Source organism: Duganella sp. LjRoot269 (assembly GCF_964254095.1).
GTDB lineage: Bacteria > Pseudomonadota > Gammaproteobacteria > Burkholderiales > Burkholderiaceae_D > Rugamonas > Rugamonas hordei.
This window is the reverse complement of the sequence record NZ_CAXUSL020000001.1, coordinates 4548662-4777518: the sequence shown is the minus strand read 5'-3', so window position 1 is coordinate 4777518 and position 228857 is coordinate 4548662. Positions and strand designations below refer to the sequence as shown.

General features: G+C 64.4%; 191 protein-coding genes, 1 tRNA gene and 2 riboswitches (2 of these 194 running past the window's edge). Of the genes, 93 read left to right on the top strand and 99 right to left on the bottom strand.

Annotated elements, in window-relative coordinates; genetic code table 11:
- On the top strand, window positions 1–742 hold the 3' portion of the coding sequence (locus tag ACSQ3S_RS21345) for an aldo/keto reductase (RefSeq protein ID WP_413448621.1). The gene continues 281 nt to the left of window position 1, outside the view; 742 of the gene's 1023 nt are visible here — the last part of the coding sequence; the start codon falls outside the window, past its left edge; it ends in the stop codon at window positions 740–742.
- Here ACSQ3S_RS21345 and ACSQ3S_RS21340 read toward each other — a convergent pair.
- The 4 genes from ACSQ3S_RS21340 to ACSQ3S_RS21325 form a co-directional block, all read right to left on the bottom strand.
- Window positions 739–2817, bottom strand: coding sequence for a TonB-dependent receptor (locus tag ACSQ3S_RS21340; protein ID WP_436143678.1), 2079 nt, complete (start codon window positions 2815–2817; stop codon window positions 739–741). The genes ACSQ3S_RS21345 and ACSQ3S_RS21340 overlap by 4 nt on opposite strands.
- Window positions 2759–3238 (bottom strand): DUF6702 family protein, encoded by a 480-nt coding sequence (locus ACSQ3S_RS21335; protein WP_436143677.1) that lies wholly within the window; start codon window positions 3236–3238, stop codon window positions 2759–2761. The genes ACSQ3S_RS21340 and ACSQ3S_RS21335 overlap by 59 nt, the downstream gene beginning before the upstream one ends.
- Before the next feature lie 11 nt (window positions 3239–3249).
- Window positions 3250–5631, bottom strand: a complete 2382-nt coding sequence (locus ACSQ3S_RS21330) for a M1 family metallopeptidase (RefSeq protein ID WP_436143676.1) — start codon at window positions 5629–5631, stop codon at window positions 3250–3252.
- A 113-nt stretch (window positions 5632–5744) separates the two neighbouring features.
- On the bottom strand, window positions 5745–7268 hold the full coding sequence (locus ACSQ3S_RS21325; protein WP_436143675.1) for a carboxylesterase/lipase family protein: 1524 nt from the start codon (window positions 7266–7268) through the stop codon (window positions 5745–5747).
- Window positions 7269–7396: 128 nt separating this feature from the next.
- On the opposite strand from ACSQ3S_RS21325, the gene ACSQ3S_RS21320 reads away from it, so the two are divergent.
- The gene (locus ACSQ3S_RS21320; RefSeq protein ID WP_436143674.1) at window positions 7397–7864 is read left to right on the top strand and encodes a cache domain-containing protein; all 468 of its coding nucleotides are present in this window, start codon (window positions 7397–7399) and stop codon (window positions 7862–7864) included.
- Window positions 7865–7883: 19 nt separating this feature from the next.
- Here the strand turns inward: ACSQ3S_RS21320 and ACSQ3S_RS21315 are convergent, their stop codons facing one another.
- The 5 genes from ACSQ3S_RS21315 to ACSQ3S_RS21295 all read right to left on the bottom strand — a co-directional run bounded on the left by ACSQ3S_RS21315 (window position 7884) and on the right by ACSQ3S_RS21295 (window position 14646).
- Window positions 7884–9575: an alkaline phosphatase family protein gene (locus ACSQ3S_RS21315; protein ID WP_436143673.1), complete on the bottom strand. Its 1692-nt coding sequence runs from the start codon at window positions 9573–9575 to the stop codon at window positions 7884–7886.
- Window positions 9576–9674: 99 nt separating this feature from the next.
- Window positions 9675–12047, bottom strand: a complete 2373-nt coding sequence (locus ACSQ3S_RS21310; RefSeq protein WP_436143672.1) for a hypothetical protein — start codon at window positions 12045–12047, stop codon at window positions 9675–9677.
- An 18-nt stretch (window positions 12048–12065) separates the two neighbouring features.
- Window positions 12066–12815, bottom strand: a complete 750-nt coding sequence (locus ACSQ3S_RS21305; RefSeq protein WP_353404632.1) for an ABC transporter permease — start codon at window positions 12813–12815, stop codon at window positions 12066–12068.
- A complete protein-coding gene (locus tag ACSQ3S_RS21300; protein ID WP_413448626.1) occupies window positions 12816–13826 on the bottom strand; it encodes an ABC transporter substrate-binding protein in 1011 nt (336 codons plus the stop codon). It lies immediately after the preceding gene.
- Window positions 13819–14646 (bottom strand): ABC transporter ATP-binding protein, encoded by an 828-nt coding sequence (locus ACSQ3S_RS21295; protein WP_436143671.1) that lies wholly within the window; start codon window positions 14644–14646, stop codon window positions 13819–13821. The genes ACSQ3S_RS21300 and ACSQ3S_RS21295 overlap by 8 nt, the downstream gene beginning before the upstream one ends.
- Window positions 14647–14765: 119 nt before the next feature.
- Between ACSQ3S_RS21295 and ACSQ3S_RS21290 the strand changes: the two genes are divergently transcribed.
- Window positions 14766–15503, top strand: a complete 738-nt coding sequence (locus ACSQ3S_RS21290; RefSeq protein WP_436143670.1) for a GntR family transcriptional regulator — start codon at window positions 14766–14768, stop codon at window positions 15501–15503.
- Here the strand turns inward: ACSQ3S_RS21290 and mctP are convergent.
- The 4 genes from mctP to ACSQ3S_RS21270 all read right to left on the bottom strand — a co-directional run bounded on the left by mctP (window position 15472) and on the right by ACSQ3S_RS21270 (window position 21457).
- Complete coding sequence (mctP, locus tag ACSQ3S_RS21285; protein ID WP_436145059.1) at window positions 15472–16974, bottom strand: monocarboxylate uptake permease MctP; 1503 nt, start codon at window positions 16972–16974, stop codon at window positions 15472–15474. The two genes, ACSQ3S_RS21290 and mctP, sit on opposite strands and share 32 nt — an antisense overlap.
- Window positions 16974–17153: a DUF3311 domain-containing protein gene (locus ACSQ3S_RS21280; protein WP_176651497.1), complete on the bottom strand. Its 180-nt coding sequence runs from the start codon at window positions 17151–17153 to the stop codon at window positions 16974–16976. Before ACSQ3S_RS21280 ends, mctP begins: the two co-directional genes overlap by 1 nt.
- 128 nt (window positions 17154–17281) lie before the next feature.
- Window positions 17282–20848: a pectinesterase family protein gene (locus ACSQ3S_RS21275; RefSeq protein ID WP_436143669.1), complete on the bottom strand. Its 3567-nt coding sequence runs from the start codon at window positions 20846–20848 to the stop codon at window positions 17282–17284.
- Window positions 20849–20875: 27 nt separating this feature from the next.
- Window positions 20876–21457 (bottom strand): PEP-CTERM sorting domain-containing protein, encoded by a 582-nt coding sequence (locus ACSQ3S_RS21270; RefSeq protein ID WP_436143668.1) that lies wholly within the window; start codon window positions 21455–21457, stop codon window positions 20876–20878.
- A gap of 360 nt (window positions 21458–21817) precedes the next feature.
- On the opposite strand from ACSQ3S_RS21270, the gene ACSQ3S_RS21265 reads away from it, so the two are divergent.
- The 6 genes from ACSQ3S_RS21265 (at window position 21818) to ACSQ3S_RS21240 (ending at window position 31235) form a co-directional block, all read left to right on the top strand.
- Window positions 21818–23383 carry a S53 family peptidase gene (locus ACSQ3S_RS21265; protein WP_436143667.1) on the top strand — a complete coding sequence of 522 codons (1566 nt, stop codon included), beginning with the start codon at window positions 21818–21820 and terminating at the stop codon, window positions 23381–23383.
- Window positions 23384–23540: 157 nt separating this feature from the next.
- Window positions 23541–24149, top strand: coding sequence for an EF-hand domain-containing protein (locus ACSQ3S_RS21260; protein ID WP_436143666.1), 609 nt, complete (start codon window positions 23541–23543; stop codon window positions 24147–24149).
- Between the two features lie 196 nt (window positions 24150–24345).
- Window positions 24346–25887 carry an efflux transporter outer membrane subunit gene (locus tag ACSQ3S_RS21255; protein WP_436143665.1) on the top strand — a complete coding sequence of 514 codons (1542 nt, stop codon included), beginning with the start codon at window positions 24346–24348 and terminating at the stop codon, window positions 25885–25887.
- A 52-nt stretch (window positions 25888–25939) separates the two neighbouring features.
- Window positions 25940–27079: an efflux RND transporter periplasmic adaptor subunit gene (locus tag ACSQ3S_RS21250; RefSeq protein ID WP_176652102.1), complete on the top strand. Its 1140-nt coding sequence runs from the start codon at window positions 25940–25942 to the stop codon at window positions 27077–27079.
- A gap of 12 nt (window positions 27080–27091) precedes the next feature.
- Window positions 27092–30175, top strand: coding sequence for an efflux RND transporter permease subunit (locus ACSQ3S_RS21245; RefSeq protein WP_353404621.1), 3084 nt, complete (start codon window positions 27092–27094; stop codon window positions 30173–30175).
- 13 nt (window positions 30176–30188) lie between these two features.
- On the top strand, window positions 30189–31235 hold the full coding sequence (locus ACSQ3S_RS21240) for a GGDEF domain-containing protein (RefSeq protein ID WP_436143664.1): 1047 nt from the start codon (window positions 30189–30191) through the stop codon (window positions 31233–31235).
- On the opposite strand, the gene ACSQ3S_RS21235 is transcribed toward ACSQ3S_RS21240, so the two are convergent.
- Window positions 31212–32741, bottom strand: coding sequence for a class I SAM-dependent methyltransferase (locus tag ACSQ3S_RS21235; protein ID WP_436143663.1), 1530 nt, complete (start codon window positions 32739–32741; stop codon window positions 31212–31214). The genes ACSQ3S_RS21240 and ACSQ3S_RS21235 overlap by 24 nt on opposite strands.
- A gap of 84 nt (window positions 32742–32825) precedes the next feature.
- Between ACSQ3S_RS21235 and ACSQ3S_RS21230 the strand changes: the two genes are divergently transcribed.
- Window positions 32826–33191: a hypothetical protein gene (locus ACSQ3S_RS21230; RefSeq protein ID WP_176651489.1), complete on the top strand. Its 366-nt coding sequence runs from the start codon at window positions 32826–32828 to the stop codon at window positions 33189–33191.
- A gap of 4 nt (window positions 33192–33195) precedes the next feature.
- Here the strand turns inward: ACSQ3S_RS21230 and ACSQ3S_RS21225 are convergent, their stop codons facing one another.
- The 10 genes from ACSQ3S_RS21225 to ACSQ3S_RS21180 form a co-directional block, all read right to left on the bottom strand.
- Window positions 33196–33771, bottom strand: a complete 576-nt coding sequence (locus ACSQ3S_RS21225; RefSeq protein ID WP_436143662.1) for an NnrU family protein — start codon at window positions 33769–33771, stop codon at window positions 33196–33198.
- Window positions 33772–33841: 70 nt separating this feature from the next.
- Window positions 33842–34753 (bottom strand): MaoC/PaaZ C-terminal domain-containing protein, encoded by a 912-nt coding sequence (locus tag ACSQ3S_RS21220; protein WP_436143661.1) that lies wholly within the window; start codon window positions 34751–34753, stop codon window positions 33842–33844.
- Complete coding sequence (locus ACSQ3S_RS21215; protein WP_436143660.1) at window positions 34750–36084, bottom strand: serine hydrolase domain-containing protein; 1335 nt, start codon at window positions 36082–36084, stop codon at window positions 34750–34752. The genes ACSQ3S_RS21220 and ACSQ3S_RS21215 overlap by 4 nt, the downstream gene beginning before the upstream one ends.
- A gap of 71 nt (window positions 36085–36155) precedes the next feature.
- Window positions 36156–38561, bottom strand: a complete 2406-nt coding sequence (locus ACSQ3S_RS21210) for a TonB-dependent receptor (protein WP_436143659.1) — start codon at window positions 38559–38561, stop codon at window positions 36156–36158.
- A complete protein-coding gene (locus ACSQ3S_RS21205) occupies window positions 38558–39778 on the bottom strand; it encodes a sterol desaturase family protein (protein WP_436143658.1) in 1221 nt (406 codons plus the stop codon). Before ACSQ3S_RS21205 ends, ACSQ3S_RS21210 begins: the two co-directional genes overlap by 4 nt.
- A gap of 118 nt (window positions 39779–39896) precedes the next feature.
- Window positions 39897–40421, bottom strand: coding sequence for a rhombosortase (rrtA, locus tag ACSQ3S_RS21200; protein ID WP_436143657.1), 525 nt, complete (start codon window positions 40419–40421; stop codon window positions 39897–39899).
- Entirely contained in the window at window positions 40399–41229 is an 831-nt protein-coding gene (gene rhlP / locus ACSQ3S_RS21195) for a rhombotarget lipoprotein (RefSeq protein WP_436143656.1), read from the bottom strand. The genes rrtA and rhlP overlap by 23 nt, the downstream gene beginning before the upstream one ends.
- A gap of 113 nt (window positions 41230–41342) precedes the next feature.
- A complete protein-coding gene (locus ACSQ3S_RS21190; protein ID WP_353404610.1) occupies window positions 41343–43508 on the bottom strand; it encodes a TonB-dependent receptor in 2166 nt (721 codons plus the stop codon).
- A 130-nt stretch (window positions 43509–43638) separates the two neighbouring features.
- Window positions 43639–43959 (bottom strand): hypothetical protein, encoded by a 321-nt coding sequence (locus ACSQ3S_RS21185; protein ID WP_436143655.1) that lies wholly within the window; start codon window positions 43957–43959, stop codon window positions 43639–43641.
- 53 nt (window positions 43960–44012) lie between these two features.
- Window positions 44013–44627: a response regulator transcription factor gene (locus tag ACSQ3S_RS21180; RefSeq protein ID WP_176651479.1), complete on the bottom strand. Its 615-nt coding sequence runs from the start codon at window positions 44625–44627 to the stop codon at window positions 44013–44015.
- A gap of 164 nt (window positions 44628–44791) precedes the next feature.
- Between ACSQ3S_RS21180 and ACSQ3S_RS21175 the strand changes: the two genes are divergently transcribed.
- Window positions 44792–45448: a response regulator gene (locus tag ACSQ3S_RS21175; protein WP_176651478.1), complete on the top strand. Its 657-nt coding sequence runs from the start codon at window positions 44792–44794 to the stop codon at window positions 45446–45448.
- Here ACSQ3S_RS21175 and ACSQ3S_RS21170 read toward each other — a convergent pair.
- Complete coding sequence (locus ACSQ3S_RS21170; RefSeq protein WP_436143654.1) at window positions 45445–48471, bottom strand: sensor histidine kinase; 3027 nt, start codon at window positions 48469–48471, stop codon at window positions 45445–45447. The two genes, ACSQ3S_RS21175 and ACSQ3S_RS21170, sit on opposite strands and share 4 nt — an antisense overlap.
- A gap of 175 nt (window positions 48472–48646) precedes the next feature.
- Here ACSQ3S_RS21170 and ACSQ3S_RS21165 point away from each other — a divergent pair, with 175 nt between their 5' ends.
- Genes ACSQ3S_RS21165 through ACSQ3S_RS21150 form a run of 4 tightly spaced genes read left to right on the top strand, consistent with a single transcriptional unit; the run spans window position 48647 to window position 51940 of the window.
- On the top strand, window positions 48647–48913 hold the full coding sequence (locus ACSQ3S_RS21165; protein WP_176651476.1) for a XapX domain-containing protein: 267 nt from the start codon (window positions 48647–48649) through the stop codon (window positions 48911–48913).
- Window positions 48913–50826, top strand: a complete 1914-nt coding sequence (locus ACSQ3S_RS21160) for an amidohydrolase (RefSeq protein WP_176651475.1) — start codon at window positions 48913–48915, stop codon at window positions 50824–50826. Before ACSQ3S_RS21165 ends, ACSQ3S_RS21160 begins: the two co-directional genes overlap by 1 nt.
- A 60-nt stretch (window positions 50827–50886) precedes the next feature.
- Window positions 50887–51297 carry a DoxX family protein gene (locus tag ACSQ3S_RS21155; protein WP_176651474.1) on the top strand — a complete coding sequence of 137 codons (411 nt, stop codon included), beginning with the start codon at window positions 50887–50889 and terminating at the stop codon, window positions 51295–51297.
- Window positions 51284–51940, top strand: coding sequence for a YoaK family protein (locus tag ACSQ3S_RS21150; protein ID WP_353404604.1), 657 nt, complete (start codon window positions 51284–51286; stop codon window positions 51938–51940). Before ACSQ3S_RS21155 ends, ACSQ3S_RS21150 begins: the two co-directional genes overlap by 14 nt.
- Here the strand turns inward: ACSQ3S_RS21150 and ACSQ3S_RS21145 are convergent.
- Together ACSQ3S_RS21145 and ACSQ3S_RS21140 are read right to left on the bottom strand one after the other, a co-directional pair.
- Window positions 51937–52569, bottom strand: coding sequence for a response regulator (locus ACSQ3S_RS21145; RefSeq protein ID WP_176651472.1), 633 nt, complete (start codon window positions 52567–52569; stop codon window positions 51937–51939). The two genes, ACSQ3S_RS21150 and ACSQ3S_RS21145, sit on opposite strands and share 4 nt — an antisense overlap.
- 47 nt (window positions 52570–52616) lie before the next feature.
- Window positions 52617–53561: an MBL fold metallo-hydrolase gene (locus ACSQ3S_RS21140; protein ID WP_353404603.1), complete on the bottom strand. Its 945-nt coding sequence runs from the start codon at window positions 53559–53561 to the stop codon at window positions 52617–52619.
- A 109-nt stretch (window positions 53562–53670) separates the two neighbouring features.
- Here ACSQ3S_RS21140 and ACSQ3S_RS21135 point away from each other — a divergent pair, with 109 nt between their 5' ends.
- Window positions 53671–54642 (top strand): LysR family transcriptional regulator, encoded by a 972-nt coding sequence (locus ACSQ3S_RS21135; RefSeq protein ID WP_436143653.1) that lies wholly within the window; start codon window positions 53671–53673, stop codon window positions 54640–54642.
- Between the two features lie 21 nt (window positions 54643–54663).
- Here ACSQ3S_RS21135 and ACSQ3S_RS21130 read toward each other — a convergent pair whose 3' ends face one another.
- From ACSQ3S_RS21130 to ACSQ3S_RS21120, 3 genes are all read right to left on the bottom strand, one after another.
- Entirely contained in the window at window positions 54664–55599 is a 936-nt protein-coding gene (locus ACSQ3S_RS21130) for a tetratricopeptide repeat protein (protein WP_436143652.1), read from the bottom strand.
- 41 nt (window positions 55600–55640) lie between these two features.
- Window positions 55641–56912, bottom strand: coding sequence for a D-amino acid dehydrogenase (locus ACSQ3S_RS21125; RefSeq protein ID WP_436143651.1), 1272 nt, complete (start codon window positions 56910–56912; stop codon window positions 55641–55643).
- A 54-nt stretch (window positions 56913–56966) separates the two neighbouring features.
- Window positions 56967–57069: riboswitch (glycine riboswitch) on the bottom strand.
- Between the two features lie 7 nt (window positions 57070–57076).
- Window positions 57077–57174: riboswitch (glycine riboswitch) on the bottom strand.
- 477 nt (window positions 57175–57651) lie between these two features.
- Window positions 57652–57867: a DUF6434 domain-containing protein gene (locus tag ACSQ3S_RS21120; RefSeq protein ID WP_176651467.1), complete on the bottom strand. Its 216-nt coding sequence runs from the start codon at window positions 57865–57867 to the stop codon at window positions 57652–57654.
- Window positions 57868–57934: 67 nt separating this feature from the next.
- Here ACSQ3S_RS21120 and ACSQ3S_RS21115 point away from each other — a divergent pair, with 67 nt between their 5' ends.
- The 4 genes from ACSQ3S_RS21115 (at window position 57935) to ACSQ3S_RS21100 (ending at window position 61795) form a co-directional block, all read left to right on the top strand.
- A complete protein-coding gene (locus tag ACSQ3S_RS21115; RefSeq protein ID WP_436143650.1) occupies window positions 57935–58615 on the top strand; it encodes a GNAT family N-acetyltransferase in 681 nt (226 codons plus the stop codon).
- A 67-nt stretch (window positions 58616–58682) separates the two neighbouring features.
- On the top strand, window positions 58683–60152 hold the full coding sequence (locus ACSQ3S_RS21110) for a UbiA family prenyltransferase (protein WP_436143649.1): 1470 nt from the start codon (window positions 58683–58685) through the stop codon (window positions 60150–60152).
- Window positions 60149–60514, top strand: a complete 366-nt coding sequence (locus ACSQ3S_RS21105; RefSeq protein WP_176651464.1) for a hypothetical protein — start codon at window positions 60149–60151, stop codon at window positions 60512–60514. The genes ACSQ3S_RS21110 and ACSQ3S_RS21105 overlap by 4 nt, the downstream gene beginning before the upstream one ends.
- 21 nt (window positions 60515–60535) lie before the next feature.
- Window positions 60536–61795, top strand: coding sequence for a hypothetical protein (locus ACSQ3S_RS21100; protein WP_436143648.1), 1260 nt, complete (start codon window positions 60536–60538; stop codon window positions 61793–61795).
- Here the strand turns inward: ACSQ3S_RS21100 and ACSQ3S_RS21095 are convergent.
- Genes ACSQ3S_RS21095 through ACSQ3S_RS21085 form a run of 3 tightly spaced genes read right to left on the bottom strand, consistent with a single transcriptional unit; the run spans window position 61773 to window position 65891 of the window.
- Window positions 61773–63641 carry a DUF885 domain-containing protein gene (locus tag ACSQ3S_RS21095; RefSeq protein WP_436143647.1) on the bottom strand — a complete coding sequence of 623 codons (1869 nt, stop codon included), beginning with the start codon at window positions 63639–63641 and terminating at the stop codon, window positions 61773–61775. The two genes, ACSQ3S_RS21100 and ACSQ3S_RS21095, sit on opposite strands and share 23 nt — an antisense overlap.
- The gene (locus tag ACSQ3S_RS21090) at window positions 63634–64329 is read right to left on the bottom strand and encodes a glutamine amidotransferase (protein ID WP_176651462.1); all 696 of its coding nucleotides are present in this window, start codon (window positions 64327–64329) and stop codon (window positions 63634–63636) included. Before ACSQ3S_RS21090 ends, ACSQ3S_RS21095 begins: the two co-directional genes overlap by 8 nt.
- Before the next feature lie 35 nt (window positions 64330–64364).
- Entirely contained in the window at window positions 64365–65891 is a 1527-nt protein-coding gene (locus ACSQ3S_RS21085; protein WP_436143646.1) for an FAD-dependent monooxygenase, read from the bottom strand.
- A 117-nt stretch (window positions 65892–66008) separates the two neighbouring features.
- Between ACSQ3S_RS21085 and bla the strand changes: the two genes are divergently transcribed.
- Both bla and ACSQ3S_RS21075 read left to right on the top strand, forming a co-directional pair.
- Entirely contained in the window at window positions 66009–66896 is an 888-nt protein-coding gene (gene bla / locus ACSQ3S_RS21080) for a class A beta-lactamase (RefSeq protein ID WP_413449414.1), read from the top strand.
- A gap of 31 nt (window positions 66897–66927) precedes the next feature.
- On the top strand, window positions 66928–67437 hold the full coding sequence (locus tag ACSQ3S_RS21075) for a hypothetical protein (protein ID WP_436143645.1): 510 nt from the start codon (window positions 66928–66930) through the stop codon (window positions 67435–67437).
- Window positions 67438–67453: 16 nt separating this feature from the next.
- On the opposite strand, the gene ACSQ3S_RS21070 is transcribed toward ACSQ3S_RS21075, so the two are convergent.
- The 3 genes from ACSQ3S_RS21070 to ACSQ3S_RS21060 form a co-directional block, all read right to left on the bottom strand.
- Window positions 67454–68176 carry a polysaccharide deacetylase family protein gene (locus tag ACSQ3S_RS21070; RefSeq protein WP_176651458.1) on the bottom strand — a complete coding sequence of 241 codons (723 nt, stop codon included), beginning with the start codon at window positions 68174–68176 and terminating at the stop codon, window positions 67454–67456.
- Window positions 68173–68673 (bottom strand): 4'-phosphopantetheinyl transferase family protein, encoded by a 501-nt coding sequence (locus tag ACSQ3S_RS21065; protein ID WP_436143644.1) that lies wholly within the window; start codon window positions 68671–68673, stop codon window positions 68173–68175. The genes ACSQ3S_RS21070 and ACSQ3S_RS21065 overlap by 4 nt, the downstream gene beginning before the upstream one ends.
- A 143-nt stretch (window positions 68674–68816) precedes the next feature.
- Complete coding sequence (locus ACSQ3S_RS21060; protein ID WP_436143643.1) at window positions 68817–72860, bottom strand: Pls/PosA family non-ribosomal peptide synthetase; 4044 nt, start codon at window positions 72858–72860, stop codon at window positions 68817–68819.
- Between the two features lie 135 nt (window positions 72861–72995).
- Here ACSQ3S_RS21060 and ACSQ3S_RS21055 point away from each other — a divergent pair, with 135 nt between their 5' ends.
- From ACSQ3S_RS21055 to ACSQ3S_RS20960, 20 genes are all read left to right on the top strand, one after another.
- Window positions 72996–74498: an AMP nucleosidase gene (locus ACSQ3S_RS21055; protein ID WP_436143642.1), complete on the top strand. Its 1503-nt coding sequence runs from the start codon at window positions 72996–72998 to the stop codon at window positions 74496–74498.
- A 186-nt stretch (window positions 74499–74684) separates the two neighbouring features.
- Window positions 74685–77582: a TonB-dependent receptor gene (locus tag ACSQ3S_RS21050; protein ID WP_436143641.1), complete on the top strand. Its 2898-nt coding sequence runs from the start codon at window positions 74685–74687 to the stop codon at window positions 77580–77582.
- Between the two features lie 221 nt (window positions 77583–77803).
- The gene (locus tag ACSQ3S_RS21045; RefSeq protein ID WP_436143640.1) at window positions 77804–79159 is read left to right on the top strand and encodes an MFS transporter; all 1356 of its coding nucleotides are present in this window, start codon (window positions 77804–77806) and stop codon (window positions 79157–79159) included.
- Window positions 79160–79175: 16 nt separating this feature from the next.
- Window positions 79176–80129: a glycoside hydrolase family 43 protein gene (locus ACSQ3S_RS21040; protein ID WP_436143639.1), complete on the top strand. Its 954-nt coding sequence runs from the start codon at window positions 79176–79178 to the stop codon at window positions 80127–80129.
- A gap of 94 nt (window positions 80130–80223) precedes the next feature.
- Window positions 80224–81288, top strand: a complete 1065-nt coding sequence (locus tag ACSQ3S_RS21035; RefSeq protein ID WP_436143638.1) for an aldose epimerase family protein — start codon at window positions 80224–80226, stop codon at window positions 81286–81288.
- 128 nt (window positions 81289–81416) lie between these two features.
- On the top strand, window positions 81417–83159 hold the full coding sequence (locus tag ACSQ3S_RS21030) for an IlvD/Edd family dehydratase (RefSeq protein WP_176651450.1): 1743 nt from the start codon (window positions 81417–81419) through the stop codon (window positions 83157–83159).
- 18 nt (window positions 83160–83177) lie between these two features.
- Complete coding sequence (gene araD1, locus ACSQ3S_RS21025) at window positions 83178–84170, top strand: AraD1 family protein (RefSeq protein ID WP_436143637.1); 993 nt, start codon at window positions 83178–83180, stop codon at window positions 84168–84170.
- The gene (locus tag ACSQ3S_RS21020; RefSeq protein ID WP_436143636.1) at window positions 84167–85735 is read left to right on the top strand and encodes an aldehyde dehydrogenase (NADP(+)); all 1569 of its coding nucleotides are present in this window, start codon (window positions 84167–84169) and stop codon (window positions 85733–85735) included. Before araD1 ends, ACSQ3S_RS21020 begins: the two co-directional genes overlap by 4 nt.
- 60 nt (window positions 85736–85795) lie before the next feature.
- On the top strand, window positions 85796–86563 hold the full coding sequence (locus tag ACSQ3S_RS21015; protein ID WP_176651447.1) for an SDR family NAD(P)-dependent oxidoreductase: 768 nt from the start codon (window positions 85796–85798) through the stop codon (window positions 86561–86563).
- Window positions 86560–88482 carry a glycoside hydrolase family 97 catalytic domain-containing protein gene (locus ACSQ3S_RS21010; protein WP_436143635.1) on the top strand — a complete coding sequence of 641 codons (1923 nt, stop codon included), beginning with the start codon at window positions 86560–86562 and terminating at the stop codon, window positions 88480–88482. The genes ACSQ3S_RS21015 and ACSQ3S_RS21010 overlap by 4 nt, the downstream gene beginning before the upstream one ends.
- 14 nt (window positions 88483–88496) lie before the next feature.
- Window positions 88497–90044 carry an alpha-N-arabinofuranosidase gene (locus tag ACSQ3S_RS21005; RefSeq protein ID WP_176651445.1) on the top strand — a complete coding sequence of 516 codons (1548 nt, stop codon included), beginning with the start codon at window positions 88497–88499 and terminating at the stop codon, window positions 90042–90044.
- A 4-nt stretch (window positions 90045–90048) separates the two neighbouring features.
- The gene (locus tag ACSQ3S_RS21000; RefSeq protein WP_436143634.1) at window positions 90049–91617 is read left to right on the top strand and encodes a glycoside hydrolase family 43 protein; all 1569 of its coding nucleotides are present in this window, start codon (window positions 90049–90051) and stop codon (window positions 91615–91617) included.
- Between the two features lies 1 nt (window position 91618).
- Window positions 91619–92638 (top strand): arabinan endo-1,5-alpha-L-arabinosidase, encoded by a 1020-nt coding sequence (locus ACSQ3S_RS20995; protein ID WP_436143633.1) that lies wholly within the window; start codon window positions 91619–91621, stop codon window positions 92636–92638.
- Window positions 92635–94992, top strand: a complete 2358-nt coding sequence (locus ACSQ3S_RS20990) for a beta-L-arabinofuranosidase domain-containing protein (protein WP_436143632.1) — start codon at window positions 92635–92637, stop codon at window positions 94990–94992. Before ACSQ3S_RS20995 ends, ACSQ3S_RS20990 begins: the two co-directional genes overlap by 4 nt.
- A gap of 105 nt (window positions 94993–95097) precedes the next feature.
- Window positions 95098–96060: an ABC transporter substrate-binding protein gene (locus ACSQ3S_RS20985; RefSeq protein WP_176651441.1), complete on the top strand. Its 963-nt coding sequence runs from the start codon at window positions 95098–95100 to the stop codon at window positions 96058–96060.
- Between the two features lie 4 nt (window positions 96061–96064).
- A complete protein-coding gene (locus ACSQ3S_RS20980) occupies window positions 96065–97609 on the top strand; it encodes a sugar ABC transporter ATP-binding protein (protein WP_436143631.1) in 1545 nt (514 codons plus the stop codon).
- Window positions 97602–98633: an ABC transporter permease gene (locus ACSQ3S_RS20975; RefSeq protein WP_436143630.1), complete on the top strand. Its 1032-nt coding sequence runs from the start codon at window positions 97602–97604 to the stop codon at window positions 98631–98633. Before ACSQ3S_RS20980 ends, ACSQ3S_RS20975 begins: the two co-directional genes overlap by 8 nt.
- Window positions 98630–99619, top strand: a complete 990-nt coding sequence (gene yjfF / locus ACSQ3S_RS20970; protein ID WP_176651438.1) for a galactofuranose ABC transporter, permease protein YjfF — start codon at window positions 98630–98632, stop codon at window positions 99617–99619. Before ACSQ3S_RS20975 ends, yjfF begins: the two co-directional genes overlap by 4 nt.
- A 23-nt stretch (window positions 99620–99642) precedes the next feature.
- Window positions 99643–100602 carry a glycoside hydrolase family 43 protein gene (locus ACSQ3S_RS20965; RefSeq protein ID WP_436145058.1) on the top strand — a complete coding sequence of 320 codons (960 nt, stop codon included), beginning with the start codon at window positions 99643–99645 and terminating at the stop codon, window positions 100600–100602.
- A gap of 56 nt (window positions 100603–100658) precedes the next feature.
- Complete coding sequence (locus ACSQ3S_RS20960; protein ID WP_176651437.1) at window positions 100659–101597, top strand: LysR family transcriptional regulator; 939 nt, start codon at window positions 100659–100661, stop codon at window positions 101595–101597.
- Here ACSQ3S_RS20960 and ACSQ3S_RS20955 read toward each other — a convergent pair.
- Window positions 101594–101923: a four-helix bundle copper-binding protein gene (locus tag ACSQ3S_RS20955; protein ID WP_176651436.1), complete on the bottom strand. Its 330-nt coding sequence runs from the start codon at window positions 101921–101923 to the stop codon at window positions 101594–101596. The two genes, ACSQ3S_RS20960 and ACSQ3S_RS20955, sit on opposite strands and share 4 nt — an antisense overlap.
- Before the next feature lie 142 nt (window positions 101924–102065).
- Here ACSQ3S_RS20955 and ACSQ3S_RS20950 point away from each other — a divergent pair, with 142 nt between their 5' ends.
- Together ACSQ3S_RS20950 and ACSQ3S_RS20945 are read left to right on the top strand one after the other, a co-directional pair.
- A complete protein-coding gene (locus ACSQ3S_RS20950) occupies window positions 102066–103004 on the top strand; it encodes a bifunctional helix-turn-helix transcriptional regulator/GNAT family N-acetyltransferase (RefSeq protein WP_436143629.1) in 939 nt (312 codons plus the stop codon).
- 64 nt (window positions 103005–103068) lie between these two features.
- Window positions 103069–105483: a penicillin acylase family protein gene (locus tag ACSQ3S_RS20945; RefSeq protein ID WP_436143628.1), complete on the top strand. Its 2415-nt coding sequence runs from the start codon at window positions 103069–103071 to the stop codon at window positions 105481–105483.
- A gap of 7 nt (window positions 105484–105490) precedes the next feature.
- On the opposite strand, the gene ACSQ3S_RS20940 is transcribed toward ACSQ3S_RS20945, so the two are convergent.
- The 6 genes from ACSQ3S_RS20940 to ACSQ3S_RS20915 form a co-directional block, all read right to left on the bottom strand.
- Complete coding sequence (locus ACSQ3S_RS20940; RefSeq protein WP_436143627.1) at window positions 105491–107695, bottom strand: OsmC domain/YcaO domain-containing protein; 2205 nt, start codon at window positions 107693–107695, stop codon at window positions 105491–105493.
- 40 nt (window positions 107696–107735) lie between these two features.
- Window positions 107736–108962 (bottom strand): acyltransferase family protein, encoded by a 1227-nt coding sequence (locus ACSQ3S_RS20935; protein ID WP_436143626.1) that lies wholly within the window; start codon window positions 108960–108962, stop codon window positions 107736–107738.
- A 130-nt stretch (window positions 108963–109092) separates the two neighbouring features.
- Complete coding sequence (locus ACSQ3S_RS20930) at window positions 109093–109593, bottom strand: VOC family protein (RefSeq protein ID WP_436143625.1); 501 nt, start codon at window positions 109591–109593, stop codon at window positions 109093–109095.
- A gap of 71 nt (window positions 109594–109664) precedes the next feature.
- Entirely contained in the window at window positions 109665–110423 is a 759-nt protein-coding gene (locus ACSQ3S_RS20925) for a LytR/AlgR family response regulator transcription factor (protein WP_436143624.1), read from the bottom strand.
- Window positions 110411–111475 carry a sensor histidine kinase gene (locus ACSQ3S_RS20920; RefSeq protein WP_436143623.1) on the bottom strand — a complete coding sequence of 355 codons (1065 nt, stop codon included), beginning with the start codon at window positions 111473–111475 and terminating at the stop codon, window positions 110411–110413. Before ACSQ3S_RS20920 ends, ACSQ3S_RS20925 begins: the two co-directional genes overlap by 13 nt.
- Before the next feature lie 19 nt (window positions 111476–111494).
- On the bottom strand, window positions 111495–113129 hold the full coding sequence (locus ACSQ3S_RS20915; protein ID WP_176651428.1) for a Na+/H+ antiporter: 1635 nt from the start codon (window positions 113127–113129) through the stop codon (window positions 111495–111497).
- A 112-nt stretch (window positions 113130–113241) separates the two neighbouring features.
- Between ACSQ3S_RS20915 and ACSQ3S_RS20910 the strand changes: the two genes are divergently transcribed.
- From ACSQ3S_RS20910 to ACSQ3S_RS20900, 3 genes are all read left to right on the top strand, one after another.
- Window positions 113242–113317 (top strand) — tRNA-Gly (locus ACSQ3S_RS20910).
- Between the two features lie 157 nt (window positions 113318–113474).
- The gene (locus tag ACSQ3S_RS20905; protein WP_176651427.1) at window positions 113475–114437 is read left to right on the top strand and encodes a chemotaxis protein; all 963 of its coding nucleotides are present in this window, start codon (window positions 113475–113477) and stop codon (window positions 114435–114437) included.
- Between the two features lie 123 nt (window positions 114438–114560).
- Window positions 114561–115142, top strand: a complete 582-nt coding sequence (locus tag ACSQ3S_RS20900) for a DJ-1/PfpI family protein (protein WP_176651426.1) — start codon at window positions 114561–114563, stop codon at window positions 115140–115142.
- On the opposite strand, the gene fghA is transcribed toward ACSQ3S_RS20900, so the two are convergent.
- On the bottom strand, window positions 115143–115988 hold the full coding sequence (fghA, locus tag ACSQ3S_RS20895) for an S-formylglutathione hydrolase (RefSeq protein WP_436143622.1): 846 nt from the start codon (window positions 115986–115988) through the stop codon (window positions 115143–115145). It lies immediately after the preceding gene.
- 85 nt (window positions 115989–116073) lie between these two features.
- Between fghA and ACSQ3S_RS20890 the strand changes: the two genes are divergently transcribed.
- Both ACSQ3S_RS20890 and ACSQ3S_RS20885 read left to right on the top strand, forming a co-directional pair.
- Window positions 116074–117261, top strand: a complete 1188-nt coding sequence (locus ACSQ3S_RS20890; RefSeq protein WP_436143621.1) for a cation:proton antiporter — start codon at window positions 116074–116076, stop codon at window positions 117259–117261.
- Window position 117262: 1 nt separating this feature from the next.
- On the top strand, window positions 117263–118381 hold the full coding sequence (locus ACSQ3S_RS20885) for a YbdK family carboxylate-amine ligase (protein ID WP_176651423.1): 1119 nt from the start codon (window positions 117263–117265) through the stop codon (window positions 118379–118381).
- 5 nt (window positions 118382–118386) lie between these two features.
- Here ACSQ3S_RS20885 and ACSQ3S_RS20880 read toward each other — a convergent pair whose 3' ends face one another.
- The 3 genes from ACSQ3S_RS20880 to ACSQ3S_RS20870 form a co-directional block, all read right to left on the bottom strand.
- Window positions 118387–119379, bottom strand: coding sequence for a gamma-glutamyl-gamma-aminobutyrate hydrolase family protein (locus ACSQ3S_RS20880; protein ID WP_176651422.1), 993 nt, complete (start codon window positions 119377–119379; stop codon window positions 118387–118389).
- A gap of 114 nt (window positions 119380–119493) precedes the next feature.
- Window positions 119494–119685: a hypothetical protein gene (locus ACSQ3S_RS20875; RefSeq protein ID WP_436143620.1), complete on the bottom strand. Its 192-nt coding sequence runs from the start codon at window positions 119683–119685 to the stop codon at window positions 119494–119496.
- A gap of 249 nt (window positions 119686–119934) precedes the next feature.
- Entirely contained in the window at window positions 119935–120312 is a 378-nt protein-coding gene (locus ACSQ3S_RS20870; protein WP_436143619.1) for a 4-fold beta flower protein, read from the bottom strand.
- A gap of 212 nt (window positions 120313–120524) precedes the next feature.
- On the opposite strand from ACSQ3S_RS20870, the gene ACSQ3S_RS20865 reads away from it, so the two are divergent.
- A complete protein-coding gene (locus ACSQ3S_RS20865) occupies window positions 120525–120989 on the top strand; it encodes a YetF domain-containing protein (RefSeq protein ID WP_176651419.1) in 465 nt (154 codons plus the stop codon).
- Here the strand turns inward: ACSQ3S_RS20865 and ACSQ3S_RS20860 are convergent.
- Window positions 120986–121885: a LysR family transcriptional regulator gene (locus tag ACSQ3S_RS20860; protein WP_436143618.1), complete on the bottom strand. Its 900-nt coding sequence runs from the start codon at window positions 121883–121885 to the stop codon at window positions 120986–120988. The two genes, ACSQ3S_RS20865 and ACSQ3S_RS20860, sit on opposite strands and share 4 nt — an antisense overlap.
- Before the next feature lie 223 nt (window positions 121886–122108).
- Here ACSQ3S_RS20860 and ACSQ3S_RS20855 point away from each other — a divergent pair, with 223 nt between their 5' ends.
- The 4 genes from ACSQ3S_RS20855 to ACSQ3S_RS20840 all read left to right on the top strand — a co-directional run bounded on the left by ACSQ3S_RS20855 (window position 122109) and on the right by ACSQ3S_RS20840 (window position 125214).
- Window positions 122109–123101 carry a lipoprotein N-acyltransferase Lnb domain-containing protein gene (locus tag ACSQ3S_RS20855; RefSeq protein WP_436143617.1) on the top strand — a complete coding sequence of 331 codons (993 nt, stop codon included), beginning with the start codon at window positions 122109–122111 and terminating at the stop codon, window positions 123099–123101.
- 123 nt (window positions 123102–123224) lie between these two features.
- Window positions 123225–123578, top strand: coding sequence for a hypothetical protein (locus ACSQ3S_RS20850; protein WP_436143616.1), 354 nt, complete (start codon window positions 123225–123227; stop codon window positions 123576–123578).
- A gap of 97 nt (window positions 123579–123675) precedes the next feature.
- A complete protein-coding gene (locus ACSQ3S_RS20845) occupies window positions 123676–124050 on the top strand; it encodes a YajD family HNH nuclease (RefSeq protein WP_176651415.1) in 375 nt (124 codons plus the stop codon).
- Window positions 124051–124182: 132 nt separating this feature from the next.
- Window positions 124183–125214: an IS110 family transposase gene (locus ACSQ3S_RS20840; RefSeq protein ID WP_436143615.1), complete on the top strand. Its 1032-nt coding sequence runs from the start codon at window positions 124183–124185 to the stop codon at window positions 125212–125214.
- Window positions 125215–125720: 506 nt separating this feature from the next.
- Here the strand turns inward: ACSQ3S_RS20840 and ACSQ3S_RS20835 are convergent.
- The 12 genes from ACSQ3S_RS20835 to ACSQ3S_RS20780 form a co-directional block, all read right to left on the bottom strand.
- The gene (locus ACSQ3S_RS20835) at window positions 125721–126503 is read right to left on the bottom strand and encodes an SDR family oxidoreductase (RefSeq protein WP_436143614.1); all 783 of its coding nucleotides are present in this window, start codon (window positions 126501–126503) and stop codon (window positions 125721–125723) included.
- Complete coding sequence (locus ACSQ3S_RS20830) at window positions 126500–126826, bottom strand: nuclear transport factor 2 family protein (RefSeq protein ID WP_436143613.1); 327 nt, start codon at window positions 126824–126826, stop codon at window positions 126500–126502. The genes ACSQ3S_RS20835 and ACSQ3S_RS20830 overlap by 4 nt, the downstream gene beginning before the upstream one ends.
- Before the next feature lie 137 nt (window positions 126827–126963).
- Entirely contained in the window at window positions 126964–127875 is a 912-nt protein-coding gene (locus ACSQ3S_RS20825) for a LysR family transcriptional regulator (protein ID WP_436143612.1), read from the bottom strand.
- Between the two features lie 175 nt (window positions 127876–128050).
- Window positions 128051–128752, bottom strand: a complete 702-nt coding sequence (locus ACSQ3S_RS20820) for an ABC transporter ATP-binding protein (RefSeq protein ID WP_436143611.1) — start codon at window positions 128750–128752, stop codon at window positions 128051–128053.
- On the bottom strand, window positions 128745–129458 hold the full coding sequence (locus ACSQ3S_RS20815) for an ABC transporter ATP-binding protein (RefSeq protein ID WP_436143610.1): 714 nt from the start codon (window positions 129456–129458) through the stop codon (window positions 128745–128747). Before ACSQ3S_RS20815 ends, ACSQ3S_RS20820 begins: the two co-directional genes overlap by 8 nt.
- The gene (locus tag ACSQ3S_RS20810) at window positions 129442–130428 is read right to left on the bottom strand and encodes a branched-chain amino acid ABC transporter permease (protein ID WP_436143609.1); all 987 of its coding nucleotides are present in this window, start codon (window positions 130426–130428) and stop codon (window positions 129442–129444) included. The genes ACSQ3S_RS20815 and ACSQ3S_RS20810 overlap by 17 nt, the downstream gene beginning before the upstream one ends.
- On the bottom strand, window positions 130425–131297 hold the full coding sequence (locus tag ACSQ3S_RS20805) for a branched-chain amino acid ABC transporter permease (protein WP_353403724.1): 873 nt from the start codon (window positions 131295–131297) through the stop codon (window positions 130425–130427). Before ACSQ3S_RS20805 ends, ACSQ3S_RS20810 begins: the two co-directional genes overlap by 4 nt.
- Before the next feature lie 6 nt (window positions 131298–131303).
- On the bottom strand, window positions 131304–132440 hold the full coding sequence (locus tag ACSQ3S_RS20800; protein WP_436145057.1) for an ABC transporter substrate-binding protein: 1137 nt from the start codon (window positions 132438–132440) through the stop codon (window positions 131304–131306).
- A 31-nt stretch (window positions 132441–132471) separates the two neighbouring features.
- Window positions 132472–134004, bottom strand: coding sequence for a class I adenylate-forming enzyme family protein (locus tag ACSQ3S_RS20795; protein WP_436143608.1), 1533 nt, complete (start codon window positions 134002–134004; stop codon window positions 132472–132474).
- Window positions 134001–135158: an acyl-CoA dehydrogenase family protein gene (locus ACSQ3S_RS20790; protein ID WP_436143607.1), complete on the bottom strand. Its 1158-nt coding sequence runs from the start codon at window positions 135156–135158 to the stop codon at window positions 134001–134003. The genes ACSQ3S_RS20795 and ACSQ3S_RS20790 overlap by 4 nt, the downstream gene beginning before the upstream one ends.
- A 48-nt stretch (window positions 135159–135206) precedes the next feature.
- Window positions 135207–135533: a flagellar basal body rod C-terminal domain-containing protein gene (locus tag ACSQ3S_RS20785; protein WP_436143606.1), complete on the bottom strand. Its 327-nt coding sequence runs from the start codon at window positions 135531–135533 to the stop codon at window positions 135207–135209.
- A gap of 111 nt (window positions 135534–135644) precedes the next feature.
- A complete protein-coding gene (locus ACSQ3S_RS20780; RefSeq protein ID WP_436143605.1) occupies window positions 135645–136124 on the bottom strand; it encodes a hypothetical protein in 480 nt (159 codons plus the stop codon).
- A gap of 65 nt (window positions 136125–136189) precedes the next feature.
- Between ACSQ3S_RS20780 and ACSQ3S_RS20775 the strand changes: the two genes are divergently transcribed.
- The 6 genes from ACSQ3S_RS20775 (at window position 136190) to trxC (ending at window position 142217) form a co-directional block, all read left to right on the top strand.
- On the top strand, window positions 136190–136537 hold the full coding sequence (locus ACSQ3S_RS20775; protein ID WP_436143604.1) for a hypothetical protein: 348 nt from the start codon (window positions 136190–136192) through the stop codon (window positions 136535–136537).
- Window positions 136538–136626: 89 nt separating this feature from the next.
- A complete protein-coding gene (locus tag ACSQ3S_RS20770) occupies window positions 136627–138261 on the top strand; it encodes an OFA family MFS transporter (RefSeq protein ID WP_436143603.1) in 1635 nt (544 codons plus the stop codon).
- Window positions 138262–138349: 88 nt separating this feature from the next.
- Window positions 138350–139228: an ABC transporter ATP-binding protein gene (locus tag ACSQ3S_RS20765; protein ID WP_353403731.1), complete on the top strand. Its 879-nt coding sequence runs from the start codon at window positions 138350–138352 to the stop codon at window positions 139226–139228.
- Window positions 139225–140805 carry an ABC transporter permease gene (locus tag ACSQ3S_RS20760; RefSeq protein WP_436143602.1) on the top strand — a complete coding sequence of 527 codons (1581 nt, stop codon included), beginning with the start codon at window positions 139225–139227 and terminating at the stop codon, window positions 140803–140805. The genes ACSQ3S_RS20765 and ACSQ3S_RS20760 overlap by 4 nt, the downstream gene beginning before the upstream one ends.
- Before the next feature lie 186 nt (window positions 140806–140991).
- Window positions 140992–141642: a phasin family protein gene (locus ACSQ3S_RS20755; RefSeq protein ID WP_436143601.1), complete on the top strand. Its 651-nt coding sequence runs from the start codon at window positions 140992–140994 to the stop codon at window positions 141640–141642.
- Between the two features lie 116 nt (window positions 141643–141758).
- A complete protein-coding gene (gene trxC / locus ACSQ3S_RS20750; protein WP_436143600.1) occupies window positions 141759–142217 on the top strand; it encodes a thioredoxin TrxC in 459 nt (152 codons plus the stop codon).
- Here trxC and ACSQ3S_RS20745 read toward each other — a convergent pair whose 3' ends face one another.
- The 10 genes from ACSQ3S_RS20745 to ACSQ3S_RS20700 are packed head-to-tail and all read right to left on the bottom strand — an operon-like array spanning window position 142218 to window position 151277.
- A complete protein-coding gene (locus tag ACSQ3S_RS20745; protein ID WP_436143599.1) occupies window positions 142218–143144 on the bottom strand; it encodes an ACP S-malonyltransferase in 927 nt (308 codons plus the stop codon).
- Entirely contained in the window at window positions 143141–144067 is a 927-nt protein-coding gene (mdcB, locus tag ACSQ3S_RS20740) for a triphosphoribosyl-dephospho-CoA synthase MdcB (protein ID WP_436143598.1), read from the bottom strand. Before mdcB ends, ACSQ3S_RS20745 begins: the two co-directional genes overlap by 4 nt.
- The gene (gene mdcG, locus ACSQ3S_RS20735; RefSeq protein WP_436143597.1) at window positions 144067–144774 is read right to left on the bottom strand and encodes a malonate decarboxylase holo-[acyl-carrier-protein] synthase; all 708 of its coding nucleotides are present in this window, start codon (window positions 144772–144774) and stop codon (window positions 144067–144069) included. The genes mdcB and mdcG overlap by 1 nt, the downstream gene beginning before the upstream one ends.
- Window positions 144758–145474, bottom strand: a complete 717-nt coding sequence (gene mdcE / locus ACSQ3S_RS20730) for a biotin-independent malonate decarboxylase subunit gamma (RefSeq protein WP_176651401.1) — start codon at window positions 145472–145474, stop codon at window positions 144758–144760. Before mdcE ends, mdcG begins: the two co-directional genes overlap by 17 nt.
- Before the next feature lie 4 nt (window positions 145475–145478).
- Window positions 145479–146381 carry a biotin-independent malonate decarboxylase subunit beta gene (locus ACSQ3S_RS20725; RefSeq protein WP_413446664.1) on the bottom strand — a complete coding sequence of 301 codons (903 nt, stop codon included), beginning with the start codon at window positions 146379–146381 and terminating at the stop codon, window positions 145479–145481.
- Window positions 146381–146692, bottom strand: coding sequence for a malonate decarboxylase acyl carrier protein (mdcC, locus tag ACSQ3S_RS20720; protein WP_176651399.1), 312 nt, complete (start codon window positions 146690–146692; stop codon window positions 146381–146383). Before mdcC ends, ACSQ3S_RS20725 begins: the two co-directional genes overlap by 1 nt.
- 10 nt (window positions 146693–146702) lie before the next feature.
- Complete coding sequence (gene mdcA, locus ACSQ3S_RS20715; RefSeq protein ID WP_436143596.1) at window positions 146703–148355, bottom strand: malonate decarboxylase subunit alpha; 1653 nt, start codon at window positions 148353–148355, stop codon at window positions 146703–146705.
- Window positions 148355–149704 carry a TRAP transporter large permease gene (locus ACSQ3S_RS20710; RefSeq protein WP_176651397.1) on the bottom strand — a complete coding sequence of 450 codons (1350 nt, stop codon included), beginning with the start codon at window positions 149702–149704 and terminating at the stop codon, window positions 148355–148357. Before ACSQ3S_RS20710 ends, mdcA begins: the two co-directional genes overlap by 1 nt.
- Window positions 149701–150264, bottom strand: coding sequence for a TRAP transporter small permease (locus ACSQ3S_RS20705; RefSeq protein ID WP_353403741.1), 564 nt, complete (start codon window positions 150262–150264; stop codon window positions 149701–149703). The genes ACSQ3S_RS20710 and ACSQ3S_RS20705 overlap by 4 nt, the downstream gene beginning before the upstream one ends.
- The gene (locus ACSQ3S_RS20700) at window positions 150261–151277 is read right to left on the bottom strand and encodes a TRAP transporter substrate-binding protein (RefSeq protein ID WP_176651395.1); all 1017 of its coding nucleotides are present in this window, start codon (window positions 151275–151277) and stop codon (window positions 150261–150263) included. The genes ACSQ3S_RS20705 and ACSQ3S_RS20700 overlap by 4 nt, the downstream gene beginning before the upstream one ends.
- 130 nt (window positions 151278–151407) lie before the next feature.
- Here ACSQ3S_RS20700 and ACSQ3S_RS20695 point away from each other — a divergent pair, with 130 nt between their 5' ends.
- The gene (locus ACSQ3S_RS20695) at window positions 151408–152070 is read left to right on the top strand and encodes a GntR family transcriptional regulator (protein ID WP_176651394.1); all 663 of its coding nucleotides are present in this window, start codon (window positions 151408–151410) and stop codon (window positions 152068–152070) included.
- Between the two features lie 8 nt (window positions 152071–152078).
- Here ACSQ3S_RS20695 and ACSQ3S_RS20690 read toward each other — a convergent pair whose 3' ends face one another.
- Both ACSQ3S_RS20690 and ACSQ3S_RS20685 read right to left on the bottom strand, forming a co-directional pair.
- On the bottom strand, window positions 152079–152528 hold the full coding sequence (locus ACSQ3S_RS20690; RefSeq protein WP_353403743.1) for an RrF2 family transcriptional regulator: 450 nt from the start codon (window positions 152526–152528) through the stop codon (window positions 152079–152081).
- Window positions 152529–152587: 59 nt separating this feature from the next.
- Window positions 152588–154021: a PLP-dependent aminotransferase family protein gene (locus ACSQ3S_RS20685; RefSeq protein WP_436143595.1), complete on the bottom strand. Its 1434-nt coding sequence runs from the start codon at window positions 154019–154021 to the stop codon at window positions 152588–152590.
- Window positions 154022–154094: 73 nt separating this feature from the next.
- Here ACSQ3S_RS20685 and ACSQ3S_RS20680 point away from each other — a divergent pair, with 73 nt between their 5' ends.
- The gene (locus ACSQ3S_RS20680) at window positions 154095–154346 is read left to right on the top strand and encodes a hypothetical protein (RefSeq protein ID WP_353403745.1); all 252 of its coding nucleotides are present in this window, start codon (window positions 154095–154097) and stop codon (window positions 154344–154346) included.
- A 3-nt stretch (window positions 154347–154349) separates the two neighbouring features.
- On the opposite strand, the gene ACSQ3S_RS20675 is transcribed toward ACSQ3S_RS20680, so the two are convergent.
- On the bottom strand, window positions 154350–155531 hold the full coding sequence (locus ACSQ3S_RS20675; protein WP_436143594.1) for a multidrug effflux MFS transporter: 1182 nt from the start codon (window positions 155529–155531) through the stop codon (window positions 154350–154352).
- A 136-nt stretch (window positions 155532–155667) separates the two neighbouring features.
- Here ACSQ3S_RS20675 and epsC point away from each other — a divergent pair, with 136 nt between their 5' ends.
- Window positions 155668–156591 carry a serine O-acetyltransferase EpsC gene (gene epsC, locus ACSQ3S_RS20670; RefSeq protein WP_413446659.1) on the top strand — a complete coding sequence of 308 codons (924 nt, stop codon included), beginning with the start codon at window positions 155668–155670 and terminating at the stop codon, window positions 156589–156591.
- On the opposite strand, the gene ACSQ3S_RS20665 is transcribed toward epsC, so the two are convergent.
- Genes ACSQ3S_RS20665 through ACSQ3S_RS20645 form a run of 5 tightly spaced genes read right to left on the bottom strand, consistent with a single transcriptional unit; the run spans window position 156588 to window position 161494 of the window.
- Window positions 156588–157952, bottom strand: coding sequence for an LLM class flavin-dependent oxidoreductase (locus ACSQ3S_RS20665; RefSeq protein ID WP_436143593.1), 1365 nt, complete (start codon window positions 157950–157952; stop codon window positions 156588–156590). The genes epsC and ACSQ3S_RS20665 overlap by 4 nt on opposite strands.
- The gene (locus tag ACSQ3S_RS20660) at window positions 157952–158794 is read right to left on the bottom strand and encodes a MetQ/NlpA family ABC transporter substrate-binding protein (protein WP_436143592.1); all 843 of its coding nucleotides are present in this window, start codon (window positions 158792–158794) and stop codon (window positions 157952–157954) included. The genes ACSQ3S_RS20665 and ACSQ3S_RS20660 overlap by 1 nt, the downstream gene beginning before the upstream one ends.
- A 12-nt stretch (window positions 158795–158806) precedes the next feature.
- Window positions 158807–159487: a methionine ABC transporter permease gene (locus ACSQ3S_RS20655; protein WP_436143591.1), complete on the bottom strand. Its 681-nt coding sequence runs from the start codon at window positions 159485–159487 to the stop codon at window positions 158807–158809.
- Window positions 159480–160292, bottom strand: a complete 813-nt coding sequence (locus tag ACSQ3S_RS20650) for a methionine ABC transporter ATP-binding protein (RefSeq protein WP_436143590.1) — start codon at window positions 160290–160292, stop codon at window positions 159480–159482. Before ACSQ3S_RS20650 ends, ACSQ3S_RS20655 begins: the two co-directional genes overlap by 8 nt.
- Entirely contained in the window at window positions 160292–161494 is a 1203-nt protein-coding gene (locus ACSQ3S_RS20645) for an acyl-CoA dehydrogenase family protein (protein WP_436143589.1), read from the bottom strand. Before ACSQ3S_RS20645 ends, ACSQ3S_RS20650 begins: the two co-directional genes overlap by 1 nt.
- A 195-nt stretch (window positions 161495–161689) precedes the next feature.
- Here ACSQ3S_RS20645 and ssuE point away from each other — a divergent pair, with 195 nt between their 5' ends.
- The 7 genes from ssuE to ACSQ3S_RS20610 all read left to right on the top strand — a co-directional run bounded on the left by ssuE (window position 161690) and on the right by ACSQ3S_RS20610 (window position 168626).
- Window positions 161690–162277 carry an NADPH-dependent FMN reductase gene (ssuE, locus tag ACSQ3S_RS20640; RefSeq protein ID WP_436143588.1) on the top strand — a complete coding sequence of 196 codons (588 nt, stop codon included), beginning with the start codon at window positions 161690–161692 and terminating at the stop codon, window positions 162275–162277.
- A 21-nt stretch (window positions 162278–162298) separates the two neighbouring features.
- Window positions 162299–163258, top strand: a complete 960-nt coding sequence (locus tag ACSQ3S_RS20635) for a sulfonate ABC transporter substrate-binding protein (RefSeq protein ID WP_436143587.1) — start codon at window positions 162299–162301, stop codon at window positions 163256–163258.
- A 16-nt stretch (window positions 163259–163274) separates the two neighbouring features.
- Window positions 163275–164417, top strand: a complete 1143-nt coding sequence (gene ssuD / locus ACSQ3S_RS20630) for an FMNH2-dependent alkanesulfonate monooxygenase (RefSeq protein ID WP_413446706.1) — start codon at window positions 163275–163277, stop codon at window positions 164415–164417.
- Window positions 164417–165199, top strand: a complete 783-nt coding sequence (ssuC, locus tag ACSQ3S_RS20625) for an aliphatic sulfonate ABC transporter permease SsuC (RefSeq protein WP_436143586.1) — start codon at window positions 164417–164419, stop codon at window positions 165197–165199. Before ssuD ends, ssuC begins: the two co-directional genes overlap by 1 nt.
- A 24-nt stretch (window positions 165200–165223) precedes the next feature.
- Window positions 165224–166027 (top strand): ATP-binding cassette domain-containing protein, encoded by an 804-nt coding sequence (locus tag ACSQ3S_RS20620; protein WP_436143585.1) that lies wholly within the window; start codon window positions 165224–165226, stop codon window positions 166025–166027.
- A 167-nt stretch (window positions 166028–166194) separates the two neighbouring features.
- Entirely contained in the window at window positions 166195–166761 is a 567-nt protein-coding gene (locus ACSQ3S_RS20615; protein ID WP_176651377.1) for a YceI family protein, read from the top strand.
- An 89-nt stretch (window positions 166762–166850) separates the two neighbouring features.
- Complete coding sequence (locus tag ACSQ3S_RS20610; protein WP_436143584.1) at window positions 166851–168626, top strand: amidohydrolase; 1776 nt, start codon at window positions 166851–166853, stop codon at window positions 168624–168626.
- Here the strand turns inward: ACSQ3S_RS20610 and ACSQ3S_RS20605 are convergent, their stop codons facing one another.
- Together ACSQ3S_RS20605 and ACSQ3S_RS20600 are read right to left on the bottom strand one after the other, a co-directional pair.
- Window positions 168627–169214 carry a chromate transporter gene (locus ACSQ3S_RS20605; RefSeq protein ID WP_353403758.1) on the bottom strand — a complete coding sequence of 196 codons (588 nt, stop codon included), beginning with the start codon at window positions 169212–169214 and terminating at the stop codon, window positions 168627–168629.
- Window positions 169211–169801, bottom strand: coding sequence for a chromate transporter (locus ACSQ3S_RS20600; protein WP_436143583.1), 591 nt, complete (start codon window positions 169799–169801; stop codon window positions 169211–169213). The genes ACSQ3S_RS20605 and ACSQ3S_RS20600 overlap by 4 nt, the downstream gene beginning before the upstream one ends.
- A gap of 177 nt (window positions 169802–169978) precedes the next feature.
- Here ACSQ3S_RS20600 and ACSQ3S_RS20595 point away from each other — a divergent pair, with 177 nt between their 5' ends.
- Window positions 169979–170197 carry a hypothetical protein gene (locus tag ACSQ3S_RS20595; RefSeq protein ID WP_413446647.1) on the top strand — a complete coding sequence of 73 codons (219 nt, stop codon included), beginning with the start codon at window positions 169979–169981 and terminating at the stop codon, window positions 170195–170197.
- A gap of 253 nt (window positions 170198–170450) precedes the next feature.
- Here ACSQ3S_RS20595 and ACSQ3S_RS20590 read toward each other — a convergent pair whose 3' ends face one another.
- From ACSQ3S_RS20590 to ACSQ3S_RS20580, 3 genes are all read right to left on the bottom strand, one after another.
- Window positions 170451–171356 (bottom strand): PAS domain S-box protein, encoded by a 906-nt coding sequence (locus ACSQ3S_RS20590; protein WP_353403761.1) that lies wholly within the window; start codon window positions 171354–171356, stop codon window positions 170451–170453.
- 383 nt (window positions 171357–171739) lie between these two features.
- Window positions 171740–172138: a hypothetical protein gene (locus ACSQ3S_RS20585; protein WP_176651372.1), complete on the bottom strand. Its 399-nt coding sequence runs from the start codon at window positions 172136–172138 to the stop codon at window positions 171740–171742.
- 101 nt (window positions 172139–172239) lie between these two features.
- On the bottom strand, window positions 172240–172881 hold the full coding sequence (locus tag ACSQ3S_RS20580) for a phosphohydrolase (RefSeq protein ID WP_353403762.1): 642 nt from the start codon (window positions 172879–172881) through the stop codon (window positions 172240–172242).
- Between the two features lie 127 nt (window positions 172882–173008).
- Between ACSQ3S_RS20580 and ACSQ3S_RS20575 the strand changes: the two genes are divergently transcribed.
- A complete protein-coding gene (locus ACSQ3S_RS20575) occupies window positions 173009–176134 on the top strand; it encodes an NAD(P)-binding protein (protein ID WP_436143582.1) in 3126 nt (1041 codons plus the stop codon).
- Between the two features lie 22 nt (window positions 176135–176156).
- Here the strand turns inward: ACSQ3S_RS20575 and ACSQ3S_RS20570 are convergent, their stop codons facing one another.
- Window positions 176157–176360, bottom strand: a complete 204-nt coding sequence (locus ACSQ3S_RS20570) for a hypothetical protein (protein WP_176651369.1) — start codon at window positions 176358–176360, stop codon at window positions 176157–176159.
- 143 nt (window positions 176361–176503) lie between these two features.
- Between ACSQ3S_RS20570 and ACSQ3S_RS20565 the strand changes: the two genes are divergently transcribed.
- Complete coding sequence (locus ACSQ3S_RS20565; protein WP_413446644.1) at window positions 176504–177586, top strand: flavodoxin family protein; 1083 nt, start codon at window positions 176504–176506, stop codon at window positions 177584–177586.
- Window position 177587: 1 nt separating this feature from the next.
- Here ACSQ3S_RS20565 and ACSQ3S_RS20560 read toward each other — a convergent pair whose 3' ends face one another.
- Together ACSQ3S_RS20560 and ACSQ3S_RS20555 are read right to left on the bottom strand one after the other, a co-directional pair.
- Entirely contained in the window at window positions 177588–178979 is a 1392-nt protein-coding gene (locus tag ACSQ3S_RS20560; RefSeq protein ID WP_176651367.1) for an MFS transporter, read from the bottom strand.
- A 74-nt stretch (window positions 178980–179053) separates the two neighbouring features.
- Entirely contained in the window at window positions 179054–181927 is a 2874-nt protein-coding gene (locus ACSQ3S_RS20555; protein ID WP_436143581.1) for an ATP-binding protein, read from the bottom strand.
- A 150-nt stretch (window positions 181928–182077) separates the two neighbouring features.
- On the opposite strand from ACSQ3S_RS20555, the gene ACSQ3S_RS20550 reads away from it, so the two are divergent.
- Window positions 182078–182707, top strand: coding sequence for a LysE family translocator (locus tag ACSQ3S_RS20550; RefSeq protein ID WP_436143580.1), 630 nt, complete (start codon window positions 182078–182080; stop codon window positions 182705–182707).
- Between the two features lie 146 nt (window positions 182708–182853).
- Here ACSQ3S_RS20550 and ACSQ3S_RS20545 read toward each other — a convergent pair whose 3' ends face one another.
- Together ACSQ3S_RS20545 and ACSQ3S_RS20540 are read right to left on the bottom strand one after the other, a co-directional pair.
- Window positions 182854–183579 (bottom strand): YceI family protein, encoded by a 726-nt coding sequence (locus tag ACSQ3S_RS20545; protein WP_436143579.1) that lies wholly within the window; start codon window positions 183577–183579, stop codon window positions 182854–182856.
- 400 nt (window positions 183580–183979) lie between these two features.
- Window positions 183980–186637 (bottom strand): M1 family metallopeptidase, encoded by a 2658-nt coding sequence (locus tag ACSQ3S_RS20540; RefSeq protein ID WP_436143578.1) that lies wholly within the window; start codon window positions 186635–186637, stop codon window positions 183980–183982.
- Between the two features lie 156 nt (window positions 186638–186793).
- On the opposite strand from ACSQ3S_RS20540, the gene ACSQ3S_RS20535 reads away from it, so the two are divergent.
- Window positions 186794–187420: a glutathione S-transferase family protein gene (locus ACSQ3S_RS20535; protein WP_353403769.1), complete on the top strand. Its 627-nt coding sequence runs from the start codon at window positions 186794–186796 to the stop codon at window positions 187418–187420.
- Window positions 187421–187435: 15 nt separating this feature from the next.
- On the opposite strand, the gene ACSQ3S_RS20530 is transcribed toward ACSQ3S_RS20535, so the two are convergent.
- The 4 genes from ACSQ3S_RS20530 to ACSQ3S_RS20515 all read right to left on the bottom strand — a co-directional run bounded on the left by ACSQ3S_RS20530 (window position 187436) and on the right by ACSQ3S_RS20515 (window position 196869).
- On the bottom strand, window positions 187436–188323 hold the full coding sequence (locus ACSQ3S_RS20530; RefSeq protein WP_413446642.1) for a CheR family methyltransferase: 888 nt from the start codon (window positions 188321–188323) through the stop codon (window positions 187436–187438).
- 8 nt (window positions 188324–188331) lie between these two features.
- A complete protein-coding gene (locus ACSQ3S_RS20525; protein ID WP_176651360.1) occupies window positions 188332–193239 on the bottom strand; it encodes a hybrid sensor histidine kinase/response regulator in 4908 nt (1635 codons plus the stop codon).
- 17 nt (window positions 193240–193256) lie between these two features.
- Window positions 193257–195134 (bottom strand): putative bifunctional diguanylate cyclase/phosphodiesterase, encoded by a 1878-nt coding sequence (locus ACSQ3S_RS20520; RefSeq protein ID WP_436143577.1) that lies wholly within the window; start codon window positions 195132–195134, stop codon window positions 193257–193259.
- A 154-nt stretch (window positions 195135–195288) separates the two neighbouring features.
- A complete protein-coding gene (locus ACSQ3S_RS20515; RefSeq protein ID WP_436143576.1) occupies window positions 195289–196869 on the bottom strand; it encodes a CehA/McbA family metallohydrolase in 1581 nt (526 codons plus the stop codon).
- Window positions 196870–197047: 178 nt separating this feature from the next.
- On the opposite strand from ACSQ3S_RS20515, the gene ACSQ3S_RS20510 reads away from it, so the two are divergent.
- The 5 genes from ACSQ3S_RS20510 to ACSQ3S_RS20490 are packed head-to-tail and all read left to right on the top strand — an operon-like array spanning window position 197048 to window position 210185.
- Window positions 197048–200182 (top strand): CHASE domain-containing protein, encoded by a 3135-nt coding sequence (locus ACSQ3S_RS20510; protein ID WP_436143575.1) that lies wholly within the window; start codon window positions 197048–197050, stop codon window positions 200180–200182.
- Between the two features lie 36 nt (window positions 200183–200218).
- The gene (gene recC, locus ACSQ3S_RS20505; RefSeq protein ID WP_436143574.1) at window positions 200219–203623 is read left to right on the top strand and encodes an exodeoxyribonuclease V subunit gamma; all 3405 of its coding nucleotides are present in this window, start codon (window positions 200219–200221) and stop codon (window positions 203621–203623) included.
- Window positions 203620–207369, top strand: coding sequence for an exodeoxyribonuclease V subunit beta (gene recB, locus ACSQ3S_RS20500; protein WP_436143573.1), 3750 nt, complete (start codon window positions 203620–203622; stop codon window positions 207367–207369). The genes recC and recB overlap by 4 nt, the downstream gene beginning before the upstream one ends.
- Window positions 207359–209326, top strand: a complete 1968-nt coding sequence (recD, locus tag ACSQ3S_RS20495) for an exodeoxyribonuclease V subunit alpha (RefSeq protein WP_436143572.1) — start codon at window positions 207359–207361, stop codon at window positions 209324–209326. The genes recB and recD overlap by 11 nt, the downstream gene beginning before the upstream one ends.
- Before the next feature lie 28 nt (window positions 209327–209354).
- Entirely contained in the window at window positions 209355–210185 is an 831-nt protein-coding gene (locus tag ACSQ3S_RS20490; RefSeq protein ID WP_436143571.1) for an SDR family NAD(P)-dependent oxidoreductase, read from the top strand.
- Window positions 210186–210200: 15 nt separating this feature from the next.
- Here the strand turns inward: ACSQ3S_RS20490 and ACSQ3S_RS20485 are convergent, their stop codons facing one another.
- The 3 genes from ACSQ3S_RS20485 to ACSQ3S_RS20475 form a co-directional block, all read right to left on the bottom strand.
- Window positions 210201–211073 carry a serine hydrolase gene (locus ACSQ3S_RS20485; RefSeq protein WP_176651352.1) on the bottom strand — a complete coding sequence of 291 codons (873 nt, stop codon included), beginning with the start codon at window positions 211071–211073 and terminating at the stop codon, window positions 210201–210203.
- Window positions 211074–211296: 223 nt separating this feature from the next.
- Window positions 211297–211518 carry a TOBE domain-containing protein gene (locus ACSQ3S_RS20480; RefSeq protein ID WP_019919846.1) on the bottom strand — a complete coding sequence of 74 codons (222 nt, stop codon included), beginning with the start codon at window positions 211516–211518 and terminating at the stop codon, window positions 211297–211299.
- 95 nt (window positions 211519–211613) lie between these two features.
- Window positions 211614–212636 carry a sulfate ABC transporter substrate-binding protein gene (locus tag ACSQ3S_RS20475; RefSeq protein ID WP_176651351.1) on the bottom strand — a complete coding sequence of 341 codons (1023 nt, stop codon included), beginning with the start codon at window positions 212634–212636 and terminating at the stop codon, window positions 211614–211616.
- 300 nt (window positions 212637–212936) lie between these two features.
- Between ACSQ3S_RS20475 and ACSQ3S_RS20470 the strand changes: the two genes are divergently transcribed.
- From ACSQ3S_RS20470 to ACSQ3S_RS20445, 6 genes are all read left to right on the top strand, one after another.
- Entirely contained in the window at window positions 212937–213482 is a 546-nt protein-coding gene (locus ACSQ3S_RS20470) for a GNAT family N-acetyltransferase (protein WP_436143570.1), read from the top strand.
- A gap of 146 nt (window positions 213483–213628) precedes the next feature.
- A complete protein-coding gene (locus ACSQ3S_RS20465; protein ID WP_436143569.1) occupies window positions 213629–216670 on the top strand; it encodes a type VI secretion system Vgr family protein in 3042 nt (1013 codons plus the stop codon).
- Window positions 216654–218033, top strand: a complete 1380-nt coding sequence (locus ACSQ3S_RS20460; protein ID WP_353403780.1) for a LysM peptidoglycan-binding domain-containing protein — start codon at window positions 216654–216656, stop codon at window positions 218031–218033. The genes ACSQ3S_RS20465 and ACSQ3S_RS20460 overlap by 17 nt, the downstream gene beginning before the upstream one ends.
- Entirely contained in the window at window positions 218030–218938 is a 909-nt protein-coding gene (locus tag ACSQ3S_RS20455; RefSeq protein ID WP_353403781.1) for a hypothetical protein, read from the top strand. The genes ACSQ3S_RS20460 and ACSQ3S_RS20455 overlap by 4 nt, the downstream gene beginning before the upstream one ends.
- A 35-nt stretch (window positions 218939–218973) precedes the next feature.
- A complete protein-coding gene (locus ACSQ3S_RS20450) occupies window positions 218974–219474 on the top strand; it encodes a hypothetical protein (RefSeq protein ID WP_436143568.1) in 501 nt (166 codons plus the stop codon).
- 14 nt (window positions 219475–219488) lie between these two features.
- A complete protein-coding gene (locus ACSQ3S_RS20445) occupies window positions 219489–220115 on the top strand; it encodes a hypothetical protein (protein ID WP_436143567.1) in 627 nt (208 codons plus the stop codon).
- Between the two features lie 7 nt (window positions 220116–220122).
- Here the strand turns inward: ACSQ3S_RS20445 and ACSQ3S_RS20440 are convergent, their stop codons facing one another.
- Window positions 220123–220920 (bottom strand): class II glutamine amidotransferase, encoded by a 798-nt coding sequence (locus ACSQ3S_RS20440; protein WP_353403784.1) that lies wholly within the window; start codon window positions 220918–220920, stop codon window positions 220123–220125.
- Window positions 220921–221086: 166 nt separating this feature from the next.
- On the opposite strand from ACSQ3S_RS20440, the gene ACSQ3S_RS20435 reads away from it, so the two are divergent.
- Window positions 221087–221917, top strand: coding sequence for an EAL domain-containing protein (locus ACSQ3S_RS20435; RefSeq protein WP_436143566.1), 831 nt, complete (start codon window positions 221087–221089; stop codon window positions 221915–221917).
- Window positions 221918–221924: 7 nt separating this feature from the next.
- Here ACSQ3S_RS20435 and ACSQ3S_RS20430 read toward each other — a convergent pair whose 3' ends face one another.
- Window positions 221925–222272, bottom strand: a complete 348-nt coding sequence (locus ACSQ3S_RS20430; RefSeq protein WP_176651343.1) for an energy transducer TonB — start codon at window positions 222270–222272, stop codon at window positions 221925–221927.
- A 273-nt stretch (window positions 222273–222545) separates the two neighbouring features.
- Between ACSQ3S_RS20430 and ACSQ3S_RS20425 the strand changes: the two genes are divergently transcribed.
- Both ACSQ3S_RS20425 and ACSQ3S_RS20420 read left to right on the top strand, forming a co-directional pair.
- The gene (locus tag ACSQ3S_RS20425; protein ID WP_436143565.1) at window positions 222546–222980 is read left to right on the top strand and encodes a hypothetical protein; all 435 of its coding nucleotides are present in this window, start codon (window positions 222546–222548) and stop codon (window positions 222978–222980) included.
- Window positions 222981–223097: 117 nt separating this feature from the next.
- On the top strand, window positions 223098–223826 hold the full coding sequence (locus ACSQ3S_RS20420; RefSeq protein WP_436143564.1) for a YcbK family protein: 729 nt from the start codon (window positions 223098–223100) through the stop codon (window positions 223824–223826).
- Between the two features lie 3 nt (window positions 223827–223829).
- Here the strand turns inward: ACSQ3S_RS20420 and ACSQ3S_RS20415 are convergent, their stop codons facing one another.
- A complete protein-coding gene (locus tag ACSQ3S_RS20415; protein ID WP_176651341.1) occupies window positions 223830–224048 on the bottom strand; it encodes a DUF3460 family protein in 219 nt (72 codons plus the stop codon).
- A 52-nt stretch (window positions 224049–224100) separates the two neighbouring features.
- On the opposite strand from ACSQ3S_RS20415, the gene ACSQ3S_RS20410 reads away from it, so the two are divergent.
- The 4 genes from ACSQ3S_RS20410 to ACSQ3S_RS20395 all read left to right on the top strand — a co-directional run bounded on the left by ACSQ3S_RS20410 (window position 224101) and on the right by ACSQ3S_RS20395 (window position 228303).
- Entirely contained in the window at window positions 224101–224523 is a 423-nt protein-coding gene (locus tag ACSQ3S_RS20410; RefSeq protein WP_436143563.1) for a hypothetical protein, read from the top strand.
- Between the two features lie 22 nt (window positions 224524–224545).
- The gene (locus tag ACSQ3S_RS20405) at window positions 224546–225349 is read left to right on the top strand and encodes a transporter substrate-binding domain-containing protein (RefSeq protein ID WP_176651339.1); all 804 of its coding nucleotides are present in this window, start codon (window positions 224546–224548) and stop codon (window positions 225347–225349) included.
- A gap of 2 nt (window positions 225350–225351) precedes the next feature.
- A complete protein-coding gene (locus ACSQ3S_RS20400; protein ID WP_176651338.1) occupies window positions 225352–226017 on the top strand; it encodes an amino acid ABC transporter permease in 666 nt (221 codons plus the stop codon).
- Between the two features lie 153 nt (window positions 226018–226170).
- Window positions 226171–228303, top strand: a complete 2133-nt coding sequence (locus ACSQ3S_RS20395) for a putative bifunctional diguanylate cyclase/phosphodiesterase (protein WP_436143562.1) — start codon at window positions 226171–226173, stop codon at window positions 228301–228303.
- Window positions 228304–228323: 20 nt separating this feature from the next.
- On the opposite strand, the gene ACSQ3S_RS20390 is transcribed toward ACSQ3S_RS20395, so the two are convergent.
- Window positions 228324–228857, bottom strand: the 3' portion of a protein-coding gene (locus tag ACSQ3S_RS20390) for a hypothetical protein (RefSeq protein WP_413446620.1). It continues 507 nt past the right edge of the window; 534 of the gene's 1041 nt are visible here — the last part of the coding sequence; the start codon falls outside the window, past its right edge — the gene reads right to left on this strand; the stop codon is at window positions 228324–228326.

Below are 228857 nucleotides of genomic sequence, written 5' to 3'. Positions count from 1 at the left end.
AGGCGCCAACGATTTCGGCTCCTCGCGCCAGCATTTGATCGACGCGGTCGACCAGTGCCTGCAGCGGCTGGAAGTCGATCACATCGACCTGCTGCAATTGCACGGACAGGACAACAACACGCCGGTCGAGGAAACGCTGGCCACGCTCGACCAACTGGTCCGCGACGGCAAGGTGCGCTACATCGGCGGTTCCAATTTCTCCGGCTGGCACATGATGAAGTCTCTGGCCGTGTCGGACCGCTACGGCTATCCGCGCCACGTCGCGCATCAAATCTACTACTCGCTGCTGAACCGCGATTACGAGTGGGAGCTGATGCCGCTGGCGGCCGACCAGGGCGTGGGCGCGATGGTCTGGAGTCCGCTGGGCTGGGGCAAGCTGACCGGCAAGATCCGTCGCGGCCAGCCGGCCAAGCCCGGCACCCGCGCGCACGACATCGCCGGCACCGGCCCGCATTTCGAGGAGGAGCGGCTGTTCAAAATCGTCGACGCGCTGGATGTGGTGGCGGAGCAGACCGGCAAGACGATACCGCAGGTGGCGCTGAACTGGCTGCTGGGGAAGAAGACCATTTCCAGCGTGATCATCGGCGCGCGCGACGAGCGGCAGCTGATCGATAACATCGGCGCCACCGGCTGGCGCCTGACGGCCGAGCAGAACGCGCTGCTGGAAGCGGCCAGCGACGTGTCGCCGGCTTACCCGGTGTGGCACCAGCGCGGTTTCCCGATGCTGAACGAGCCGCGTTAAAAGTTCTTGATCAGGGTCGCGCGCAGCGAGCGCGATTCGATGGGGTGGAGGTGGATGTCGTCGACCGGCGCCACTTCACCCTTCAGCTGCGACGCATAGTAGTAGTCGATGGCGGAGTCGCGGCGATTGGTCAGGTTGAAGGCTTCCAACTCCAGCGTCAATCCCTTTTTGATCTTCCAGCCCAGGCGGCCGTTCAGCGTCAGGCTTTGCTTCGAGCGCACGCTGTTGTCCTCGATGAGCGGACGCGGGCCGAAGAAGCGCAGCTTCAACGAGCCAGAATAGGGGCCGCCATCATCGACCGTGACCGCCAGCTGGCCGGTACCTTCGATGGCGCCGGGGATGTAGCTCCCCTCCGGCAGATCGCCGCGCGAGCGGGCGCGCGCATAGGCCAGGTCCAGGTCGATGGACAGCCATTTCAGCGGCTTGTAATAGTTCGAGAATTCCACGCCGTAGCGGCGGCTCGGCGGTCCCGCTTCGGTGGTGCCGGCATCGCCGGCATAGGTCAGCTCCGAATCGAAATCCAGGCGGTACACCGACAACGAGGTTTGCAGGCCCGGCAGCCATGTGCTGCGCGCGCCCAGCTCCATGCCGCGCGAACGCACCAGCGGCGAGACCTTGCCGGTGGCGTCACCGGTCTTCGGATCGACGCGGATGGTGGCGCCGCGCGCGTCGTTGCTGTGGAAGCCGTTGCCGACGTTGGCATACAGTTCGGCCGTCTGCCACGGTCCGTAGATCAGGCTCAGGCTGGGGCTGACCAGATGGTCGCTGGCCTTGCCGGTGTTGGCGGCGAGGTCGCTGCGCACGTCGAAGCGGTAGCTGTCGACGCGGGCGCCGGCCACGGTGCGGAAGGCGTTGTTCCAGCGCGTGCTGTTCTCGACATACAAGCCGGCGCTGGATTCGACGATGTGGTCTTCGCGGGTGACCGACAGCGTCTTGCGCGCCTGTGTGCTGAGCAGGCCGTTGAAGATGTTATCGTTTTGCAGTTGCAGGCCGATGGTGGTCTCGCTGTTGCCGGTGTCCGAGTGATGGTGCCAGCTGTGGCTCGCATTCAGGCCGCTGGTGACGCGTTTGTCCGGCTGCGCGAACTGGTCGCCGTGCACCGGGTCGTCCATGAAGTAGGTGAAGTTGGAATACAGGTCCAGCTGGTTGGCGATGACGTAGGCGTTGACCCTGGACGCGCTGTCGTCGGTGGTGCGGCGCCAGGCGCCGGACAGGCTGTAGCGATGCGATTTGCCGCCGTCGGTCGGGTCGATGGCGTCGTTGCGGCCTATCTGGCCGTCCTGCGCGGCGCGCAGCGGGATCTGGTCGGTCGAGTTCCAATCGGCGCGGTAGGCCATCAGGCTGACGTTGAAGCCGTTGTTGGCGTAGCCTTCGCTGTAGCGCAGCACGGCGTTCAGCTTCTGATAGTCGTCCGGATGCGTGAACGGGCCGTCGTTGTGCAGCGCTTCGACCGCGTACAGCAGGCTGCCGTTGCCGGCTTCGATGGAATCGGCCAGCAGCGCGCGGCCGTAGCCGTGCTGGCCGGCGGACACCGTCGCCACGCCTTGCAGCAGGCGGTTCGCATACACCACGGATGCCGTGCCGGCCGAGGCGAAATCGCCTTCCTCGGCGGAGTAGGGGCCTTTCTTGTAGTCGAGCCGCACCGCCAGTTCCGGGATCAGGAAGTTCAGGTCGGTCCAGCCCTGGCCGTGCGCGTGGCTGCGCTGGTTGACGGGCATGTCGTCGACGGTGGTGCGCAGGTCGGTGCCGTGGTCCAGGTTGAAACCGCGCAGGTAGAACTGGTTGGCCTTGCCTTCGCCGCTGTGCTGGCTGACGATCAGGCCGGGCGCCGCTTCGAGGATTTCGCCGGGACGATAGACGGTGCGCGCGGCCAGCTCCTGCTGAGACACGCTGCCGGCGCTGGCCGCGTCGGCCACGCCGAGCTGGTTGGCGCGCGAACCGTCGACGATCACCCTCTGCAGGATATCATCGGCATGCGCCACGCCTATCGCCAGCAACGCCAGCGGCAGCAGCCTTTTAACGGGTGGTTTGATCGATGCTGCCTTGATCGAAGATGAGAGTCTGGATAGGGCCATCGGCTTGCAGGTTGACTGTGTTCTTTTGCGATGGCTGGAAGTCTATCAGCAAGGCGTTGTGGATGCGAGCGGCCGGGGCCAGCTTTACGCCCTTGATTTCCTGGAAGATGACGACGCTGTCGGCGTCGGCCTTCATGCCTACCCATTGCAGCGGCAGGTGCTTGTGGTCCGGGCCTTCGATGTAAAACTGTTTTTCAACGTAGCGGCGCAGCGGCTGTTCGCTGTCCGGCTGGCCCAGGTCGAAGCTGCGGCCGTAGAGATTGGTCAGCAGCGTGGCGAGATCGTGTGCGGTGTAGGTGTGCACGATCTCGGTGCTGCCGGTGCGCTCGTTGTAGCTGATGTCGGCTATGCCCATGTGAAAATTATGGGCGCTTGCCGCCGTGCCGGCCAAGGCCAGCACGGTTGCTGCAATAAGTCGCATGGAACGAAACATCATTCAGCCGCCGGTTCCTTCGAGCCCTTGTCGGCGCCCTTGGAGTCCTTGCCCTTCAGCGGCGTGTTGAAGTCGCGCATCAGGTTGTTGCGATCGCGTTCGGTCTTGAACAGCTCGACGCGCGACTGCGTTACCTTGCGTGGCCAGGCGTTGTTGCTGGTGTCGATGTCGGCGGTCTCCCAGTACGGGTCCTGCACCAGGCCCACCATCGGCTCGTCGGTGACGATCAGCTTGGTGATCTTCTTCGGCGAGTAGCGCCATACTTCGGCCGGCACGCGTTCGATGTACTTCTTGCCGCTCTTCAGTTCAATCTCCAGCACCAGCGGCATCACCATGCCGCCCAGGTTGGAGAAGTCCACCAGGTACAGGTGCTTGCCCTGATCCAGCAGCTTCTTCTCCCAAGGCTCCAGCTTCTCGATCGCCTCGGCGTAGGTGTTGCGGTCCTTGTTGGTGACGGTGAACTCGTCGTGCTCGTTGTAGAAGTCCTTCAGTTCGGGATGCGCGTCCAGGCGTTTAGGCAGGGACTTGTTGCGCTGCTCGGACAGCGAAATCGGCTGCGCGTCCTTCTGCGCTTTCTTCCAGGCCTTTTCCTTTTCCGGATCCTTGGTGTTCACGCCGTATTCGCTGATGCCGTCGATGCTGATGTCGACCGCGTCGGTGGTGTAGAACCAGCCCCGCCAGAACCAGTCAAGGTCGGTGCCGGAAGCGTCTTCCATGGTGCGGAAGAAGTCGGCCGGGGTGGGGCGCTTGAACTTCCAGCGGCGCGCGTATTCCTTGAAGGCGTAGTCGAACAGGTCGCGGCCCAGGATGGTTTCACGCAGGATGTTCAAGCCGGTGGCCGGCTTGGCATAGGCGTTGTTGCCGAACTGGAGCAGCGACTCCGAGTTGGTCATGATCGGCACCTGGTTCTGGCTGCGCATGTAGTCGACGATGTTGCGTGGCTCGCCACGGCGCGACGGGTAGCCGTCTTCCCATGCCTGCTCGGCCAGGTACTGCACGAAGGTGTTCAGGCCTTCATCCATCCAGGTCCACTGGCGCTCGTCCGAGTTGATGATCATCGGGTAGTAATTGTGGCCCACCTCGTGGATGATCACGCCGATCAGGCCGTACTTGGTCTGCTGCGACCAGGTCACGGCGCCGGTCTTCTTATCCTTGGCCGGACGCGGGCCGTTGAACGAGATCATCGGGTATTCCATGCCGCCGACCGGGCCGTTGACCGAGATCGCGGTCGGGTACGGGAAGTCGAAGCTGTACTTGTTGTACTGGTCGATGGTGTGGATGATGGCCTGGGTGCTGTACTTGCCCCACAGCGGGTTGCCTTCCTTCGGATAGTAGGACATCGCCATCACGTTGGTGGCGTCCTTCTTGAAGCCCTGCGCATCCCAGATGAACTTGCGGCTGGAGGCCCAGGCGAAGTCGCGCACGTTGGAGGCCTTGAAATGCCAGGTCTTGGCGGCGGTGCTGACCGATTTCTCGGCCTTCTCGGCTTCTTCCTGCGTGACGATGACGACTGGCGCGGTGGCGGTGCGGGCCTTGGCCAGGCGGTCGCGCTGGGTCGCGGTCAATACGTCGTTGGCGTTCTGCAGTTCGCCGGTGGCGCCGACGACGTGGTCGGCCGGGACGGTCAGCTGCACGTCGTAGTCGCCGAATTCCAGCGTGAATTCGCCGGAGCCGAGGAACTGCTTGTGCTGCCAGCCCATCACGTCGTAGTAGGCCGCCATGCGCGGGTACCACTGGGCGATCTCGAACAGGTCGTTCTTGTCTTCTTCGAAGTGCTCGTAGCCGGAACGGCCGCCCAGCACCAGTTGTTCGTTGATGTTGTAGGACCAGTCGATATTGAAGGCGTAGCTCTGGCCAGGCTTCAACGGCGTCGGCAGGTCGATGCGCATCATCGTGCGGTTGATGGTGTACTTCAGCGGCTGGCCGCCGGCGGTGACGTTCTTGATATTGAAGCCGCCGTCGAATTCACGGCCGGCCAGGATGCCGCGCATGCCTTCGAACTTGTAGCCGTCTTCCGGATTGCGCGGCTTGGCCCACGCTTCGCGCGAGGGCTGGGTCAGCATCATGCGCGCGTCGGAATCCTTCTTGTAGATGTTCTGGTCCAGTTGCACCCACAGGTAGCTCAGCGTATCGGGCGAGTTGTTGTGGTAGTGGATATCCTCGCTGCCGCTGATGGCGCGCTTGGCCTCGTCCAGCGTGGCGCGGATCTTGTAGTCCGCGCGTTGCTGCCAGTAGGCGGCGCCAGGGGCGCCGGAAGCGGTGCGGTAGGAGTTCGCGGTCGGCAGGATCTCGTCCAGTTGACGGAACTTGTCGTCGAAAGGTTCCGCCGCAAAAGCGGACACCGTGAAGCAAACAGCCAGAAAGCCTATAGTCTTGCGCATAGTTTGTATTCCTGATCTTTACCCGAAGAAAAGAAATAGTGTATAGCAAGTTTTCAAAGAATAACCGGCTGATACAATAAAATACAAACTAAGTCACAGTTAATATAGTTGATTTACTTGATTTGCAACTGACGCTCCTGGAACTCGAAATGGGCGTCGTCGGTGGCGATCATGGAGGAGCTTGGAACGTCCAGCCTCATCAGCGGGGAACCCTTGCCGCTGTTGGCTTTCTGCCAAACCGGCAGGCCTGCGCCGTTGGGATTTCCGGTCTTGATGAAGTTGGCAAAATACGCCTGCATCTGCGACGACAGCGCCGCATCCTCCTCAGTCCATGAATACACTTTATTTCCCGGCAGGTTACCCAGCGCGTATTCGATTTCCACCGAGTGGCCGGCGCCGGTCTCGCCCGGACGCGGATGCGAGTAATAGTAGCGGTAGACCGGCTTGCCACCGGTGCGGGCATGGGTGTCCAGCCACTTCCAGGTGCCGTAGGCGATGAAGCGGTCGCCGGCCAGGTCGGTGGCGGCCTGCATCACGTCGCCGCTGTAGGCTTGCCGGGCGGCGGCCGCGCGCTCGCCGTAGAGTTGTTTCAGCGCGCTGTCGAAGTTTTCGGCGGTGGCTTCCTTGTCGCCCAGGATCTGCCTGTAATGGCCTTCCTGCGAATTCCAGCCGGCCAGCAGCGGCACCTTGGCCTGCTCGCCCGCCGCGTACATGGCGGCTGGTTGACGCGGCAGCACGTAGCCGTCCTGGATCGCACTGAACCACGGAGTGCCGGGCTGCTTCAGGGTTTCCAGCAACTGCTGCGCGGGCAGGGCTCGCAGCGCGGCCAGCGTCGGCGCGCCGATTTTCTCGGCGAACGCCGCGCCGTTCTTTTCCGCCTCGGCCAATGGCGGCGGGGCGTTCAGGCCAAGCAGCGAGCCGCTCTCGCCGATGGCGCCGGCGATCAGCCCTTTGGACAGCGGTGTAATCATCTGCGCGCTGACCGACCAGGAACCGGCCGATTCGCCGGCGATGGTCACCCGCGCGGGATCGCCGCCGAAGGCCGCGATATTCTTGCGCACCCATTGCAGCGCGGCCGCCTGGTCCATCAGGCCGTAGTTGCCGGACGCCTTGTTGGGCGATTCGGCGCTCAACTCGGGATGCGCCAGGAAGCCAAAGACATTCAAGCGATAATTGACGGTCAGCGTGACGATGCCTTGCTTGGCCATGGTCTCGCCGTCGTAGCGCGGCTCGGAGCCGTCGCCGGCCGCGAAGCCGCCGCCGTAGAAGTAGACCAGCACCGGCAGTTTGGCCTTGGGCGACTTGGCCGGCGTCCAGACGTTCAGGTACAGGCAGTCCTCGCTGACGCCGCTGGAGCGGAACACCATGTCGCCGAACAGCGGCAGCTGCATTGCGCGCGGCCCGAAGTGATCGGCCTTGCGCACGCCTTGCCACTTTTGCGCCGGCTGCGGCGCCTTCCAGCGCAGATCGCCGACCGGCGGCGCGGCAAACGGGATGCCTTTATACGATGTGACGCCCGACGCTTCAAGCGTGCCTTCAACCACGCCGGCGGCGGTGGCGGCGCGCGGCGCGGAGGCGGCCTGGGAATTGAAAGTGATGGCGCCAGCGGCAATCAACAGAAAACCGAATTTATTCATATTGTCGTCGAAAAGGGAAATGTTAGCGGTAACTATAGCTCGAAGTGTCGGTATTGGCGACATTTTGTTGTGCAAATCGTGCGGCAGGTCTACATTCGTAGACACCCATACCTAAAACGGAGACGAATATGACTGGACTTTTCAAACGACTGCTGTCGCTGACGATCGCATTGGGTTTGCTGGCCGCCGCGCCGGCCACCTTTGCGCAGGGGAAGGGCAACGCCGACGACGCTACCGCGCTGGTGAAGAAGGCGGTGGCGTTTTACAAAAAGAACGGCAAGGAGAAGGCGCTGGCGGAGTTCAGCGATCCGAAGGGGCAGTTTATCGATCGCGACCTGTATATCTTCGTGATCGATCAAAAGGCCAAGATGCTGGCGCATGGCACCCTGCCCAAGATCATCGGCAAGGACGTCATCGAGATGAAGGACGCCGACGGCAATTTCCTGTTCAAGAACATGCTTGAACTGGTCAATTCCAAGGGCAGCGGCTGGGTCCATTACAAATGGCCTAACCCGATCACCAAGAACATCGAAGCCAAGTCCACCTATCTGGAAAAGGTCGACGACCTGGTGATCGGCTGCGGCATCTACAAATAAGCCGCCCCGGTTTTAACTTTTAACGCAGCGTTTCCGTCAGCACGCGGCCTTCCGCGCCTGACGGCGGACGCACGTGCAGCAGGTTCGCCAGCGTCGGCGCGATGTCGACCACTTCGGCGTACTGGCCGTAGTAGCCAGGCTTGATCCAGCGCTTGCCCATGATCAGCAGCGGCACGTTGGTGTCGTAGGCGTACGGCGAGCCGTGCGAGGTGCCGCTGATGCCGGTGCCGAAGTACCAGTACGGCTTGGTGACCACCATCAGGTCGCCGGAGGCTTCGCGGTTCCATGCGCGGCGCATCAGGGTGGCGATGCGCGTGGTGTTGGCGGCGCCGCTTTCAAGCTGCGTGCGGGTGTACGCTTCGACGATGCCGTTCTGCTTCAGCAGGAAGCGGGCGGCGGCGTTTTCCACTTCTTCGCGTTTCAAACCGCTCTTGTCGATCTGCTCGTAGTCGAGGTGGATGTTGGGCAGCGACCATGCGCTCAGCAGCTTGGCGACGCCGAATTTGTCCGACAGGTGCTTGCCCAGCGCCGTCATCATCTTGTCGCCGTCGATGCGCTGGGCGTCGATGTGCTGCGTCTGCGAGAACTCCGGCGTGTTCGGGAAGCCATGGTCGGCGGTCAGCACCACCACCACGTTGTCCATGCCGATCCGCTTGTCCAGGTAGTTGAAGAAGTCGGCCAGCATGCGGTCCAGCCGCTGCAGGTGGTCGTGCGACAGCTTGCTTTCCGGGCCGAACGCGTGGTTGACGTAGTCGTGCGCCGACAGGCTCACGCCCAGCAGGTCCGGCACGCCGGCGGGATTGCGGCCGAGGTTTTCGCCTTCGACGGCGGCGCGCGCGAAGTCGATGGTCAGCTGGTCGAGGAAGGGGCCGGTCTTCAGGTTGTTATAGTAGCCGGCGTCGATCTCGCCGCTTTCGCTGTAGTAGGTGTACGGCAGGCGGTTGTGCGTACCGGGTTTCGGCGCATTCAGGTCTTCGCTGGCGTCGCCGGCGTAGGCGGCTTCCGGCAGCAGCGCGGTCCACGACTTGCCGTAGTAGCGGTCCTGCGGCTTGCCCGCCTGGTACTGCTTGACCCAGTCCGGATGCTGCTTCATGTAGAAGGTGCTGCTGGCGAAGTCGCCGGTCTTGTCCATGTACATATAGGCGGTGCCGGTTTTACCGGCCAGCAGGATCGCGCCGCGATCCTTGCCGGAGACCGCCACCACCTTGCTGCGATTGCCGGTGGCATAGCGCAGCTGGTCGCCCAGCGTGTCGACCTTCAGGCGGTTCGGCGAGGTGCCGTCGCTGGACTTGGTCTCTTCGCCGATATAGGTGTAGTTGGTATCTTCGGTGCAGTAGACCGATTTCCTGGTGACCGGGTCGATCCAGTTGTTGCCGATGATGCCGTGCACATAGGGATAGGCGCCGGTCAGCACGGCGCTATGGCCGATCGCGGTGACGGTGATGCCGTGTGCCTGGTGCGCGTTGCTGAACGATGCGCCCTGGTCCAGCAGGCGGCGGAAGCCTCCCTGGCCGAACTGGTCGCGATAGCGCTGCAGCTGCTCGTTCGGCAGGCCGTCCACCACCATCACCAGCACCAGCTTTGGCTGCGCGGGGGCGGCCGCGGTCGCGGAGGGGGCTGCCGCTTGGGCCCAGTCGGCGGCCAGGCAGAAGGTTAAGCAGGTGGCCAGGATCCGCAGGGCGGGCAGGCATGCCGGTACATTCTTTGTCATAGTTGCTCGTGTCAGGTTGGAGGAGGCCCGCGCGTGATGCGGGCAGCGTCCATGATACCCGAGCTGTGTGACGATGCGATGACAGAAAATCGCCGGCGGTTAGTCCGGCGTCAGGAACAGCGCCGAGGTCCAGACCCGCGACTGGTCGCGTTGCCGCGCCGTGATGAACAGCGGATGCTCGCGCCCCGGTTCCAGCTCCAGTTCGCCCAGCGCGATGCTGCCTGCCACCTCGCGCGGCAGCGCGCCTGCGCTGATGCGTTCAACCGCCACGCTCAATTCCGCTCCCGGCAGCTTTTGCTCCACGCCGCCGGCGGCCAGCAGTTCTTCTCCTGCCAGCGACAGCACGGCCTGCGGCGCATGGACATAGGCCTGCGGCTGCAGCGGATCGCCGACCTTGATATAACTGTCGAGGCGCGAGTGCACCTCGATGCGGGCGCCGGCCAGCGTCGACAGATCCAGTTCGATGCTGTCGGTATCGCCACTGGTGCTGGTGCGGAAGGCGATGGTGGTGGCGTCCTGGCGCCAGACGGCTTGCTCGGGATGATCGAGGCCGTAGGCGCTGAAGTCGCGCACCACGGCGCCGGTCACGCGGATGGTGCCGCTCCAGTAGGCGCCGCGATAGCGCTCGTGCACCCGCGCGCCGCCGAGGCGCAGGCGGATGCGGCCGTCGGCCAGCCCCGCCTCACGGTGCAGGTCGCGCTGCCAGACCACGCGCGCGCCGTCGTACAGCGTGACCGATTCCCAGCCCTGGTCGCCCAGCAGGCGATAGTCGAGTTGCGCGCCGGCGCCGGTGCTCAGCACTTCGCCCATCCAGTGTTGTCCCAGTTTCAGGCTGGCGTAGCTGCGCTCCCCGGTGGTGGCGAAAGTGCGGCGCGCGCGCAGGGCGACGGCCACGCCTTCGCGGTCGAAGCGTTCGGCGATGACGCCGGTCAGGCCGCCGCGCGAGCCGAAGACGGCGGTGGCCGGCACGCCGCCGCCGCAACGGCCCTGGTGCTCGTCGCTGTTGGCGGCGGCGCCCATGCGGTAGCCTTTCCGCAGCGCCTCGGCATACACCCAGTGGAACTGGCCCCAGGCCGACGCCACTTCGATCAGCCTCTCCAGCTGCGGGTGGTGCCAGTCCAGGTTGCAGCGGCGGCCGCCGATGTGCGGCATCATCAGATGGCCTTCGGGATCGTCCGCGTAGGCCGCATACAGTTCGTCGACCGGCCAGGCGCCGGGCTTCAGCGTGCCGGCGGTGAACTCGTTCCACTCGAAGGAGCGCACCAGCCGGCCCTTGTCGTCGAAGGGGAAGCGCGGCTTGCCGTCGCGCAGGAAGACGATGTTGCGGTCGCCGCCGGCGCTGGAGTTGCCGCACCATTCGGTGCCTGGATAGCAGACGAAGCGCCCAGGCTCGTTCAGTGCGTGGATCAGTTCCACGGCCTTGTTCCAACGCTGCTCGGTGATGTTGAAATCGTTGGCGGTGTAGCCCAGCACATCGAGGCCGGCGACGTCGCGGCCGTAGCTCAGGTTGTAGCTGGTGTCGTTGGTGCCGACCGTGTCGTCGGAGTGCACATGCAGGTCGGCGTACAGCGCGCGCAGGGCACCGCTGCTGTTTTCCACGTTGACGTAGGCGCTGGCCTCGGCCAGGCGCGGATCGTCGACGCCGGCCGCGATGCGCCATTCGCCGTTGCGCGCCAGGCGCAGGCCTTCGGCGCGCACCACAGCCCATCCGGATTCGGCCAGCGTATAGGCTTGTTCCCGCACTTCGCCTTCCGGGCCATGCAGCCGCAGCGTGCCGGCCAGCGGCAGGTTGCGGCAGGTGTTGCCCCAGGCGTCGTCGGCGCGGACGATGATGTCGAACGCTTCCTCGTTGCCGACCAAGCGCGGCGCCACGATCTGCAGGCTGGCCGGCGCGCCGGGCACGATGTCGATCAGGCTGTCGCCCGGCACCTCGGCAAACTTGGAGCTGCCCAGCGGATCGATGAACATGCGGAAGCGGAAGCCCTGTTCGACAAAGCTCTGCACCCGCGTGCCGCCGCCGCCCTGGCGCCGGTCGCCCAGGCGGATCACGATGCGATCGCCCGGGTTCAGGTAGCCGTCGACGATGTCGATGATGACGGCTTTCTGGAACGGCCGTTCGTGGCCTTTCTGGTCGAAGCGCACCTTCAGCTGCTGCACCGTGGCCGCGCTCTGGCCGGGCACCAGTTCGCCGGCGTGGTATTCGGCCGAGACGTAGTTGGCGCCGGCCGGATCGCTGGTCTGGAACAGCGCCCAGTCGGAATAGAACTTGAAGGCCAGCTTGAGCCAGGCGCCGTCGGCCAGGCCGGAGCCGCCCACCGTGTAGACCAGCTGCAGCTCGGTCCATTCTCCGGCCACCAGTTCGCTGCGCGGGCAGGACAGGCTGCCGAGGAAGGGCAGGTTCTTGTTGCGTTCATACAGGCCGATGGGCGCGATGTAGTCGCCGGCTTCGGTTTTCGGATCAAATTGCGGCATGTCGTTTTCCTTGTCTGTTTATGCGGTGCGCCAGTTTTCGTAGTGGCGTTCGATGCGGCGGAACACCAGGCTTTCCATCAGCCAGGCGATCAGGCCGATGATGGCGATGCCCAGCAGGACCTGGCTGCTGTTGCCGACCTGGCCGCCCATCGACACCATCCAGCCGATGCCCTTGCTGGCGCCGACCATCTCGGCGGCGACCAGCGCGCGCCAGGCCTGGCTGAAGCCGATGCGCAGCGCCGCCGTCAGCACCGGCAGCGACGCCGGCAGGTACACGTGCAGCAGCAGCTGCGCCGGCTTGGCGCCCAGCGCGCGGGCGGCGCGCACCTCGCCGCGGCCGATGGCCTGCACGCCTTGCTGGATGGTGACGGCCATCGGAAACGCCGCCGCCACCAGGATCACCACCATGATGGAGACGTAGCCCAGGCCGAAGATGATCATCGTCAGTGGCGCCCAGGCCACCGGCGGTATCGCCATAAACAGGCTGTTAAGCGGCGAGATGAAGGCGCGGAAGCGCGGCGACACGCCGCCTGTCACGCCCAGCAGCAGCGCCGCGGCGATGGCTGCGCCGAAGCCGCCCAGCTCCTCCAGCACGCTGGCCAGCAAATGCGGCCCGAGGCTGCCGTCGCGGACCCAGCGCGCCGCCTCGGCCAGCACTTCCCACGGCTGCGGCAGGACGTAGCTGGGGAAGCGGCTGGCGGCCAGGCCCCACGCCAGCAGCAGGAACGGCAGCGAGGCCCAGCTCCATGAAGGTTTCGGCCAGCGCATTTACGGCGCCGCCTTTGGTTGTGTTTTCAATTGCGTTTTCTGCTGCCACGACAGGTCCAGCAGCTGCTCGACCTTCAGCGCCTTGGGTATGAAGCCGAGCGCCAGCGAATAGTCCATCAGCCGCTGGATGAACTGCTGGTCCGACGTTTCCAGTTTGGCCGACCAGCCCAGGCGCTTGCGCGCTTCCTTGACCACCGCTTCCGGCGCCACGGTCTTGCCGTCGACGGTCTGGATCGGCGCGATCTTGAAGGTGTCGATGATGATGCGGTTGGCCGCATCGGGCTGTTCGTTGAGGAAGGCGATGGCCTTGTTATGGGCGCGCAGTAACTTGACCACGTCGTCGGGCCGTTCGTGCAGGGTCTTGGGCACGGCCATGATCACATACCACGGATAGTTGGGCAGCGCCTTGTTCACGTCCAGCACCAGCCGGCTGCCGCCGCGCAGCAGCGCCTCGCTGACGAACGGCTCCCACGAGAACGCTGCGTCGGCCACGTGGCGGTCCAGCGCCGCGTTCATGTTCGCCGGCGGCATGGCGACGATAGACAGGTCATGCTCGGGATCGAGCTTGGCGTAGTCCTTCAGCACATAGCCGCGCAGCAGCACGTCCATGCCGCTGCCCTTGGCCACGCCGGCCAGCTTCTTGCCGCGCAGGTCGGCCACCGTATTTATGCCGGCCTCGTTCGATGCGATCACGGCGGCCTGGCCGGAATTGACCTTGGCCAGTATCTTGCCTTCCAGCCCGCGCGAGAACCATTGATACACCGGCGGCGCGCCTACATAGGCGACATCGATTTCGCCCGCCGCCACCGCCTGCTGCAGCAGCGGTCCGTCGCCGAAGGATTTGAGTTCGACCTTCAGGCCCTCGGCCGCGAACAGGCCTTGCTGCTCGGCGACCGCCGCCGGCGCGTTGGCCATGGCGTAGACCCAGCCTATCCTCAGCGGCTGGCTGGCCGCCTGGGCAAACATGGACAGGGTGCCCAACAGCAGGGCGGCGAGGATGTTGTTACGCATGGGTGGTGCTCCTGGTCGGGGTGATCTGGTCCAGCAAGTCGTTGCGGTAGTCGAGGAAGCGCGGCAGGCGGCGCGTGTGCTGCAGGCTGCGCGGACGGGGCAGGTCGATGTCGACGATGGCGCGTATGCCTTCCGGCGCCGTGCCCAGCACCACCACGCGGTCGGCCAGGAAGATCGCCTCGTCGATATCGTGGGTGATGAAGACGGTGGTCTGGCCCAGCGCGGCCCACAGGCGCAGCGTCTCCTCGTTCATGGTGTTGCGGCTGATGGCGTCGAGCGCGGCGAAGGGCTCGTCCATCAGCAGCACGCGCGGTTCCAGCGCCAAGGTGCGCGCCAGCGACACGCGCTGCTGCATGCCGCCCGACAGCTGATGCGGCAGCTTGATGCCGGCATCGGCCAGGCCGACCAGCTCAAGGTAAGACTGCGCACGTTCGATCTGCTCCGCGGCCGACAGCTGCCGCGCCATGCGCAGGCCGAAGCGCACGTTGTCCAGGGCGCTGAGCCACGGGAACAGGTTGGGCGACTGGAACACATAGCCCAGTTCCTGCATCTCCGGATTGACCGCGCGGCCGTTGATGCGCACGGCGCCGCTATCCGGTTGCTGGAAGCCGGACAACAGGTTCAGCAAGGTCGATTTGCCGCAGCCGGATGGGCCGAGGATGGCGATGAATTCGCCGGGACGGACCTGCAGCGACAGGTCGCGGAACACTTGCTGGCCGCCCGGCCAGGCGAACGACACGCCGTCCAGCGACAGCGCGGCGGCGGGCGCAAAGGCAGATGAAATGGCGGCCGGTATCGCGGGAATTTTGTTGTTGGTCATGGCTGGAAATCCAAGCATTTTTTTGGTATGGCTGTGATAATACGTTTTAATACAAGTTGTAAGAACTGACATTTCCGCATTTGCATATCTGTTCCCTGATTGCCGCTTCCCGACCCGCCATGCACCTGATAAGAGAAAACATCGCCTCGCTGTACGAACAAATCGCCTCGCTGCTGCGCGAGGAAATCCAACAGGGCCGCTTCGAACCGACGGGAAAATTGCCGTCGGAGGCGGCGCTGTGCCTGCGCTTCGGCGTCAGCCGCGTGACGGTGCGGCTGGCGCTGGCCAGGCTGGAGCAGGAAGGGACGGTGGCGCGCAAGCAGGGCAAGGGCACCTACGCGGCGGGCAAGCAGCTGCGGCATGGCCTCGACCAGCTGCGCAGTTTTCACGAGTCCTTGCTGCAGCAGGGTTTGCAGGCCGAGATGCGGCTGCTGTCGCGCGAGATCGTCGATGCGCCGGGCGGCGCCTTGAGCGTGATGGGGGACGAGGATGGACGCTGCTTGCGGCTGCAGCGCCTGCATTTATTGGATGGCGCGCCGCTGGCGGTGGGCCGCAGCTATCTGCCGCTGTTGATGAACGCCGCGGATCGTGAACGCATGGAGCGCACGCCCTCGTATGCGATCTTGCAGGAGTTGACCGGCCAGGCGGTGGCGCGGGCCGACCTGGCGATCAAGGTGGGACAGGCCGACGCCGAACTGGCGCCGGCGCTGGAAGTGGTGGAGGGCGCGCCGTTGCTGGTGATGGAGCGCAGCTCCTACTTCGCAGACGGCGCGTGCTGCGACCGGTCGCAGTTCTACATACGGCCGGAACGCTACGAGTTCGTCATCAAGACTTCGTTTGCGCAGGCTGGCGGCTAGCGCCGGCGCCACCCGCGACCAGCTGCACGATGACCGCGACGACGATGTTCAGGATCAGCGCCAGCAAGCCGGTGTAGGCGGTGTAGTTGTCGGCGCCGATCACCAGCGTGTGAATAGGCTTGATGCCGTCGCTGAACGCCAGCCAGCTGCCGGCGCCGATGCCGACCGCCCAGCCGGACAGCAGCGCGCGCGAACCGAACCAGCCGAAGAACAGGCCGAACACCACCGACGGAAAGGTCTGCAGTATCCACACGCCGCCCAGCAGCTGCAGGTCGAGCGCGAATTTGGTCGGCAGGAACAGGATGAACACCAGCGCGCCCACCTTGACCACCAGCGACACCAGCTTGGCCACGCGGGCCTCGCCGGCCGGCGTGACGGCCGGATTGACGTAGGGCTTCCAGAAGTTGCGGGTGAACAGATTGGCCGCGCCGATCGACATCACGGCCGCCGGCACCAGCGCGCCGATGGCGATGGCGGCGAACGCGAAGCCGCTGAACCAGCTCGGGAACAAGGCGTTGAACAGCGCCGGCACCACGTCGTTGTTGTTCTTGACGGTGATCTTGGCGGCGTAGGCCATGAAGCCCAGCAGCGCGATCAGGCCGAGCAGGATGGTGTAGGCCGGCAGGAACACGGCGTTCTTGCGGATGGTGTCCGCGCTCTTGGCGGCGAAGATGCCGGTCAGTGTGTGCGGATACATGAAGGCGGCCATCGCCGAGCCCAATGCCAGCGTGGCGAACGGCAGTATCTGCGCCGACTTCAAGGTCAGGCCGGTGTTGCCGCCCTTGGCCGCGAACGCTTCGGCGGCGGAGGAGAACACCACGCCGTAGCCGCCCAGCTTCATCGGCACCAGCACCACCGCGACCAGCACGACGATGTAGATCATCAGGTCCTTGACGAAGGCGATCAGCGCCGGCGCGCGCAGGCCGGCCGAGTAGGTGTACAGGGCCAGGATGACGAAGGCGGCGGCCAGCGGCAGTTCGCCGGTCAGGCCCAGCGCCTTGATCACCACTTCCATGCCGACCAGCTGCAGCGCGATGTAGGGCATGGTGGCGACCACGCCGGTCAAGGCGATCGCGAACTCCAGAGGGCGCGACAGGTAGCGGCCATACACCACGTCGGCCGCCGTCACGTGGCCGGCTTTTTGCGCCGCGTGCCACAACTTGGGCATGATCAGGAAGACGATCGGATACACCAGGATGGTGTACGGCAGCGCGAAGAAGCCGTAGGCGCCGACCGCGTACACCAGCGCCGGCACGGCGATCACGGTGTAGGCGGTGTAGAAGTCGCCGCCGACCAGGAACCAGGTGATCCAGGTGCCGAAGTTGCGGCCGCCCAGGCCCCATTCATCGAGGTGGGCGCCCTTGTTTTCCTTGCCGCTCTGCCAGCGCGAGGCGAGGAAGCCCATCACCGTCACCAGCGCGAAGAAGAAGATGAAGACGCTGAGCGCCGTCCAGTTGATCTGGCCGTCCATCATTCCTCTCCCTTTTTCAGGCCGTCCTGGTAGACGATCCAGATGATGAGCGCCGTCAGCGGCACCCACGCGAATTGATACCAGTAGAAGAAGGGGAAGCCGAACAGCGAGGGGAGTTCGTGGTTGTAGAACGGCAGCCACAGGAGGCCGATAAACGGCAGGGCGAGCAGATAGCGCATGAGGATCTCCATGATCAGGATTGTTATGCGTAGAGACGCCATCGGTCTTTTATACCGATGGTCGTCAATCGTGGGCGACAATCTATCATATTGAAAGAAAGCCTGCAGCGCCTCCCTCTAATTGGTGGCTAGGGCTGCGGATTCCAGCCGGCGCCGCCGCCGTAGGCGCTGAACACCCTGGCGCGGTCGGCAAAGCCTGCCGCCACGTCGCTGGCGCTGAGCTGGAAGCCGCCGACGCGTGCCGCCAGGTTGATCGGCGTGCCGTTCAGCGTGGTGCTGCCGTATTCGCGCCAGCCGCTGGTTGCGGTGGGCACCACGGGATTCGGCGCCGGCTGGCCGTTCACGCCCGCGCCGGCCCAGCCCACCGTGGCCACATGCGCATCCATCCTGGTATTGATGAAGGCGATGTTGTCCCACGTGGTCGTGCCGCCCGGGCTGCGCGCCAGGTAGGTGGCGCCGGCCGGCACGTCGCCGTGCAGCGGTCCGGGACCGGCGCCGTGCGTCAGGCTGCTGTTGAGGAAGACGTAGCCCTTGTCGGTGGCGTTGGCCACGCGCGCCTGCAGCACGTAGCCGCCGCTGGTGGCGCTGGTGGTGTCGCCGACCGAGCGGATTTCGCTTTCCTCGAACAGCGCGGCGCGGCTGCTGCCCCAGATGAAGTCCACGTTGCCGGCCACCAGCGAGCGATAGAACCACGAGTAGCCCTTCAGGTTCAGCGTGTCCTGCTCGCTGAAGAAGTTGGCGTTCTTCGCCACCAGGCGGCCGGTGTCGCTGTTGAAGTAGATGGTTTCCGCCTGCGCCGAGATGGCGCTCGAGCGCAGCGTGGTGTTCTTCAGCGTCAGCGTGTCGATGGTCAGCATGTCGGCCGATTCGACCATCATCACCGCGCGGCCGCCGGACGGCGTGGCGCTGTCGCCATTGGCCTGGCTGGCGCCGGAGCCGGTGTTCAGGGCATCGTAGTTGGCGTACTGGATGACGGCGCCGTCGCGGCTTTCGCCCACCAGCGTCACGTTGTTCTTGCCGCGCAGGTAGAGCAGCTCGTTGTAGACGCCGTTGCGGACGTTGATGGTCAGCGGATCGCTGGCGCCCAGTTCCTTCATCGTGTAGTTGAGCGCCGCCTGCACGGTGTTGAAGTCCGCGTCGTCGCCGGCGCCCACGGTCAGGCTGGCGGCGCCGCCGGCCGGGCCCGCGGCGCGGGTGGTGAATGACCAGTCGCCCAGCTTGCCGATGCCGGTGAACGGTATGCCGCCCAACGTGGCGCCGTTGAACACGCCGTTGGCGACTGCCACGTAGTACTCGGTGCCGTAAGCGAGCTTGTTGCTGTGCGGTTTGATCGTCACCGTGTTGCCGCTGACGGCGACCGGCGTGGTGTTGACCTTGCGGATGCTGGCCTGGCCGGCATAGCCCAGGATATCGGTCTCGCCGGACAGGCGGATCACGTCCACCAGCGCGTCGTCGGTCTTGCGGAAGATGCGGATGCTGCCGCTGGTTCCCAGCGTCGGCGGCGTATCGAAGGTCAGCTTGAGCGAGGCGTCGATATTGGCGTTGCCGGCATGCGCGGGGGGCATGACCGCGCCGGTCAGCGGATAGGCTTGCGCCGGCTGCACGAACTGCGGACTGATGGTGGCGGCGATCGTGCGCTGCAGGGTCGGATCGGAATCGCTGGCGATGGTGACGGTGGCGTTGCCGGCGCCGACCGCCGTCACGCTCAGCACCGTGCCGTTGATGGCCACCGCGGCCACCGCCGGGTTGCTGGAGCTGGCGGTGAAGGTATCGAGCGTGCCGTTCGGCTTGACCGCTGTGACGTTGACGGCGAGCGGCGCATCGCCCACTTCCGCCGAGTAGCTCAGCGTCGACGGATTGAGCGTCAGCTGCGAAGGCTTGAGTGCCGGATCGCCGATGCGCACGTCGTCGATCTGGAACGATTTGTTGGCCGTGTACAGGCCGACCAGGCCGCGATCGGCAAAGGAGGCATCGGTGACGGTGCCCAGCGCTTCGCCGTCAAGATAGACGGTCAGCGAAGTGCCGATCATTTCGAAGCGCACGGTGTAGAACTGCGCGTCCATCTGGATCGGCTTCTTCACCTGCTTGGGCCGCGACAGCGTCCCGGCCAGCATCCTGGCGATTTCCACCTGCGTGCTGGCGGTGCTGCTCTGTACATTGAGGCCGCCGCCGTACCAGTTGGCGGCGTCCTTGTAGCGGGTGACCAGGTACAGCAGCTTGTTGCCGGTGGTGCCGTTGGTCATCGGCTTGATGCGCGCCTCGACGTAGTAGTCGCCGGTTGGCACCGCGCTCATGGCCGCGGGCTTCAGCAGCGCCAGCACGCCGCCGGTGCTGGCCGCCGTGTACTGCATCACCATGTTGGTGGCGCCTATGCTTTCAGCCTTGACGCTGAAGCTGCCGTTGGCGCCGGCCACCGGCAGCAGGTTCCAGTTGGACGAGCTGCCGTTCTGGAAGTCGTCGCAGAAGTACAGGCCCGAAGGCGGGCAGGCCAGCGTGACGGTGACGTCGGGCGTGACGTTGCCGCTGCCGGTGATCGCCGTGGCCAGCTTGCCGCCGCCGGCCTGCGCCAGCGCGTTGGCCTTGACCAGCGCCTGAGGCCGCGCGGAGTAGGCGTACGGCACCGTGTAGGCGACGCTGTTCGGCACCGAGCATCCGGCCAGGGCGGCGCCGTTCAGCACCGAGCCGCTGTCCCTGAAGGCGCCGGGCACGGTGCCGCCTATCGGCTCGACCACGTCGTCGCAGCGAGACACCCCGGCGATCTCGAACACGTTGTTGTTGGACAGGATCTGCGCGGCCTGGCCAACGCCGATGCTGTATTCGTAGGGGTAGGCCGGGTGCGATCTGCTGCCGACGAAGTAGTTGTTGTACACGTGGACCTGGCCGTAGCGCACGCGCGGCGCGCGGCTGACGATATCGCGGAACACGTTGTTGCTGAAGGTGACGTGCAGCTTGCCGCTGTCGGCGACGGCCGTGTCGCTGGAGCCGATCAGGTTGTTCTTGCGGTGCTGGCCGAAGACGTTGTACGACACCGTCACGTAGTCCGAGGCGTTGGTGACGTCGAGCGCGCCGTCGTGGCATTGCTTGACCTGGCCATTCTCGACCGGCAGCAGGTCGTCGGTCATGGCGCCGTCGGTGAAGGTGTTGTGGTCGATCCAGATGTGGTCCGAGCCGCTGACGCCGATGCCGTCATAGGCCGAGTTCCAGTTGCCCAGCGCGCCGTCGGTCGGATCCCAGATCGGCCCGACGTCGCAGGGATTGACGATCTTCAGGTTGCGGATGATGACCTGCGAGACGTTGGACAGGATGATGTGGCCGTTGACGATGCCGGAATTGGCGCCGTCGCCGATCAGCGTGGTGTTGCTGGGCAGGCGTATCAGGCCGCGGATGGCCTGGTCGCCGGTGTTCGCATACGGCACGCCTTCGCTCATGTCGATGGTGCCGGCGAGCTTGATGATCTTGGCGTTGCTGCCGCCATGCTTGATCGCCGCCAGCAGCTGCACGCGGTTGGCCGCCGTGTAGATATTGGACGACAGCGCGGCCGAACCGCCGGCGGTGCCGCCGGCCTGGCCGGCAAAGCCGTCGGCCGGCGCCGTTTGCAGCGCGACGTCGGCCGCCGTGGCGACGGCGACGCCGCCGGCCAGCAGGGAAAACAAAAGGGACAGGCGTAGCGCCGCCCTGAAACCTGTGCGTTTCATAAGGTGCTCCTTGAGTGTGAGGGCGGACTAGTTCTGTTTGCGGCGCAGGCGGCCCAGCAGGCCCAGGCCCGCCAGCAGCATCCACGCGGCGGCCGGCTCGGGCACCGGCGCGGTCGGCGACTGCAGCGTGATCGCCGTTTCCAGCGGACTGTAGTCGCCGTTCCAGCTCACGCCCCTCAGGTCGATGGCGATGGTGTGGTTGTTCACCAGGGTCAGCACCGGCGTGCCGGTGGTGGCGCCGGCATCGGTCACGCCGAAGCCGGTGATGGGGGCGGCCAGCGTGGCGCCGAAATCGAAGCTGGCGCTGTAGCTGCCGGCGGCCAGCGGACCGTTGTTGTAGATGGTCAGGTGGCCGTTGGGCGCGAAGTCGAACACCAGCGCGTAGTCGGCGCTGATGAATTCGGCGTTGGACAGATAGGGATCGAGGCCGCTGACGTTGCTGCCGGCTTCGGCCGCGAAGCCGTGGTCGGCGCCCAGCATGCCCGCGGCGTCGCCGTTGTAGGCGGCGGTGATGACGGCGTTGTGCAGCGGATCGGCGGTCGCTTGCGCGCCGCCGGCGGCGAGCGCAAGACATGCGGCCGCCATGGCTTTGAGTACGGGATTGTGCATTTGTGTCTCCAGATATTGAGTTCAACAACGCCGGTCTGCGCCGGGTGCCGGTCGGCACACCTCGCGTATGCCGCGCCACCGCGAGGAGGGCGCCGGGAGGGCCGAGCTCGCAGTTGGTCAAAAATCTGTGTGATGCAGTAAGCAGCTTCAAGCGCTTAAGTGGTCGGCCAATTCTATGGTGGTCTGACCAATTTTGCAAGGTGGACTGGCCGGTAAGTTGAAAATGTGTTGCTTCTTCGGCAGTGGCCGTCCATCGCAACTCCCGGGGGAAGCGCAGCGACTCTGTGCTGCGTCAATCGTGCGCTGCCCGGCGACAGTATCGTTTGAGATCCCCCCCCAACACCTCAGAGGAGAATTCAGATGGCAACTACTTCCCACCCGAATATCATTCCCGGCAGCGGCCAATTGGCGTTGCAGGGCGCGGTCGCGCTGGGTCCGGTGGCGGACGAGCAGACCTTGGAAATCACGGTCCGGCTGCGCGCCAGCCCGGTGCTGGCGCCGCTGGACCTGCAGCCGGCCACGGCCGACACCTCGCCCGGCGGCCGCCGGTACCTGAGCCGCGAACAGTTCGCCCAGGCGCATGGCGCCAGCGACGACGACATCGCCAAGGTGGAAGACTTCGCCCGGCAGCGCGGCATGGCGGTCATCAGCAGCAGCCCGGCCCAGCGCCGCGTGGTGCTGGCCGGCACGGCGGCGCAGATGAGCGCCGCGTTCGGCGTGCAGCTGCAAGAGTATGAATACCCGGACGGCAGCTATCGCGGCCGGGTCGGCGAACTGAGCGTGCCCGATGAGCTGGCCGGCGTGGTCGAAGGCGTGTTCGGGCTGGACGACCGGCCGGTGGCCACGCCCAAGTTCCAGCGCCTGCAGCTGGACACCTTCGCCTCGATGGCGGTGGCCAATATCTCCTTCACGCCGCCGCAGCTGGCGCAGATGTACAACTTTCCGCAGGGGCTGGACGGCAGCGGCCAGTGCATCGGCATTATCGAGCTGGGCGGCGGCAGCCGGCCGCGCGACCTGCGCATCTACTTCGGCGAACTGGGGCTGCCGGTGCCGCGCGTCAAATCGATTTCGATCGACCACGCCAAGAACCGGCCGACCACGGCCAACAGCGCCGACGGCGAAGTGATGCTCGATATCGAAGTGGCGGGCGCCGTCGCGCCGGGCGCGCTGATCGCCGTGTATTACGCGCCGAACACCGAGCGCGGCTTCCTCGACGCCATCACCGCCGCCGTGCACGACGACGTCAACCGGCCGTCGGTGATCTCGATCAGCTGGGGCGCGCCGGAATCGGCCTGGACCGGGCAGGCGATGATGGCCTATGAGCAGGTCTTCGCCGATGCGGCCGCGATGGGCGTGACCATCCTGTGCGCGGCGGGCGACAACGGCTCCACCGACGGCGTGGCCGACGGCGCCCAGCACGTCGACTTCCCGGCGTCGGCGCCGCACGCGCTGGCCTGCGGCGGCACCCGGGTGACGTTGCAGGATGGCGGCACGCCGGCCGAATCGGTGTGGAACAGCGGCCCCAACAGCGCCACCGGCGGCGGCTTCAGCAGCTTCTTCGCCCGTCCGGACTACCAGACGGCTGTCGGCAACGGGCAGGCGGCGCGCGGCGTGCCCGACGTGGCCGGCGACGCCGATCCGGCCAGCGGCTACCGGGTGAGGGTGGATGGACAGACGCTGGTGATCGGCGGCACCAGCGCCGTGGCGCCGTTGTGGGCCGGGCTGCTGGCGCTGATCAACCAGAAAATCGGCCGCCCGGTCGGCTTCCTCAATCCGCTGCTGTACGGTTCGCTGCAAGGCAAGGGCGTAACCCGCGACGTCGTCGTTGGCAATAATGGAGCGCAACAGGCGGCCCAGGGATGGGATGCCTGCACCGGTTGGGGCTGTCCCGATGGGGAAAAACTATTGCAGGCACTGAGCAATTAATTTTACCGATCAAGGAGGTGTCCAGGCGGCAGTTTTGCATGGGGAAAAGACACTTTTTGCGCCTGGACACCGCTAAAAATGGTGATTGTTGCCAAAACGCTGATAGAATAGTGAGGTGAGGAATTTATTTGCGGTCGAGCCGTTATAGGAGCCGATTATGATTATGGTGAACAACATTAGTGGTGCTACCCTGTCTGCTGCGGCCGTCGCGGAGAAGGCACTCGAGCCGAAAAAAATCGCCACTCCCACCCCCGAGACCAATGCGGACATGAGCGCCTCGGTGGCGGCTTATCTGTCGCTGCCCGGCTTCAATGCGCCGCTGCAGACCGACCCCAACACGACCGTCAACGCGGCCGACAAGGCCAGCGCCGTGATCAAGGCAGTGGCGGAATCGGACGACGACAGCCTGAAGCTGGCGCTCAAGCAATTCGACGAAGGCTTGAAAAAGCTGGTGCAGCGTCCCGAAACCCAATTCTTCCAGGCCAAGTTCGGCACCGACAACGGCGCCCAGGAAGACAGCCTGGTATCGCCGGACCCGCTGCCGGGCGTGGACGAGAACGGCTTGCTGGGCAGCGGCAAGGTCGACATGTCGGCCGACACCAACCGCGACGGCAAGATCAGCCCGGAAGAGCTGCGCCGCTACCAGATGCCGATCACCTACCGCAGCAGCCAGCACGCCGCCGATGCGGTGGCGGACGGCCCATCGGCCTTCTCGCTGACCGAAGCCAACCGTGCCTACGGCGTGGTGGCCACCGCCGACGCCTGATACTTGCATCCTGTAATAAAAAGGGCTTTGCCAGCGGCAAAGCCCTTTTTTTATGCCTGAGGCGGAGCAGCGGCCTCGGCTATCCCGTTCGCGATACAAAAAACACACTAACTCTGCAAAAAGTGCGAATATGTCGGGCAAAAGTGCGTTTCAGTTAACTTTTGGCGTGGCATGCATCTTTTAGCGGGAGTTTTTAGTGAGAAACCAGAAATTCAAGCATTTGCAGTGGCGCGCGTCGCGCGCCGGCATGGCGGCCCTGGCCGCCGCCGCCCTGGGCGGTTGCGCGCTCGGCCCCGATTTCAAAACACCCTCCGCTCCGGCCAACGCCGGCGACAGCTATACCCCGACGCCGCTGGCGGCGACGACGGCGGCGTCCAGCGGCCCCGGCGGCGCGGCGCAGCAGTTCGCGCCGGGGCAGGATATCCCGGCCCAGTGGTGGACCGTGTTCCGCTCGCCGGCGCTGGACCAGCTGATACGCGGCGCGCTGGAACAGAATCCGACCATGGCGGCGGCCGAAGCCTCGCTGCGCCAGACCCAGGAACTATACAACGCCCAGGCCGGCAACCTGGTCTATCCGTCGGTGAACGGCCAGCTGGGCGTGTCGCGGCAGAAGGTGTCCGCCGCCACCGCCGGCAACGGCGCGGGCGTGTTCAACCTGTATAACGCCTCGGTCAACGTGGCCTACACGCCGGACGTGTTCGGCGCCACCCGCCGCACGCTGGAAGGGGCGAGGGCGCAGGTCGACTACCAGCGCTTCCAGGTCGAGGCGACCTATCTCGCGCTGAGCGCCAACGTGGTCACCACGGCGATCCGCGAAGCGTCGCTGCGGGCGCAGCTGAAGGCCACGCGCGAAGTGCTGGACGCGCTCACCAAGCAGATGGGCGTCATCGAGAAGCAGTTCGAGTTCGGCGCCATCCCGCGCAATACCCTGCTGACCCAGCGCAACCAGGTGGCGCAGATCGCCGCCACCCTGCCGCCGCTGGAAAAGGCGCTGGCGCAAAGCCGCCATCAGCTGTCCGTGCTGGCGGGCAAGCTGCCGAGCGAGGCCGGCATGCCGGAGTTCTCGCTGGAGTCGCTGACCTTGCCGGAATCGCTGCCGGTGTCGCTGCCGTCGGCGCTGGTGCGCCAGCGGCCCGACATCCGCGCCAGCGAGGAGCAGCTGCATGCGGCCAGCGCGCAGATCGGCGTGGCGACGGCGGCCCAGTATCCGCAATTCACGCTGAGCGGCAGCTACGGCTCGTCGGCGCAGACCTTCGGCAAGCTGTTCGATGCGCAGACCACCGCCTGGAACCTGGCGGGCGGGCTGGTGGCGCCCATCTTCAACGGCGGCGCGCTGAGCGCGCAGCGGCGCGCGGCGGAAGCGGCCTACGACGCGGCGGCGGCGCAATACCGCGCCACCGTGCTGGCGGCCTTCCAGAACGTGGCCGACAGCCTGCGCGCGCTCGACTCCGACGCGGCGTCGCTGAAGGCGCAGGCCGAGGCGGAATCGCTGGCGGCCGAATCGCTGGCGCTAGCCACCGAGCAGTACAAGCTGGGCGGCATCAGCTACCTGCTGCTGCTCGACGCCCAGCGCGTCTACCAGCAGTCCCACGTCAGCCTGGTGCAGGCGCAGGCGGCGCGCTATGCCGACACGGCGGCGCTGTTCCAGGCGCTGGGCGGCGGCTGGTGGAACCGTTCCGGCGGCGTGCCGGCGGCGACCGCCGTATCGGCCGCGGCGCCGTACGGAACGGCTAAGTAAACAATATCGAACAACATCCATAGCAGGAGATAGATTCATGGCCAAGCGACTCATGACCAAGCGTATATTCATCATGATAGGGTGCGTCATTTTGCTGATCGCCGTGCTGGCGTTCGGGAAGTATCTGCAGATTAAGAAGCTGATCGCCAGTTCGCCCAAGCCGGGCGCGCAGGTGGTCACCGCGATGAAGGCGGAGATCTCCGAATGGCAGCCGCAGCTGACCTCCGTCGGCACCTTGGTGCCGGTGCGCGGCGTCGACGTGACCACCGAGATCGCCGGCCTGGTGCGCAAGGTTAATTTCAAGTCGGGCGATGAAGTCAAGTCCGGCCAGGTGCTGTTCGAGATGAACGCCGATTCCGACGTGGCCCAGCTGCGCGCGCTGCAGGCCGCCGCCGACCTGTCGGCCTCGGTGCTCAAGCGCGACAAGCTGCAGTTCGCCGCGCAGGCCATCAGCCAGGCGCAGCTCGACAATGACGACGCCGACCTGAAGAGCCGCAAGGCGCTGGTGGCGCAGCAGCAGGCGCTGGTCGACAAGAAGACCATCCGCGCGCCGTTCGCCGGCAAGCTGGGCATCACCGCCGTCAATCCCGGCCAGTACCTGAACCCGGGCGACAAGCTGGTGACCCTGCAAACCATCGATACCGTGTATGTCGATTTCTACGTGCCGCAGAAGCAGCTGGCCGGCCTGTCCATCGGCCAGAAGCTGAACCTGACCAACGATGCCTATCCCAGCCTGGGCTTCCCCGCCAAGGTGACCTCGATCAGCCCGAAAGTGGACCCGGCCACCCGCAACGTGCAGGTCGAGGCGACCGTGCCGAACGCCAAGCGCCAGCTGTTGCCGGGCATGTTCGCCAACGTCAGCCTGGACCTGGGCGACAAGAAGAAATACCTGACCCTGCCGCAGACGGCCATCACCTACAACCCGTACGGCTCGACCGTGTTCGTGCTGGCGCCGGGAACGGGCAAGGACGCGCCCAAGGATGACAAGGGCAACGCCCAGCTGGTGGCGCAGCAGGTGTTCGTCACCACCGGCCCGACCCGCGGCGACCAGGTGGCCATCCTGACCGGCCTGAAGGAGGGCCAGACGGTGGTCACCAGCGGCCAGCTGAAACTGAAGAACGGCACCCCGGCCGTCATTGACAACAAGGTGCAGCCGTCCAACAGCCCGAATCCGACGCCGCAAGAACACTAAGGAGGGCGCGCCATGAACTTTACCGACATCTTCATCAAGCGCCCGGTGCTGGCCAGCGTGGTCAGCCTGCTGATCGTGGTGCTGGGCCTGCGCTCGCTGTTCAGCCTGCCGATCAACCAGTATCCGAAGACGCAGAACGCGGTGGTCACCATCTCCACCACCTACTACGGCGCCGATGCCGCCACCGTGGCCGGCTTCATCACGCAGCCGCTGGAATCGGCGGTGGCGCAGGCGCAGGGCATCGACTACCTGTCGTCGTCGTCCAACAGCGGCGTGTCCGTGATCACCGCCACGCTGCGGCTGAACTACGATTCCAACCGCGCGCTGACCGAGATCACCACCCAGGTCAACTCGGTGCGCAACCAGCTGCCGCAACAGGCGCAGCAACCGGTGCTGACGGTGCAGACCGGCCAGACCACCGACGCCATGTACATGGGCTTCTACAGCGACACGCTGCCGACCAACAACGTCACCGACTTCCTGGCGCGCGTGGTCAAGCCCAAGCTCGATTCGATCCAGGGCGTGCAGACCGCCGAGCTGCTGGGCGCGCGCCAGTTCGCGCTGCGGGCCTGGCTGGACGCGAACAAGATGGCGGCCCACGGCGTCACCGCGACCGAAGTCAGCGCCGCGCTGGCGCAGAACAACTACCTGGCCGGCCTGGGCGCCACCAAGGGCCAGATGGTGACCGTGCCGCTGACCGCCGGCACCGACCTGCACACGGTGGAGGAGTTCAAGGCGCTGGCCATCAAGCAGGCCGGCGGCGCCATCGTCCACCTGGAGGACATCGCCACCGTCACGCTGGGCTCGGAGAACTATGACTTCAACGTCGCCTTCAGCGGCGTGCGCTCGGTGTTCATCGGCATCAAGGTGGCGCCGGAGGCCAACATCCTCGACGTCGCCAAGCGCGTGCGCGAGGCCTTCCCGCCGATCAAGGAGCAGCTGCCGAACGGCCTGACCGGCGAAATCGTCTACGACTCGACGGACTTCATCAACACCTCGATCGACGAAGTGGTCAAGACGCTGATCGAGGCCCTGATCATCGTCACCATCGTCATCTACCTGTTCCTGGGCAGCTTCCGCGCGGTGATCGTGCCGGTGATCGCGATGCCGCTGTCGCTGATCGGCACCTTCTTCGTGATGCTGATGCTGGGCTATTCGATCAACCTGCTGACCTTGTTGGCGATCGTGCTGGCGATCGGCCTGGTGGTCGACGACGCCATCATCGTGGTGGAGAACGTCGACCGCCACATGAAGGCGGGCATGAAGCCCTACGACGCGGCCATCGTCGCGGCGCGCGAACTGGGCAGCCCGATCCTGGCGATGACGGTGGTGCTGATCGCCGTCTACGTGCCGATCGGCTTCCAGGGCGGCCTGACCGGCGCGCTGTTCACCGAATTCGCGTTCACGCTGGCCGGCGCGGTGGCGGTGTCGGGCATCGTCGCGCTGACCCTGTCGCCGATGATGTGCGGCCACTTCTTCGACGCCAAGCAGGACGAGGGGCGTTTCGTCAAGGCCATCGACAAGGTGTTCGACAAGGTGCACAACGGCTACCTGCGGCTGCTGCACAGCCTGCTCAACACCTGGCCGGTGCTGATCATCATGGGCGTGATCCTCAGCCTGCTGCTGGGCCTGATGTTCAAGATGTCGCAGGCCGAGCTGGCGCCGGAAGAGGACCAGGGCATCGTGCTGTCGCAGGTGGTCGGCGCGCCGACCGCCACCTCGGACCAGATGCAGGCCTACGCCAAGCAGATCTTCGACATCGCCCACTCGCTGCCGGAATACGAGCAGATGTTCCAGATCACCGGCGTGCCGACCACCAACGCCGGCATCGGCGGCGTGCTGTTCAAGTCGTGGGACAAGCGTTCGCGCTCGGCGCACGAGATCCAGACCGAGCTGCAGGCCAAGTGGAACAACGTGGCCGGCGGGCGCGTGGCGGCGTTCCAGTTCCCGGCGCTGCCGGGCAGCTCCGGCTTGCCGGTGCAGTTTGTCATCACCACCACCGAGCCGTTCGAGAACCTGAACACGGTGGCGCAGGCGGTGCTGGACAAGGCGCGCAAGGACAACAAGTTCTACTTCGCCGACGTCGACCTGAAGATCGACACGCCGCAGGCGCGCGTCGAGGTGGACCGCGACAAGCTGGCCACGCTGGGCCTGACGCAGCAGGACTTCGGCAACGCCATGGGCGCGGCGCTGGGCGGCGGCTACGTCAACTACTTCTCGATCTCCGGTCGCTCGTACAAGGTGATCCCGCAGGTGCAGCAGGTCGACCGCCTCAACCCGGCCGACGTGCTGGACTTCCAGATCAAGACGCCGAGCGGCGCCATGATCCCGGCCAGCACCGTGGCCAGCATCAGCTACAGCGTGCAGCCGGAATCGGTGACCCGCTTCCAGCAGCTCAATTCGGCCACCATCGCCGGCGTGACGGGCGCCTCGCAGGGCGAGATCCTCGAATACCTGCGCAACACGCTCAAGGAGGTGGCGCCGTCGGGCTACACGGTGGACTACTCGGGCAGCTCGCGCCAGTTCGTCAGCGAGTCGGGCGGCTTCGTGCTGACGATGGCGTTCGCGGTGGTGATCGTGTTCCTGGCGTTGGCGGCGCAGTTCGAGAGCTTCCGCGATCCGATCGTGATCCTGTTCTCGGTGCCGATGGCGCTGTTCGGCGCGATGACCTTCATCTTCCTCGGCTTCGCCTCGATCAACATCTATACCCAGGTCGGGCTGGTGACGCTGATGGGACTCATTTCCAAACATGGTATCCTGATCGTGGAAGTGGCCAACCACCTGCGTTTGGCCGGCAAGAACAAGCGCGAAGCGATCGAGGAAGCCGCCGCCACCCGGCTGCGGCCCATCCTGATGACGACGGCGGCCATGGTATTCGGCGTGGTGCCGCTGGTGATCGCCTCGGGCGCTGGGGCGGCCGGACGCCATGCGATGGGGCTGGTGATCTTCACCGGGCTGTCGATCGGCACGCTGTTCACGCTGTTCGTGGTGCCTGCCATGTATATGTTCCTGGCGGGCGAGCACAAGGCTGAAACGCATGCCACGGCTGAATCGGCAACGGGCCCGGCTGACCAACCCGCAGGCCAGGCGACATAACACCATAAGAAATATGCCCGAAGAAGTGCAGGGAAAGCGGCAGGGAAAGCGCAAGCGCAGCCTGGAGGAAGTGATACTCCTGCTGCTGTGCGCGCTGAGCATTCCCAGCATCCTGCCGTTCGGGATCTACCGCCTGCTGCAGCACAGCTGGATGTCGGCGGCGGTTGACATGACGCTGGTACTGGGCATGGTGGCGGTGATGCTGCATGTGTGGCGCACCGGCCGCCACCGCCTCGCCAGCCTTGGGGTGACGATCTTTTACTCGGCCGGCATGCTGGCCACCGTGTACCTGCGCGGCGTATCGCTGGTGTACTGGGTGTACCCGACCATGATCGCCGCCTTTTTCGTGCTGCGGCCGCGCGCCGCGCTGACCATCAACAGCGTCTCGCTGGCAGGACTGGTGGCGATCCTGCTGCCCCAACTGGAGCTGCTCAACCTGCTGACGATCGTGGTGACCATCGTGCTGGTCAATCTGTTCGCCTATATTTTCGCCGACCGCACCGGCCTGCAGAACCGCGCGCTGCACACGGCGGTGGAGCTGGACTTCCTGACCGGCGTGGGCAACCGCCGCGCGCTGGACCGCAAGCTGGCCGCGCATGCCGAGGAACGCCGCCCGCACCTGGAATCGAGCCTGCTGCTGCTGGACCTGGACCACTTCAAGCAGGTCAACGATCTGTTCGGCCATGCCGCCGGTGACGAGGCGTTGAAACGCCTGTGCGAGGTGATGCGGCAGCATACGCGGGCGTCGGATCGGATCTTCCGCTACGGCGGCGAGGAGTTCGCCATCATCGCCAGCGGCGCCGGCCTGAGCGCCGCCGCCAGGCTGGCCGAAGGCTTGCGTGGTGCGGTGGCCGGCGCTCCCCTGGTGCCGAGCCATCCGGTCACGGTGTCGATCGGCGTCACCTACATGGACAAGAGCACCGGCCCGGCGGACTGGCTGATGCGGGCCGATAAGATGCTGTACGCGGCCAAGCAGGGTGGCCGCAACGCGGTGCGCGTGGCTGATTCAGCCGAGTCAGCCGATTCGGCCTTCCCGTCAGAGCACACCCAGGGCGCGTAGCGGCGCCAGGTGCTTGTCGTGGAACTCGGCGGCCTGCCGGTTCAACTCGGCCACGTTGGCGTCGTCGCCCTCCAGGGTCTTGCCGTCCTTGACGATGGACTGCCCCTGCGACTTGAGCACATGCCAGGCATACTCCACCCATTCCCCGGGCCGTGTTTTTCCTTGCGCCTGCGCGGCGATGAACAGCTGCTGGAAACGGTGTACGGGAATTCCGCCGCCGAGGGCAGGGCTGGCCAGGAAGGGAATCTCGGCGGTATAGTGCGCGCGCTGGATCAGCGCCCGGTTCAGCTTCTCGGTCTCGGGCCGGCGTGCCGCGGCTTCCTGCTCGTCGAGCGCCGCGCCCAGGACGTTTTTCTCGACCAGCAGCATGCAGGCCTGGTGCAGCTGCGGCAGCGTGATGCTCCGCAAAGCCTGCTGCATCTGGCCGATGGTGCGCGCCTGATGGTCGCTCATCAGGTCCAGTATCGGATTGTAGATCTCCGCGCTCAGCGCGCCCTCGCCAACCGCGCCGGCGATGGTGAGCGTGACGTCGTCGCGCGCCATGCACATGATCATCCGCTGGGCGCGCAATTGTTCGGCGTATTCCAGCGGCTGCAGCTGGCGCCTGCCCTTGATCCAGTAGTCGCGCCGGAACTGCTGGTTGATCATGAAATCGAAAACGCTTTCGCGGAATACCGGGTCCGGTATTTCATCGAGCAAGGCCCGTTGTTCCGAGGTCAGGTTCAGCTCCGGCACCAGCTCGGGATAGCTGGCGGAGCAGGCGTAATCGAGCTTGGCGTCGACCAGCCAGCCGGCTATGTCGGCGAAGGACATCGGCAGCCAGTCGCGGTTGAAGTATTCGTGCGCCAGGTACTGGCGATTCTGGCCGCCGAGTTTCTTCATCCGCTCCGCCACGCCGGGATTGGCGCGGGCATACAGCGGGTTGGCCGCCATCAGCTTGTCGGCGAAGGCCAGCGCGCCGTCGACCTTGGCGACGATGCCGGCGCCGGGCGCGGTCATCACGCTGGCGTGTTGCGTCATCAGGTCGCGCATCGGTACCATCGCCGCCCAGCCGGGCTGGGTGTTATAGCTGATGTACAGCAGCCCGCCGACCTTCAGCTTGCGCCGCACGAAATCGACGATGACGGCGCGGTTGTCATCCGAGATCCAGCTCCAGATACCGTGCAGGCCGATGTAGTCGAAATCCGGCAAGTCGCTGCGGTTGCAGAATTCCGCGAAGGACTGGTCGTACAGCGCTGGGCCGTCGGCCAGGTGCTCCGCCAGTTGCCGGGCAAATCCCGCCTGGCCGGGATTGAAATCGGTACCGTACCACCTGGTGGCTGAAGCGGCCGCATGGATATTGGCGCTGATGCCCTGGCCGTAGCCCAGCTCGCAGGCGGTGCCGCTTTCGGGCAGAGCGATGCGCGCGTGCAGCAGCGCCAGGTTCGCCCGCAACGGGTTCAGCGCGTGATAATACCCGTAGGTGTAGCCGATGTCGGCGATATAGCCATTGCTCCAATTTGTCATGCTCCACCTCGTCGATGAACTGCACAAATTCTAGTGCAGTTTTGATATGATGGGCGCAAGGATGCGAACGAAACGGGGGATGGCATGAGATACATCATCGCGGCAGCGGTGCTGGCGGCAAGCGCGCGCGGCGCCGCCGCCTTGCCGTCCCCGCCGCCTTCTCCACCGCCGGCCAGCCCGCCGGTGCTGACCGATGAGATCATCAAGAAGGCCGTGCGGGAGACCATCGCGGAAAATCCGCAGCCGCTCGTCAACCGCAACGCCGGGGCATTTTCCGCCGGCACCGCGCACGACAAGATGAGCGCAGCATTCGAGCAGGCCAAGGTACCCGACTGCCTGCACGGCGACGCGCTGAAACATCAGCCGGCGCAGATTGGTCCGATCGCCGTGGTTGGGCCGTATTCGCTGCCGTGGGTGATCGCGGCGGCGCTGCGCGGCAAGTGCAACTGAATCTCTAGAACGGGCTGACGCCGATCAGCAGCAGGTGCAGCCAGTGCGCGAACAGCACCGACACCGCAAACCCCACCACCACGGTAATCGTCGTACCGATGGCGGTACCCGCAGGGTAGGTGGTGCCGGCGGCCCGGTCGCGCCTGCGGGCCGCGCGGAACAGCAGCACCGACCATAGCAGGAAGCTGCCGAACAGGATGATGTCGTGCAGCGTGCCGTTGGCCAGCAGGTGCGCCAGCGCCCAGGTCTTGACGGCCAGCGTCATCGGATGATGGATCTTGGCCTTGATGCTGTTGCGCGGCACGTAGGCCGCCGCCAGCAGAATGAAGGCGATGACCATCAGCGGAGCGGCGACGTGGGCCATCGCCTTCGGCGGCGACCAGACCACCACCGGTTGCTGGCGCGCGATGCTGTAGCCCCAGACGATCAGGCCGAAGCCGGCCAGCGACACCACCGAGTACAAGCCCTTCCACGCGTTCGCGCCGAGCTTCGCGCGCATGGCCGTGCGCCAGTCGTCGGCGAAGATGCGCACCGAGTGCAGTCCGAGAAAAATTACCAAGCCGAGTATCAGTATCGCCATCGCGCATCCCTGTGCTGGTTAAATGTGATGACGATACACTGCTGTGCGGCCGCACGCAACGCCGCGGTGCCTAGCGCAGACGGCCCGCCAGATGCACGACGGTGCCGCCATCGCCATCGCCGGCCAGCCGCAGCGCGCGCCAGCCGTCGGCGTCCGCCTCGCTCGCCAGCTGCACCGACAACGGCGGGCAGGGCAGCGGCACCGGCCGCAGGAAGCGCACGTCGAGCTCGCGGAAGCCGCCGCTCCCCAGCGCTTCAATACTGCGCGCCAGGCTGCCGAAGCCTTGCAGCACCTTGCCGCCAAAGACAGAGCGCCGCGCCAGCGGACCGCACCAGTGGATGGGATTGAAATCGCCGGTCAGCAGCGCGAAGCGCAGGCCGTCGCTGACGTCGGTCCGCCACTGGCCGGCGGTATGCCAGGCCGGATCGGGCGGGCGCGGCGCCGCGGTTTTCGGCGGACGCTTGCCGGGCAACAGAAAACTCATATGCAGGCGCGTCTCGACCAGCCTGGCCTGGCCGGGGACGCCGGTGAAGATGGCGACTACCACGCGCACGCGCCCGGCCGCCGGTTCCATGGATTCGATGGAGGCGCTCAAGGTCAGCGCCGTATCGCAGGGCAGCGGGCCATGGACGGTCATCGATACGCCCTGGTTGATCACACCGGTCAACCGGTAGGGCAGCTGCATCAGCAGCTCGCCGACCAGCGGCAGGCTCCATTGCGACACCATATGCGGCGGCAGCTCGCCTTCGTAGCGGCCGGCGGCGCCGCACCAGCGGATGTACTGTTCGACCAGCCGTGCAGGCGGCGCCGCGATGGTGCGCCGGATCGTCATGCCGACCGGCGCTTGCGCCGACGCCGCGCTCGCGCGCGGCGTCAGTATGCTGCGGCCGGCGGCCTGCAGCAGGATGCGGGCGCTGGTCTTCAGCATCGGGCCCTGGTGCCGCAGCAGGCCGTAAGGGACGCCTGTCGATATCACCGTCATTCAAGCGCCTTGATCACCGCCGCCAGCAAGGCCTGCGGCGCATATTGCAGGCGGGACGGCGTCAATCCAAGGCGCACCACCACCAGTTCCTTCGACGGCACGACGGCGATGCTCTGTCCATCATGTCCTTCGAGCCAGTACGTATCGGCGGGAAGCTTGAACGGCAGGTCCGGGTCCTGGCCTTCCGGCGTCGGCCCGGACGGGCCCCAGCGCCACAGCTGCCCTTGCCCATATTGTCCGCCCGATGCGGGCGCCACCTGCCGCATACCTTCGACGAAACCTTCCGGCAGCAGGCGCTTGCCCTGCCAGACGCCGTCCTGCAGCAGGAACTGGCCGAAGCGCGCCCAGTCCTGCGTGCTCGCGTACATATAGCTGGAGCCCACCAGATTGCCGCGCGCGTCGGCTTCCATCACAGCGCTGCTCATGCCCAGCGGCTCGAACAAACGTTCGCGCGGCAGCGACAGCACGGCGGCCGACGTGGCTTCGTGGCCTGGCCCTGCGGCCGCGCGCTGCCAGATGCGCGACAACAGCAGCGTGGTGCCGCTGGAATAATTGAAGGTGCTGCCGGGGGGCTGGACCAGCGGCTGGCTGGCGGCATAGGCCGCCATGTCCGGCTCCAGGTACAGCATGCGCGTGACGTCGGAAACGTCGCCATAGCCTTCGTTGTATTGCAGGCCGCTGCTCATCGACATCAGCTGCGCCAGCGTGATCGCCGCGCGCGGATCGGCGGCGTCGGACCAGAAGCCGCTTTGTTGCGGCTTGAGTTTGTCGTCGGCGAGCTGGATGCCGACCAGCGCCGCGCTGACGGTCTTGGTCATCGACCAGCCCAGCAGCGGCGTGGCGGCGGTAAATCCGACGCCGTAGCGCTGCGCGATCAGGCGCCCTTTGTAGATCACCGCCAGGCCGCGCATGCCGGGGCCGGCCAGCGCAGCCTGGTCCAGCAAGGCTTGCACGGCGGGCGCAGTCTCCGGCTGCGAGCCGGTTGGCCAGGCGACGTTGGGCGAGGGCGCCCAGATCTTCAGCGGCGAGAACTGGTACTGCGCCGCCTGGACGACGTCGCCGTCCGGCACCACGGCGCAGCCGGTGCCGGGACGGTACACCGCCAACCCTTTGCCGATAAATCCCAGCAAGTCGGCGTGCACCAGCTTGCGCTCCCGGTCGACGCTGATCTCGAGCAGCTTCAGGATCGGATGGCCGGGCGCCTGCACATCGTCGGCCAGCACGGCCTGGGCGTCGCGGCCGGCCAGGAACACATTCGAGCACACCATCTTGGCGCCATAGCTGGCGCCGACCCGCAACAGCTCGGGCGGACGCACCCACAGTGTCAGCACACCCCCTGCGATCAGCGCCAGGGCGCTTGTCCCGGCGATTTTAAGTTTTCGGCCCACGCTATTCTTTACCCTCACATGCTGGCCCGGAATTCTACCGCGACCTGGCGCGGCGGCGTGAGGCACGCGTACGGCGCGCCATATTGCTCGGTCTGGCCGCCCAGCGTCTGGATGTAGCGTTTGTCGAGCACGTTATTGACCAGCAGCGCCACGCCATAGCGTCCGCTCTCGCTGTCCCACGCCAGCCGCGCATCGAACTTGGTGGTGGCTACGCCGGTCTGCAGCTTGGCGGTGCTCAGGCAGCTCAATTTGGCGGTGTCGCTATTGCAGCGGGTCGCGCTCGAATGCGTGCCCTGGAAATTGAGGCTGCCGCGGCCGCCCGCCGCTTCCCAGTTCAGGTTCACGCCGGCCATCGCCGTCAGGCGCGGCGTGCCGACCGGCTGGCCGCCCAGGTCCAGGCTGACGTTGCCGGCGGCGTCCAGCCGCTGGTAGCGGGTGTAGGTCTGGTCGATGTACTCCATGCCGCCGAACACGGTCACGCGCGGCGTGATGCGCATGCGGCCGTCGAGATCGAGGCCCTGCGCCTTCTGGTCGCTGCTGACGACGTTATAGGTCGGCAGCGAGCCGACGCTGTACAGCTGGACGTCCTGCAGGTTCTTGAACTTGTAGGCGAACAGCGACGCGTTGACGGTGGCCTTCAGCGCCGGCAGCGACATCTTCACGCCGGCTTCGAAGTTGGTCATCTTCTCCGGCTCGAAGCTCGGGTCGCGGCCGATGGCGGTGGCCGAGGCGGGATTCGGCGGCGTGAAGATATTGAAGCCGCCAGCCTGGTAGCCGCGCGCGATGGAGGTGAACAGCAGCGTGTCCTTGTCCAGCTTATGGTCCAGCACCAGGCGCGGGCTGAAGTCGGTCCAGTCCTTGCTGCGCGTGACCGGCGACGACGCCAGCTGCGCCGCCGTGCCGAAGATGACGTTGGACGGGAACGAAGCCGCGTTCAGCCCGGCCAGCGGGCCGAAGCTGTTGAGGAAGTTATCCAGCTGCGGCGACACGCGGCCCGGCACGTACCAGGTCATCTGCTTCTTGTCCTGCGTGTAGCGCAGGCCGGCGGTCAGGTTGGTGGCCGCCGTCAAATGCCAGATGGTGTCGCCGTAGATCGAGGCGGACTTGGTCTTGACGTCGCTGTAGTGGGTCTCGTCCCAGCTGAACGTGGTGCTGGGGCTGACGCCGGGCAGGCCTGCCGCGGCCAGGCCGCCGAACAGCGTGGCGAAGTTGGGATCGCCGCCGCCGAACTGGCTCAGCGTGTCCAGCGTGCCGGTGCTGACGTAGGCGCCGGCATCCTGATGCTCGTTGTTGTGATAGAAGCTCAGGCCCGCGATCCAGTCCAGCTTATCGGTCTTGCCCGACAGTTTGAACTCCTGCTGGAAGCTGTGCGCCCGCTTGGCGTCCAGCGTCGTCAGTTGCAGGTCCTGCCGCGCGCCGCCGTCGTTGTCGGTCAGGTTGTGGGTGGCGAAGCGGCGATAGGCGCTGGTCGAGCTGAAGGTCATGCCGGCCAGTGGCGCTTCGACGCGCAGCGTGGCGCCGTCGAACTTGCGGCCTTCGCTGCCTTGCTGGTCGTTGGCCAGCGGCGCATCGAAAGGATTGACGAAGTTGGCGGTGTAGGCGGCGTTGTAAACACCGGTGTAGCCGCCCAGTGGCAGCGACGGATCCTTGATCACGCCGAACGCGGGACGGCCGTACTGCTCCATGTTCTCGTGCTCCCATGAGAACACCAGTTTTGCGTCGCCGCCGAAGTCCTTGCGCAGTGACAGGCGGGTGGCCCAGTCCTTGTCACCGCCGGACTTCTTGCCGGTGGCGGTGTTGTCTGCCCAGCCTTCGCTGCCGGAGCGCACCGCGACCAGGCGCGCGGCCAGCGTGTCGGAGATCGGCAGATTCATCATCACGTCGGCGTTGGCGCGGCCGAACTTGCCCAGCTTGAGGTGGCCCGCCGCATCCAGATCCTTGCCCGGCTCATTGGTGGTGATGGCGATGGCGCCGGCCGCGCTGTTGCGGCCGAACAGCGTGCCTTGCGGCCCCTTCACCACCTCGATGCGCTGGATGTCGATGAAGTTCATCAGCGCGCCGCCGGTCTTGCCGGTGTAGACGCTGTCGACGTAGATGCCGACCGGCGAATCGGTGGCGATGCCGAAATCGGCGGCGTTCACGCCGCGTATGCCGAAGCCGGGCTGGGTCGGTTCGATGGCGTCGACCACCAGGCCGGGCACGTAGCCGTTCAGGTCCGCCAGGTCCTTGGCGCCGATGTTGTCGATGTCCTTGGCGGTCAGCACCTGCATGGTCATCGGCACGTCCTGCACGAACTGCTTGCGCGACTGCGCGGTGACGACCACCGACTGGATTTCATCCGCAGCCCAAACCGGCGGCACCGGCACGAAGAACGTGGCCGCCAGGCTGGCGGGGATGATAGTACGCACAGGTTTAATCATGTCGTCTCCATTCGTATGTTTTTTGTATTCAGATCCAACCAGACCACTGCAACCAGCATGACAATCAATATGCTCGCCCTGAGGGCCAGCGGTGCGTCGAAACCGAACCATTGCGGCAGCAGCGCGAAGGCCATTCCCATCGCCAGCGCGCGCGCCTGCTCCAGGCGCAAGGCGAACCGGCGTCCTTCCAGCAGCGCGCCGAGGCTCAGTGTGGCGCCGACGATGACGGCCGCATACAGCGCCAGCTGCGGCATGGCCAGCGACGGGCCGACGGCGATCAGGTGCGACACGCAGGGCACCAGCAGCGCGAACTGCAGCATCGCATAGATGCCAGCGCCCGGCGGCGTGGCGGGACGGTAGGTCTCGAATTGGCTGCCGTCGAAATGGCCCAGCGGCTCGCCGGTCCAGCCGCCGGGCGGTCCGAACCACACATGCAGCCTGGCGCGCCAGCCGCGCACGCTGCGCGTCGCTTGCCACAGATCGGCGTAGTAGTGCAGGTTGGCCCAGACGGGATTGAGGCTGCGCAGCGGCGTGCGCACGCCGTAGACGATGCGTTCGTCCTCGCGCTCGTCGGCGTAGGTGCCGAACAAGCGGTCGAACAGGATCAGGATGCCGCCGTAGTTGCGGTCGATGCAGTAGTCGTTCTGGCCGTGGTGCACGCGGTGGTTGGACGGCGTGACGAACACGCGGTCCAGCCAGCCGAGGCGGCCGACCAATTCGGTATGCACCCAGTACTGGTACAGCAGGTCGATCATGGCGACGCCGGCGAACACCAGCGGCGGCACGCCGGCCAGCGCCATCGGCAGGTAGAAGATCCAGCCGAGCAGCCAGCCGCTCGAGGTCTGCCGCAGCGCGGTCGACAGGTTGTAGTACTCGGACGAGTGGTGCACCACGTGCGCGGCCCACAGCACGCCGACCTCGTGGCCCATGCGGTGCAGCCAGTAGTAGCAGAAATCGTAGGCCAACAGGGCGCCCAGCCACACCCACACGCTGTTGGCGGGCAGCGACGCGAGGCGCCAGCGGTCATGGACGGCGGTATAGATCCCGAGCAGCGCCAGCTTGACGAACAGGCCGACGACCTGGCTCGCCATGCCCAGATGCAGGCTGGTGAGGGCGTCGGCCGTGTCGTAGGCGGCGACGCCGCGGCGATGCGCCAGCCATGCCTCCAGCAGGATCGTCAGCATGAAAACGGGGATGGCGAATACGATGGGATTCACGTCGGGCCTGGATCGTTTAGGTCGAAACGATTATGCCTACAACCATGAAATATATACAAGAAAATCGTGGTAGCACTGACGATTTTGAAACACTATCGGGTCAGAATGGCATTGATAGTTAATCCAGTTTTAGCTCGGATGCCCTGGCCTTGGCCACCGCGATGACGCCGGCCACGCAGCCCAGCAAGTGCGCTTGCCATGCGATGGCGACGTCCGGCGGCAGGTCGGACCAGCCCCGGGTCCAGCCTACGGCTTCGGCGACGACCTTGGCCGGCAGCGCGACGGCCATCAGCATCAGCACCGCGCGTGCGCGGCCGTCGGCATCGCGCCACAGCGACAGGCCGGCCATCACCGTCAGCATCACGGCGATGCCGGATGCGCCGCGGTAGTAGTGCAGTTCCGGCGCCGCCAGCAGCAGTCCGAGGGCGATGCACGGCGCGCCGAACGCCAGCGCCTTGCCGACCGTGCGCAGGCCCAGGCGCTGCGCGGCGATCAGGCCGGCGATGGCGACCACCGCGCCGTCGAGCAGCAGGTGCTGCAGTGTGTAGTGGACCAGGTGGCAGGTCCAAAGCCGCCAGATGTCGCCCGCCAGCAGCGCCTGGCGGTCGAACTCCAGCAGCTCAGACGCGCCGGCGAAGTCCATGCGCGATCCAAGCCAGCATTGCGGCCAGCGCAAGGCTCAGCCGGCCGAGGGCGCCGCCGCCCTTGTAGCCTTCCTTGTTCTCGACCTTGTAGGCGGCGTCGTTCTTGATGCGGTCGCGGAAGCGATCGAGTTCGGCCTGCAGGTTGGGGACCAGCTGGTCGACGGCGGCGTTGTAGCCCTCGATCTGCGCGGCGCGCGCTTTCTCGCTGAAGCCGACCATGCTGGCGCCGCCCTTGACCCGGCTGGTGCCCGGCGCGCGGAACAGCAGCTTGCGGCTCTGGACGTCGAATACGGAGGCGTCCAGCATGGTCTGCACGTCGTACTGTTCGCCGTGGATCACGTAGGCGCCGATGATGGTCCAGTACAGCAGCGACAGCGCGTTGCTGTCGCTGAACTGCACCTGGTCGTAGGAGAGCAGGGCCACCACCTCCACATCGAACATGCGGGCCACCTGTTCCAGGTTGGTGAAGCCGCCCTTGGCGCGCATGTACTGGGTCGGGATGATCTCGATCTTGCCGATGTAGGGATGCGCGGCGAACGAATCGCGCACGCGCTCCAGCAGCTTCATGCGCGCCGCTTCCGACAAGCCGTTGCCCCAGCCTGCGCCGGGCACGAAAGCGATGCCGACACGTACCGGAGGCCGCAGCCTCGTGACGGTCGGCGTCATGGTGGGCGCATCCCTGGCGTCGGGATACAAATAATCGACGATACTGCCGTTCTGCTTGACGCTGCGGCCGGGGCTCATGAAGGCGCAGCTGGACAGCAGGGCCGCCGCCAGCAGGATGGTCAGGACATTCAGGATACGCATGTGGATTCTCCGGTGTTTGCGGATTATGCGACCCTGAATCTCCTGTGTGAAAGCGCTGCCGCCCGGGTATCGGAAGATGCTACGGGCGGTATCGCGGCGCTGGACTTCGCGGCTTAGAAACTGGTCGAGATTCCAGCGTAAAGCGTGCGGCGAGCACCGTATTGCGGCGCGCCCACGCCTACGCCGGAACCGTCGCGCAGCAGGTAGGATTTGTCGAAGACGTTGACCAGCGCCAGGCGGCCTTCGATATTCCCCACGGCGGTATTCTTCCAGTTGTGCGTCAGGGACAGGTTGACGGTGGTGTAGTGCGGCAGGGTGCCGGAGTTCGGCGCGCCGCCGTCCGGCGTCAGGCGCAGGCCGCTGCCGTACAGGAAATCGCCGCTCAGCTGCGTGTCGCCCAGATGGTAGTGGGCGCCGCCGGACACCGTGTAGGTCTGGTCGTGGTCGACGTAGATGTAGTGGTTGGCGATGTAGGCCAGTTCATCCGGCGCAAACAGCGACTGGCCGGAGATGATGTTCTGGCCCTTGGCCTGCTGTGTGGTCAGGTTGAGGAAGCCGCCCCAGTTGCTGCGGTTGTACACGGCCGACAGTTCCAATCCCTTGGCGTAGCCGCGGTCGTAGTTGAACGGCGACAGTATCAGCGCCTGGCCGAACTGGCCTTCGTCCAGCATGTTGCGGATCTTTTTATAGTAGGCATCCGCCGTCACGGTCAGCTGTTCGTTGAACTGGTGGCTCACGCCGACGTCGTAGTAATTGGTGCGCTCGGCCTTGACGTTGTCCGATACCGCCACTTCCGGCGCGTTGGTGGTGTTGGCGTATTTGTCGATGCTCGATTGCGCGGCCAGTTCCTGCGGTGGTGGCGTGAAGTAGCGCGAATAGCCGGCGTGCAGCGCCGTCCCCTTGGCCACCTGGTAAGCCAGGTTGACGCGCGGGCTCCATTGCTGTTCGTCGACGAAGGCCGAGACCTTGTCGAAGCGCACGCCGTAGTTCAGCGTCAGCGGCGCGGCGATATGCCATTCGTCCTGCAGGTAGAAGCTCGACAGCTTGCCGGTCTTGCTGCTGTTGTCGATGATGGTGCGCGGATCGGTGCTGGCCTGCGCGCCGCTGCCGTCGGTGTCGAACACGGCCACCGAGTTGTCGCTGTGGGTGTTCTGGCGCGAGTAGGCCAGGCCGGCGCGCACGGTGTGGCTGTCGTTGAGCTTATAGCTGGTGTCGAACTGCAGGCCGCTCGATGAGTTGGAACGCAGCGTGTCCGAGGCGACGCCGTTGTAGACCAGGTCTCCCACCGGATCCGGCGTGTAGTGCAGTTCCGAATACTGGTGGAAGGCCGAGACCTGGTAATTCAGGTCGCCCACGCTTTTTTGCAGCGACAGCACGAGGAAGCGGTTCACTTCGCGCTGGCGCTCGTCCAGTTGCGACGAGGCCAGCTTGCTGGTGCCGGCGTCGGCGTCGCTCTGGCCGGTCAGCGAGAAGCCCGGCGCCTGGTCCGGATTGTTCGGAATCTGGAAGCGGCCGTTGTAGGTGCCGAACATCAGGCCCAGGCGGGTCTGGTCGTCGAGGAACCAGGACAGCGCGCCGAAGGATTTGCTTTGCTTGGTGCGGTCGTGCAGCGCGCTGCGGGTCGGCAACGGGTTCTCGATGCCGAGCGCGTTCGACACGTAGCTGCCGGACAGGTAGTAGTTGAACGAGCCTTGCGTGCCGAAGAATTCCGCGCTTGGCTCGACATAGTCATGGCTGCCCACCAGCACGCCGATGCGGCCGCCCGGCTTGGTCGTGCCTTCCTTGGTCTGGATGTCGACGATGCCGGACGTGCGCAGGCCGTACTGCGCCGGCAGCGCGCCGGTGACGAAGTCGATCTGCTGGACGAAGCGGGTGTCGATCGACTGGCCGAAGCCGGTGATACTTTCCGGCAGCTGCACGCCGTTCACGCGGTACTGCACGTTGGCGTGGTCGTCGCGCACGTGGATCGAGCCGGAGCCCTTGGAGTCCTGGCTCACGCCCGGCAGGCGCAGCAGCACTTCGTTGAACGGCGTGCTGTCGCCCTGGCCCAGCTGGTCGATCATGTGGCGGTCGATCGAATACACCGTGGTGCCGATGTTGGGCGACAGGTCGATGCGGGCGTTCTTCAAATGAGCGGCGGTGACTTCCACTTGCTGCATCGGGCTGCCGTCGGCGGTGGCTGCGGCGGCTGCGGTTGCGTCGTCGGCGACCGCGTGGTGGGCGTAGAAGGCGCCGGCGATCAGCAGCGGCAGGGTGCGGAGTTGTGGAGTGCGTTGCATGGTAAATCCTTGAAATGTTCGGGACGTGACGAGCCGCCGGCCGGTACGATCGTGTCGTACAGGCGCGCGAAAACACCACGTAAAAAGCGTTTTAAAAAAACGTTACGAGAGAAATCGAATCAGCAGGGAATCAGGCAATGCCGGGCGGCGCGTGGGAGGGCGGAGTAAGGAAGTCGGTCCGGAGAGCGCGGACGGAGCGCTGCAGGACGGGAACGGGCACGCTGACCAGCTGCGCCACCGGAGCCACCACCAGCGCCGGCGGCGTGCCGCCGGTAGGCAAGTGGGCGATCACGCAGGCTGCGCAATCGTTCTGGCTGTCGGTATAGGCGTGCTTGTGCGAACTCGCCCCGAACAGTTGCAGCGCCAGGAACACCAGCACGAACAACATCAGGACGCGCTGGATGCGCGTCTTGTGACGTTGGGTGCCTACGGAGAGTGTATGTGCGTGCATAACCCTGATTTTACAGGGCTTCTGCACAATTCGCCAACGACTATTGTTTTGAACTAGGCCATATGCTGGCTGGCGGCGCCGTCGCCGACCAAGCCGCGCCGCGTGGCCAGCACCACCGCGTGGGTACGCGCCGTCGCGCCAAGCTTGTCGAACAGGCCTTTGACGTGGGTCTTGACGGTGCCGACGCCGATGCCCAGTTCGCGCGCGATCGACTTGTTGCACTGGCCTTGCGCCAGCAGCTGCAGCACGTCGGTTTCGCGGTTGGTCAGGCCGATGCGGGTGAAGCTGTCGGCCACGCAGCGGCTCAGGTCCGCGCTCAGGTAGCGCATGCCGCGGCTCAGCGTGCGCACCGCCGCCAGCAACTGGTCGGCCGGGCAGCTTTGCAGCAGGTAGCCGTGCACCCCCGCCATCATCGCGGTGCGCACTTCCCATTCGCGTTCGAGCTGGGTGACGATCAGCACGCGGGCGCGGTGCTCCTGGTGCGGCGCGTCGGCGCAGCGGCGCATGTGTTCCAGCGCGCCCTTGTGGTCGAGTATGAGGACGTCGGCCTGCGCGATGTCGTGCACCACCTGCATGTCGGCGTTGTCGCCCAACAGCGCGGCCAGGCCGGCGCTGACGATGGCGTCGCAGTGAGCGATCTGCACGCGTGTCCTGGTATCGAATTGCATCTGGTTCCTCCCGAAGATTGGCTATGCTGTACAGAAGATTAATCTTTTCCGCCGCCTTTGCCACGCCCCGATACGGGGGCTGTCCACTACCTAGATGGGGGTATGGCAGAAAGCATGCGTTTGTGTCATGCTGGCGCCTCCGAGCAAGATTTTTTGAGAGCGCCATGAACACGGCCCAAACCACGCCGATCACTGTACTGAGCGTTGACGATCATCCAATGTTCCGCGAGGGCATCGCCAGCGTCATCGCCGACGAAGACGACATGCGCCTGGTGGCCGAGGCCACCAATGGCCGCCAGGCCATCGACTGCTATCGCCAGCTGCTGCCCGATGTGACCTTGATGGACATCCAGATGCCGGACATGAATGGTATCGATGCCACTATCGCCATCCGCAAGGAATTTCCCAATGCCCGCATCGTGGTGCTGACCACCTACGAGGGCGACGTGCTGGCCCAGCGCGCGATCGCCGCCGGTGCCGCCGGTTATCTGTTGAAAAGCATGCTGCGCAAGGAGTTGCTGGCGACGGTGCGCTGCGTGCATGAAGGCCGCCGCAGCATCCCGGCGGTGGTGGCCAGCGGCATCGCCGAGCATTGGCACGAGAGCTCCCTGAGCAAGCGGGAAACCGAGGTGCTGCAGCTGGTGGCCGGAGGCCAGAGCAACAAGCGCATCGGCATGCACCTGTCGATTTCGGAAGAGACGGTCAAGGTGCACATGAAGAGCATCCTGGCCAAGCTGAACGCTAGCGACCGCACCCACGCGGTGACGATGGCGATCGAACGCGGCATCATCGATTTGCACGCCTGCGGCCTGGGATTTTAAGCGGCGTCCTTCGACAGCCACTCCTGCACGCGGCGCAGTGCGCCGGGGCGGCGCTTGTGGCTGTAGACCCGGGCCGCCGGCGCCTTCAGCCGCACCGCCGTACCCATGCCGGGCTGGCTCCACAACTCCAGCTCCGCGCCGATCTGGGCGGCGCGTTCGCGCATGCCGGTCAGGCCCCAGTGGCCGGGACGCGCGCCTGTCCGCAGCACCTGCGGGTCCATGCCGCCACCGTTGTCGCGCACCTGCAGCGTCAATTCGTCGTCGCCGTATCCCAGTTCCAGTTCGATGCGTTCCGCGTTGGCGTGGCGGAAGGCGTTGAGCAGCGCTTCGCGGCCGATGCCGTACAAATGCTCGCCGGCCGCCTCGTGCAGCCTGGCCGGCTGGCCGGTGACGATCAGCGCGAAGCCGGCCGCGTGCTCCTCGCGCAGCGATTGTCCCAGCTCGCCGAACATGCGCTGCAAGTCGGTCGCGTACCGGTGCAGGCTGCGCAGGCCGCTGACCTGGTTGCGGCCCTCGATCAGCACCTGGTCGGCCTGGTTGAGGATTTTTTCCGCCAGCGGGCGCGCCTCGCCGTCCGACGGCAGGCGCTTGAGCAGCGTCTGGAAGCGCAGCATCAGGCCTTGCACGCTTTGCAGGAAGGTGTCGTGCAGCGCGCGGGCGATGCGTTCGCGCTCGTCGGCGCGGGCTTCGATGCGCTGCTGCAGCTGGCGCGTGACCTGGCGCACGCGCAGCCGGTACAGCAGCGACAGCACCACCACCAGCACCAGCGCGCACAGCGCCTTGAACCACGCGGTCTGCGCGAACGTCGGCGGGATCGTGAAATCGAGGCCGGCCTCGCGCTCGTTCCAGACACCGTCCTCGTTGGCGGCCATCACGCGGAAGCGGTAGCTGCCCGCTTCCAGGTTGGTGTAGAAGGCCTGGCGGCGGGTGCCGGGGTCCTGCCAGTCGAGATCGACGCCGTCGAGCCGGTAGCGGAAGCGCACCCGCTCGGGAATGCTCAGGCTCAGCGCCGTGAAGTCGATGCGCAGGCTGTTGGCGGACTTCGGCAGCACCAGTCCGGGCAGCGGCGCGTAATGCCGGTCGCCGACGGCCACGCCCAGCACCATCACCGGCGGCGGCACGCGGTTGCGGGCGATGTGGGACGGATCGATCCAGCTGATCTGGTTGGCGGTGGCCAGCCACAGCAGGCCGTCGTCCGACTGCACCATCGACGGCATCGGCCGCAGCTGCGAGGCGGCGCCGGTCAGGCCGTCGTGGGCGTCGAAGCGTTCGAAGTCGACTTCGTAGTCCGGCTGCTGCTTGAAGCGCGCCAGTTCGGCCGGATCGATGCGGCTCAAGCCGTCGGCGCCGAACAGCCACAGTTCGCCGCCGGACGTGCGCGCGATGCCGGACACGCCGCGGAACGGCTCGCCCTTGCGCCCGCGCAGCATGGTGAAGCGCTTGCCGTCGAACCAGGCCACGCCGCGTTCGCCGCCGGCCCACAACTGGCCGTCGTGCTGGTGCAGACTGAGCACAGGGCCGGTTTCCAGGCCCTGGTCGCCGTTGAACAGCGTCACGCGCTGGCCGTCGATGCGGGCGATCTGGCTGCGGATGTAGCCGGCCCAGACCATGCCGTCGGCGCTGCTGGCCAGCGCGTGCGGGAAGCGCCCGGGCAGGCCGGGGAGCGCGCCGTTGCCGGTCCACACGCCGTTCTTCAGCAGGTACAGGCCGGCGCGCACCACCGACACCCACAGGCCGCCGTCGCGCGCACGCGCCATGGCCTGCACTTCGTAGCCTTGCGCCTCCGGCGGCAGCGGGTAGCGCGCAGCCGGCTGGCCATTTCCGCCCATGCGCCAGACCTCGTTCTGGTTGCCGGCCCAGAGCACGCCGTCGGGATCGCGGTAGAGCGCGGAGACGGCCTGTTTCAATGGCAGGCCGCGCTGGCCGTCGGAAGCCAGCGCGCGCAGCGGGCCGACGCGTTCGCCGGCCCAGACGCCGCCACCAGGGCCGGGAGCGATGGCCGGGTGGTCGAAATCGGCGGACAGCGGCAGCGACTGCAAGCGGTTGCGGCGGAAGCGGTCGACGCCGGCCGCCGTGCCTATCCAGACGTTGCCTTCGCGGTCCTGCAGAAAGCTTTGCGGCAGGCCGCCGCTCAGGCCGCGCTCCGGCGTCAGCACCTGGCCGGGCTCGTTCAGGTGGCCGGCTGCGCGCCGTTCCACGCCGCCGGTGCGGAACAGCCACATGCCGCCATCGCGGTCGAAATGCAGGTTGTTGGCCAGCAGCGCAGGGTGGGCCGCCGGCTTGCCGGACACCGCCTCGGGCGCCATCTTGTAATAACTGTCGACCGTGTCGCCGGCCCACACGGAGCCGTCCGGCGCCTCGACCAGGTTGGCCAGGTCGCCGCGCGGCCAGGCCGGCCGGAACGATGCGTCGGCGCCGGCGCGGCTGTAGACGCCGCCCTGCATCGCCACCCACTGCCGGCCACTGCGGTCGAACAGGATCTGGCGCGCGCGGCGCGACGGCAGTCCGGCGGGGGCGCCGATGGCGTCGAAGCGGCGGGCGCCGGCGGCGAGGCGCGCCAGCCCGTCGCGCGTGGCGGCCCAGATGCTGCCGTCCGGCGCGCGCGCGATGTGGCTGACGGTGCCGCCGGGCAGGCCCTGGCTTTCGGTGTAGTGCTGGACCTGGCCTTGATGGAAATAACTGACGCCGCCGCCCATGCGGTAGCCGACCCACAGTCCGCCTTCGGGCGGCGCATACAGCGCCATGACGTTGGAGGAGAGCAGGGAATGGCCTTCGACGCTGTCCATGCGCTCGTAGCGCTTGCCGTCAAAGCGGAACAGGCCGGTGGAGGCGGCCAGCCACAGCCAGCCGTCGGCGCCTTGCGCCAGCGCGAGCACGTCGATCGGGCCGTTTTCTATCGCACCCCATGCGGTATGGGTGTACTGTTCCAGCAGGCGTGGCCGGGCCGTGGGCTCGGCTTGCGCCTGGGCCGACCACAGCGCGAGGCTGCACAGCACAGAACACAGCAATGAGGGGGCGGACATGGGGAAGCTCCGGGTAAGCTACAGATTAAGTAACAGTGGCTTGCCGGCAGTTTAACACTTTATGGTAACGCTTCCATCGGTATTTTTACTGAGGTTTTGCTGAAATACCCCTGCAATAAGAGAGGGGCGCCGGCGGTGGCTGGAAGGTACTCTTATGCTTTAAAGGAGTCGAACCATGAAACTGTATATTGTGTCGTTGGCGGTGGGGTTGTTGGTCGGATTGATCTACGGGTTTTTGAATGTCCGTTCGCCGGCGCCGCCGGTGATCGCGCTGGTCGGCCTGCTGGGCATCCTGGTGGGCGAGCAGCTGCCGCCGCTGTTGCGCCAGTTGTGGCGGCCGGAGGCGGCCAAGGTGTCGTGGCTGGAAGACCAGGTCAAGCCGCATTGCTTCGGTCAGCTGCCGGCCGCGCAAAAGTCCGATGAAACCAAGGGGAATGCATAATGGAAAGTCCTGACCTGATCCTGCACCGGGGGCTGTTCACCACGCTCGACCGCGGCAACCCGCACGCCGAGGCGGTGGCCATCAAGGACGGCCGCTTCACCCACGTGGGGCGCGCCAACGAGATCATGGCGCTGGCCGGTCCGGCCACCAGGGTCATCGACCTGCAAGGCAAGCGCGTGCTGCCCGGCCTGATCGACAACCACTGCCACATCATACGCGGCGGGCTGAACTTCAACCTGGAGCTGCGCTGGGACGGCGTGCGCAGCCTGGCCGACGCGATGGCCATGCTGAAGGCGCAAGTGGCGATCACGCCGGCGCCGCAGTGGGTGCGCGTGGTGGGCGGCTTCACCGAACACCAGTTCGCCGAAAAACGCCTGCCGACCATCGCCGAGCTGAACGCCGTGGCGCCGGATACGCCGGTGTTCATCCTGCACCTGTACGACCGCGCGCTGTTGAACGGCGCCGCGCTGCGCGCCGTGGGCTACACCAAGGACACGCCGGAACCGCACGGCGGCGAGATCCTGCGCGACGGCGCCGGCAATCCGACCGGCCTGCTGCTGGCCAAGCCCAACGCCGCCATCCTGTACCAGACCTTGGCCAAGGGACCCAAGCTGCCGCTGGAATACCAGCTCAACTCGACCCGCCACTTCATGCGCGAACTGAACCGCCTCGGCGTGACCGGCGCCATCGACGCCGGCGGCGGTTTCCAGAATTATCCCGAGGACTACCAGGTGATCCAGCAGCTGTCGGATGCCGGGCAGTTGACGATACGCCTGGCCTACAACCTGTTCACGCAAAAGCCGCAGCAGGAGAAGGAAGACTTCCTGAACTGGACCCAGGCCGTCAAGTACCAGCAGGGTGACGACTACTTCCGCCACAACGGCGCCGGTGAAATGCTGACCTTCTCGGCGGCCGACTTCGAGGATTTCCGCCAGCCGCGCCCGGACATGGCGGGCAATATGGAGGACGACCTGGACGGCGTGATCCGCGTGCTGGCGCAGAACCGCTGGCCGTGGCGCATGCATGCGACCTACGACGAGACCATCAGCCGCGCGCTGGACGTGTTCGAGCGCGTCAACCAGGAGATCCCGCTGACGGGCCTGAACTGGTTCTTCGACCACGCCGAGACGATCTCCGACCAGTCGATCGACCGCATCGCGGCGCTGGGCGGCGGCGTCGCCGTGCAGCACCGCATGGCCTACCAGGGCGAGTACTTCGTCGAGCGCTATGGCCACGGCGCGGCCGAGGCCACGCCGCCGGTCAAGAAGATACTGGAGGCCGGCGTCAAGGTCTCGGCCGGCACCGACGCCACGCGGGTGGCTTCGTACAATCCCTGGGTGTCGCTGTCGTGGCTGATCACCGGCAAGACGGTCGGCGGCATGCAGCTGTACCCGCGCGCCAATTGCCTGGACCGCGAAACGGCGCTGCGCATGTGGACCGAGAACACCACCTGGTTCTCGAACGAGGTCGGCAAGAAGGGCCGCATCGAAGCGGGCCAGCTGGCCGACCTGATCGTGCCGGACAAGGATTTTTATGCCTGTGCCGAAAGCGAGATCGCCGACATGTCGTCGCGCCTGACCATCGTCGGCGGCAAGATCGTCTACGCGGCCGGCGAGTTCGCCGGCTACGACCAGGCGCCGCCGCCGGCGATGCCGGACTGGTCGCCGGTGCGGCGCTTCGGCGGCTATGCCGGCTGGGGCGAGCAGATCGGCAACAACCGCGCGGCGTTGAAGGAGCTGGAGCAGCGCAAGCAGCAGCAACAGCAATTGCGGCAGCAGCAGGCCGCCTGCGGCTGCGCGCACCAGTGCAACGTCCACGGCCACCAGCATGCCACGGCCTGGACCAGCAAGCTGCCGATCGCCGACCTGAAGGGCTTCTGGGGCGCGCTGGGTTGCGCCTGCTGGGCCGTTTAACCACCACTACCGTCATTCCCGCCTGCGCGGGAACGACGTGCTAACACGGAGCTATACCTGATGAACCTGAAGAATCGCCTATCCTCACCCTGGATACGCTGGATCTGCCTGCTGCTGTTGTGCTCGGCCTACCTGCAGGGCGGCATCAACAAGCTGACCGACTTCGGCGCCGCCGTGGGCGAGATGCAGCACTTCGGCCTGTCGCCGGCCGGGCCGATGGCCGCGCTGGTGATCGCCGGCGAGCTGGCCGCCTCGGCGATGATACTGACCGGCTTTTACCGCTGGCTGGGCGCCGGCTTCCTCGGCGCCTTCACACTGATGGCGACCTTCGTCGCCAATCGTTTCTGGGAAATGGCGGGCATGGAGCGCTTCATGGCCGCCAACAGCTTCTTCGAGCATCTCGGCCTGACCGGCGCCTTCCTGCTGGTGGCCTGGCTCGACCTGCAGAAAGGCGCAGATGGAACGCGGTGACTCCAGACAAAGCGCCGCGCTGGGCTTCCTGGCCGGCTACGTCGACACGCTGGGCTTCATTGGCCTGTTCGGCCTGTTCACGGCCCACGTGACGGGCAACTTCGTGCTGATCGGCCGCGCCATGGCGACGCCGTCGCACGATGTGCTGATCAAGCTGCTGGTGTTCCCGGTGTTCATCCTGTTCGTCGCGTTCGGGCGGCTGATGATATTGCACTGGGAGCGTTCCGGCGCCCGCCAGTTGCGCAACAGCTTCCTGCTGCAGCTGGCGCTGATGGCGGCCACCGTCGTCTGCGCGTGGCGGGCGTCGCCGATGCTGGACGCGGCCGCGCCGTTGACGCTGCTGACCGGCATGCTGTGCGCGGGCGCGATGGCGGTGCAAAACACCTACGGCAAGCTGTTGCTGGGGAAGGTGGCGGCCACCACGGTGATGACTGGTAACGTGACGCAGCTGGTCATCGACCTGGTCGACACGCTGCGCGGCGACGCCGAGGCGCGGGCGCGCCTGAAGAAGCTGGTCTGGCCGGTGCTGGCGTTTTGCGTCGGCTGCATCAGCGGCGCGCTGGCCTATATCGCGGTCGGCTTCAACGGCCTGCTGCTGCCGTGCGCTATCCTGCTATGGCTGGCCAGCACCGCCAGCGATTAAATCGTAATGATGCCGCGCTTGAGGGCGATGGTGACGGCGTGCGTGCGGTCGTTGGCGGCCAGCTTGGCCAGCACGTTCTTCATGTGCGCCTTCACCGTTTCTTCCGAAATCAACAACTGCTCGGCGATGCGGCGGTTGGAGTGGCCGGTGGCGACATGATTCAACACTTCGGTCTCGCGCGCGCTCAGCGGACCCTGACCCATGTGCTGCGCCAGCTCCATCGCGATCTCCGGCGGAATGCGGCGCTGGCCCTGGTGCACGCCGCGTATGGTGTCCAGTAATTCCTTGCGCAGCGTGCTTTTCAATAAAAATCCTGCGGCGCCGCCTTGCACGGCGCGCAGGATCTGCGCGTCCGCCTTGTAGGTGGTCAGCATGACGACGCGCGCGTTCGCGTGCTCGCGGCGGATTTCCTGCAGCGCCTCGACGCCGCACATCTCCGGCATGGCGATATCCATGATGGTGACGTCGGGCCGCAGGGCCGCGTAGCGCTCGACCGCGTCGCGACCGTTGCCGGCCTCGCCAGCCACGCGCATGTCGGCCTGGCTGGAGATGGCTTCGACCAAACCCATGCGCAGCAAGGGATGGTCGTCTACAACAAGGACGTTGATGGGAGATGAAATGGTGCTCATCCCCGCATTATGACGGTATTCGCTGACACTTGCCTGACTGGTGGACTCTAGCGCAGCTGGCTGTAATTCACCGGCACCCACTGGAACGACGCCTGGCCGGCGCCGCGCACATGGCCCAGCCCCGGGAACGGCAGGTGGGTGGCGCCGATCAGCGTGCCGTCCTTGGCCGCGGCCTGGAAGGTTTGCTTGCGGGCGAGGGCGGCGGTCTTCTGGTCGCTGTCGAAGCCGATCGTCACTTCCGGATGGTCGAATTGCACGGCGCCCACGTGTATCAGGTCGCCGACCAGCAGCAGCTTCTTGCCCTTGCTCTCAACCAGGTAGTTGACGTGGCCCGGCGTGTGGCCGTAGCTGGTGACGACGCGGATGCCGGGTGTGACTTCGGCGGCGCCGCTGAACGGTTGCAGGTGCTTGGTGGCGACGTACGGCGTCAGCGAGGCGATCGCGCCCTGGAAGAAGCCCTTGCTGTCGGCGGACGCCTTGTCCAGGTTGACCTGGCTCAGCCAGAAGTCGGTGTCGTGCTTGTCGGCGTGGACGACGGCGTTGGGGAAGGCCGCCTTGCCGTTGGCGGCGAGGCCGCCGACATGGTCCGGATGCAGGTGGGTCAGCAGTACTTCATCGACCTGCTCGGGTTGATAGCCTGAAGCTTTCAGGTTGGCCAGCAGCTTGCCCAGCGTCGGGCCGAACAGGCCGCCGGCGCCGGTGTCGATCAGCACCAGCTTGCCGCCGGTGTTGACCAGGTAGGCGGTGACGGAGGTCTCGGTCGGGCTGCCGATGTAGGCGTTCTTCAGCGCCAGATCGGTCTTGGCGGCCGGCTGCTGCAACAGCTGGTTCATCGGCAGGTCGACGGTGCCGTCGCTGATGGCGGTCACTTCAAAGTCGCCCAGCATGATGCGGAAAAAGCCCGGGGCATTGGTGCCGGCCATCGGCGCGGCGGCCATGGCTGGGGCTGTGGCGACGAAGGCGAGGGCGGCTGCGATTGTGCTCAGTTTCATGATTCTTTTCCTTAAGAAGTTTTGATGGAATGAAGTATGCAGCTTTGCAAAAAATGGCACAATATGGATTAATGCAAAATGTCTTTGCAATATCCGCAAAAGGAAAGTCATGATCGATACCCTGCGCTGCCTGGTTGCCGTGGTGGATAGCGGCAGCCTGTCGCGCGCCGCCGTCGAGCTGGGAATGGCGGTGTCCTCGGTTTCGCGCAAGCTCGACGCGCTGGAGGCCGAACTGGGATCGCGCCTGCTGTTGCGCGGCTCCCGCCAGGTGATACTGACCGATGCCGGCAACCGCTTCCTGCCGCGCGCCCGCAACATCCTTGCAGAACTGGCCGACGGCAAGGCCGCCGTGCAGGAGATGGACAGCGAGCCGCGCGGCCTGCTGACGGTGACCGCGCCCGCCGCCTTCGGGCGGCTGCATGTAGCGGGAGCGGTGGCGCAGTTTCTGCAGCGCTATCCGAAGATGGAAGTGGAGCTTCACGTCAGCGACGATATCGTCGATCTCGGCGCGCAGCGTGTCGACGTGGCGGTCAGGGTGGGCGTGCTGCCGGACAGCAGCCTGGTGGCGACGCGGCTGGTGACGCAGCACCGCGTGGTCAGCGCCAGTCCGGCCTATCTGGAGCGGCACGGCTGGCCGCAGTCTCCGGTCGATCTGCTGAAGCACCAGTGTCTCAGTGTCATGGGGCGCACCATGCCGAGCGGCTGGTGGCGGTTCGAGGGCGTCAACCAGGGGCAGCCGCTGGCGGTCAAGGGCAATTTGCGTTGCGACGATACGGATTCGCTGCTGCACGCGGCCATCGCCGGCGGCGGCATCGTGCATCTGGCGAACTGGCTGGTCAGCGACGCGATCGTGGCCGGCCAGCTGGTGCCGGTGTTTCCGATGATCCGGCTGGCGCCAGGCGGCGAACGCCAGCGGCGCGATCCGAGCGAATCGGCGGTGCACGCCGTGCACCTGCCGGGCCGCTCCAACCAGGCCAAGGCACAGCTGTTCGTACGTTATTTACGGGAGTATTTCGGCGATCCGCCGTATTGGGATGTTGCGATGAAGGCTGCCGGGGCGGGCGAGCGCCGCGCCCCGTGAGGACTGCCTAATCTCAGTGAATTAATCCCAGTCGCCGCCGCCACCGCCGCCGCCACCGCCGCCGCTGTCGCCGCCACTGCTGCCGCCGCCATCGTCCCAGCCACCGCTGGTGCCGAAGTCGTTGCCGCCCATGTCGTCGCGGCGCAGCAGTTCATCACGCGACGGATCGTCGTAGACGATGTCGTTACGCGGCTGGTCGTGGTTGCCCGACGAGCCGTGGTCGCCGGTGAACTGGCGCGCAATCGCTTCGCCGGCCACGATACCCGCGCCAACCGCGGCGCCGGTCGCCAGGCCGCCCATGATGCGCGAACCCATGCCGCTGCCTTGCGGCTGGCCATAGCCGGGGCCATAACCCTGCTGCGGATAGCCGCCCTGCGGTGGGTAGCCGCCGGGTGCGTAGCCAGGCGCCTGGCCGCTTGGATCAAAGCCGGCAGGACCGTTGGCTTGCTCGTTACGGCGCGACATGAAGCGCGTCGCCAGCCAGATGAAGCCCAGCAGGCCGCCGCCGAGGATCAGGATGGTGCCCCATGGCATGCCGCTGCTTGGGCTGTTGTTATAGCCGCCGCTGCTGTAGCCGGCGTTGCTGTTGCGCGGCTGCTGCTGGCTGTAATTGGCCTTGGGCTTCTGGCCGTCCGCCAGCAGCGCGCGCAACTTCGCCACCGCGCTTGGATTCACTTTCGGCAGGCCGGGTGCCAGGCGTTCAGCCGTCGCCAGCTCACCTTGCGCGGCGGCGAACTGGCCTTGCTTGGCCAGCAGCTCCGCTTCGACAAAGTGCGCCGTGGCGCTGTTTGGATGCGCTTTGAGGACCTGGCCCATCAATGCCTGCGCTTCGGTGTATTTGCCCGCTTCGGCCGCTACATAGACCTCGTGGATCGTAGGCTCGGCCGCAAACACCGGCGTCGCCAGCGCCAGGGCGCTCGCCAGCAGGGTCATACGTGCGATAGATTTTGCCGTCATGTCAGATCTCCTTGTAGGGACAGGCTCAAGATGATGGCAGTTTACGCCATTTTCAAGGCTTGCGCGGTGCGCTGGCCCACGTTGGAGCAGGGAGCGCCCAGGGCGGACAGTACCGTTTCGGCAATAATGTCCGCCGTGGCGGCCGACAAGGTCCAGCCCAGGTGGCCGTGGCCGGTGTTGTAGAACACTGTCGGCGCCTTGCCGCGGCCCACGCGCGGCATCAGGTCCGGCGTCATCGGGCGCAGGCCGGCCCACGGCGTCACGTTGCGGGTGCTGACGCCGGGGAAGCATTGCTGCACCCAGTTCAGCAATGGCGCGATGCGGTCGGCGCGGATGTCGCGGTTGAAACCGTTGAATTCGGCCGAACCGGCCACGCGGAAGCGGTCTTCGCCCAGGCGGCTGCAGACCAGCTTGGTGGCGTCGTCGAGCAGGCTGACGTTGGGCGCGGCCGCCTGGCTGGCGGCATCGTCCAGGTGCACGGTGATCGAATAGCCCTTGACCGGATAGACGTTGACGTGATCGCCCAGCATGGACGCCATTGCGCGGCTGGCGGTGCCGGCGCAGACCACCACCGCGTCGTAGCGGCTGGTGTCGTCGCCGCCTTCCTGCTCGACGGTGACAGTGGCGCCGGTGGCGTCGGCATGCATGGCGGTCACGCGCTGGCCGAAGCGCAGCTCGACGCCGAGGCGCTGCGCGGCCTGGGCCAGGCCGGTGGTGAACTTGTGGATGTCGCCGGAGCTGTCGCTTTCGGTGTAGTGGCCGCCGTAGTACTGGCCGGCCAGCGTCGGCTCGATGGCGCGCATCTCCTCGGGGGTGACGGCGCGGCGCGGCAGGCCGCCCAGTGCCAGCAGCTTCGATACTTCAGCCGCGCGCTCGAAGCCTTCGCGGTTGCGGTAGATGTGCAGGATGCCTTCGCGCTTGAGGTCGAAGTCTATGCCTTCCTCGTCGGCCCAGCTGAACAGATGCTGGCGCGCGGCCACGGCCAGTTTGGCGGTGGCGATGGTGTTGTCGCGGTAGTGCGGGATGGCGGCGATGAATTCGGCAAACCACGACAGCTTGTGCCAGCTGGGCTTGGGATTGACCAGCAGCGGCGCGTCGTTCTTCAGCATCCACTTCAAGCCTTTGACGATGGTGCCGCTGTGGTTCCAGACCTCGGCGTTGGAGGCGGACAGCTGGCCGCCGTTGGCGAACGAGGTTTCCATCGCCGCGTAGCGATGGCGTTCCAGCAGCGTGACCTTGAAGCCGCGCTTGGCGAGTGCGTAAGCGGTGGTGACGCCGGTGATGCCGCCGCCGATGATAGCTATGGTTTTCATGAGGGTAAAGCTCCAGCACGTCAAGGGGAATGGTCGATGCGCGACATGCGCAGGGACACCCCCTCTGTTCTGGACCTGAGAGATTCACAACGACCGTGGGTAGCGACGCTGCTTGCTCCTTCGGTGCGCCGGGTGACGTCTGTCCGGCTGCTCTTCAGAGTTTGAATGCGGTATCGGTCCTTTTGCCTGAGAGTTTCCGGGGCGGTTGCTCCTTCGGCGCTGTGCGGGTGGGTTCCTGGACAGGCTCTCCCGATACTGCGTTGGCTCGTGGCCATTTTGCAAAGGGGTAGCTTACAACAAAAGCAGGAGGCGTCAAACGATTATTTTTTGGCTGTCGTAGCAGGCGGGACTGTCAATACCGCTCAATGGGGGTTTCCGCCCGCCGTGCAATTGCAGCTCGCAATTGTCACGGGGAGCCCGTTTTCCAGCTGTTTGAGCCTTTCACCTCACCTGTGAATGTGTCAAGGACCCAAACGATTCCAGGTGGAGTCGATGTACGAAATTGATACCGTCCACATTGAGCGTGATAGACGAGAGCTGCACCGATGATCGCTGCCGCCGCGAGGATGCAATACCCCGTAAATCTGTCGCTATTCAATTGGTACTCCTTTGAGAACGGTTGATTTGATACTTTAAATTGATGAATTTAAGTTAATGTTGCCCGCAAACGGTTGCAGCAGCCCTCTATTTCTCATCGGCGGGAATCTCGGTCTTAGACCTTGCACGCAAGTGGCCGAACTCAGCCGCGTTCAACGCGGCGTCGCGTCCATTCGTCCGCCACGTCGCCCATGTTCTTCGCCAAACCATTGCGCACCCACGCCATCAGTTCGCGGTCGAATTTGAAATCGGGACCGCACTGACCGGAGAGAAAGCGCCGGACGTTTTGCGTGTTCCTGTAGCCAGAATCGATTTCGGTCGTTCGCGAAATCACTCCGCCATGCCAATCGAATTTCATCTTCACTTCCTTTGAGGACTTTGGATTTATCATATGCCCAAGAATAACATTCCATCAATGCTGAAAAATGCACGTATTGTCACTGCCTGAACTTCTCGCCGGCTGGCTCGGCGCGCGATCGCTGGCGCACGGTCTGCCGCTGCCGGTGCCTGACCATGGCGGGCTGCGTGTCGATAGCGGCCTGCCACATGAAAACCGGCGTTACGTCTTTGCCGGCCCGGAGCAAGGAATACGCGAGCTGGGCCAGTCGATTACAACGCCATACACCCTGATCAAGATGTGCGGCACCGGCCAGCAATTGCTGGCGCTTGTGCCGCCCAGGTGGCAGCTCCAGCCCTCCGCTTACCTGATGATGCAGGACAGCGTCCGCGAAGAGGTACCGCCGCTGCCTGCCGGATATCGGATCGATGTGGAGGAGAACTATCCAATTGCGACGGTGCGTATTTTTGCGGAGGACGGCGCGCTTGCCGCCGTCGGTCATGTGGCTGAATACGCCGGCGTCTTCATTTTCGACCGCATCTTCACCGCCGCCGCGCACCGGCGGCGGGGCCTGGGCAGGGTGCTGATGGCGGCGCTGGGGGCGATACAGCAATCAGGCGCGGCGCAACGGGTACTGGTGGCCACGGAGGAGGGCCGGGCGCTCTATTCGGCGCTCGGCTGGTACGTGCGTTCGCCTTACTCTACGGTGGCGATTCCGCCACCTCCGCTCCCATTAATCCTGACAAGGAAATTTGAAGCGTTTATTTGACGCAGTCGACATCGGCCTCCTTGGCGTCGAGCTTATAGTAAGGCGATCCCGTCTTGAGATGCCGCAGATGAAAATCGACCTGGTCCAAGTCAATTCAGCAGCCGCTTGGCCAATAGTTGTCGATCTCGACGGGACATTGACCGCAACAGATACGCTTGTCGAGTCGGTCATCCAGTTCATCAAGCAATCGCCGCTCAATTTACTGCGCCTGCCTTTCTGGCTACTGAAAGGTCGCGCGGCGTTCAAGGATGCGGTCTGCTCCCGTGCCGCCATCTCGGCGGACCGCTTGCCCTACCGCGAGGCGTTGCTGGTTTATCTGCGCAGTGAAAAAAGCAAGGGGCGCCATATCATCCTGGCCACGGCGGCGCATAAATCAATCGCCCAGGGCGTATCCGACCACCTTGCGTTGTTCGATGACGTATTGGCTACCGACATGGGCCGCAATCTCAAGGGCAAGGTCAAACTTGAAGCCATACAGGAAAAGCTTGGAACAGACTTCGTCTATGCCGGCGATAGTCGTTCAGACATCCCGATATGGAACGCCGCGCAAGCAGCCATTCTGGTTGGGGCCTCGGCAGGCCTGGCCAAATCCGTCCGCGACCGAAACCCGGTCGAGCAGGAGTTTTCGAAAGAGCCAATTGGCTTTTCCACCTGGATGAAGGCATTGCGGGTACACCAATGGCTGAAAAACCTGCTGTTGTTCGTGCCCTTGCTAACCGCCTTTTCCTTCATGGATATTGGGAAGCTCGCGACAATAGCGCTGGCCTTCCTGTCATTTTCGTCTGCCGCTTCCGCCACGTATATGTTCAACGATTTGTGGGATCTGGAAAGCGACCGCGCTCATCCCCGAAAAAAGGACCGTCCATTCGCCAGCGCCAGGATACCGATACTTACCGGGCTTGTGGTCGCCGGCTATTTGCTCATGCTGGCGTTTGCATTGGCTCTGGTAGTCTCCCAGGCTTTCTTCCTAATGTTGCTCCTGTACGTAATTCTTACCAGCAGCTATAGCTGGATGTTCAAGGAATACGTGCTGATTGACGTGATCATGCTGTCTCTGCTTTACACGCTGCGCATCCTTGCCGGCTCTGTGGCTGCCGCAATCCCCACCAGCGAGTGGCTGCTGGCCTTTTCGGTTTTCATGTTCCTGAGTTTGGCATTGGTGAAGCGCTGTTCCGAACTAATCTCGCTGGAACAGATCGGAAATATAGCCGCGCGCGGCCGCGATTACCGGGTGGCGGACCTGGCGGTACTGTCGCCACTGGGTGTGGCGTCCGCCATGTCGGCAGTGGTTGTCTTCGGGCTTTTTATCAATTCCCCCGATACCCAATCCCGCTACGCGACACCTGGTCTGTTATGGCTCGTGGCCATAGGATTGATTTACTGGCTGGCCCGGCTTTGGATCAAGACCTCGCGCGGAGAGATGCACGACGATCCCGTGATCTATGCGATCAAAGACCGTGGCAGCCGCAGCACCGTCATCGTCATGGCAGTCACGATGCTGATAGCACACTTTCTTGCGTTGGATGGAATGCTATGAATACTCTTTTCATTGCCGTCTTGAGCATCGCGCTCTCTGTCATGGCCCAGTTTTCCTTGAAGGCAGGCATGTCCAGTGCGGATGTGAGGGAGGTCATGGCACAGCCGCTGGCTCTGCGTACCGCCTTCACGGTGTTTTCAAACAGGTTCGTGTTGAGCGGTTTTTTCCTTTATGGGGTGGGCGCCATAGTCTGGCTCGGGGTGTTATCCAGGTGGGACATCAGCAAGGCATATCCCTTGGTTGGACTGGGCTTTGGACTAACCGTCATTGTCGGCTTGTTAGCGGGAGAGCAGGTGACGATGCTGCGTGCCGGCGGGGTTGCGCTGATCTGCGCGGGGGTTTTTTTAGTCAGTAAGAGTTAGCTGATCTATCGGAGCAGCGACATGCGTCCAATGTTTGCCCGTATCAATGAAAAGCAGTGGCTGGCTTTGATTTTGGTGTTCGCGCTTTTGGCGCGGAGCGCGACAGCTTTTGCCCTGCAATTCCAGCCTGTCAGCGACTACGCTGGATATGAGCAGATGGCGATGAACCTGGTGGCTGGCAAAGGGTTGGTTGAGGGGGGCAATTCCGCATTCCTGAGTGCCGGCTACCCCCTGTTTGTTTTGGCGCCGGTTTTTGCCGTCTTTGGCCACCATTTGCTGGCCGCGCTGTTTGCGAATGCATTGCTATGCACCGTCAGCGCGTGGCTGATTCATCTGATCGCGAAAGAGGCTGGCGCCGGCAAGGCGGGGCGGTTACTCAGTGTCGGTATATTCGCCATTTACCTGCCGTCGTGGATTTATGCGGCATACCTTGCCAAAGAAAATCTGATGATGCCGCTGATGCTCGGTGTCGTCCTGCTTTCCTTGCAATGCAGCTGCAATCCGTCGGCGCGGATTGCGATCCTGGTTGGCGCTATTCTCGGACTGCTTGCGATCACTGGAAATTCCGGCTTGACGCTTACCCCGGTTTTTGTGATTGCGCTGATGATTTCACCCTTGTCTTTGCGCCGAAAACTGGCAAGACTCGGCTTGGCCGTATTGGTCGCCTTGCTCGTCGTGGCGCCCTGGCTGATACGCAACTATCAAGTCCTTGGTGCCCCGGTTTTAAACACCAATGGGGGCTTCAATCTCTACCTGGGTAACAATGCCGCCGCGGACGGCATGTTTATTTCCATTGCCGACACGCCAAGGGGCGCTACCTGGCATCAGTTACGCAAGCAAGGGGAGGTCGTGGCAAATGACACATTGAAACACGAGGCGATTGCCTGGATAAAGCAGAATCCGAACCGGTTCCTCGCCCTGTCGTTTAAAAAAGTCGTCCTGTTCTGGATGCCTCCGGTACACGAGGGGGAAGGCCCTCAGCCCAAAGGAGAAGCCTTGACGCGCTTGGCGTGGCTGGCGCAATATCTTTTGATCTGCGGCTCGGCGGTGGGCGGCCTTGCTTATCGACGGCTACGAACCAGAAATAATTGCCTGCTCTGGCTTGCCGCGCTGTGCTACACGTCGGTGCATATGATTTTTTACGTGATTTACCGCTACAGGGAGCCGATTATGCCCTTGTTGATCATTCTTGCCGCCATGGCCGTCGAGCAGCTGATCCGGGCGCGTAAGCGGCAGCGCCCGGCTGATCCGTTCGCTCTTATGCCTTCTTCGCCTCGCTGATGTAGCGGTCGACCACGGTCGGCAGCACCGTCAGCGGCACGCCGCAGCTTTGCACCAGCGCATCGTTGAAGGCGGCCAGGTCGAACCTGCCGCCCAGCGCGGCCTTGGCGCGTTCGCGCTGGCGCAGGATTTCGTTGTGGCCCATCTTGTAGCCGCAGGCCTGTCCCGGCGATACGCTGTAGCGATCGATCTCGCTGGTCATCGCCTGCAAGCCGCGGCCGGTGTTCTCGACCAGGAAGCGGATCGCCTGCTGGCGCGTCCATTTCAGCGCGTGCATGCCGGTGTCGACCACCAGGCGGCAGGCGCGGAACTGCTGCGCCTGCAGATAGCCGATCTGGCTGAACGGGTCGTTGGCGTACAAGCCGAATTCGTCCACCAGCTGCTCCGCATACAAGGCCCAGCCTTCGACGAAGGCGTTAAAGCCCATCAGCGACGAAATCAGCGGCAGCTCGTTGTGATGCTCGGCCAGGTAGGCGCCCTGGAACGCATGTCCCGGCAAGCCTTCGTGCGCGGTCAGCGTGGCCAGCTCGGACTTCGGCCACAGCGTCGTCGATTTCAGGTTGATGTAGTAGATCGCCGGGCGCGAGCCGTCCAGCGAGGCGAAGTTCATGTAGCCGAGCGCGGCGCCGGCTTCGATATCGACCGGCACCCGCTTGATCTGCAGCGGCACCTTCAGGTCCATGTGCGAGATCTTCGGCATCAGCGCGCGCACCGCGTTGACGCGCTCATTGCAGTAGGCGATCAGTTGTTCGCGGCCGGCGTCGTTGTCGGCGTAGAAGCGCTTCGGATCCTTGGCCAGCGCCCGCATGCGCGCGCCCACCGTGCCTTGCGTGATGCCCTGCGCCTTGAGGATGGCGTCGATGCGCGATTGCAGCTGCTTGTTCTGTTCCAGGCCGATGGCGTGGATCTCCTGCGCGCTGCGGCTGGTCGAGGTGCCCAGCCTGAGCGCCCATTCGTAGTATGCCGCGCCGTCCGGCAGGCGGTGCACGCCGGCGACGTCGGTGGCTTTGGCGGTGGCCTTGGCGAAGGCGGCGATCTGGCGCTCCAGCGCCGGATAGACCATGCCGTTCACCAGTTTGGTGGCACGCGCATCCCAGTCGCCGGCGATGCCCAGCTTGCGCGTGCGCTCGGCGATCGAGGTCACCAGCTTTTGCGCGGCGACCGGCGTCTTGCGGAAGTCGCGCAACTGGCCCAGCGCGGTGTGGGCGATGAAGTTCGGCGGCATGATGCCGTGGCCGGCCTGCTCGACGATGCGCGCGGTTTCCTGGTCCAGCACGCGCGCCATCGCCGCCACGCGTTCCAGATAGGCCTCGGCATCGGCGGCGTTGGCGATCTGGTGCTGCGAGTCGAGGAATTCGGGGATGCGGGTCAGCGCGCCGTCCTGCTGGGTAACCGGGAAGGGCGAGGTGCCGCCGAAGAAGCCGCTGGCGGCGCCGCCGAACGGGAAGCGCAACCCGGCCACGCCTTCGTTGGCGGCGTAGCGCACGGTGTCGTAGCGGATCTGGGCGTCGGCGCTCAGCGTGCCGCGGTCCAGCGCGGACAGCCGGCCCAGCATCGATTGCACCTGCGTGGCCCAGGCGGCGTCGCCTGCGGGGGAAGCGTCTTCCAGCTGCGATTTGAGCGCGGCGCGGCCGTCCTTGTCCATGCCCAGCGAGGTGGCGGTGGTCGGCGTCAGGCGCAGGATCTCGTCGGCGAAGGTGTCGAGCAGGGCGGTGAAGCGCGCATCGGACGGCGCCGGCTGGGCCAGCGCGAAGCCGGGCAAGGCGCTGACGGCGGTGGCCGACAGCGCGGACAGCAGCAGGTCGCGGCGGGAGAAGCTTTGAGGTTGTTGAGATTGATTAGGCACGGAATCCTTTGATCCATTCTTTGAGCATGAGCGCCCCCTGGTGCACCAGCGTGGGGCCGTGGTTGGCGGTGTTAGCGCGCAGATCCTGCAAGTGTACGCCGGCATGCACCAACTCGACCGCGTGGCCGATCAGCCATTGCTCCAGCCGGGCCGGGCTGAATTCGGGATGGCACTGGAACGCCAGCGCAAAATGGTCGATGGCAAACGCCTGGTGCCGGCAAGCCGGGGTCGAAGCCAGCAGCGATGCGCCCGGCGGCATGTCGAAGGTGTCGCCGTGCCAGTGCAGCATCGAGGTGTGGTCGGGGCCGACGTGGCGCAGCGGCGAAGCGGCGCCGGCGGCGGTCAGGGTCAGCGGCTCCCAGCCGATTTCGCGGATGCCGGAATGGACGCTGGCGCCCAGCGCCTTGGCCATCAGCTGGCCGCCCAGGCAAAGGCCCAGCGTCGGCCGTTCGACGAACAGGCGCTGGCGCAGCAGCGCGACCTCGTCGGCGATGAACGGGTAGTGGCGGGTGTCGTTGACGCTGATCGGGCCGCCCAGCACGATCAGCAGGTCGGCGTCCGCGGCGGGCGCGAGATCGTCCACGCCGGCTTCCAGGTACTGCAACTTGTAGCCGGCGGACGAGAGGGGTGCGGCGAAACTGCCGACGTCTTCATACATGACGTGGCGGATTGCGACGGCTTTTTTCAAGGTGGTCTCCCGACTATTTTGTAATTTTCATTACCTTAATGCAACTCCTGCATAAAACGCAAGTGATAGCGTGTAACAAGCTCATGCAGTGTGTCGATTTCCTGACGCGGCAGGGCCAGCGCCACGTGCATGTCGGGACGAATCAGATAGGCTGCATCGCGCAGCAGGCCGGCTGTTTCGGCGGTTTCGCTCCATGGCCAGGCTTGCAGCGGCAGTCCCAGGGCTTGGGCGGCGGCGGCCAGCGCCGGATCGGGTGTGCCGTAGACGTGCAGCTGCCAGGCCAGCGACTGCAGCGAGGCAAAATTGTCCGCGCCGCCGGGCTGCGGCACCCACGGCAAACGGTCGCCGCCGATCACTTCGCCGGCGCGGCCGCCGCTCAGCGGGCTGTCGGGATAGTGGATCTGCACCTGCGAGATGGTCTTGAACAGCGTGCGGCGCGCCGCCGCGAAGCCGGCCAGCACCGGGAACACATGCGGCACCAGCCAGCCCCGCAGCAGCTGGCCGCCCGCGCCCTGCGAGACGATCAGCTGGAACGCGCGGTCGGTGGTGGCCACCAGCCTGCGGGCAAAGACGATGCGTTCGGCCTGGTAGGTGTCGAGCAGGGCGGCGGTGGCCCGGCCCTGCAGCACGTGGGCCAGTTTCCACGACAGGTTGACGGCGTCGCCGATGCCGGTGTTCATGCCCTGGCCGCCGGCCGGGCTGTGGATGTGGGCGGCGTCGCCGGCGATGAAGCAGCGGCCGACGCGGAATTGCCCGGCCACGCGGTGATGCACGCGGTAGGTCGAGAACCAGTTCACCTGTTCCACGCGGATGCCGAGCAGCGGTTCCAGCACCGGGCGGATGTCTTCAAAATCCGGCTCAGGCTTGGCCTCGGCCTGCGGCGGCATGATGCCGATCAGCCGCTGCATGCCGGTCGAGCGCACCGGCAGCATCAGCGCGAAGGTGTTGGCGCCGAGGTGGCCTATCAGGTCGCGGTTGTCCGGGCCGGCGACCTTGACGTCGGTCACGTAGTACAGGTGGTCGTAGGTGCCGCCGGAGAAGTCGAGCTTCAGCGACTCGCGCACCCGGCTGCGGGCGCCGTCGCAGCCGCACAGGTAGGCGGCGCTGCAGGCGATGCGTTCGCCGTCGCGCTCCAGCACGGCGCGCACGCCCCATTCGTCCTGCGTGAACGATTCGAGTTCGGTGTCCCACTCGACGTCGACGCCTTCCGCTTTCAATTGCGCGACCAGGAAGCGCTCGTGGTCGTCCTGCGGGAAGGACAGCACGAACGGGTAGGGACTGAGGCCGGCGCCGATGTCGGGCAGCGGCAGCTCGGCGATTTCCTCGCCGGCCTCGCGCAGGCGGATCGCGTGGATCTGGATGCCGAGGTTGACGACGGTGTCGCCAAAGCCGAGCTGGCGGTAGAACTCCAGAGTGCGCGCATGCACGGCCATTGCGCGCGAAGCCTGGCCCGGGCCACTGTTCTTGTCGATGATGCGGATGGCAATACCATGCCGCGCCAGCCGGATGGCGAGCACCAGGCCGGTGGGACCGGCGCCTGCGATGAGTACTTGAGAAGCCATGGAACCAGTCTACATCCGAGGGGGAATGCGGTGCGCTCAATTGAGGGACGGCGAACGGCTGTTTTTAAGGATGGGCTGGTAATATTGAGTAATATTATTTAACCAACATCATTAGCCATGACCGACTTCACCAAACGCCGCACCTTGCTGCTGGCGCTGGCCGCCGCGCCTTTGACCCGAGCCGCCGAATTGCTGGACAGTCCGCCCGCCGCCACGCCGCTGACGCCGGCGGTTTTGCTGGCCAAGTTGGAGACCGAATCGGGCGGCCGCCTCGGCGTGGCCGCGCTGAACACCGCCGACGGCCGCCAGCTGCTGCACCGCGCCGACGAGCGCTTCCCGTTTTGCAGCACCTTCAAGACCATGCTGTCGGCGGCGGTGCTGGCGAAGGAGCCGTCGCTGCTGAAAAAGCGCGTGGCCTACTCGAAGAGCGATCTGGTGGCGTACTCGCCGGTGACCGGCAAGCACGTCGGCAAGGGCATGACGGTGGCGGCGCTGTGCGAGGCCACCATCCAATACAGCGACAACGCGGCGGCCAACCTGCTGATGAAGCAAATCGGCGGGCCGGCCGCGGTGACGGCGTTCGCGCGCTCGATCGGCGACAACGAATTCCGGCTGGACCGCATGGAGACGGAGCTCAACACCGCCGTGCCAGGCGATCCGCGCGACACCACGACGCCGGCGGCGATGGCGGCGTCGCTGCACAAGCTGGTGCTGGGCGACGGCCTGCCGCCGGCGCAGCGCAAGCAGCTCAAGGACTGGATGCTGGGGAATACCACCGGCGACACGCGCATCCGCGCCGGCGTGCCGTCCAACTGGCAGGTGGCCGACAAGACCGGCACCGGCGAGCATGGCACCACCAACGACATAGCCGTGCTGTGGCCTCCCGGCAGGGCGCCGATCGTGCTGGTAACGTACCTGACCCAGCCGGGCAAGGACGACAAGCCGCGCAGCGAAATCATCGCCGAAGCGGCGAAGATAGTATCGGAGGCGTTCCGGGTCGGCTAAACTACGCCCCTTACACTGAAGCGAGCACGCCATGACCGATAAAAAACAGCCACCATCCCGAGCAGCCAATCCTTTTCTGGATAGCGGTTTCTATACGCGCATGCGTGACTACACCGAGCGCGATGCGGCGTTTTCCAAGGAATTGAAGGCGATCGGCGAAAGCGGCGCCGGCAAACAGAGCACCGACGCGCGCTTCGCGCCGTCGCTGCAGGTGTTGCGCGGCGTGGTCAAGAAAGGCCTGCCGCTGGAGGAAATGCTGGCCCGTATCGTCAAGGGCGTGGAGAGCGGCTTGTGGGAGGCGTGGCTGACGGCGTTCGGCTTCGAACTGCGCGGCGTGAACTACGCCAAGACCGGCGAGCGCAATGCACGGCTGGCGCTGGATATCAGCCTGGGATCGAAGGCTCACACGGCGTTCGCCAACGCCGGCGTGGGCAACTGGCGCAGCCTGGTGGTCGAGGATTGCGCCCAGGTGCAGATCGACAAGCCGACCGAAAAGGCGCCGGCCAAGGCCGCCGCCATCTTCTTCCTCGACGCGCCCTGAGACTTTATTTTCCCCTTTATTTTTCCCATTCCACGTGCACCACGCGGTAGCCCTTGGTCTTGAGGACCTTGAGCAGCGTTGGAACGGCTTTCGCCGTCGGCGGATTGGCGTCATGCATGAGGATGATGCCACTGCCGCTGGCGTCCAGGCTCTTGACCAGGCGCGCGGCGAGGATCTCGGTGGTGTCGTCGGGCAGCCAGTCGTTGATGCCGAGGTCGATCGAGGCGACGGTGATGTTGGCCTCTTTCAGCGCGGCCAGCATGGTCGGCGTTTCTTCCAGAAACGGAAAGCGATAGGCCGGCGCTGCGCTGCCGAAGGCGGCCTGGTAGCTCGCTTGTGCCAGTTTCAGGTCGGCCAGCTGTTCATTGGCGCCGAGCGCCGCCAGATGCGGATGCGTGTTGCCGTGGATGCCCGTCGAGTGGCCTTCACTGACCACGCGGCGCCCGAGCTCGGGAGCCTTCGCCAGGTTTTCGCCGACCATGAAGAAGGTCGCCTTGGCGCATTGGTCGGCCAGCGCCTTCAGCACCAGCGGCGTGGTTGCCGGAATCGGACCGTCGTCGAAGGTCAACACCACTTCGCCTTTTTGCAGCGGCAGCGGGGCGTGCTGATAGGCGCCATACAACGCGCTTTCGCGCTTCAGCGTGATCGTGCGTGCCGTGCCCAGCGTGTCCGGGCCGCAGTCGGCGGCGTTTGCGGTTGCAGTTGCGAGTATGCCCAGCAGCAGTGCGACAGCCTTCATTTACTTCCTCCTTGGTAGACGGCTACATGGCCTGCCAGTCCGGCGGGCTTCATGATGAGCGGTATGGCTGTAACGGCGCCGGTGCCGCCGCTTGCGGGCCATTCCGCGAGTTGATATCCCTGGCATTTTAGCTCGGCCTCACGACGGGTCCAGGCAAGCGCGAAGGCGAGGGGGCGTTCGGCGGCGGGCGTGGCTTGCAGCGCCGCTGTGACGACGGGGCCGAGGTAGTCGCGCGCCACGGCCTCCCAGTCGGGGATGTCCTGCACGCGCATCATATCGACGCCGATTGCGCCGTGCAGGTGAATGGCGGCCAGCGAATAGCCGTCTTCGTGGCTGAACGAGCAGCCGATGGTGCTGTCGTGGCCTCCGACGATCACGCTCAGCGGTCCGCCGGGCTCGGATTGGATGCCGAAACAGCTGGCCGGTTCGCCGGTGAGCGCGGCCAGCACCTCGCGCGCCGCGCGCCGGATCTCTGCACGCTGGGCCGAGCGGATCAAGGCGGGGTCAGTTCCGGCAATCGGACATGAGCTGAGCTCATGTCCGATTGCCGGAACTGACCCCGCCTTTATGCCGATGACGCACACGCCGTCCGGCGCAGCCGGCACGGGGCCGGGCCAGGGCTGGACGACCAGCGCCGGAGTCATTGCGCCGGCGCGGCCGGGCAGCCGGACCAGTAGCCGTTGGCGGGAATCTGCTCGCCCTTCATCACCAGCGTCAGCGCGCCGAGGCGGGCGTTGTCGCCGACGACGGCGCTGTACAGCACCGCGCTGCGCGGCCCCATGTACACGCGTTCGCCGATGGTGACATGGTCGATCTTCATCACGCGGTCCTCGAACAGGTGCGTCTGCGGGCAGGTCAGTGCATTCAGCTCGCTGTGATCGCCGATGTGCACGCAGTCGAATTCCGTGATGTCGGTGGTGTCCAGGTACACGCCCTTGCCGATGCGCGAACCGAGCAGGTTGAACGCCAGCGGCAGCCACGGCGTGCCGCGCAGGTAGCGCATGAAGTTGGGCACGGCGATGCCCTCGTACAGGTTGGTCACGCCTTCCGACAACCACACGAACGGCGTCCACATCGGCTCCGATTGCTTGCTATAGCGGCCGATCAGCAGCCATTTCAGCAGCACCACGAAGACGTAGTTGCCGATGCCGTAGCCCAGGCCGGCCAAGGTCAAGTCCCATGTCACCTCGGCCCAGCGGCCGGCGCCGGCGGCCGGCATCACCGCCAGCACCAGCGTGTAGCCGACCGCGATCACCAGCGCATGCGGCGCGACGATGCGGAACGCTTCGATCAGGCCGCGGCCCAGGCGGCGCATCGGCGACGGATGGAAGGTCAGCCATTCCGGATAGCCGCTGGTCTGCTCGCGTGCCGGCAGGTTGATCGGCGGGGAACCCAGCCAGGTGTCGCCGCTCTTCATCTGGCCGTTGTCCGGCGCGCGCGAATGCACGCCGATCAGCACGTGCTCGGGCAGCACCGTGCCGTCAGGGATATAGGCGCCATTGCCGACGAAGCTGCGGTGCGATATCACGGTCGGCTGCATGATCATCCAGCCACCGTCGATCTCCTCGTCGCCCAGCATGACCGCGTCGGCGATGAAGGTTTCGTCGCCGAGGGTCAGCATGTCCGGCACCACGCCAAGCGCGGTGGAGATCTCTGCATCCTTGCCGACCTTGGCGCCCAGCAGGCGATACCAGTACGGCGCGAACACGGTAGCGTAGATGCCGTGCAAAACGTTCAGGCTTGATTCCTGGATCTGGCTGACCAGCCACTTGGCGCAGTAGGTATTGCTGTGGATCGCAGAACGGCCTGGCTGCAATCGCGGCAGCACGCTCCAGCGGATGCCGGCCGACAGCAGCGCCGTCAAGATGATCAGCACCGTGCTGGCGGGGAAGGCCAGCAGGAAGTAGCGCAGCAGGCGGATGCGCATGTCGTCGCCCTGTATCCACGGCAGCCAGCCGGCTTCGTCGAACCAGTCGATCAGCACGAAGCTGGGGAACACCGGCATGAAGAACAGCGTGACGATCAGCAGGATGCCGAACACGAAGAACACGCCTTCGCCCATGCGGCGCGCGGCGCTGGCTTGTGGGCGCGGCGGCAGGCGCGTGGTGTCGAAAGGCCCCATGTCGCGCGCCGGAGAACCGGCCCAGACGCGGCCCGCCGGTACGCGGCCGCCGTCGCCCAGCGCGGATTGGCCTTCAAGATGGCCCAGCGCTTCGACATGCGTATTGCCTTCCAAAATAGCGAAGGAGCTGACGCAGGCGTCGTCCTCCAGCGTGATCCGGCCGAGCAGCAGGCGGCCGCGCTGCACGCGGGCGTTCTCGAAATTGACGGCGTTGCCGATGCTGACGTTGTCGCCGATGGTCAGCAGATCCGGCGAACGCAGCGTCATCGAGCCGATGATGACTTCCTTGCCGACCTTGGCGCCCAGCGCGCGCAGCCACCAGGCGTTGAGCGAGGAACCGCTCAACAGATAGGCCGGCGCCGATTCGACCAGCCGGTCCGCCAGCCACCAGCGGTAGTAGGTGATGCCCCACAGCGGATAGCTGCCCGCCTGCAGGCGGCCGGCGATCAGCCATTTGCCGGCGATGGCGATGGCAAATTCCATGACCGTGGCAAGCAGGAACACACCGACCGACGCGGCGATGGCGAGCGGCACCGAGTCGCCGGGATCGCCGGTGAAGAAGTGGTAGGTGAAGAACGGCGCCAGCCACTGCGCCATGCGCAGTGCCACCAGCGCCGGCATGGCGACCGCTTGCGCCAGGCCGCAGGTCCAGCGCTTGATCGCGGAGGGCGGCGTCCAGTCGGCTTCCTGCTCGGCCGCCTTCGGCGCGTCGGCCAGCACCTGCGCGATCTTGCCGACCTCGCGCTGCTGGTAGATGTCGCGCACGGTGATGTGGGCGAAGCGCGGATCGGTACGCAAGGCGGAAGCCAGGCGCGCGGCGAAGAAGGAGTGGCCGCCAAGGTCGGTGAAGAAATCGGCGTTGCGCAGGATGGGCTGGCCGGGGAACAGCGTGGACAGCGCGGCGAACAGCGCCGCCTCGGCCGGCGTCTCGGGCAGGTCGGAATCTTCGGCGCTGCCGGCCGGCGGCGCGCTCAAAGGCATAGCCTTCAAGGCCTTGCGGTCGATTTTCCCGGAGGTCAGGCGCGGCATGGCTTCCTGCATTTCGTAGCGGCCCGGGACCATGTACGGCGGCAGCTTGGCGGCCAGGCCGGCGCGCAGCGCTCTGGTGTCGATTTCGACACCGGCATCGGGCACGATGTAGGCCACCAACTGGTCGATGCCGTCGTCCTTGCGCAGCAGGACGGCGACGGTGCCCACGCCCGGCTGCTGCGCCAGCAGCGCTTCGATCTCGCCCAGTTCGACGCGGAAGCCGCGTATCTTGACCTGGTCGTCGGCGCGGCCCAGGCACACCACTTCGCCGTCGGCGCCAATGCGCGCGAGGTCGCCGGTGCGGTACAGCCGCGCGTCGTGCACGCCGCTGGACCAGGGATTGGCCAGGAATTTTTCTGCCGTCAGGTCGGGGCGGCCGAGGTAGCCGGCCGCCAGGCCCGGGCCGGTGATGCACAACTCGCCGATCTCGCCTCGCGGCAGCAGGCGCAATTCCCCTTTTCCTTCAGATTCCGTGTTCGCATCGATCACCAGCAGGCCGTAGTTCGGCAGCGGCGTGCCGATCGTGACCGGGTGGCCGGGCTGCAGGCGCGCCAGGCTGGCCGACACCGTCGCTTCGGTCGGGCCGTAGGTGTTGAACATCTGGCGGCCCGCGCGCGACCAGCGCTCCACCAGCGATTCCGGGCACATCTCGCCGCCGAGGTTAATCAGGCGCAGGCTCGGTACTTCCTGATTGAACAGCGCCAGCAGCGTGGGCACGGCGTGCAGCACGGTGACCTGGTTTTCATCCAGCATGCGCGGCAGCGTTTCCGGGTCGCCGCTGATTTCCTTGGGACCTATCCACAGCGTGGCGCCGACCAGGTAGGCGATCCAGATTTCCTCGAACGACATGTCGAAGGCGACCGAGAAGCCCTGGTACACCTTGTCGGCGGCGCGCACGCCTAGCACTTCGTTCTCGCTGCGCAGGAAGTGGCAGATGCTGCGCTGGGTGATCAGGATGCCTTTCGGCTTGCCGGTCGAGCCGGACGTGTAGATCACATAGGCTGGCACGTCCGGCGACACGGCGCCGCGGCGGGACAGGATGGTGTCCGCCGCAGGCGCGGCCAGCAGCGCCTCGGCGGTCCACACGGGCCGGCCGAAATCGGCCAGCGCGGCCAGGCGCGGAACGAAGGCGGCGCAGGTCAGCACGCCGGCGCCTTGCGCGTCGTCGAGGCACACTTGCAGGCGGTCGACCGGCGTGTCTTCGTCGACCGGCAACCAGGCGGCGCCGGCCTTGGCGATGCCGGCCTGCAGCACCAGCAACTCGATGCCGCGCGGCAGCCACAGTCCGACGATCTGTCCCGGTCGCACGCCCGCATCGATCAGCCGCGACGCCACCAGGTCGGCCTGCGCGTTCAGTTCGCGATAAGTCAGCTTGCGCTCGCCAAAAATCAAGGCGAGCTGGTCGGGATTGCGCGCGGCGCTGGCTTCCAGCAAGTCGGCCAGTATCTCCTCGCGCAACAGCTCGCCTTGCGGCTTACCGTAAAGAACATCCGGGTGCGATTGGGAAATGTGTAGCGATACTGGGTCGTTCATGCTGATACTTTATTTTGTGTTGGCGCTGTCATTGTACGGTAGGTCAGATGGTTCCCATAGAGGAAGAATGCAAGTTCCGCTTACAGCCTTTACAATAAGAAATATGGGATCTTCCCCTTGCACCGAAGGAGTCGCATGTCACCGAGCCGCCCGTTTATCGCCCCCATGCAATTTGACGATCCGATTGCCGCTTATGAGCAAGTCCGCGTCATCTACGATGCCAACATCGCGCACCTGCGCGATGCCATGAAACGCTTTGTCGCCGGCGAGGATGTCGGCGAACACGTGCGCGCCTGCTATCCCTTTGTCCGCGTCCATACCGACACCGTGGCCCGCGCCGATTCCACGCTGGCCTTCGGCTTCGTCGCCGGTCCCGGCACCTACGAAACCACGCTGACGCGGCCCGACCTGTATGCGCGCTACTACCAGCAGCAATTCAAGCTGCTGTTGAAAAATCACGGCAAGCATCAATTGCGGATCGAGGTCGGCACCAGCGCGCAGCCGATCCCGATTCATTTCTCGTTTGCCGAGCACGAGCACATTGAAGGCAATATGAGCGCCGAACGGCGGCTGTTGATGCGCGATGTATTCGACTTGCCGAATCTTGCCGCGATGGACGACGGCATCGCCAACGGCACCCACGAACCGCCGCCGGGAGAGGCGCATCCGCTGGCGCTGTTCACGGCGCCGCGCGTCGACTACTCGCTGCAGCGCCTGCGCCACTACACCGGCACGTCCTGCGAGCACTTCCAGAAGTTCGTGCTGTTCACCAACTACCAGTTCTACATCGACGAATTCGTCAAGCTGGGCCATGAGCTGATGGCGCTGGCGTCGACCGCGCCGGGCGACGACTACATCGCCTTTGTCGAGCCGGGCAACCTGGTCACGCGCCGCGTCGGCCAGGCGGTGGAGGCGGGCGATGCGCTGGGCGCGCCGCTGCCGCGCCTGCCGCAGATGCCGGGCTACCACCTGATACGCGCCGACGGCACCGGCATCTCGATGGTCAACATCGGCGTCGGTCCGGCCAACGCCAAGACCATCACCGACCACATCGCCGTGCTGCGTCCGCATGCGTGGCTGATGCTGGGCCATTGCGCCGGCCTGCGCAACACGCAGGAACTGGGCGACTACGTGCTGGCGCACGGCTATGTGCGCGAAGACCACGTGCTCGACGAAGACTTGCCGCTGTGGGTGCCGATCCCGCCGCTGGCCGAGGTGCAGGTGGCGATCGAGGCGGCGGTGGCCGAGGTGACGCAGCTGACCGGCCACGACCTGAAGCGCGTCATGCGCACCGGCACCGTCGCCAGCACCGACAACCGCAACTGGGAACTGCTGCCGCAGCGCACGCCGGAACGCCGTTTCAGCCAGAGCAGGGCGATCGCGCTGGACATGGAAAGCGCTACCATCGCCGCCAACGGCTTCCGCTTCCGTGTGCCCTACGGCACTTTGTTGTGCGTGAGCGACAAGCCTATGCACGGAGAAATCAAGTTGCCGGGCATGGCCAACCAGTTTTACCGCGACCGGGTTGACCAGCATTTACGCATCGGCATCCGCGCCTTGGAGCTGCTGCGGGCGCTGGGCGTGGACAAACTTCACAGTCGCAAGCTGCGCAGTTTCACCGAGGTGGCGTTCCAGTAGCAATATGCGAAAAAAATCATGAAAGCCCGCTTGTGCGGGCTTTTTTTTCACTTGCGCCGCCGGTTCCGATACTTTTTTTGATATCAAAAACCCCAAAAAATTGATTGGTTTGTTTTTTGCCCAGACCCTAAGATGAATTCCGAAGTCGCAGCAACATAACTATAAAACAGATAACACAGGAGACGTATGGAACATCTGACATCCGGGACTTGCGAGTCCCAGGCGAAGCATCGCCTCGTTTTAAAAACCGGCGTCGCGGTGCTGGCCGCAGCCGGCCTGCTCAGCAGCGCCTCGGTGTGGGCGCAAGCTGCTGCCGAAAAGGCGGAACCGACTGACACCGCGACCGACACCGCGACCGTGGTTGTCACGGGCGTCAAGGCATCGCTGATCAAGAGCCTGGCGATCAAGCGCACCAGCGACCAGGTCGTGGAATCGGTCGTTGCCGAAGACATCGGCAAGCTGCCCGATAACAATGTCGTCGAAGCGTTGCAGCGCGTTACGGGGGTACAGGTCACCAACCGCGCCGGCGGCGAAGTCGGCACCTTGTCCATTCGCGGTCTGCCCGACGTCCAGACCACCTGGAACGGCCGCAATATTTTTACAGCGTCCGGCACGCAGGTCGCACTGCAGGACATTCCCTCGACCCTGGTTCGCCAGATTGACGTCTACAAGACGCGCGACGCCAGCCAGTTGGACACCGGAATTGCTGGCCAGGTTGACGTCAAGTCGCTGCGGCCATTCGATTTCAAGGGGGCGAAAGTGTCGCTTTCGGCGCGCGAAACCTATCTTGATCCCGCGAAAAAGGCGAACCCGCAGCTCAGCGCCATGTTTAGCAACCGCTGGGAAACCGGCGTCGGCGAAGTCGGTGCCCTGGTCAATCTGTCGGCTAGCGAGACGAAGTACCGCAATGAAAGCGTGACGCCTGGTGCCATGGTGCCGTTTACCAGCCCCAATGCCGCCGAAGTTCCGCCAGGTTACACGCCCTTGCAGCGCATCTTCGACAACAATATCTGGACGCCTGGTACCCATACCGGCTTGCCGATGGCAGCGGGTTCAACGCTGGATTTCAACGGCAAAGCTTATCCCTATTACCTGGCGCGCGACGCCGTTTTCCAAAGCGACGTTCAGGGGAAGCGAGAGCGTCCCGCCGCCAATCTGGCCTTGCAATGGAAACCGAACAGTGATTCGGTCTACACCTTTGAATCGATGTACAACGGTTATCGTGACAAGTCCTTCAACCAGTTGCTGTTCAGCTTTGTTGACTGGTGGGGGGATCTCGGCAGCAACCCTGCGGGGTCGATTACGACGTACCCGGGAACGAACGTTATCAAGAGCCGTAAAGTCAATAACGTCTATGGCTTCAACAGCGGCGACTACACCACGTCGGCAACCGATTCCTACGTTTATGCCCTGAACGGCAAGTGGAACCTTGGCGACCGCCTGAAGCTGGAAGGCGATCTGTCGTACCAAACCAGCACCTATCACTCGGAATTCACAGCCACCCGGATTGATCGCGTTGCACCTTCCATCAACGTCGACTTCAATGCCGGCGGCGGCAACACGGCGTTCCATTTCAACAACGATGCCGACCTGACCGACCCGACCAAGTGGAATGTTGCGCAGTTCTACGATAACGCCAACCGCAATAAGGGCAGCGCCGCGACGGCCAATCTGTCGGGCGTCTACGATGCCGACTGGGGGGCGCTGGAGACGATCCACTTCGGCGTGCGCTTCGACGACCGCAAGGCGTCGGAGGCTAACCGGACCCAATCGGGCACCTTGAACCGCAACCTCGCCTCGCTGGGTCCGGAGTATTCCTCCACCAACTCGAACTTCGGCACGGCCATTTCGGACGTTCCGCGCTCATGGGTGGAGCCCAATGCCTATTACATCCGCGACCATATCGACGACTGGCGTAAGCTCTTTAACTCGGCTGATCAGAACTTCCTGACTACGGACAAGCTGAGCCTGCAGAAGACGTTCGGGGTCGAAGAAAAGACGAGCAACCTGTTCCTGATGGGGAATACCCAAAACGAGCTGTTCGGCCATCGCCTGCGCGGCAATTTCGGCGCGCGCTACGTCAAGGTCGATACCGACATGACCTTCTATAAGGTTGATGCCACCACCAAGGCGGTCACGCCGACCAGTGCCAGCAAGTCGACCAGCAAGGTCTTGCCCAGCATGACTCTGATTTACGACCCATCCAAGGACGTAGTGCTGCGCTTTAACTATGGTGAAACCCTGCGCCGCCCGAACTTCGGTGATCTGAATCCTGTCTTGCAACTCGGTGACGACGTTTCGAAGGTGGGTTATGGCTCGGGCAGCGGCGGCAATCCGGACCTGAAACCGACACACTCCAAGAACCTGGATCTGACGGCTGAATGGTATTTCCAGAAGGACAGCGCACTCTACGGCACTGCGTTCAAGCGCAAGATCGACGGCTTGGTCGTGGGCTTGCGTCACAGGGTACACGTCGATCCGGCGAACGACCCGTTCCGCAACTCGACCTCGGGCGGCGACCATACGAACGGCTATGACTACGTCATCAACTCGCCGGTCAACGCCTCCAACGGCACGATCAGTGGCGCCGAGCTCGGCTTGATCTACTTCCCGAAGGGGCTGCCGAGCCTGCTGGACGGCCTGGGATTCCAGGGCAGCTATACGCGACTCACCTCGTCGCAGAACGTGCCTGACGCCAATGATGCCGGCGTCATCGTCTCTCAGCTCGAGACACCGTTCTTCGGCGTGTCCAACAGCTCCTACAACGCCACCCTGGCTTACGAAAAGGGCCCGATCAGCACGCGCCTGTCCTATGTCTGGCGCTCCGGCTTCCTGGCCAGCAACGAAGCCGCCTTGTTTGCAAATCCGATTGGTATCTGGCGTCATCCGGAAAAGAGTGTCGACATGCAAGTCTCCTACAAAATCAACGACAACATGTCGGTCGATATCAGTGGTGTCAACTTGACCAACGAAATGCAACAGCAGTACTACCACTTCGGCAGTGCGGGTAACGCGCAGCTGACCAATTTCGGGACGCTCCAGATCGGACGTTCGGTCTCGGTTGGCTTGCGCTGGAAGATGTGATCTGCGTTGAGGAACTGACGCCGCCGGCCTGGCCGGTGGCTCGGTGAGGGGAGGGGGCGCCGCACCGGTTTTCCGGGCGGCGCCCCTTGTAGATCCAAGAGCGTTCCCGTCTTGTTGTGTTAACGTCGTCCCTGCGCAGCCGGGGATCCCATTCGCTGGCAGCTCGCGCGGCGCCAGATGGGATTCCCGCTGGCGGGAATGACAACCTGGTGGAGTATCCGATGTCGAATCAAAAATTATCGTTGCTGGAAAAAGTGGGCTTTGGCGCCGGCGACATGGCGCTGAACGTGGTGATCTCGTCGATGATGTTGATCATCACGTTCTTCTACACCGATATCTACGGCCTGAAAACCTCGGACCTGGCCTTGCTGTTCGTCGCCGTCAAATTCATCGGCGCCTTGTCCGACCTGGTGATGGGCCAGATCACCGACCGCTACGACAGTCCGCGCATGGGCCGCTATCGCCCGTACCTGCTGTTCCTGGCGATCCCCTACGGCGTCAGCGTGTTCTTCGTCTTCACCACGCCCGACTGGGCCTACAGCGCAAAGCTGATCTGGGCTTATTCCACCTACATCATCATGACGGTGATGACTTCCGGCGTCGGCATCGCCTACATCTCGCTGCCCAGCAGCCTGACCGACGATCCGCAGCAGCGCCTGTCGGCCAACGGCTACCGCCTGTTCTTCGCCAAGATCGGCGCCTTCATGGTGACGGTGGTGGTGCCCATCCTGTCGGAACGCTGGGGCGGCGGCAGCGCGGCTGTCGGCTACCAGGCCGCGATGGCGGTGATGGCGGTGATCGGCATCGCGCTGTTCCTGTTCTGCTTTTTCACCACCACCGAGCGCGTGCGCCACGTGGTGCAGCGGCAATCGCTGCCGGCGCAGCTGAAGGTGCTGCTGAAAAACGACCAGTGGCTGATCCTGTGCGGCGTCTGCGTGACCGGCACCATCGGCTACGTGGTGCGCGCCTCGGCGGCGATCTACTATGCCAAGTACTACCTGGGCGGCGACACCGCCACCGTCGCCACCTTCCTGTCGATCGGCGTGGTGGCGGCCATCCTGTCGATGATCGCCTCGACCTGGATCACCAAGTTCTATTGCAAGGTCAAGCTGTTCCGCTGGACCCAGATCGGCGTCGGCGTCATCAGCGCCGTGATCTACTTCGCCGTCAAGCCGGGCGACGTGATGCTGGCCTTTGTGCTGTACTTCCTGCTGTCCTTCGTGGTGGACCTGCATGCGCCGGTGTTCTGGTCGGCCATCGCCGAGACCATCGACTACGGCCAGGTCAAGACCGGCAAGCGCGTGTCGGGCTTCGCCTTCGGCGGCATTTCGGTGTGCCAGAAGGCCGGCATGGGCATCGCCGGCGCGCTGGTCGGCGTGTTGCTGACCTATTTTGAATATCAGCCGAACCACGAGCAGACCGCCTTCGCGCTGCACGGCATCGTGCTGATGGTGACGCTGATACCGGGCTTCTTCCATACGGTGATGGGCCTGTTGATGTTCAAATACCGCGTCACCGACGAGTACTATACGGAAGTGAAGAAACAGATGGGAGCCCAATCCTATGTGGCAGTCTAATTTTTTGGAAGCAGAGATGGAAAGCAACGACGTATTGCAGCCGCTGATCGAACAGCGCGCCGATCCCTTTATCATCCGTCACAGCGACGGCTATTACTACTTCACCGCCTCGGTGCCGCAGTACGACCGCATCGAACTGCGCCGGGCGAAAACCATCGCCGGCCTGGCGGATGCGGAGAAGGTCGACGTCTGGCACAAGCCGGATACGGGCCCCTACAGTGAACTGGTTTGGGCGCCGGAGCTCCATTTCAACGACGGCGCCTGGTATGTGTACTTCGCCGCCGCGCCCAGCCGCGAGATCAAGCACAAGCTTTTCCAGCACCGCATGTACGCGATCCGCAACGCCAACGCCAACCCTCTGGAAGGCGAATGGGAGTTCATGGGCCAGGTCGACACCGGCATCGACACCTTCTGCCTGGACGCCACCACCTTCACCCACAAGGGCCAGCTGTACTACCTGTGGGCGCAGAAGGATGTCGCCATCGAGGGCAATTCCAACCTCTACATCGCGCCGATGAAGACGCCGTGGCAGCTGGGCGGCCCGCCGGTCATGCTGAGCAAACCGGAGTTCGACTGGGAGATACGCGGCTTCTGGGTCAACGAAGGTCCGTCGGTGCTGAAGAAGAACGGCAAGATCTTCATCAGCTATTCGGCCAGCGCCACCGACGAAAACTACGCCATGGGCCTGCTGTGGGCGGACGAAGACGCGGACCTGCTGGACCCGGCATCGTGGACCAAAAACCCGCAACCGGTGCTGCAAACCTGCTTCGAACACGGCGTCTACGGACCCGGCCATAACAGTTTTACCGTCGGCGATGATGGCGAAACCGTCATGTTGGTTTATCATGCACGCACCTACACCGAGATCATCGGCGACCCGCTGTGGAATCCGGACCGTCACACTTATGTCAAACCGCTGAAATGGGACGGGCAGGGTATGCCTGTATTCGGAAAACCGTCGATGGCTTAATGTCGTCATCCCGCCTGCGCGGGAACCCATAGAACACATGCGGCGGCCGGCGTGGATAAATTTCCGCCGGCCGTCGTGCATTTGAAAGTCCAGAATGTCGCAAGCAACCATCACAGAATCTTCCTTCGGCCACCTGCCGGACGGCCGTGAGGCCACGCTTTTCACCCTGACCAACGCCAACGGCATGATCGCCAAAATCAGCAATTTGGGCGGCGTGATCGCCGAGCTGCACGCGCCGGACCGCGACGGCGCCATGGCCGACGTGGCGCTCGGCTTCGACAACCTGGCCGATTACCTGGGCGAATCGCATTACTTCGGCGCGCTGATCGGCCGCTACGGCAACCGTATCGCCGGCGGCCGCTTCACGCTCGACGGCGAGGCATATCAGCTCGACGTCAACAACGGCGCCAATCACCTGCACGGCGGCAGCGAAGGCTTTCACCGCCGGCTGTGGGATGCCGAAACCTTCGCCACGCCCAAGTCGGCGGGCCTGATCCTGAGCTACCTGAGCGCGGACGGCGAGCAGGGCTACCCGGGCAACCTGGAAGTGACCGTCATCTATGAACTGCGCAACGATAACGAATTGCGTATCGCTTTCCACGCCATCACCGACAAGGCGACGCCGGTCAACCTGACCAATCACGCGTATTTCAACCTGGCCGGCAAGGGCGACATCCTGTCGCACGAGCTGACGATACCGGCCGATGCCTACACGCCGGTCGACGGCGGCTTGATCCCGACCGGCGAGCTGGCGCCGGTGGCCGGCACGCCGTTCGACTTCCGCGCGCCGCAAGCCATCGGCGCCCGCATCGCGCAGGAGGATGAGCAGCTGCGCCACGGTTCGGGCTACGACCACAACTTCGTGTTGAGTAAATCGCAGTCCGGCGCGCTGGAGGTGGTGGCGCGGGTGGTCGATCCGGCGTCCGGCCGGATGCTGGAAGTGCTGTCACAGGAGCCGGGGGTGCAGTTTTACAGTGGCAACTTCCTGCATGACGGCATGCGCGGAAAAGGCCGCATCTACGGCCATCGCAGCGGCTTCTGCCTCGAACCGCAGCATTACCCGGACTCGCCGAACCAGCCCGGCTTCCCGTCGACGATCCTGCGTCCCGGCGAGGAATACACGACGGTGATGGCCTACCGCCTCGGCGTCGCCGACTGATATCGATTTGGGTATCGAAGTCGAATAATAATTTATTGGAAAGATATCTCACTACAACTTAGTATGCCTTATCGATGCGGGGGCATGACATCCACGTCCCCGCACAAGAACATACTGAGGAGATATTCATGTCTGAAAATGACAAAAAGGTGAAGCTGCGCTCAGCCGAGTGGTTCGGCACCCAGGACAAAAACGGTTTCATGTACCGCAGCTGGATGAAGAACCAGGGCATCCCCGATCATGAATTCCAGGGCAAACCCATCATCGGCATCTGCAACACCTGGTCGGAACTGACTCCTTGCAATGCGCATTTCCGCAAGCTGGCGGAACACGTCAAGCGCGGCATCCTCGAAGCCGGCGGCTTCCCGGTCGAGTTCCCGGTTTTCTCCAACGGCGAATCGAACCTGCGTCCCACCGCCATGCTGACCCGCAACCTGGCCAGCATGGACGTCGAAGAATCCATCCGCGGCAATCCGATGGACGGCGTCGTGCTGCTGGTCGGCTGCGACAAGACCACGCCGGCGCTGCTGATGGGCGCGGCCTCCGTCGACATCCCGACCATCGTCGTCAGCGGCGGCCCCATGCTGAACGGTAAGCTGAACGGCAAGAACATCGGTTCCGGCACCGCCGTGTGGCAGCTGCACGAGCAGGTCAAGGCCGGCGAAATCACCATGCACGAATTCATGTCGGCCGAATCGGGCCACTCCCGCTCCGCCGGCACCTGCAACACCATGGGCACCGCCTCGACGATGGCTTGCATGGCCGAAGCGCTGGGCACCACGCTGCCGCACAACGCCGCCATTCCCGCCGTCGATTCGCGCCGCTACATCCTGGCGCACATGTCCGGCATCCGCATCGTCGAGATGGTGAAGGAAGGCCTGAACCTGTCGAAGATCCTCAAGCGCGAGAACTTTGAAAACGCGATCCGCGTCAACGCCGCCATCGGTGGTTCGACCAACGCAGTGATCCACCTGAAGGCCATCGCCGGCCGCATCGGCGTCGACCTGGAACTGGAAGACTGGACCCGTGTCGGCCGCGGCACGCCGACCATCGTCGACCTGCTGCCGTCGGGCCGCTTCCTGATGGAAGAGTTCTACTACGCCGGCGGCCTGCCCGGCGCGATCCGCCGCATGGGCGAGGGCAATTTCGTGCCGCATCCGGATGCGCTGACGGTCAACGGCAAGAGCCTGTGGGAGAACTGCAAGGACGCGCCGATCTACGACGACGAGGTAATACGTCCGCTGGAGAATCCGCTGCTCAAGGATGGCGGAATCTGCATCCTGCGCGGCAACCTGGCGCCGCGCGGCGCCGTGCTGAAACCGTCGGCCGCCACGCCGGAGCTGATGCAGCATCGCGGCCGCGCCGTGGTGTTCGAGGACTTCGAGCACTACAAGAGCCGCATCGTCGATCCGGACCTGGACGTCGAGGCCAGCTCGATATTGGTGATGAAGAACTGCGGCCCGAAGGGTTATCCGGGCATGGCCGAAGTAGGCAATATGGGCCTGCCGCCGAAACTGCTGGCGGCCGGCGTGAAGGACATGGTCCGTATCTCGGATGCGCGCATGAGCGGTACCGCCTACGGCACCGTGGTGCTGCACGTGGCGCCGGAAGCGATGGCCGGCGGCCCGCTGGGCATCGTCAAGGACGGCGACTGGATCACGCTCGACTGCGCCGGCGGCCTGCTGAACCTGGAGATTTCGGAAGCGGAGATGGCCGAGCGCCAGGCTGCCCGCGTCATCGGCAGCGCGCCGGGGCCGAAGACCGGCTACCAGAAGCTGTACATCGAACACGTGCTGCAGGCCGACGAGGGCTGCGACTTCGATTTCCTGGTCGGTAATCGTGGCTCGGCCGTGCCTCGCCATTCGCATTAATAAAAATACGGAGACATTATGCTGCTCGTACAATTCAAGAATGAACAAGGCGCGCGCCAGATCGGCGTGCTGGAACAGAACACCATCCGCGTCATCGAAGGCTACGATACGACCTACGCCCTGGCGCAGGCGGCGATACGCCAGTCCGTCGGCCTGGCCGACCTGGCCGCCAAGTCTGTCGGCGACGGCGTGCAGGCGTTCGACGCCGTCGCCGCTGCCGGCCGCCTGCTGCCGCCGCTGGATCACAGCGACGACGCGCACTGCTTCGTCACCGGCACCGGCCTGACCCACCTGGGCAGCGCCGATACCCGCGACTCCATGCACAAGAAAATCGGCGGCGACGTCGAGTCGCTCAGCGATTCGATGAAAATGTTCCGCCTTGGCGTCGAAGGCGGCAAGCCGGCCGCCGGCCAGGCAGGCGTGCAGCCGGAATGGTTCTACAAGGGCGACGGCTCCATCGTGGCTGCCAGCGGCCAGCCACTGAGCATGCCCGACTTCGCGCTGGACGGCGGCGAAGAGCCGGAAGTGGCCGGCCTGTATGTGATCGGCGACGACGGTCAGCCTTACCGCGTCGGTTACGCCATCGGCAACGAGTTCTCGGACCACGTGACCGAGCGCCAGAACTACCTGTATCTCGCCCACTCGAAACTGCGCGCCTGCGGCGTGGGTCCCGCGCTGCTGGTCGGCGAGGCGCCGGCGCACATCGAGGGCACATCGCGCATCTACGACGTTGAGGGCAAGGTGCGCTGGGAGAAGGCCTTCTTCAGTGGCGAGCAGAATATGTCGCACACCATCGGCAACCTGGAACACCATCACTTCAAGTACCCGCTGTTCAAGCGTCCGGGCGACGTGCATATCCACTTCTTCGGCACCGCCACGTTGAGCGTGGCCGACAACATCGTCGTCAAGCCTGGCGAAACGTTTGAAATCGACGCGCCGCAATTCGGCCCGGCCTTGCGCAACAAGCTGACTGTCTACAAAACCGAAATCGCGAAAGTGAAAGCACTATGATCATTACCGGCGAAGCACTGATCGGCGGCCACGCCGTCAAAGGTACCGGCGGCGCCATCCGCGCCTGGAATCCCACTACGCAGCAGTCGATGGAGCCGGAATTTCACGCTGTCGATGTCGGGCAGATCGACCAGGCCTGCCGCGCGGCCGACGCCGCATTCGACACCTTCCGCGCGCTGAGCGACGAGCAGCGCGCCGTTTTCCTGGAAACCATCGCCGAACAGATCATGGCGCTGGGCGATGTGCTGGTTGAACGCGTGATGGCCGAAACCGGCCTGCCGCGTCCTCGCATCGAGGGTGAGCGTGGCCGCACCGTCGGCCAGCTGAAACTGTTTGCCAACCTGCTGCGCGAAGGCTCGTGGAACGATGTCCGTATCGACAAGGCGTTGCCGGAACGGACGCCGCCGCGTCCCGACCTGCGTATGCGCATGATCGGCCTCGGTCCGGTGGCGGTTTTCGCGGCCAGTAACTTCCCGTTGGCGTTTTCTGTGGCCGGTGGCGACACCGCATCGGCTTTGGCGGCCGGCTGCCCGGTGGTGCTGAAGGCGCATTCCGCGCATCCCGGCACGTCCGAACTGGTGGGCCGCGCCATCGTCAAGGCGGCGGAGCTGTGCGGCCTTCCGGCCGGCGTGTTCTCGCTGTTGACCGGCAGCGGCAATGGCATCGGCCAGGAGCTGGTGCGTCATCCATCGATCAAGGCGGTCGGCTTCACCGGCTCGCGCAGCGGCGGTGTCGCGCTGATGGCGGTGGCTGCGGCGCGTCCGGTACCGATTCCCGTCTATGCGGAAATGAGCTCGATCAATCCGGTGTTCCTGATGCCTGCGGCGCTGGCTGCGCGTGCCGAGGAAATCGGCGCGGGCTTCGCCGGCTCGCTGGTCCTGGGCGTGGGGCAGATGTGCACCAATCCCGGCCTGGTGATCGGCGTCGCCGGTCCCGATCTGGATCGCTTCGCCAACGCCGCCGCGCAAGCGCTGGCCGGCGGTGCGGCGTGCGCGATGCTGTCGCCGGGAATCGCAGGCAGCTTCCAGCGCGGTATCACACAGTTGGCCGAGCATGCGGACGTGAAGACGCTGGCGCTGGCGCCTCAGGCCGAAGGCAAGGGCGCTCCGGCGCTGTTCGTCACCAGCGGCGCGGCGTTCCTGTCGCAGCATGCGTTGTCGGAAGAAGTATTCGGCCCGGCCTCGCTGGTCGTGGCCTGCAAGGATATGGCGGAACTGCGCCATATCGCCGAAAGCCTGGAAGGCCAGTTGACCGCCACGCTGCAGCTGGACGATGCGGATCTCGACGCCGCCCATGTGCTGCTGCCGGTACTGGAACGCAAGGCCGGCCGCATCCTGGCCAACGGCTTCCCGACCGGCGTGGAAGTCTGCAGCGCGATGGTGCACGGCGGCCCATTCCCATCGACGTCCGACGGCCGCAGCACGTCCGTGGGTACGGGCGCCATCGTGCGCTTCCTGCGTCCGGTGTGCTACCAGAACCTGTCGCAGGCACTGCTGCCGGAAGTCTTGCGCGACAACGGCAGCGCCGTTTGGCGCCGCCGCGAAGGCGAGCTGACTCGCGACTAGCGCAGTATCGAGGAATCCCCGCGATGACGGGGACCTCACCATAATAAAAACGGAGACTGTATGACCCAATTGGCTAAGTTCGCCAGCCTGCGCGGCAAGCGCGTATTCATCACCGGTGGCGGCACCGGCATCGGCGAAGCGATGGTGATTTCCTTCGCGGAGCAGGGCGCGCAAGTCGCCTTTGTCGACATCGCCCGCGACGCCAGCCTGGCGCTGACGCGCCGCGTGAAGGAAGCCGGCTATCCCGAGCCGCTGTTTCGCCAGTGCGACATCACCAACATCCCCGCGCTGCAGGCGACCATGGTCGAGATGGCGACGCTGGTCGGCGACTTCGACATCCTCGTCAACAACGCAGCCAACGACCAGCGCCACGAGACCGCTGAAGTCACCCTGGAATACTGGAACGAGCGCATCGCCATCAACCAGCGTCCGATGTTCTTCACTTGCCAGGCTGTCCTGGAAGGCATGAAGAAAAAAGGCGCCGGCTCGATCATCAATGTCGGCTCGATTTCGTGGCACGTCAAGAATGCGGGCTACCCGGTGTACGCCACGTCGAAGGCGGCGGTGCACGGCCTGACGCGCGGCCTGGCCCGGGAGTTCGGAGAGCACGGCATCCGCGTCAACACGGTCACGCCGGGTTGGGTGATGACGCAGCGCCAGATCGACCTGTGGCTGGACGATGCGGGCGAGCAGGACATCAAACGCAACCAGTGCCTGCCGACCAAGCTGATGCCGCAGCACGTGGCCTCGATGATCCTGTTCCTGGCCGCTGAAGATGGTGCCATGTGCACCGCTCAAGAGTTTATCGTCGATGGGGGATGGGTATGAATACAACCAGCTATGCGGCAATAATCATGGCCGCGGTGTCGGCAGGCGCCACCGCGTCTCCCGCCGCGCTGACCAGCCCGGACCGCCACATCGCCGTCAAGCTGCAATCCACCGCCGCCGGCACGCTGGCTTACACGATCACGCGCGACGGCAAGCCGGTATTGCTGGCTTCCGATCTCGGCCTGCAGTTGCAGGGCGCGGACCTGGCCAGCGGTTTGAAAATCACCGGGACCAGCAAAGCACATGCCGTCAGCGATCATTACCAGATGGCTGTCGGCAAGCGGCGCGACATCACCTACAGCGCCAACGAACAGACCTATTCGGTACAGAACGCGCAGAAGCAGAAGATGGACATCGTCTTCCGCGTGTCGAACGATGGCGTCGCTTTCCGCTATGTGGTCGCCGATACATCGCTGCCGCACAAAAAACTGATCCAGGAGCGCACCACGTTCGCGCTGCCGTCCGAAGCCAAGGCCTGGATGCAGCCGATCGCAGTCGCGCAAACCGGTTGGGGCAGGACCAATCCGTCATACGAAGAGCACTATCTGATGGACGTCCCGGTCGGCACGCCGTCGCCTTCGCCCGCAGGGTGGGTGTTCCCGGCGCTGTTCAAATCCGGCGTCAACTGGGTGGCGATCTCCGAAGCCGGCATGGATGGCAGCTTCCAGGCTTCCCGCCTGGCGCCACAATCCGTCGGCGGAAAATACAGCATTGGCAATCCGATGGCCGAGGAGGTCTACACCGACGGCCGCCTGATGGCCGAAGTCGACGGCACGCTCACCACGCCATGGCGCCTGCTGGCGCTGGGCTCCTTGCAGACGGTGACCGGTTCCACGCTCGGCACCGACCTTGCCGCTCCAGCCATCGCTTTCGATAAATCGCTGGTCAAGCCCGGCCATGCGTCGTGGAGCTGGGCGCTGATGAAGGACGACGCCACCGTCTACGACGTCCAGAAAAAGTTCATCGACTACGCCGCCGACATGCATTGGGATTACACCCTGATCGATGCCGACTGGGACCGCAAGATCGGCTACGAAAAGGTCAAGGAACTGGTCGACTACGCCGCCACCAGGAACGTCGGCATTCTGCTGTGGTACAACTCGTCCGGTCCATGGAACTCCACCGAGTATTCGCCGAAAAGCAAGTTGCTGACCCACGAACAGCGCGTCGCCGAATTCAAGCGCCTGCATGACATGGGCGTCAAGGGTGTCAAGATCGACTTCTTCAACGGCGATGCCCAGTCGATGATCGCCTACTACGTCGCCATCCTGCGCGATGCGGCCGACGCCGGACTGCTGGTCAACTTCCACGGTGCCACGCTGCCGCGCGGCTGGACCCGCACCTGGCCCAACCTGATGACGATGGAAGCCGTGCGCGGCATGGAGTTCACCACCTTCGAGCAGGCCGACGAAGACAAGATGCCGACCCACGCCGCCATGCTGCCGTTCGCTCGCAACCTGTTCGATCCGATGGACTTCACGCCGATGGTCTTCGGCGACATCCCGAAGATCAAGCGTACTTCCAGCAACGGCTTCGAGCTGGCCACGTCGGTGTTGTACATCTCGGGCATCCAGCACTTCGCCGAGATCCCCGAAGGCATGGCAACCGTGCCGGCCTACGTGAAGAGCTTCCTGCAGGAGCTGCCGCGCAGCTGGGACGACAGCCGCCTGGTTGACGGTTATCCTGGCCAATACGCCGTCGTCGCGCGCCGCTCGGGCGACAGCTGGTACATCTCCGGCATCAACGCCACCGAGTCCGACAAGACGCTGACGCTGGACTTGTCCTTCGCCGGAGCCAAACAGGGAACGATCATCGCCGACGGCGATGGCGAACGCAGTTTCAGCCAGCGCGATATCGCCGCAGGCAAGAAAGTAGCAGTAACGATCAAACCGCACGGCGGATTCGTCATAAAACTATAAACAGGAGATAGACTATGAACCAAATTAAACGCGGCGTATTCGCCTTGTGCCTGCTGGCTTCCGGCGGCGCCTTCGCGGCCGACACGATCGGCCTCACCATCGACGCCGGCAAGCCCGGTGCGGTCATCAACAAGGATGTCTACGGCCAGTTCGCCGAGCACCTGGGTACCGGCATCTACGAAGGCATGTGGGTCGGTCCAAAATCGAAGATCCCCAACACCAAGGGCTGGCGCAACGACGTGGTCGGCGCGCTGAAGGCGATGCACGTGCCGCTGGTGCGCTGGCCGGGCGGCTGCTTCGCCGACGAGTATCACTGGAAGGACGGCGTCGGCCCGCGCGAGAAGCGCCCGGTCAAGGTCAACACCAATTGGGGCGGCGTGGCGGAGTCCAATGCCGTCGGTACGCACGAGTTCTTCGACCTGGTCGACCTGCTGGGCGCTGACGCCTACGTCAACGGCAACCTTGGTTCCGGCAGCGTCCAGGAGATGTCGGAGTGGATCGAGTACATGACGTCCGACAGCAAGTCCACGCTGGCCGAGCTGCGCCGCAAGAACGGCCATGAGAAACCATTCAAGGTCGCCTATTTCGCCGTCGGTAACGAGGCGTGGGGCTGCGGCGGCAATATGACGCCGGAGCACTACGCGGACCTGTACAAGAACGTCGAGACGTTCCTGAAGGCGCCGTCGTCCAGCCGTCCGAAGCTGATCGCCAGCGGCGGTAACGACAGCGATACCAGCTGGTCCGATGTGCTGAGCAAGCAGCTCAAGCGCCAGACCGACGGCATCAGCTTCCACTACTACACCATCCCGACCGGGAAGTGGGAAGTGAAGGGCGCGGCAACCGGATTCCCTGAAAAAGAATGGCTGTCCACGCTGAGCGCCACACTGCGCATGGATGACCACATCCGCAAAAATGCCGCAGTGATGGACAAGAACGATCCGGAGAAAAAACTGGGCCTGTTCGTCGATGAATGGGGCACCTGGTACGACGTGGAGAAGGGCACCAACGCCGGCTTCCTGTTTCAGCAGAATACCCTGCGCGATGCGGTTGTTGCAGCGCTTAACTTCAACATCTTCCATGCCCACGCAGACCGGGTGCGCATGACCAATATCGCGCAGATGGTCAATGTGCTGCAATCGATGATCATCACCGACAAGGACAAGATGGTGCTGACGCCGACCTATCATGCCTTTGAAATGTATGCGCCGTTCCAGGGCGCGACCACGCTGCCGCTGACGCTGTCGAACAATCCGCAGTACACCGTGGATGGTGCCGGCATTCCCGAGATCAGCGCATCGGCCGCACGCGGCGCGGATGGCAAGCTGTATCTGGCGCTGGTGAACACCAATCCGGGACAGGCTGCCGACGTGGCGGTCAATATTCCGGGCCAGACGATCAAGGCATTGAAGGGCCGCGTGCTGACTGCCGCTGCGATGGATGCGCATAATACCTTCCAATCGCCGCAAGCAGTGAAACCTGCGCCATTCACCGCCACCGGCGTCGATGGCAAGGTGACGGTGAAGATTCCTGCCAAGGCTGTGATCGTGGTGGCGGTGGAGTGAGGGCATGACGGTGCACGATATTTCCCTGTCGCGCCGTAAGGCCATCGCCGGTGGCGTGGCCATGCTGCTGGCTGGTTGCGGCGGTGGAGGAGGCGGCGGCAATCCAGTTGCCGCAACTCCGACGCCGACACCTGCGCCTACGCCTACGCCTACGCCAACACCAACACCCACACCGACGCCAACGCCGCCGCCGACCACCATCACGTTCGCCGACGCCTCGGTCCACGATCCCGCCCTGATCAAGGTGGACGGTACCTACTACGTCTTCGGCTCGCACCTGGCCGCGGCCAAGTCGACGGACCTGATGAACTGGACCAAGTTCGCCGACGGCGTCAACGCCACCAATCCGTTGTTCAACAACGTGGTGACCTCGCTGGCCGACACCTTCACCTGGGCGCAGGTCACCGACCTGTGGGCTCCGGATGTGGTCAAGCTGGGAGACGGAAAGTTCTACTTCTACTACAACGCCTGCAAAGGCGACTCGCCCCGTTCGGCGCTGGGCGTGGCTGTGGCGGACAAGGTGGAAGGCCCGTACGTCAACAAGCAGATCATGCTCAAATCCGGCATGTGGGGCCTGGTCAGCGAAGACGGCGTGAACGTCTACGACGCGCTGACGATGCCGAACGTGGTCGACCCGAACACCTTCTTCGACAAGGATGGCAAGCTGTGGATGATCTACGGCTCCTATTCCGGCGGCATCTTCATCCTGGCGATGGATCCGGCGACCGGCCTGCAGAAGCCCGGCCAGGGCTACGGCAAGCACCTGATGGGCGGGAACCACAGCCGCATCGAAGGCGCGTACGTGATGTACAGCCCGCAGTCGAAGTACTACTACCTGTTCACGTCCTTCGGCGGACTGGATGCAAACGGTGCCTACAACATGCGCGTGGCCCGCTCGCTGAATCCGGACGGTCCGTATGTGGACGCCAAGGGCAACGACATGGCCAACGTCAAGGCCAATCCCGCGCTGCCGCTGTTCGACGACGCCAGCATCGCGCCGTTCGGCCAGAAGATCATGGGGAACTACCAGTTCGCGCTGGCCGACGGTGAAACGGGGACGCCGCTGGGCTATGTATCGCCGGGCCATAATTCGGCCTATTACGAAGCGTCCACAGGCCAGTACTTCCTGGTGTTCCATACCCGTTTCCCCGGAACCGGCGAGCTGCATCAGATCCGCGTACACGAGATGTTCATCAACGAGGATGGCTGGATCGTCGTGGCGCCGTTCCGCTACGCGCCGCTGAGCAAGAACTCGACGCCGTTGGCGGCCGAGGTGACGGCAGCCGATGCGGCCGGCTCGTACAAGATGATCAACCACGGCAAGGATATTACGACGGCCATCAAGTCTTCGCAGGCCATCAAGCTGGCGGTCGACGGTACCGTGTCGGGCGCGGCAACCGGCACGTGGAAGCATAACGGCGCCAACAAGATTACGATTGCGCTGGGGGCTAGCGGTACTTTCAATGGCGTGCTGTCGCGCCAGTGGAATACCAACGCCAGCGCCTTCGTGGTGACGTGGACCGCGCAGTCGGTTGACGGCGTGTCGATCTGGGGCGCGCGCACAGGGAGTTGAGATGAAGTCTGTTGTATTTGCATTGGGACTGGCGGCGCTTTCCGCGCTTCCTGCCTGCGCCGCCAAGGAAGTCAGCGTCCATGATCCTGTCATGGCGAAGGAGGGCGATACCTGGTACGTGTTCAGCACCGGACCGGGTATCACGTTCTACAGTTCGAAAAACATGAAGGACTGGACACCCGAAGGCCGCATCTTCAAGGACCAGCCGGTGTGGGCCAAGAGTGTGGCGCCTGGCTTCGACGGCCATGTCTGGGCGCCGGATGTGCATTTCCATAACGGGAAATACTATTTGTACTATTCCGTTTCAGGCTTCGGCAAGAATGCCTCGGGCATCGGAGTCACCGTCAACAAGACGCTGAACCCGCGTTCGCCAGACTATCGCTGGGAAGACAAGGGCCTGCTGCTGCAATCCGTACCGTCGCGAGACGATTGGAATGCCATCGATCCGAATGTCGTCGAAGATGACAAAGGCGAGGCCTGGCTTGCCTTCGGCTCGTTCTGGAGCGGATTGAAGCTGGCGAAGTTGAACCCGGATTGGACCGGCCTGGCCGCACCGCAGGAATGGCAGGCAATCGCCAGCCGCCTGCGCGTGCCTTCCGTGGGCGGCAAGGTGTCCGCGCCGGACGAGATCGAGGCGCCGTTCATCTTCAAGAAAGGCGGCTACTACTACCTCTTCGCTTCGTTCGGTCTATGCTGCCAGAAATCCAACAGCACCTATCACGTGGTTGTCGGTAGGGCCAGGAACGTCACCGGTCCTTACCTGGACAAGGACGGCGTGGACATGTTGAAGGGCGGCGGTTCTACGGTGATCGCCGGCGACAAGGACTGGAAAGCGCTGGGTCACAACGGCGCCTACACCATCGACGGCAAGGACTACATGGTGCTGCACGCCTACGAGACCGCGGACGACTATCTGCAGAAGCTGAAGATCATGGAGATGAAGTGGGACGCCAGCGGTTGGCCGGTGGTCGATCCTGCGGATCTCAACAAGTATCGCAGCAACCAGCTGCCATCGCCATGAAGATATTGCGCAGCCTCGCTGCCGCCGTTGCCATCGCGTTTGCCGCCGGCGCGGCGCCGGCGGCGCCGTTGCAGTTGTTTCCGCTCGCCGACGTGCGGCTGGGCGATAGCCCCTTCCTGGAAGCGCAGCGCACGGACCTGCATTACCTGCTCGAGATGGAGCCGGACCGCCTGCTGGCGCCATTCCTGCGCGAAGCCGGCCTGCCGCTGAAGCAGCCCAGCTACGGCAACTGGGAATCCAGCGGCCTTGACGGCCACCTCGGCGGCCACTATCTCTCGGCCCTCGCGCTGATGTACGCCTCGACCGGCGACGAGGAAGTCCTCAAGCGGCTGAACTACTTCGTCGCGGAACTCAAGCGCTGCCAGCAGAAGAACGGCAACGGCTACATCGGCGGCATCCCGGACGGCAGCGCTGCGTGGCAAGCCATCGCCAAGGGCGAACTCCATGCCGACAACTTCTCCGTCAACGGCAAGTGGGTCCCGTGGTACAACCTGCACAAGGTCTACGCCGGCCTGCGCGACGCCTACACCTATACCGGCAACCAGGATGCCCGCGCCATGCTGATCGCGATGTCCGACTGGGCGCTGGAGCTGACCTCGCACCTGAGCGAAGAACAAATGCAGTCCATGCTGCGCAGTGAGCACGGCGGCATGAACGAGGTGCTGGCCGACGTCGCCCAGATGACCGGCCAGAAGAAATACATGGAGCTGGCGATACGCTTCTCGCACCAGGCCATCCTGCGTCCGCTGGAAGAGGGCAAGGACCAGCTCACCGGGCTGCACGCCAACACGCAGATCCCCAAGGTGGTCGGCTTCAAGCGCATCGGCGACATCACCGGCCGCCGCGACTGGCAGCAGGCGGCGCAATTCTTCTGGCAGACGGTGCACGATCACCGCACCGTCGCCATCGGCGGCAATAGCGTCAAGGAGCACTTCAACGACGACAAGGACTTCTCGCCGATGGTGGAAGAAGTCGAAGGTCCGGAAACCTGCAATACCTACAACATGCTCAAGCTCACCGAGCTGCTGTTCCTTGGCGATGCCAAAGGCAGCTACAGCGACTACTACGAGCGGGCGTTGTACAACCACATCCTCTCGTCGCAGCGGCCCGACAGCGGCGGCTTCGTCTACTTCACGCCGATGCGGCCGAATCACTACCGCGTCTACTCGCAAGTCGACAAGGCCATGTGGTGCTGCGTCGGCTCCGGCATCGAAAGCCATGCAAAATATGGGGAATTCATCTACGCGCATCGCGGCGACGATCTTTACGTGAACCTGTTCATTCCATCGACGCTGAACTGGCGCGAACAGGGCGTGACGATCATGCAAACCAACCGCTTCCCCGACGAAGACACCAGCACGCTGGTGGTCAAGGGGAGCAAGGCGTTCACGATGAAGATCCGCTATCCCGAGTGGGTGGCGCGCGGCGCCTTGCGCATCACCGTCAACGGCAAGCCTGTGGCGGCCGACGCCGGTGCGGACCGCTACGTCAGCCTGCGCCGCCAATGGCGCGACGGCGACAAGGTCGAGATCCTCCTGCCGATGAAAACCCATCTGGAGCAGATGCCGGACAAGTCCAACTACTATGCGGTGCTGCACGGCCCTATCGTGCTGGCGGCGAAGACCGATCCGTTTGCCGGCGAAAAGCTGAACTTCTTCGCCGACGACTCGCGCATGGGCCATGTGGCGCAAGGCCAGGTATGCCCGATGGAGTCGGCGCCGATGCTGGTCAGCGATACCAAGGCTTTCATGGACCGCTTCAAGCCGGTGCCCGGCAGGCCGCTGACGTTCACTGCGCCGGGGCTGGTGCAGGGGAAGAATGTCGGCAGCGTGACCTTCATCCCGTTCTTCCGGCTGCACGATTCGCGCTACGTGGTCTACTGGCCGTATTCCACGCCGGCCAACCTGGCGTCCATGCAGGCCAGGGCCGCGCAGGACGAGGCGGAGCGCCTGGCATTGGATGCGCAGACGATCGATCAGGTGGCGCCGGGCGAGCAGCAGCCGGAGTCCGATCACTTCTTCAAAGGCGAGGGGGCCGACGCCGGCATCAGCAAGGGCCGCCACTGGCGCCATGCAAGCGGCTGGTTCAGCTACGAGCTGACCGACAAAAAGGCCGAAGCCCGCACGCTGCGGCTGACATATTCAACTTTGGATGCCGGACGCCATTTCGATATCTTTATCAACGACCGGTTGCTGGCCGAGGTTGCGCTGGATGGCGCCGCGCCGCAGGAAATCTACACCCGGGACTACGCCATTCCAGCGGCTATGCTGGGCGGCGGCAAGCTGGTGGTCAAATTTGTCGCCCGCCAGGGATCGAGGGCGGGCGGCTTGTACGGCTTGAGATTGCTGCGTTGATATCGAAATCGATATCGATATGATGGAAAATATCATTGGATAGATATTTCCCTTTCTCATAGTATATGAACCATAAAATATACAAATTCATTCGGAGACTTCGCTATGACATGTAATCGCAGAACCGTACTGGCCGCCGCGTTCCTGGCCGCTTTTACCGCCGTCACTCCCGTTTTTGCGGCCAAGCCGCTGGTGATCGGCTTTTCGCAGGTCGGCGCCGAAAGCGAGTGGCGCACCGCGAACACCGTTTCGATCAAGGACGCCGCCAAGAAGGACGGCATCACCCTTAAATTTGCGGACGCCCAGCAGAAGCAGGAAAACCAGGTCAAGGCGATCCGTTCCTTCATCGCCCAGCGCGTGGACGTGATCGCGTTTTCGCCGGTGGTGGAATCGGGTTGGGACACCGTGCTGCGCGAAGCCAAGGCCGCCAAAATTCCCGTCATCCTGACCGACCGCGCGGTCAATGTCAGCGATCCTTCGCTGTACGTGACCTTCATCGGTTCGGACTTCGTCGAGGAGGGCCGGCGCGCAGGCCGCTGGCTGCTCGATCGCGCGAAGAAGACGCCCGATGCCGTCATCAATATCGTCGAACTGCAAGGCACCGTCGGCTCGGCGCCGGCGCTGGACCGCAAGAAGGGCTTTGAAGAAGTCATCGCCACCAATCCGAAGCTGAAGGTGATCCGCTCGCAGACCGGCGACTTCACCCGCGCCAAAGGCAAGGAAGTGATGGAAGCCTTCCTCAAGGCCGAAGGCAAGAAGATCAACGTGCTGTACGCGCACAATGACGACATGGCCATCGGCGCGATCCAGGCGATCGAGGAAGCCGGCATGAAGCCTGGCAAGGACATCGTGGTGATTTCGATCGACGGCGTCAAGGGCGCCTTCGAGGCGATGATCGCCGGGAAGCTGAACGTGACGGTGGAATGCAGCCCGCTGCTTGGCCCTCAGTTGATGCAGATCGCGCGCGATGTGGTGGCCAACAAGCCTGTACCAAAGCGCATTACGACCCAAGAGAGCGTGTTCCCGGCTGAAGTCGCGGCCAAGGAATTCCCGAACCGTAAATACTGATCCGATGAGTACTTTATCTTCGCCGGTCCTTGAGCTGCGGGGGATCAGCAAGTCTTTCCCTGGCGTGAAGGCTTTGAGCGGCGTGGCGCTGAACCTGTATCCGGGCGAGGTGCATACGCTGATGGGACAGAACGGAGCCGGCAAGTCGACCCTGATCAAGGTGCTGACCGGTGTGTACACGCCCGACGCGGGGCAGATCCTGTTGGAAGGGACGCCGATACAGCCTGCTTCCACGCTGGAGGCTCAGAACCTGGGCATCAGCACCGTTTATCAGGAAGTGAATCTTTGCCCGAATCTGTCGGTGGCCGAGAATATTTTCATCGGCCGCTATCCGCGCAAACTGGGCCGCATCGACTGGCGCGGCATGCAACAGCAGGCCACCTCGCTGCTGGAGCGGATGCAGATACGGATCGACGTGACGCAGCCGCTGGCGCGCTATCCGCTGGCGATTCAGCAGATGGTGGCGATTTCGCGGGCATTGCTGGTGTCGGCCAAGGTGCTGATATTGGACGAGCCGACTTCCAGCCTCGACGAGAAGGAAGTGGAGCTGTTGTTCAGCGTCCTGCGTGGCCTGCGCGAGCAGGGCATGGCGATTCTGTTTGTGACGCACTTCCTGGACCAGACCTATGCGATCTCGGACCGCATCACGGTCATGCGCAACGGCGAGCGGGAAGGCGAGTACGCCTGCAGCGAGCTGTCGCGGCTTGAGCTGGTGAATAAGATGGTGGGCGCGCCCGCCGGCGACACAGCAGCAGAATCCGCAGCCGAACCAGCCGCCGCGGCTCCGTCGTCGGCCGCCGCGACGTCGAAGCTGCCGGCCTTCCTTCGCGCGCTCGGGCTGGGACGCAAGGGGGCGCTGGCGCCGATGGATATCGAACTGCGTCAAGGCGAGCTGCTGGGCCTTGCCGGCCTGCTGGGCTCCGGCCGCACCGAGGCGGCACGCCTGCTGTTCGGCGCCGACCGCGCGGACAGCGGCACCATCTCCATCGACGGCAAAGACCACAACTTCAACTCCCCGCGCGACGCCATCGCCGCAGGCATCGGCTTCTGTTCGGAAGACCGCAAGCATGAAGGCGCCGTCCTGGAACTCTCTGTGCGCGAAAATCTGATCCTCGCATTACAGGCCCGCCTCGGCATCATGCGCGCCATCCCGATGAAGCGTCAGCAGCAGCTGGCCGAGGATTACGTCAAGGCGCTCGGCATCAAGACCGCCAGCATCGAGACTCCGATCGGCACGCTCTCCGGCGGCAACCAGCAAAAGGTACTGCTGGCGCGCTGGATGGCCACCGAACCGAAAATGCTGATCCTGGACGAGCCGACGCGCGGCATCGACGTGCGCGCCAAGCAGGAGATCATGGACTACGTAACGGCCTTGTGCCGCAAAGGTATGGCGATATTATTCATTTCATCCGAGCTGCCGGAAGTACTGCGCTGCAGCGACCGCATCATCGTCATGCGGGACCGCAAGGCCGGCGGCGAATATCCACGCGGTGCGCTGGACGAAACGTCGGTGCTGCATGTGATCGCGGCGGGAGACGCGCATGAATAACCTGTTCCGTCCCCTGGCCGCGCTGGCGGCCCTGTTGCTGATCGACCTGCTGCTGGTGCCGGGCTTCTTCCATCTCGAGATCAAGGACGGCCACCTGTACGGCAGCCTGATCGACATCGCCAACCGCGCGGCGCCTCTGGTGCTGGCCGCGTTGGGCATGACGCTGGTGATCGCCACGCGCGGCATCGATATCTCGGTCGGCGCGGTGGTCGCGATCAGCGGCACCGTGGCGGCCATGCTGATCGGCGGCACGATGGTGATGCAGAACGGCGTACCCGAATACGTCGCCAATACGCCGATGGGCTGGGCCTTGTGCGCGGCCATGGGTGCTGCGCTGCTGTGCGGCGCCTGGAACGGCCTGCTGGTGGCGGGGCTGGGTCTGCAGCCCATCGTCGCGACGCTGATCCTGATGGTGGCGGGGCGCGGCCTGGCGCAGCTGCTGACGGACGGCCAGATCGTCACCGTCTACTACAAGCCGTTCTTCTTCCTGGGCAGCGGTTACCTGTTTGGACTGCCGTTCTCGCTGTTCATCGTCGCCGCCGTGTTCCTGGTCACCGCGCTGTTGATGCGCAAGACCGCGCTTGGCCTGTTCATCCAGGCGGTCGGCATCAATCCGGTGGCCGCCCGGCTGGCCGGCTTGAAGACGGCGGTGCTGATCTTCTTCGTCTACGTATTCTGCAGCGCCTGCGCCGGATTGGCAGGCCTGATGATCAGCGCGAATATCAAGAGCGCGGACGCCAACAACGCCGGCCTGCTGCTGGAGTTGGATGCGATCCTGGCGGTCACGCTGGGCGGCACCTCCCTCGCGGGCGGTAAATTCAGCCTGGCCGGCAGCGTGATCGGTGCGCTGATCATCCAGACGCTGACTTACACGATCTATTCGCTCGGCTTGCCGCCGGAGATCAATATGGTGGTCAAGTCGGTGGTGGTATTCCTGGTCTGTCTGTCGCAGTCGGCCGAATTCAAGAACATGTGGCGTGCTATTCGCACGAATGGCACGAATGTAAAAGGCAAGGCAGCATGAGCACGATGATTAAAAGCGGGCGCGCCTGGATGGCGTCGCCATATTTCACTTCGCTGGTCACGGTCGGGCTGTTGATCGTGTTGCTGGGCGCCGGCGGCTTCGCCTATCCCGGCTTCCTGTCGTTGCAGGTGCTGTTCAATCTCTTGATCGATAACGCCTTCTTGCTGGTGATCGCCGTCGGCATGAGCTTCGTCATCCTCTCCGGCGGCATCGATCTGTCGGTCGGCTCGGTGCTGGCGCTGACGACGATGGTTTCCGCCACGCTGCTGCAAAGCTGGCACCTGCCGCCGCTGCTGGTGATCGCCATCGTGCTGGTGCTGGGCGCCGGCTTCGGCGCGGCGATGGGCGCGATGATCCATTACTTCAAGCTGCAGCCTTTCATCGTCACGCTGGCGGGCATGTTCCTGGCGCGCGGCCTGTGCTACCTGATCAGCATTAACTCGATCACCATCGACGATCCACTGTACGTGGCGATGTCGCAAACCCAGTTGCCGATACTGGGCGGCTTCATCTCGCCCGGCGCGCTGATCGCGCTGCTGACACTGGCCGCAGCCATCTACGTCGCCCACTGCACGCCGTTCGGACGCGCCATCTACGCGGTCGGTGGCAACGAGCAGTCGGCGCTGATGATGGGCTTGAGGGTAGGGCGCACCAAGGTGCTGATCTACGCCTTCAGCGGCTTCTGCGCCGCGCTGGCGGGCGTGCTGTTCTCGTTCTACATGTTGTCCGGCTATGGCCTGCATGCGCAGGGCACGGAACTCGATGCCATCGCCGCCGTGGTCATCGGCGGCACGCTGCTGAGCGGCGGATACGGCTACGTGGCCGGTTCGCTGTCCGGCGTGCTGGTACTGGGCACCATCCAGACGCTGATCGCCTTCGACGGCACGCTCAGCTCGTGGTGGACCAAGATCGTCATCGGCGGCCTGCTGTTCGTATTCTGCGTCGTGCAGCGCCTGATGGCGATGGGCGCCGCATCAAAAAAATAATACCGGAGATAGCCATGAGGAATATGATCAAACGCGCCGCCGTTGCTGCTGGTGCCGCCGCCTTATTGACGGCGGCCGGTGCGCAGGCGGCCAATCCATTGTTCCCCAAGCTGTTCACCGCCGATCCGTCGGCCTACGTGGACAACGGCACCGTCTACCTGTACGTCGGCCATGACGAGGCCGCGTCAAAAGGCCGCGACTACTTGATGAAGGAATGGCGCGTCTACAGCAGCTGCGACATGAAGAACTGGACCGACCGCGGCTCGCCGCTGCAGGCCTCGACCTTCAAGTGGGCCAAGGGCCAGGCCTGGGCGGCCGACGTCACCAAGCGCGACGGCAAATACTATTTCTATTCGACGGTAGATCACGCGACGATACCGGGCTTTGCCATCGGCGTCGCCGTTTCCGACAGCCCCACCGGTCCCTTCGTCGACGCGCGCGGCTCGGCACTGGTCACCAACGACATGACGCGGCAAACGGCGATCACCTGGGACGACATCGACCCGGCCATCTTCCAGGACGACGACGGCCAGGCTTATCTCTACTGGGGCAACACGGTGCTGAAGTATGCGAAGCTGAAGCCGAACATGACCGAGTTGGACGGCCCGATCCAGACCGTCGGCATGGACATGTTCACCGAGGCGTCCTACCTGCACAAGCATAACGGCACATACTATTTATCCTATTCGCGCAACTTCCCCGAGGAGACGGCGTACATGACGGGGCCCAGCGCCACCGGCCCATGGCAGTACCGCGGCACGATCATGTCGAAGAACGCCAAGGTCAAGACCATCCACCAGGCCATCATCGACTTCAACGGCAAGTCCTACATCTTCTATCACAACGCCAAGCTGCCCGGCGGTGGCGAGTACCGCCGTTCGGTGGCGGTGGAGGAGTTTGCATACAACGCCGATGGCACTATCCCGTTCATCAAGCAGACCGCGGAAGGCCCGGCCGCCAACCCCAGCCCGGCATGCAAGTGATAACTAAACAGTCGGTATCCTGTTCTTCTCAATACTGATTGTGATATCATTTTTCCATGGAAACTAACCCGAACTGGTTCTTGCGCGCGCGCCTCAAAACGCGCCAGCTGCTGCTGCTGATCGCGCTCGACGAACAACGCAATATCCACCGCGCCGCCGAAGAGCTGCACATGACCCAGCCCGCCGCGTCCAAGCAGCTCAAGGACCTGGAGGAGATGCTTGGCGTGCAGCTGTTCGAGCGCCTGCCGCGCGGCATGGAGCCGACCATCTACGGCGAGACGATGATACGCCACGCGCGCATGGCGTTGACCAGCCTCTCGCTGGCGCATGAGGACATCGTCGCCATCAAGGCCGGCTTGAGCGGACAGGTGGACATCGGCACCATCATGACGCCGGGGATCGCGCTGCTGCCGCAGGCGATCACCAAGACCAAGCAGCAGGCGCCCAAGCTGCGCATCGGCGTCGAGATGGAACAGTCCAACATCCTGCTGGAGCAGCTGCAGCGCGGGCGGCTGGATTTCATGATCGGCCGCATTCCCGAACGGCAGAGCGCCGAGGGCCTGAGCTACGAAGAACTGGGCGACGAGCCGGCGTGCGCCGTGGTGAGGCCCGGCCATCCGCTGCTGAAGGCGCGCAACCTGACGCTGCGCGACATCGCCAACCAGCCGTGGATACTGCCGCCGCAAGGCAGCATCCTGCGTGCGCGCTGCGAGCTGATGTTCCGCCGCGCCGGCCTCGAAGTGCCGGTCAACGTGGTCGACACCACGGCCGTGCTGCTGATTAAACCGCTGCTGCAGCAGACGGACGCGCTCAACGTCATGCCGATCGCGGTCGCCAAATATTATGAGTCGCAGAATGTGCTCAACATCCTGCCGATCGAACTGCCGTGCCGCATGGATGCCTACGGCATCGTCACGGTGGATGGCCACATCATGTCGCCGGGCGCGGAACTGCTGCTGAAGGCTGTGCGCGAAGTGGCCAAGGAACTCTACTAAGCCATCATCTTGTGGCAGGTGTGCTCGCAGGCTTCGCAGGCGCGGGCGCATTCCTCCATGCCGTCCAGTTCCAGGCAGCTCAGTGCGCAGGCATGGCAGATGTCCGCGCACAGCGCGCACAGGCGCGGCGCGTACGGCGATCCGCTCAATTGAAGGTTGGCGCAGGACTCGCAGATGCTGGCGCAATCCATCATCAGCCGGAAGTGCTCCGGCTCGACGTGGCGTCCGCCTACTTGCAGGCAGTGGGTGAGTGCGGTCTGCAGGCAGGCCTGGTGGCAGTTGGCGCAGGCGTCTATGCAGTCCTGCATGTCGGGAGCTGATTCCATGGCGGTTCCTTTCAGGGAGAAGACCATCCTATGCCCGCGCGCGGCCGGATTCTGTGCGTTGCCTAACCTCGCAGGCATGATGTTGTTGACTCAGTCAACTATATATTGCAAAATGGCTGGACTTTCCTAGTCGGAGTTTGCAATGGCTGTCCCTGCTTTCGACGACCGCGTTGCCGCGGTCCGTTCCTTCAACCGTTTTTTCACGCGCCAGATCGGCGTGCTGCGCGAAGGCCTGCTGCACAGCGAATACACGCTGACCGAGATGCGCGTGCTGTATGAACTGGCGCATCACGGCGACCAGCCCGCCGCCACGCTGGGCCGAGACCTGGGACTGGATCGCGGTTACCTGAGCCGCATCCTGGCCAAGTTCGAGGCCGCCGGCATGGTGGCCAAGGTGCCGTCGGCCACCGACGGCCGCACCAAGCTGCTGCACATGACCGGGCATGGCCATGCCGTGTTCGAGCCGTTCGACCGCCGCTCGCGCGAGGAGGTGGGCGACCTGCTTGGCCGCTTCGACGAATCCGACCAGCTGCGCATGCTCGACGCGATGCGCACCATCCAGCAGGTGCTCGATTCAGGTGGCGGCATGAAGTACGCCCAGCCCTTCGTGCTGCGTGCCCACCGGCCTGGCGACATGGCGTGGATCACGCGTCGCCACGGCGAGATGTACACGGCGGAGCAGGGCTGGGACGCCAGCTTCGGCACGCTGGTCGGCCAGATTTGCGAGGACTTCGAACGCAACTTCGATCCGGCGCTGGAGCACTGCTGGATCGCCGAGATGGGCGGCCAGCCGGTCGGTTCGATCGCGCTGGTGCGCAGCGGCGAGGAAGGCGTGGCCAAGCTGCGGCTGTTGCTGGTGGACGAGCAGGCGCGCGGCTACGGCCTGGGATCGCGGCTGGTGGACGAGTGCCACCGCTTCGCGCGCGCCGCCGGCTACCGCAGGATGCGGCTGTGGACCACCGACCAGCAAAAAGAGGCGCGCCAGATCTACCGTAACAAAGGCTACGTGCTGGTGGGCGAGGAGCCGGTGCATGCCTTCGGCCAGGACATGGTCAACGAGACCTGGGAGCTTGAGCTCTAGACAGTGGACTGCAAAGCCGGTTCTCTGGCACTATCCCGATACTTCTACGAATAACGGGGATGCTATGCAAAAGAACAGGCTGGCGGTATGGTCCGGGCGTGTCTTGTTGGCCGCGGTGGGATTGCTGGTGCTGGCCGCTGCGGCGGCCTGGCTGTATTTGCGCGGCAGCCTGGCGCAGCTCGACGGGACGCGGCAAGCCGCCGGCCTGGAAACCACGGTCAGCGTGGCGCGCGACGAGCACGGCGTTCCATTGATCAGCGGCGGCAGCCGGCTCGATGTGGTCTATGCCACCGGCTTCGTGCACGCGCAGGAGCGCTACTTCCAGATGGATCTGCTGCGCCGCGTGTCGGCCGGCGAATTGTCCGAACTGTTCGGCGAGCGCGCGCTGCCGCTCGATAAATCCCACCGCCTGCACCGCTTCCGCGCCCGCGCCGAGCTGGCGCTGAAGACCATGCCGGCCGCCGATCTTGCGTTGCTGGAGCGTTACACGGCGGGCGTCAATGCCGGCCTGGGCGCCTTGAGCGCCAAACCGTTCGAGTATGCGCTGATAGGCTTGCCGCCGCGCGCCTGGTCCGCCGCCGACTCGCTGCTGGTTATCTGGGCCATGTACTTCGACCTGCAAGGCGGCCAGGAGCCGCGTGAACTGGCGCGCGGCTGGTTCAAGGACCACGCCACCGAAGAGCAGCGCGCCTTCCTGGCGCCCGAGTCCACGCAGTGGGATGCGCCGCTCGACGCGCAGTCCATCGCCGCCGGCGAAGTCGCGATACCGGCGGCGGCGCCTGCCTGGTGGGGTATGCCGAAAGCGTCCGGCGCGCAGACGCTGACCGATCCGAAAGTGGCGGCGGCCGAATTCCTCAACACGGTGGGCAGCAACAACTGGGCGGTGGCGGGCAGCCGCAGCGACAGCGGCGCGGCCATCGTCTCGGACGATATGCACCTCGGCATCCAGCTGCCGGCGATCTGGTACCGCGCCGCGCTGCAGTTCCCGGACGGGAAGGGCGGCCAGCGCCGCATCGTCGGGGTCACGCTGCCCGGCACGCCGGCGGTGGTGGTCGGCAGCAATGGCCACGTGGCCTGGGGCTTCACCAACAGCTACGGCGACTACCTGGACCTGATCGCGCTAGATACCGATGCCGCCAAGCCCGGCCAGGTGCGCACGCAGGCCGGCTGGGAAACGCCGGCGGTGCACAATGAAACGATACTCATCAAAGGCGCGCCGGCGCAAACGCTGGCGGTGCGCGAAACCTCGCTCGGTCCGATCCGCGTGGCGATGGGCCGCAGCTACGCGATCCACTGGGTGGCCCACACGACGGCAGCCGTCAACCTCAATGCGCGCAAGCTGGAGTTTGCCGATACACTGGACCAGGCGCTGGCGATCGCGCCGACGATGGGCATCCCGGCGCAGAACTTCGTCGCCGGCGACGACAAGGGCAATATCGGTTGGACCATCGCCGGCCCGCTGCCGCGCCGCGCACCGGCCGGTGTGGCGGCCACCTATCCGCTGAGCGCGGACGACCAGGCCGGCGTGTGGACCGGCTGGCTGACGCCGGAGGAATATCCGAAAATCGTCAATCCCGCCGGCGGCCAGCTGGCCACGGCCAACAGCCGACAGTTGGCGAACGCCGGCGCGGAACTGCTGGGCGACGGCGGCTTCGATCTTGGCGCGCGCACGCACCAGGTCCGCGACGACCTGACCGCGCTGGGCGCCAAAACCGATGTGAAAAAAGCCTACGCGATCACGCTGGACGACCGCGCCGTGTTCCTGACGGCATGGCACGAGCGCGCCATCGCGGCGCTGGACGCCAAGGCCGTGGACGGGCATCCGAAGCGCATCGAAGCGCTGAAGCTGCTGAAGGACAGCTGGAGCGGCAGGGCCAGCGTGGATTCGGTCGGCTACCGCATCACGCGCGCCTACATGTACGCGCTGCACGACATCCTGTTCGAAAGCGCCAACGAGGAAATGGCCAGGATCGATGCGAAGGCCAACATGGCGTCGGTGACGTCGCGCTGGCCGGTGGTGCTGGCGCGCTTGCTGGACCAGCAGCCGGCGGGCTGGCTGCCGCCGCAGTACGCCAACTGGCAAGCCTTGCAGCTCGCCGCGCTGGACCGCGCGATCGGCAACCTGACCAAGGACGGCCAGCCGCTGTCGGCCGCGACCTGGGGCCAGCGCAACACGGCGGCCAGTGCGCATCCATTCGCGGCGGTGGTGCCGGTGCTGGGCAAGTACCTGAAGGTAGCGCCGGACATGCTGCCGGGCGACCAGCACATGCCGCGCGTCTCGGGGCCGTCGTTCGGCCAGTCGGAACGGCTGACGGTGTCGCCGGGCCACGAGGAACAGGGGATATTCAATATGCCCGGAGGGCAGAGCGGCCATCCATTGTCGCCATACTTCCTTGATGGCCGCGGCGACTGGGTCAGCGGGCGTGAGACGCCTCTGCTGCCCGGACCGGCGCAGCATACGCTGACGTTTGTGAAGTGATCCGACCCTAGCTGGAGGTGGCCGCTGCCTTGGCCCGCGCCGCGTGCAGCTTTTTGTAGCTGTCGATCAGGCGCTCATGCCGGTCGAGCCCCTCCAGCTTGATGCTGGTTGGCGTCAAGCCAAAGAAGCGCACGCTGCCGTCCACAGAGCCCATCACCGCGTCCATCCGAGGGTTGCCATACATCCGGCGGAAATTGACCTCGTAGTCGTCCAGTTCCAGCTCGTCGTCCAGCTCGACCTCCAGCACCACATTCAAGGCCTGATAAAACAATCTGCGCTCGGCCGTGTTGTCGTTGTACTGGAGGAAGGCCTCGACCAGTTCCTGCGCCTCTTCAAACTGCTGCAGGGCGAGATGTATCAGCAACTTCAACTCCAGCACCGTCAGCTGGCCCCAGTCCGTATTCTCGTCAAATTCGACGCCGATCAATGTGGCGATGTCGCCGTAGTCATCCAGCTCGTTGTTCTCCAAACGATCAAGCAGCGCCTCCAGGCTGGCATCGTCCAGGCGGTGCAAGTTCAGGATATCGGCGCGGAACAGCAGCGCCTTGTTGGTGTTATCCCAGACCAGATCGTCCACCGGATAGACTTCCGAATAACCCGGCACCAGGATGCGGCAGGCGGTGGCGCCCAGATCGTCATACACCGCCATGTACGCTTCCTTGCCCATGTCCTTCAGAATGCCGAACAAGGTCGCGGCTTCCTCGGCGTTGGAGTTCTCGCCGTGGCCGGAGAAATCCCATTCGACAAAATCGTAATCGGCCTTGGCGCTGAAGAAGCGCCACGACACGATGCCGCTGGAATCGATGAAGTGTTCGACAAAGTTGTTCGGCTCGGTCACGGCGTTGCTGGCGAAGGTAGGCCGAGGCAAATCGTTCAGGCCTTCAAAGCTGCGGCCCTGCAGCAATTCCGTCAGGCTGCGTTCCAGCGCCACCTCCAGGCTTGGGTGCGCGCCGAACGAGGCAAACACGCCGCCGGTACGCGGGTTCATCAAGGTCACGCACATCAACGGGTACACGCCGCCCAGCGACGCATCCTTCACCAGCACCGGAAAGCCTTGCTCTTCCAGGCCCTGGATACCGGCCAGGATGCCGGGGTATTTCGCCAGCACTTCCTGCGGCACATCCGGCAAGGCGATTTCGCCTTCAATAATTTCGCGCTTGACCGCGCGTTCGAAAATCTCCGACAGGCATTGAACCTGCGCTTCGGCCAGCGTGTTACCGGCACTCATGCCGTTGCTGACGTAGAGATTCTCGATCAGGTTGGACGGGAAGTAGACCACCTCACCGTCCGACTGCCGCACATACGGCAACGAACAGATGCCGCGCTTCACATTGCCGGAGTTGGTGTCGATCAGGTGCGAACCACGCAGCTCGCCGTCGGGATCGTAAATCTTCCGGCAGTATTCATCGAGGATTTCAGGCGGCAGCGCGTCTTTGCGGCCAGGCTTGAACCAGCGCTCGTTCGGGTAGTGGACGAAATCGGCGTTGGCGATGTCCTCGCCCCAAAACGCACCCGCGTAGAAGTGGTTGTTATTCAGTCGCTCGATATACTCGCCCAGCGCCGACGCCAAAGCGCTTTCCTTGGTCGCGCCCTTGCCGTTGGTGAAGCACATCGGCGAGTGCGCGTCGCGGATGTGCAGCGACCACACATTGGGAACAATGTTGCGCCACGAAGCGATTTCGATCTTGATGCCCAGGCGCGCCAACACGCCCGACATATTGGCGATGGTTTGTTCCAGCGGCAGATCCTTGCCCGGAATATAGGTGCTCGCATCGGAATCCGGATTCAGCGTCAGCAACGCCTGGGCGTCGGCATCCAGATTCGCTACCTCTTCAATCACGAACTCGGGGCCGGCCTGCACCACTTTTTTCACTGTGCAGCGGTCGATGGAGCGCAGGATGCCCTGACGGTCCTTGGCGGAGATATCCTCCGGCAGCTCGACCTGGATCTTGAAAATCTGCTGGTAACGGTTTTCCGGATCAACAATATTATTCTGCGACAGGCGGATATTTTCGGTTGGAATATTGCGAGTTACACAATACAACTTCACGAAGTAAGCCGCGCACAAGGCCGATGACGCCAAAAAATAATCGAACGGACCGGGCGCCGAGCCATCGCCCTTATAGCGGATGGGCTGGTCGGCGACCACCGTAAAATCATCGAACTTGGCTTCGAGACGTAGCTTGTCGAGAAAGTTGACCTTAATTTCCATGGGGTAATCCTAAACTGTGCGCAAAATGATCTGGGCGCTATTATCCGTTGTTTAGGCCGTATGGCATAGGTTGTTGAGCGCCCTCCAGGGCAGGCGACATCGATACGGAGGTGCGCGGGGCCTTCCCCAATCCGAACAGCGGGCGCAGTACGGCGACGCGGCGGACCACTTCGAATATGCCGAAGCTGAGGACAAAGGTCAGCACGATCAGCACCGCGCCTTCAACGCCGGGCGCCATCTTCACCGGCTTGAGCGTGTGCGCCATGCCGACGATCAGCGTCTGGTGCAGGATGTAGACCGGGAACACGGCTTCGGTCAGGTAGCGGCGCTTGGCGCTGTCGAAGGCCAGGTGGCGATGGCCGAAGCCGCAGATAGCCATGATCGGCGCCCACTGGCCGATGCAGAAGACCAAGCGCCATACCGGCTTCAGTTGCGCGACGAGCGGCAGGTCACCCATCGATTCAGGCATCAGGTGCAGGCAGGTCACCACCGCCCAGCTGCCCAGCCACAGCGCCAGGCTGGTCCAGCGCAGCTTGTCGACGTTGGCCCAGAAGCCGTTTTGCATCGCCAGCATGGCGCCCATCATGAACAGGAAGAAGTAGTGGGCGTGGTTGTACCAGTCGTTGACCAGGGCGTGGGTGGCCGGGAAGCTTTCGACCAGCGCATAGCGGACGATGAACAGCACCAGCACCGGCAGCACGATGATTTTCCAGCCGTTCAGCAGGCGGCCCAGCTTGTCGGACCATGATTGCAGGCGCGCGGCGCCGGCCAGCACGGCGATCGCGCCGATCACCATCGTGTAGGCCCACAGGTAGACGACGAACCACAGGTGGTTCCAGGTCGGCAGGTCGAGGCAGTGGCCATCCTTGCAGAAGCCGTGGTAGCCCTGGATATACAGGCGCATGAAATTCAGGTAGCTGCCGGCGTAGTTCAGCTTTTCCACCACTTCAAAGTACGACTGCGGCGGCACGATGACCAGCATGCCGAACACCAGCGGCACCAGCAGGCGCCAGCTGCGCTGCTTGAGCAGCGCGCCGACGCGGACCTTCTTCAGCATGAAGGCGGTGGCGACGCCGGAGATCATGAACAGCAAGCCGAGGCGCCACGGCGAGGATAACAGCATCAGCGGCTCGATGGCGTCGCTGGCGTAGGGGCTTTTGACGTGCCAGTCCCACGTCACGTAGTACATCCCGGTGTGATAAAAAATCAGCACGAAGAAGGCGAAGATGCGGATCCAGTCGAGGAAGTAGAGGCGTTGATTATTCATTGCAAGCTCCTTTTTAATGTAGCCAGATTAGCCACACCCGCCTCCAGGGTCCAGCATCATGGGGCGAAATGGGAGCCGGATGGGGCGAATCGGGCCGGGCAGGGGCTTGCAGGGGTTTGCAATAAGCAGGTCAGGCAGCGGCGTAAGCTTTCTTCAAGGCCGCGAGGTCGAGCTTTTTCATCGTCATCAAAGCGCTCATCACGCGGCCGGCTTTTTCGGCGTCCGGGTCCATCAGCATGGTCGGCAGCGCCGTCGGCACAACCTGCCAGGACAGGCCGAATTTATCGGCCAGCCAGCCGCATTGCTGGGCTTCGGGCGCGCCGCCTTCCGACAGGCGGTCCCAGAAATGGTCGATCTCCTCCTGGCTTTCGCAATTGACGACGAACGACACCGCCGGCGTGAACTGGAACACCGGACCGCCATTCAGCAGCGTGAACTTCTGGCCGTCCAGTTCCAGCGCGACGGTCATCGCGCTGCCGGGCGGCTGGCCGTGCTGCTCCTTGCCGGCCTCGGTGTAGCGGGCGATGTGACAGATCTTCGAGTTGCGGAAAATGCCGACGTAATATTCGGCCGCTTCTTCCGCCTGGCCGGAGAACCACAGGAAGGGGGTGATCTTTTGAAGACTGTGCATGTCATTGCTCCTGATCGATGTAGACGGCGCCTGCTGTCCGGGCGCAGGCCGGCCCTTTGCTGCCGAAAAGCCTAGCAGGATGGCGGTCGCTCCGGCGCACGGATGGGCGATTGCGGAGCCTGCAAACGATCCATGACTTCGGCGCGGTACTGGCGCGAACAGGGCACGCGCGCGCCGCTGCGCAGCACCAGTTCGCTGTCGCCCTTGTCGAGGTTTTGCACGCCGGCGATCCAGTCCAGCTGCACCGCCGCGCGGCGATGGCAGCGCTGGAAGCGCGGGCCGAGCTTGTCGACCAGGCCGGCCAGCGTCTGGCGCATCAGCGGCTGGGCGTCGGCGGTATGCAGCACGACGTAGTTGTCGGCCGTTTCTATCCACTGGATCTGCTCGACCTTGACGATGCGCGTGCCGCCGCGCTCGGGGATCAGCAACTGGCTGATGGCGGGCAGCGGATGCACGGCCGGCGTGTTCTGGGGATGCGCCAGCCGTTCGCGCACGCGCTGCAGCGCGCGTTGCAGGCGCTGCTGGTCGTAGGGCTTGAGCAGGTAGTCGACGGCGTTGGCGTCGAAGGCCTGGATCGCATACTGGTCGTAGGCGGTGACGAACACCACCAGCGGCGCCGGTGACGGCAGCGAGGCGGCGACGTCCAGGCCGCTGACTTCGGGCATCTGGATGTCCAGCAGCAGCACGTCGGGCGCGAAGGCAGGCAGGCGCTCAAGCGCTTCGACGCCGTCGCGCGCTTCCTCGATGGCGGTGATGCCGGGCTCCTGTTCCAGCAGGCGCCGCATCTTGTCGCGTGCGGGGCGCTCGTCGTCGACGATCAGGATACGCATGGCAGCCGCATTTCTGCCCGCACACCGGCGGGCGACAGTTGGATCAGATCGAAGGAAGCGCCGGCGCCGTACAGCGTGGACAAGCGCTCCCGCAGGTTGCGCACGCCGATGCCTCCGGAGGCCGATGCGCCGTCGGCAGGCAGCATGCCGCCGTCGTCTTCCAGCCGCAGCACCATGGCATCCTGTTCGCGGCTGGCGGAAATCGCGATGGACGTCGCCTGGCGATGTTTTTCGACGGTGTGCTTGAAGATATTCTCCAGTAGCGGCTGCATGCTCATCACCGGGACCTGACAGCCCAGCAGCGCGTCGTCGATGTGCCAGGCGATGTGCACGCGGTCGGAAAACCGTTCCGCCATCAACGCCGCATAGCCGCGCAGCAGGCGCAGCTCCACTTCCAGCGGCACGCTGGGCTTGCCACTGACGTCGAGCGTGGTGCGCAGCACGTCGGCCAGCTGGATCAGCATGGCGTCGGCGCGCATCACGTCGCTGTGCATCAGCGACGATATCGTATTGAGGGCATTGAACAGGAAGTGCGGCTGCATCTGCTGCGTGAGCGTCAGCAGCTGGGCTTCGCGCATCGCCGCGTTGGCGCGTTCGACGCGCAGCTTTTCGTTCTGCATGGCGTGATAGGACAGCACGCCGAACATGATGGTGGTGAAGATGCTGAAGTACACCGTCATCTTGATGTCTTCGTACAGAAAGGTCTGCGGCCACGGCATGTGCGTGTAGGTTTGCCCGGCCATCGCATATACCGCGTGGCGGATGCCGAAGGCCACCGGCACGAACACCACCCAGTAGATCGGCAGCCACGCCAGCTGGCGCGCGAACCAGCGCACCGGCGCATGCAGCAGGTAGTCGTACTTGCGGGTGAAGTGGCGCTGCAACAGCAGCAGCATGGTGCCGGTCAGCGCCGACGACGATTCCCACACGATCGGCTTCCACACCTCGTGGTGATGGTCGCGCAGGTATTCCTGCACGGCGGTGGTATTCATCAGCACCCAGAACAAGATCCAGGCGACGGCGATGGTGATTTGGGTGCGTTTTGGCAGCATGGCGATATGGGGTATGGGCCTAGCGGTAGCGCGCTTCCATCAAATCGATTTCCCGCACCAGCTTGCGCGAGATTTCGTCGGAGATGCGGTCGTGCCGCGCCAGTTCCCACACGGTGTGGCGCTCTGCCTCCAGCGCGGCCAGCCGCAGTTCCTTTTCGGCGTGGTCGGTCTTGCGCCAGGCGGCGTCGTTTTCCGGATCGACTTCCTTCAGCTTGTGTTCATAGAAGGCGATCACCCGCGCCGCCGCTTCGGGATAGGCTTCCGGATCGATGCAGGTCTCTGCCTCCATCAGGGCGACCTGCGTGTGCTCGATGGCGGCGATGGCGGCGTTGGCCGCTTCGCGCCGCGCCAGGTCTTCTTCCTGCTGTTCCTCGGGTTCGGCCGGGAAGGTCATGCCGCCCAGCAGGCGCGGCAAGCCAAGGCTGGCGACCAGCAGCGACACCAGGATCACCGAACAGGCCAGGAAAATGGTCAGCGCGCGGGCCGGAAAGGGAGAGCCGTCCGGCATCGTCAGCGGCAACGTCAGCACGCCCGCCAGCGTGATCGCGCCGCGCGCGCCGGCCAGCGTGGTGGCCAGCAGCAGCCGCAGCTTGATCTTCATGCGCGGCTGGTGGCGCATCTTCTGCTTGTAGATGGTCAGCCGCAGCGAGGCCCATACCCACAGCATGCGCATCACCAGCAGGCCGACGTTGATGGCGACGGCATACACCGCCAGCCACCACGGATTCAGGTGGCCGCTTTCCTCGATCGACGCGCTGGCGCCCTTGAACACGTCCGGCAACTGCTCGCCCAGCAGCACGAACATGATGCCGTTCAGCGCGAACTGCACCGTGTCCCACACAGCGGAGCGCTGGATGCGGGTGTTGGCCAGCGCGTGGCCGCTCAGTTCCACGTAGCTCATGGTGATGCCGGCCGCCACCGCCGCCAGGATGCCGGAAGCGTGCAGACGCTCCGCCACCAGGTAGGCGCCGAACGGCAGCAGCAGGTTGACCAGGATGGGCGAGCCGACCGGTTCGCCGAAATGGCGGGTCAGCCAGCGCTGCACCCAGGTAACCACCCACGTCACGCCGACGCCGGCGGCGATGCCGGCCACCACCAGCCAGACGAAGGTGAGAGCGGCGGTGCCGACCGAGAACGCGCCGGTCAGCGCGGCGGCCACGGCGAAGCGGAAGCACACCAGGCCGCTGGCGTCGTTCAGCAGCGATTCGCCCTCCAGGATGTGCATCAGGCGCTTGGGGATGGGCGTGGTGGCGGCGATCGAGCTGACGGCGACCGGATCGGTCGGCGAGATGATGGCGGCCAGCGCGAAAGCCACCGGCAGCGGCATGGCCGGGATCAGCCAGTGGATCAGGAAGCCGGCGCCGATGACGGTGAAGATCACCAGCCCCAATGCCAGTTCGAGGATGGTGCCCTTGTCGCGCAGCAGGCCGCTCTTGGGGATGCGCCAGCCGTCCAGGAACAGCAGCGGCGGCAGGAAGACCAGGAAGAACAGGTCCGGCTCCAGGTCCACGCCACGGGTCGACTTGGCGGCGATCAGCGCGCCGAGGGCGATCTGCACGATAGGCAGCGGCACCGCGCGCGGCAGCAAACGGGTCAGGTAGGCGCTCGCCACCACCGCCAGCAGCATGATCAGCACGACTTCGATAGAATCCATTCCTGTCCTAAATCAAGTAAACGATGGCAAGCTTACACTATCGGCCATTTTGCAAAAAGTTGGCGATATGCACTAGTAAAACGGAAATCTTTCTGTCATAATTCTTGCCTCTGCGGGAGTAGCTCAGTTGGTAGAGCGCAACCTTGCCAAGGTTGAGGTCGAGAGTTCGAGACTCTTCTCCCGCTCCAGAATTCGGTAGCAAATCAAAAGGAAGCCTGCGGGCTTCCTTTTTTGTTGTATGCGGTGCTTTAAATCAAGATCGCCGCCGTCAAAAAGTGACGTATGTCTAGTGCAAACGTTATACTTGAAACGCTATGGAAGCTACCACCGACGGAGACGAAATCTATGAAATCAGTTCAGCAGGAAGTTGATGAGCGCAGTAATCTGACCAACTCCAATAAATTCGAACTGCTACTGTTCCGCCTGGGCGGCGACGCCAACGGCGAACATTCCGAGTTGTTCGGTATTAACGTCTTCAAAATCCGCGAAATCGTCGCGATGCCGGAAGTCACCGCAGTGGCCGGATCCGCGCCGCACATGCTGGGCGTCGTCAATCTTCGCGGACAAATCATCACGGTGCTCGATTTGCCAGGCATCGTCGGTGTGACCCCAAAAACTGGTCTGAACATCATGCTGGTCACCGAGTTCGCCCGCACCACGCAAGCGTTTGCGGTGGAATCGGTGGAAGAAATCGTCCGCCTGGACTGGAGCCAGGTGCTGACCGCCGAAGGTACCGCGGGCGGCAAGGTCACGAGTATCGCCCGTGTCGACGGCGACGTGCAGAACACCCGCCTGGCGCAAGTGCTGGACGTGGAAACCATCCTGCGCGAGCTGGTGCCGCCGGAAGGCAAGGACGTCGATCCTGAAACCATCGGGCCGAAAGTGCTGCTGAAGGCCGGCGCCGTGATCCTGGCGGCCGACGATTCGGTGGTCGCGCGCAACCTGATCGAAAAGGGTCTGGAAGCGATGGGCGTGCACTTCATCATGACCAAGTCCGGCAAGGAAGCGTGGGACCGCCTGCAGCACATCTCCGACGGCGCCAAGGCCGAAGGCGTGCCGATCAGCGACCGCGTGGCCATGGTGCTGACCGACCTGGAAATGCCGGAAATGGACGGCTTCACGCTGACCCGGCTGATCAAGCAGGATGCGCGTTTCTCCAAGATCCCCGTGGTGATCCACTCTTCGCTGACGGGCAAGACCAACGAAGACCACGTCAAGGGCGTGGGCGCGGATGCGTACGTGGCCAAGTTCTCGGCCGAGGACCTGGCCGGCACCATCCGCACCGTGCTGGGCAACGCCGCCGCGTAATCTCAGGGCATAAGCACGACGGGCGCAAAGCGCGTCAGCGCGAACAAGGGTAGTATCGGAGGGCCGTGACGGCGACGTCGCGGCCCTCCGTTTTTTTACGCTTGTTTTTCGAAAGGATATACCGTGGCAGCTAAGAAAATACTGTTTTTGACGGGCGACTTTGCGGAAGATTACGAGACCATGGTGCCGTTCCAGGCGCTGCAGATGGTCGGGCATACGGTGCATGCCGTCTGTCCCGGCAAGGACGCCGGCGACACCATCAAGACCGCCATCCACGACTTTGAAGGCGACCAGACCTATACTGAAAAACCCGGCCACCTGTTCGCGCTGAACGCCGCATTCGCCGACGTCGACGTGGCCCAGTACGATGCGCTGATGATCGCCGGGGGAAGGGCGCCGGAATACCTGCGGCTCAATCCGCGCGTGATTGAAATCGTTCAGCAGTTTGCTGCGGCGTCGAAGCCGATTGCCGCCGTATGCCACGGCGCGCAGGTGCTGGCGGCGGCCGACGTCATACGCGGCAAGACGATTTCCGCGTATCCCGCGTGCTCGCCGGAGGTCAAGCTGGCCGGCGCGAACTATGCCGACATCGCGGTCGACCAGGCGGTCACCGACGGCATCTTCGTCACCGCGCCGGCCTGGCCCGCGCATCCCGCGTGGCTGGGGCAGTTCCTGCAGCGCCTCGGCACGGAGATCAAACTGTAGCTATAGCGCGGCGAGACAGCGCGCATGGAAGCGGATGTGGTCTTCCATGAACGTCGAGATGAAGTAGTAGCCGTGATCGTAACGCGCATGCCGCCGCAGTTCCAGCGGCTGCGCGGCGTTGCGGCAGGCCGCCTCGAACACTTCCGGATACAGCTGCTCGGCCAGGAATTTATCCCCCAGTCCCTGGTCGATCAGTATGCCGGCCGGGAAGGGCGTCTGCAGGCGCGCCATCAGCAGGCTGGCGTCGTGCTGTTCCCACGCCGCCGTGTCCTCGCCCAGGTAGGCGCTGAAGGCCTTCTTCCCCCACGGGCACATCGATGGCGCCGCGATCGGCGCAAACGCCGAGACGGAGCGGAACACGTCCGGCCGCTTGAGCGCCAGCGTCAGCGCGCCGTGGCCGCCCATCGAATGGCCGAAGATGCCGATGCGTTCTCCATCGACCGGCAGTTCGCTCACCACTAGTTCGCGCAGTTCGTGGAGGTAGCTGTCCATGCGATAGTGCGCGGACCACGGCTCCTGCGTCGCGTCCAGGTAGAAGCCGGCGCCGACGCCGAGATCCCAGTTGTCCGTTTCGCCGTCGACGCCAGCGCCGCGCGGGCTGGTGTCCGGCGCGATCAGTATCAGTCCCGCTTCCGCCGCGGCGCGCTGTGCGCCGCCCTTGATCATGAAAGTCTCTTCGTTGCAGGTCAGGCCGGCCAGGTAGAACAGCGCCGGCACGCGGCGTTCCGCCGCCTCGACCGGAATGAAAACGGCGAAGCGCATCGGCAGGCCGATCTCGCGCGATGCATGGCGATAGAAGCGCTGCACGCCGCCAAAACAAGCGTGTTCACTGATTAATTCGAGCATGTTGGTTCCTTATGTTCCTTAGCGCACAGTGACAGCGCCGGTAATTGTTCAGAATTGTACAAGTATCTTTAAAAAGGAGAAGTACATGCCGGATATTCAGGTCATCATGACCGAACTAGGCTGGCCATTAGCGATCGCGGTGGCCTGGCTGACAGGTGAATTCCTGCACCGTTGGACCCGTCTGCCCCGCATCAGCGTTTACGGGCTGGTTGGCTTTTTGCTGGCGCAGGCGTTTCCCGCCGCGTTGAGCAGCGGCGCATCGAGCACGGTGACATTGCTGGCCAACCTGGCCTTTGGACTTATCCTGTTTGAATTCGGCTATCGCATCAACCTGCACTGGCTGCGCATCAATCCATGGATCGCCGTCAGTGGCCTGGCCGAATCGGCCGCCACGTTCGGCGCGGTCTACCTGATCTCGCACCTGACCGGCATGCCGCCGCTGACCTCATTGCTGCTGGCGTCGCTGGCGATGTCGACCTCGCCGGCCGGCGTGCTGCGCGTGATTAACGAAGAGGACAGCTCGGGGCAGGTGACCGAGCGCGTGCTGCACCTGGTCGCGATCAACTGCGTGCTGGCGGTGTTCGTGTTTAAGGTGGTGGTCGGCTTCTGGGTGTTCCAGACTTCCGGCAGCCTGACGCAGGCCGTGTCGCACAGCCTGATCGAGCTGCTGGTGTCGGCCGCGCTGGGCGCGGTGTTCGGCTTCCTGGTGCCCGCCGTGCTGCGCCGTCTCGGCGCGCTGGCGCAGGACGGCACCATCGCTTTCGCGCTGGGCGTGATCCTGCTGGTGGCGATGGCGCATGCCTTCGACGTCTCGCCGGTGCTGGCGACGCTGACCTTCGGCCTGGCCGCGCGCCACAGCCGCGTGGCCTTCAGCCGCACCGAGCGCAATTTCGGCGGCATCGGCGAACTGCTGACGGTGCTGCTGTTCGTGTTCGCCGTCTCCACGCTGGAATGGGAGCGCGTGGTCGACGGCGCGGGCCTCGGCCTGGTGCTGCTGCTGGCGCGCTTTGTGGTCAAGGCCGGCGCGGTGGCGGCATTCGCCAAGGTGAGCGGCATTTCGTGGCGCAAGGGACTGTTGACCGGCATCGCGCTGTCGCCGATGTCGGTGTTTGTCATCCTGCTGCTGGAGCAGACTAAATACATGGGTATCGTGCTGGTCGACGAACTGGCCGCGCTGGCGGCAATGACGCTGCTGCTGGAAGTGATCGGCCCCGTCATCACTCAGCGCGCGCTGATCTGGGCCAACGAAACCCCGGCTAAAGAGGAGCATTAACATGCCATTGGAACCATTCAAATCATCGCAGCCGCTGACCATGGGCGTCGAGCTGGAACTGCAACTGGTCAGCCTGTCGGACTTCGACCTGACCGCGTCCAGCCCGGACCTGCTGCACCTGTTGGCGCGCAAGCCATTCCCCGGCAACGTCACGCCGGAAATCACCGAGAGCATGATCGAGATTAACAGCGACGTGCACACCAACCACTCGGAACTGGTGGCGCAGCTGCAGGTGATCCGCGACACGCTGGTGCAGGCAGGCGAACAGCTCAACATCGGCATCTGTGGCGGCGGCACGCATCCGTTCCAGAAATGGTCGGAGCGGCGGATTTTCTCCAAGCCGCGCTTCAAGGAAGTGTCCGAGCTGTATGGCTACCTGGCCAAGCAGTTTACGATCTTCGGCCAGCACGTGCACATCGGCTGCGCCTCTGGCGACGACGCCTTGTTCCTGCTGCATTCCCTGAGCCGCTACGTGCCGCACTTTATCGCGCTGTCGTCATCGTCGCCTTACGTGCAGGGCAACGACACGCTGTTCAATTCGGCGCGGCTGAATTCCGTGTTCGCCTTCCCGATGAGCGGCCGCGCGCCGTTCATGCAGCACTGGTCCAGCTTCGAGCACGAGTACTTCGCGAAGATGGAACACACCGGCGTGATCAAGAGCATGAAGGACTTTTACTGGGACATCCGGCCGAAGCCGGAATTCGGCACCATCGAACTGCGCGTGTGCGACACGCCGCTGACGGTGGAACGGGCGGCGGCGTTGGCCGTTTATCTGCAGGCGCTGTGCCGCTACCTGCTGGAGCGCCGCGAGGAAGCGCCGGCCGAGGATGACTACCTGGTCTACAACTACAACCGCTTCCAGGCCTGCCGCTTCGGGCTCGATGGCACGCTGGTGCATCCGAAGACCTACGAGAGCCTGTCGCTGCGCGAAGACATCCTGACCACGCTGCGCAAGATGGAGCCGCACGGCGCCGCGCTGGGCGGCACGGCGGGCCTGCAGCACCTGGTGCAGGTCACGCACGAGGGCAGCGACGCGCACTACCTGCGTCAGCAGTTCGACCGCAGCGGCAGCGCCGAAGGCATGGTGGACGCGGCGATCCAGCGTTTCCGCGGGCATTGACTAGTCTAGAACCGCGTCTCGCGCGCGACGCGCAGGAAGTTGTCGAGGATGGCGGTGCAGTCGAGCAGTTCGACGCCGCCGGCGCGGTGGAACTCAGGATGCCATTGCAGGCCCATGACGAAGGGCGCCTTGCGGTAGCGGATCGCCTCGACCATATTGTCCGGCACCGACAGCGCCTCGACCGACATGTCGCGCCCCAGCGTCTTGACGGCCTGGTGGTGGATGGAGTTGACGGTCCCGCTGCTCTTGCCCCGGAATAGCTTGGCCAGCGAGGAGCCGGCCGGAAAGCTGATGTCGTGGCGGTTGCGGTCGTAGGCATCGTTGACGTGGGCCAGCGAATCGGGCACGTCGGAGGCGATGTCCTGGTACAGCGTGCCACCGAAGGCCACGTTGATCAGCTGGCAGCCGCGGCAGATGCCCAGCACCGGCTTGCCGGCCTCGATGAACTCATGCAGCAGTTCCAGCTCGTACATGTCGCGCGCGCGGTCGCCGCCCCATTCCGGCCGGGTCGGCGTTTCCGAGTAGCTCTGCGGCGAGACGTCGGCGCCGCCCTGCAGCACCAGGCCGTCGAGGTGGCGGGCGTAGTCGCGCAGGCGGATGTTGGAGGGGTGGAGAAGACCGTCGGTATTGACGGTCGGGATCATGAACACCAGCACGTCGCGCGACATCACCCACTGCGCGATGGATTCCTCGAGATACTGCAGGTTCTTGCTGCGCAGGCCGGTCGCTCCCGGCTCCGGGTGAAAGATCCGCGCCGACACGCCGATGTGCAGCGGCCTCTGGATGATGTGTCGCGTGGCCGCCGCCGCGATGCGGCGATAGCGCGCCATGATGACGCGGCCCCACAGGCTGAAGACGGTATCGCCCGGATCCAGGTAGCGCGGCGTGCCGGTGTCCTGGTAATCCTTGCGGGCTTGTTTGCGGCGATCGCCCTGGTCGCCGCTGCGTCGGTGCGGGGTATTCTGCTGCGGTTCTTGATCGTCTGGCCCTGCGCTCATGCGCACCCCTAGTGTTGATTGGTATGGCGAAGTGTGCCATAGGTGGCGTTCTGTTGTCGCCCGCTTAGCGGGCTGCGGCGCCGGCGGACCAGGCGCCGGGCGCCGCTTCCGGCCCTACCTGGATTTCGCGCCGCCGCCCTGTTTGGCGCCGGAGGTGCTGGACGAGGCCTTGCCGCCGGACGCAACCGACTGGCTGTTGCCTTTGGCGCCGCCGCCGCTGTTGCCGGCCGACGAAGATTTCGCGCCCTTGGCTTCCTGCACGCTGCTGTTGCCGCCGTTTTTGCCGGCCTGGGTGGGTTTGCTCATGATGTGCTCCGATGGGGAGAGGCGCTTTTAAACGATGGCAAGCGCATGGCCATGAATGAAGCATAGATGGCTTATCAAAAACCGGCTGTAGGAGGCACGCCCGCGCTCGTGTAGGCAAGGCGAACTCGGGCATCAGTACCGGCGCAAGGCCGCCGACGGCTACAAGATGTTCGATAAGAAGGATGACGCCTGCCGCAAAATCGTGCTGCGTCCGTAACGAGGAGGGTGGCGGCCCGGAGCCGCCGTTTTTTAACAGCTTGCGTGCAGCATCGAGGGGCCGGCATATGAGCGGGAGTGCGGCTTAGAGGCGGGCTGCACGGTAACCGGCGGGCGGCTATGCCGTACCTTGAGCCGCGGCACGTGAGGGCGGCGCGAAAATTCCGGCATCGGCGGCGGCAACCGGTCCGCAGGCAGCGGGGCGCAGGTGTGCTGCAGCATGCCGACGATGCGGTTATGGACATCGTACAAGGTGCTGATCTCGAACCAGCCGATATGATCGCCGTTGATGGCATACACCCCGTTGCCGAACAACCAGGACACGACTTCCCCGCGCGGGCTGCGGAAACAGTGCTCGTCCTGTATCAGTACGGGCGCACCGCTGCGATCGATAATCCACTCTGCCATCATATGCTCCTCGGTTGTTGTCTCCAGAATAGGCTGGAAGTACGCGGGGGATTTGTGCGCTAGCGAACTTATCTGTACGAATAGCGGCCTTTTATGATTTATTGTTGGAAATTCGCACGTCCACCGCGCGGCCGTCTTCATTTTAGCCATCGTTAGAACGCGTACATACGTCATCCCGGGACGAACATAGGGTGTAGTCTTTTCAGGAGGCCCGCATGTTCGACATGAGCTTGCCGTGGTGGGAGTTCATCCTGCGCGGAGTAATTGTTTATTGCGCGCTGCTGGTGCTGGTGCGGATTTCCGGCAAGCGCACCGTGGGGCAGTTCACGCCGTTCGATCTGCTGGTCGTCATGCTGCTCAGCGAGTCGGTCTCCAATTCCCTGTCCGGCGGCGACGATTCGGTGGCGGGTGGATTGCTGATCGCCTGTACCTTGATCCTGCTGAATATCAGCATAGCGTACGTGACGTCGCGCAGCCGGAAAATCGCGGCGCTCATCGACGGCGAGTGCGTGCTGCTGGGCCGGGACGGCAAGGTATTCAAGGACGTCTTGAAGAAATGCCGCATCGCCGAGGGCGACGTCGACGAAGCCTTGCGCGAGGCCGATGTCGAATTGTCCGACGCCCGCTGCATTTTCCTGGAGGCCGACGGCACCATTACAGTACTGGAGAAAAAAGACTAGCCGGCCGGCGCCAGTTTCAGCACCAGCGCGTCGGCGAAGGCTGCCACCAGCGGATCGGCCTCGCGCCGGCAGGCAAGGCCGACGGTGGTGTGCAGCTGGCCATGGTCGAGCGGGATGAAGCGCACGCCGGCCGGCGCCGTCAGCCGCATGCATTCGGGGACGATGGCGATGCCGAGATTGGCTTCGATCAGGTTCAGCTGCGAAGACTTGCGCGACAGCGCGCGCGCCGGCTTGGGAAAGAAACCCTGTTCCAGGCACAGGTCGGCCACCAGATAGCTCAGGCCGCCCCGGTCCTTGTGCGGGATCGAGATGAAGGCCTCGTTGCTCAGGCTGGCCAGGTCGACGTTGTCGAGCGCCGCCAGCGGCGAGTGCTGCGACACCGCCACCATCAGCCGCTCGGTGGAAATTTCGCGGACGTGGATGTGCGGATGGCGGCGCAAGGTGGGCAGGCGCAACAGGCCGATATCGGCGCGGCCTTCCTCGATTTCCAGCGTCTGGTTTTCCGATGGCAGCATCGAGACGTCCAGCGTCACGCCGGTAAATTCGTCGAGCAGCTGACTCAGCGCGCCGGTGAACTGCGGCGTCAGGATCACCGAGCTGGAATGCTGCAGGCGGATCACGCCCTGCACGCCCTGGCCGACGTGGCGGGTCTGTATCACCGTGGCTTCGATGTCGTCCAGGATGCGCTTGGCGCGATCGAAGAATACCTGGCCGGCGGAGGTCAGCTCGAACTGGCGCGAGTCGCGGGTCAGCAGCTGCGTTTGCAGCTCATCTTCCAGCTCCTTGATCTGCCGGCTCAATGCGGACTGCGCGATGTACAGTTTTTCCGCCGCGCGGGAATAGCTGCCGGCCTCGACGATCTCTACAAAATATTTAAACTGCTTAAGTGAAATCACCGTTATGCCGTTTCGAGATGGTTGAGTGCCGTATTTGATATTGGATCGTATCCGGCGACAAGGATAAAGTGAAGCGTCCCCTCTTCATTCACGGAGCCAGCCATGTTGGAATTGATCGGTGTCATCGGCGTCGTGCTGAGTATTGCAGTAAAACTGATATGCGTCCAGATCGGCTGTGCAAGCGGAGTCGACGACAAAGAGGATTAAGCCCCATAATCGGGGCATGAAAAATCGCTACCTGATCCTGGCCGGCATGATCTCCGGTTCGTTGCTGTTTGTGTTGTTGGCGGTCTGGGGCGGCTTCGCGCTGTGGTTCCAGGTGCCGGGCGGGCCGCTGGTGCGGAAGGCCATGCCTGCGCTGTGGGCGGCGTTCAGCCTCATCACGCTGGTGCGCTGGTGGATGATGTGGCGTATCAAGCCGCTGCTGCCGTGGCTGGTCGCGATCTGCGCGTTGATGGCGTGGTGGAGCACGATCAAGCCGTCGCATGAGCGCATTTGGGCTGACGATGTGTCGCGCATGGTGACCGGCAAGGTGGACGGCAGCATCGTCACGCTGGACCAGGTGCGCAACTTCGATTGGCGCAGCGATACCGACTACACGCAGCGCTGGGAAGCGCGCAGCTACGATCTGGGCAAGCTGCGCTCGGTGGACCTGGCGATGTCGTACTGGATGGGCCCGGTCATCGCGCACACGCTGGTCTCGTTCGGCTTTGCGGACGGGCGCTACCTGACGTTTTCGATTGAGATTCGCAAGGAGCGCGGCGAGAGTTTCGACGGCCTGGCGGGATTTTTCAAGAAATACGAGACCGTGCTGATCGCCGCCGACGAACGCGACATCCTGCGCGTGCGCACCAACGTGCGCGGCGAGGACATGTGGCTGTACCGGCTGAAGATGCCACCGGAGATGATGCGTTCGCTGTTTATTGGGTATCTGGACGAAGGCGCGCAACTCAAGCGCGCCCCGCGTTTTTACAATACCCTGACCGCCAACTGCACCACCATCGTCTTCGAGATGGCGCGACGTATCGATCCCGGGTTGCCGATGGATTGGCGGTTGCTGGCTTCAGGTTATCTGGACCGCTATTTATACGATATCGGCGCGCTGGCTGGGCAGGGCGATTTTGAATCGTTGCGTCAGAAAGCGCACATCACCATAAAGGCTCGCACGACAGACAAGAGTGAAGAGTTCTCCGGACGGATTCGGTTGATTGACTAAAATTTACTAGCTCAGACTTTACCTGATACGAATTGTCAGATAAGTTAGAGTTCTGAAGCCTCGCTACCGGCCATTTCCGGACGTTGACCAGCTCCTCAAAGCACTTTTTCGCACTGTCCGATCATGAACACATTGCATAAAGCAATTATCCTGGCAGTCTTTTTTGCGGTGATAAGCGCTGCCGCAGCGCTATCATATGCAGCACCATGGACGGACATAACGTGGCGACGCACGGTACTTGGGGCAGGTTCCTTCGGCTGTTTCGGATTCTTACTCGGGGGGATATACGCTTTCGATCCGGAATCCGACTTAAAGATCAAGTCCAGTGCAATTGGTCGGATGTCATTCGGAGTCATAGCCTCGTTAATATTGTCCGCTTTGTGGCGCTGGCCGCTTGAAGGCATTGCGCTCGCAAGCCTCATTGGTGCTGTGCTTGGGTATTTCGGCATGATTTGGGCAAAATTTGCCGACTTTTGACGGTAGGGCTCACTGTCCGCAACGGGGCGCCAGCGACCGAGCCGGCCGACGGTGGGCGCTGCCGGCCAATATGTAACAGCAAGGGAAGGAAATAAGCATGACCGTTGGAAAAAAGCCGGATGCCGCGCGGCTGGACAAAATTGTGGCCGACGCACGGCGCGCGGCCGACCAGCGCGAGTTGGGCTATCGCGAGCGCTCGCTGAAAATGTATCCGTGGGTGTGTGGGCGCTGCATGCGAGAATTCACGCACACCAATGTGTCGCAACTTACAGTGCATCATCGTGACCACAATCACGACAACAATCCGCCTGATGGCAGCAATTGGGAATTGCTGTGCCTTTACTGCCACGATAACGAACACTCGCGTTATCTTGAGGCCGACCGGGGACTTGGTCTGAAATCGGCCGAGGTCGCGCCGGCAACGCATAATCCGTTCGCCTCATTGGCCGGTCTGATGAAAAAGAAAGAATAACGGTAGGGTGGTGCAGACGGCGTGAATAGGTACAATCGGCCAGAAGCAATGGGATGGACTCCTCCTCACCTATCGGCGTCGATGCGCCTAAACTGGAGTTTCGACACAACCAGTTGAGAGAAGGAGTCCACCATGAAGATTATCCGCGTCGGCGTCGATCTCGCCAAGAGTGTCTTTCAAGTGCACGGGGTTGATCGTTGCGAAAAGGTTGTATGGCGCAAGAAGCTGGGCCGGGCGGAATGGCTGGCGGCGTTGCTGGAGAAGATTGAACCCGGCTGCGAGATCGGTATGGAAGCTTGCGGCGGCGCGCATCATTGGGCCCGGCAATTGCAGAAACGCGGCTTCACGGTGAAGCTCATCGCGCCGCAGTTCGTCAAACCGTACGTGAAGAGCAACAAGAACGACGCGAATGATGCGGAGGCGATTTGCGAGGCGATGAGCCGCCCGAGCATGCGTTTCGTCGCGGTCAAATCGGTCGAGCAGCAAGACCTGCAGGCGATACACCGCATCAGGGCAGAGTTGTGCAGCCAGCGCACCGCGAAGGGCAACCAGATCCGAGGCCTGTGTAGTGAGTATGGCCTGGTGGCGCCAAGGGAAATGATACAGCTGAGAGCCGCCATTCCTTGTTGGCTGGACGATCTGGAAAATGGATTGACGTTACGTTTCCGTCGGATGCTGCGCGGCTTGTGGCTCGATCTGCTGAACCTGGAACTCCGGGTCAAGGAACTGGATCAGGAAATAGAAATTGCGGCGGCCACCGATCCGGTCGCCCCCAGGTTGCAGCAGTTGCGCGGCGTCGGCCCGATCATCGCGACCGCGATTGTGGCCAACGTCGGCGACGCAAAGCAGTTTAGCAGTGGCAGGCAGATGGCGGCATCGCTGGGGCTGACGCCAAGGCAAAACAGCTCAGGCGGCAAAGAACGATTGTGGGGTATTACGAAGCGAGGCGACGCACAGCTACGAACGCTGTTGATTCATGGGGCCCGTTCAGTGTTACGAACGGCGGCCAGCAAGAATGATCGGATGAGTCGCTGGGTAACGCACATCGCGCAGACAAGGCATCACAACATCGCCGCGGTCGCGCTGGCCAACAAGACGGCGCGTATCGCCTGGGCGATGATGACCAAGGGCACTGGTTACCAGCCCGGGGCAGTAGCAGTTTAAACAGTAGAGCAGTCAGTACGTAAAAAGGAGTATCCAACCACGATTGCGAAACATGCCGATGATGGCCAACAGGTCGAACCGGCGCTGGCAGAACCCGACAACGTCTGCGGCCTCCGAGCCCGAAGAAGCAATTGGGAGCCAGCGCGCGAATAGCCCATTATGGTCCTTGCCCGATGACGGGCAAAGCAGTTAGAGACCGAATATACGTGAGCAGTCGTACCTGAAAGTCAAAGACGGAATGTTTGCAAACGAGGAGGAGTCCATATACCGACGTTCCCGGCGTAGTACAGGAAAGGTACCCAACGTACTGCCTGTGCGGCTCTTCAGGAAACACTGACGGACTGGATGAGGGCATGGCATTCTTCAGATTTCGCGAGAATGATTACCGCTCGTGCAATGGCAACTTGCGCCTGATCAGGCGCAAGTCAAGTGAGTGTGTCGCAGGACATTTACGCACGGCCTTGTGACACGTCGTACAAGGCATCACGCTACTGCAAAGTTGATGACTATACGGTCGGGACCGTTCCGCCATCGATCACATGTTCCGAGCCTGCTATCGATGCGGCGCGTGGCGACACGAGGAAGGTAATGAAATCCGCCACCTCCTGCGGCTTGGCTGGGCGGCCGATGGCAATTCCGCCGAGCCAGTCCATGATTAGTTTCTTGCCACCCTCGTAGTCCGTGTCGTGTTCGCGCGCCATGCGCTCGGCGAACGCAACCGACGCCTCGGTCTCGATCCAGCCCGGCGAGACGCTCAAGACGCGCACACCCTTCGGCGTCACTTCCTTCGACAGGGCTTTGCTGTAGGTCGAGAGGGCACCCTTGGCCGCAGCGTAAGCGGTCGTCGATGTCCACAGCGGAAGGATGTGCTGGATCGAGATCACGTGCAGTACGACGCCTGCGCCCTTTGCCAGCATGCGCGGCACCAGTGCACGATCCAGGCGCACCGCAGACATGAAGTTGAGGTTCAGTTCATCGAACCAGACGCCGTCGTCGAGGACCGCGAAACCACCGACCGGAGCGGTCGAACCGCCGAGGCTGTTGATCAGGATGTCGACGCTGCCCCAGCGCTCCTCGACCGCACGGACCAGCTTGGCCACGCCTTCAGCAGTCGACAAGTCGGTCGTTACGTAGGTCACACCCTGCACCGGCTTTTCCGGGGCGGAGCGTGCCGACGTCATCACCTCCACTCCGGCATCCTGCAAGCTCTTGACCAGGGCGGCGCCCAGACCCTTGGTGCCGCCAGTGACCAGGGCGCGCTTGCCTTTCAATTCGAGGTCGAAGCTCATACGTTGATCTCCAGCGAGTCGATCAGGCCACGATCGAGGCCGAAGCGGTAGGACAGGTTGGCCGGGCTGCCGGGGAAGTTGCCGGTGACCTTGGCGAGCACGACGTGGAAGCTGTCGTCGTCTTTCATGTCGAACGGCACGGTCGTCGCGTTGTACTTGACCGATGCCGCAGCCAGGAAGGCCGTGATGGCCTCGACGCCTTCGTAGCTGTGGCCGTCGTCCTTCAGGATGGCATCCGCCTTGAAGCACTGTGCCAACGCTTCAGGGTTGTGTTCGGACGCGAAGTATTTCACAATGGGGGCGGGAAGCGTCATGGTATGCATGTTGTTGGCTCCAAGTGGTGACTGAAGCTCTATGATGCACGCTGCCGTTTGATTAGGGAATATGCTAGAATTTGTATGGGTTATGTAGAGGCGCATGCATAATGCAGCGACCGGCCCGCCGTCGGCGAAGCACTTGGTCAGGGTTGGTCGAAGGGTCTTCGATCCAGCAGGCAGTCGATGAAGGCACTGAGGAGGGCGGGTCGATGCCGCCTGTTCGGGTAATACAGGAAAAGCCCGGGCCGCGTGATCGACCAGTCGGCAAGTACTTGGGCCAGCCGCCCCTGCGCCAGTAGCTCGCCCACGCCATCCTGCTCGAAGTGATAGGCAATCCCAAGTCCATTCAACGCGGCGGCAATGCCGATGTCGGCGTGATTGGTGACGACCGGCCCATCGACCGCGACTTCGATGCTCTGCTCACGTTTCTTGAACTCCCATCGATAATGCCTGCCTTCCATCTGCAGCCGCCAATTGATACAGGCATGCTGGTGCAGATCGGCGGGTGACTTGGGCGTGCCGTGACGCGCGAGGTAGTCCGGGGACGCCACCGCGACCATGTTCATGTCCGGCGTCAGGCGGATAGCGACCATGTCCTTCTCGAGCTGCCCACCCACGCGGATGCCTGCATCGAAGCGGCCGGTGACGATATCGGCCAGCGCATCGTCAACCACGATATCGAGCACGACATCAGGGTGGGCTTGATGGAAGCGTGCAAGGCGCGGCGCAATGATCGTCCGGGCGCCGATCCCAAGCGTGTTGATGCGCAGCGTACCACTCATCTGCCCTGCGGCCTCGCTGGCTTCGGCAACTGCCACGTCCATTTCCCGGAACAAAGGGGCCAAACGGTGATACAGCTGCTCGCCGCTGGCCGACGGCGCGACGCTGCGGGTGGTGCGATTGAGAAGGCGGCTGCCAATGCGGCTTTCCAGCTGGCGAATGGTCTGGCTGAGCGCTGAAGGCGACATGCCAAGGTGTTCTGCTGCTCGTGCGAAACTCTGGCGCTCGACGACCGCGACAAATGCTTTTAGTTCGGCAAATTCAGATCCACGCATTCTGTGCTGATTTCTACATGATAAATTCTCATTATAGAGTAGTCCTTAAATCAATGACATTGCACATACGCTCACGCAGTTGCAACGACCGGTTGAATCCGCAGGCGGAAGCTGCCGCCCAACCGGCGCCCCGTGTTCGATCAAATCTTAGCTAGTACAACTAAAAAACGAAATTTCAGCGACCAAAATAGAGCGTATGCAGTTCCTCCAGATCGATCTTGGTGGCGGCTTGGGTAAGTGCTACCTTCCCGCTTTGCACGAGATTGACCTGATCCGCGACGCCAATAGCTCGTGCCGTATTTTGTTCAACAAGAATGATAGTGCGGCCGGTACCTTTCAAGCGGACCAGGATTTCGAAGAGTTCGTTGACCACCAGCGGGGCCAAACCGAGCGACGGTTCGTCGATAATCAGAAGCCTTGGATTGGACATCAATCCCCGCGCCATCGCCAGCATTTGCGCTTCTCCGCCGGACAGCGATCCAGCCAGTTGCACACGGCGTTCGCGCAGGCGGGGGAACATCTCAAAGGCTTCTTCCAGCCGCCGCTTCACATGCGGGCGGTGCGATTTGTGGAAGGCGCCCATGATCAGGTTTTCTTCCACGCTCATGTCTCGGAAGACCATACGGCCTTCGGGGATCATGGCGATGCCGTGGTCCGCCATCTCCCATGTCGGCGTACCGTTCAGGCGTTGGCCGTTCAGGCGGATCTCGCCGGCGGTCACCGGCACCAGTCCCATGATCGCGCGCAGCAGCGTGGTCTTGCCAGCGCCGTTCGGCCCGATGATGGTCGTGAGCTTGCCCGCTTCCGCCTTCAGCGACACGTCCCACAGCACGTTGATGGCGCCGTAGCCTGCGCGTACCTGGTCCACTTCAAGCATGCGCCGCTCCCGTGTAGCTGCGGATGACTTCCGGATCGTTGAACACCGCTTCCGGCGTGCCGTCCGCGATCAGTTGGCCGAAGTTGAGCACCACCACGCGCTGGCACAGTGTGTTGATGGTCTCGATGTCGTGCTCGATGATGACGATGCCGACGCCGAAACGCTCGTGCATCTCCTTCAGCATGCTCATGAAGCGCCGCTTGCCGTTGGTCTCCAGGCCGGCCAGCACTTCGTCCAGCAACAGCAGCTTGGGCGTGGTGGCCAGCGCCTTGGCTACTTCCAGCGCCTTCAGCTCGGTCAGCGCCAGTTCGGTGGCGGCGTCGCGGTGCGCCTTGTCAGTCAGGCTGGTGAATTCCAGGATCTCGGCGATCTTGTCGTCGTCGACCTTGCCGGTGCCGAAGCGCTGCGCGACCACCAGGTTTTCGCGCACCGTCAGTTCGTGCATCGGCTGTGGAATCTGGAAAGTGCGGCCGATGCCGAGCCGCGCGCGGCGGTACATGGGCGTGCGCATGACGTCGCGGCGGTCGAAGTGGATGCTTCCGCCGGTCGGCCGCACCAGGCCGGAGATGGCGTTGAACAGCGTGGTCTTGCCGGCGCCGTTGGGGCCGACCAGACCGACCACGTCGTGCGTGCCGATGGCCAGCGTGACGGCGTTGACCGCCGTCAGCCCGCCGAAGCGGACCGAGAGGTTATTCAACTCCAGCATGATCTTTCCTTCGCAGTAGAGAGAGCAGTCCGCTGGGGCTGAAAACGATCATCGCCACCAGCAGGCCGCCCAATACCAGTTGATGCCCGGTCGGGATCAGCGATTTGAATACCAGTTGATCGAGCAGGTACACCACCAGCGCGCCGATCACCGGCCCGGCGATGGTGCGGTAGCCGCCGAAGATGGCGGCGACGATGGGGATGGTTACCCACGTGCCATTGAAGGCGTAGTCCGGTTCGAGGAAGTTGATGTAGTGGGCGTTGAAGGCGCCCGCCACGCCGGCCATGAAGGCGGAGACCAGCAGCATCAGGCCTTTCAGCAGTGTGCTGTTGACGCCGACCACGCGGGTGGCGTCTTCGCTGTCGTGCATGGCGCGCAGGGCCAGGCCGTAATGGCTGGCGCGGATGGCGCGGTAGACGGCGGCGAATATCAGCACGATCAACAGGATCACGGCATAGGCGCCGGCTTTGCTGCTCAGGTCATAGCCGAGGAGCGTCGGCAGCACGGGGATGTTGGCGATGCCGCCCGAGCCGCCGGTGAGCGTAGTCCATTCGGTGGCGAGGATGCGGAAGATGTGGGCGTAGGCGAGGACGGCCAGTGCGAAGTAGGGGCCGCGCAGGCGGAGCACCGGCAGCATGACGATGGCGGCCAGCAGCGCTCCAAGGCCGCCCAGCGCCATGCCGGCGAGTACCGGTACGCCCAACTTGATAGTGAGGATGGCCGAGGTGTAGGCGCCTATGCCGAAGAAGGCGCTGTGGCCGAAGCTGACCATGCCGCCCAGGTTGCCCAGCAAGGCCCAGGACATGGCGACGCAGCCGATGACCAAGGCCGCCACGATGAGGCTCATGACGTAGTTGTCGGCGCCGAACAGCAGGGGGATGGAGATGCAGGTCATTGCGCCCGCTAGTGGCGTTAGCCAGCGTTCCATGGGGCCCCGCTTGCGCGAGGACGACGGGGTGGTCGGGGTCATCCACGCCTCCGGGTTGCGCCTAGCAGGCCGTTCGGCATGACGAATAGGACCAGCAGGAACAGCGTCATGCCGGCCAGTTCCTGCAGCGCCGAACTGGCCAGCGTGACGGTCAGCGCTTCGGCCACGCCCAGCAGCACGGCGCCCAGCAGCACGCCCGGTATCGAACCGACGCCCGCCAGCACCGTGATGATGAAGGCTTTGACCGTCAAGGCGCCGCCGTAGGCCGGCTGGATCACTCCATAGCTGTACAGCGCCACGCCGGCAAATCCGGCCAGCATGCCGGCGACGATGAACGACACCAGTTCTGTACGCCCCGGTGCGATGCCCATCAATTTGGCGGCGTCGCGGTTGCTGGAGACGGCGCGCAGCGCCCGTCCATACCAGCTGCGCGACAGCCACCACCACAAGCCGCCCATCAGCAGCAGGCTGACGACGAAGAAAATCAGCTCGCTGCGCATGCTGTACAGCGGCCCGACCACGAACGCTTCCTGCAGCCAGCTGGAACTGGTCGAGCGCACGTCGGCCTTCCAGATCAGCAGGATCAGATTGGTCAGGATCACGCCGATGCCGAAGGTGAGTATCAGTGAATTGATCTCGCGGTCCTTCCTGATCCGGCTGACGATGCCGTACACACCGGCCGACGTCGCACTGACCACGACCAGCGCGACCGGTATCGCCCACGCGGGATTGAGGCCAAGCTTGGACTCCACCGTGTAGGCGATGTACGCGGCCAGCAGCACCAGCTCGCCGTGCGCGAGGTTGATGACCCGCATGGTGCCGAACACCAGCGCCAGGCCCAGCGCGATCAGCGCGTAGGAGCCGCCTTGCAACAGGCCGGAATACAGCGCCTGCAGTATCAGTTCAGTCATACGCGCCTACCAGGGCAGGCCGGGATACACCATCTTGGCCGTCGCCGATTCCTTGGGCCAGACGATGGCGATATTCTTGCCCTGGTGCTGGCCCATGCGGTGCACGAAGTTGAGATTGTCGCCGTTGGCGGCAAACTGCACGCGGCCGATCAGCGTGTCGCGGTCGGTCTTGCGCAGCTCTTCGGCCACGCCGCCTTTCTTCACCGTGCCCTTGTCGGCCGCGCGGGCGATGGCTTCGAACAGCAGCATCGACTGCACGTAACCGAACTGGCCCAGGTAATCCGGCTCTTTCTTGTACAAGGTTTTGTAGGCGTCGGCGAATGTCTTGCCGTCGGCCGTTTCGAAGGTGGCGGGGAAGGGCAGCAGCGCGGTGCCGTACACGTTCGGCATCAGGTCGGGAAATTCGGTTGCCATCTTCGGCGTCGCCAGCGACCACACGCCGATCATCGCTTTGACCGGCGGCTTCAGCACCCGTGCCGCGCGCAGGATGCCGACGTAGTCGTTCTCGTAGCCGACCATCAGTATCACTTCCGATTTGTCCTGCAGCTTGATCTTGTTGATGATCGGCTTGAAGTCGGTGATGGCGGGGTCGAAGGAATGCGTGGTGGCCTTGACGCCCTTGGACGTCAGCACCTTCTGCACCGAGGTGGCGAGGTCGGACGTGGCTTCCTTGGTGGAGAAGATAATCGACACCGATTTGGCGCCCATGTCCGCCAGCAGTCCTTGCACGGCACGCTCGTAACCGGCGGTGTTATTGATGCGGAAGAAGTTCTTGCGACCGCTGTTGACCAGGCTGTCGTCCACGCCGCCGGAAGTCATGTAGACCATGCCCAGCTTGTTGGCGGCGTCGGAGGCCGGGGAGATATTGTTGGAGCCGTAGCCGCCGGTGATCGCCACCGCACCCTGGCTGGCCAGCTTCTCCACCGCCGCCACGGCTTTGGCCGGCGCCGATTCGTCGTCGACGGTGATGATCTTGATCTTGTGTTTGTTTGTCTTGTTGAACACCTCGGCGGCGACCATCACGCCTTCCTGCATGCCGGCGCCGACGCGCGCCAGCGTGCCGGTCAGCGGCAGTTCCGCGCCGACCACGAATTCCTCTGCATGCAAATTTGCCAGTGCTGCGGCCATCAGTGTGGCCATCATTATTTTTTTCACGCTTGTCTCCCGTTAGTGGTTATTTTTGTGCCAGTTGCCGCAACTGTCCTTTCAATATTTTTCCGGTTGCCGCTGCGGGCAGGGTTTGCATTTCGATGATCTCGGTCGGACATTTATATGGCGACAGCTGCGTCGCCAGGTACTGTTGCAATTCTTCGGAGGTGACGCGGTGGCGCGGATCGATTTCGACGAAGGCCACCACTTCCTCGTTGCCGTCGGCGGCGTTGCGACCAACCACCGCCGATTGCGTTACCGCCGGATGGGCGTTCAGCACCGTCTCCACCTCCAGCGGATAGACGTTGAAGCCCGAACGGATAATCAGCTCCTTGGTGCGGCCGACGATGAACAACGCGCCATCGGCGTCCTGGCGGGCAACGTCGCCGGTGTTGAGCCAGCCGCCGGGCCGCATCGCCGCCGCCGTCAGTTCCGGTTCGCGGTAGTAACCCAGCATGATGTTGGGGCCGCGCACCCACAGTTCTCCGTCCGCGCCGGGCGGCACGTCGCCACCGCCGGCATCGACCAGGCGCACTTCGACGCCGGGTATCGCCTGGCCCACCGACGTGTCGCTGCGCGGTTGGTCGAGGCGGGTCTGGCTGATCGTGGGCGAGGTTTCGGTCATGCCGTAGCCATTGTGCAGCGGTAGTCCGAACAGCTGCTCGGCCTGTGTCTTCAGCGTCGGCGACAGCGGCGAGCCGCCCGCATATATAAACCGCAGTTGCGACGCCAGGCGCTGCCCGGAGCCGCCCAGCGTTTCCAGCAGGCGCGCGTACATGGCGGGCACGCCTTGCAGGATGGTCAGGCGGTCGTCGCGGATCGCCTTCAATACGGCGTCCGGCGTGAAGCGCGGGCACAGGTACAGGCAGGCGCCCGCGTACAAGGTGCCCAGCATGACCGAGGCCAAGCCGTAGACGTGGCTGATGGGCAGCACGCCATAGGCGCGGTCAGACGGCGTCAGGCCGCGCAACGTGCTGGAGACGGCGGCGATGAACAGCAGGTTGCGGTGCGTGAGCATCACGCCCTTGGGCTGGCCGGTGGTGCCGGTGGTGTAGATCAGCGCCGCGACCTGTTCCGCCGACGCCTCGTGCACGGGCTCCGCGGCGCAGTCCATGTTCAGCCGGCCGACCATCCATTCGCCATATGGCGAGTCGGCGGCCGAGGCACCGTGGCGCACGCCATGTGCGGCCGCCTCGGGGGAAACGGACGAGGTGTAGATCACGCGCCGCGCGCCGCAGTGCTGCATGATCGCGTCGACTTCGCGCGCCGACAGGCGTCCGTTGACGTGGACGATCCACGCATCGACCGCGGCGGCGGCCAGCGTGAGCACCACCTGCGCGACGCAGTTCTCGCCAACCACCATCAGGCGGTCGCCGGGCCGCAGCTTCAGCGCGCGCAGCAGCACGGCGGTTTCGTCGACCGCAGCCGCCAGCTCCGCATAGGTCCAGTGGCGACGGCCGTCGTGCAGCGCGTTGGTGTGCGGCGCGCGTTCGGCCCAGCGGCGCGGTATGGCGCTGATGCGTGCCGGCAGCGCCGCCAGTAGCTGGTCGGTGTTCATCGGCTTTCCGCCGCCTTGATCATGTGGCGGGCGATGACCAGTTGCTGGATCTGCGACGTGCCTTCGTAAATGCGGAACAGCCGCACGTCGCGGTAGAAGCGCTCGGCCGCGTAGTCGGACACGTAGCCGGCGCCACCGTGGATCTGCACCGAGCGGTCGGCCACGCGGCCGCACATTTCGGAAGCGAACAGCTTGCAGCAGGAAGCCTCGGTGGTGATGTCCTCGTTGTTGTCGCGGCGGCGGGCGGCGTCCAGCACCATGCTGCGGGCGGCGTAGATTTCGGTCTTGCTGTCGGCCAGCATGGCCTGCACCAGCTGGAACTCGGCGATCGGCTGGCCGAACTGCTGGCGCTCCATCGCGTAGCGCAGCGCGTCCTCCAGCATGCGCTCGGCCACGCCGATGCAGACCGCCGAGATATGCAGGCGGCCCTTGTCGAGTACCTTCATCGCGGTCTTGAAACCCATGCCCGGTGTGCCGCCGATGATGCTGGTGGCCGGCACGCGGCAGTTTTCAAAGATCACGTCGCTGGTGTGGGCGCCGCGCTGGCCCATTTTCTTGTCGGTCTTGCCGAGCGAGAGGCCGGGCGTGTCGCGTTCGACGATGAAGGCGGATACGCCGCTGGCGCCTTTGCGGTCGGCCTCGGTGCGCGCCATCACGGTGAACACGCCGGCCTCCGGCGCGTTGGTGATATAGCGTTTGGTGCCGTTGATGATGTAATCGTCGCCGTCGCGCACGGCGGAGGTGGTCAGCGAGCCGGCGTCGGAGCCGTAGCCCGGTTCCGTCAGCGCGAACGAGCCGATGATTTCGCCCGACGCCATGCGCGGCAGCCAGGCGTTCTTCTGCGCTTCGGTGCCGTCGATCAGGATGCCTTGCGAGCCGATGCCGTTGTTGGTGCCGAACAGCGAACGGAAGGCGGGCGAGGTGCGGGCGATCTCGAACGCCGCCAGCACTTCTTCTTCCATGGTCAGCCCAAGGCCGCCATATTCCTCGGGGATGGAGAGGCCGAACAGGCCCAGTTCACGCATCTGCGCCACCAGCGCGGGAGGGATTTCATCGGTGTCGGCGACGTGCTGCTCGTGCGGCACCAGTTGTTCGCGCACGAAGCGGCGGATGCTGTCCAGCAGGATGTTCAGCGTTTCCTGGTCTCTTATCATGGTCTCCCTCTCCGGAAGACTTCAATGTGCCGATTCGATCACACCCTGTCAAGCTTTGGTATCGATCAGGGTACCCAGATTCTGGTCGGCGGCCTGGATTACCTTGGCCGACAGGTCGAATTGGGCCTTGTAGATCAGCGAATTGGTGGTTTCGGTGGCGAGGTTGGTGGCGCTGGGGGCGTCGACTGAAAGCAGTTGCTGCGTCTGGAACGAGATCGACACACCAGTGCCGGCCGGCGCGTTTTCCTGGAAATTGGCCCGCGACGGCTGGAAGCCCTGGGTGCCGATGTTGGCGATCGCGTGCGCGCTGTTGCCCAATGCGCGCTCGGCGGCATTGAGACCGGTAACTCCTGAACTGAGTGCGGCGATGGCCATGTTATTTCCCTTCGGCAATTAACGGAAGTGTACACCGATGCGCGGCCGAATGCACGTATTTGCTTAAAAATGTAGCACGCTTGACGGCGCGCCTAGCCTGGGCGAGTATTGTTAAGGGATAGTATCAGGATGAAAGCGATGTCTCTGCGCCGACTGCTGTTTGCCTGTCTGGCCTGCGTCTGCCTGGCGGCGGCCGCCGAACCGATCACGGTGCTGTATCCGCGCGCCGAGGCTGACGACGACAAGCGCAGCGAATATGGCATGGCGCTGCTGCAGCTGGCGCTGGCCAAGGCGGGCGAAAAGTACCGGGTCGAGCTGTCGCCCACGCGCATGCAGCAGAACCGGGCGATCGCCGAAATACAGTCGGGCGCAGGCCGCATCGATATCATCGGCACCATGACGTCGGCCGAGCGCGAAAGCAAGCTGTTGCCAGTGCGGATACCGATGTCGCGCGGCCTGATCGGCTGGCGCATCGGCCTGCTTCGGGCAGACCATAAAGATATGTTGCGCGACGTGCGCAGCCTGGAAGACCTGAAGCGCTTTTCCGCTGCCCAGGGGCACGACTGGCCGGACCTGCAGATACTGCGGCACAGCGGGCTGACCGTGTATCCGGTGGCGGTCTACAACGGTCTGTTCGGCATGCTGAGGCGGGCCGCATGGACTGGGTGCCGCGCTCGGTCAACGAGATCTGGGCCGAGGCGGCGCGCCATCCGGAATTGGCGATCGACCCTTACATCGTTGTGCACTATCCGACCGCCGACTACTTTTTCGTCAACCGCAACAACCCGGCGCTGGCAGAGAACGTGCGCCAGGGCTTGGAGGCGGCGCTGGCCGACGGCTCTTTCTCGCAGCTGTTCTATTTACATTACGGCCCGCTGATCCAGCGCGCCAGGCTCGATCAGCGCCTGGTCATCGAATTGCCCAATCCGCTGCTGACGCCGCAAACACCGCTGGAACGCAAGGAATTGTGGCTCTCGGCGGACGATTTGAAACATAGGCGCTAAGACAAATTGCTGGCTGTATGCTAACCTCCGACCGTAGTTGTTTCAGAGAAACATGTACTTTCGTTACATGAAAACACAGGAGATTTTGCATGGCAATTTTGGATTTTTTGGAAAAGGACCGCACCGTCGCTGGCGCCGGTTTTAATCGCTGGCTGGTGCCGCCGGCCGCGCTGGCCATCCACTTGTGCATCGGCATGGCCTATGGTTTTTCCGTGTTCTGGCTGCCGCTGTCGCGCGCCATCGGCATCAAGGAATCGCTGGCCTGTCCGGCCGACATGGACGTGATGGCCAAGATCATGTCGTCCACCTGCGACTGGCAGATCTCGATGCTGGGCTGGATGTACACGATGTTCTTCGTCTTCCTCGGCCTGGCCGCCTGGCTGTTCGGCGGCTGGCTGGAACATGCCGGTCCGCGCAAGGCGGGCGTGGTGTCCGCGCTGTGCTGGTGCGGCGGCCTGGTGATCTCGGCGCTGGGCGTGTACCAGCACCAGATCTGGCTGATGTGGCTGGGCTCCGGCGTGATCGGCGGTATCGGCCTGGGCCTCGGCTATATCTCGCCGGTATCGACGCTGATCAAATGGTTCCCGGACCGGCGCGGCATGGCGACCGGTATGGCCATCATGGGCTTCGGCGGCGGCGCGATGATCGGTGCGCCGCTGGCCGACAAGCTGATGAAATTCTTCGCCACGCCCGACTCGGTCGGCGTGTGGCAAACTTTCCTGGTGATGGCGGCGATCTACTTCGTCTTCATGATGGCCGGCGCGCTGTCGTACCGCGTGCCGCCGAGCGGCTGGACGCCCGCCGGCTGGACGCCGCCGGCCAAGGCCGCGGCCAACACCATGATCACCAACCGCCACGTCCACGCCAGCAAGGTGTGGGGCATTCCGCAATTCTGGCTGGTGTGGCTGGTGCTGTGTCTGAACGTGACGGCCGGCATCGGCATCCTCGGCATGGCTTCGCCGCTGCTGCAGGAGATCTTCGCCGGCCAGCTGTTGGGCGTGAGCGTCGCGTTCAACGATCTGACGCTGGCGCAGAAAGGCCAGATCGCCGCCATCGCCGCCGGCTTTACCGGCTTGCTGTCGCTGTTTAACATCGGCGGCCGTTTCGTCTGGGCTTCGTGCTCGGACTTCCTGGGCCGCAAGGTGACCTACGGTGTCTTCTTCGTGCTGGGCATCACGCTGTACGGCCTGATTCCATCGATGGCGCACGGCGCGCAGCTGGCGCTGTTCGTCGGCTTCTTCTGCATCATCCTGTCGATGTACGGCGGCGGCTTCGCCACCGTGCCGGCCTACCTGGCCGATTTGTTCGGCACCCAGATGGTGGGCGCGATCCACGGCCGCCTGCTGACCGCATGGTCGATGGCCGGCGTGTTCGGTCCCCTGCTGGTGACCTACATCCGCGAATACCAGATCGCCCACGGCGTGCCGAAGGCGCAGGCGTACGACATCACCATGTACGTGCTGGCGAGCCTGCTGGTGCTTGGCCTGCTGTGCAACCTGGTGGTGCGTCCGGTGGCCGACAAGCACTTCATGACCGAGGCCGAACTGGCCGCCGAGAAGAAGCTGGCGCACGAGCGCGACGCGGCCGCATCGACCGGCGCGGTGGTGGCGTCGAACGGCGTGACCAGCCCGGCGGCGGTGGCTTTCGGCTGGCTGGCCGTCGGCATTCCGCTGGCGATCGGCGTGTCGCTGACGGTGCAAAAAGCGGCAGTGCTATTTAAATAAGACTGTAGAATAATCGCACCGACCCGCGGGGCCGGCTCCAGCATTGCGCTGGGCCGGCCCCGCTTTCATTTTCAGGAGTACCTTGTGCATGCTTGAACTACGCAACGTCGTGAAAACCTACGCGAACAACGTCCGTGCGGTCGACGACGTCAGTTTGCAGCTGCCCGCCGGCGTGGTCGGTCTGATCGGCCACAACGGCGCCGGCAAGACGTCGCTGATGCAGATGATCGCCACGCTGACCCGGCCGACCAGCGGCCAGATCCTGTTCGACGGCACCGACATCGTGAGCAAGCCCGATGCGATACGCGGGCGCCTCGGCTTCCTGCCGCAGGATTTCGGCGTCTATCCGAACTTGACCGCGCTGGAATTCCTGCAGTACTTCGCGGCACTGAAGGGCGTGCGCGATCCGGCGCGCTTGCGGCACTTGCTGGAGACGGTCAACCTGCACGAGCACGCGAACCGGCAGGCGTCCGGATTCTCGGGCGGCATGCGGCGCCGGCTCGGTATCGCGCAGGCGCTGCTCAACGATCCCGATGTGCTGATCGTCGACGAGCCGACCGCCGGCCTCGATCCGGAGGAGCGGCTGCGCTTCCGCCATCTGCTGGCGGAAATCGGCTTCCGCAAGCTGGTGATCGTGTCGACGCATATCGTGTCCGACGTGGAGAACATGGCGTCCCATCTGGCCATCATGCGCAAGGGCCGACTGGTCGCCTACGACACGCCGGATAGCTTCGTGCGGGACGCGCGCAGCCAGGTGTGGTCCGCCACCGTGGCGCAGCGGGACTACGACGCCTTGCGCGCGCGGGTGCAGGTGCTGCAGGCGCAGCGCAGCGCGGACGCGGTCAACCTGCGCATCGCCCATCCGTCGTCGCCGTGCGCCGGCGCGGTGCTGGTCGAGCCGACGCTGGAGGAGGCGCTGATGACGCGGCGCTACGCGATGCAGGAATCCGGGGAACTGGCGGCATGAGGGCGGCGTCCCTACCGGTGCTGAAGGCGCTGCTGCTGGCCGAAGTCCGCATGCGCATGCGCCGCCCCGGCACCATGGTGGCGGTGCTGGCGCTGATCGGCTTGAGCTGGGCGATGGTCGGCGATCCGTCGCTGGGCTACACGCTGGTCGCCATCGACGAGACGCGCGTGCTGTACACCAGCACCTGCCTGGCGCTGGGCGGCGCGCTGATGGCCGGGTTGCTGTTCGGATTGGCCGGCTTCTATCTGGTGCGCGGACGCGTGAGCGAGGAAATCCGCAGCGGTGTCGCCGCCGTGCTGGCCGCCACGCCGGTCAGCAACACGGTGTTCGTGCTGGGGCGCTGGCTGGGTAGCGTGGTGTATCTGAGCGCGCTGCTGCTGGTGTTCCTGGGGACCATGCTGGTGCTGCATCTGTTGCGCGGCACCGGGCCGATCCAGCTGGGCGTGTATCTGCAGACCTTTGCCTTGCTGCTGTTGCCGGTGGTATTCCTGACCGCCAGCCTGGTGTCGCTGTTCGAGTCGTGGCCGCCGTTGATGGGCAAGGGCGGCGACGTGCTGTATTTTATTTTCTTCCTCGCGCAGCTTTCCGTGCCGGCCGTCGCCACGGCGGGCCACGCGGGCTGGGCGCCGGCGCTGTTGGTGGACTTCTCCGGAGTCTCCAGCGCGGTGCAGGCTTTTCAAAGCGTGGTCCACAGCCAGCATTTCTCGATCGGCGCCGCCAGCTTCAATCCGGCGCTGGCGCCGCTGGTCTTGCCGGAATCCTTATGGAGCAGGGAGTTGTTGCTGAGCCGCGCCGGTTGCGCGCTGATCGGCTTGCTGCCCTTGCTGCTGGCGGTGCCGCTGTTCCATCGCTATTCGCCGGACCGCGTGCGTGTCGCGCCCGGCGGCGGCGCGCGCTGGTCGCCACTGGCGCTGGCCAATCGCTGGCTGCGGCCATTGTCGGTGGCGGTACGTCCCTTGTTCGGATTGGCCGCGCGCCTGCCGGGCGTGTGGGGCGAGGCGTTGGCCGTGGTGGCGCTGGCGCTGGTGTCGAATCCCGCGGCCATCGTGGCGGCGGCGGTGTTGCTGGCCGGCGGCTGCGTGGTGGAGGGCGCCGCGCTTGGCGGCTGGCTGACCGCCGGCATCGTCATATGGGGCGTGCTGGTCAGCGAGCTGAGCGTGCGCGACCTGCGCAACGACGTCGACGGCATGAGCGCGGCGGCGCCCGGCGGCGCCCAGCGCCGGTTCGCGGCGCAACTGCTGGCCGCTTGCCTGCTGGCGCTGGTGTTCACGGCGCCGGTGCTGTTGCGCTGGCTGATCGCCGAACCGTTGCGCGCCGCCGCGCTGGCGACCGGCGTATTCTCGATGTCATGCGCCGCCAGCTTGCTGGGCCGGCTTAGCGGCGGCGGCAGGACCTTCCTGGCGTTGTTCCTGTTCGGCATATACGTGGCGGTCCAGACCGCCAAGGTGCCCGCATTGGACGTGGTCGGCTTCAACGGCGCCGCGAATGCGCTGTCGGTAATGGGGCAATTGCTGACAGGTACTCTCGTGTTTGTCCTAGCCGTGTGGCATGAAAAGTGGCGCTACGCGAGGAACTAGGGAAGGGGCAGCTTAGGATTAATCCGGTTTGGGAAGTTCCTCAGGTGGCGTCAGTGTACGTTTGATCTAGATCATATGTCACGGAACGGTCTAACGTAGCCTTGGCATTCGCGCTGCAAAACGCGTCGTCGAAACCGGTTCGACATTCCCCAGGCCACTTTTTTTACTTCTTTTCGAGGCAATCACATGTATCCATTTTCCCAAACTGTCACCCCCGCCGCTAAAAACCATATGGAAGCTCAGTTGTCGTTCTTTAACGACATTTCCAAGTCCCTGTTCCGTACCGTCCAACAATATAGCGACCTGAACATCCAACTGGCACAAACCCTGCTGGAAGAAGGCACCAACGTCAGCCAGCAAGTGATCACCGCGCATCGTCCGACGGAGGCGATCGCCGCCGTCGCAGCCCACGCCCAGCCTACCGCCGAAAAGCTGCGCGCTTACCAACAGCACCTGTCGCGCATCGCTGCGGATACCCAGGTTGACCTGTCCAAGGTCGCCGAAGAGCGCGTGCAGGAAACCAGCCGCACTGCCAAGGCCCTGGCCGACGAGGTAGCACGTGTCACGTCCGAGGAAACGGAGAAAACCCTGCGCAGCCATCAGGACGCCGTGCAGAAATTCACGGATCCTTTCACCGACGGCATGCACCAGTCGCGCGGCAATGAAATGCGCAGCAGCAGCTCGACGCTGCAAAGCGCCGGCCATAACGGCACCGAAGGCCGCGAGAGCCGCGAAGGCAGCATGCAAGGCGGGCAAGCTTCCCAAGCCCAGACTGCCGCTCAAGCTGCTCAAGCTGCTCAATCCAGCAAACAGACCGGCGCTCGCAAAGAAACCTGATGTAGATTCAGATATTAATTAACCCCTGGCCGCGCACGCGATGCAATATCGCCGTGCGCGGCATTTTTTTTGTCCATGCTTTATCATGGTCGGCTTGTTGCTGTCTGGAGATGAAGATGACGAATGCCACCGCTGCGCAGCCTGAGTCGCTGCACATAGTTTGCCCCCATTGCGACGCCGTCAACCGCGTGCCCGCCGCCAAGCTGGCGCAGCAGCCGGTCTGCGGAAAATGCCAGAAGGCCTTGTTCACCGGCCAGCCGGTGGAGTTGTCCAGCGCGCGCTTCCTCAAGCATATCGAGCGCAGCGATATTCCGGTGCTGGTGGACTTCTGGGCGCCGTGGTGTGGGCCGTGCCGGACCATGGCGCCGTTTTATGCGCAAGCCACGCAGCGGCTGGAGCCGCAGTTTCGCGTGGTGAAGGTGGATACCGAGCAGGCGCAGGACCTGGCGGCGCGCTATGCGATCCGCAGCATCCCGACGCTGGCCTTGTTCAAGGGCGGCCGTGAGATGGCACGCCAGCCGGGGGCGATGGATGCGTCCAACATCGTCGCGTGGGCCACGCAAAACAATCGTTGATCAATCCTCCGCCGCACGTTCCAGCCATTTGCGGATGCCGTCCAGCGTGCGGAAGTCGGCCGCCGAGCGGGTATTGATGTGCGGGTGGCGGTTCTGCATCATGCGCGCGAGCGCGGCACCGGGGCCCAGTTCCAGCGCGTAGGTGATGCCGGCTTCGGCGGCGGCATCCATGCAGGCGGCCCAGTGGATGGTTTCGGCCAGCTGGCGCGACAGCTGATCGACGGCTTGCGTCTTGCCGCTGACGGCGGTGGCGCTGACGCCCGCCAATACCGGCGCCGTCATGTGGCCGAATCCGATTTGACGCAAGGCCTCGGCAAACGGCGCCACCGCCGCCTGCATGTAGGGCGTGTGCGAGGCGACTTCCACTTGCAGGCGGGTGCTGCGTCCGCCCGCTTGTGCTATCGCTTGTTCCAGTTTCTCAGCGGCGGACGCGGGGCCGCCGGCGACGCAGGCGTCATCGTCGTTTTCTATGCTCATGTAAAAGGCGTGTTCGGCAAGGATGGCTTGAATGCGCGGCAGCGCCAGGCCCGAGATCGCCATTAACGCCTGACCGGGCAGGGCCAGCGCGCAGTTGTCCATCAGCCGCGCGCGCTCGGCGGCCAGTCCTGCCGCCGCCTCCGGCGCCAGCGCGCCGGCGACGCCGTATGCCGCCAGTTCGCCGATGCTGTAGCCGGCGATCAGCGCCGGCGGCGGCGTGAATTCACGGATCGCTTCCCACATGGACAGCGTGGCGGCGACGATCAGCGGTTGTGCGTTGCGGTTGGCGTAGATGTCCACGCCGTCCAATGCGCCGGTCGTGGCCAGGCGGTCCAGCAGCGCACTGGCGGCGGGGCTGGTGCGGGCCAGGTCGAACATCGCCGGATGCTGGCCGCCTTGTCCGGGGCACAGCAGCAGCAGCCGGGCTTGAGCGCCGTAGGACATGGTCATTGCTGGCCGGCGTCCAGCGCGGCGATGGCGAGTACCAGGCAGCTGGCGGCCAGCAGGTCGGCCGCGCCGCCTGGCGACAGCCGCTGCTGGACAAACAACCGGTGGCTGGCCAGCGCTTCGTCATGCCAGCCGGGATAGGCGGTGCCGCCCAGGTCGATGAAGCGTTGCGCGCTGGTGCGCACAATGTGCGCGCCCTGCGGTCCGGCGCGGTGGTAGACGTTGCTGTCGCTGATGTGGGCCATCAGCACGAACAGCGTATCGATGCGCGCCATCGTCATGCTGGCGCCACGCGCGCGCGCGGCCAGCATCGCCGGTACGCCGATTTCAAAAACGGAGGGCAGGCCAAGCGCGCCTTCCTCGCGCGCCCCACTCACCGAATACTGCGCGGCGACCCGCAGGCCGTTGCTCAGCGCCGGTAGCGCGGCCGGCGCGGCGTGCATCGCCAGCTCCTCGCCCCAGCGTATCAACATGGCGGCGCGCAGGGCGGCGGGTGTCATCGGCGTGCCTTGCGCCCGGGCGCGGCCGGCGGTCGCGCACAGCATGCCGAGGCTGAAGATCGCGCCGCGATGCGTGTTGACGCCGTGCGTCGCCTTCAGCATCGCCGCTTCGGCCGCGATGCCCAACTGCTTTAACTGCGAAAACGGCGCATCGTTCAATCCTGCCAGGCAGATTTTTTTAAAGTAGTGACGCAGCGAGAACAGGCTGCGCATGAAGGTGGCGGCATCCATGTCGTCATGGCTGCCGTTGTCCACCGGCGACACCAGCCCGGGCTTGGGATACAGGCACAACTCCACGTGCAGGCTGCCCACCGCCAGCCGCGCGACCTCGCGCGCGAAGCGGGCCTGGGTTTTGCGGCCAAGCCGCGTGCAGGCGAGAACCGGCGCCGCGGCGCGCGATCCGGAGCGAAGCGAGACGGCGCCCATCACACATCCTCCAGCGTCGCCATCAGCGAAGCGGTGTCCGCCAGGCGGACCGAATGCAGCTGCTTGACCATCACCTTGGCGGGATGCGCCATCGCCATGCTCCATTCCTTCCACGACACCGCTTGCCCTCCGGGGAAAACGATCTCGCCATCCAGCGGCAGGTGCGCGGCGTGCCGCGACAGCAGTGCCACGCCCTCGGTCAATTGCCGTCGGCCGCGCGGATGGAACAATATATCGATATCGGAAGTCGGCGACAGATACAGCAGCCCGGTCAAGGCCTGCATCGCCAGCGAGCCATACACGCGCAGATCCAACGCTTCGGCATCGCGCTCCATCGCCGTCAGCGCTTGCTTCCACGGGCCCGACGAGCGTATCGCCGCCTGCAGCTGTACGGCGGACGACATCCTGGCGATATGCGCCACCTGCACGCGCAAGGCTATCCGTACCTTTTCGCCGGTATCTTCATCGGGCGGCAGGGGCAGGCCGAGGCAAACCTCGTCCGGCTGCGCGCCGATGTCCAGCCGCCGCACCACGGCCGGCCAATCCTGGTCCTGCCACAGCTTCAAGGCGATGCGATGTTGCGGCTGTGCCGCGCGCAGCACGTCGCGCCAGCCATCCTTGCACAGCCAGCACAGCATGTGCCGCTCCAGCCCTTGCGAGGCCGCAGTGGCTAAGGCCAGGCTCTCGGACTCAGGCGGCGCGTACATGGCCGTCGCCCATCACAGCGTCGATCACGGGTTGCGCCAGGCGTCGCCCGCCGCGCTGCAGGCCCAATGCGCTGCGCTGGTCGCCGCTTGCCGGCTGCGCCAGCGCGGTGCGCAGATGCGCCGCCAGGTCGCCGGCCCAAATCGCTTCCAGGCCGCCCATCCGCAGATAGTTCTCCGGCCCCGGCGCAAACACGGGATTACTTTGCGCCAGTTCCGTCAGCCGCTCCTCCGGCACCTTGGTGATGCGCGCCATCGCCGGCAATCCCATCACGCGGATGGTCGCATCGGGCAGGGCGTAGCAGGCGTCGGCCATCAAGCCGCTGGTGATAAAGCCGCCGGACAGCGCCTGGTCGTACACCAGTCCGATGATCTTGTGTCCCTTGCGTCGTGCCAGATCCACGCATTTGCCCAAGTGCGCCATATAGCTGTTGATGCCTAGCATTTCGTCGCGATGACGTAGACGCTGGCCCTGCGTATCAATCAGCATCAGTATCGGCATGCCGGGATGTTCGCGAACCGTGCGCAGGATTGCCTGCGCTTGCGCCAGCGCGATCTCCACGCCGATGGGCGTATGGCCGGTGGTGCCGATCACCGCCACCGCTTGTCCGTCCACTTGCGCGCCGCCGCTGAGGAAATCGTTGTGCTCGACGATCGTATGCCCTTGCGGGAACAGCGTGTCCGCCAGTTTTTTCCAGTCCATGTGCTTATGCTCCCATGCGGCGCGGATCGGCCGCGGCGATAAAACTATCCACATCCAGCATCGGAATGTTGGCGGCGTTCGCGATCTGCATCGCGTTCCAGATGTCGACCGGATCGGGCAGGGTGCCGAAGCGGGCGATGCGCTGTTCCAGCATCTGCTGCTCCGCTTCCAGCGCTTCCAGCGTCAACTCCACAGTTGCGCCGGTCAGTGCGGAGACGGCATCAAGCGCGGCGCCACGGAAGGCGGCGATGTCGTCGGCCACGATGCGCTGGCAATCGCCCATCAGGTAGCGGTGCTTGCCGCCAGTGCTGCGCCATACCAGCGCGCGGTCGCGCGAATCGAATTCCTCGACGCCGTTGGCGGTTTCGATGACCTCGGGGCCGGACATCGCCAGCCGTCCTTCCTCCGACATCACCACCACGTTCGCGCAGCGCGTGACGATGCCCATGCCGCCAAAGGCGCCGTTGGAACCGCCGACCAGCGCGATCACGGGGATGCCGGCAGCGCGCGCATCGAGCAGGGCGCGCATCACTTCCGACACGGCGATCAGGCCGGCGTTGGCCTCGTGCAGGCGCACGCCGCCGGACTCCACCAGCAGCACCACGGCGGCCACCTTGTCGTTGACGGCGCGCCGCAGCAGTCCGACCAGCTTGGCGCCATGCACCTCGCCGACCGCGCCGCCCATGAATCCACCTTCCTGCGCCGCCGCATAGACGGCCACGCCGCCCAGCTTCGCCCGGCCGACGGCAACGCCGTCGTCGAACGCCACCGGCGCATTCAACTGCCCCAGGTGCGGGCTGACGACGCGCTCGGACGGCGGCAGGAATTCTTCAAAGCTGTCCGCATCGAACAGCTGCTGCAGCCGTTCGCGGGCGGTCGCTTCCTGGTAGCTTGCGCCGCGGCTCATCACGAACCTCCCAGCATGGTTTGCACCGCCTGGTCCAGCCGCAGGCTGACGACTGCGGGCGTGGCGCCCATGTCGTTGATGGAGATGCGGGTATCGGCCAGCAGCCAGCGCTGGTGGAAGTCGCGCATCACCGCCTCCCAGATCGGGCCGAAGCCGACTGCGGCGGTGGTGATCTCGATGGTGCAGGCGCCATTCAGTTCGGCGGGTTCGATCAGCACTTCCAGGTTGCCGGAGCCGACCACGCCCACCACTTGCGGCGAGGCCTTCAGGTGCTGCGTGCCTTGTTCGAATCGGTAGTTCAGGGTTTCCATGTCAGACTCCTTACCAGTTGCGGAAACGCTTGGGCGGATTGTACAAACCGCCCGATGCGCGCACCAGGTCTTTCATATTGCGGGCGGCCAGCAGGTCGCGCGTGGCCATGCGCTTGTCGATGCCCAGGTCCTCGGCGCGCTGGATGATGCCGCGGTCGCGCAGGTTTTCCACCATCCGGTGATCGCGCGCGAGGCCGACCGGTGTGTACCCGGCCACGCCGCGTATGGCCTGCTCGCGCTCTTCGTCGGTGCGGCACATCAGCAGGTTGGCGATGCCTTCCTCGGTCAGGATGTGGCTGACGTCGTCGCCGTAGATCATCACCGGCGGGATCGCCATCTTCGCCTGCTCCATCAACTCCCACGCGTCGAGCTTCTCGACGAAGGCCGGCTGCATATGCTCGCGGAAGGTCTCCACCATCTGCACCACCAGCTTCTGGCCGCGCGGGATGGTGTTGCGGCCTTCGCGCGCCTGTTGTCCCGCCTTGAGCCAAGCCGGGCTGGCGTGACGCCGGCCGCGCGCGTCCGCCCCCATGTTGGAGGCGCCGCCGAAGCCGGCGATGCGGCCGGCGGTGGCGGTCGATGAATTGCCCTGCAAATCGACCTGCAGCGTAGAGCCGATGAACATGTCGCAGGCATAGTGGCCGGCCGCCTGGCACATGGCGCGGTTGCTACGCATGGTGCCGTCCGGGCCGATGGCGAAGACGTCCGGCCGCGCATGGATGTAGTCCTCCATGCCCAATTCAGAGCCGAAGGAGTGGACCGACTGCACGAAGCCCGCCTCGATCGCCGGGATCAGCGCCGGGTGCGGATTGAGCGCCCAGTGCTTGCCGATCTTGCCGCGCAGACCCAGCGACTCGGCATAGGTTGGCAGCAGCAATTCGATGGCGGCGGTGTCGAAGCCGATGCCGTGGTTCAGGCGCTGCACTTCGTATTCCGCGTAGATGCCCTTGATCGCCATCATCGCCATCAGCACCTGGATTTCCGAGATCTGCGCCGGGTCGCGCGTGAACAGCGGCTCGATGTAGTAGGGACGCGGCGACTGCACGACGAAGTCCACCCAGTCACCAGGAATATCAACGCGCGGCACCTTGTCGACGATGCGGTTGACCTGCACGATGACGATGCCCTGCTTGAAGGCCGTGGCCTCGACGATGGCCGGCGTATCCTCGGTATTCGGGCCGGTGTACAGGTTGCCCTGGCGGTCCGCCGCTTCCGCAGCGACCAGGCAGATGCGCGGCGGCAGGTCGATGAAGTAGCGGCTGAACAGTTCCAGATAGGTGTGGATGGCGCCGATATTGAGCTTGCCGGCGGCCGCCAGCCGCGCCACGCGCGCCGATTGCGGGCCGGAGAAGGAGAAGTCCAGCTTCGAAGCGACGCCGCGCTCGAACACGTCCAGGTGCTCCGGCAGCGCCAGCACCGACTGCAGCATGTGCAGGTTGTTGACGCGCTCCGGATTCAAATGCGCCAGCGCGTGGCCGAGAAAGTCCGCCTGCTTCTGGTTGTTCCCCTCAAGGCAAACGCGGTCGCCGCATTCGATCACCGCATGCAGCAGGTCGGCAATGCGGGCGGCCGGCAGGCTCTTGCCATCCAGCTCGCTGCCCAGCGCCGCGCCGGCGCGCTGCAATCGCGCGGCGCGGTTCTGTTGAAGGGTATTCCAGTTCATTATTTTGCTCCCATGATCATGTCAGGCAGGCCGGTGGCGATCGACGGCATCACGCACAACAGCAGCACCGCCACGAACATCAGCGCCAGGAACGGGAACACGCCCCACACCACATCCTTGAGCGGGATGTCCGGCGCGATGTTCTTGATGACGAAGATGTTCAATCCCACCGGCGGATGGATCAGGCCCATCTCCATCACCACCGTCATGACGATGCCGAACCAGATCAGATCGAAGCCGGCGGCCTTCAGCGGCGGCAGGATGATGGGCGCCGTCATCAGGATGATCGACACTGGCGGCAGGAAGAAGCCGAACACGATCACCATCAGCAGGATCACCGACAGCAGCAGCCATTTCGACAGGTGCAGGCTGACCACCCACGCGGCGGCCGACTGGCTGATGTGCAGGTAGCTCATCACATACGAATAGAACAGCGACATGCCGATGATCAGCAGCAGCATCGTCGATTCCTTGATCGAAGAGCTGAGGATGGGCGACAAGTCCTTCGGCCGCCATACGCCGTAGATCACGGCCAGCAGCACCAGCGCCAGCAGCGCACCCAGGCCCGCCGTTTCCGACGGCGTGGCGAAGCCGCCGTACAGCGCGATCATCACGCCGATCAGCAGCACGACGAAGGGCAGCACGCGCGGCAGCATCTCGACCTTTTGCGCCAGCGTGAAGTGCTCGTCTTCCAGATAGGCCGACTTCTCGCCGCCTTTTTCGTAGATGACCAGCGCGGCCTTGTATTCCTTGTGGGCGCGGTACATCGCGTAGCCGGCAAACAGCACCACCAGCAGCACGCCGGGACCTATCCCGGCCAGGAACAGGCGGCCCAGCGACTGCTCGGCGGCCACAGCGTACAGGATCATCGTGATCGACGGCGGCAGCAGGATGCCCAGCGTGCCACCGGCGGCGATGATGCCGGCCGCGAAACCGGGCGAGTAGCCGCGGCGGCGCATTTCCGGTATGCCGGCCGAACCGATGGCCGAGCAGGTCGCCGGCGAGGAACCCGCCATCGCGGCGAACAGCGCGCAGGCGAATACGTTGGCGATGCCCAGGCCGCCCGGTATCTTGTGCATCCAGGTGTGGATGGCGGAATACAGGTCCTTGCCGGCTGGTGATTTGCCGATGGCCGCACCCTTCAGGATAAACAGGGGAATCGACAGCAGCGTGATCGACGCCATTTCCTCGTAGACGTTCTGCGTGATCGTGTCGAGCGAGGAGGGCGGCATGCAGAAGTACATGAAGCCGGTGGCCACCACGCCCAGCGCGAAGGCGATCGGCATCCCCGAGAACATCACTACCAGGGTAACGGCGCCGTAAAGGGCGCCAAGGGACAGGTCGCTCATGCCGCACGCTCCGAGTGGGGTTTGTTGGTCATGCGCGCCAGCGTTTGCAGCACGATTTGCAGCGTCAGGATGGTCATCCCGGCGGCCATCATCGCGTAGGGTATCCACAGCGGCGGCGCGAAGGTCGACGATGTGGTCTGGCCGTCGACATAGGCTTCATGGAACAGCGTCCACGATTTCCACGAGAAGAAGGCGCAGAACAGCGCGGACACAAGGTCGACGAAGAACAGCCGGACCGCGTTCACGCGCGCCGGCAGCAGCCCGGCCAGCGCTTCGATGCCGATATGGCCGCGATGCGACTGCACGTAGGCGGTGCAGAAGAAGGTCACGCCGACCAGCATGAACACGGAGGCTTCGTCCTGCCAGTCGGTGGGCGCCGAGAAGAAGTAGCGCGACACCACCGAGTAGGTCAGGATGCACGCCGTCAGCACCAGCGCCACCATGGACAGGGCCATCAGTCCCTGATTGAGCTTGGCCAGCAGCGCCGTGGCGCCGGCTATGACGGCGTTGTCCGGCGGCGCCGCGGCGCGGGCCGGCTCCAGTTCAATTCCATGGCTCATAGCGTCTTCTCCGCCAGTTTCAGCAGTTTGGCGCAGTTTTCGTTCTTCTCGCCGTAGTCCTTCCAGGCGGTGGTGCGGGCGATCGCCTGCCATTTTTTCAGCGCCGCCGGGTTCAGGTCGACCACCTTGGCCTTGGCCTTGGCGTAGACGTTGGCCACCGCCTGGTCGTCGGCCTTGGCGGAGGTCAGCGCGAAGGCTTCCATCTCGGCGCCGACGGCCATGATGGTGGCTTGCTGTTCCTTGGTCAGGCGGTCGAACACGGCCTTGGACATCATCAGCGGTTCGAACATGAACCAGTAGGCGCCCGCGCGGCCGGTGGTCAGCGCCTTCGACACTTCTTCCAGGCGGAACGAAATCAGCGAGGTGGAGGAGGTCAGCGCCGCTTCCATCGCGCCAGTCTGCATGGCGGCGTAGATTTCATTCGACGGCAGAGACACCACGGCGGCACCGGCTGCCTTGAGGATCAGGTCCATCTCGCGCGAGCCGCCGCGTATCTTCATGCCCTTGGCGTCTTCCGGATCGATGATCGGCTTGGTGCGCGAAGCGACGCCGCCAGCCTGCCAGATCCAGCTTACCAGCACGACGCCTTTCTCCAGCAGGATGCGGTTCAATTCCTTGCCCACTTCCGCGTTCTTCCAGCCGTAGGCCTGCTCGTAGGAGGTGACCAGGCCGGGCATCAGGCCGATGTTCACTTCCGGGACTTCGCCGCCGGCGTACGACAGCGGCACCAGCGACATGTCCAGCGCGCCCTTGCGCATGGCCGAGAACTGGGCGTTGGTCTTCATCAGCGAGGAGCCGGGATAGATCTCGAACTTGAGGCTGCCCTTGGAACGCTTTTCCACCTCGGCGGCGAACATGCGGGTCAGACGGTCACGGAAGTCGCCCTCGGTGACGGTGCCACCGGGAAACTGATGCGAAATCTTTAACGTTGTGTTCTGCGCCCAGGCAGGTTGCAACAACAACGGGCTGGCGGCCAGGGCGGCCAAGACGGACCTACGGGTGACTGCGCTCATAATTCCTCCAAGGTGGGCTAAATATGCAACGATCTTTTTTGTGTATACAAGAATATATCGTTCGAATACATTGTCAAGTGAAATTCAGCATTTATAATGAGGCATGTTATACACAGGTTTGAAAGATCCCATGAGCACCCATTCGGCAACGCTGCGTGAAGAAATAGAAGAGATGATCGCCGTCGGCCAGCTGAAGCCCGGCCAGCATCTGGACGAGACCGAACTGGCGACGCGCTTCGGCGTCTCGCGCACGCCGATCCGGGAAACGCTGATCCAGCTGGCGTCGATGGGACTGGTGGTGATACGTCCGCGCCGCGGCGCCATCGTCGCCGAACTGGGGCCGCAGCAGCTGCTGGAGATGTTCGAGGTGATGTCGGAACTGGAGGCGACCTGTGGCCGGCTGGCCGCGCGCCGCATGACGCGCGAAGAGCAGCAGGCCTTGCTGGCGGCGCACCAGGCCTGCCAGGAGGCGCTCGATGCGCAGGAGACGGATGCCTACTATTACAAGAACGAGGTATTCCACGAGGCGATCTACGCCGGCAGCCATAACCAGTTCCTGATCGAGCAGACGCGCAATCTGTACCGGCGCCTGCGGCCTTACCGCCGTTTGCAGCTACGGGTGCGCAACCGCCTGGCCACCTCCTATCACGAGCATGACGGCGTGGTGCAGGCCATTATCGACGGCGATGGCGAGCTGGCCGCGCAGCTGCTGCGCGAGCACGTGATGATACAGGGGCAGCGCTTCTCGGATTTGATGGCGTCGCTGCCGCAGCTGCGCCAGGATGCGGCTTAAAGCATCCCTTAGCGCGCGGCGCCACGCATGATGCGCACAGGCTTGGCGGTGGCCGGGTCGGAGGGCAGCATGTCGGCCAGCGTTTGCTGATCGAGCACCGCCAGGAACGCCTTGGTGGCATCGTTCAGCGTGTGTTTCAGCTTGCAGTCCGGCGTCAGCGGACAGGTGTCGTTGGCGCGGTCGAAGCACTCGGCCATGAAGAAATCCGTCTCCGTGGCGCGCACCAGGGCGCCGATATTGATGTCCTTGGGCTCCTTGCCCAGGCGTAGCCCGCCGTTGCGGCCGCGTACAGTCTCCACCAGGCCGGACTGGCCCAGCTGGTAGACCACCTTCATCAGGTGGTTCTTCGAGATCACATGCAGGTCGGCGATGTCCTGGATGGTAACCAGGCGGTCCCGATTGGCGCTCAGGTAGAGCAGCGTGCGCAGCGAATAGTCGGTAAAAGAGGTCAGGCGCATTGTGATGAGTCTTGGTTACGGTTCGTCCCGTATTCTACATGGGCTACATGGGAAAAGGCTTATTCCATCTGCTGCAAAATGTCGCGCACGCGCAGCAGCGCGGTGTCGATGTCGAGCGTCTCGATGCCGCCGTAACCGAGGAACAGGCCGGCCTTCGGCGGCGTCGTGGCGTAAAAATTCGACAAGGGGTACAGGCCGACATCGGCGCGCCGGGCCAGCCGCAGCAGCAGGTCCAGGTCGATGGGCCGCTTGCACAGCGCCGCGAGGTGGAAGCCGGCGCTGGCCGGCACCAGCTCGAACCATGACGACAGTTCGGCGGCGAACAGTGATTGCAGCCGCTCGCGCCGGGTGGCGTAGACCGCGCCGCAGCGGCGGATGTGGCGCGACAGGCTGCCGTCGCCGATGAACTTGGCCAGCGCATGCTGGCTGGCGGTGGCGGTGTGCCAGTCGTTCAGGTGCTTGACGGTGAGGACCGCATTCAGCACCGCCTCCGGCAGCACCGCGTAGCCCAGCCGCAGTTCCGGCAGCATCACCTTCGAGAAGGTGCCGACGAAGGCCACCACGCCGTGCCTGTCCATGCTTTGCAGTGAATCGGTGGGCCGGCCTTCGTAGCGGAACTCGCTGTCGTAGTCGTCCTCAATGATGATGGCGCCGATCTGCAGCGCGCGCGCCAGCAGGGCCTCGCGGCGGGCAACGCTCATCGGCATCCCCAGCGGGAACTGGTGCGCCGGCGTGGTGTAGATCAGGCGCGTGCCGTCGGGGATCCGGTCCACCAGCATGCCCTGGTCATCGACGCCGATGCCGACCACCTGCGCGCCCTGGCTGGCGAACAGCATCCGCGCGGCGGGATAGCCCGGCTCCTCGACCGCGACCACGCAGCCGGGTTCCAGCAGCACGCGGCCCAGCAGGTCCAGCGCCTGCTGGGCGCCGTTGGTGACCACCACGTTGGCCGCGGTGCAGACCACGCCGCGCGCGTAGGCCGCGTGGTGGGCGATGGCCGCGCGCAGTTCCGCGATGCCTTCCGCCTGGCGGTACATGCCGCTGCCCTTGATGTCCTGGCGCAGGCCGTGCAGCACGCAGCGGCGCCATTCGTCGTTGGGGAACTGGCCGGGCGTGACGCAGCCGCCGATGAATTCATAGCGCGAGCGGCCTTCGGGGAATGGGATGCGCAGCGGCGTATGCATCGCATCCCATTTGGCGACGATGGCGGAACTGGCGAGGTTACCGGCGATCTGGCGGCGCGGTTTGGCCTCCGCCGGCGCGTTGACGAAGCTGCCCTTGCCGACCTGGCCGATCACCAGCCGCTCCTGCGTCAGCCGGGTGTAGACGTCCGAGACGGTCTTGCGCGAGAGTCCGAGCTGCTCGGCCAGCAGGCGCGAAGGCGGCAGCTGCTGCTTGTCCGCCAGCCTGCCGCTGCGGATCGAGTCGCTGAGCTGGCGGTACAGTTGCCCGCCCAGGTCCTTCCTGCCTTCGATGACGATGTGGAGTTCCATGTTATTTTAGTGCGGCGCCGAACGGACGATAGCGCGAGTTTGCCACATACTGGAGCAGATCACAGGAGGAAGCATGAACAACGAAGACCCGCGCCGCCAGTTCATCAACGAGCTATGGCAGCGCTTCGAGCAGTTGCAGCAGTGGGCGATGGAGAATTGGCCGGACCAGGAGCATCCCTTGTCCAGCGCGGATTTCGTCGAAAGCCGCAAGGAGATACTGGGCCTGCGCGATCCGGCTCAGGCGCCGGCCGGGTTGCCGGCGGGCCGCGAGCCGGAGCAGGGCGGGGCGCAGTATGTCGATATGAATCCCACGCCCTGGCCTTGATCGTTAATGTGTTTTCGGCTTGCCGGTCAACGCCAGCAGCCAGGCGATCATGCTGATCACCAGGCTGGCCAGCACGCCCCAGGCCAGCTTCAGGGCGCTGTCGAACAGCAGCGGCGCCACCAGGCCGGACACCAGCGCGAACAGCAGCATCTGGATGAAGGACTGCATCGACGCCGCCAGGCCGCTGTTGTTCGGGAAGTACTCCAGCGCGATCAGTGACAGCGGCGTCATCGCCAGCGCCAGGCCGAAGGAGTAGATAAACAGCGGCATCACGGCGTACGGCACGGCCGCGACGTAGAAAGAATTGTAGGCGACGTTGATGACGCCGGCGGAGATCATGATCGCAAAGCCCATCCACACTTGCGCGTTGCGCGAGTACTTGTGGGCGAATTTGCCCGACAGCGCCGAGCCGATCACCATGCCGCTGATCAGCGGCACGAACATCCAGGCGAATGCCGTCTCCGGCAGGTGCAGGATGTTCATCACGAAGTAGGCGGCCGAGCCGATATACAGCGCCACGCCCGCGAAGCACATGCCCACCGCGATCGCCAGCAGCAGGAAGTGGTGGTGGCACAGCACCTTCCAGTAATTGGCCGCAATGGCGCCGAGGTGGAAGGGATGGCGGTCCTTGACGGCCAGGCTTTCCGGCAGCGAGCGCTGCACGGCGACGAACATCAGGATGCCGAAGCCGCTGAGGAACCAGAAGATCGAGCGCCAGCCGAAACTGACCTGCAGCCAGCCGCCCAGCACCGGCGCGATGGCCGGAGCCAGGCCGAACACCATCATGATATGCGACAGGATCTTCTGCGCCTCGGCGCCGGAGAAGCGATCCTGCACGATCGCGCGGCCGACCACCGAGCCGGCGCCAGCCGCCAGGCCCTGGACGATGCGGCACGCCAGCAGCACGCCGATCGACGGCGCCATCGCGCCGACGATGGACGCGGCGATATACAGCACCAGCGATACCAGGATCACCGGGCGACGGCCGAACGAGTCGGACAGGGTGCCGTAGAACAGCATCATGAAGGCAAAGCAGAACAGGAACATGCTCAGCGTTTGCTGGATCAGCAGCGGGCTGGCGTCGAAGGTCTGGGCGATGGCCGGGAACGACGGCAAATAGGTGTCGATGGCCAGCGGGCCGACCATCGTCAGGCCGGCCAGGAGTAGCGTCAGCAGAATATTCATTAAAGTTGTATTGTTCGGTAGACGCGGCATTTTACGCGATATGCGCTGTGCGCATATGCAACGACGAATTCCTTCCTTCGTTTGCGCCGTGAGAGCAATTAAGCTGCTTTGATGGGCGCTTTTTATTCGAGACATTATGACTATCGATACATTTGATGGGACCGGCGTCAAGCCGTCGCACTGGAACCTGGCCAGCGTGATCGAGCAGCTGCGCGTGTCGCGCGAAGCGACGCACAACATCCGTCATCACGGCAAGGTGCGCGAGCTGCCGTCGCGCGAGGCGCTGACGATCATCGTCAACGGCCTGTCGGCGGCGCTGTTCCCGACCCATTACGGCAGGCCCAACCTGACCGACGAGAGCATCGATTATTTTGTCGGCGACACGCTGACCACGACCCTGAACCGCCTGACCGAGCAGGTGCGGCGCGGCCTGCAGTTTTCTTCGGAAGAGGCGACGCCGGACGAGGAGGCGCTGACCGCGCAGGCCAACGCCATCACGCGCGAGTTCGCCGCGGGCTTGCCGGCGATACGCGGGCTGCTGGTGTCCGACGTGTTGGCGGCGTTCTCGGGCGATCCGGCGGCGACCTCGGTGGCCGAGATCATGCTGTGCTATCCGGGCACGATCGCGATACTGTACTACCGGCTGGCGCACAGCCTGCACCGCCTGGGTTCGCCGTTCCTGGCGCGGCTGATCTCGGACATCGGCCATTCGCTGACCGGCATCGACATCCATCCCGGCGCGCACATCGGCGCCAGCTTCTTCATCGACCATGGCACGGGCGTGGTGATCGGCGAGACCGCCATCATCGGCCAGCGCGTGCGCCTGTACCAGCACGTGACCCTGGGCGCCAAGCGCTTCCCGGCGGACGAAAAAGGCGTGTTGATCAAGGGCGTGCCGCGCCATCCGGTGGTGGAGGACGACGTGGTGATCTACGCCGGCGCGACCATCCTGGGCCGCATCACCATCGGCGCCGGCTCCACCATCGGCGGCAATGTGTGGCTGACGCAGAGCGTGGCGCCGGGCAGCAATGTCTCGCAAGCGCAGATGCGCAACGATTAGTCGATGGTGACTTGGCTGCCTTCGTGGAGAGGAGACAGGTAAGGGCCGCGTTCGAAGACTTGATGACGCAGCGTGCCGCCGGTGTATTCCGTGCGGTATCGCCCGCGCCGCTGCAGTTCAGGCACGATCAGCTCCACCACGTCGCGCATGCTTTCGTCGGCGATGGCGAAGGCCAGGTTGAAGCCGTCGATGTCGGTCTCTTCCTGCCAGGCTTCCAGCTGGTCCGCCACCTGCTGCGGATCGCCGACCAGTACCGGGCCGCGTCCGCCCAGGCCTATGAATTCGGCGGCTTCGCGCACCGTCCATTTGCGGTTCGGGTCGGCCTGGCTGAACGAAGCCAGCGCTGACCTGCCGGCGTCGGAGTCGATGTACTCGATCGTCGCGTCCAGCGGGAACTTGCCGAAGTCGACGCCGGTCCAGCCGGACAGCAGGGTCAGCGCGGCTTCGATGTCGATGTGGCGGCGGTATTCTTCGTGTTTGGCGCGCGCCTCGGCTTTGGTTGGCGCGGTGATGATTAGCGCCTGGGCATAGACTTTCAAATCGTCGCCATCGCGGCCGGCGGCGTGCACCGCCGAACGCAAGTCATCTACGTATTTCCTGACGACCTGTTTGCTTGGCCCGCTGACGAAGGTGCACTCGGCATGCTTGGCCGCGAACGCCGTGCCGCGTGTCGAGGTGCCGGCCTGGTACAGCAGCGGCGTGCGCTGCGGCGACGGTTCGCACAGGTGGAAGCCGGGTACCTTGTAGTAGCGGCCTTCGTGATTGATCGGGTGCACGCGGGACGGCTCGGCATACACGCCGCGCTCCTTGTCGTTGACTACCGCGTCGTCGTCCCAGCTTTTCTCCCACAGTTTGTAGACCACATCCATGTATTCGTCGGCGAGGTCGTAGCGCTCGTCGTGGCTCAACTGGCGGTCCAGGCCGAGGTTGCGCGCCGCGCTGTCCAGATAACCGGTGACGATATTCCAGCCGATGCGGCCCCGCGTCAGATGATCCAGCGTCGAGATGCGGCGGGCAAAGGTGTACGGATGCTCGTACGTCAGCGCGCATGTCACGCCGAAGCCCAGGTGCGTGGTGGCTTGCGCCATCAGCGGCACCAGCGCCAGCGGGTCGTTCAGCGGCGCCTGCACGCCGTGGCGCAGCGCCGCATCCGCGCTGCCTTGATAGACGTCGTAGACGCCCAGCACATCGGCCAGGAATATCGCGTCGAAGCGGCCGGCCTCCAGCAGCCGCGCCAGTTCGGCCCAGTGGTCGGGATCCTTGTAGCGGTGGCTGTTGTCGCGCGGGTGCGTCCACAATCCCGGGGACTGGTGACTCACCGTCTGCATCTGGAAGGCGTTGAAACGTATTTGCTTGGGCATTATTTGGACGCGGTTTTCTTGTCACTGGCTTCCAGCGCCAATTGGTCGTCGGTCTTGGCATAGTCGGCGAAGTGCTTGTTGGTCACGGCCAGGAACTCGCGCGAACGGTAGGCTGCGGCGATGTCCCTGGCGAACGGCTTGTCCTTGTCGGCGGTGCGGATCGCGACCAGGTTGACGTAGTTGGACGAGATTTTCTCGGTGATCAGCGCGTCCTTCAGCTTCAGTCCCGAGGCCAGCGCGTAGTTACCGTTGACGAAGGAGTAGTCGGTGTCCTGCAGGGAGCGCGGCAGCTGCGCGGCCTCCAGCGCGATCAGCTTGATCTTCTTCGTGTTGACGGCGATGTCCTTTTCCGATGCGCGGATCGGATCGATCTTGTCGCGCAGCTTGATCCAGCCCAGTTGATCCAGCAGCACCAGCGCGCGCGCCTGGTTGGTCGGGTCGTTCGGCAGCGCGACGGTGGTCCCTTCCTTGACGTCGTTCAGCGTCGCGTGCTTCTTGCTGTAGATGGCGATCGGCGCGGTGGGGATCTTCACCAGGTCGGTCAGCGCCAGTTTGTGCTCGGTGGCGAATTTGTTCAGGTAGATGATGTGTTGGAAGACGTTGGCGTCCAGCGAGCCTTCGGCCAGCGCGAAGTTGGGCTGGATGTAGTCGTTGAACTCGACCAGCTTGACCTTGTAGCCCTGCTTTTCCAGGATAGGCTTGATGCCCAGCTTGACCTGGTCGGCATACGGCCCGGCGCTGGTGCCGATCACGAGTTCTTTCGGATCCTTGGCGTTGGCCGGGGCGGCGATGCCGAAGGCGATGGTCAATGCTGCCAGCAGCAGGTTACGGCGAGTGTTCATGATTTTTCCTTGTTAGCGTTTGTCGATACGTTTGGCGATGCGGTTGCCGGTGAACTGGATCAGCTGCACCATGGCGATGAGGATGGCGACGGTGGCGACCATGATGTCGGTCTCGAAACGGTAATAGCCGTAGCGGATGGCGAGGTCGCCGATGCCGCCGCCGCCCACCACACCGGCTACGGCGGAATAGGACAGGAAGCTGATCGACAGCACGGTCAGCGCCAGCACCAGGCCGGAGCGCGCTTCCACCAGCAGCACGCGCAGCACGATCTGCAGTTCCGACGCGCCCATCGCGTGCGCCGCTTCGATGACGCCGCGCGGCACTTCGCGCAGGTTCTGTTCGACCATGCGGGCGAAGTAGGGCACAGCGGCGAACGACAGCGGCACGGCGGCGGCCAGCGGGCCGATCGAGGTGCCGGCGATGACGCGGGTAAACGGCACCAGCGCCACCAGCAGGATGATGAACGGGAACGAGCGGACGGTGTTCACCAGCCAGCCGAGCGCCAGGGCGGCGGGACGGTTTTGCAGCGATTGTCCGTCGGCGACCAAAAACAGCACGATGCCGAGCGGGCCGCCGATCAGCACCGCGGCGGACAGGCCGATGCCGAGCATCGCCAATGTCTGGCCCAGGGCGGTCCACATTTCCGGCAGCATGGCGATGATGTTGGTCAGCGAGATGGCAAGTTCAGACATAGGCCGCCTCCGGGGTGGCGTCGCTGGCGGCCAACGAGCTGGCGGTGCGCGTGGCGGCCAGTTCCCGTCCCAGCGCGGTCTTGCGCGGCGCTGCCAGGTCGGCGTCGTCGTCGAGGGCGAATTTCTCGGCGATGGCGCCGTCTTCGATCACGGCAACGCGATTGCAGATTTCTCCCAGCACCGACAGCTCGTGGCTGACGATGACGATGGTCACCGCCAGGCGCTGGTTGATGTCGCGCAGCGTGGCGAGCAGCGCGCGCGTGGTCTCGGCATCCAGCGCGGATGTCGGCTCGTCGCACAGCAGCACGGCCGGTCCGCTGGCCAGCGCCCGCGCGATGGCGACGCGCTGCTTCTGGCCGCCCGACAGTTGCGCCGGATAGCTGGCCGTCTTGCCGCTCAGTTCAACCAGCTCCAGGCAATCGTTGACGCGCGCGGCGATCTGCTGCGCCGTCAAGCCGCCGTGGATGCGCAACGGGAAGGCGACGTTGTCGAACACTGTCGCGTTCTGCAGCAGGTTGAACTGCTGGAAGATCATGCCGATACTGCGTCGCGCATCGCGCAGGTCACGCCGCGACAGGGCGGTCAGCGCGCGGCCGTCGACGGCCACGGAGCCGCTGTCAGGCTGCTCCAGCAGGTTAATCAGGCGCAGCAAGGTGGACTTGCCGGCGCCGCTCTTGCCGATCAGGCCGAAGATTTCGCCTTCGTGCACGTCCAGCGACACGTCGCGCACGGCGTGGAACTCGCCGCCGTCGGGCAGCGCAAAGGTTTTGCTCGCATGTTCGATGCGGATCAGGGGAGTAGTCATTATGAATATGCGGTTGGTTCAGGCAGCGTGCCGTGGAGCGCGTAGCGTCCGAGGTCGCGCAGTTTGTAGTCGACCGGGTCGTGCAGCGTGTGCACGCGGACGTTGCGCCAGAAACGGTCGTAGCCGTATTTGGCGGACGTGGAGCGGGCGCCGGTCAGTTCGAAGATCTGGTTGCTGACATCGACGCCGGCCGTGTGGGCCAGCACCTTGGCCTCTGCCACCGCAATCGCCAGCTCGCCGCGCTGCCGTGCCGTGACGGCGGCGCCAAGGCGGAACAAGCGCTCCAGTTCCTGCGCGGCGTGGTCGGCCAGCACGGCGGCGGGACGCAGCTTGAGCCACAACTGTCCGTAGCGATGCTGGATCAGCGGATCGGCAGCGGCGCTGGCCACGCCGGATGCGAACCACGGCCGCGCCTCGTCGACGGTGTAGGCCCGCGCCGCCTCGAACGCACCTTCGCCTATGCCGAGGTAGAGATTGGCCATGATCAGCTGCGCCACTTGCGAACGCAGCGTGGCCAGCGGCGTGGGCGCATGGCCGGGCGTCTGCAGCACCTGCGTGGACGGCAGCGGCACCTGCGTGAAATGCACATTGCCGCTGTCGGTCTGGCGCTGGCCGAAGGCGTCCCAGTCGGCCTGTACTTCCACGCCTTGCTGGCGTGTGGGCACCACGCCGATCAGGGCGCTCTGCGATTCCTCGTGCCAGGCGGAGATGGTCAGCCAGTCCGAGCCCACCGAGCCGGATGAGAAACTCTTGACGCCGTCAAGCACGAAGCCATAGTCGGCGTCGGCGGCGATGGTGCGGCGGTCCAGCGGATTGAGCGCATTGCCCCAAAACAGGCGCTGTTCGACGGTCTGCGTCAGGAAGCGGCGCTGCTGTTGCGGCGTGCCGTACAACTGTATGCCGGCGAGCTGCAGATGATGGAAGCCGAAGACGTGGGCCAGAGCGCTGTCGGCGCGGGCCAGTATACGGATGACGTGGCAGACCGTGGGCCAGTCCGCGCCCTGGCCTCCATATTCGGTGGGGATCGACAGCGTGAGCAGGCCGGAGTCGCGCATCCATTCACGCTCCTGCGCCGCATGGCCGCCGGCCTGGTCGCGGGCGTTGGCGGTTTCCGCAAGACGCCCGGCCAGTTCGGCCGCAACGTCCAACGGGTCTGGTGCCGCGTCCTGTGCTGAACGCGTTTTGAGTAGTGCTGTAGACATGGTATGTCCGTATGAAGGTATCGGTATTTTTAGTATTGCATCCGGCTCCTCATGCCGTACACGAAGAAATCCGGCTTTCCATATGCGGAAAAATCATGCGAGGAAAACCGCATATCAAAACGTAAAACTATTCGTTTTGATTTCAAGGGTGCGGACTTATTCTGGCTGCCACCAACAACAATGGGGACCAGCACCATGACCATTCTTCTGATCGGCGGCAGCCCGGCACTACCTTCAAGCACCGGCCGTTTGCTGGACCACGTGGGCGGCAAGCTGGCTGCGCTCGGCCATCGTCACAGCGCGCTGCAGGTACGCGATCTGCCGGCCAGGGCCCTGTTGCATGCGGATACGGCGGACCTGGCGATCAAGCGCGCGCTGGCCGCCGTCGCCGCCGCCGAGGCCATCGTGATCGCCACGCCGGTCTACAAGGCATCCTTCACCGGCATCCTGAAAGCGTTTCTCGACCTGCTGCCGCAGGACGGCCTGGCCGGCAAGCTGGTGCTGCCGATCGCCACCGGCGGCAGCCAGTCGCACATGCTGGCGCTGGACTATGCGCTGCGCCCGGTGCTGCATGCGCTGGAGGCGCGCCATGTGCTGACCAGTATCTACGCCACATCTCAGCAGCTGGTGTGGAGCGAGGGCAGCGGCCTGACGCTGGACCAGACCATCGCATGGCGCGTCGAGGCGGGCGTGGCGGCGCTGTCGTCCGGCCTGCAGGCCTCGAGCGCGGCCGTCGACGAAATCTATATGGCGCCGGCGCAGCCTGTGCGCCTGGCCCGCTAACCATATCCATAAGGAGTATCCATGAGCATCGAACAAAAACGCGCCGCGCGCCGTCATACATTGGGATGGCTGTTTGCCGCCGGCGTGTTCGCGGCCGGAGCGCCGGCCACCGTGTCGGCGCAGGCCAAACAGGAAGTTCGCATCGGCTACCAGAAGTACGGCACGCTGACTTTGCTGAAAGGGCGCGGCACACTGGAGCAGCGCCTTGCCGCTCAAAACATCGTCGTCAAATGGACCGAGTTCCCGGCTGGTCCGGTACTGCTGGAAGGCCTGAACGTCGGCAGCATCGACTTCGGCACCGTCGGCGAAGCGCCGCCCATCTTTGCGCAGGCCGCCGGGGCCAACCTGGTTTATGTCGGCAATGAGCCGCCGTCGCCGGGCAGCGAGGCGATTGTCGTGCCCAAGGATTCGAAAATCCGCAACCTGGCCGATTTGAAGGGCAAGAAGGTCGTGCTGAACAAAGGCTCGAACGTGCACTACCTGCTGGTGAAGGCACTGGAGAAGGCCGGCGTCGGCTACAAGGACATCGAGGCGATCTACTTGCCGCCGGCCGATGCGCGCGCGGCGTTCGAACGTGGCAGCGTCGACGCGTGGGTGATCTGGGATCCGTTCCTGGCCGCCGCCGAGAAGCAGCTCGGCGCCCGCGTGCTGGCCGACGGCAAGGGGCTGGTCGCCAATCACCAGTTCTACCTGGCCTCGCGCACCTACGCCGAGAAGAATCCGGAGATCGTCCGCATCGTACTGGAGGAAATCGCCAAGGTGGACGAGTGGGGCGAGAAGAATCCGAAAGAAGTCGCGGCCATATTGTCCGCGCAGACCGGGCTGCCGGTCGACGTGGTGGCGCTGGCCGCGTCGCGCTATGCCTACGGCGTCAAGCCGATCAGCGCGGACGTGCTGGTGCAGCAGCAGAAAGTCGCCGACGCGTTCTCCAACCTGAAGCTGATACCCAAGCCGATCTCGGTCAAAATGGCGGCGCAATAAGGAATTGATCATGTCCCTGAATATTTTCTGGTTTATCCCTACCCACGGCGACAGCCGCTACCTCGGCACTTCCAAGGGCTCGCGTCCGGTCGATGCCGATTATCTGAAACAGTGCGCGGTGGCCGCCGATACGCTGGGCTACGATGGCGTGCTGCTGCCGACCGGCCGTTCCTGCGAGGACGCATGGGTGGTGGCATCGTCGCTGATCAGCGTGACGCAAAAGCTCAAGTTCCTGGTCGCGATCCGTCCCGGCCTGACCACGCCGGGACTGGCGGTGCGCATGGCGTCCACCTTCGACCGCTTGTCCAACGGCCGCCTGTTGATCAACGTCGTCACCGGCGGCGACCAGGGCGAGCTGGAGGCGGACGGCCTGTATGCCGACCACGCCAAGCGCTACGAGATCTCCGATGAATTCATCCGCGTGTGGCGCGCCTCGCTGTCCGGCGAGGGCGGCGACGCGGGCTACGATTTCGAGGGCAAGCATATAAAGGTCAAGGGCGCAAAAACGCTGTACCCGGCGGTGCAGAAGCCGTATCCGCCGCTGTACTTCGGCGGATCGTCCGAACCGGCGCATGCGCTGGCGGCCGAGCAGATGGATGTGTACCTGACCTGGGGCGAGCCGCCGGCCGCCGTGGCCGAGAAGATTGCCGACATCCGCGCGCGCGCCGCCAAGCATGGCCGCACCGTGAGGTTCGGCATACGCCTGCACGTGATCGTCCGCGAGACCAACGAGGCGGCGTGGCGCGCGGCCGATGAATTGATCAGCCACCTGGACGACGACATCATCGCCAAGGCGCAGGCGGCGTTCAGCAAAATGGATTCGGTCGGCCAGCAGCGCATGGCGGCCCTGCACGGCGGCAGCCGCGACAAGCTGGAAGTGTCGCCAAACCTGTGGGCCGGCGTGGGGCTGGTGCGCGGCGGTGCCGGCACGGCGCTGGTGGGCGATCCGGAGACGGTGGTGGCGCGCATCCAGGAGTACGCCGACCTGGGCATCGAGACCTTCATCTTCTCGGGCTACCCGCACCTGGAGGAATCGTACCGCTTCGCCGAACTGGTGTTCCCATTGCTTGGCAAGGGCAAGGCGGCCGGCGAGCAATCGCTGAGCGGTCCGTTCGGCGAGGTGATGGCCAGCGACATCCTGCCGAAGAAGGCCGCGTAATGGCGACGGCCAAGCATCCCAACGGCCGACGCCAAAGCGCCTGGGCGCCATGGATACTGCCGGTGCTGCTGATCGCCGGCTGGCAGGCGGCGTCGCAGCTGGGCATTCTGTCCAGCCGCATCCTGCCGGAACCGTGGGCGGTGGCCAAAGCCTTCTGGATGCTGGCCGCCTCCGGCGAACTATGGGTCCACCTGCGCACCAGCCTGTGGCGCGCGGTGAGCGGCTTCGCCATCGGCGCCGGTCTTGGCTTGCTGCTTGGCCTGCTGACAGGCAGCTTCCGGCGCGCCGAAACGCTGCTCGACACCACGCTGCAAATGGTGCGCAACATTCCGGCGCTGGCGCTGATCCCGCTGGTGATCCTGTGGTTCGGCATCGACGAGACTGCGAAACTGTTCCTGCTGGCGGTGGGCGTGTTCTTCCCGGTGTACCTGAACACCTTCCACGGCATCCGCTCGGCCGACCAGGGACTGATCGAGATGGCCCGCAGCTACGGGCTGTCCGGCTGGCCGCTGTACCGCGACGTGATCCTGCCGGCGGCGCTGCCGTCGATACTGGTCGGCGTGCGCTTTTCGCTGGGCCTGGTGTGGGTGCTGCTGATCGTTGCCGAAACCATCTCGGCACAGGCGGGCATCGGCTATATGACGATGAATGCCCGCGAATTCCTGCAGACCGATGTAGTGTTGGTCGGCATCCTGTTGTATGCCTTGCTGGGCAAGCTGGCCGACCTGCTGTCGCGCGGGATGGAGAAGCACTTCCTGCGCTGGAATCCCGCTTACCGCTGACTGATGAGCAACTGAGGAGCAACCATGCATATTTCGACCGCTTTATTCGACGTGGCGCCACCGGCGCGGACACCGGAGCCCGCCCCGGCGCCGGCCAGGCGCCAGGGCGTTACGCTTGCGCTGGACGGCGTCAGCAAATCGTTCGGCGCCCGCAAGGTGCTCAGCGACGTGCAGCTGGAATTGCGGGCCGGCGAATTCGTCGCCGTGATCGGCCGCAGCGGCTGCGGTAAAAGCACGCTGCTGCGCGCCATCGCCGGACTGGAGACCACCGACGCCGGCCATATCGCCGTCGGCAAATCCGGCATAGGCGCCAGCATCCGCATCATGTTCCAGGAGGCGCGGCTGCTGCCGTGGAAGACGGTGCTGGAGAACGTGGCGCTGGGCTTGCCGCGCTCGTTGAACGCGGCCGCGGCGACGCTGTCCACCGTCGGCCTGGCCGAACGCGCCGAGGATTGGCCGGCGGAATTGTCCGGCGGCCAGCGGCAGCGGGTCGCGCTGGCGCGCGCGCTGCTGCACGAGCCGCAGTTGCTGCTGCTTGACGAACCGCTGGGCGCGCTCGATGCATTGACCCGCATCGAGATGCAGCAGCTGATCGAAGCGCTGTGGCAGGCGCGCGGCTTCACCGCCGTGCTGGTGACGCACGACGTGCAGGAGGCGCTGGCCCTGGCCGACCGCGTGGTGCTGATCGAGGACGGCCGCATCACGCTGGACCTGAAAGTCGACCTGCCGCGTCCGCGCGCGCGGGGCAGTGCGGCATTTGCCGCTTTGGAACAGCACTTGCTGGGCCGCATCCTCCATCATTCCCCGGCCGTCGCGGCCGCCGCGTAAGCGCCTCCCTCCCTATCTTTTGGCAGGTTCCCTTCCAAAGCCACCGGCGTTATCATCGATTTTATCGATAGTAACGCGGTAAATTTTTCGTTTTACAACTTTAGATGTCACGAGCATAATCGGTGCCACTCATTCTTATCAATTGTTCCAAACATCTGGAGTTCTTAATGAAAAAAATCTTCGCACTGCTGATCGCCGCCGGCATCTCCCTGTCCGCCTTCGCTGCACCGGAAACCTTCAACACCGATCCTAACCACACCTTCGCGCGTTTCGAATACAGCCACTTCGGCTACAACACGCAGCAAAGCCGCTTCAACAACACCAGCGCCAAGATCGTGCTGGATCGCGCCGCCAAGACCGGTTCGGTCGACGCCACCATCGACACCAAATCGGTCGATACCGGCTCGAAGCTGTTCGACGGTCACATCCAGGGCGAAGACTTCCTGGACACCGCCAAGTTCCCGACCATCACCTACAAGTCGACCAAGTTCAACTTCGATGGCGACAAGCTGGCATCGATCGACGGCAACCTGACCATCAAGGGCGTCACCAAGCCGGTCAAGCTGGTCATCACCCATTTCCAGTGCATGGATCACCCTATGCTGAAGAAACTGGCTTGCGGCGCCAACGCCACCGCCAGCATCAAGCGTAGCGAATTCAACGCCGGTAAATACGCACCGTACGTCGGCGACGACGTCACCCTGACTTTCGCAGTCGAATCCATCAAAGAGTGATGAACTGAGCCTGGCTCAATTCGTTCGCCTCTGATGTGGGCCGGCGCGGTGCAAGCATCGCGCCGGCCCGTTTATTTTTAGGAGTAGTCATGAAATTGAACCAGCTCGCATTCGCGGCGGCATTGGTCTGCGCCGCTCAAGTCCAAGTGCAGGCTCAAGCCGCATCCGACCTGATCATCACCAACGGCAAGATCGCCACGATGACCAGGGAGGGCGCCTTCGCGCAAGCGCTCGCCATCAAGGACGGCAAGATCGAGGCCGTCGGCAGCAATGCCCAGATCCTCAAACTCAAGTCCGCCAGCACCCAGCTGATCGACGCCGGCGGCAAGACCGTGATCCCCGGCCTTAACGACTCCCACCTGCACGTCATCCGCGAAGGCTTGAACTACAACGCGGAACTGCGCTGGGACGGCGTGACCTCGCTGAAGAAGGCGCTGCAGATGCTCAAGGAGCAGGCCGCGCGCACCCCGGACGGCGCCTGGGTCAAGGTGGTCGGCGGCTGGAACGAATTCCAGTTCGAGGAAAAACGCCTGCCGACGCTGGCCGAAATCAACGAGGCGGTGCCGGACAAGCCGGTGTTCCTGCTGTACCTGTACGGCCTGGGCTTCCTGAACCAGAAGGGCATCGCCACGCTGGGCTACGACGCCGACACCAAATTCAAGGACGGCGTGGTCGAGCTGGGCGCGGATGGCAAGCCGACCGGCCTGCTGATCGCCAAGCCGAACGCGATGATCCTGTACACCACGCTGGGCAAGACCAACGTGCTGCCGCGCGAGCAGCAACTCAATTCGACGCAGCAGTATTACACCGAGCTGAACCGCCTCGGCCTGACCAGCGCCATCGACGCCGGCGGCGGCGGGCAGGCCTATCCGGACGATTACGCGGTCAGCCTTGAGCTGGCCAAGAGCGGCAAGTTGACGGTGCGCACCTCGTATTACCTGTTCGCGCAAAAGCCGGGCAAGGAGCTGGAAGACTACCAGCGCTGGCTCACGCTGACCAAGCCGGACAAGAACGACCACCTGTTCTACGCCAACGGCTACAACACCGAGGGCGGCGGCGAGAACCTGGTGTGGAGCGCGGCCGACTTCGAGAACTTCCTCGAGCCGCGCCCGGACATGCCGCCGCAGATGGAAAGCGAGCTGGAGCCTGTGCTGCGGCTGCTGATCAAGAACCGCTGGCCGTTCCGCATCCACGCGACCTATGACGAGAGCATAGACCGCGACCTGGCTGTGATCGAAAAAGTCAATAAAGACATGCCGCTGAACGGCCTGCGCTGGTTCTTCGACCATGCCGAGACCATCAGCGACGGACAACTGGCGCGCGTCAAAGCGCTGGGCGGCGGCATCGCGGTGCAGAACCGCATGTACTTCCAGGGCGAGCTGTACTGGAAGCGCTACGGCGCGCAGACGCGCCAGATGCCGCCGATTAAGAAGATGCTGGAGATGAAGATTCCGGTCGGCCTGGGCACGGACGGCACGCGCGTCAGCAGTTACGGGCCGTGGCCGTCGATCTACTGGGCGGTGACCGGCAAGACGGCCGGCGGCCTGAGCGTGTGGCAGCGCAAGGACGTGCTCAGCCGCTATCAGGCGCTGAAGCTGATGACGCAGGGCAGCGCGTGGATGAGCGGCGAGGAAAAGCTGAAGGGAACGCTGGCCGTGGGCCAGTATGCCGACCTGGCGATACTGCCGCAGGATTATTTCTCGATGGACGTGGAAAAGATCAAGAACCTCGAAAGCAGCCTGACCATCGTCAACGGCAAGGTGGTGTATGCGGCGCAGGAGTTCAAGCAGCTCGCGCCGGCCTTGCCGGAAGTGCAGCCGGACTGGAGCCCCGTGAAATACTACGGCGGCTACCAGAACAAGTAGCTAGACCAGCTGGAACCAGCCCAGCACCGCGCCCGCGGCCAGCAGCAACAGCAGGTGAACGCGGGTGCGCCAGATGATCAGGCCGGCCACCACCGACAGGGTCCACAGCGGCCAGTCGGTGGTCCAGTCGCGGTGCGCGCTGCCGAGGATGATGCCGACCGATACCATCAGCCCGACCACCACGGGCGCCATGCCTTGCTTGAAGGCCCGCACGCCCAGCAGTTCACGGTTTTGATGGCCCCAGCGCGCCGCCAGGTAGGTCAGCGTGGTGCTGGGCAGCATGATGCCGGTCATCGTCACCACCACGCCGGCCAGGGCCGCCGTGTAGCTGCCGGCGTTGAGGCCGACGTTCCATCCCATCAGCGCGACGAACAGCACGTTGGGGCCCGGCGCCGCCTGGGCGATGGCGATCGAATCGTTGAACTGCGATTGCGTCAGCCAGTGATGTTCCTCGACCAGGAAGCGGTGCATTTCGGACGTGGTGGAAATCGCGCCGCCGATCGACATCAGCGACAGCAGCATGTAATGCGCGAACAGGTTGACCCAGTCGCCCAGGCTCAGCACCAGGTGCAGCGGAGCGTCGCTCATGGCTGGCTCCCCTTCAGCTTGCGGTAGGTGAGCGCGTAGCCCAGGCCGCCAAGGATCAGCAGCGTGTAGGCCAGCGGCAAGTGCAGCACCACCACGAACACCACGCACAGCAGCGCCATGACACCGGTCAGCCACATCGGCAGCGGATGCCTGGTCAGCGCGGAGGCAAGCTTGAGTCCGGTTGCCGCGATCATGCCGGCCGACACCGCCGCCATGCCGCGCAAGGCGCCGGCCACGCCCGCGTGGTGGGCGAAATGGGAGTGCAGCACGGCCAGCACCAATACCAGCAGCAGCGGCACGGTCAGCATGCCGGCCAGCGCGACCAGGCCGCCGCGCAAGCCGTAGTAGCGGCTGCCGATCATCAGCGACAGGTTGACCACGTTGGGGCCCGGCATGATCTGCGCGACCGCCCATTCCTCGATGAATTCTTCCTGCGTCAGCCAGCGCTTGCGCTCGACCATTTCACGCTGGACGACGGCCAGCACGCCGCCGAATCCCTGCAGCGCCAGAATGGTGAAGGAAAGAAACAGATCGAGCAGGGAGGTGGGGCGGAGGCGTGGCTGGGGCTGGGACGGGGCGGAAGTCATGCGGCATTATCGCGCTGGTGTTGCCGCGTGTCTATGCGTACGACTTCGTAACGGGGCCGGAAACATTTAAATCCTGAAATGATAGGAAGCTGACATTGACTTTGCTTTAGTCTCGCTCATACTCCACTAGCACGTGATTTGATCAGGGTCAAAGCCCTTAACTTCTTGCCAAGGATCATGATGAACGTTTCGCTACTTCAGGCTTCCCCTCAAGCCGGACTTCTTCAGCAACGAAGCAATGAACAATGCAGTGCCGTGGTGGACCGCGGCATCCTGGTGCAGTCCAGTTTCAATACCGTGTGCGCGATTGAATATATGAAGTCGCACAACATCGACCCGCAAGTCATTGAACGGGTGCTATTACACCCCGAACAGCGCCGAAAAATCCATCATTAAGCCTGCTTCCATACGGGATCCACGTATACTTATGCACAAATCATGTTGATAAGAATTCTTTTAAAAAGTTTTCTTGCTACAATGTGAGACACCTTAAGTCATTGATTTTTAAGGGGTTTGATATTGCCTTTTGCATGAGCAGTTTGTTGAAACCCGCATAGGTACGGGCTTCCTGCCTTGTCAAGAGGGGGTTGTCCACATAGATATCCACAAAGTCTGTGGATATCCGGAAAAACGCTTAACAATCCATTACTTAGAGCGGTTTTTTCAGCGCCTGCAGGACGCTGGCGACGATGATGTAGGAGGCGTGGGTGCCCGTGCCGTTACGGGTGGCGGTGGCGCGCAGCCTGACTTCCGTGCCGTCGCGGCGCCAGGCGTTGATCACGTCGGTCCACGCTTCACCTTCCTTCAGCGCATTCAGCGCGTCGGCCAACTGGTCGCGTGGGTAGGGCGGCGCGTGCAGCAGGCGCGGATCGGCGCCCTGCAATTCTTCCCGGCTGTACTGGAATACTGCACAGAACTTGTCGTTGACCGAGGTGATCTTGCCGCGCGCGTCGAGCGTCATGATCACCGCGTGCTGGTCGACGGCGGCCAGCAACTGGCGTGCCTCGTCCAGTTCGGCCTGCAGCTTGAGTTCGCGCTTGTGTGCCTCCTCCAGGCCGGAATAGGCGCGCAGCGACGAGATCACCGTGGTGAACAGCTTGCGCGTGGTTAGGTCGGTCTTGCACCAGAAATCATTGATGTCGTAGTCGAGGATGATGCTGTGTTCCAGCGCCTGTCCCGGCTGTCCGGTGCGCAGCACGATGCGCACCAGGTTGTTGTGCAGCGTGTCGCGGATCTGGCGCGCCACGTTCAGGCCGGCGTCGCTGGTTTCCATGATGACGTCCAACAGCACCAGCGCGATGTCCGGCGTATTGCGCAGCGTGGTCAGCGCTTCCTCGCCGCTGTAGGCATGCAGGAAGCTGAGCCGGCGTCCCTGGAAGCAGGCATTGCTGAGAGAGAATTTGGTGACCACGTGAACATCGACGTCATCATCCACGATCAGCACCCGCCATGGCGGCGGCGCCGGTGTTGCGCTGGGGCTGCCGGCCTGGGTCTGGCTGGCCGGCGGCGCCTCGTCTTCTATCATCCAATCGGTGTCGTCGTCGTTCTGGTTCATGCATGGATCCCACGAGAAGTCGAACAAGGGAATTGCGGACCTTCACAGTGACACTATTCCTCGCCAGCACTTTTGTCAAAGGATTCCCTGCTTGGGCGGTGCGAGGTGTCGCCAGTCCTACTTATGCACAAAAAAATATTTTTCAAGGTCTCGAAAAAATGCGCCGGGCTGGAATTTTCCTTTATGTAAGTCTTTGATTTTATTGGGTAAATATTTTGCCTGTGGATTAGGCATTTTGTTCAAACCCGCGCCGTTACAGGCGTTCTCTGCTGTCAAGTGGCAGTTATTCACAACCTTATCCACAGTTGATGTGGATATCTGGAAAAAGCGCTTTAAATCCGGTTGCTTACCGGCTTTTCTTCAGAAACAGGGTTTGTTCGGGTTTATAGCGTCGACAGTAATTTGCGTACCGCGGCATGCACCATGACGATATCCGGTCCGTCGTGCAGCAGCGCGTTGTACTTGGCACGGAACTCGGCGTCGCCGTCTTCGGACGGGCCGATCAGTGCTTCGATTGCTTTGCGGAAGGCGGCGGCATCGGCGGCGGAGATCGGTTCCGGTTCGTCGAGGCGCTCGTCCATCTGCGCCATCAGGCCGGACAGTTTCTGCAGCCAGGCGAAATGCGGATGGTTGGCCACCAGCTGTAAATGCTCCAGCGGGCTGCCGACCGCGCCGAAGTACTGCGTCTCCACATGGATCAGCTGCTTGTGCAAGTCGCGCAGCGCGCGCGCCAGCGCCGTCAGTTTCGCGCGTTCGGACAGGTCGGAATCGGGCAATGCCATGAGTTACTCCAAAGGTTAGCTTGAGCGCCTAGTGTACCCACCAGCGATGCGCTTGCCTACACGCTAAAAGTCCAGTTGGCGTGGTCCGCAGTATCGGACACTCAAGCGCTGAGCGCCTTCAGGCGGTCCAGCTCGGCCAGGAAGCGTTCGCTGGCCAGGGCCGGCGGCCACGGTTCCCAGGGCGAGCCGCCATACACCGCCTGCAGCGGATCGTCGTTCAGCGGCGGCACCGTGATCTTCAATGTTTGCAGCACTTCCTTCGCCGACCATCCCACCACGTGCACGGCCTCGCTGGCGGCGGCCAGGCGGTCGGCCATCTTGTGGGCGGCATACTCTTTCGGCGTCCAGTGCTGCAGGCCGTAGCGCAGGAAGACGGCGTTCTCCAGCCGCACCGTCAACGCCTTGAAGCCTTCGCCCAGGAACGGCTTCAGCGGCGAGACGCAATCGAAGCCCAGCAAGCCTTCCTCCGCATCGTGCAGCAGCTCGCGCAGCGCGGCCAGCGGCGCCAGTTCGACGCCGACCGCCGTGCAGGCGGCCGCGCGCAAATGCATCACCGTCAGCGAATGCTGCGCCACCGACAACGGACGCGGCCATGCCGAGTGGCCGCCCCAGCGGTAGGTGCGCGCCAGTCCCAGCGCCAGGTCCGAATCTTCCCAGTCAAAGGGCGTGGGGTCGAGCAGGTCCAGCCGGCGCTCCGACGGCATGCGGACCCAGGCGCGGATTTCATGATGATCGCGACCCATGCGTCACTTCCCCTTATCTATGGCTCAGGCTCCATCCTACACCGAAGTCAATCAATTTATTTTTAGCAACTTGGCGCCGATTTCTCATACACTGATAATCCTGTTGAACTCCCGGGACTCACAGCGCATGGCAACCAGACCTTCATACATCTATCAAGGCGGCTCGGTGATGATGCACTCGCCGCTGCAGTTGAAAAACTCCGAAATGTACGGCTTTTTCGTCAAGGGCGATCTGGCCAAATTGCAGGCCACGCTGGACGGCACGCTGAACCAGGTGGCCGGCCAGCGCATGCGCTTCAACGCGATCTCGCCATATGTGCTGCTGACGTTCACCCGCGTCAACCACGCCGATTCGGCGGCGCCGGTCGACCATGCCAAGGGCTGGATCACCGAGATCGACATCGTCACCTGGATCATGGTCGGCGCCATGGACGACGAGGGCAAGCTGGCCCACCTCTATTACTACCCGGCCCACATCTTCGTCGACGACGCGATGGCGCTGATTAACGGCCGCGAATTGTTCGGCTACCCCAAGTATCTGTGCGAGTACGAGATTCCGCAGGCCGGCACTGAGCCGCTGCGCTGTTCGGTCGCGGCCAAGGGATTCCAGCCGTTTTCGCCGGAAACCAGGATCGCCATGCACCCGCTGCTGGAAGTGAACGCCACGCGCAAGACCGGCATCGAAAAGCCCGTCACCAGCGTGCTCGATCTGATCGAGCAGGCGATCGAGTTGTTCCTGTCGATCCCGGACTTCTTCAACATGGACGTCGCCGGCTGGGACGACATCATCTCGCTGCTGCGCAACCCGCGCATCGACCAGATCTTCCTCAAGCAGTTCCCTGACAGCGCCGGCTTGAAGGCGGTGTACCAGGCCATCCTCGCCGCGCCGGCCACCATCGACCGCATCCACAGCGGAAAACTGCTGGGTTATGAATACGAGTGCGTGCTGCACGCCTTCGACAGCTTCCCGCTCAACGAGACGCTGGGCCTGCAACTGGGACCGCAAACGGCCATCCTGCCGTACAACCTGAACTTCGATTTCACCGCGCAGCCGGGCGAAGAACTGATCGACAATTCCTCCGTGTCGCCGCAGAAGGTCGCGATCCTCGGCGGCGGCGTCGGTTCGATGACGGCCGCCTACTATCTGAGCGACCAGCCGGGCTGGCAGAACAACTACGACATCACCGTCTACCAGCAAGGCTGGCGGCTGGGCGGCAAGGGCGCCAGCGGGCGCAATGCGCAGTACGGCCAGCGCATCGAGGAGCACGGCCTGCACATCTGGTTCGGTTTCTACTGCAACGCGTTCAAGATGATCAAGGCCGCCTACGCCAGCCTGGATCGCCCGCCCGGCGCGCCGCTGGCGACATGGCGCGACGCCTTCAAGCAGCAGGACTACGTGGCCTTGTCCGAGCAGGTCGGCGACCAGTGGCACAACTGGTCGATCGTGTTCCCGACGCTGCCGGGCGAACCGGGCGAGGGCGGCGAGCAGATCACCTTGTGGCAGCTGGCGGTGGCGATGGTCGGCTGGATCGAACAATGGATCAAGAGCCTCGACCACCTGACCAGCGAACTGGAACTGCCGCCGCATCCGCACCATACCGGCATGCTGCCGGACTGGATCTACCATGTCGCCGAAGGCATCGGCTCATCCGCGCACGAACTGCTGGAAGACCTGTCGCTGCTGGCCAGCGGCTTGTCCGGCATGGTGGCCAACCTGTCGGCCGACGCCGCAACGCATACCGAAGGCCAGCACCTGGCGCTGGCCGGGGTGATGGAGGGCGTGCGCCACAAGCTGCGTTCGCGCTATCGCGGCCTGGTTGAGCAGGCCGACGGCGACGCCAGCGACGATATCCGCCGCCTGTTCATCTGCGTGGACTTGGGCATCACGGTGATGAAGGGCGTGTTCGAGGACGGCGTGATCCGCAACGGCTTCGACGTCATCAACGACATCGATTTCCGCGCCTGGCTGACCAAGCACGGCGGCGACCAGGAATACTGCGTCGACTCGGCGCCGGTGCGCGGCTTCTACGACCTGGTGTTCGCCTACGAGGGCGGCGACTTCGACAAGCCGAATATCGAAGCCGGCACGCTGCTGCGGGCGATGGCGCGCATCGGCCTGGCCTACAAGGGCGGCATCATGTTCAAGATGCAGGCGGGCATGGGCGATACCGTGTTCACGCCGCTGTACCAGGCCTTGCTGGCGCGCGGCGTCAAGTTCAAGTTCTTCCACAAGGTCGAGGAGCTGGTGCCGGACGGGCGCCAGATCGGCAGCATTCGCATGACGCAGCAGGTCAAGCTGGCCGGCGCCGGCTACGATCCGCTGGTCGATGTGAAGGACCTGGCGTGCTGGCCGAGCGTTCCCAATTACGAACAGATCGATCCCGCGCAGGCGGCGCTGCTGCAGCAGAAGGACATCAACCTGGAATCGTACTGGAGCGACTGGCCGAAGGTTTACCACGAGGCGTTCGACAAGGAGCTGCCGGTGCTGACCTTGCGGCGCGGCGTCGATTTCGACCAGGTGGTGTTCGGCATTTCGGTCGGCTCGCTGCCGGCCCTGTGTCCGCAGTTGCTGGCGCAAAGCCCGGCGCTGCGCACCACCGCAGAGCAGGTGCGGACGGTGGCCACGCAAGCCTACCAGGTCTGGCTGGACAAGGATCTGGCGCAGATGGGCTGGAGTTATCAGCCTGAAGGCCAGCAACCGGTGCTGAGCGCGTTCACCGAGCCTTACGATACTTGGGCGCCGATGGACCAGCTGCTGTGCCGCGAAGACTGGCCGGCCGGGCTGGAGCCGCGCAACGTGTCCTACTTCTGCAGCGCGCTGCCGGTGGCGAGCTATCCGCCGGCCGGCGACAGCGGTTTCCCGGCGCGCATGGCGGCCGTGGCAAAGGAGGGGGCGGTGCACCAGTTGAGTCAGCAGATCGCGTCGTTGTGGTCGGCGGCGGGGCCGGCCGGCGCGTTCCCGTGGCAGTGGCTGGTCGACGGCAGCGGGGCTACCGGCGTGGCGCGCTTCGACAGCCAGTACTGGCGCGCCAATGTCGATCCGTCCGAGCGCTACGTGATGTCGGTGGTGAACAGCACCAGGTACCGGCTGGCGACGGATCAATCGGGGTTCGCAAATCTGTACCTGACCGGCGACTGGATCAAGACCGGCCTGAACGCCGGCTGCGTCGAGGCGGCGGTCATGGCCGGCATGCAGACCTCGCGCGCGATGAGCGGCCATCCGGCCGTCATCGAAGGCGAGACCGACTTCTGATCCCGCCAGCCTGCCGTCTGCGTTAAGGGCGGCGGTAGCCGCGCGAGGGTTGCTCGGCGCGTGCAGGCATGCGTCCCTGCTGCTGCGGTGGCGCGTCGTTGCCCGGATGGCCGGCGGCGTGATTGCCGCTCTCGCTCATGCCTTCCTGCTCGGGGTCGTAGTCTCCATCAGGCATGTTGGCACCGGGTTTAAAGCCTTTTTCGCTGGATTTGCTTGCTTCGGTCATGATGATTCTCCTTTGATGGCGTTCCGGGCACTGGGAGTGGCCGGAACCTCATGATAGGCTTGCAGGCCGGCGCGTTCCGTATGCCAGCGTACGGAGCGGGTAAAGAATGCATGGCAATCTGGAGCGCTACCATGGAGGCTTTCATGACCGATACCGTGCCACAGATACGAGAAGGGCAGGCGCCGGCCCCGCTCGGCCGCGACGAATTTCATCTGCAGTTCATGCGCTCGTTCCAGGACCCGGCTTTCGGGCCGGTGCAAACGGCGCTGGCGCAAGTCGAGGAGGTCGCCTGGACCAATTACCGCGACGGCCGCAAGGCGCCTGTCACGCAAAAGGCGGGCGCCGGCTTCGCCGATCCCGGTTACGAGCTGTCGGTGGAATGGAAGGCCACGCGCGACCGCCTGCTGGCAGCCGAAAAAATCCAGAAGGATCCGAACAGCCGCTCGCGCGTGCTGCTGATCGTCGGCGCCGCCCGCAACGACGGCAGCTGCCCCGGCGAGATATCCAAGACCTTCCGCATGATGCGCTGGGCGGAGCAGACGCTGGCCGGCGCCGGCGTCGAAACCGACGTGCTCGACCTGAGCCTGCTGACCTCCAGCTACGACCTGCACATCCATCCCTGCAAAGGCTGCGTGTCGACTGCGATGCCGCTGTGCCATTGGCCCTGCAGCTGCTATCCCAACCACGGCGAGCGCCAGACCAACGACTGGATGGCGGAGATCTACGAAAAGTGGGTGGCCGCGCACGGCGTCATCATCCTGACGCCGGTGTACTGGTACCAGGCGCCGTCGGTGTTGAAGTTGATGATAGACCGGCTGGTGTGCGCCGACGGCGGCAACCCCGATCCGAGCAGCACCCACGGCAAGAAGGCGCAGGAAGCCAAGGCGCTGGAACTGGCGGGCTGGGATTATCCCAAGCATCTGGCGGGCCGCGCCTACGGGCTGGTGGTGCACGGCGACGTGGCCGGTATCGAAGGCGTGCGGCGCAACCTGGCCGACTGGCTCGACTGGATGGGATTGATCGACGCGGGCAGGCAGTCGGCGCTGGACCGCTATGTCGGCTACTACGACTCGTATGCTGAAAGCCACGAAGTGCTGGACCGCGACCAGGCGTTCCAGCAGGAGGTGCGCAACGTGGCGCAGTCGGTGGCGATCGCGGTCGGGCAGCTGCGCAGCGGCTGGCTGAGCAAGCCGGACGCCGAGGTGCGGCCGGTGCGGCCAAAATAACTCATTTGCCGCCGACCGCCATCCGCGAAAAACTGGCGATGCTGGCCGCGGCCGCAAACGCGGCGGCCAGCATCAACGCGTAGCTCGTGCCGCGCGTGGACGACAGCGTGAAGCAGTAGGCCACCAGCGCGGCACCGGTGGCCTGGCCGATCAGCCGCGCCGTGGCGACGATGCCGCTGGCGCCGCCGGCGCGGTGCGGCGGGGCGCTGCCCATGATGGCCTTCAGGTTGGGCGCCTGGAAGAAGCCGAAGCCGATGCCGCACCAGGCCATGCGCCAGGCGATGTCGAACGCGGTGACGCCGGTGGACATGGTCAGCAGCGCCACCAGTCCCGACGACAGCAAGGCCAGGCCGATGCCGCCCAGCGCGCCGGGCGAATAGCGGTCGCTCAGGCGGCCGGCGATGGGCGCCATCACCGCCACCAGCGCCGCCCACGGCGTCATCAGGAAGCCGGTTTCTATCGGCGAGCGGCCCAGCGTGGTCTCGAAATAAAACGGCAGCGAGACGAAGGCCAGGCCCTGCGCCGCGAAGGTGCACACCGCCGTCATCGCGGACAGCGTGAACAGCGGCCGCCGGAACAGGTCGACCGGCAGCATCGGCGCCGCGTGGCCGGCCTGGCGGCGCAGCAGCAGCCAGAAGAACAGCAGCGTGGCGGCCAGCTCCGGCACCAGCTTTTGCCAGCTCTCCAGGTGCGCGCCTTCGCCGAAGGTCAGGATCAGCAGGCCGAAGGCGAACACGTTGTAGACGGCGGTCAGCGCGTCGATCTTGTGGCCGGAGCGCGGCGTCAGCGGCAGCGCGCTGCGGCCCAGCCAGACGGCGAACACGCCCAGCGGCACGTTGATGGCGAACAGCCAGGGCCACGGCGCGACCGACAGGATCAGCGAGGCCGCCGTCGGCCCGACGGCGAACGACACGGCCACCACCAGCGAATTGGCGCCGAAGCCGCGTCCCAACAGCCTGGCCGGATAAATCGCCCGCAGCATGGCGGTGTTGACGCTCATCAGCGCGGCGCCGCCGACGCCCTGCAGCAGGCGCGCCACCACCAGCGACGGCAGCGACCAGGCCAGCGCGCACGCCAGCGAGGCGGCGGTGAACAGGCACAGGCCGAAGACGAAAACGCGGCGGAAGCCCAGCGCTTCGCCCAGCGCGGCGAAGGGCAGCAGCGTGGCCACCATCGCCAGCTGGAATACGTTGACGATCCAGACCGAGGCCGCCGGCGTGGCGCGCAGTTGCTCGGCCATCGCGGGCAGGGCGGTGTTGGCGATGGACGTGTCCAGCGCGGTCATGCCGACGCCGATGGCGACCGACAACATGGCCAGGCGGCGCGCGGCGGGCGGCAAGCCGTCGCGCTCGGCCAGGGTGGTTGCGGTATCTGCGATGCTGGCTGTCGACATATGGTTACGAGGAGATGATGACCTAGACTGTCATTGTCCCGTAAACCGCCGGAGTCTGCTGGCGGCGGCCCGGGTCAGCCGGCCGATGCGCGCTGCGGCGCGTCGCCGTCCCTGCCGTTGTCGATGGCGGCGCGGCGCAGGTCGTTGCAGGCCTTGTCCAGCGCCGCTTCCACGCCCGGCAGCATGTCGACCACGCCGGCCAGGTCGCCGGCCGCCGCCGCCTTTTCCAGTTCCGCGCACAGCGTGTGCAGATGCGTGGAACTGAGGTAGCCGGCGCTGCCCTTGAGCGCGTGGATCGCCGCCGCCGCCGCGCTGGAGTTGCCGGCGCCGATGGCGGCGCGCGCCGTCTCCAGCCGGCGCGGGGCCTCGTCCAGGAAGGCTTGCGTGATGCGCTGCATGTGCGCGTACGACAGACCGGCCAGCGGCATGATCTGCACCGTCGACGGGTCGGCGCGCTTGTCGGCGGACGGCGCCACGCCGAACTGCTGGTCCAGCGCCTCGCTGCGCGCCGCCGCCAGCCGCGCGGCGTCGGTCGGGCGCAGCGGACGCCCGCGGCTCAGGTGCTGGGCGATGGTCTTCTCGATCTGGTCGTACAGCAGGCGCTCGTCGACCGGCTTGCTGAGGAAGCCGTCCATGCCCACCGCCAGGTAGCGCGCGCGGTCATGGTCGCTGGCGTTGGCGGTCAGCGCGATGATCGGGATGCCCGGGTCGAGCACGCGGTAGTCCTCGCTGCCGCCGCTGCGGATCAGGCGCGCGGCCTGTTCGCCGTCCATCATTGGCATGCGGCCGTCCATCAGCACCAGGTCGTAGGCGGCTGTGCTCAGCGCGTGCAACGCCTGCAGGCCGTTTTCCACCACGCGGATATCGTGGCCCATGTTCTCCAGCAGCGTGCTGACGATGATCTGGTTGGTGCGCACGTCCTCGGCGCACAGCACCCGCAGGCGGTAGGCGTGATGGTCCTTGCGCGGCAGGCTGGCCGGATCGATGACCGGCGCGATGCCAGGCGCCAGCGGCAGCGTGAAGCTGAACGTCGAGCCGACGCCGACCCGGCTTTCGGCCGCGATCGAACCGCCCATCAGTTCCACCAGCTCCTTGCAGATGGCCAGGCCCAGGCCGGTGCCGCCGTAGCGGCGGGTGGTCGAATGGTCGGCCTGCTCGAACTTCTGGAACAGGCGCGGCAACGAGTCGGCCGGGATGCCGGGGCCGGTGTCGCTGATGTCGAAGCTGACGCTGGTGCGGCCGTCGACGGATTGCAGCGACGAGGCGTCCAGCCGCACTTCGCCGCGGTCGGTGAACTTGATCGCGTTGCCCATCAAGTTAAGCAGGATCTGGCGCAGCCGGGTCGGATCGCCGCGCACGTAGCGCGGCAGGTCCAGCGCCAGGTCGCAGCGCAGCAGCAGGCTCTTGGCGTCGGCCTGGCCCTGCAGGATGCCAATGGCGTCGTCGACCAGCGCGATCAGGTCGAAGTCCACGGTTTCTATCGACAGGCGGCCGGCGTCGATCTTGGAGAAATCGAGGATGTCGTTGAGGATGGCCAGCAGCGACTCGCTGTTCTGCAGGCCGATGCGCAGATACTCCTCGGTCCTGCCGTTCACCGACTGGTCGCGCATGGCGAACTTGATCATGCCGATCACGCCGGCCAGCGGCGTGCGGATGTCGTGGCTCATCGCCGACAGGAAATCGATGCGGTGGCGGCTGACGATTTCCGCATGTTCCTTGGCTTCGCTCAGCTGGGCGGTGCGCTCCTGCACGCGCTGCTCCAGCGTGTTGCGCAGCAGGCGGATCTGGTCGGCCAGCGCGAAGGCCAGCAGCACGCCGTCCAAGGTGCCGCCCAGCAGCGTGAACAGCTGGGCGTTGGTGACCAGCGCCGGGATCAGGCCGACGTTGGCCGGCAGGATGAACAGGCCGGGCACCATCAGCGCCACGAAGCCCAGCACGAAGAAGCGCGCCGGATAGTAGCCGCGCCGCCAGACGACGATGCCGCTGACCAGCGCCATCGTCATCCAGATCGAGATGACGATGGTGGCGATGGTGTGCGCGTAGCTGAGGAAGAAGAAGCAGCTCGGCAGCGTCAGCAGCGGCAGCACGATGTTGACGCGGCTGAACGCGTACAGCCGCGGCGCGTGCTCCTTCAGGCGCAGGAAGGTGGTGTAGAACAGCGTGCTGAGCACCGGCAGCAGGAAGAACGGCACGTAGTGCCAGTGCAGATTGTGCCAGCCGAACAGGTCGGCCGACATGTGGAAGGTCATGCCCCAGGCGACGGCGTAGCACAGCACGTACAGCGAGTAGTACAGCGACGAGCGGTCGCGGGTGATCGAGTAGATGAAGAAGTTGAACACGGTCAGCGCCAGCAGCGCGCCGATGGAGCCGATGATCAGCACGTTTTCGCGCGCCACCAGTTGCTGGTAGGCGCCGCGCGGCAGCACCGACATGACCGGCGTGCGGGCATAGTAGGGGCTGGAGAAGCGTATCAGCACCTGGTAGCGCTGGCCCGGCTGCAGCTCGACGTCCCTGCCGTAATGCAGCAGGTAGGGATGCGGCTGGCGATAGCCGGTCAGCATCTGGCGGGTGCTGCCGTCGGCGCCGTAGACCTGGATATCGACCATGTCGATCAGCGTGTCGTTGGGATCGATGACCCAGGCCGCCTGGCGGCTGTCGTTGCGCAGCTCGGCATACAGCCAGTAGCTGCCGCCGAGCAGGTCGACCTTGGCGGCAGGTTTCAGCTGCGCCAGCATGGCCGGCAGGCCGGCGGCGGTGACGGGGAAGGCCTGGCCGTCGTCGTGGAACAGCTTGCCTTGCACGGCCAGGTCGACGCTGGCGCTGTTCAGGGGGATGGGAGCGGCTTGCGGCTGGGCCTGAGCCGGCGCCTGCCACCACATCAGCACGGCCAGCAGCAAGAATAGTAAGCCGCGTGGCAGGCCGCAGGACATCTCGCTCGCTTTAGTCATTGGTTTCCGAGGGCCGCGGGTCTGGAAAAAGTTGTTTTTTGTATTTTAAACGAGAACTTATTGTTTTAGACAAAAATTGACTGTCGGGCCTGCTTCAAGCGCTGTCGCGCGTCAGGTAAGATGGCGGCTTTGCGCCACAGGATAGCGACCATGCTCATTTCCCCAGAACAATTTATTGGTTTCCTCAGCGCCGCGCTGCTGATCACGCTGTCGCCGGGGCCGGACAACCTGATGGTGCTCAGCGTCGGCATGTCGCGCGGCCGCCGCCAGGGCATGGCTTTCGGCCTGGGCTGCGCGCTCGGTTGCCTGAGCCATACGCTGCTGGCGACGCTGGGCGTGAGTGCGCTGATCAAGGCCTCGCCGCTGGCGTTCGGCGCGCTCAAGCTGGTCGGCGGCGCCTACCTGATCTGGCTGGGCATAGGCGCCTTGCGCAGCCGCGGCGGCGCGCGCGTCGAAGGCGCCGGCCTGCCGGACGAGAGCCTGGGCAGGCTGTTTGGCAAGGGCTTGTTCGCCAACGCCGTCAATCCCAAGGTGGTGCTGTTCTTCTTGTCGTTCCTGCCGCAGTTCGTGGTGGCCGAGCGGGGCGACGCCAGCTGGCAGACCGCGCAACTGGGCCTGTTGTTCACGGCCCAGGGCGTGGTGCTGTTCGGTTTGCTGGGCTATTTCTCGGGCGCCGCCGGCGCGTGGATCAACCGCCATCCCGGCGCGGGCGCGTGGATGGACCGCGTGGCGGGCACCATATTTGTCGGGCTGGGACTGAAGCTGATCGTCAGTCGCTGAAAAAAGCAAAAAAAGTTCGTACATGGGCGCGTATGTCATCAGGGCGTAATGCTGCACTGCGAAACTGGCTTTGCTCTTTCAAGTCTCTCCCGATTTGAAAAACCTTTGGCCCGCGCCTTTTTGTGCTGCGGGCTTTTTTTTTTTGTTTATCGCGCGACCAGCGTGAACTTCAGTTCCAGCTGGTCTTGCACGGCCAGCGCGCCGCCCATCAGCGAGAACGGCACGATGCCGAAGTCGCTTTGCTTCAGGTTGACGGCGCCGGTGACGGTCATGATCCCCGCATTGGCGCGGATGTCGACCGGGATCGCCAGCGTGCGGCTGACGCCGTGCAGCGTGATCGTGGTCTGCAGCGGCTGGCCGGGTGCGCCGCGCTCGGCGTGCACCGCGACCAGCGGATAGCGTCCCGCGTCCAGCACCTTGGTCAGCATATTGGTGCGGGTGCCTTCGATGGCGTCGGCCGACGGCTGTTTTTCCAGGCCGGCGGCGGTGCGCAGCGGGGCTTCGTCCACCGTCAGCTGGTCCAGGCGGAACTGGAAGTCGGCGCGGTTTTGCGCCGGCGCGACCGTGCCGCTGACGGTGCGGGCGGCCACCAGGTGATCGTGGCCCAGCCGCGCCAGCATGCCGCCGCGCCGCACGGTGACGGCGATCAGCGATTGCGCCGGGTCGATATGCAGCAGGGGAGCGGGCGCGGTCGCAGCTGCCGCGGGCGGCTTGACGCTGGCCCCGGCCGGCTTGGCAACGGCGGCCGGCGCCGTTGCGGCGGGCTGACTGGGGACTGGCGCGGGGGCGGACGGGGGCGGCGCCGGCAGCTGGCTGCACGCGGCCAGCGAGCTGCACAGCAACATTACTTGCAGGGAGATTTTTATGTTCATGCGTCCTGTACCCGTGGTCATTTGGCCGTCATATAGCCCGATTATGATGCGTGTCGCTGGTCCCAGCGTGCTCCAGCTGGTCGCCGTGCCCAAGCAGGCACGGGATTTCACAAAGCATGACTCAGCAGGCTCGCCGGTGGCCTGAAACACCGGCACCATCCTTCCAGAATGCCAACCTTAATGAAGTCCTAAGCCTGTGGCCGACGATAGCTGGCACAGTAACACCTGTAGCGCGTGGTTCAGCCTCGCGCCCGGTTGCCGGACTCGTTCAAGCCCGGCACAGAATTCGTCCAGGCGGCACCATCGCCGCCGGACCGCAGAACATCCCCACGCTTTCGAGCGTTTTCGAACCAGCATCATCTCACGATGACGCTGGTTTTTTTTGCTCTTCTTTTAACGATCAGCCGTGCTTGGCCAGCCAGGCGTCGATTTCCGGCAGGCGTGTGGTGCGCACTTTCACGCGGTACTGGATCGAGGCGATCGCGGTTTTGGTGTCGCCCTGGGCGTCGGCCGGCAGATGCTCCTTGGCGTAGGCGCGCAGCTTGTCGATCATCGCCGGATCGGCCGAGCGGCCACCCAGGCCGGGGAAGTAGCGGCTGCGCGAGGTGGCGTCGATTTTTTTCTCGACCTGCTCGCGGTGGGCCAGCGCGAAATCGAAGGCCAGGTCCGGATGCTGGCCGGAGACGCGGCCGATGATCGACGCGCCGGTGGTGGCGCCGCCTTCGTCGGTCAGCGCCAGTTCCAGCGCGCGCTGCGCCAGCGCCTTGTCCTTGGCGGTGCCCAGCAGGTCATACAGCTCGCTCTTGATCATCGTCGATTTCTCTTCCTGGGCGGCGGCGTGCAACTGGTCCCAGGCCGTGATGTCGGCGTTGGCCGCGATCACCGCCAGGATAGGGCGGCGCAGCGCGGCCGGCATGGCGGCTGCGTCGGTGGCCGAGGCGGCGTAGCGGCGGCGCGCTTCGGCCACGACGCCTTCGTCGCCGACCATGCCCAGTGCCGACACCAGCGTCTCGCGCAGGTTGGCGACCGGTGCCGCTTCATCCTTGGCTGCGGTCCAGCCGATGCGGGCCAGCACCGGCGCCAGGCGTGCGCGGGCGAACTTGTCCAGCGCGGCGCGCTGTTCGGGCTTGCCTTCGTAGCTGGCGTGCAGGCTGGCCAGCACGCCGGCGATCTTCTGCCAGACCTGCGGCGCCGCGTCGACCGGCGCGGTGTTGGCCAGGTCCATGAAGCCGGAAGCCGGCATCAGGCCCGCCATGCCCAGCGACCAGGTGTCGGACAGCAGGCCCAGTTGGTCGATGGTGCTCATGCCGGCAAAGCTGCCGGCCAGCGCCGCGAAGGCTTTTGGCGCGTACAGCGTGCGGTAGTAGCCGCTCTGGCCGGCGTTGACCAGCACCGCGCCGCAACCCGGCAGCGTCATGCTGGCCTTGCCGCCGTTGACGACGGTGCGTACCGTGGTGCCGCCTATGGTCTGGGCGATCACCGGCACGCGCCAGCTCAGCGGCTTCTTGTTTTCCTGGTCCTTGCTGAATTCGCCCTGCGTCAGCGCGATGGTGGTCTTGCCGTTCTTGCAGACCGCCTCCGATACGCGGATCAGCGGCACGCCCGGCTGCAGCGTGAAGTCGTGGGCGATGGCGGTGACCGGCTTGCGCGCGGCCTTTTCGACTTCAACCCACAGGTCGTCGGACCTGGTGTTGCCATAGGCGTGCTTGGCGATGTAGCTGCGCACGCCGGCACGCCAGGCTTCGTCGCCGACGTAGTTTTCCAGCATGCGGATCACCGACTCGCCTTTTTGATAGGTGATGCTGTCGAAGGCCTGGCTGGCCTGTTCGACGGTGGCGATGTGCTGCACCACGGGATGGGTGGTGGCCAGCGCGTCGCGCTCCATCGCCTGTTCGCGCGTGCCGACGGCCTTCAGCTCCCACTTCCATTCAGGATGCAGGCGGGTGGTGGTGCGCGACTCCATCCACGAGGCGAAGCCTTCGTTCAGCCACAGGTCGTCCCACCAGTTCATCGTCACCAGGTCGCCGAACCACTGGTGCGCCATTTCGTGCGCGGCCACCAGGAACGAGGTTTCCTTGTCCGACTGCGTGGCCACGCGCGGATCGAGCAGCATCGCGTATTCGAAGGTGAAGATCGCGCCCCAGTTTTCCATCGCGCCGAAGAACTGGCTGCGGCCGGGCGCGGCGATGTTGTCCAGCTTCGGCAGCGGATACTTGACGCCGAAGTAGTCGTTGTATTCCTTCAGCACGGCGACCGACGAATCGAGCGCGAACTGGGCCTGGCCCAGCGAGCCTTTCTGCGTCACGACGCCCAGTTCGACACCGCTTTCGACCGCGCTGGCGCGTTCGAATTCGCCCAGGCCGAAGAACAGCAGGTAGGTCGACATCTTGGGCGAGGTGGCGAAGCGCACCAGCTCGCGCCCGTCGGCCAGCTTGCTGGTCGAGGTAACCGGCATGTTCGAGACGGCCATCTGGCCGGCCGGCACGGTGGCCTCCAGCGCGAAGGTGGCCTTGTAGTTCGGTTCGTCCCACGACGGGATCACGCGGCGCGCTTCGGAGTTTTCAAACTGCGTGTACAGCGCGCGCTTCTTTGCGCCGCCGTTCTGGTAGTCCAGCGAGAACAGGCCGGCGGCCTGGGTGCCGATCACGCCGGTGTAGTCCAGCTTGAGCTGGTAGCTGCCCTTGGCCAGCGGCTGGGCGAACTTGAAGGTGGCGGTCTGCTTGTCGTTGTCGACGCCGATGTCGCTGGCGGCCACTGCCGGCTTGCCGGGGCCGGCGCTGATGGCGGCGGCGCTGAACTTGAGGTCGGCCGCGTTCAGCGTCAGGGTATTGGTGGCTTGCTTGATTTCCAGCGCGATCGTCACGCTGGCGCTGAAGGTGCTGTTGGCGGCGTCCGGCACCAGCGATACGGCGTAGTGCGTCGGCACCGCGTTGGTGGGTAACTGGGTAGTCACCTGGGCCGCCTTGGCGGCTGGCGCGGCTGCAACCATCGGGGAAGTCAGGCCGGCGGAAACGCCGATGAGCGCCATCACGGCGAGCGAAATCAAGCTGCGTTGCATGTCTAGTCCTTTTTATGTTAGTGGCCTCGTGAGCCAGCGTAGCAATCTAAAGGTAACGGCACGCGATGTCAATCTTGTATCACTCTGTAACAGCGATGTACCGCGGATCAGCTATGATGCGGCTATGATGCGGCTAACAAGAGACAGGAGACTGAAATGAAATTCTATACTTCGCCACGCACACCCAACCCGCGCCGGGTGGTCATGTTCATGGCCGAGAAAGGCCTGACCGGTATCGAGCACGTGACGGTTGACCTCGCCGCGGGGCAGAACCGCAGCGCCGAGTACCTGGAAAAGAATCCCTTCGGCCGCGTGCCGGCGCTGGAGCTGGACGATGGCCGCATCCTGTGCGAAACGCGCGCCATCTGCACCTGGCTGGAAGGCTATGCTCCCGAGCCCAACCTGATGGGCGACGGATTCGACGAGCGCGCCTTCATCGAGATGACCGATCGCCGCGTCGAGCTGCACCTGTTCCTCGGCATCGCCAACTGCGTGCGCCACACGCATCCGGGCCTGGCGATGCTGGAACAACCGCAGTTTGCCGACTTCGGCGCCTCGCAAGGCGAGAAGATGCGCGAGACCGCGCGCTGGCTGGACCGCACGCTGGCGACGCAGCCCTTCGTCGCCGGGCAGCGCTTCACGATCGCCGATATCACGGCGTTCTGCGCGCTGGAGTTTGCGCGCGGCCTGATGAAATTCCGTCCCGGCGCCGAAGGCATGGAGCATTTGCAGGCCTGGCGCGACCGCGTCGCCGAGCGCCCCAGCGCCACCACGCCATATTAAGTATCAAGCCGGGTATCAAGCCACGCGCTTGTACCAGGGCTGGCTCGGGAACACCGGCTTGTAGCGGCCTGTCAGCGGATTGCCCACCTCCAGCGGCCGGTCCAGTACCAGCAGGCCGGATTGCGCCAGGCTGTCGTCGAACAGCCGCAGCGCGCGCTGGCGCAGTGCCGGGCCGAAGTCGGGCAGGGCGCGGCGGGCCATGATCATCTGGAATTCATTGAACGAGGCGTCCGTCACCAGGTTGTACTGGGCCCAGGTGATGCGGTTGCGCAGCCGCGGCAGCAGCACCGCGCGCGCGTGGTCGTCGCTGACCTCCAGGTAATCCAGCAGCGAGCCCACGCCGCCGCTGCGCGCGTAATTTTCCTGCAGCTCGCCCAGGCGGTTCATCGGCAGGCTGGCGTCGAGCGCCTCCGCCAGCAACACGTCGCTGGAGACGGTGGCGTAGATTTCGGTGCGCTCGCCCAGCTGTTCCTGCTCCAGCAGGATGGCCAGCGTCCAGGCCTGCTGGGCGCCGGCGCAATCGGCCAGCCACACTCTCGGCAGCGGGGTGCCGTGCAGGCTCGCACCGAGCGACATGCGCAGCAGCGCCACTTCTGCGGCGTCGTCGAACATCAGCGCCGGTTCCACGTACAGCTGGCGCAGCAGGGCGCCGCAGGCTTGCGGATCGTGCAGCACGCGATCCTGCAGCGCCGAGATGGTCGGCGTTTCGAGCTGCTTCATGGTCGCTTGCACCTGGCGGCGCACGACGTCGCGCTGGTAGCCGCGATAGTCGTAGCCGTGGCACTGGAACATGGCTTCGAGCAGCAGCTCAAGTTCCAGTTCCTCCACCGACGACGGCGAGTGGCGGCGCGCCTCGGGCGGCGGCCGCAGCACCGCCTTCAACGAGGCCAACAGCGAAGTCATGCCCGCCATCAGTGCAGCCAGACCCGCATCAGCGACAGCAGCTGCGCCACGTCCACCGGCTTGGTGATGTAGTCCGAGGCGCCGGCGGCGATACATTTATCGCGGTCGCCCTTCATCGCCTTCGCTGTCAGCGTGATGATCGGCAGCGACTTGAATTTCGGTATGCGCCGGATCGCGCGCATGGTGTCGTAGCCGTCCATCTCCGGCATCATGATGTCCATCAGGACGATCTCGATGGTCGGATCCCGTTCCAGCACCTCGATGCCGTCGCGGCCGTTCTCGGCGAACGACACCTGCATCTGCTGGCGCTCCAGCAGCGAGGACAGCGCGAAGATGTTGCGCAGGTCATCGTCGACGATCAGCACCTTGCGTCCCGCCAGGCCGCCGTCGGCCGCGTGGATTTCCTCCAGCATCTTGCGCTGTGCCTCTGGCAGGCTGGCCTGCGAGCGGTGCAGGAACAGCGCCGTCTCGTCCAGCAGGCGCTCGGGCGAGCGCGCATCCTTGATGACGATGGTCTTTGCGTAGCGCTTGAGCTTTGCCACTTCCTTGCGATTGAGCTCCTTGGCCGTGTTGATCACGATGGGCAGGTCGCGCAGCGATTCATCCTTGCCGATGATGTCGAGCAGGTCGAAGCCGCTGATGTCGGGCAGCGTCAGGTCCAGCACCATGCAGTCGAAGCGCGCCTCGCGCAGCGCGTCCAGCGCCGCCTGGCCGGTGTCGACGGCGACGATGTGCAGGTCGGCGTCGCCGATCAGGGCGACGATGGAGTCGCGCTGCATCGGTTCGTCGTCCACCACCAGCAGGCTGCGTTTGCCGCCCAGCAGGAACTTCTGGATGCGGGTGAATTCCTCCAGCAGCACCGCCTTGCTGATCGGTTTGTTCAGGTAGGAGATCGCGCCCAGGCGCAGCGCGCGCTCGCGCTCGCGCAGGCTGGACATCACGTGCACCGGAATGTGGCGGGTGCTCGGATCGCGCTTGAGCCGATCGAGCACGGTGAAGCCGTCGATGTCCGGCAGGTCCAGGTCGAGCAGGATGGCGGACGGCAGGTAGTCGCGCGCCAGGCTCAGTGCCGAATCGCCCTGCATGGTGACGATGCCCTTGAAGTTCTTCTCGCGCGCGTAGTCCAGCACGATCTTGGAGAAGCGCTCGTCGTCCTCGATGATCAGCACCGATGGATCGCCCGGCGCCACCAGGCCGCGGTCGTCGCTGCCGCCGTATTCCTCCATGTCTGCGTCGAGCTCCGACAAGGCGTTGATGTTGCCGCCGTCATGCCCGGCCGCCGCCAGTTCGTAGTGCGGCGGCGAGTACACCACCTGCGGCGCCGGCATCGGCAGGCGCACCTGCGGCTGGCGGCCCATGTCGTAGTTGATGAAGCCGGCGCGGTTGTACGGCAGGAACAGCGTGAACGTCGAGCCGTTGCCGACCACCGATTCGACGCGGATTTCGCCGCCCAGCAGGCGTGCCAGTTCGCGCGAGATCGACAGGCCCAGGCCGGTGCCGCCGTACTTGCGGGCGGTGGAGCCGTCGGCCTGCTGGAACGCTTCGAAGATAAGCTGCAGCTTGTCGGCGGCGATGCCGACGCCGGTGTCGCACACGGCGAAGGCCAGCACCGCGTCCGCATGCAGCAGGTTCGGGTGGTCGCTGGAGAAGCCGCTGCTGACCATGCCGATCACCAGCGAGACCTGGCCGTGCGTGGTGAACTTGAACGCGTTCGACAGCAGGTTTTTCAGCACCTGCTGCAGGCGCGTGGTGTCGGTCATCATCGCCGTCGGCAGGTTTTCCTTCAGCTCGACGGAGAAGCCCAGGTGCTTGGCCTCGGCCATGTGGCGGAAGGTGCGGTCGACGTAGTTGCGCAGGTTCTGGAAGCGGTACTCGGAGACGTCCAGCGTCACGGTACCGGATTCGATCTTCGACAGGTCCAGGATGTCGTTAATCAGCGTCAGCAGGTCGGAACCGGAGCCGTGGATGGTTTTCGCGAACTCCACCTGCTTGCCCGACAGGTTGCCGTCCGGGTTGTCGCCCAGCTGCTGCGCCAGGATCAGCAGCGAATTCAAAGGCGTGCGCAGCTCGTGCGACATATTGGCCAGGAATTCGGATTTGTATTTCGACGACAGCGCCAGCTGGGTGGCTTTTTCCTCCAGCGCCAGCTTGGCCTGCTCCACCTCGCGGTTCTTGCGTTCCACCTCGATGTTCTGCTCGGACAGCAGGCGGGCTTTTTCGGCCAGCTCCTGGTTGGTCTGCTGCAGTTCCTGCGCCAGCGACTGCGACTGCGTCAGCAGCGACTCGGTACGGCTGTTCGCCTCGATGGTGTTGAGCACCACGCCGATCGATTCCATCAGCTGGTCGAGGAAGGACAGGTGAGTCTCGGTGAAGCGGTCCAGCGAGGCGATCTCGATCACCGCCTTGACCTGCTGCTCGAACAGGATAGGCAGCACAACGATGTTGGTCGGCGGCGCCGCGCCCAGTCCCGACGAGACGACGATGTAATCGCGCGGCACGTCGGTCAGCCAGATGCGCACCTTCTCCACCGCGCACTGCCCGACCAGGCCTTCGCCCGGCAGGAAGGAGGTCGGCAGCTTGCGGCTGGAACGGTAGCCGTAGCTGGCGATCATGCGCAGGCGGGCGTCGGACTCCTGCGAGTCCATCATGTAGAACACGCCGTGGTGCGCCGACACCAGCGGCGCCAGCTCGGACAGAATCAGCTTGGTCACGGCCTGCAAGTCGCGCTGGCCCTGCAGCAGCCGGGTGAAGCGCGCCAGGTTGGTCTTCAGCCAGTCCTGCTGCGCGTTCTTCAGCGTGGTGTCCTTCAGGTTGCGGATCATCTCGTTGATGTTGTCCTTCAGGTAGGACACCTCGCCGCGCGCCTCCACCTGGATGGAACGGGACAAGTCGCCGCGCGTCACGGCGGTCGCCACCTCGGCGATCGCGCGCACCTGGTTGGTCAGGTTTGCCGCCAGCTGGTTGACGTTCTCGGTCAAGTCCTTCCACGTGCCGGCCACGCCGGACACGTTGGCCTGGCCGCCCAGCTTGCCCTCGGTACCCACCTCGCGCGCCACCCGCGTCACCTCGGATGCGAAGGAGGACAATTGGTCCACCATCACGTTGATGGTGTCTTTCAGCTCCAGGATCTCGCCCTTGACGTCCACCGTGATTTTCTTCGACAAGTCGCCGCGCGCCACGGCGGTGGTCACCGCCGCGATGTTACGCACCTGGCCCGTCAGGTTGGAGGCCATGAAGTTGACGTTGTCGGTCAAGTCCTTCCATGTGCCGCCGACGCCCGGCACGTAGGCCTGTCCGCCCAGCTTGCCCTCGGTGCCCACCTCGCGCGCCACCCGCGTCACTTCCGACGCGAAGGAGGACAATTGGTCCACCATCACGTTAATCGTGTTTTTCAGTTCGAGAATCTCGCCCTTGACGTCCACCGTGATCTTTTTCGACAGGTCGCCGTTGGCCACGGCGGTGGTCACGTCGGCGATGTTGCGCACCTGACCGGTCAGGTTACCCGCCATCGAGTTTACGCCGTCGGTCAAGTCCTTCCATGTGCCGGCCACACCGGGCACGTTGGCCTGGCCGCCCAGCTTGCCCTCGGTGCCGACCTCGCGCGCCACACGCGTCACTTCCGATGCGAAGGAGTTCAATTGGTCGACCATCACGTTGATGGTGTTTTTCAGTTCGAGAATCTCGCCCTTGACGTCCACCGTGATCTTCTTCGACAAGTCGCCGTTGGCCACGGCGGTGGTCACGTCCGCGATGTTACGCACCTGACCCGTCAAGTTACCCGCCATCGAGTTCACCGAGTCGGTCAAGTCCTTCCACGTGCCGGCCACGCCTTTCACCTGCGCCTGGCCGCCCAGCTTGCCCTCGGTGCCGACCTCGCGCGCCACCCGCGTCACCTCGGATGCGAAGGAGGACAGTTGGTCCACCATCACGTTAATCGTGTTTTTCAGTTCGAGAATCTCGCCCTTGACGTCCACCGTGATTTTCTTGGACAAGTCGCCGTTCGCCACGGCGGTGGTCACCGCCGCGATGTTACGCACCTGGCCCGTCAGGTTGGAGGCCATGAAGTTGACGTTGTCGGTCAAGTCCTTCCATGTGCCGCCGACGCCCGGCACGTAGGCCTGTCCGCCCAGCTTGCCCTCGGTGCCCACCTCCCGCGCCACCCGCGTCACCTCCGACGCGAAGGAGCGCAACTGGTCCACCATCACGTTGATGGTGTCCTTCAGCTGCAGGATCTCTCCGCGCACGTCCACCGTGATCTTTTTCGACAAGTCGCCGTTGGCCACGGCGGTGGTCACCTCGGCGATGTTACGCACCTGCGACGTCAGGTTACCCGCCATCGAGTTGACCGAGTCGGTCAAGTCCTTCCACGTGCCGGCCACGCCCTTCACCTGCGCCTGGCCGCCCAGCTTGCCCTCGGTACCCACCTCGCGCGCCACCCGCGTCACCTCCGACGAGAAGGAGGACAACTGCTCCACCATGGTGTTGGCGGTGGTGGCCGCGCGCAGGTACTGGCCCTTCAGCGGCACGCCGTCGACCTCCAGCGCCATGGTCTGCGACAGGTCGCCTTTCGCCACGGCGCCGATGACGCGCGCCATTTCGGTGGTCGGCCGCACCAGGTCGTCGATCAGCGCGTTGACGGCGCTGACGATGGCGGCCCAGCCGCCGGACATATTGGGCACCTGCGCGCGCTGCGTCAGGCGGCCTTCGCGGCCCACCACGCGGCTCACGTCCGTCACCACCCGCACCATTTTTTCCTTGGTTTCGATGATTTCGTTCAGCGTGTCGGCGATCTTGCCGGCCATGCCGGTCCAGTCGGACGGCATGCGGGCGGTGAAGTCGCCTTTTTTCAACGCCATCAGGGTGGACAGTAAGAGCTTGGCGTCCAGCTGCTCGCCCATGTCGGTCATATTATTCATCGGCTAGTCCTCGTTAATTAGGAGGGAACGGTGGTGGTGGTGATCGGTGTGCCATCCGGCTGTGCGGCGCCGGCATGTTCCAGCAAACCCGCAGCCGCAAGCGGCGGGCTGAATAAATCGCCCTGGCAGCTGTCGCAGCCGAGTGATTGTAGTACTTCCAGTTGACGGCTGTCGTCCACGCCCAGCGCCACCACCCGCATCGACAGCGCGCGGGCCAGGTGGATGACGGCGGCGACGATGTCGGTGCCGCCATCGTTGTTGCCGATGGCGTGGACAAACGCGCGGTCTATCTTCAGCGTGTCGAGTTGCCAGCGCTTGCAGGCGGCCAGCGAGGAGCGCGCGCTGCCGAAGTCGTCGAGCGCGGTGCGCACCCCGGCCGTGTGCAGCTGTTGCAGCAGTTCCGCCAGCGGTTCGGCCGCGCCAAGCAGCAGTTTTTCGTTCAGTTCCAGGCCGATGCTGCCCGGCGCAAGTTGGTGCTTGCGCAGCGCCGGCAGCAGCACTTGCAGCAGTTCGGCGTTCAGCTGCGGCGCGGCCAGCGGAATCCAGATGCACAGTGGCTCGCCGCCGGGCAGGGCGCCGGCCGAGGCCTGCCACAGCGCCGCCTGCGCGCCGGCCTGCGTCACGACCCAGGTATCGATACGCTCCAGCAGTCCCCGTTCCTGCACCTGCGGCAGGAACTGGCTGGCTTCCAGCAAGCCGCGGTCGGGATGGTGCCAGTAAAGCAGCGCCTCGGCGCCGGTCGTGCGGCCGGCCTTGATGTCGATCTGCGGCTGGTAGCGCAGTTCCAGCTGGTCGGCCGCCAGCGCCTTGCGCAGCTCCAGCGTCCATCGTTCACGTTCGCGCTCACGTTCGTTGAGCGCCTCGTGGAAGAATTGCACCGGCCCGGCGCCATGCCGCTTGGCGTGGTACATGGCCGTATCGGCATTCTTCATCAGCGTCTGGGCGTCGGCACCGTCCTGCGGATAGATCGCGATGCCGATGCTGGCCGCCGTCTTCAGGCGCTGGCTGCCGATGTCGAACGGCAGCGCGCAGGCCATCGCGATTTTCTGCGCCACGCGCGCCGCATTGCCCGTCGCCGCGCGGCCTTCGATCAGCACCACGAACTCGTCGCCGCCCAGCCGCGCCACCACGTCGGCCACGCGCACCGCCGCCGTCAGCCGCGCCGCGACCTGGCGCAGCAGCTCGTCGCCCGCTTCATGGCCGAAGGTGTCGTTGATCTGCTTGAATTTGTCGAGATCGAGGAACAGCAGCGCGAACCCATCGCCGCTGCGGTCGGACGTCGCCACGGCGTGCTCGAGCTGCTGGATCAGCGCGCGGCGGTTGACCAGGTTGGTCAGCGCGTCGCGGATCGACAGCTCGTGGGCACGCTGCTCGGCCAGTTTACGTTCCTTGATTTCCTGTTCCAGCTCGGCGTTGATGCGCTCCAGGTCCTGCAGGCGCTGCACCCGCAGATCCTGGTTCAGCTTGGCCAACTGGTCGCGGTTTTTGCGCAGCTGGATATTCTTCTTCGTCATCTCGACAAACACCGCCACCTTGGCCTGCAGGATTTGGGGGATCACGGGCGTGAACAGGTAGTCGGCCGCGCCTTTCTGGTAAGCCTTCAGGCGGTTGATTTCGTCGGCGTAGTGCGCGGTGATGAAGATGATGGGCACGCCCGCCGAACGCGGATGGGAGTGGATCGCCTCCGCGGTCTCGAAACCGTCCATGCCGGGCATGCTGACGTCGAGCAAAATCACGGCGAATTCGTGCAGCAGCACCTGGCGCAGCGCTTCCTTGCCGGAAGCTGCGGTGATCAATTGATACTGATGCTGGTCGACGGCGTCGGCCAGCAGGCTCTCCAGCGCATACAGGCTGGCCGGATCGTCATTGACGAGGAGGACTTTAGGGATCGGCACGGCGGGCTGGACGGTTGAGGTAGTGGAGGGTAGTTACAAAGTTGCTGGTAGTAATTATCCCATTTTATCAATTTGACAATCGGCGCGTCAGATTTTTTTTTCGTCAAAGGAAGACTACTGCAATTAAATTTTCCGTAGCGCACGATTGCTGGGCTCAGCGACCGGCTTGGCTGACCCATATTGGCGCACTCCACAGTATTTTGCCATCATCCTGTGTCACCCGTGCGTAGTAAAAATGTTCGCCGGACGCCGGCGTGACGACGGCCCTGGCCTTGGCGCCCAGCTTTGCCACCGTGCCGTTGCGTCCGGGCACGCCCTGGAACAGCGCGATCGCGGCGGGATTGTGGCCGTTGCCGCTGGTGTAGCGGACTTGCAGCGTTAGTTTGCCGCGATTGCGGAAGCGCTCGCCCATCGGATGGCCGTTGCCGGTCAACAGCAGTTGGGCATGCTTGTCCATCGTGGCGAATACGCGACGCGCGCGCAGCGCGGCCAGCAGGCTGTCGTTGTCCAGCGCCACGCCGCGCTCCAGCAGCACGCCCGTCCGGTTGCCGTACGCCGCGCCCCAGTTGGCGCAATGGTTGTCCTGGTTGCTGCTGAAGGCCAGGTGATAGCCGGCCTCGAGCAGCTTGTTGCAGGCGGCTTCGTAGTTGCTCAAATGGGTCTCGCCCTCGTCTTCACGGGTGGAAAAGGCGCTGCTGTTCATCACTTCGCACAGCAGCATGACCTCGTCGCCGTCCGCCGTCCACGCCAGCGGCTTGCCGTCGATGGCGAACTGGTCGTTTTGCGGATGGTTGAACTGGCCCGCCCAGCCGCGCGCGCGCATCAGGCTGTACAGGCCGGCGTAGTCGCCTTTCGGCGTTTCCGTGTCGGCTAGCAACTCGCCCTGGGCGTTGCGCTCCCAGCCCAGCAGTTCGTTGCTGTTCAGTATGTTGAGGTGGCCGCCATGGTTGATGACGCCCCATTCCTGGCCGTAGATGGCGAGGAAATCGGGGTGCTCCCGGTTCCGGTCCGCCGCCGCCTGCAGGCCGCTGCGGTACAGGGCCAGCGCGGCGGCCCGATCGGCGCCGGCGTTGGTGCCGTCCGAGCCGTCGTACATATGATTGTGCTCGGACGTCATCAGGAACCGCAGGCCATGCCGCTGCGCGTAGTCGTAGGCGTCCGACGGGCCGAGCGCGGCGCTTTGCGGCGGCTGCGCGCCGTCGCAATGGTCCAGCGCGCCGCCGCCGTCGCTGTGGTTGGTCTGGCTGTGCAGGTTGCCGAGGTAGACGGCGTAGGGCAGGGCGTCCGGCGCGGCTGCGGCCAGCGATGGCGCCAGGGAAGTAGCAGGTCTGACCGCGGCCCGGCCCACCGCGACCTCCCAGCTTTGCTCGATGTCGGGCTCGTTGTCGACGCGCGCCCGCAGCCGCAACCGGTAGATGCTGCTGCGCAGGCCGGGCTGGGGGCGCCAAGGTATCGCCACGTCGACTGGTGTATCGGTCAACGATTGTTGCTTGTGCCACAAGCGTATGCGGCGGCCGTCCGGCGCCAGCAGTTCCAGCCGCCAGCGCAGCGTGCGCGTCTGCTGCGCTCCCGGTGCGGAAAAGTGCAGCCGCAGCGTGCGACCGCCGGTGGCGTCCGCCCGGAATGGCGCCACCAGCACGGCCTCGAACTCCTGATGGTCGGCAATGCCGGCATGGCTAGCATGCGGCAGGGCACTAAGAGCTCCCACGAAAATTATTATGGGAATAGCGCGCATGATGAACTCCTGAACAACAGACTCATCATTTAGAGCGCGCCTTAGCGCATAAGGTTCCCTTCAATAGTGACGATTTATCGCTCTGAATTCTAACCAATTCTTGCACTGGTTCCCGCGCGGCATTAATAGTATGCTGCTGTGATGCAAAATTATCCCAAAATCCCACCGGTGGCGGCGCATGCTGAAAACGGGTAACAAGCCCAAGAAGGTCGCCGGTTCGCGCCTGCTGTTCTGGACGGCCGGCATCGCACTGGCCCTGGCGGTCGGCGCGGTGCTGGCCGGCGCCGCGTCGCGCATCGTGGATGCCGCCGCCGCCCAGCGTTTCGAGAACCTGGCGCGCAGCGCACAGTACGGCATCTCGGCCCGCATCAAGTCCTATTCGGACCTGACGCGCGGGCTGGTGTCGCTGTTTCAGACCACCGACAGCCTGAGTCGCCAGCAATTTCATCAGTATGTGGCCAACCTCGATATCCCACGGTATTTTCCGGCGATCGAGGCGGTGACCTGGGCGCCGCTGGTCACCGACGCCCAGCGCGACGCCTTTGTCGCCGGCGTGCGCGCCGACGGCTTTCCCGGCTTCGACATCAAGCCGGCCGGACGCCGCCCCCATTACGCGGTGCTGAGCTATCTGGAGCCGGCCTCGATGCAGCAGGAAAAAATGGGCGCCGACCTGGCGTTCAATCCGGCGCAGGACAAGGCCCTGGCGGCATCGCGCGACAGCGGCCAGGTTGGCGCGTCGGGGCTGCCCATCGTGGTCAACGGCCCGACGCCGCACATCGGCCTGGCGATACGGCTGCCGGTCTACCGCCGCAACATGCCGCTCGACGATGTCGCCGCGCGCCGCGCCGCCTACCTGGGATCGGTCGGCATCGGCTTCAGCGTGCCCAAGCTGGTGCAGGGGGCGATCGACGAGATGACGGTGCGCCAGGTGCACCTGGTCCTGTACGCGGACGGCAGCACCGATGTCGAACAGCGCCGCCTGGTGATCGAGAAGACCGACCGCCTGCTGTTCAACGACGACGGCTCGATGACGGCGCCGCGCGCGCCGCAAGCGCAGCGCGGCGATTATTTTGAATCCGTGCTGCCCATCGATTTCAACGGCAGCCTGTGGAAGGCGCATTTTCAGGTACGCAAGAACGAGCTGCTGAGCGGTTTCGATTTCTACTTTCCGTGGATCGCCGGCGGCACCGGCTTTGCCGGCACGCTGCTGTTGTACAGCTACTTCTTCGTGCTGTACGCGTCGCGCCGGCGCGCGCTGAAGCAGGGCGTGCTGCTCGACACGGTGTTGAACAACGTCGACGCCCACGTCTACATGAAGGACCACAACCGGCGCTACATCTACGTCAACGCCAAGCTGGCCGAGGCGATGGGCAAGCCGGTGCACGACATCGTGGGCCGGCTCGATCGCGAGCTGATGCCGACCGCCGCCGCCGACGCCGAGTGGGCGCTGGAACAGCCGGCGTTCGCCGACAACGTCAAGCGCTCCGGCGAGGCGCAGCACGTCGGCCGCGACGGCGTGGTGCAGCATCAATGGACCGTCAAGGTGCCGGTGGAAATCGGCCGCACCGTGACGGCGGTGATCGGGCTGTCGACCGACGTCACCGAGCTGCACCGGCTGAAGGAAGAGGCGGATACGGCGAACCAGGCCAAGAGCGATTTCCTGTCCAACATGAGCCATGAAATCCGCACGCCGATGAACAGCATCATCGGCATGGCGCATCTGGCGCTGAAATCGGTCACCCATCCCAAGCAGCGCGACTACCTGCAGAAGATTTATCACTCGGGCCAGCACCTGCTGGGCATCATCAACGACATCCTGGACTTCTCCAAGATCGAGGCGGGCAAGATGGAGCTGGAGGTGCTGGACTTTACGCTCGATGCGCTGCTGGCCAACATCTCCAGTCAGCTGGGCGAGAGCGCGTCGGCCAAGGGGCTGGAACTGGTGTTCGAGGTGGGAGCCGGCTTGTCGCAGCCGCTGCGCGGCGATCCGTTGCGGCTGGAGCAGGTGCTGCTGAACTTTACCAGCAACGCCATCAAGTTTTCGGAGCAGGGCAAGGTGTACATCCGCGCGCGGCCGCTGGAAGACCGCGACAGCCACACGCTGGTGCGCTTCGAAGTGGAGGACCGCGGCATCGGCATGACGCCGGAACAGGTGCAGCAGCTGTTCCAGTCCTTCCACCAGGCCGACACCTCGACCACGCGCCGCTACGGCGGCACAGGACTGGGGCTGGTCATCAGCAAGCAGCTGGTGGAGCTGATGGGCGGCGGCGTCGGCGTCGACAGCGAGCCGGGCTCCGGCAGCACCTTCTGGTTCACCGCGCGCCTGGCCAAGGGCGTCAGCTTGCTGCGCGCCAGCGACGATTCGGTGCAGCCCGATGTGCTGGACACCATACGCGGCGCGTCCATCCTGCTGGTGGAGGACAATATCTTCAGCCAGCAGGTCGGCCAGGAGCTGCTGGAGGACGCCGGCGCCACCGTCTGCGTGGCCAACAACGGCAAGGAGGCGATCGATCTGCTGCTCAAGGAGCGTTTCGATTGCGTGCTGATGGACGTGCAGATGCCGGTGATGGACGGCTACGAGACCACGCGCCTGATCCGCTCGCATCCCAAATTGTCGGCCACGCTGATCATCGCGATGACCGCCAACGCCGGCCGCGACGACCAGGAGCGCTGCCTGGAAGCGGGCATGGACGAATTTGTCACCAAGCCGATCGCGCCCAAGCAGCTGTTCAACATGCTGTCCAAGTGGATGAGCCAGCGGGCGCGCGCCGCCGCCCCGGTGCGGCCGCTGGCGCCACCGCCGCCGTCCTATTTCACGATGGCCGATGGCGCTCCGACCGCCGCCGCGACCGCGATGTTCGCGAACATGCAGCCGCCGCTGCAAACGATGACGAGCGGCACGGCGCCCGCGCCGGTGCCCATCGCAGCGCCTGCAGCGGTGCCCGCGACGGCGCCCGACGACGCCGAACTGTTCGACGTCGCGATGCTGGCCCAGACCTTTGGCGGCAAGACCGACAAGATGCGCAAGTACGCGCTGCTGTTCCTGGAATCGGCCAGGGATGCCCTGGTGGAGATCGACGCGGCGCTGGCGCAGGGCGACCTGGCGCAGTTGTCGGAACTGGGCCACCGCACCAAATCGGCCGCCCGCGCCGTGGGGGCCATGCGCTTCGGGAACCTGTGCCTGGCGCTGGAACAGGTGCGCAAGGACCCTGACAGCACCAACGCCGGCGAGCTGGTACGGCAGATGCACGCCATGCTTGCTGTGCTGAACGATCATATCGCTCAGGAACTGCTGGCATACGACCCCGGCTAGAGCGATAATACGGGCACTATCCTCACGAAGAGCCCTATGCATTCGAGCATCACCCCCGGCCTGCTGATTTTGCACGGTAATCAAATGGAGCAGTTGCGCGCCGCCGTGTTCCAGTGGCTGCGCAACCATCCGCTCGGGGCGCTGGAATCGGACATCTTCCTGGTGCAGTCGAACGGCGTGGCCGAATGGCTGAAGATCGCGCTGGCCGAGGAAATGCGGGTCTGCGCGGCCACCCGTGTGGCGCTGCCTGCACGCTTTCTGTGGGAAACCTATCGCGGCATGCTGGGACGCGACCGCGTGCCGGTCCGTTCCGCCTTCGACAAAGGCCCGCTGACGTGGCGCCTGATGCGCCTGTTGCCCACCTTGCTGGCCGATCCCGTGTTCACGCCGCTGCGCCATTTCCTGGCCGACGGCGAGGCGGAGCGGCGGCTGCAGCTGGCCGAGCGCCTGGCCGACCTGTTCGACCAATACCAGGTCTACCGCGCCGACTGGCTCGACGATTGGGCGCATGGTCGCGACCAGATGCGCAACGCACGTGGCGAAGCCGTGCCGCTGCCGGAAGACCAGCGCTGGCAAGGCCAATTGTGGCGCTCCGTCATCGCCGACGTCGAGCCGCACGAGCGGGATCTGGGCCGGGCCACCGTGCACACCGAATTCGTGCGCGCCAGCGCGGCCGGCGAAGCGCCGCTCGGCCGGCTGCCGCGCCGCATCGTCATCTTTGGCGTGTCGGCGCTGCCGTACCAGAGCTTGCAGGCGCTGGCCTCGCTGGCGCGCTACACGCAGGTGGTGCTGGCGGTGCCGAACCCTTGCCAGTTCTACTGGGGCGACATCATCGAAGGCCGCGACCTGCTGCGTTCCGCGCATCGCCGCCAGCAGCTGCGCAACGGCCAGGACCTGGGCGCGATTCCGCTGGAGGAACTGCATGCGCACAGCCATCCGCTGCTGGCCAGCTGGGGGCGGCAGGGCCGCGACTTCATCCGCATGCTGGATGAATTCGACGAAGCCTCGGCCGTAGCAGCCGCCGAGAATGACGACGTTGCACCGTTGCGCATCGACCTGTTCAGCGAAGGCGAGGGCGATACGCTGCTGTCGCAGGTGCAGGCGGCCATACGCGACCTGCTGCCGCTGTCCGAACACCCGCAGGTCCCTCCGCCGGACGACGACCGTTCGATCGAATTCCACATCACCCACAGCGTGCAGCGTGAAGTCGAAGTGCTGCATGACCGGCTGTTGAAGATGTTCGCCGACGACGGCAAGCTGCGTCCGCGCGACGTGGTGGTGATGGTGCCGGATATCGACACCTTCTCGGCCGCGATCCACGCGGTGTTCGCGCAGTATCGCCGCAGCGATCCGCGCTACATTCCGTTTGAGATCGGCGACGTCAACGACCGCAGCGTCAATCCGCTGCTGGTGGCGCTGGAATGGCTGCTGCGGTTGCCGCAGCAGCGCTGCCGCCAGAGCGAAGTGCGCGACCTGCTGGACGTGCCGGCGCTGGCCGCGCGTTTCGGCCTGAGCCAGGACGATCTGCCGACGCTGGGTTTGTGGATCGAAGGCGCCGGCGTGCGCTGGGGGCTCGATCCCGAGCACCGCGCCGGTTTGGGCCTGGGCGCGGCCGGCGTGCAGAATTCGTGGCTGTTCGGCGTGCGCCGCATGTTGCTCGGCTACGCCAGCGGCGACGGCGAGGCCTTCGCCGGCATCGAACCGTTTTCCGAAGTGGGCGGGCTGGATGCCGCGCTGGCGGGATCGCTGGCGCAACTGGTCGAAGCGCTGCTGCACTGGCGCGAGGTGCTGGCGCAATCGCGCTCGCCGGCCGAGTGGGGCGTGCAAGCCCGCGCGCTGCTGGCGGCTTTCTTCAAGGCCGGCGAGGAGGGCGACCGCCTGACGCTGGCGCAGCTGGACGATGCGCTCAACAACTGGCTGGAAACCTGCGAAGGCGCGGCCTACGACGAAGCGGTGCCGCTGGCCGTGCTGCGCGAGGCGTGGCTTGGCCTGCTGGACGAACCGACGCTGAACCACCAGTTCGTTTCCGGCGGCGTCACCTTCTGCACGCTGATGCCGATGCGCGCGGTGCCGTTCCGCGTGGTCTGCCTGCTGGGCATGAACGACGGCGACTTCCCGCGCCGTACGCCGAAGGCCGACTTCGACCTGCTGTCGCAGCCGGGCATGGCCCGCCCCGGCGACCGCTCGCGCCGCGACGACGACCGCTACCTGATGCTGGAGGCGCTGCTGGCCGCGCGCGACAAGCTGTATATCAGCTGGGTCGGCCGCAATGTCCGCGACAACAGCGAACAGCCGCCGTCGGTGCTGGTGTCGCAACTGCGCGATTACCTGGTCAACGGATGGCAGCTGGACCCGCACGCACGCACCACGGAACACGCTTTGCAGCCGTTCAGCCGGCGTTATTTCGAGGCCGGCGGCCTGCTGACCTATGCGCGCGAATGGCGCGAGGCCCATGGCGACGAGATCGCCGACGGCGCGAACGCCGAGCTGCCGCCCTACGAAATCGATGACAAGTACCGCCTCAAGCTGTCGACGCTGACCAATTTCATGCGCCAGCCGGCGCGCTTCTTCTTCCGCCAGCGCCTGGGCGTGATGTTCGGCGACGCGGCGATGGTGGGCGAGGACGAAGAGCCGTTTTCCCTCACCGGGCTGGAACGCTATCAGCTGGAAGACGAGATGCTGGGCGGCGACGCGGAGGATGAGGACATCGGCCAGGTCTACGACAAGCTGACCGAACGCGCGGAAGAACTGGTGCGCAAGGGCGTGCTGCCGATAGGCCTGATCGGCCAGCAATACCGGCATCAACTGGTGGAAGCGCTGGCGCCGGTGCGCAGCGCGTGGCTGATCCTTCGCCAGCACTATCCGCTGCCGGCGCCCAAGGTGGCGCTGAGCCTGATGCTGGCCGGCGTGCCGCTGGACGACTGGATCGACCAGTTGCGCAGCAACGGCAGTGAGACGGTGTGGCTGACGCAGATGTCGTCCAAGGTCACCGACAAGCAGGGCAAGCCGCGCGGCGACAAGCTGATCGCGATGTGGCTGCGCCAGCTGGCCGTGGCGGCGGCCGGCCTGCCGGTCAGCGGCTACCTGGTGGCGCGCGACGCCATCGTCACCATGAAGCCGCTGCCGCAGGCAGAGGCGCAGGAAGCCTTGCGCGAGCTGGTGTGCCTGTGGCGCGACGGCATGAACCGGCCGTTGCCGACCGCCTGCAAGACCGCGCTGTCGCTGGCGCAGGGCGGCGATCCGCGCGCGGTGTACGACGGCGGCTTCGAGATCTCCGGCGAAAACGATGACCTGTGCCTGGCGCGCCTGTGGCCGGATTTCGCCGCGCTCAGCGCTGAACCGGATTTCGCCGATGTCTCGCAAGCGCTGTATGGCCCGCTGGCCGACTGGCTGGAACAACAGATTACGATAGCCGCGATAGCCGGCGAGGACGCAGCATGAGCAGCATCAGTATCACCGCCAACCAGCTCGATCCGCTGACCTTCCCGCTGCACGGCTCGCGCCTGATCGAGGCCAGCGCCGGCACCGGCAAGACCTGGACCATCGCCGCGCTGTACGTGCGGCTGGTGCTGGGCCACGGCGGAGAGAACGGCTTCCGCCGGCCCTTGCTGCCGGCCGATATCCTGGTGATGACCTTCACCCGCGCCGCCACGCGCGAGCTGTCGAACCGCGTCCGCGAGCGGCTGGTGGAAGCTGCGGCCTACTTCCGCGGCTACGCGGCGATGGGCCTCGGCGGCGGGCATGACAGCTATCTGAACGCCATCCTCGAATCTTACCCAAGCCACGCCGAGCAGCAGCAGGCCGCGCACCGCCTGATGCTGGCGGCGGAAACGATGGACGAAGCGGCCATCTTCACCATCGACGCATGGTGCCAGCGCATGTTGCGCGAGCACGCCTTCGACAGCGGCAGCCTGTTCGACGAAGAGCTGGTCAGCGACGAGCAGGCCCTGTTCGAAGACGCCGCGCACGACTACTGGCGCCAGCAGGTCTATCCGCTCGACGCCGTCGCGCTGGATGCGCTGCTGTCATGCTGGGGCGACGTCGGCGCGTTGAAGAAATCGATACGCGAGTTGGTCAAACGCGCCGACATCATCGGCGAGGCCAGCACCGACACCCTGGCCGGGCTGATCGCGGCGGTGCAGCGTGAGCAGCAGGCGCAGCTGGCTGGCCTGAAGGCCGGCTGGGTGGAGCGCGCCAACCGCATGGAACAATGGATCGCCACGGAACGCGTGCTCTCGCCCAAATGCTTCAACGGCAACAAGATGCGCGCCGAGTCGCTGGCCAGCTGGTTCAACGGCTTGCGCGCGTGGGCCGGGGATGCCGCCATGGTCATGCCCGACATTTCGGACACCGCCTGGAAGCGCCTGACGCCGTACGGCCTTGAAGACGCTTTCTCGAAAGGCTACACCGCCGTGATCCCCGACGACTTCGACGCGATCGAGCCGCTGAAAAGAGCGCTGGACGACATCGAACCGCTGTCGCACGCGCTGTACCGCCACGCCGCCGCCGCCGTCGCCAGGCGGATGGACGAGCTGAAGAAACGCGGCCGCCAGTTCGGTTTCGCCGACATGCTGGACCGCCTGAACGCCGCGCTGCAAGGCGAGAACGCCGCCGCCCTGCGCAAGCGCATCACCGACCAGTATCCCGTGGCGATGGTCGACGAATTCCAGGATACGGCGCCGAACCAGTACCAGATCTTCAACCTGCTGTACCGCGTGGCCGACAACGACGCCGAAACAGGCCTGTTCCTGATCGGCGATCCGAAGCAATCGATCTACGGCTTCCGTGGCGCCGACATCCACAGCTACCTGTCCGCCCGCCGCGCCACGGCCGGCCGCCATTACCAGCTGGGCACCAACTACCGTTCCACCAAGCCGGTGGTGGAGGCGGTCAATCATCTGTTCATGCATGCCGAAGGCCAGCCGGCGGAAGGCGGCTTTGGACGCGGCGCGTTCCGCTTCCGCGATCCCGGCACGCGCGACAACCCGCTACCGTTCGAAGCGGTCGGCGCCAAGGGCCGCGATGAACGAATGGTCAACGCCGACGGCGACGTGCCGGCGCTGGTCATTGCTTGCAGCGCGACGCAGGATTTGAAGGCGGACGGCTATCGCGAATTCTTCGCGTGGCACTGCGCCGAGCAGATCGTCGCGCAGCTCAACGACGAACGCGCCGGTTTCGATGGCCCCAAAGGATTTGTGCGCCTGCAGCCGGCCGATATCGCCGTGCTGGTACGCGACCGCAAGGAGGCTTCGGCCATCCGTCGCGCGCTGCAGCGGCGCGGCGTTCCCAGCGTCTACCTGTCGGACAAGGATTCGGTGACCGACAGCGAGGAAGCTGCCGATGTGCTGCGCTGGCTGTCCGCCGTCGCCAGCCCGCTGGACGGCGCCCTGGCGCGTGCCGCCTTCGCGACCCGCACCACCGGCCTGCCGCTGGCGGAGCTGGCGTTGCTGTCGTCGGACGAACTGGCGTGGGAAGCGCGCGTCGAGCAGTTGAAGGCGCTGCATATCGTCTGGCAGCGGCAGGGCGTGCTGGCGATGCTGCGCCGCTTCATCCACGAGCTGAAATTGCCGGCCGCCTTGCTGCAGCAACCAGGCGGCGAGCGCCGCCTGACCAACCTGCTGCATCTGGCCGAGCTGCTGCAGTCGGCCAGCCGCCAGCTCGATGGCGAACAGGCGCTGATACGCTGGCTGGCCGAGCAGATCGAAGGTGGCGAGGGCGGCGGCGACGAGCGCGTGCTGCGCCTGGAAAGCGACGCGGAGCTGGTCAAGGTCGTCACCGTACACAAGTCGAAGGGCCTGGAATATCCGCTGGTGTACCTGCCGTTTGCGGTTACTGCGCGCAAGGTCGAGCGCCGCAACCGCAGCTTCTTCGAATTCAGCGACGAAGACGGCGTGCGGCAGATCGACATGGCGTTGACCGATACCGCGATGGAGCTGGTCGAACGCGCGCGCCTGCAGGAAGACTTGCGGCTGCTGTACGTGGCGCTGACCCGCGCCCGCCATTTCCTCTGGCTGGGCGTGACCGCGCTTGCCGCGCGCAAGGCAGGCGACAATACGCTGCACGAATCGGCGCTCGGCTACCTGCTGACCGGCGGCGAGGCGCTGCCGTCCGACCTGATGATGGAGCGCTGGGGCCATGCCTGCAAGGGCTGCGACGGCATCAGTATCGAAACGCTGGACATGGCGATGTCGCAGTTCACGCGGCTTAGCCGCATCGAGGAACGCCCGCCGTTGCTGGACCCGCAGCAGTACACCGGACGCTTCGAGCGCGATTGGTCGGTGGGCAGTTTCAGCTCGCTGGCGCGGCGCACCGGACCGACCGGCACCATCGGCACGGCCGTGGATGCGCCGCAGGCGCCGGTGCCGCGCGACGGCCTGCAGGAAAAACTGCTGGAGGGCGCCGACCTGCCGGCCATGTCGCTGGCGGGCCGCGTGGAGGACGCGCCGTGGCATCGCTTCCCGCGCGGTTCGGTGCCGGGCAACTTCCTGCACGAGCAACTGGAGTGGATGGGGCAGGAGGGCTTCGCCGTCGTCAACCATGAAACGTTCGAATCGCGCCTGACGCGGCGGGTGGAGCGCGCCGGCTGGGGCAATCGTCTGGACGACACGCTGGCCTGGCTGCGCGAGATCGCCGGCACCACCTTGCCGTACCTGGATGCGCCGCTGAGCGCCATCGAATCGCCACTGCCGGAGATGGAATTCTGGTTCCCCAGCGAGCGCCTGAGCACCGGCGCGCTGGACGGCCTGTGTGCGACGCATCTGCTGGGCGGCGCTGCCCGGCCCGCGCTGCCCGAGCGCCAGCTGCACGGCATGCTGAAAGGCTTTGCCGACCTGGTGTTCGAGCACGAGGGCCGGTTCTGGGTACTGGACTATAAATCCAACGCGCTGGGCGCCGGCGACGCGGCCTATCACCAGCCGGCACTGGTGGCGGCCATGGCCGAGCACCGCTACGACATCCAGGGCGCGATCTACATGCTGGCGCTGCACCGGCTGCTGCAAAGCCGCTTGGGCGACAGCTACGATCCCGCCGAGCACTTGGGCGGGGCGATCTTCCTGTTCTTGCGCGGCATTGCGAACACGCGGACGCGCGGCTGCTACCTGATCGAGCCCGATCCCGAATTACTGGATGGACTGGACCGTTTGCTGGACGATACCGGTGCGAAGCACGAGGCGGCGCATGAGCATTGATACCTCCGCAGCGTTGCTTGCGCAAGTCGACACCTATACCGAGAACGGCCAGCTGCGCCGCTTGAGCGGAGCGTTTGCGCGCTTCATCGCCAGCGTCGGCACCAGTTCTCCGCCGCAGTTGATGGCGGCCTGCGTGCTGCTGTCGGAACTCGAAGGGCGCGGCCACAGCTGCCTGATGCTGGACGAACTGGCCGCCGATCCCTCCGCCCAGCTGGGCTGGACCAGCGACGAGTGGCGCGCCTGGCGCGACGCCGCCGGCGCCTGGCCCAAGAATGCCGCCGCCTGGCGCGCGCTGCTGGCCGGCTGCGACCAGGTGTGGCCGGTGGGCGACCTGGATTTCCAGCAGCCGCTGGTGCTCGACGGCGAACGGTTGTACCTGCGCCGCTACTGGCGCGACGAAACGCTGGTCGCCGGCGCGGTGCTTGGCCGCACGGCCGCGTCCAGTACATTGCCCGACGTGGCCGACATGCGCCGCTGGCTGGACATCCTGTTCCCGCACGCTCCGCGCGGCGGCGCCACCGACTGGCAGAAAATCGCCTGCGCGGTCGCCATGCGCGGCAAGCTGGGCATCATCACCGGCGGTCCCGGCACCGGCAAGACCTATACCGTCGCCCGCTTGCTGGCGTTGCTGTTCGCCACGGCCGGCGAGCGCCAGTCCGGCCTGCGCGTGGCGCTGGCCGCGCCGACCGGCAAGGCCGCCGCGCGCCTGAAGCAATCGATCGATTCCGCGCTGGACGACCTGGCTGAAAAAGTCGGTTCGACGCTGCCGCTGCGCGAACTGGCCAGCCGCATGGGCGCCGCCCGCACCTTGCACAGCTTGCTCGGCGCGCGGCCGGACACGCGCGCCTTCCAGCACCACGCCGGCAACCAGCTCGACGTCGACGTGCTGATTGTCGACGAGGCGTCGATGATCCACCTGGAGATGATGTCCGCGCTGCTGGCGGCATTGCCCACGTCGGCCACGCTGATCCTGCTCGGCGACAAGGACCAGCTGGCGTCGGTGGAAGCGGGCGCCGTGCTGGGCGATCTGTGCCATAACGCCGAAGCTGGCGCCTACGACGCGGAAACCCTGGCCTATGTGCAGTCGTGCACCGGCCAGCAGATCCCCGACAGCTACGCCGGCAACGGCGGCGCGATCGCCCAGCAGACCGTGATGCTGCGCGAGAGCCGGCGCTTCGGCGGCCCGATCGGCCAGTTGGCGCTGGCCGTCAACGCCGGCGACGCCGCCGCATCGGTCGACGTGCTGCGCAACAGCGAGGACGGCAAGGTCGCCTGGATCGATCCGGCGCTGCCGTCCGACCTGCTGCAACTGGCGCTGGCGGGCCGTGCCGGCGCCGCCGGCGGCTACCAGGCTTATTTGAAAATGATCAAGGCCGGCGGCCCGGAAGGCGACGACGTCGCCCATCTGGCCTGGGTCAAGTCGGTGCTGACGAGTTTTGAAACCTTCCGCATCCTGTGCGCCGTGCGCGAAGGCGAGTGGGGCGTGGCCGGCTTGAACGACGTGATCGAGCACAGGCTGCAATCGGCCGGCCTGCTGCGCCGCAGCGGCGAATGGTATGTCGGACGGCCGGTCATGGTCACCCGCAACGACTACGGCACCGGCGTCTTCAACGGCGACATCGGCCTGACCTTGCCGGATCCGGCACGCCCCGGCGCGTTGCGCGTGTATTTCTCGGAAGGGGAAAACGTGCGCAGCGTGCTGGCCACGCGGCTCAGGAACGTCGAGACCGCATTCGCCATGACGGTACACAAATCGCAGGGCTCGGAGTTCCAGCACACTGTGCTGGTGCTGCCGAAAGACAGTGGCGGCATGCTGGCGCGGGAGCTGATTTACACAGGCATCACGCGCGCGCGCGACTGCTTCACATTGCTCACGCCGAACGGCCAGGTGATGCTCGACGCCATCGCACAACGCACCCAGCGCGCCAGCGGCTTGCGCGGGCTGCTGGGGAATTAAACATAACTACACTACAGGAGAACACAGCATGACATTGAAACTCGACGGCAAGGTAGCCCTGGTCACCGGATCGGGGCGCGGCATCGGCCGCGCGATCGCCCTCAAACTGGCAGGCGAAGGCGCGCGCATCGTCGTCAACGATCTGGACGAGGCGCCGGCGCAGGAGACCGTCGAGGCGATCCACGCGGCGGGCGGCCAGGCGGTCGCCTGCGTCGGCAGCGTGATGGCGGCCGACTTTGCCGAGCGCTTCATCGGCACCGCCGTCAGCCAGTTCAACGGACTCGACATCATCATCAACAACGCCGGCTACACCTGGGACAATGTGATCCAGAAGATGAGCGACGAGCAGTGGCAGGCGATGCTGGACGTGCACCTGACGGCGCCGTTCCGCCTGCTGCGCGCGGCGCAGCCGGTGATCCGCGCCTACAGCAAGGCCGAGGCCGAGGCCGGCCGGCGCGTGGTGCGCAAGGTGGTGAATATCTCTTCGGTGGCCGGCCTGTTCGGCAATCCGGGCCAGGCCAACTATGCGGCGGCCAAGGCCGGCATCGTCGGCATGACGCAGACGCTGGCCAAGGAATGGGGACGGATGAACGTGACGGTCAACTGCGTGGCCTTCGGCTTCATCAAGACGCGCCTGACGTCAAGCACCGCCGACGCCGCCACCGCCAATATCGACGGCCGCGACATCAAGGTCGGCATCAACGCGGACATGCTGGATGTACTGGAGCGCAGCATTCCGCTGGGACGCGGCGGCACGCCGGGCGAGGCGGCCGGCGCCGTGTACCTGTTGTGCATTCCCGAATCCGACTACATCAGCGGCGAGACGCTGATGTGTACCGGAGGCCTGACCGGGTTCTGAGCGTGGTCCGTGCGTTCAGGCCGCGCGGCGGGTGTGCCGGGCGGCTTTGGCGTGCTTCTTGTGGCGCGTGGCCGAGACCGTCATGACTTTCGGTTCGCCCTCCGGACCCGCGACGAAGCGGCGGATATTGAACGCGTCCATCAGACGGGCCGAGTTGGCCTTGGCGTTCAACAGCACCAGCGTGGCGTTCTTGCCGGCCGATTTGAAGCGCATGATCAGGCAACGGCCGGCTTCCTCGGTGTAGCCGGTCTTGGACAGGCCGACATCCCAACCCTTGGCGCCAACCAGGCGGTTGGTGTTGTGATACTCCACCTTGCGACCCTTGATGTTGATGATGTCCTTGGTGTCGGTGGTGATGCGGCGGATGTCCGGATAGGCGGAGGCGGCGGTGGCCATCTTGACCAGGTCGGTCGCGGTCGAACGGTTGTTCGGGGACAGGCCGGTCGGCTCCTCGATTACGGTCTGGGTCAGGCCCAGCGCCTTGATCTTGGCGTTGACCGCCAGCTTGAACGCGGCCGGGCCGCCCGGATAGGTGCGGGCCAGCGAGGCGGCGGCGCGGTTATCCGACGACATCAGCGCCAGTTGCAGCACGTCGCGGCGGGCGATCTCGGCGCCGACCGGCACGCGCGAGGTGCTGTGCTTGAGCATGTCGACGTCGGTCTTGTCGATGCTGATGGGCGCGTCCATGTCCGGCTTGGAGTCCAGCACCACCATCGCGGTCATCAGCTTGGTCAGCGAGGCGATCGGCACCTGGACGTTGGAATTTTTTTCGAGCAGCACTTTGCCGGTGTCGTCTTCGACCACCAGCACCGACTGCGAACCGAGCGGTACCGCGAGCGCCGCCACGGTAAACGAACTCAGCAATACAGCGACAATTTTCTTGAGCATTTTGGGTATTCTTGGGAAAGAGGAGTGTATCGGGCGTCAAGAATTGACGCTGCGCAAAACTAGTCTAGCTATGCGGCAATATTTCCTAAGGATAGAAGATAACATTAAAGTGGTTTCTCGTCTATTGTATGTAACCTACGGATTCCACTATTTTTGTACCCAGGAATGCAAAAAGCCCTGAAACGGGAGCGTTCAGGGCTTTTTGGCGACTGCGGCGGCAGTTTCAGCTACTTATTTTCGCTATGGAAACTTCTGTGGATTTCACCAGGGCGATCACTTCGCTGCCCACCTTCAAGTCCAGGTCGTGGATCGAGCGCGAGGTGATCACCGAGGTGACGATGCCGTGCTGGGTTTCCACATCGACTTCCGAGACGACCGGTCCAAAGATGATTTCCTTGATTTTGCCCCGGAACTGGTTACGTACATTAATTTCAGAGATGGCCATCGTGCTTCCTTGTCTGTTGATACTGCGCTGGTTGATCCTGCGCTTCCAGATTAAGGGCATTGCGGCCGCTTGCAAACGAATCGATACGACTATCCTTATTTGTTTTGGTAAATCTTGTCGAATTCGCCGCCGTCGTCGAAGTGCTTCTTCTGCGCCGCTTTCCAGCCGCCGAAGACGTCATCCACGGTGAACAGGCTGATCTGGCGGAAGTTGGCGTTGTACTTCTTGAACGCGGCTTCCGAGCGCGGACGGAAGTAATGCTTGGCGATGATGTCCTGCGCCTGCTCGGTGTACAGGAAGTTCAGGTAGCCGGTGGCCTGCTTGCGGATGTTCTTGCGATCGACCACCTTGTCGACCACCGCCACCGGCGATTCAGCCAGGATGGAAATCGACGGGTAGACCACCTCGAAGTTATTGCCGAACTCGGCACGCACCAGGTTCACCTCGTTCTCGAAGGTCACCAGCACGTCGCCGATCTCACGCTGGGTGAAGGTGGTGGTGGCGCCGCGGCCGCCGGCGTCCAGCACCGGCACGTTCTTGAAGATCTTGCTCACCAGGTCGCGCGCCTGCGCTTCTGTGCCGCCTTTTTTCAGCACCGAGCCCCAGGCCGCCAGATAGGTGTAGCGGCCGTTGCCTGCCGTTTTAGGATTCGGGATGATGACTTTCACGCCGGGCTTGGCCAGGTCGGCCCAATCCTTGACCTGCTGCGGGTTGCCCTTGCGGACCAGGAACACCATGGTCGAGTAGAACGGCGCGGCGTTGTGCGGGAATTTCTTGGCCCAGTCTTGCGCGACCAGGCCCTTGTCGGCCAGCATGTCGATATCGTTGGCCTGGTTCATCGTGACGACCGCCGCCTCCATGCCGTCGGCCACCGAGCGGGCTTGCTTGGACGAGCCGCCGTGCGACTGGTTGACGTTGATGGTCTCGCCGGTGTTCTTCTTCCAGTCCGCCACGAAGACCGGGTTGATATCCTTGAACAGTTCGCGCGCGACGTCGTAGGAGGCGTTCAGCAGCACCGTTTCCGCGGCGTTGGCCTGCAACGGCAGGCCCAGCATGACGGCGGAAGCGGCCAGGAAGGACGACACGATCAGGCGGCGGGCAGGATTTTTGTTGGGCATAATGAGCTTTCGTAATAACAGTCACCCATGGTGTAAAATTTCGGCCGGAAAAGATACGAATTTTTCGTAATATGCTTAGAAGGTATGGTTCACACCGGGTTTCAGTGGAAACCGCATAACGATTTTTGAAAACATTCGTGGGCAAAAGCAGGGCCGGCCTCTAGGCTTAGCTCAGGCTGTGACGGTCAAGCGGGCGCGCCCGCAACGACTTTCGCCGCTTGGTGTATAGTCGGTTTCAGGCACTGAAGAAGGCGTAGATAAGCGCTTCATTTTTGCTATCGGGAATATTTGTGAGCGTACATGGGTCTTGAAATTCGGAGTCTGGAAATTCGTACCGCCGTTGCGGCCGATGCGGACGCGGCATGCACTGTTTTGCGTCGGTCGATCTCGGAATGTTGTGTGCAGGATCATAAGAACGATCCCGCCATCCTGGACGCGTGGCTGGGCAACAAGACGCCGCAGATGGTGGCCAACTGGTTCGGTTCGCCAACCAATTTTTCGCTGGTCGCGGTCAGCGAAGGCGCGGTTGTCGGCGTCGCGCTGCTGACGGGGGCCGGCAAGCTGGCCCTGTGCTACCTGCTGCCGGAGGCGCGCGGCCAGGGCATCGGCAAGGCGCTGCTGGCGCGTGTGGAGGAGCAGGCCTGCAGCTGGGGCGTGAAGGCGCTGCAGCTGCACAGCACGGCGACGGGGCAGGACTTCTTCGCCCGGCGCGGCTATGTCGACGCGGGCAAGGTCAGGTCGCCATATGGCGTCGAAACCGTGTTTTACTGGAAGCAGCTCGACGCCAGCGCCGAGGCGCCGGACGGCACCAAACGCAAGCGCTTCTGCAACTGTAATTCAGTCTGATCTCCCGCTGTTTGCCCGAGGCCGCCGTCCTGGCGGCCGAGCCCGATTCAATTGAATCACTCTTGCTCTAAAAATAATTATCGGGTCTAATTCGCGTTGCAAAATACTAATTTTAGTGTTTCGACATCGCCACGCGAGTTACCTTCATGTCAGCCCTGTTCGACAGCTTTACCCAAGACAGCCGTTTGCTTCGGCTCAGCACGCCGCTTGGCCCGGACCGGCTGGCGGCCGAGTGCCTGCGCGCCGAGGAGGCCGTCGGCGAGTGCTATGTGCTGCAGCTGACCGCCGTGTCGGCCGATGCCGCGATCCCGCTGAAGTCGCTGATCGGCCAGCCGGTGCTGGTGGAATTGCTGACGGCGGGCCTGGACAGCTGGCGTCCGTTTCACGGCCATGTCACCGCCGCCGAATGCCTGGGGGCGGACGGCGGACTGGCGCGCTACAGCCTGACCATCGGCCCCTGGTATGCCTTCACCGCCATCGGCCGCGACAGCCGCGTGTTCCAGGACAAGACCGTGCTGGAGATACTCGACGCGCTGTTCGGCGGCTGGCAGGGGCTGGGCAAGCTGGCGCCGGCGTGGCGCTTCGATGTGCTGGATCCGGCCGTTTATCCGCGCCGCTCGCTGACCTGCCAGTACCAGGAATCGAACCAGGCGTTCGCCGAGCGGCTGATGCTGGAAGAAGGCTTGTTCTATTACTTCGAACATCAGGGCGACGCAGGCAGCCCATCGCTGGGCAGCCATACGATGGTCATCGCCGATCACAACGGCAGCTTCCAGCCCAATGCGCAGCCGGCGATACGCTTTACGCAGCCGGGCGCGGTCATGCAGGAGGACAGCATGGACCGCTGGCGCACCGAACTGCGCTGGATACCCGACGCGCTGGAGATCGCCAGCTGGGACTACCGCAGCAACGGCACCCGCGCGGTCAGCGCGGCCAGTACCGGCGGCAATTCCGGCCTGGGCAGCCGCGACGCGCCCGGCGCCTACGCCTATGCCTCGCGCGAACAGGGACAGCGCATCGTCGACCAGCAATTGCAGGCGATGGAGGCGGACCGCGAAGTGCATGTCGGCGCCGGCACCGTGCGCACGCTGGCGCCCGGCACCACCTTCACCTTGCAGGGACAGGCGGTGCTGGACCAAGCCGGCGACGACGGCGCGCGCACCTTCGCCGCGCTGCGGGTGGTGCACCTGGCCCACAACAACCTGAGCTCCGGCGTCAAACAGCAGGTCGTCTCCGCGCTGGGCACGAGCGCGCTCGAACAAGCCATCGCGGAGGACCAGGGCGCCAGCCTGCACGCGGTGGGCGACGCGATCGCCGAACGTCCGCTGTACCGCAACCGCGTCGAGGCGATCCGCAGCAGCGTGCCTTACCGCCGCAGCGAGGTCGACGGCCACGGCGTATTGCTGCATCCTAAGCCGACCGTCAGCGGCCAGCAGACCGCCATCGTCGTCGGGCCGGCGGGAGCGGTGGTGCATACCGACCGCGACCATCGTATCAAGGTGCAGTTCCACTGGCAGCGTGGCGAGCAGAGCCACAGCCGCCTGAATCATCCGGAATCCGGCAGCCACACCGGCGCGCCCGGCGACGACGGCGCCGGCACCTGGGCCCGCATCGCGACGCCGCTGGCGCCGGTGGCGGGCGCCAACTGGGGTTCGGTGGCGGTGCCGCGCGTGGGCACCGAAGTGCTGATTGACTTCATCGACGGCAATATCGACCGGCCGGTGGTTGTCGCCAGCGTCTACAACGGCAAGGGGCAGGGCGACGCCCAGCACAACCAGCTGTCGCAAGGCGCCGGCGCGGCGACCGGCAACGCGCCGGCCTGGTTCCCGGGCGAGGCCGGCGCGCATGCGCATGCGGCGGTGCTGTCGGGGATCAAGTCGCAAGTGATGGCGGCCAGCCAGAGCGGCAGCGGCGGCTACAGCCAGATGGTGTTCGACGACAGTCCCGGCGAAGCGCGCATGGCGCTGCAGCGGCACGCCGGCCCGCATACGGGCACGGACGAACTGAACCTCGGCCATCTGCGGCACCAGACCGACAACCAGCGCTTGGCTACCGCCGGCTTCGGCGCGGAGCTGAAGACTGAACATGCGGCCGCGCTGCGTGCCGGCCGCGGCATGCTGCTGTCGGCCGATGCGCGCAATGGCGGCGCCGGCAGCCATCTGGACTCGCGCGAAGCCGAGGCGCAGATCGGGCAGGCCAGTCAGTTGCAAACCACTCTGGCGGACCTGGCGCAAAAGCAGAACGCCGGCCCGAAGGACAGCAGCGGCGCGGCCGAACCGGCGCCTGACAAGCTGCCTGCGCTGGCGGACATGGCGCTCAGCGCCGAGGTCGTCGGCGCCACGCAGCAGGTTGTCGGCGCGGGCGCCTCCACCGGAGGAGCCGGCCAGGCCAGCGCGTACAGCGCCGCGCATCTGCAATTGTCGACGCCGTCCGGCATCGCCGCGGTCACGCCGGCCAGCGCCGTCGTCGCGGCCGGCGCCAGCACCAGCCTGACCGGCGGGCAGGACATCAATTTCGCCAGCCAGGGCAACAGTCTGCACACGGTGCGCAACGGCATCAGCCTGTTCAGCTACGGCAAGGCGACGGGCGCGGCCAAGCCGAACCAGGAAACCGGCATCAGGCTGCACGCGGCCAGCGGCAAGGTCAGCGCGCAAAGTCAGGCGGGCCTTACAACGCTGACCGCCGATAAGGCCATCACCGTGGCCAGCGTGAGCAAGAGCGTCAGCGTGGCGGCCAAGGAGCACGTGATGCTGACCGCGCAGGGCGCTTATCTGAAGCTCGAAGGCGGCAACATCATGATCCACGGCCCAGGCACGATGGCGTTCAAGGCCAGCATGAAGGAGTTGACTGGGCCTATGCAAAGCAGTATGGCCTTGCCTGCGCTGCCGAAGAGTCAGACGTTAATTGATCAAACCGCGGTGCCGGTCTACAGCCAGCAGATTAATGCCAGCGCGCTGCTTGGTCGCTGGCCCGGCCTGGCGGGATTACCTTATCAAGTTTGGCAGAAGAATAATTCGGTGCAGATCGCCTCTGGTCAGCTGGATCCGCAGGGCATGTCGACGCGCTGGTTCACGCAGCAGGCGGAAGATCTGCATGTCATAGTTGGTGACGCCAGCTGGCAGGTAGTCGCACCGGAGGACTCATCCTTGCCGACGCCCAAAGGAGATGGTTATGACTTCGGTGAATGAAGTGGAGGTGCAGCCGCACGACAGTTTATGGCGTATCGCCCGCAGTCATCATACAACCGTCAAGGAAATACTGGCGCTGAATCCGCAAATCAAAAGCCCGGATACACTGGCGGTCGGCGATCGCATCAAGGTGCCGGGCGATACGATGGACTTTACGCTGCGACTGGTTAACATGGTCGATCGTCCTCCTGTAGGGGTGAAATATCAGATCCAGCACGATAAAAAAATATTAGCCGCAGGCAAAGTCACTGAACGCGATAACGAGGTCAGTTTTCCTGTGCGTGTAGGCGCCAAGTTGGAATTGCTTGCGCAGCGCATAGGTGACAACGTGTTGCAGGCGGCTGGGCATATTGTGGTGGACAGCAAGAGACCGCTTATGCTGCTACGGTTGAACAGCGCCAAGCTGCCCAGCGGGACGGATCTTCATCCAAAATCGCCTCCGCCTGGCGCTAAGCCGCCGGAGAAGAAAGCGCCACCGCCGGCTTCAGGCAAAAAGAACGATCAAGGTGTCGATCATTCCAAGAGTAAGAACGACGCGGCCCAGCCCGAACATATTCTGTTGCCGGGAGATTGCGCCTGCGGCAAGGATCTGACGATAGATCAGTTGGTGGCGGTTTTCTCTAGTCGTAAAAAAGACGCTCTGGAGAAATTCCTTTCGCCATTGAATACCATGTTCAAGGCGTATGCCATTGATTCCTGCCTGCGCAAGAGTCATGCTCTCGCGCAGATAGGTCATGAGTCGGGAAGCTTGCGTTATACGGCGGAGGTATTGGCCAAAGGCGTCAAGGAAGCCGACGTCTACGATGGCTACAAGGGGCGGGGACTGATACAGTTGACTTACAAGAAGAACTATCAAAAATACGGTGACTACGTCGGCAAGAATTATCTGGATGAGAACAAGTCAAAACTGGAAGAAGTTGATCCCGCAACCGATTCGGCTGGCTGGTACTGGAATAATGGCACGGCGAGTGACCTGAATCCGTATGCGGACAAAAACGACCTGCTGTACATCTCATCGGCGATCAACGGCGCGTTCAATGGCTTCGATGACAGACTGGCGGTTTTCAAGCGGGCGCATAAGGCGTTGCTGGCCCCGTCGTGCAAGGTTGAGGCAAACCGTTCCACAGATTATCTGGCATTCGACAAGAGTGCGATTTACGATAAGCGGGATGTGGCCTTCGCTTGGGGATTGTGGTCGGATGATAAATCCTCGAAGGAGGGACTGACCAAGAATGCTGATCATGCTAAGGCCGGCTACAAAAGGTTCCTGGAATTGAATGAAACCACGCCGATTAAAAAGCCGCGATTTGGATTTAAGAAAAAAGAAGACATGATTAAATTAGCAACGGAACGAAGCAAATGAAAAAACTGAGTGTGATAATCGCCGGTGCAGCGCTGGGTCTGATGCAGGCGGCGTACGCCGCTCCCGATGTGGCAGCGTTCATGAAACAGAGGAGCTGGGATGCCTACGATAGCAGGAACAAGGCGATCATGCCGCTGGATGACGTCGCCGTCGTCACGTATTTTGCCAAGGGGGCAAATGCACCGAGCTGCGGCCTGTTACAGGCCCAAGAGCCGAAATTTATCGAAATACTTAGCGCAGAGGAAGGTGATCAGTATCCGCAATGTACCGGCGTCAATGATGCGGCAGCGTTTGAGCTCGGCGGAAAAAAATATCTGGTGCTAACCTACACAGACCGGGAAACGCGTGAAGATAGCTATCAGAAGTTTTTCTTTGCTTACCAGAACAGCAGCGGAGCGTACGTGGCTGACGAGAAGCTGAATGATGCAACGGCTCCGGCCGAGGCATCGCACAGGAAGGCCGCGCCGGTACGCAAGGCTGCGGAGGGAATCAAACTCGCCAAAGCGGCGTACTTCAAAGCAGGCGTGCCTGCCGCCGAGTTGCTGGAGCGGGATTTGATCGCTGATGAGACAAGTGCATTTGCGGTATTCAAGGTAAAGAACGCGCCTGTCTGTACTTTTGCGCTGGATGCCGGCCAAGGCATAAAGACTTATGACAGTAATCAATTTGCTGCCAACGCTGGTTGCAAAGCCTTTTTGGCCTCAGGCCGACAGCAGAAAAACGACGTGATTTACTATATCGGCATTTTTGATAGCATGGCAGCTGGGCGTAAGCTTGCCTTGTTTTCGATTCCGAAGGGACACTTCGAGATCAAGGCTGAAACCGAACTGGCCGCCGCCATCACGCAGGCCGGTAGTGCCGCAGATATTAAGTCGGTGAAAAAATACCTGTCCGAGAAAAAATGAGGAGCATCTTAAGGAGTTTTGCGGTCGTCATTGCAATGACCGGCACTGCATCCGCCGCCGCACTCATTCCGGTGCCGGCTGGCGCCCAGCTCAAACTGGCCGAGGGCGCCACCGATTTGAAGACGGGCGACATGACCCTGCGCATCATCAAGGCGCATGTCGGCAGCCCTGACGCGAGTGCGTTCGATACCTTTACCGTGTATGTGTTACCGCGCAAGGCCGGCGAACCGTGGCTGCAGGCCACCGTGCCCGGGCAAAAAGGCCTGGGCTACAACCTGCGCAGCTATGAAACGGCGGACGCTAACATCCAGTCGATCGCGTTCTACCAGCAGGGCGGCCAGCTGTACGCGGTGCAGGCGGCGCGCGCCAGCGGCGGCGTGGACACCAATATGGCCAAGGCCCGCGTCGACATCAAGGTCTTCAAATTCAACCGCGACTGGGACGTGCCAAAGTTCGACAACGAAGGCGCGATGAGCACCAAGGGCAGCTATCACGACGCCGTCGACGCTTTGCTTGGTGAATTTTTCGGTCATTGACCGTAAGCAGAGCTATGTCCGAGCGCTATATTTTGAATAAAACGTTCCCCTTTCTTTGTCTTTCCTGCCTCTTGGGCTGCAGCGAGGCCGACAGTACCGCGGTCGTGGGCCTGTGGGAGAATCAGCCCGTTGTCACTGCGCAAATGAAGGTGTTGGCACGTCCCAATTATGTGTTCACGAACCGCCCTCTGACGGAGGCGACGGTATTTACCGGGCTGCAGAACGACAGCGCCGAGCTGATCGTGGTTTGCTGCATCAAGGTGAGCAAGCCGACTGCGGTTGATGTGAAAGTCGTGCTGCAAAAATACGCCAGCGATACGAGGTTTGTTCAATATATGAAAAACATCAAAGGTCTGCCGTATGTCTACGAGGCCGAACCCGTGGATGGCAAGCGATGGACCAGTATGATGAAAACGGTGATGGAGACGGCCGAGGACAAGAACGTCCCGGCACCGTACTCCGTGCCGGTGATTGCGGCCACGTTCGACAAGAAAGAAACATTGCCGCTAGCCTTCCAGATCAATGGCCAGAAAGCCCGCCTGACCTCGAAGGAGATGCCGAATGGGGATGCAGTACGCTACCAGTTTACGTTGAACGGTAAAGTCATCACCTTCTCGGAACCTTCCGACCCGCACGACTGAGCACTGTCTAGTAGCAAACCTCCAGTTGCCAGTCAGCCCGCCGCGCCGGTGCGGCGCCGACTTCTTCGCCGCCGACAAACAGCTTCAGCTCGCCCGGTGCGAGCCTGGTCCACGCTTCGTTGGAGGTCAGCGGTTGCGTGGCGATGACGGCGATGCGGTCGTCCAGGTGATTGTGCTTGCTGAAGTCGATGTTCAGGTCGCAATCGACCAGCTGCGCCACTGAAAACGGATACTCCCTCACCACGTAATGCAGGTCGGTGCTGCAATGGGCGAACAGCAGCTCGCCGTTCGACAGGATGAAATTGAAGGTGCCGTGCGCGGCGATTTCACCGGCTAGCGTCTCCAGCGCGGCATACAGGACATGGCGCGGCGGCTGCGCGTCAAAGCGCAGCGCCAGGCCGGACAGCAGATGGCAGAAGGCGCGCTCGCTGTCGGTGTCGCCCCATGGCGAGTACAGGCTGGGATTCGGATCGAACAGTTTCAGGTCGCCGTTGTGGGCGAAGGACCAGGTCTGGCCCCACAGCTCGCGCGTGAACGGGTGGCTGTTCTCCAGCGAGATGCGGCCCTGCGTGGCCTTGCGGATATGGGCGACGACGTTCCTGGCCTTGATCGGATTGTTCCTGATCTGCTCGGCCAGCGGCGAATCGATCGAGGCCAGCGAATCGGTGTACAGGCGGCAGCCGCCGGCGGTGTGCAGCGCGATGCCCCAGCCGTCGCGGTGCTCGTTGCCGCGCAGCGCGAAGCCGGCGAAGGAGAAATCCACGGCGGCGGGTTTGCTGCTGCTCATGGCGAGTAATTGGCACATGGTATGGAGGCGCTTAGTGTCGCGGTAGTGTCGATGTCCCACGATAACGGCCGCGCCAGGCGGACGGAACGAATGTTTTGGCATATCCATAGCTGAAAGCATTCGTTCAGCTTTTGCGCGCGCGGGCCTACGCTGTCGGTATTGCTTGCAACAACCGAGGAGCTTCATGACTTTCCCCATCCTGCAAAAATACCTGGAGCGCTTATCCGAAGCGCGCGGCGCGACCGGCGCCGCTTCCAGCATCTGGCTCGATCACGAGGGCAAGGCGCAGGGACGTTTTTTCAATTGCACCATGAGCAGCGCGTTCCAGCCTATCCGGCAACTGGACAACGGTGCGGTGCAGGCGTACGAAGGCCTGGCGCGCAGCGTGTCGGCGCAGGACCAGGGCCTGTCGCTGTGGAAGCTGCTGGACCACGCTGCCAGCGACGACGAATCGATCGAGCTCGACCGGCTGTGCCGCATGCTGCATGCGATTAATTTCTTCCGCCAGGCGGGCGAGGACAGCGAGGATCTGTTCCTGAACGTGCACGACCGCCTGCTGAGCGCGGTCAGCAGCAATCACGGCCATGCGTTCCGCCGCATCCTCGACGCGCTGGAACTGCCGTTGGAACGGGTAGTGCTGCAACTGCCGGCGGCTTCGCCGCAGCAAGGCTGGCTGCTGAATTATGTGTCCGATAACTACCGTCGCAACGGCTTCCGTTTCGCCGTCAACGTGCAAGGGGCGCGCGAAGCCCTGCATCTGCTGGAGCGCTTGCGTCCGGACGTGTTCAAGCTCGATGTGCGCGACCTGCAGGATGGGCGCGATGTGCTGGACTTGTTGAAACGCAGCGCGGAGGCTGGCGTCAAGGTGGTGTTCAAACGGCTGGAAACGCCGCAGGCGCTGACGGTGCTGCGTCAATTGGGCGAATCGGCCGGCGTGCCGCTGCTGGCGCAGGGCTATCTGCTGGACGAACCGCATGCGCAGCTGCTGGCACCGGAGCGCCAGGCAGCCGCGTAATTCCACATCAGTTCAGGACCCATTTGTATTGCACGACAGCCCAGACGGCGGCGTTAGCGCTATCTTTGGACGCTGGCTCGAACTTGCAGGTGGTGCCGGCGCGCAGCGATGCCTTGTCCAGCGCGCGGTAGCCGCTCGACTCGACGACCTTGGCTTCTTGTACCGATCCATCGGCGCCAACCAGCACGGCCAGGCGGACGACGCCTTGCAGGTCGTCGTCTTGCCATGCGGCGCGATAGGAAGGGGTGGAGCAGTCGGCCGATTCCAGGCGGGCGGTCGATTCGGCGGCGTTGGCGGCAAAGGCCGACAGCAACAGGGTGGAAGCAATGGCGGCAGTGCGGATTTTGGCAAACATGGTGGACTCCAGTAAGTTAAGTTCAAAAATATTGCTGGTACGTATTAAATATACTGCGTCGCAGCATATATTAAAAATTTATTGTTGGAATGATGGTCATTGTTTAAACGTATAACTTGCAAACGTTTTCAAATCCGATACGGTTATTTTGCATCGCATCAAAATTTGCATCATTTTTATTTTGGATGCGGCGGGCCAGCCGATAGACAGATTGCATTTGTACTTCGTGGCGGGGCTGCTTAAATGGAAGCTCCAGTCCAAGGGAGGTGCATCATGAAAATTGTGAACTTAGCCGTCGTGCTGGGCGTGCTGGCCTGGTTGCCGCCGACGCAGGCGCAGCAAACCGAACAGGAAACGGTGGTGCCGATCAAGGCCAGCGAAGGGCGGATCGAACTGCCCGTGAACTACCGCAAGATGTGGCCCGACAATTACCAGGATATCAAGGGCGGCTACACGCTCTCCAACGGCATGACGCTGTCGATCGTCAGCCGCGGCACCGGCATGTACGCCTACGTGGACGACGACCAGCCGCACAAGATCGTCGCCACCGGAAGCAATACCTACGTCGCGCTGGACCGGCAGCTGAGAGTGGAACTGGTGCGCGAGGGGGACGAGGCGTCGGGCTGGGTCACCATGGTGGTGCCGCCGCGAACGCTGGCCAGCGGCGAGGTGGTGCCGGAAAAACTGCTGGTTTTCGCCCTGCGCTGATCGAAACCGGGGCTTTGCTGTTTTTCTTTTTCCCTCTGCATACGCTATAGTATCCATATCGTTTTTCACGGGTAGTCTATGGCATCGCGCAGAGAGTTTTTACAGCAGGGTTTGGGTGTGACGGCGGCAAGTTTCCTGGCGGTGCCGCTGATAGGATGCGCGTCCGGCAGCAGCGTGCGGCATGCGGCGACCAGCGCAGCCGCCAAGCCGGCCGGACATGCACCGGTAGCGGCGCCGCCGCCCGCTGTGGCGCAGGCCAGGCCGGCCGCCGACATGGGCCGCGCGTCGGCGCACTCGGCGCCCAGCGGCAGCGGCGAGATGGAACCGCCGCCGGATATTTTCGACGCCCAGGCGCTGGACCTGGAGTTCTGGCTCAAGCCGCGCACCATCGACGTGATCCGCCCGGCCAGCGGCGAGCGCGCCAAGCTGCTGTACTGGCGGGACGGCGAGATCATCGAATCGGCCTACCAGGACTTGTGCCACTTGCTGCGCGACGTCAACGGCAAGGAAACCGCGCGCATCGATCCCAAGCTGTTTGAAACGTTGTGGGGCACGCAGGCGTTTGTGGCGCGCTACGGCATCGACACGCCTTTGGAGATCCTGTCGGGCTACCGCACGGCGGCCTCCAACCAGAAGCTGCGCGAAGCGGGCGTGCCGGCGGCGCGCCAGTCGCTGCATATCGAAGGGCGCGCGGCCGACATCCGCCTGGCCAACCTGAACGCCGAGGTGCTGGGCGGCCTGGTCAAGAGTTTCCGCCAGGGCGGGGTCGGCTTCTACTACCGCGCCGGCCCGCGCGGCGGCTGGATCCATGCGGATACCGGCCTCAAGCGCACTTGGAAGGGCTGAACCCTACTCGTAGAAATATGAATGGTAGACGGTCGGCTTCAAGTTGGCCTGGGCCTCGCGGTCTATGCTTTTCGGATCGACCGGCCGTTCCCACCAGATGCGCCAGCCCAGGGTCTGGTCTTGCTGGACTTCGGGATGCTGGTGCAGATAGCCGTCCATGAAGCGGGTGAATTCCGAGACGTATTCGCGGCGTCCGGGGCCGTACGGGTACTTATATTTCATGACTTTCCTCCCATCGAGTAAACTGGCGGCTTGGCAAGCGAACAGGAATGGTATGCAAGACGACAATGAGCAACTGCGCGATCCCCCCCGTTTCCGGCCGGTGCCGTGGAGCGGGCTGGAAACGCCGGCCGACGTGGAGCTGTGGATAGCCGAGCACAACCTCAGCCTGCAGGAGCACATCGGCAAGAACGAGACCGGTTACGGGGTCTGCTTCACCTTGGCCGAAGGCGGCGAGATCTACATGCAGACCACGCAGGACGGCGCCCTGATATTGGATGTTACGCCGGAGGCGGAATGGGTGGCGCCCCTGATCATGGCGGCCGCGCGCGTGGACGAGGCGCCGGCCGGCAGGCTGTGGGTACTGCCGGACGATAAACTGATACAGTTGATGATAGGACTGAGCGGCCTGATCGCCAGTTCCATCCTGGTCGCGGGCCATAATTTCGGCCTGCGTCGACGCATGGGCGCCTGGTAGCGCCTGACAATAAAGGAATTCCATGCAAAAACGCGATTTCACTTTCAAGCTGGCGCAGGGTGCCCTGCTGACCTTGGCCTTGTCCCTTGCGGCGCTGCCTGCTTCCGCCGCCGACCTGCTGGCCACCGTCAAGGCGCGCGGCACGCTCAAGGTGGCGATGGAGGGCACTTATCCGCCGTTCAATTACAAGGACCAGAAAACCGGCGAACTGGCCGGCTACGACGTCGACGTGGCGCGCCTGCTGGGTGCGAAGCTGGGCCTGAAAGTGGAGTTCGTCAGCAGCGAGTGGGCCAGTATCCTGGCCGGGCTGTCGGCCAATAAATACGACGTGATCATTTCGCAGGTCGGCATCAATCCCAAGCGCGAGCAGGCGTTCGACTTCTCGGTGCCGTATATCTACTCGATGCCGCAGCTGATCGTGCGCAAGGACGAGAAGGCCGCCTACAAGGCGCTGGCCGACCTGAAGGGCAAGAAGCTGGGTGTGGGGCAGGGCAGCGTGTATGAACAGCAAGCCAAGGCGGTGCCGGGCATCGATGTGCGCAGCTACGCGGCGGCGCCGGACACCATGTCCGACCTGGCCAGCGGCCGCCTGGACGCGGCGCTCAACGACAGCCTGATGTCCGCCTATTTGCTGAAGATCTCCAGGCTACCGATCAAGGCCGGCGCGCAGGTGGGCGCGGTCGAGCGCATGGGCATTCCGTTCCAGAAGGGCAATCCGCAATTCAAGGAGGCGCTGAACAAGGCGCTGGCCGACATTTCCGCCGACGGCAGCCTGAAGGCGGTCTCGCTGAAGTGGTTCGGCATCGACGTCAGCAAGGCGCCGTAAGCATGGATGTGCGGGATTTGATGGAGTTGCTGCGCGAAGCGGCGCCGGTCATGCTGCGCGGCGCCGGCTATACGGTGATCTTCGCGCTGGCCTCGATGCTGGGCGGGCTGCTGATCGGCTTCCCGGTGGCGGTGATGCGCATCCTGCCGTACCGGCTGCTGCGCTGGCCGGCCAGCGTATATGTCAGCCTGATGCGCGGCACGCCGCTGCTGGTGCAGATGTTCGTCATCTATTACGGCCTGCCCAGCGTCGGCGTCGAATTCACGCCGGTGACGGCGGGCATCCTGGCGCTGAGCCTGAATGCCGGCGCGTTCTTGTCGGAAAGCCTGCGCGGCGCCATCGGCGCGGTCAGCAAGGGGCAGTGGGCCGCCAGCTACAGCCTGGGCCTGGGCTACTGGTCGACGCTGTACTTCGTCGTGCTGCCGCAGGCGCTGCGCATCGCGGTGCCGGCCATGAGCAACACGCTGATCAGCCTGATCAAGGACACCTCGCTGGTGTCGGTCATCACGATGACGGAACTGATGCTGTCGACCAAGGAAGTGATCGCCACCACGTTCCGGCCGTTGCCGCTGTACGTGGCCGCCGCGCTGATCTACTGGGTGCTGAGCCTGCTGTTTGAAGCGCTGCAACGGCGCGCGGAACAACGCCTGAACCGCGCGCACCGCTGACGCAGCCGATCCTGGCGCTGCTTTGCTCGACAGCGTAGCGCTTAGATGCTAGTCTGGACCCCTACGCAAAGGGGCGCCATGGAGAAGCTGACACCACTATCCACGAGCGAATCGCACGGTCGGCGGCAGCCGGTTTCCGAGGCCCGGCTCGGCATGCTCAACGACATGGCTATCATGGGCGAAGCCGCCGCGGTGGCCGCCTATGCGGAGTCGGCTGCGGCCGATCCCGCCGTCGAGCAAGAGTGCTTCAACGATATCTACCTGCTGGCGCCGGTCGGCTATTTCGTGCTCGGCTTCGACACCACCATCCTGCAGATGAACGTGGTCGGCGCCGACGTGCTGGGCCTGCCGCGCAGCAATCCTGACCGCGTGCCGTTCCGCGAGTTCATCGCCACGCGTTTCCACCAGGATTTCGACGAGTTCCTGCGGCGCGCACTCAACAGCAAACTGCCTGAACATTGCGACCTGCAAATGGTGCGAGCGCGCAACCAGCAGGGCTTTCCGGTCACGCTGCGCGCCAGTGCCGACAGCAGCGGCCAGGCGATCCGCGTGGTGCTGGAGCTGGCCGAAGGCAAGCTGGCCGCGCTGGAACGCAGCGAGGAGCGCTTCCGCCGCATCGTCCACAGCGCCGAGGAGGGCATCTGGGAAATCGACGGCGCCGCCCGCACCAGCTTTGTCAACCCGAAGATGGCGCAGATGCTGGGCTACGCCATCGAGGATATGCTGGAGCAGCCGCTGGTGGCCTTCATGGACGACGAGGGCCGGGCCCTGCTCGAGCGCAACATCGCGCGGCGCCAGCTCGGCGTTTCCGAACGCCACGAATTCAAGTTCCTGCGCAAGGACGGCAGCGAGCTGTGGGCCACGCTGGCCACCAATCCCATCTTCGACGCCGACGGCACCTACCTGGGCGCGCTGGCGCTGGTGACCGATATCACGGCGGACCGCGCCTCGAGCGAGCTGGTCTGGCAGCGCGCCAATTTCGATACGCTGACGACGCTGCCCAACCGCCACATGTTTCTCGACCGGCTGGCGCAGGAGGTCAAGAAGGCGCGCCGCGACGGGCTGCAGCTGGCGCTGCTGTTTGTCGACCTGGACGGCTTCAAGCAGGTCAACGACACGCTGGGCCACGACCAGGGCGACGTGCTGCTGGTGGAGGCGGCGCGGCGCATCGGCGCCAGCGTGCGCACCTCGGACACGGTGGCGCGGCTGGGCGGCGACGAGTTCACGGTGATCCTGCCCGGCCTCGACCGCATGGCCGGCATCGACCGCATCGCCGAGGCCATGCTGGCGCTGCTGAACCGGCCGTTCAAGCTGGGCGCGGCCAGTCCATCGATCTCGGCCAGCATCGGCATCGCGCTGTTCCCGGACGACGCGGATGCACCGGAAGAGTTGCTGCGCCAGGCCGACCAGGCCATGTACGCGGCCAAGCAGGCCGGCCGCAACCGCTACAGCTACTTCACCGAGGATTTGCAGCTGGCGGCCCACGCGCGCCAGCAACTGGCGCTGGACTTGCGCTCGGCGCTGTCCTCGCAGCAGTTCGAGCTGCATTACCAGCCCATCCTCAACCTGCTGGACGGCCGCGTCGAGCGCGCCGAGGCGCTGCTGCGCTGGCGCCATCCGCAGCGCGGCCTGCTGGCGCCGGCCGAGTTCCTGCCGGCCGCCGAATCGAGCGGGATGATGATGGAGATCGGCGACTGGGTATTCCGCCAGGCCGCGCAACAGGCGCGCCGCTGGCAGGACGAGCTGGGCGCCGGCTTCCAGATCAGCATCAACCAGTCGCCGGCGCAGTTCCGCGGCGACGCCGCGCTGTATGCGGCCTGGCTGGCCTACGCGACCGGGCTGGGACTGGCGCCGCGCAGCATCGTCATCGAGATCGCCGAAGGCGTGCTGATGGACAGCACGCCGCAAGTGGCGGAACGCCTGGCGGCGCTGCGCGAGATGGGCTTGCAGGTGGCGCTGGATAATTTCGGCACCGGCTACGCCTCGCTGTCGCACCTGAAGCGGGTCGGCATCGACCTGCTCAAGCTGGACCAGAGCTTCATCGCGCACGTGGCCAGCGACAGCGGCGACCTGGCGATGTGCGAGGCGCTGATCGTGATGGCGCACAAGCTGGGGCTGAAGGTGGTGGCGGAGGGCGTCGAGACGTCGGCGCAGAGCGCCTTGCTGGCGCTGGCCGGCTGCGATTATGCGCAGGGCTATCTGTATTCGGGAGCGTTGCCGGCGGCGCAGTTCGGCGAGCTGGCGCGGCAGGCGCTGGCCAATCCGCCCAAGCCCGGCCTGAGGTGATGTCTTGAGGTGATGCCGGCTTAGCGCAAGCTCAGCAGTGAAATCACGCGCTCGCGGCTGATGCCCGCCAGCGCCGACGTGATCGACAGCAACGACTGGTAGCCGGGCTGTTTGGCGGTCGAGACGAAATTCTGCGCCACCTGGTCCATGCCGGCGGTGCTGTCGTTCGGCGCCGCGCTCTGCACCCGTTCGCTGACCTGGTTGAGCGCCGTGTGCACCGAGGCGATCGCCTGCTCCACCTGGGCCAGCGCCTGCACCACCTGCTGCAGCGTGGTGCGGATGGAATCGGCGTCCGAGGTCTGCCAGCTGTCCGGATCGACCGCCGGCGCTTCCGCCTCGGCCTTGACGCGGTTCATCTGGCCGGTGGGGAAGCGGGTGCCGCCACCCTGCACGGCGATGGTGTCGCGCACATTGCCCCAGGACGATTCCGGCGTGCTGAATTCCAGCTGGCCGTCGTCGTTGAGGTCGGCGCGCACGCCGGTCGGCGCCAGCGCGTCGTCGAAGCGCTGGGCGATTTCCTGGTCGCTCAGGCCCGGCTCCAGCACCACCGAACG

Coding starts and splice junctions, on each gene's coding strand:
- ACSQ3S_RS20795 (WP_436143608.1), bottom strand. CDS start 134,004: ATGAACACCGACCAGCTACTGGCGGCGCTGCCGGCACGCATCAGCGCC.
- ACSQ3S_RS21175 (WP_176651478.1), top strand. CDS start 44,792: ATGAACACGGCCCAAACCACGCCGATCACTGTACTGAGCGTTGACGAT.
- ACSQ3S_RS20810 (WP_436143609.1), bottom strand. CDS start 130,428: ATGACCCCGACCACCCCGTCGTCCTCGCGCAAGCGGGGCCCCATGGAA.
- ACSQ3S_RS20815 (WP_436143610.1), bottom strand. CDS start 129,458: ATGCTGGAGTTGAATAACCTCTCGGTCCGCTTCGGCGGGCTGACGGCG.
- ACSQ3S_RS20775 (WP_436143604.1), top strand. CDS start 136,190: ATGGACTGGGTGCCGCGCTCGGTCAACGAGATCTGGGCCGAGGCGGCG.
- ACSQ3S_RS20835 (WP_436143614.1), bottom strand. CDS start 126,503: ATGAGCTTCGACCTCGAATTGAAAGGCAAGCGCGCCCTGGTCACTGGC.
- ACSQ3S_RS20470 (WP_436143570.1), top strand. CDS start 212,937: ATGGGTCTTGAAATTCGGAGTCTGGAAATTCGTACCGCCGTTGCGGCC.
- ACSQ3S_RS21115 (WP_436143650.1), top strand. CDS start 57,935: ATGCACGTATTGTCACTGCCTGAACTTCTCGCCGGCTGGCTCGGCGCG.
- ACSQ3S_RS21040 (WP_436143639.1), top strand. CDS start 79,176: ATGGAAAGCAACGACGTATTGCAGCCGCTGATCGAACAGCGCGCCGAT.
- ACSQ3S_RS20975 (WP_436143630.1), top strand. CDS start 97,602: ATGAATAACCTGTTCCGTCCCCTGGCCGCGCTGGCGGCCCTGTTGCTG.
- ACSQ3S_RS21125 (WP_436143651.1), bottom strand. CDS start 56,912: ATGAAAACCATAGCTATCATCGGCGGCGGCATCACCGGCGTCACCACC.
- mdcE (WP_176651401.1), bottom strand. CDS start 145,474: ATGGACTGGAAAAAACTGGCGGACACGCTGTTCCCGCAAGGGCATACG.
- ACSQ3S_RS21165 (WP_176651476.1), top strand. CDS start 48,647: ATGAAACTGTATATTGTGTCGTTGGCGGTGGGGTTGTTGGTCGGATTG.
- ACSQ3S_RS20800 (WP_436145057.1), bottom strand. CDS start 132,440: ATGATGGCCACACTGATGGCCGCAGCACTGGCAAATTTGCATGCAGAG.
- ACSQ3S_RS21050 (WP_436143641.1), top strand. CDS start 74,685: ATGGAACATCTGACATCCGGGACTTGCGAGTCCCAGGCGAAGCATCGC.
- ACSQ3S_RS21275 (WP_436143669.1), bottom strand. CDS start 20,848: ATGAAACGCACAGGTTTCAGGGCGGCGCTACGCCTGTCCCTTTTGTTT.
- ACSQ3S_RS20785 (WP_436143606.1), bottom strand. CDS start 135,533: ATGGCCATCGCCGCACTCAGTTCAGGAGTTACCGGTCTCAATGCCGCC.
- ACSQ3S_RS21325 (WP_436143675.1), bottom strand. CDS start 7,268: ATGAATAAATTCGGTTTTCTGTTGATTGCCGCTGGCGCCATCACTTTC.
- ACSQ3S_RS20945 (WP_436143628.1), top strand. CDS start 103,069: ATGCAAAAGAACAGGCTGGCGGTATGGTCCGGGCGTGTCTTGTTGGCC.
- ACSQ3S_RS20660 (WP_436143592.1), bottom strand. CDS start 158,794: ATGAACACTCGCCGTAACCTGCTGCTGGCAGCATTGACCATCGCCTTC.
- ACSQ3S_RS20850 (WP_436143616.1), top strand. CDS start 123,225: ATGAACACATTGCATAAAGCAATTATCCTGGCAGTCTTTTTTGCGGTG.
- ACSQ3S_RS21060 (WP_436143643.1), bottom strand. CDS start 72,860: ATGAACGACCCAGTATCGCTACACATTTCCCAATCGCACCCGGATGTT.
- rrtA (WP_436143657.1), bottom strand. CDS start 40,421: ATGGACTTCGCCGGCGCGTCTGAGCTGCTGGAGTTCGACCGCCAGGCG.
- ACSQ3S_RS21110 (WP_436143649.1), top strand. CDS start 58,683: ATGAAAATCGACCTGGTCCAAGTCAATTCAGCAGCCGCTTGGCCAATA.
- bla (WP_413449414.1), top strand. CDS start 66,009: ATGACCGACTTCACCAAACGCCGCACCTTGCTGCTGGCGCTGGCCGCC.
- ACSQ3S_RS21270 (WP_436143668.1), bottom strand. CDS start 21,457: ATGCACAATCCCGTACTCAAAGCCATGGCGGCCGCATGTCTTGCGCTC.
- ACSQ3S_RS20985 (WP_176651441.1), top strand. CDS start 95,098: ATGACATGTAATCGCAGAACCGTACTGGCCGCCGCGTTCCTGGCCGCT.
- ACSQ3S_RS21105 (WP_176651464.1), top strand. CDS start 60,149: ATGAATACTCTTTTCATTGCCGTCTTGAGCATCGCGCTCTCTGTCATG.
- rhlP (WP_436143656.1), bottom strand. CDS start 41,229: ATGCGTATCCTGAATGTCCTGACCATCCTGCTGGCGGCGGCCCTGCTG.
- ACSQ3S_RS21340 (WP_436143678.1), bottom strand. CDS start 2,817: ATGGCCCTATCCAGACTCTCATCTTCGATCAAGGCAGCATCGATCAAA.
- ACSQ3S_RS21265 (WP_436143667.1), top strand. CDS start 21,818: ATGGCAACTACTTCCCACCCGAATATCATTCCCGGCAGCGGCCAATTG.
- ACSQ3S_RS20880 (WP_176651422.1), bottom strand. CDS start 119,379: ATGAGCGCAGGGCCAGACGATCAAGAACCGCAGCAGAATACCCCGCAC.
- ACSQ3S_RS21100 (WP_436143648.1), top strand. CDS start 60,536: ATGCGTCCAATGTTTGCCCGTATCAATGAAAAGCAGTGGCTGGCTTTG.
- ACSQ3S_RS20840 (WP_436143615.1), top strand. CDS start 124,183: ATGAAGATTATCCGCGTCGGCGTCGATCTCGCCAAGAGTGTCTTTCAA.
- ACSQ3S_RS20455 (WP_353403781.1), top strand. CDS start 218,030: ATGAAAAAACTGAGTGTGATAATCGCCGGTGCAGCGCTGGGTCTGATG.
- ACSQ3S_RS20485 (WP_176651352.1), bottom strand. CDS start 211,073: ATGCTCAAGAAAATTGTCGCTGTATTGCTGAGTTCGTTTACCGTGGCG.
- ACSQ3S_RS20980 (WP_436143631.1), top strand. CDS start 96,065: ATGAGTACTTTATCTTCGCCGGTCCTTGAGCTGCGGGGGATCAGCAAG.
- ACSQ3S_RS21250 (WP_176652102.1), top strand. CDS start 25,940: ATGACCAAGCGTATATTCATCATGATAGGGTGCGTCATTTTGCTGATC.
- ACSQ3S_RS21310 (WP_436143672.1), bottom strand. CDS start 12,047: ATGCCGCAATTTGATCCGAAAACCGAAGCCGGCGACTACATCGCGCCC.
- ACSQ3S_RS20920 (WP_436143623.1), bottom strand. CDS start 111,475: ATGCTGCCAAAACGCACCCAAATCACCATCGCCGTCGCCTGGATCTTG.
- ACSQ3S_RS20890 (WP_436143621.1), top strand. CDS start 116,074: ATGCCGGATATTCAGGTCATCATGACCGAACTAGGCTGGCCATTAGCG.
- ACSQ3S_RS21140 (WP_353404603.1), bottom strand. CDS start 53,561: ATGAAACTGAGCACAATCGCAGCCGCCCTCGCCTTCGTCGCCACAGCC.
- ACSQ3S_RS20645 (WP_436143589.1), bottom strand. CDS start 161,494: ATGTCTACAGCACTACTCAAAACGCGTTCAGCACAGGACGCGGCACCA.
- ACSQ3S_RS21260 (WP_436143666.1), top strand. CDS start 23,541: ATGATTATGGTGAACAACATTAGTGGTGCTACCCTGTCTGCTGCGGCC.
- ACSQ3S_RS20405 (WP_176651339.1), top strand. CDS start 224,546: ATGCAAAAACGCGATTTCACTTTCAAGCTGGCGCAGGGTGCCCTGCTG.
- ACSQ3S_RS20770 (WP_436143603.1), top strand. CDS start 136,627: ATGGCAATTTTGGATTTTTTGGAAAAGGACCGCACCGTCGCTGGCGCC.
- ACSQ3S_RS21135 (WP_436143653.1), top strand. CDS start 53,671: ATGATCGATACCCTGCGCTGCCTGGTTGCCGTGGTGGATAGCGGCAGC.
- ACSQ3S_RS21240 (WP_436143664.1), top strand. CDS start 30,189: ATGCCCGAAGAAGTGCAGGGAAAGCGGCAGGGAAAGCGCAAGCGCAGC.
- ACSQ3S_RS20965 (WP_436145058.1), top strand. CDS start 99,643: ATGATCAAACGCGCCGCCGTTGCTGCTGGTGCCGCCGCCTTATTGACG.
- ACSQ3S_RS20765 (WP_353403731.1), top strand. CDS start 138,350: ATGCTTGAACTACGCAACGTCGTGAAAACCTACGCGAACAACGTCCGT.
- ACSQ3S_RS20425 (WP_436143565.1), top strand. CDS start 222,546: ATGAAAATTGTGAACTTAGCCGTCGTGCTGGGCGTGCTGGCCTGGTTG.
- ACSQ3S_RS20610 (WP_436143584.1), top strand. CDS start 166,851: ATGAAATTGAACCAGCTCGCATTCGCGGCGGCATTGGTCTGCGCCGCT.
- ACSQ3S_RS20540 (WP_436143578.1), bottom strand. CDS start 186,637: ATGCAACGCAGCTTGATTTCGCTCGCCGTGATGGCGCTCATCGGCGTT.
- mdcB (WP_436143598.1), bottom strand. CDS start 144,067: ATGGGCGCCGTCTCGCTTCGCTCCGGATCGCGCGCCGCGGCGCCGGTT.
- ACSQ3S_RS20535 (WP_353403769.1), top strand. CDS start 186,794: ATGAAATTCTATACTTCGCCACGCACACCCAACCCGCGCCGGGTGGTC.
- ACSQ3S_RS21155 (WP_176651474.1), top strand. CDS start 50,887: ATGAACCTGAAGAATCGCCTATCCTCACCCTGGATACGCTGGATCTGC.
- ACSQ3S_RS20650 (WP_436143590.1), bottom strand. CDS start 160,292: ATGACTACTCCCCTGATCCGCATCGAACATGCGAGCAAAACCTTTGCG.
- ACSQ3S_RS20615 (WP_176651377.1), top strand. CDS start 166,195: ATGAAAAAAATCTTCGCACTGCTGATCGCCGCCGGCATCTCCCTGTCC.
- ACSQ3S_RS20990 (WP_436143632.1), top strand. CDS start 92,635: ATGAAGATATTGCGCAGCCTCGCTGCCGCCGTTGCCATCGCGTTTGCC.
- ACSQ3S_RS20635 (WP_436143587.1), top strand. CDS start 162,299: ATGAGCATCGAACAAAAACGCGCCGCGCGCCGTCATACATTGGGATGG.
- ACSQ3S_RS21235 (WP_436143663.1), bottom strand. CDS start 32,741: ATGACAAATTGGAGCAATGGCTATATCGCCGACATCGGCTACACCTAC.
- ACSQ3S_RS20915 (WP_176651428.1), bottom strand. CDS start 113,129: ATGGATTCTATCGAAGTCGTGCTGATCATGCTGCTGGCGGTGGTGGCG.
- ACSQ3S_RS20595 (WP_413446647.1), top strand. CDS start 169,979: ATGATGAACGTTTCGCTACTTCAGGCTTCCCCTCAAGCCGGACTTCTT.
- ACSQ3S_RS21220 (WP_436143661.1), bottom strand. CDS start 34,753: ATGACGGTGATATCGACAGGCGTCCCTTACGGCCTGCTGCGGCACCAG.
- ACSQ3S_RS20430 (WP_176651343.1), bottom strand. CDS start 222,272: ATGTTTGCCAAAATCCGCACTGCCGCCATTGCTTCCACCCTGTTGCTG.
- ACSQ3S_RS20905 (WP_176651427.1), top strand. CDS start 113,475: ATGAAATCAGTTCAGCAGGAAGTTGATGAGCGCAGTAATCTGACCAAC.
- ACSQ3S_RS21005 (WP_176651445.1), top strand. CDS start 88,497: ATGAACCAAATTAAACGCGGCGTATTCGCCTTGTGCCTGCTGGCTTCC.
- araD1 (WP_436143637.1), top strand. CDS start 83,178: ATGCTGCTCGTACAATTCAAGAATGAACAAGGCGCGCGCCAGATCGGC.
- ACSQ3S_RS21010 (WP_436143635.1), top strand. CDS start 86,560: ATGAATACAACCAGCTATGCGGCAATAATCATGGCCGCGGTGTCGGCA.
- ACSQ3S_RS20995 (WP_436143633.1), top strand. CDS start 91,619: ATGAAGTCTGTTGTATTTGCATTGGGACTGGCGGCGCTTTCCGCGCTT.
- ACSQ3S_RS21015 (WP_176651447.1), top strand. CDS start 85,796: ATGACCCAATTGGCTAAGTTCGCCAGCCTGCGCGGCAAGCGCGTATTC.
- ACSQ3S_RS20755 (WP_436143601.1), top strand. CDS start 140,992: ATGTATCCATTTTCCCAAACTGTCACCCCCGCCGCTAAAAACCATATG.
- mdcC (WP_176651399.1), bottom strand. CDS start 146,692: ATGGAAACCCTGAACTACCGATTCGAACAAGGCACGCAGCACCTGAAG.
- fghA (WP_436143622.1), bottom strand. CDS start 115,988: ATGCTCGAATTAATCAGTGAACACGCTTGTTTTGGCGGCGTGCAGCGC.
- ACSQ3S_RS20865 (WP_176651419.1), top strand. CDS start 120,525: ATGTTCGACATGAGCTTGCCGTGGTGGGAGTTCATCCTGCGCGGAGTA.
- ACSQ3S_RS20825 (WP_436143612.1), bottom strand. CDS start 127,875: ATGCGTGGATCTGAATTTGCCGAACTAAAAGCATTTGTCGCGGTCGTC.
- ACSQ3S_RS20955 (WP_176651436.1), bottom strand. CDS start 101,923: ATGGAATCAGCTCCCGACATGCAGGACTGCATAGACGCCTGCGCCAAC.
- ACSQ3S_RS21280 (WP_176651497.1), bottom strand. CDS start 17,153: ATGCGCTATCTGCTCGCCCTGCCGTTTATCGGCCTCCTGTGGCTGCCG.
- ACSQ3S_RS21320 (WP_436143674.1), top strand. CDS start 7,397: ATGACTGGACTTTTCAAACGACTGCTGTCGCTGACGATCGCATTGGGT.
- ACSQ3S_RS21120 (WP_176651467.1), bottom strand. CDS start 57,867: ATGAAATTCGATTGGCATGGCGGAGTGATTTCGCGAACGACCGAAATC.
- ACSQ3S_RS20940 (WP_436143627.1), bottom strand. CDS start 107,695: ATGGAAATTAAGGTCAACTTTCTCGACAAGCTACGTCTCGAAGCCAAG.
- ACSQ3S_RS20665 (WP_436143593.1), bottom strand. CDS start 157,952: ATGCCCAAGCAAATACGTTTCAACGCCTTCCAGATGCAGACGGTGAGT.
- ACSQ3S_RS20550 (WP_436143580.1), top strand. CDS start 182,078: ATGCTCATTTCCCCAGAACAATTTATTGGTTTCCTCAGCGCCGCGCTG.
- ACSQ3S_RS20555 (WP_436143581.1), bottom strand. CDS start 181,927: ATGACTAAAGCGAGCGAGATGTCCTGCGGCCTGCCACGCGGCTTACTA.
- ACSQ3S_RS20845 (WP_176651415.1), top strand. CDS start 123,676: ATGACCGTTGGAAAAAAGCCGGATGCCGCGCGGCTGGACAAAATTGTG.
- ACSQ3S_RS20450 (WP_436143568.1), top strand. CDS start 218,974: ATGACCGGCACTGCATCCGCCGCCGCACTCATTCCGGTGCCGGCTGGC.
- ACSQ3S_RS20855 (WP_436143617.1), top strand. CDS start 122,109: ATGAAAAATCGCTACCTGATCCTGGCCGGCATGATCTCCGGTTCGTTG.
- ACSQ3S_RS21210 (WP_436143659.1), bottom strand. CDS start 38,561: ATGATTAAACCTGTGCGTACTATCATCCCCGCCAGCCTGGCGGCCACG.
- ACSQ3S_RS20560 (WP_176651367.1), bottom strand. CDS start 178,979: ATGTCGACAGCCAGCATCGCAGATACCGCAACCACCCTGGCCGAGCGC.
- ACSQ3S_RS20820 (WP_436143611.1), bottom strand. CDS start 128,752: ATGCTTGAAGTGGACCAGGTACGCGCAGGCTACGGCGCCATCAACGTG.
- ACSQ3S_RS20655 (WP_436143591.1), bottom strand. CDS start 159,487: ATGTCTGAACTTGCCATCTCGCTGACCAACATCATCGCCATGCTGCCG.
- ACSQ3S_RS20480 (WP_019919846.1), bottom strand. CDS start 211,518: ATGGCCATCTCTGAAATTAATGTACGTAACCAGTTCCGGGGCAAAATC.
- ACSQ3S_RS20445 (WP_436143567.1), top strand. CDS start 219,489: ATGTCCGAGCGCTATATTTTGAATAAAACGTTCCCCTTTCTTTGTCTT.
- ACSQ3S_RS20585 (WP_176651372.1), bottom strand. CDS start 172,138: ATGGCATTGCCCGATTCCGACCTGTCCGAACGCGCGAAACTGACGGCG.
- mctP (WP_436145059.1), bottom strand. CDS start 16,974: ATGGACGGCCAGATCAACTGGACGGCGCTCAGCGTCTTCATCTTCTTC.
- ACSQ3S_RS21245 (WP_353404621.1), top strand. CDS start 27,092: ATGAACTTTACCGACATCTTCATCAAGCGCCCGGTGCTGGCCAGCGTG.
- ACSQ3S_RS20805 (WP_353403724.1), bottom strand. CDS start 131,297: ATGACTGAACTGATACTGCAGGCGCTGTATTCCGGCCTGTTGCAAGGC.
- ACSQ3S_RS20620 (WP_436143585.1), top strand. CDS start 165,224: ATGCATATTTCGACCGCTTTATTCGACGTGGCGCCACCGGCGCGGACA.
- ACSQ3S_RS20570 (WP_176651369.1), bottom strand. CDS start 176,360: ATGACCGAAGCAAGCAAATCCAGCGAAAAAGGCTTTAAACCCGGTGCC.
- ACSQ3S_RS21315 (WP_436143673.1), bottom strand. CDS start 9,575: ATGACAAAGAATGTACCGGCATGCCTGCCCGCCCTGCGGATCCTGGCC.
- ACSQ3S_RS20415 (WP_176651341.1), bottom strand. CDS start 224,048: ATGAAATATAAGTACCCGTACGGCCCCGGACGCCGCGAATACGTCTCG.
- ACSQ3S_RS20600 (WP_436143583.1), bottom strand. CDS start 169,801: ATGACTTCCGCCCCGTCCCAGCCCCAGCCACGCCTCCGCCCCACCTCC.
- ACSQ3S_RS21075 (WP_436143645.1), top strand. CDS start 66,928: ATGACCGATAAAAAACAGCCACCATCCCGAGCAGCCAATCCTTTTCTG.
- ACSQ3S_RS20700 (WP_176651395.1), bottom strand. CDS start 151,277: ATGAGCGCAGTCACCCGTAGGTCCGTCTTGGCCGCCCTGGCCGCCAGC.
- ACSQ3S_RS20710 (WP_176651397.1), bottom strand. CDS start 149,704: ATGAGCGACCTGTCCCTTGGCGCCCTTTACGGCGCCGTTACCCTGGTA.
- ACSQ3S_RS20410 (WP_436143563.1), top strand. CDS start 224,101: ATGCAAGACGACAATGAGCAACTGCGCGATCCCCCCCGTTTCCGGCCG.
- ACSQ3S_RS21185 (WP_436143655.1), bottom strand. CDS start 43,959: ATGCACGCACATACACTCTCCGTAGGCACCCAACGTCACAAGACGCGC.
- ssuC (WP_436143586.1), top strand. CDS start 164,417: ATGGCGACGGCCAAGCATCCCAACGGCCGACGCCAAAGCGCCTGGGCG.
- ACSQ3S_RS20925 (WP_436143624.1), bottom strand. CDS start 110,423: ATGCGTATCCTGATCGTCGACGACGAGCGCCCCGCACGCGACAAGATG.
- ACSQ3S_RS21145 (WP_176651472.1), bottom strand. CDS start 52,569: ATGAGCACCATTTCATCTCCCATCAACGTCCTTGTTGTAGACGACCAT.
- ACSQ3S_RS20725 (WP_413446664.1), bottom strand. CDS start 146,381: ATGAGCCGCGGCGCAAGCTACCAGGAAGCGACCGCCCGCGAACGGCTG.
- ACSQ3S_RS20590 (WP_353403761.1), bottom strand. CDS start 171,356: ATGAACCAGAACGACGACGACACCGATTGGATGATAGAAGACGAGGCG.
- ACSQ3S_RS20565 (WP_413446644.1), top strand. CDS start 176,504: ATGACCGATACCGTGCCACAGATACGAGAAGGGCAGGCGCCGGCCCCG.
- ACSQ3S_RS20950 (WP_436143629.1), top strand. CDS start 102,066: ATGGCTGTCCCTGCTTTCGACGACCGCGTTGCCGCGGTCCGTTCCTTC.
- recB (WP_436143573.1), top strand. CDS start 203,620: ATGAGCAGCATCAGTATCACCGCCAACCAGCTCGATCCGCTGACCTTC.
- ACSQ3S_RS20675 (WP_436143594.1), bottom strand. CDS start 155,531: ATGAATATTCTGCTGACGCTACTCCTGGCCGGCCTGACGATGGTCGGC.
- ACSQ3S_RS20790 (WP_436143607.1), bottom strand. CDS start 135,158: ATGATAAGAGACCAGGAAACGCTGAACATCCTGCTGGACAGCATCCGC.
- ACSQ3S_RS20930 (WP_436143625.1), bottom strand. CDS start 109,593: ATGCACAGTCTTCAAAAGATCACCCCCTTCCTGTGGTTCTCCGGCCAG.
- ACSQ3S_RS20575 (WP_436143582.1), top strand. CDS start 173,009: ATGGCAACCAGACCTTCATACATCTATCAAGGCGGCTCGGTGATGATG.
- ACSQ3S_RS21300 (WP_413448626.1), bottom strand. CDS start 13,826: ATGCGTAACAACATCCTCGCCGCCCTGCTGTTGGGCACCCTGTCCATG.
- ACSQ3S_RS21150 (WP_353404604.1), top strand. CDS start 51,284: ATGGAACGCGGTGACTCCAGACAAAGCGCCGCGCTGGGCTTCCTGGCC.
- yjfF (WP_176651438.1), top strand. CDS start 98,630: ATGAGCACGATGATTAAAAGCGGGCGCGCCTGGATGGCGTCGCCATAT.
- ACSQ3S_RS20695 (WP_176651394.1), top strand. CDS start 151,408: ATGAGCACCCATTCGGCAACGCTGCGTGAAGAAATAGAAGAGATGATC.
- ACSQ3S_RS20460 (WP_353403780.1), top strand. CDS start 216,654: ATGACTTCGGTGAATGAAGTGGAGGTGCAGCCGCACGACAGTTTATGG.
- ACSQ3S_RS20440 (WP_353403784.1), bottom strand. CDS start 220,920: ATGTGCCAATTACTCGCCATGAGCAGCAGCAAACCCGCCGCCGTGGAT.
- epsC (WP_413446659.1), top strand. CDS start 155,668: ATGACTATCGATACATTTGATGGGACCGGCGTCAAGCCGTCGCACTGG.
- ACSQ3S_RS21000 (WP_436143634.1), top strand. CDS start 90,049: ATGACGGTGCACGATATTTCCCTGTCGCGCCGTAAGGCCATCGCCGGT.
- ACSQ3S_RS20875 (WP_436143620.1), bottom strand. CDS start 119,685: ATGAGCAAACCCACCCAGGCCGGCAAAAACGGCGGCAACAGCAGCGTG.
- ACSQ3S_RS20475 (WP_176651351.1), bottom strand. CDS start 212,636: ATGCCCAACAAAAATCCTGCCCGCCGCCTGATCGTGTCGTCCTTCCTG.
- ACSQ3S_RS20510 (WP_436143575.1), top strand. CDS start 197,048: ATGCTGAAAACGGGTAACAAGCCCAAGAAGGTCGCCGGTTCGCGCCTG.
- ACSQ3S_RS20605 (WP_353403758.1), bottom strand. CDS start 169,214: ATGAGCGACGCTCCGCTGCACCTGGTGCTGAGCCTGGGCGACTGGGTC.
- ACSQ3S_RS21335 (WP_436143677.1), bottom strand. CDS start 3,238: ATGCGACTTATTGCAGCAACCGTGCTGGCCTTGGCCGGCACGGCGGCA.
- ACSQ3S_RS21170 (WP_436143654.1), bottom strand. CDS start 48,471: ATGTCCGCCCCCTCATTGCTGTGTTCTGTGCTGTGCAGCCTCGCGCTG.
- ACSQ3S_RS21045 (WP_436143640.1), top strand. CDS start 77,804: ATGTCGAATCAAAAATTATCGTTGCTGGAAAAAGTGGGCTTTGGCGCC.
- ACSQ3S_RS20885 (WP_176651423.1), top strand. CDS start 117,263: ATGCCATTGGAACCATTCAAATCATCGCAGCCGCTGACCATGGGCGTC.
- ACSQ3S_RS20435 (WP_436143566.1), top strand. CDS start 221,087: ATGACTTTCCCCATCCTGCAAAAATACCTGGAGCGCTTATCCGAAGCG.
- ACSQ3S_RS21190 (WP_353404610.1), bottom strand. CDS start 43,508: ATGCAACGCACTCCACAACTCCGCACCCTGCCGCTGCTGATCGCCGGC.
- ACSQ3S_RS21180 (WP_176651479.1), bottom strand. CDS start 44,627: ATGCAATTCGATACCAGGACACGCGTGCAGATCGCTCACTGCGACGCC.
- ACSQ3S_RS20490 (WP_436143571.1), top strand. CDS start 209,355: ATGACATTGAAACTCGACGGCAAGGTAGCCCTGGTCACCGGATCGGGG.
- ACSQ3S_RS20690 (WP_353403743.1), bottom strand. CDS start 152,528: ATGCGCCTGACCTCTTTTACCGACTATTCGCTGCGCACGCTGCTCTAC.
- ACSQ3S_RS21085 (WP_436143646.1), bottom strand. CDS start 65,891: ATGGCTTCTCAAGTACTCATCGCAGGCGCCGGTCCCACCGGCCTGGTG.
- ACSQ3S_RS21030 (WP_176651450.1), top strand. CDS start 81,417: ATGTCTGAAAATGACAAAAAGGTGAAGCTGCGCTCAGCCGAGTGGTTC.
- ACSQ3S_RS20935 (WP_436143626.1), bottom strand. CDS start 108,962: ATGAATAATCAACGCCTCTACTTCCTCGACTGGATCCGCATCTTCGCC.
- ACSQ3S_RS21070 (WP_176651458.1), bottom strand. CDS start 68,176: ATGAAGGCTGTCGCACTGCTGCTGGGCATACTCGCAACTGCAACCGCA.
- ACSQ3S_RS21055 (WP_436143642.1), top strand. CDS start 72,996: ATGTCACCGAGCCGCCCGTTTATCGCCCCCATGCAATTTGACGATCCG.
- ACSQ3S_RS20870 (WP_436143619.1), bottom strand. CDS start 120,312: ATGATGGCAGAGTGGATTATCGATCGCAGCGGTGCGCCCGTACTGATA.
- ACSQ3S_RS21295 (WP_436143671.1), bottom strand. CDS start 14,646: ATGACCAACAACAAAATTCCCGCGATACCGGCCGCCATTTCATCTGCC.
- ACSQ3S_RS20580 (WP_353403762.1), bottom strand. CDS start 172,881: ATGGGTCGCGATCATCATGAAATCCGCGCCTGGGTCCGCATGCCGTCG.
- ACSQ3S_RS20515 (WP_436143576.1), bottom strand. CDS start 196,869: ATGCGCGCTATTCCCATAATAATTTTCGTGGGAGCTCTTAGTGCCCTG.
- recD (WP_436143572.1), top strand. CDS start 207,359: ATGAGCATTGATACCTCCGCAGCGTTGCTTGCGCAAGTCGACACCTAT.
- ACSQ3S_RS21290 (WP_436143670.1), top strand. CDS start 14,766: ATGCACCTGATAAGAGAAAACATCGCCTCGCTGTACGAACAAATCGCC.
- ACSQ3S_RS21330 (WP_436143676.1), bottom strand. CDS start 5,631: ATGCGCAAGACTATAGGCTTTCTGGCTGTTTGCTTCACGGTGTCCGCT.
- mdcA (WP_436143596.1), bottom strand. CDS start 148,355: ATGAACTGGAATACCCTTCAACAGAACCGCGCCGCGCGATTGCAGCGC.
- ACSQ3S_RS20680 (WP_353403745.1), top strand. CDS start 154,095: ATGAACAACGAAGACCCGCGCCGCCAGTTCATCAACGAGCTATGGCAG.
- trxC (WP_436143600.1), top strand. CDS start 141,759: ATGACGAATGCCACCGCTGCGCAGCCTGAGTCGCTGCACATAGTTTGC.
- ACSQ3S_RS21020 (WP_436143636.1), top strand. CDS start 84,167: ATGATCATTACCGGCGAAGCACTGATCGGCGGCCACGCCGTCAAAGGT.
- ACSQ3S_RS20745 (WP_436143599.1), bottom strand. CDS start 143,144: ATGACCATGTCCTACGGCGCTCAAGCCCGGCTGCTGCTGCTGTGCCCC.
- ACSQ3S_RS20465 (WP_436143569.1), top strand. CDS start 213,629: ATGTCAGCCCTGTTCGACAGCTTTACCCAAGACAGCCGTTTGCTTCGG.
- ACSQ3S_RS20525 (WP_176651360.1), bottom strand. CDS start 193,239: ATGAATAATATGACCGACATGGGCGAGCAGCTGGACGCCAAGCTCTTA.
- ACSQ3S_RS20400 (WP_176651338.1), top strand. CDS start 225,352: ATGGATGTGCGGGATTTGATGGAGTTGCTGCGCGAAGCGGCGCCGGTC.
- recC (WP_436143574.1), top strand. CDS start 200,219: ATGCATTCGAGCATCACCCCCGGCCTGCTGATTTTGCACGGTAATCAA.
- ssuE (WP_436143588.1), top strand. CDS start 161,690: ATGACCATTCTTCTGATCGGCGGCAGCCCGGCACTACCTTCAAGCACC.
- ACSQ3S_RS21130 (WP_436143652.1), bottom strand. CDS start 55,599: ATGACGGCAAAATCTATCGCACGTATGACCCTGCTGGCGAGCGCCCTG.
- ACSQ3S_RS20760 (WP_436143602.1), top strand. CDS start 139,225: ATGAGGGCGGCGTCCCTACCGGTGCTGAAGGCGCTGCTGCTGGCCGAA.
- ACSQ3S_RS21305 (WP_353404632.1), bottom strand. CDS start 12,815: ATGCGCTGGCCGAAACCTTCATGGAGCTGGGCCTCGCTGCCGTTCCTG.
- ACSQ3S_RS20960 (WP_176651437.1), top strand. CDS start 100,659: ATGGAAACTAACCCGAACTGGTTCTTGCGCGCGCGCCTCAAAACGCGC.
- ACSQ3S_RS20705 (WP_353403741.1), bottom strand. CDS start 150,264: ATGAGCCATGGAATTGAACTGGAGCCGGCCCGCGCCGCGGCGCCGCCG.
- ACSQ3S_RS21225 (WP_436143662.1), bottom strand. CDS start 33,771: ATGGCGATACTGATACTCGGCTTGGTAATTTTTCTCGGACTGCACTCG.
- ACSQ3S_RS21035 (WP_436143638.1), top strand. CDS start 80,224: ATGTCGCAAGCAACCATCACAGAATCTTCCTTCGGCCACCTGCCGGAC.
- ACSQ3S_RS20545 (WP_436143579.1), bottom strand. CDS start 183,579: ATGAACATAAAAATCTCCCTGCAAGTAATGTTGCTGTGCAGCTCGCTG.
- ACSQ3S_RS21230 (WP_176651489.1), top strand. CDS start 32,826: ATGAGATACATCATCGCGGCAGCGGTGCTGGCGGCAAGCGCGCGCGGC.
- ACSQ3S_RS21160 (WP_176651475.1), top strand. CDS start 48,913: ATGGAAAGTCCTGACCTGATCCTGCACCGGGGGCTGTTCACCACGCTC.
- ACSQ3S_RS20530 (WP_413446642.1), bottom strand. CDS start 188,323: ATGACTTCGCTGTTGGCCTCGTTGAAGGCGGTGCTGCGGCCGCCGCCC.
- ACSQ3S_RS20830 (WP_436143613.1), bottom strand. CDS start 126,826: ATGCATACCATGACGCTTCCCGCCCCCATTGTGAAATACTTCGCGTCC.
- mdcG (WP_436143597.1), bottom strand. CDS start 144,774: ATGTACGCGCCGCCTGAGTCCGAGAGCCTGGCCTTAGCCACTGCGGCC.
- ACSQ3S_RS20395 (WP_436143562.1), top strand. CDS start 226,171: ATGCTCAACGACATGGCTATCATGGGCGAAGCCGCCGCGGTGGCCGCC.
- ACSQ3S_RS20685 (WP_436143595.1), bottom strand. CDS start 154,021: ATGGAACTCCACATCGTCATCGAAGGCAGGAAGGACCTGGGCGGGCAA.